The 230,686-nt window shown below is 36.6% G+C and carries 219 protein-coding genes, 1 other RNA gene, 8 pseudogenes, 1 riboswitch and 1 other annotated feature (2 of these 230 cut by a window edge); of the genes and pseudogenes, 188 read left to right on the forward strand and 40 right to left on the reverse strand.

Going from position 1 to position 230,686, the window contains the following annotated elements:
• Both MHB53_RS00540 and MHB53_RS00545 read left to right on the forward strand, forming a co-directional pair.
• Window positions 1-280: the 3' portion of an ABC transporter substrate-binding protein gene (locus MHB53_RS00540; RefSeq protein ID WP_340914967.1), read on the forward strand. The gene continues 680 nt to the left of window position 1, outside the view; 280 of the gene's 960 nt are visible here — the last part of the coding sequence; its start codon lies off the left edge, out of view; it ends in the stop codon at window positions 278-280.
• A 5-nt stretch (window positions 281-285) separates the two neighbouring features.
• Window positions 286-1,044: an ABC transporter permease gene (locus MHB53_RS00545; protein WP_340914969.1), complete on the forward strand. Its 759-nt coding sequence runs from the start codon at window positions 286-288 to the stop codon at window positions 1,042-1,044.
• 114 nt (window positions 1,045-1,158) lie between these two features.
• Here the strand turns inward: MHB53_RS00545 and MHB53_RS00550 are convergent, their stop codons facing one another.
• Window positions 1,159-1,611 (reverse strand): winged helix-turn-helix transcriptional regulator, encoded by a 453-nt coding sequence (locus MHB53_RS00550; protein WP_340914971.1) that lies wholly within the window; start codon window positions 1,609-1,611, stop codon window positions 1,159-1,161.
• A 135-nt stretch (window positions 1,612-1,746) separates the two neighbouring features.
• Between MHB53_RS00550 and MHB53_RS00555 the strand changes: the two genes are divergently transcribed.
• From MHB53_RS00555 to MHB53_RS00570, 4 genes are all read left to right on the forward strand, one after another.
• A complete protein-coding gene (locus MHB53_RS00555) occupies window positions 1,747-2,271 on the forward strand; it encodes a DUF4242 domain-containing protein (RefSeq protein ID WP_340914973.1) in 525 nt (174 codons plus the stop codon).
• A 315-nt stretch (window positions 2,272-2,586) separates the two neighbouring features.
• Window positions 2,587-3,120, forward strand: coding sequence for a DUF4242 domain-containing protein (locus tag MHB53_RS00560; RefSeq protein ID WP_340914975.1), 534 nt, complete (start codon window positions 2,587-2,589; stop codon window positions 3,118-3,120).
• 23 nt (window positions 3,121-3,143) lie between these two features.
• Window positions 3,144-4,211 (forward strand): acyl-CoA dehydrogenase family protein, encoded by a 1,068-nt coding sequence (locus tag MHB53_RS00565; protein ID WP_340914977.1) that lies wholly within the window; start codon window positions 3,144-3,146, stop codon window positions 4,209-4,211.
• Between the two features lie 234 nt (window positions 4,212-4,445).
• Window positions 4,446-4,997, forward strand: coding sequence for a DJ-1/PfpI family protein (locus tag MHB53_RS00570; protein WP_340914979.1), 552 nt, complete (start codon window positions 4,446-4,448; stop codon window positions 4,995-4,997).
• A gap of 107 nt (window positions 4,998-5,104) precedes the next feature.
• Here MHB53_RS00570 and MHB53_RS00575 read toward each other — a convergent pair whose 3' ends face one another.
• Together MHB53_RS00575 and ppc are read right to left on the reverse strand one after the other, a co-directional pair.
• Window positions 5,105-5,974 carry a hypothetical protein gene (locus MHB53_RS00575; RefSeq protein WP_340914981.1) on the reverse strand — a complete coding sequence of 290 codons (870 nt, stop codon included), beginning with the start codon at window positions 5,972-5,974 and terminating at the stop codon, window positions 5,105-5,107.
• A gap of 524 nt (window positions 5,975-6,498) precedes the next feature.
• Window positions 6,499-9,249, reverse strand: coding sequence for a phosphoenolpyruvate carboxylase (gene ppc / locus MHB53_RS00580; protein ID WP_340914982.1), 2,751 nt, complete (start codon window positions 9,247-9,249; stop codon window positions 6,499-6,501).
• A 567-nt stretch (window positions 9,250-9,816) separates the two neighbouring features.
• Between ppc and MHB53_RS00585 the strand changes: the two genes are divergently transcribed.
• The 19 genes from MHB53_RS00585 (at window position 9,817) to MHB53_RS00675 (ending at window position 37,184) form a co-directional block, all read left to right on the forward strand.
• Window positions 9,817-10,272 (forward strand): SRPBCC family protein, encoded by a 456-nt coding sequence (locus MHB53_RS00585; protein ID WP_340914983.1) that lies wholly within the window; start codon window positions 9,817-9,819, stop codon window positions 10,270-10,272.
• Between the two features lie 629 nt (window positions 10,273-10,901).
• The gene (nikR, locus tag MHB53_RS00590) at window positions 10,902-11,321 is read left to right on the forward strand and encodes a nickel-responsive transcriptional regulator NikR (protein ID WP_340914985.1); all 420 of its coding nucleotides are present in this window, start codon (window positions 10,902-10,904) and stop codon (window positions 11,319-11,321) included.
• A 105-nt stretch (window positions 11,322-11,426) separates the two neighbouring features.
• Window positions 11,427-13,052 carry an ABC transporter substrate-binding protein gene (locus tag MHB53_RS00595; RefSeq protein ID WP_340914987.1) on the forward strand — a complete coding sequence of 542 codons (1,626 nt, stop codon included), beginning with the start codon at window positions 11,427-11,429 and terminating at the stop codon, window positions 13,050-13,052.
• 13 nt (window positions 13,053-13,065) lie between these two features.
• On the forward strand, window positions 13,066-14,055 hold the full coding sequence (locus MHB53_RS00600) for an ABC transporter permease (protein WP_340924377.1): 990 nt from the start codon (window positions 13,066-13,068) through the stop codon (window positions 14,053-14,055).
• Complete coding sequence (locus MHB53_RS00605; RefSeq protein ID WP_340914989.1) at window positions 14,052-14,903, forward strand: ABC transporter permease; 852 nt, start codon at window positions 14,052-14,054, stop codon at window positions 14,901-14,903. Before MHB53_RS00600 ends, MHB53_RS00605 begins: the two co-directional genes overlap by 4 nt.
• 43 nt (window positions 14,904-14,946) lie before the next feature.
• Entirely contained in the window at window positions 14,947-15,870 is a 924-nt protein-coding gene (locus tag MHB53_RS00610) for an ABC transporter ATP-binding protein (RefSeq protein ID WP_340914990.1), read from the forward strand.
• Window positions 15,860-16,453, forward strand: coding sequence for an ABC transporter ATP-binding protein (locus tag MHB53_RS00615; RefSeq protein WP_340914992.1), 594 nt, complete (start codon window positions 15,860-15,862; stop codon window positions 16,451-16,453). The genes MHB53_RS00610 and MHB53_RS00615 overlap by 11 nt, the downstream gene beginning before the upstream one ends.
• 657 nt (window positions 16,454-17,110) lie before the next feature.
• Window positions 17,111-17,899 (forward strand): AraC family transcriptional regulator, encoded by a 789-nt coding sequence (locus MHB53_RS00620; RefSeq protein WP_340914993.1) that lies wholly within the window; start codon window positions 17,111-17,113, stop codon window positions 17,897-17,899.
• A gap of 424 nt (window positions 17,900-18,323) precedes the next feature.
• Window positions 18,324-22,841, forward strand: a complete 4,518-nt coding sequence (gltB, locus tag MHB53_RS00625) for a glutamate synthase large subunit (protein ID WP_340914995.1) — start codon at window positions 18,324-18,326, stop codon at window positions 22,839-22,841.
• A 24-nt stretch (window positions 22,842-22,865) separates the two neighbouring features.
• Complete coding sequence (locus MHB53_RS00630; protein WP_340914996.1) at window positions 22,866-24,344, forward strand: glutamate synthase subunit beta; 1,479 nt, start codon at window positions 22,866-22,868, stop codon at window positions 24,342-24,344.
• Window positions 24,345-24,361: 17 nt separating this feature from the next.
• The gene (locus MHB53_RS00635) at window positions 24,362-25,600 is read left to right on the forward strand and encodes an LL-diaminopimelate aminotransferase (RefSeq protein WP_340914998.1); all 1,239 of its coding nucleotides are present in this window, start codon (window positions 24,362-24,364) and stop codon (window positions 25,598-25,600) included.
• A gap of 14 nt (window positions 25,601-25,614) precedes the next feature.
• Window positions 25,615-26,520 carry a diaminopimelate epimerase gene (gene dapF, locus MHB53_RS00640; protein WP_340915001.1) on the forward strand — a complete coding sequence of 302 codons (906 nt, stop codon included), beginning with the start codon at window positions 25,615-25,617 and terminating at the stop codon, window positions 26,518-26,520.
• A complete protein-coding gene (glnA, locus tag MHB53_RS00645) occupies window positions 26,517-27,842 on the forward strand; it encodes a type I glutamate--ammonia ligase (protein ID WP_340915003.1) in 1,326 nt (441 codons plus the stop codon). The genes dapF and glnA overlap by 4 nt, the downstream gene beginning before the upstream one ends.
• 46 nt (window positions 27,843-27,888) lie before the next feature.
• Entirely contained in the window at window positions 27,889-29,739 is a 1,851-nt protein-coding gene (gene asnB / locus MHB53_RS00650) for an asparagine synthase (glutamine-hydrolyzing) (RefSeq protein ID WP_340915005.1), read from the forward strand.
• 63 nt (window positions 29,740-29,802) lie between these two features.
• Window positions 29,803-31,119: an ammonium transporter gene (locus MHB53_RS00655; RefSeq protein WP_340915007.1), complete on the forward strand. Its 1,317-nt coding sequence runs from the start codon at window positions 29,803-29,805 to the stop codon at window positions 31,117-31,119.
• Window positions 31,120-31,132: 13 nt separating this feature from the next.
• Window positions 31,133-32,110 (forward strand): DUF294 nucleotidyltransferase-like domain-containing protein, encoded by a 978-nt coding sequence (locus MHB53_RS00660; protein ID WP_340915009.1) that lies wholly within the window; start codon window positions 31,133-31,135, stop codon window positions 32,108-32,110.
• A 1-nt stretch (window position 32,111) separates the two neighbouring features.
• On the forward strand, window positions 32,112-32,846 hold the full coding sequence (locus MHB53_RS00665; RefSeq protein ID WP_340915011.1) for an exonuclease domain-containing protein: 735 nt from the start codon (window positions 32,112-32,114) through the stop codon (window positions 32,844-32,846).
• A 137-nt stretch (window positions 32,847-32,983) separates the two neighbouring features.
• Window positions 32,984-34,066, forward strand: coding sequence for a carbamoyl phosphate synthase small subunit (locus MHB53_RS00670; RefSeq protein WP_340915013.1), 1,083 nt, complete (start codon window positions 32,984-32,986; stop codon window positions 34,064-34,066).
• Complete coding sequence (locus tag MHB53_RS00675) at window positions 34,059-37,184, forward strand: carbamoyl phosphate synthase large subunit (protein ID WP_340915014.1); 3,126 nt, start codon at window positions 34,059-34,061, stop codon at window positions 37,182-37,184. The genes MHB53_RS00670 and MHB53_RS00675 overlap by 8 nt, the downstream gene beginning before the upstream one ends.
• A 538-nt stretch (window positions 37,185-37,722) precedes the next feature.
• On the opposite strand, the gene MHB53_RS00680 is transcribed toward MHB53_RS00675, so the two are convergent.
• Window positions 37,723-38,220, reverse strand: a complete 498-nt coding sequence (locus MHB53_RS00680) for a hypothetical protein (RefSeq protein ID WP_340915016.1) — start codon at window positions 38,218-38,220, stop codon at window positions 37,723-37,725.
• Window positions 38,221-38,904: 684 nt separating this feature from the next.
• On the opposite strand from MHB53_RS00680, the gene hisH reads away from it, so the two are divergent.
• The 8 genes and pseudogenes from hisH to MHB53_RS00720 all read left to right on the forward strand — a co-directional run bounded on the left by hisH (window position 38,905) and on the right by MHB53_RS00720 (window position 46,237).
• Window positions 38,905-39,504: an imidazole glycerol phosphate synthase subunit HisH gene (gene hisH, locus MHB53_RS00685; RefSeq protein ID WP_340915018.1), complete on the forward strand. Its 600-nt coding sequence runs from the start codon at window positions 38,905-38,907 to the stop codon at window positions 39,502-39,504.
• Window positions 39,505-39,519: 15 nt separating this feature from the next.
• On the forward strand, window positions 39,520-40,317 hold the full coding sequence (gene hisF / locus MHB53_RS00690) for an imidazole glycerol phosphate synthase subunit HisF (protein WP_340915020.1): 798 nt from the start codon (window positions 39,520-39,522) through the stop codon (window positions 40,315-40,317).
• 203 nt (window positions 40,318-40,520) lie between these two features.
• A pseudogene (locus MHB53_RS00695) lies at window positions 40,521-40,683 on the forward strand (NAD(P)-dependent oxidoreductase); the annotation flags it as partial.
• A gap of 594 nt (window positions 40,684-41,277) precedes the next feature.
• Entirely contained in the window at window positions 41,278-41,955 is a 678-nt protein-coding gene (locus MHB53_RS00700) for a PspA/IM30 family protein (protein ID WP_340915022.1), read from the forward strand.
• Window positions 41,956-42,049: 94 nt separating this feature from the next.
• Complete coding sequence (locus MHB53_RS00705) at window positions 42,050-43,078, forward strand: TFIIB-type zinc ribbon-containing protein (protein ID WP_340915024.1); 1,029 nt, start codon at window positions 42,050-42,052, stop codon at window positions 43,076-43,078.
• Entirely contained in the window at window positions 43,072-43,872 is an 801-nt protein-coding gene (locus MHB53_RS00710) for a TPM domain-containing protein (RefSeq protein WP_445661384.1), read from the forward strand. The genes MHB53_RS00705 and MHB53_RS00710 overlap by 7 nt, the downstream gene beginning before the upstream one ends.
• Before the next feature lie 64 nt (window positions 43,873-43,936).
• Window positions 43,937-44,950 carry an SPFH domain-containing protein gene (locus tag MHB53_RS00715; protein WP_340915027.1) on the forward strand — a complete coding sequence of 338 codons (1,014 nt, stop codon included), beginning with the start codon at window positions 43,937-43,939 and terminating at the stop codon, window positions 44,948-44,950.
• A gap of 297 nt (window positions 44,951-45,247) precedes the next feature.
• Window positions 45,248-46,237 (forward strand): YecA family protein, encoded by a 990-nt coding sequence (locus MHB53_RS00720; RefSeq protein WP_340915028.1) that lies wholly within the window; start codon window positions 45,248-45,250, stop codon window positions 46,235-46,237.
• A gap of 314 nt (window positions 46,238-46,551) precedes the next feature.
• Here the strand turns inward: MHB53_RS00720 and MHB53_RS00725 are convergent, their stop codons facing one another.
• The 3 genes from MHB53_RS00725 to MHB53_RS00735 are packed head-to-tail and all read right to left on the reverse strand — an operon-like array spanning window position 46,552 to window position 47,642.
• The gene (locus MHB53_RS00725) at window positions 46,552-47,121 is read right to left on the reverse strand and encodes a manganese catalase family protein (protein WP_340915029.1); all 570 of its coding nucleotides are present in this window, start codon (window positions 47,119-47,121) and stop codon (window positions 46,552-46,554) included.
• Between the two features lie 33 nt (window positions 47,122-47,154).
• Entirely contained in the window at window positions 47,155-47,415 is a 261-nt protein-coding gene (locus MHB53_RS00730; protein ID WP_340915031.1) for a spore coat protein CotJB, read from the reverse strand.
• Window positions 47,416-47,417: 2 nt separating this feature from the next.
• Window positions 47,418-47,642, reverse strand: a complete 225-nt coding sequence (locus MHB53_RS00735; RefSeq protein ID WP_340915033.1) for a spore coat associated protein CotJA — start codon at window positions 47,640-47,642, stop codon at window positions 47,418-47,420.
• A 134-nt stretch (window positions 47,643-47,776) separates the two neighbouring features.
• Between MHB53_RS00735 and MHB53_RS00740 the strand changes: the two genes are divergently transcribed.
• From MHB53_RS00740 to MHB53_RS00910, 35 genes are all read left to right on the forward strand, one after another.
• Window positions 47,777-48,553 carry a metallophosphoesterase gene (locus MHB53_RS00740; protein ID WP_340915034.1) on the forward strand — a complete coding sequence of 259 codons (777 nt, stop codon included), beginning with the start codon at window positions 47,777-47,779 and terminating at the stop codon, window positions 48,551-48,553.
• A 78-nt stretch (window positions 48,554-48,631) separates the two neighbouring features.
• Window positions 48,632-49,204, forward strand: a complete 573-nt coding sequence (locus MHB53_RS00745) for an adaptor protein MecA (RefSeq protein ID WP_340915036.1) — start codon at window positions 48,632-48,634, stop codon at window positions 49,202-49,204.
• Between the two features lie 187 nt (window positions 49,205-49,391).
• Entirely contained in the window at window positions 49,392-50,360 is a 969-nt protein-coding gene (locus MHB53_RS00750) for a YpdA family putative bacillithiol disulfide reductase (RefSeq protein WP_340915038.1), read from the forward strand.
• A 203-nt stretch (window positions 50,361-50,563) separates the two neighbouring features.
• The gene (prsW, locus tag MHB53_RS00755) at window positions 50,564-51,253 is read left to right on the forward strand and encodes a glutamic-type intramembrane protease PrsW (RefSeq protein WP_340915039.1); all 690 of its coding nucleotides are present in this window, start codon (window positions 50,564-50,566) and stop codon (window positions 51,251-51,253) included.
• A 244-nt stretch (window positions 51,254-51,497) separates the two neighbouring features.
• Complete coding sequence (gene sleB, locus MHB53_RS00760; protein ID WP_340924379.1) at window positions 51,498-52,283, forward strand: spore cortex-lytic enzyme; 786 nt, start codon at window positions 51,498-51,500, stop codon at window positions 52,281-52,283.
• Between the two features lie 15 nt (window positions 52,284-52,298).
• Entirely contained in the window at window positions 52,299-53,648 is a 1,350-nt protein-coding gene (ypeB, locus tag MHB53_RS00765) for a germination protein YpeB (RefSeq protein ID WP_340915040.1), read from the forward strand.
• 212 nt (window positions 53,649-53,860) lie between these two features.
• Window positions 53,861-54,511, forward strand: coding sequence for a flagellar brake protein (locus MHB53_RS00770; protein ID WP_340915042.1), 651 nt, complete (start codon window positions 53,861-53,863; stop codon window positions 54,509-54,511).
• Window positions 54,512-54,816: 305 nt separating this feature from the next.
• Window positions 54,817-55,500 (forward strand): (d)CMP kinase, encoded by a 684-nt coding sequence (cmk, locus tag MHB53_RS00775; protein WP_340915044.1) that lies wholly within the window; start codon window positions 54,817-54,819, stop codon window positions 55,498-55,500.
• Entirely contained in the window at window positions 55,497-56,081 is a 585-nt protein-coding gene (locus MHB53_RS00780) for a lysophospholipid acyltransferase family protein (protein WP_340915046.1), read from the forward strand. Before cmk ends, MHB53_RS00780 begins: the two co-directional genes overlap by 4 nt.
• 149 nt (window positions 56,082-56,230) lie before the next feature.
• Window positions 56,231-57,367 (forward strand): 30S ribosomal protein S1, encoded by a 1,137-nt coding sequence (gene rpsA / locus MHB53_RS00785; protein ID WP_340915048.1) that lies wholly within the window; start codon window positions 56,231-56,233, stop codon window positions 57,365-57,367.
• 125 nt (window positions 57,368-57,492) lie between these two features.
• Window positions 57,493-58,089, forward strand: a complete 597-nt coding sequence (locus MHB53_RS00790; protein WP_340915050.1) for a YphA family membrane protein — start codon at window positions 57,493-57,495, stop codon at window positions 58,087-58,089.
• A gap of 443 nt (window positions 58,090-58,532) precedes the next feature.
• Complete coding sequence (gene der / locus MHB53_RS00795; RefSeq protein ID WP_340915052.1) at window positions 58,533-59,843, forward strand: ribosome biogenesis GTPase Der; 1,311 nt, start codon at window positions 58,533-58,535, stop codon at window positions 59,841-59,843.
• A gap of 42 nt (window positions 59,844-59,885) precedes the next feature.
• The gene (locus MHB53_RS00800; RefSeq protein WP_340915053.1) at window positions 59,886-60,938 is read left to right on the forward strand and encodes an NAD(P)H-dependent glycerol-3-phosphate dehydrogenase; all 1,053 of its coding nucleotides are present in this window, start codon (window positions 59,886-59,888) and stop codon (window positions 60,936-60,938) included.
• A gap of 275 nt (window positions 60,939-61,213) precedes the next feature.
• The gene (locus tag MHB53_RS00805; protein ID WP_340915055.1) at window positions 61,214-61,414 is read left to right on the forward strand and encodes a DUF2768 domain-containing protein; all 201 of its coding nucleotides are present in this window, start codon (window positions 61,214-61,216) and stop codon (window positions 61,412-61,414) included.
• Window positions 61,415-61,470: 56 nt separating this feature from the next.
• Window positions 61,471-62,178, forward strand: coding sequence for a hypothetical protein (locus tag MHB53_RS00810; RefSeq protein ID WP_340915056.1), 708 nt, complete (start codon window positions 61,471-61,473; stop codon window positions 62,176-62,178).
• Between the two features lie 157 nt (window positions 62,179-62,335).
• Window positions 62,336-63,814 (forward strand): stage IV sporulation protein A, encoded by a 1,479-nt coding sequence (spoIVA, locus tag MHB53_RS00815; protein WP_340915057.1) that lies wholly within the window; start codon window positions 62,336-62,338, stop codon window positions 63,812-63,814.
• A gap of 231 nt (window positions 63,815-64,045) precedes the next feature.
• Window positions 64,046-64,318 (forward strand): HU family DNA-binding protein, encoded by a 273-nt coding sequence (locus MHB53_RS00820; protein ID WP_340915058.1) that lies wholly within the window; start codon window positions 64,046-64,048, stop codon window positions 64,316-64,318.
• A 192-nt stretch (window positions 64,319-64,510) separates the two neighbouring features.
• Window positions 64,511-65,077, forward strand: a complete 567-nt coding sequence (gene folE / locus MHB53_RS00825) for a GTP cyclohydrolase I FolE (protein ID WP_340915060.1) — start codon at window positions 64,511-64,513, stop codon at window positions 65,075-65,077.
• 39 nt (window positions 65,078-65,116) lie between these two features.
• Window positions 65,117-65,362 carry a trp RNA-binding attenuation protein MtrB gene (mtrB, locus tag MHB53_RS00830; protein ID WP_340915061.1) on the forward strand — a complete coding sequence of 82 codons (246 nt, stop codon included), beginning with the start codon at window positions 65,117-65,119 and terminating at the stop codon, window positions 65,360-65,362.
• A 122-nt stretch (window positions 65,363-65,484) separates the two neighbouring features.
• A complete protein-coding gene (locus MHB53_RS00835) occupies window positions 65,485-66,306 on the forward strand; it encodes a heptaprenyl diphosphate synthase component 1 (RefSeq protein ID WP_340915063.1) in 822 nt (273 codons plus the stop codon).
• Between the two features lie 3 nt (window positions 66,307-66,309).
• Window positions 66,310-67,014: a demethylmenaquinone methyltransferase gene (locus MHB53_RS00840; RefSeq protein WP_340915064.1), complete on the forward strand. Its 705-nt coding sequence runs from the start codon at window positions 66,310-66,312 to the stop codon at window positions 67,012-67,014.
• A gap of 18 nt (window positions 67,015-67,032) precedes the next feature.
• A complete protein-coding gene (gene hepT, locus MHB53_RS00845; RefSeq protein ID WP_340915065.1) occupies window positions 67,033-67,995 on the forward strand; it encodes a heptaprenyl diphosphate synthase component II in 963 nt (320 codons plus the stop codon).
• A gap of 549 nt (window positions 67,996-68,544) precedes the next feature.
• Complete coding sequence (gene ndk / locus MHB53_RS00850; RefSeq protein ID WP_340915066.1) at window positions 68,545-68,991, forward strand: nucleoside-diphosphate kinase; 447 nt, start codon at window positions 68,545-68,547, stop codon at window positions 68,989-68,991.
• Window positions 68,992-69,169: 178 nt separating this feature from the next.
• Complete coding sequence (locus MHB53_RS00855) at window positions 69,170-69,958, forward strand: CheR family methyltransferase (protein WP_340915068.1); 789 nt, start codon at window positions 69,170-69,172, stop codon at window positions 69,956-69,958.
• Window positions 69,959-70,011: 53 nt separating this feature from the next.
• Window positions 70,012-71,085 carry a 3-dehydroquinate synthase gene (gene aroB / locus MHB53_RS00860; protein WP_340915069.1) on the forward strand — a complete coding sequence of 358 codons (1,074 nt, stop codon included), beginning with the start codon at window positions 70,012-70,014 and terminating at the stop codon, window positions 71,083-71,085.
• Window positions 71,086-71,208: 123 nt separating this feature from the next.
• Window positions 71,209-72,090 carry a hypothetical protein gene (locus tag MHB53_RS00865; protein ID WP_340915070.1) on the forward strand — a complete coding sequence of 294 codons (882 nt, stop codon included), beginning with the start codon at window positions 71,209-71,211 and terminating at the stop codon, window positions 72,088-72,090.
• 26 nt (window positions 72,091-72,116) lie between these two features.
• Window positions 72,117-73,385 (forward strand): tetratricopeptide repeat protein, encoded by a 1,269-nt coding sequence (locus MHB53_RS00870; RefSeq protein ID WP_340915072.1) that lies wholly within the window; start codon window positions 72,117-72,119, stop codon window positions 73,383-73,385.
• Window positions 73,386-73,412: 27 nt separating this feature from the next.
• Window positions 73,413-73,958 carry a ReoY family proteolytic degradation factor gene (locus MHB53_RS00875; protein ID WP_340915074.1) on the forward strand — a complete coding sequence of 182 codons (546 nt, stop codon included), beginning with the start codon at window positions 73,413-73,415 and terminating at the stop codon, window positions 73,956-73,958.
• Between the two features lie 175 nt (window positions 73,959-74,133).
• Complete coding sequence (locus MHB53_RS00880; RefSeq protein ID WP_340915076.1) at window positions 74,134-74,592, forward strand: YpiF family protein; 459 nt, start codon at window positions 74,134-74,136, stop codon at window positions 74,590-74,592.
• A gap of 150 nt (window positions 74,593-74,742) precedes the next feature.
• A complete protein-coding gene (locus tag MHB53_RS00885; protein WP_340915077.1) occupies window positions 74,743-75,258 on the forward strand; it encodes a QcrA and Rieske domain-containing protein in 516 nt (171 codons plus the stop codon).
• Window positions 75,259-75,272: 14 nt separating this feature from the next.
• Complete coding sequence (gene qcrB, locus MHB53_RS00890; protein WP_340915079.1) at window positions 75,273-75,947, forward strand: menaquinol-cytochrome c reductase cytochrome b subunit; 675 nt, start codon at window positions 75,273-75,275, stop codon at window positions 75,945-75,947.
• Window positions 75,948-76,006: 59 nt separating this feature from the next.
• On the forward strand, window positions 76,007-76,774 hold the full coding sequence (locus MHB53_RS00895; protein WP_340915081.1) for a menaquinol-cytochrome c reductase cytochrome b/c subunit: 768 nt from the start codon (window positions 76,007-76,009) through the stop codon (window positions 76,772-76,774).
• A 107-nt stretch (window positions 76,775-76,881) separates the two neighbouring features.
• The gene (locus tag MHB53_RS00900; RefSeq protein WP_340915083.1) at window positions 76,882-77,475 is read left to right on the forward strand and encodes a DUF1405 domain-containing protein; all 594 of its coding nucleotides are present in this window, start codon (window positions 76,882-76,884) and stop codon (window positions 77,473-77,475) included.
• A gap of 80 nt (window positions 77,476-77,555) precedes the next feature.
• Entirely contained in the window at window positions 77,556-78,341 is a 786-nt protein-coding gene (ypjB, locus tag MHB53_RS00905) for a sporulation protein YpjB (protein ID WP_340915084.1), read from the forward strand.
• A gap of 56 nt (window positions 78,342-78,397) precedes the next feature.
• Window positions 78,398-79,081 carry a zinc metallopeptidase gene (locus MHB53_RS00910; RefSeq protein ID WP_340915086.1) on the forward strand — a complete coding sequence of 228 codons (684 nt, stop codon included), beginning with the start codon at window positions 78,398-78,400 and terminating at the stop codon, window positions 79,079-79,081.
• Window positions 79,082-79,208: 127 nt separating this feature from the next.
• On the opposite strand, the gene MHB53_RS00915 is transcribed toward MHB53_RS00910, so the two are convergent.
• Entirely contained in the window at window positions 79,209-80,084 is an 876-nt protein-coding gene (locus tag MHB53_RS00915; RefSeq protein WP_340915088.1) for a YitT family protein, read from the reverse strand.
• A 150-nt stretch (window positions 80,085-80,234) separates the two neighbouring features.
• Here MHB53_RS00915 and MHB53_RS00920 point away from each other — a divergent pair, with 150 nt between their 5' ends.
• The 16 genes from MHB53_RS00920 (at window position 80,235) to nth (ending at window position 95,961) form a co-directional block, all read left to right on the forward strand.
• Window positions 80,235-80,591, forward strand: coding sequence for a nucleotide pyrophosphohydrolase (locus MHB53_RS00920; protein WP_445661385.1), 357 nt, complete (start codon window positions 80,235-80,237; stop codon window positions 80,589-80,591).
• A gap of 1 nt (window position 80,592) precedes the next feature.
• Window positions 80,593-81,396 (forward strand): 4-hydroxy-tetrahydrodipicolinate reductase, encoded by an 804-nt coding sequence (gene dapB, locus MHB53_RS00925; protein ID WP_340915092.1) that lies wholly within the window; start codon window positions 80,593-80,595, stop codon window positions 81,394-81,396.
• Between the two features lie 18 nt (window positions 81,397-81,414).
• Entirely contained in the window at window positions 81,415-82,134 is a 720-nt protein-coding gene (bshB1, locus tag MHB53_RS00930) for a bacillithiol biosynthesis deacetylase BshB1 (protein ID WP_340915093.1), read from the forward strand.
• The gene (bshA, locus tag MHB53_RS00935; RefSeq protein WP_340915095.1) at window positions 82,131-83,276 is read left to right on the forward strand and encodes an N-acetyl-alpha-D-glucosaminyl L-malate synthase BshA; all 1,146 of its coding nucleotides are present in this window, start codon (window positions 82,131-82,133) and stop codon (window positions 83,274-83,276) included. The genes bshB1 and bshA overlap by 4 nt, the downstream gene beginning before the upstream one ends.
• The gene (locus MHB53_RS00940) at window positions 83,276-84,469 is read left to right on the forward strand and encodes a CCA tRNA nucleotidyltransferase (RefSeq protein ID WP_340915098.1); all 1,194 of its coding nucleotides are present in this window, start codon (window positions 83,276-83,278) and stop codon (window positions 84,467-84,469) included. Before bshA ends, MHB53_RS00940 begins: the two co-directional genes overlap by 1 nt.
• Window positions 84,454-85,437: a biotin--[acetyl-CoA-carboxylase] ligase gene (locus MHB53_RS00945; protein ID WP_340915100.1), complete on the forward strand. Its 984-nt coding sequence runs from the start codon at window positions 84,454-84,456 to the stop codon at window positions 85,435-85,437. Before MHB53_RS00940 ends, MHB53_RS00945 begins: the two co-directional genes overlap by 16 nt.
• 251 nt (window positions 85,438-85,688) lie before the next feature.
• A complete protein-coding gene (panB, locus tag MHB53_RS00950) occupies window positions 85,689-86,525 on the forward strand; it encodes a 3-methyl-2-oxobutanoate hydroxymethyltransferase (RefSeq protein WP_340924382.1) in 837 nt (278 codons plus the stop codon).
• A gap of 1 nt (window position 86,526) precedes the next feature.
• Window positions 86,527-87,402 (forward strand): pantoate--beta-alanine ligase, encoded by an 876-nt coding sequence (panC, locus tag MHB53_RS00955; RefSeq protein ID WP_340915101.1) that lies wholly within the window; start codon window positions 86,527-86,529, stop codon window positions 87,400-87,402.
• Window positions 87,387-87,773 (forward strand): aspartate 1-decarboxylase, encoded by a 387-nt coding sequence (panD, locus tag MHB53_RS00960; RefSeq protein ID WP_340915102.1) that lies wholly within the window; start codon window positions 87,387-87,389, stop codon window positions 87,771-87,773. The genes panC and panD overlap by 16 nt, the downstream gene beginning before the upstream one ends.
• Before the next feature lie 376 nt (window positions 87,774-88,149).
• The gene (gene dinG, locus MHB53_RS00965; RefSeq protein WP_340915103.1) at window positions 88,150-90,951 is read left to right on the forward strand and encodes an ATP-dependent DNA helicase DinG; all 2,802 of its coding nucleotides are present in this window, start codon (window positions 88,150-88,152) and stop codon (window positions 90,949-90,951) included.
• Window positions 90,952-91,181: 230 nt separating this feature from the next.
• Window positions 91,182-91,337, forward strand: coding sequence for a hypothetical protein (locus MHB53_RS00970; protein WP_340915105.1), 156 nt, complete (start codon window positions 91,182-91,184; stop codon window positions 91,335-91,337).
• A gap of 13 nt (window positions 91,338-91,350) precedes the next feature.
• Window positions 91,351-91,827, forward strand: coding sequence for a cell wall elongation regulator TseB-like domain-containing protein (locus tag MHB53_RS00975; RefSeq protein ID WP_340915107.1), 477 nt, complete (start codon window positions 91,351-91,353; stop codon window positions 91,825-91,827).
• An 18-nt stretch (window positions 91,828-91,845) separates the two neighbouring features.
• The gene (locus tag MHB53_RS00980; protein WP_340915109.1) at window positions 91,846-93,045 is read left to right on the forward strand and encodes a pyridoxal phosphate-dependent aminotransferase; all 1,200 of its coding nucleotides are present in this window, start codon (window positions 91,846-91,848) and stop codon (window positions 93,043-93,045) included.
• A gap of 44 nt (window positions 93,046-93,089) precedes the next feature.
• Window positions 93,090-94,382, forward strand: a complete 1,293-nt coding sequence (gene asnS / locus MHB53_RS00985; RefSeq protein ID WP_340915111.1) for an asparagine--tRNA ligase — start codon at window positions 93,090-93,092, stop codon at window positions 94,380-94,382.
• 181 nt (window positions 94,383-94,563) lie between these two features.
• Window positions 94,564-95,259, forward strand: coding sequence for a DnaD domain-containing protein (locus MHB53_RS00990; protein WP_340915112.1), 696 nt, complete (start codon window positions 94,564-94,566; stop codon window positions 95,257-95,259).
• A gap of 36 nt (window positions 95,260-95,295) precedes the next feature.
• The gene (gene nth, locus MHB53_RS00995) at window positions 95,296-95,961 is read left to right on the forward strand and encodes an endonuclease III (protein ID WP_340915114.1); all 666 of its coding nucleotides are present in this window, start codon (window positions 95,296-95,298) and stop codon (window positions 95,959-95,961) included.
• A 129-nt stretch (window positions 95,962-96,090) separates the two neighbouring features.
• On the opposite strand, the gene MHB53_RS01000 is transcribed toward nth, so the two are convergent.
• Window positions 96,091-98,763, reverse strand: coding sequence for a PBP1A family penicillin-binding protein (locus tag MHB53_RS01000; RefSeq protein WP_340915116.1), 2,673 nt, complete (start codon window positions 98,761-98,763; stop codon window positions 96,091-96,093).
• Between the two features lie 45 nt (window positions 98,764-98,808).
• Window positions 98,809-99,417, reverse strand: a complete 609-nt coding sequence (recU, locus tag MHB53_RS01005) for a Holliday junction resolvase RecU (RefSeq protein WP_340915118.1) — start codon at window positions 99,415-99,417, stop codon at window positions 98,809-98,811.
• 440 nt (window positions 99,418-99,857) lie between these two features.
• Between recU and MHB53_RS01010 the strand changes: the two genes are divergently transcribed.
• The 12 genes from MHB53_RS01010 (at window position 99,858) to MHB53_RS01065 (ending at window position 109,319) form a co-directional block, all read left to right on the forward strand.
• Window positions 99,858-100,055, forward strand: a complete 198-nt coding sequence (locus tag MHB53_RS01010; RefSeq protein ID WP_340915120.1) for a hypothetical protein — start codon at window positions 99,858-99,860, stop codon at window positions 100,053-100,055.
• Window positions 100,056-100,316: 261 nt separating this feature from the next.
• Window positions 100,317-100,697: a YppE family protein gene (locus MHB53_RS01015; RefSeq protein WP_340915122.1), complete on the forward strand. Its 381-nt coding sequence runs from the start codon at window positions 100,317-100,319 to the stop codon at window positions 100,695-100,697.
• A gap of 85 nt (window positions 100,698-100,782) precedes the next feature.
• The gene (locus tag MHB53_RS01020; RefSeq protein WP_340915124.1) at window positions 100,783-101,262 is read left to right on the forward strand and encodes a YppG family protein; all 480 of its coding nucleotides are present in this window, start codon (window positions 100,783-100,785) and stop codon (window positions 101,260-101,262) included.
• 475 nt (window positions 101,263-101,737) lie between these two features.
• Entirely contained in the window at window positions 101,738-102,082 is a 345-nt protein-coding gene (locus tag MHB53_RS01025; RefSeq protein ID WP_340915126.1) for a CotD family spore coat protein, read from the forward strand.
• A 107-nt stretch (window positions 102,083-102,189) separates the two neighbouring features.
• Complete coding sequence (locus tag MHB53_RS01030; RefSeq protein WP_340915129.1) at window positions 102,190-102,735, forward strand: DUF1273 domain-containing protein; 546 nt, start codon at window positions 102,190-102,192, stop codon at window positions 102,733-102,735.
• 104 nt (window positions 102,736-102,839) lie between these two features.
• A complete protein-coding gene (gpsB, locus tag MHB53_RS01035; protein ID WP_340915131.1) occupies window positions 102,840-103,139 on the forward strand; it encodes a cell division regulator GpsB in 300 nt (99 codons plus the stop codon).
• Between the two features lie 73 nt (window positions 103,140-103,212).
• Window positions 103,213-103,614, forward strand: an RNA gene (gene rnpB, locus MHB53_RS01040) — RNase P RNA component class B.
• A gap of 114 nt (window positions 103,615-103,728) precedes the next feature.
• Window positions 103,729-104,877 carry a THUMP domain-containing class I SAM-dependent RNA methyltransferase gene (locus MHB53_RS01045; RefSeq protein ID WP_340915132.1) on the forward strand — a complete coding sequence of 383 codons (1,149 nt, stop codon included), beginning with the start codon at window positions 103,729-103,731 and terminating at the stop codon, window positions 104,875-104,877.
• 57 nt (window positions 104,878-104,934) lie between these two features.
• The gene (locus tag MHB53_RS01050; protein ID WP_340915133.1) at window positions 104,935-105,117 is read left to right on the forward strand and encodes a hypothetical protein; all 183 of its coding nucleotides are present in this window, start codon (window positions 104,935-104,937) and stop codon (window positions 105,115-105,117) included.
• Window positions 105,118-105,183: 66 nt separating this feature from the next.
• A complete protein-coding gene (locus MHB53_RS01055; RefSeq protein ID WP_340915135.1) occupies window positions 105,184-107,112 on the forward strand; it encodes an ATP-dependent DNA helicase in 1,929 nt (642 codons plus the stop codon).
• A gap of 80 nt (window positions 107,113-107,192) precedes the next feature.
• Window positions 107,193-107,294, forward strand: a riboswitch (purine riboswitch).
• 136 nt (window positions 107,295-107,430) lie between these two features.
• On the forward strand, window positions 107,431-108,015 hold the full coding sequence (locus tag MHB53_RS01060; protein WP_340915137.1) for a xanthine phosphoribosyltransferase: 585 nt from the start codon (window positions 107,431-107,433) through the stop codon (window positions 108,013-108,015).
• Window positions 108,015-109,319, forward strand: coding sequence for a nucleobase:cation symporter-2 family protein (locus tag MHB53_RS01065; RefSeq protein WP_340924384.1), 1,305 nt, complete (start codon window positions 108,015-108,017; stop codon window positions 109,317-109,319). The genes MHB53_RS01060 and MHB53_RS01065 overlap by 1 nt, the downstream gene beginning before the upstream one ends.
• Before the next feature lie 83 nt (window positions 109,320-109,402).
• Here the strand turns inward: MHB53_RS01065 and MHB53_RS01070 are convergent, their stop codons facing one another.
• Window positions 109,403-110,518 (reverse strand): bifunctional 3-deoxy-7-phosphoheptulonate synthase/chorismate mutase, encoded by a 1,116-nt coding sequence (locus MHB53_RS01070; protein ID WP_340915138.1) that lies wholly within the window; start codon window positions 110,516-110,518, stop codon window positions 109,403-109,405.
• Between the two features lie 335 nt (window positions 110,519-110,853).
• Window positions 110,854-111,082 (forward strand) — a binding site (T-box leader).
• A 55-nt stretch (window positions 111,083-111,137) separates the two neighbouring features.
• Here MHB53_RS01070 and aroC point away from each other — a divergent pair.
• From aroC to MHB53_RS01100, 6 genes are all read left to right on the forward strand, one after another.
• Entirely contained in the window at window positions 111,138-112,310 is a 1,173-nt protein-coding gene (aroC, locus tag MHB53_RS01075) for a chorismate synthase (protein WP_340915140.1), read from the forward strand.
• 33 nt (window positions 112,311-112,343) lie between these two features.
• Window positions 112,344-113,423, forward strand: a complete 1,080-nt coding sequence (hisC, locus tag MHB53_RS01080) for a histidinol-phosphate transaminase (RefSeq protein WP_340915142.1) — start codon at window positions 112,344-112,346, stop codon at window positions 113,421-113,423.
• Between the two features lie 16 nt (window positions 113,424-113,439).
• Window positions 113,440-114,546 (forward strand): prephenate dehydrogenase, encoded by a 1,107-nt coding sequence (locus tag MHB53_RS01085; RefSeq protein WP_340915144.1) that lies wholly within the window; start codon window positions 113,440-113,442, stop codon window positions 114,544-114,546.
• Window positions 114,547-114,558: 12 nt separating this feature from the next.
• Complete coding sequence (aroA, locus tag MHB53_RS01090) at window positions 114,559-115,848, forward strand: 3-phosphoshikimate 1-carboxyvinyltransferase (protein WP_340915145.1); 1,290 nt, start codon at window positions 114,559-114,561, stop codon at window positions 115,846-115,848.
• A gap of 393 nt (window positions 115,849-116,241) precedes the next feature.
• A complete protein-coding gene (locus MHB53_RS01095) occupies window positions 116,242-117,324 on the forward strand; it encodes a type III polyketide synthase (RefSeq protein ID WP_340924387.1) in 1,083 nt (360 codons plus the stop codon).
• The gene (locus MHB53_RS01100) at window positions 117,324-117,839 is read left to right on the forward strand and encodes an isoprenylcysteine carboxyl methyltransferase family protein (RefSeq protein WP_340915146.1); all 516 of its coding nucleotides are present in this window, start codon (window positions 117,324-117,326) and stop codon (window positions 117,837-117,839) included. Before MHB53_RS01095 ends, MHB53_RS01100 begins: the two co-directional genes overlap by 1 nt.
• A gap of 141 nt (window positions 117,840-117,980) precedes the next feature.
• Here MHB53_RS01100 and MHB53_RS01105 read toward each other — a convergent pair whose 3' ends face one another.
• Window positions 117,981-118,571, reverse strand: coding sequence for a GNAT family N-acetyltransferase (locus MHB53_RS01105; RefSeq protein WP_340915147.1), 591 nt, complete (start codon window positions 118,569-118,571; stop codon window positions 117,981-117,983).
• Window positions 118,572-118,682: 111 nt separating this feature from the next.
• On the opposite strand from MHB53_RS01105, the gene MHB53_RS01110 reads away from it, so the two are divergent.
• The 8 genes from MHB53_RS01110 to MHB53_RS01145 all read left to right on the forward strand — a co-directional run bounded on the left by MHB53_RS01110 (window position 118,683) and on the right by MHB53_RS01145 (window position 129,826).
• Complete coding sequence (locus tag MHB53_RS01110) at window positions 118,683-119,963, forward strand: cytochrome P450 (RefSeq protein ID WP_340915148.1); 1,281 nt, start codon at window positions 118,683-118,685, stop codon at window positions 119,961-119,963.
• A gap of 202 nt (window positions 119,964-120,165) precedes the next feature.
• Window positions 120,166-123,774: a dynamin family protein gene (locus tag MHB53_RS01115; protein ID WP_340915150.1), complete on the forward strand. Its 3,609-nt coding sequence runs from the start codon at window positions 120,166-120,168 to the stop codon at window positions 123,772-123,774.
• A 40-nt stretch (window positions 123,775-123,814) separates the two neighbouring features.
• Window positions 123,815-124,660, forward strand: a complete 846-nt coding sequence (locus MHB53_RS01120) for a sulfurtransferase (protein WP_340915151.1) — start codon at window positions 123,815-123,817, stop codon at window positions 124,658-124,660.
• A 1,525-nt stretch (window positions 124,661-126,185) separates the two neighbouring features.
• The gene (locus MHB53_RS01125; RefSeq protein WP_340915153.1) at window positions 126,186-127,100 is read left to right on the forward strand and encodes a 5'-3' exonuclease; all 915 of its coding nucleotides are present in this window, start codon (window positions 126,186-126,188) and stop codon (window positions 127,098-127,100) included.
• A gap of 14 nt (window positions 127,101-127,114) precedes the next feature.
• Entirely contained in the window at window positions 127,115-127,399 is a 285-nt protein-coding gene (locus tag MHB53_RS01130) for a DUF6123 family protein (RefSeq protein WP_340915155.1), read from the forward strand.
• A gap of 135 nt (window positions 127,400-127,534) precedes the next feature.
• Window positions 127,535-128,032: a DUF3231 family protein gene (locus MHB53_RS01135; protein ID WP_340915157.1), complete on the forward strand. Its 498-nt coding sequence runs from the start codon at window positions 127,535-127,537 to the stop codon at window positions 128,030-128,032.
• A 64-nt stretch (window positions 128,033-128,096) separates the two neighbouring features.
• Window positions 128,097-128,282, forward strand: coding sequence for a YozQ family protein (locus MHB53_RS01140; protein WP_340915159.1), 186 nt, complete (start codon window positions 128,097-128,099; stop codon window positions 128,280-128,282).
• A gap of 179 nt (window positions 128,283-128,461) precedes the next feature.
• Window positions 128,462-129,826: an amino acid permease gene (locus tag MHB53_RS01145; protein ID WP_340915161.1), complete on the forward strand. Its 1,365-nt coding sequence runs from the start codon at window positions 128,462-128,464 to the stop codon at window positions 129,824-129,826.
• 270 nt (window positions 129,827-130,096) lie between these two features.
• Here MHB53_RS01145 and MHB53_RS01150 read toward each other — a convergent pair whose 3' ends face one another.
• Window positions 130,097-130,723 carry a LysE family transporter gene (locus tag MHB53_RS01150; RefSeq protein ID WP_340915163.1) on the reverse strand — a complete coding sequence of 209 codons (627 nt, stop codon included), beginning with the start codon at window positions 130,721-130,723 and terminating at the stop codon, window positions 130,097-130,099.
• A gap of 192 nt (window positions 130,724-130,915) precedes the next feature.
• On the opposite strand from MHB53_RS01150, the gene MHB53_RS01155 reads away from it, so the two are divergent.
• Together MHB53_RS01155 and MHB53_RS01160 are read left to right on the forward strand one after the other, a co-directional pair.
• Window positions 130,916-131,374 carry a YndM family protein gene (locus MHB53_RS01155; RefSeq protein WP_340915164.1) on the forward strand — a complete coding sequence of 153 codons (459 nt, stop codon included), beginning with the start codon at window positions 130,916-130,918 and terminating at the stop codon, window positions 131,372-131,374.
• 309 nt (window positions 131,375-131,683) lie between these two features.
• Entirely contained in the window at window positions 131,684-132,007 is a 324-nt protein-coding gene (locus tag MHB53_RS01160) for a hypothetical protein (protein WP_340915165.1), read from the forward strand.
• A 179-nt stretch (window positions 132,008-132,186) separates the two neighbouring features.
• Here the strand turns inward: MHB53_RS01160 and MHB53_RS01165 are convergent, their stop codons facing one another.
• Entirely contained in the window at window positions 132,187-132,576 is a 390-nt protein-coding gene (locus MHB53_RS01165; RefSeq protein ID WP_340915167.1) for a reverse transcriptase-like protein, read from the reverse strand.
• A 107-nt stretch (window positions 132,577-132,683) separates the two neighbouring features.
• Here MHB53_RS01165 and MHB53_RS01170 point away from each other — a divergent pair, with 107 nt between their 5' ends.
• Together MHB53_RS01170 and MHB53_RS01175 are read left to right on the forward strand one after the other, a co-directional pair.
• Window positions 132,684-133,340, forward strand: coding sequence for a reverse transcriptase-like protein (locus tag MHB53_RS01170; protein ID WP_340915169.1), 657 nt, complete (start codon window positions 132,684-132,686; stop codon window positions 133,338-133,340).
• Between the two features lie 23 nt (window positions 133,341-133,363).
• Window positions 133,364-133,537, forward strand: coding sequence for a zinc-finger domain-containing protein (locus tag MHB53_RS01175; RefSeq protein WP_340915170.1), 174 nt, complete (start codon window positions 133,364-133,366; stop codon window positions 133,535-133,537).
• A gap of 216 nt (window positions 133,538-133,753) precedes the next feature.
• On the opposite strand, the gene cspD (MHB53_RS01180) is transcribed toward MHB53_RS01175, so the two are convergent.
• Complete coding sequence (cspD, locus tag MHB53_RS01180) at window positions 133,754-133,957, reverse strand: cold-shock protein CspD (protein WP_340915172.1); 204 nt, start codon at window positions 133,955-133,957, stop codon at window positions 133,754-133,756.
• 239 nt (window positions 133,958-134,196) lie between these two features.
• On the opposite strand from cspD (MHB53_RS01180), the gene mntR reads away from it, so the two are divergent.
• The 9 genes from mntR (at window position 134,197) to MHB53_RS01225 (ending at window position 142,373) form a co-directional block, all read left to right on the forward strand.
• Complete coding sequence (gene mntR / locus MHB53_RS01185; protein ID WP_340915174.1) at window positions 134,197-134,637, forward strand: transcriptional regulator MntR; 441 nt, start codon at window positions 134,197-134,199, stop codon at window positions 134,635-134,637.
• Window positions 134,638-134,695: 58 nt separating this feature from the next.
• Window positions 134,696-135,400 (forward strand): AIM24 family protein, encoded by a 705-nt coding sequence (locus MHB53_RS01190; RefSeq protein WP_340915176.1) that lies wholly within the window; start codon window positions 134,696-134,698, stop codon window positions 135,398-135,400.
• Between the two features lie 203 nt (window positions 135,401-135,603).
• Window positions 135,604-137,493 (forward strand): ABC-F family ATP-binding cassette domain-containing protein, encoded by a 1,890-nt coding sequence (locus MHB53_RS01195; RefSeq protein ID WP_340915177.1) that lies wholly within the window; start codon window positions 135,604-135,606, stop codon window positions 137,491-137,493.
• Window positions 137,494-137,653: 160 nt separating this feature from the next.
• On the forward strand, window positions 137,654-138,787 hold the full coding sequence (locus MHB53_RS01200) for a conserved virulence factor C family protein (RefSeq protein ID WP_340915180.1): 1,134 nt from the start codon (window positions 137,654-137,656) through the stop codon (window positions 138,785-138,787).
• A 20-nt stretch (window positions 138,788-138,807) separates the two neighbouring features.
• Entirely contained in the window at window positions 138,808-139,242 is a 435-nt protein-coding gene (locus tag MHB53_RS01205) for a BrxA/BrxB family bacilliredoxin (protein ID WP_340915181.1), read from the forward strand.
• Window positions 139,243-139,646: 404 nt separating this feature from the next.
• Window positions 139,647-140,255 carry a YpjP family protein gene (locus MHB53_RS01210; protein WP_340915182.1) on the forward strand — a complete coding sequence of 203 codons (609 nt, stop codon included), beginning with the start codon at window positions 139,647-139,649 and terminating at the stop codon, window positions 140,253-140,255.
• A gap of 137 nt (window positions 140,256-140,392) precedes the next feature.
• Complete coding sequence (locus MHB53_RS01215; protein WP_340915183.1) at window positions 140,393-141,085, forward strand: anthrax toxin lethal factor-related metalloendopeptidase; 693 nt, start codon at window positions 140,393-140,395, stop codon at window positions 141,083-141,085.
• An 11-nt stretch (window positions 141,086-141,096) separates the two neighbouring features.
• Complete coding sequence (locus tag MHB53_RS01220; RefSeq protein WP_340915184.1) at window positions 141,097-141,891, forward strand: thymidylate synthase; 795 nt, start codon at window positions 141,097-141,099, stop codon at window positions 141,889-141,891.
• On the forward strand, window positions 141,888-142,373 hold the full coding sequence (locus MHB53_RS01225; protein WP_340915187.1) for a dihydrofolate reductase: 486 nt from the start codon (window positions 141,888-141,890) through the stop codon (window positions 142,371-142,373). The genes MHB53_RS01220 and MHB53_RS01225 overlap by 4 nt, the downstream gene beginning before the upstream one ends.
• Window positions 142,374-142,463: 90 nt before the next feature.
• Here MHB53_RS01225 and trhA read toward each other — a convergent pair whose 3' ends face one another.
• Window positions 142,464-143,114, reverse strand: coding sequence for a PAQR family membrane homeostasis protein TrhA (trhA, locus tag MHB53_RS01230; protein WP_340915188.1), 651 nt, complete (start codon window positions 143,112-143,114; stop codon window positions 142,464-142,466).
• Between the two features lie 174 nt (window positions 143,115-143,288).
• Here trhA and MHB53_RS01235 point away from each other — a divergent pair, with 174 nt between their 5' ends.
• The 12 genes from MHB53_RS01235 (at window position 143,289) to MHB53_RS01290 (ending at window position 152,069) form a co-directional block, all read left to right on the forward strand.
• The gene (locus tag MHB53_RS01235; RefSeq protein WP_340915190.1) at window positions 143,289-144,131 is read left to right on the forward strand and encodes a DegV family protein; all 843 of its coding nucleotides are present in this window, start codon (window positions 143,289-143,291) and stop codon (window positions 144,129-144,131) included.
• A gap of 135 nt (window positions 144,132-144,266) precedes the next feature.
• On the forward strand, window positions 144,267-145,058 hold the full coding sequence (locus MHB53_RS01240; protein ID WP_340915192.1) for an SGNH/GDSL hydrolase family protein: 792 nt from the start codon (window positions 144,267-144,269) through the stop codon (window positions 145,056-145,058).
• Between the two features lie 26 nt (window positions 145,059-145,084).
• A complete protein-coding gene (locus tag MHB53_RS01245) occupies window positions 145,085-145,669 on the forward strand; it encodes a YpmS family protein (protein WP_340915194.1) in 585 nt (194 codons plus the stop codon).
• 31 nt (window positions 145,670-145,700) lie between these two features.
• A complete protein-coding gene (msrA, locus tag MHB53_RS01250) occupies window positions 145,701-146,246 on the forward strand; it encodes a peptide-methionine (S)-S-oxide reductase MsrA (RefSeq protein WP_340915195.1) in 546 nt (181 codons plus the stop codon).
• Window positions 146,239-146,664, forward strand: coding sequence for a peptide-methionine (R)-S-oxide reductase MsrB (gene msrB / locus MHB53_RS01255; RefSeq protein WP_340915197.1), 426 nt, complete (start codon window positions 146,239-146,241; stop codon window positions 146,662-146,664). Before msrA ends, msrB begins: the two co-directional genes overlap by 8 nt.
• 171 nt (window positions 146,665-146,835) lie before the next feature.
• Window positions 146,836-147,336 (forward strand): PTS sugar transporter subunit IIA, encoded by a 501-nt coding sequence (locus MHB53_RS01260; RefSeq protein ID WP_340915198.1) that lies wholly within the window; start codon window positions 146,836-146,838, stop codon window positions 147,334-147,336.
• 119 nt (window positions 147,337-147,455) lie between these two features.
• Window positions 147,456-147,608, forward strand: a complete 153-nt coding sequence (locus MHB53_RS01265; RefSeq protein ID WP_340915201.1) for a YjcZ family sporulation protein — start codon at window positions 147,456-147,458, stop codon at window positions 147,606-147,608.
• Window positions 147,609-148,008: 400 nt separating this feature from the next.
• Window positions 148,009-148,233 (forward strand): YozE family protein, encoded by a 225-nt coding sequence (locus tag MHB53_RS01270; RefSeq protein ID WP_340915203.1) that lies wholly within the window; start codon window positions 148,009-148,011, stop codon window positions 148,231-148,233.
• A 52-nt stretch (window positions 148,234-148,285) separates the two neighbouring features.
• Window positions 148,286-148,456, forward strand: a complete 171-nt coding sequence (locus MHB53_RS01275; RefSeq protein ID WP_340915205.1) for a YozD family protein — start codon at window positions 148,286-148,288, stop codon at window positions 148,454-148,456.
• A 304-nt stretch (window positions 148,457-148,760) separates the two neighbouring features.
• Window positions 148,761-149,471 (forward strand): purine-nucleoside phosphorylase, encoded by a 711-nt coding sequence (deoD, locus tag MHB53_RS01280; RefSeq protein WP_340915208.1) that lies wholly within the window; start codon window positions 148,761-148,763, stop codon window positions 149,469-149,471.
• Window positions 149,472-149,506: 35 nt separating this feature from the next.
• A complete protein-coding gene (locus tag MHB53_RS01285) occupies window positions 149,507-150,367 on the forward strand; it encodes a D-alanyl-D-alanine carboxypeptidase family protein (RefSeq protein ID WP_340915210.1) in 861 nt (286 codons plus the stop codon).
• A 238-nt stretch (window positions 150,368-150,605) separates the two neighbouring features.
• On the forward strand, window positions 150,606-152,069 hold the full coding sequence (locus MHB53_RS01290) for a lmo1851 family serine protease (protein WP_340915212.1): 1,464 nt from the start codon (window positions 150,606-150,608) through the stop codon (window positions 152,067-152,069).
• Between the two features lie 32 nt (window positions 152,070-152,101).
• Here MHB53_RS01290 and MHB53_RS01295 read toward each other — a convergent pair whose 3' ends face one another.
• Window positions 152,102-152,344, reverse strand: a complete 243-nt coding sequence (locus MHB53_RS01295) for a DNA alkylation repair protein (RefSeq protein ID WP_340915214.1) — start codon at window positions 152,342-152,344, stop codon at window positions 152,102-152,104.
• Window positions 152,345-152,723: 379 nt separating this feature from the next.
• Here MHB53_RS01295 and MHB53_RS01300 point away from each other — a divergent pair, with 379 nt between their 5' ends.
• Window positions 152,724-153,536 carry a CAP domain-containing protein gene (locus tag MHB53_RS01300; protein ID WP_340915216.1) on the forward strand — a complete coding sequence of 271 codons (813 nt, stop codon included), beginning with the start codon at window positions 152,724-152,726 and terminating at the stop codon, window positions 153,534-153,536.
• 242 nt (window positions 153,537-153,778) lie between these two features.
• Here MHB53_RS01300 and MHB53_RS01305 read toward each other — a convergent pair whose 3' ends face one another.
• On the reverse strand, window positions 153,779-155,149 hold the full coding sequence (locus tag MHB53_RS01305; protein ID WP_340915217.1) for an MATE family efflux transporter: 1,371 nt from the start codon (window positions 155,147-155,149) through the stop codon (window positions 153,779-153,781).
• A 334-nt stretch (window positions 155,150-155,483) separates the two neighbouring features.
• Window positions 155,484-156,047 carry a GNAT family N-acetyltransferase gene (locus MHB53_RS01310; protein WP_340915219.1) on the reverse strand — a complete coding sequence of 188 codons (564 nt, stop codon included), beginning with the start codon at window positions 156,045-156,047 and terminating at the stop codon, window positions 155,484-155,486.
• 455 nt (window positions 156,048-156,502) lie between these two features.
• On the opposite strand from MHB53_RS01310, the gene MHB53_RS01315 reads away from it, so the two are divergent.
• Both MHB53_RS01315 and MHB53_RS01320 read left to right on the forward strand, forming a co-directional pair.
• Window positions 156,503-156,823, forward strand: coding sequence for a DUF4870 domain-containing protein (locus MHB53_RS01315; RefSeq protein ID WP_340915221.1), 321 nt, complete (start codon window positions 156,503-156,505; stop codon window positions 156,821-156,823).
• 146 nt (window positions 156,824-156,969) lie between these two features.
• Window positions 156,970-157,716, forward strand: coding sequence for a hypothetical protein (locus MHB53_RS01320; RefSeq protein ID WP_340915222.1), 747 nt, complete (start codon window positions 156,970-156,972; stop codon window positions 157,714-157,716).
• A 10-nt stretch (window positions 157,717-157,726) separates the two neighbouring features.
• Here MHB53_RS01320 and ligD read toward each other — a convergent pair whose 3' ends face one another.
• Window positions 157,727-159,547, reverse strand: coding sequence for a DNA ligase D (gene ligD, locus MHB53_RS01325; protein ID WP_340924390.1), 1,821 nt, complete (start codon window positions 159,545-159,547; stop codon window positions 157,727-157,729).
• Window positions 159,548-159,682: 135 nt separating this feature from the next.
• On the opposite strand from ligD, the gene ku reads away from it, so the two are divergent.
• From ku to cspD (MHB53_RS01340), 3 genes are all read left to right on the forward strand, one after another.
• Window positions 159,683-160,513, forward strand: a complete 831-nt coding sequence (gene ku / locus MHB53_RS01330) for a non-homologous end joining protein Ku (protein ID WP_340915224.1) — start codon at window positions 159,683-159,685, stop codon at window positions 160,511-160,513.
• A 225-nt stretch (window positions 160,514-160,738) separates the two neighbouring features.
• Entirely contained in the window at window positions 160,739-161,380 is a 642-nt protein-coding gene (locus MHB53_RS01335; RefSeq protein WP_340915225.1) for a phosphatase PAP2 family protein, read from the forward strand.
• A 488-nt stretch (window positions 161,381-161,868) separates the two neighbouring features.
• Window positions 161,869-162,069 (forward strand): cold-shock protein CspD, encoded by a 201-nt coding sequence (gene cspD, locus MHB53_RS01340; protein ID WP_066138041.1) that lies wholly within the window; start codon window positions 161,869-161,871, stop codon window positions 162,067-162,069.
• 369 nt (window positions 162,070-162,438) lie between these two features.
• Here the strand turns inward: cspD (MHB53_RS01340) and MHB53_RS01345 are convergent, their stop codons facing one another.
• Genes MHB53_RS01345 through MHB53_RS01355 form a run of 3 tightly spaced genes read right to left on the reverse strand, consistent with a single transcriptional unit; the run spans window position 162,439 to window position 166,164 of the window.
• The gene (locus tag MHB53_RS01345) at window positions 162,439-163,479 is read right to left on the reverse strand and encodes a ribonucleotide-diphosphate reductase subunit beta (protein WP_340915229.1); all 1,041 of its coding nucleotides are present in this window, start codon (window positions 163,477-163,479) and stop codon (window positions 162,439-162,441) included.
• A complete protein-coding gene (locus tag MHB53_RS01350) occupies window positions 163,460-163,897 on the reverse strand; it encodes a flavodoxin (RefSeq protein WP_340915231.1) in 438 nt (145 codons plus the stop codon). The genes MHB53_RS01345 and MHB53_RS01350 overlap by 20 nt, the downstream gene beginning before the upstream one ends.
• A complete protein-coding gene (locus MHB53_RS01355; RefSeq protein WP_340915232.1) occupies window positions 163,882-166,164 on the reverse strand; it encodes a ribonucleoside-diphosphate reductase subunit alpha in 2,283 nt (760 codons plus the stop codon). The genes MHB53_RS01350 and MHB53_RS01355 overlap by 16 nt, the downstream gene beginning before the upstream one ends.
• Window positions 166,165-166,943: 779 nt before the next feature.
• Here MHB53_RS01355 and MHB53_RS01360 point away from each other — a divergent pair.
• The 9 genes from MHB53_RS01360 to MHB53_RS01400 all read left to right on the forward strand — a co-directional run bounded on the left by MHB53_RS01360 (window position 166,944) and on the right by MHB53_RS01400 (window position 176,451).
• The gene (locus tag MHB53_RS01360) at window positions 166,944-167,825 is read left to right on the forward strand and encodes a cation diffusion facilitator family transporter (protein ID WP_340915234.1); all 882 of its coding nucleotides are present in this window, start codon (window positions 166,944-166,946) and stop codon (window positions 167,823-167,825) included.
• Window positions 167,826-168,312: 487 nt separating this feature from the next.
• Window positions 168,313-168,792: a GNAT family N-acetyltransferase gene (locus tag MHB53_RS01365; protein ID WP_340915236.1), complete on the forward strand. Its 480-nt coding sequence runs from the start codon at window positions 168,313-168,315 to the stop codon at window positions 168,790-168,792.
• Window positions 168,793-169,265: 473 nt separating this feature from the next.
• Window positions 169,266-170,087 carry an AraC family transcriptional regulator gene (locus MHB53_RS01370; RefSeq protein ID WP_340915238.1) on the forward strand — a complete coding sequence of 274 codons (822 nt, stop codon included), beginning with the start codon at window positions 169,266-169,268 and terminating at the stop codon, window positions 170,085-170,087.
• Between the two features lie 139 nt (window positions 170,088-170,226).
• A complete protein-coding gene (locus tag MHB53_RS01375; RefSeq protein ID WP_340915239.1) occupies window positions 170,227-171,261 on the forward strand; it encodes a TRAP transporter substrate-binding protein in 1,035 nt (344 codons plus the stop codon).
• A gap of 61 nt (window positions 171,262-171,322) precedes the next feature.
• On the forward strand, window positions 171,323-171,844 hold the full coding sequence (locus MHB53_RS01380) for a TRAP transporter small permease (protein ID WP_340915240.1): 522 nt from the start codon (window positions 171,323-171,325) through the stop codon (window positions 171,842-171,844).
• On the forward strand, window positions 171,841-173,094 hold the full coding sequence (locus tag MHB53_RS01385) for a TRAP transporter large permease (RefSeq protein ID WP_340915241.1): 1,254 nt from the start codon (window positions 171,841-171,843) through the stop codon (window positions 173,092-173,094). Before MHB53_RS01380 ends, MHB53_RS01385 begins: the two co-directional genes overlap by 4 nt.
• A gap of 199 nt (window positions 173,095-173,293) precedes the next feature.
• Complete coding sequence (locus MHB53_RS01390; protein ID WP_340915243.1) at window positions 173,294-174,487, forward strand: Gfo/Idh/MocA family protein; 1,194 nt, start codon at window positions 173,294-173,296, stop codon at window positions 174,485-174,487.
• Window positions 174,456-175,619 (forward strand): dihydrodipicolinate synthase family protein, encoded by a 1,164-nt coding sequence (locus MHB53_RS01395; RefSeq protein WP_340915245.1) that lies wholly within the window; start codon window positions 174,456-174,458, stop codon window positions 175,617-175,619. The genes MHB53_RS01390 and MHB53_RS01395 overlap by 32 nt, the downstream gene beginning before the upstream one ends.
• Before the next feature lie 10 nt (window positions 175,620-175,629).
• Complete coding sequence (locus MHB53_RS01400; RefSeq protein ID WP_340915247.1) at window positions 175,630-176,451, forward strand: sugar phosphate isomerase/epimerase family protein; 822 nt, start codon at window positions 175,630-175,632, stop codon at window positions 176,449-176,451.
• 500 nt (window positions 176,452-176,951) lie between these two features.
• Here MHB53_RS01400 and MHB53_RS01405 read toward each other — a convergent pair whose 3' ends face one another.
• Window positions 176,952-177,380 (reverse strand): VOC family protein, encoded by a 429-nt coding sequence (locus MHB53_RS01405; RefSeq protein ID WP_340915248.1) that lies wholly within the window; start codon window positions 177,378-177,380, stop codon window positions 176,952-176,954.
• Between the two features lie 409 nt (window positions 177,381-177,789).
• On the opposite strand from MHB53_RS01405, the pseudogene corA reads away from it, so the two are divergent.
• Window positions 177,790-178,740, forward strand: a pseudogene (corA, locus tag MHB53_RS01410) (magnesium/cobalt transporter CorA).
• 123 nt (window positions 178,741-178,863) lie between these two features.
• A complete protein-coding gene (locus MHB53_RS01415) occupies window positions 178,864-179,493 on the forward strand; it encodes a phosphatase PAP2 family protein (RefSeq protein ID WP_340915249.1) in 630 nt (209 codons plus the stop codon).
• Between the two features lie 399 nt (window positions 179,494-179,892).
• Here MHB53_RS01415 and MHB53_RS01420 read toward each other — a convergent pair whose 3' ends face one another.
• Window positions 179,893-180,033 (reverse strand): hypothetical protein, encoded by a 141-nt coding sequence (locus MHB53_RS01420; protein ID WP_340915251.1) that lies wholly within the window; start codon window positions 180,031-180,033, stop codon window positions 179,893-179,895.
• Window positions 180,034-180,935: 902 nt separating this feature from the next.
• Here MHB53_RS01420 and MHB53_RS01425 point away from each other — a divergent pair.
• From MHB53_RS01425 to MHB53_RS01440, 4 genes are all read left to right on the forward strand, one after another.
• On the forward strand, window positions 180,936-181,169 hold the full coding sequence (locus tag MHB53_RS01425; RefSeq protein ID WP_340924393.1) for a heterocycloanthracin/sonorensin family bacteriocin: 234 nt from the start codon (window positions 180,936-180,938) through the stop codon (window positions 181,167-181,169).
• Between the two features lie 169 nt (window positions 181,170-181,338).
• On the forward strand, window positions 181,339-183,303 hold the full coding sequence (locus MHB53_RS01430) for a putative thiazole-containing bacteriocin maturation protein (RefSeq protein ID WP_340915252.1): 1,965 nt from the start codon (window positions 181,339-181,341) through the stop codon (window positions 183,301-183,303).
• Window positions 183,300-185,243: a TOMM precursor leader peptide-binding protein gene (locus tag MHB53_RS01435; protein WP_340915254.1), complete on the forward strand. Its 1,944-nt coding sequence runs from the start codon at window positions 183,300-183,302 to the stop codon at window positions 185,241-185,243. Before MHB53_RS01430 ends, MHB53_RS01435 begins: the two co-directional genes overlap by 4 nt.
• 22 nt (window positions 185,244-185,265) lie before the next feature.
• Window positions 185,266-186,837, forward strand: coding sequence for a SagB family peptide dehydrogenase (locus MHB53_RS01440; RefSeq protein WP_340915256.1), 1,572 nt, complete (start codon window positions 185,266-185,268; stop codon window positions 186,835-186,837).
• Window positions 186,838-187,205: 368 nt separating this feature from the next.
• Here the strand turns inward: MHB53_RS01440 and MHB53_RS01445 are convergent, their stop codons facing one another.
• The 3 genes from MHB53_RS01445 to MHB53_RS01455 all read right to left on the reverse strand — a co-directional run bounded on the left by MHB53_RS01445 (window position 187,206) and on the right by MHB53_RS01455 (window position 188,626).
• The gene (locus tag MHB53_RS01445; protein ID WP_340915258.1) at window positions 187,206-187,568 is read right to left on the reverse strand and encodes a hypothetical protein; all 363 of its coding nucleotides are present in this window, start codon (window positions 187,566-187,568) and stop codon (window positions 187,206-187,208) included.
• 95 nt (window positions 187,569-187,663) lie between these two features.
• Window positions 187,664-188,209 (reverse strand): hypothetical protein, encoded by a 546-nt coding sequence (locus MHB53_RS01450; protein WP_340915260.1) that lies wholly within the window; start codon window positions 188,207-188,209, stop codon window positions 187,664-187,666.
• A 12-nt stretch (window positions 188,210-188,221) separates the two neighbouring features.
• The gene (locus tag MHB53_RS01455) at window positions 188,222-188,626 is read right to left on the reverse strand and encodes an alkaline phosphatase family protein (protein WP_340915262.1); all 405 of its coding nucleotides are present in this window, start codon (window positions 188,624-188,626) and stop codon (window positions 188,222-188,224) included.
• A 183-nt stretch (window positions 188,627-188,809) separates the two neighbouring features.
• On the opposite strand from MHB53_RS01455, the gene MHB53_RS01460 reads away from it, so the two are divergent.
• Both MHB53_RS01460 and MHB53_RS01465 read left to right on the forward strand, forming a co-directional pair.
• Window positions 188,810-188,992 (forward strand): hypothetical protein, encoded by a 183-nt coding sequence (locus MHB53_RS01460; protein WP_340915264.1) that lies wholly within the window; start codon window positions 188,810-188,812, stop codon window positions 188,990-188,992.
• A gap of 356 nt (window positions 188,993-189,348) precedes the next feature.
• Window positions 189,349-190,797: a UDP-N-acetylmuramoyl-L-alanyl-D-glutamate--2,6-diaminopimelate ligase gene (locus tag MHB53_RS01465; protein WP_340915265.1), complete on the forward strand. Its 1,449-nt coding sequence runs from the start codon at window positions 189,349-189,351 to the stop codon at window positions 190,795-190,797.
• Between the two features lie 178 nt (window positions 190,798-190,975).
• Here the strand turns inward: MHB53_RS01465 and MHB53_RS01470 are convergent, their stop codons facing one another.
• The gene (locus tag MHB53_RS01470) at window positions 190,976-191,320 is read right to left on the reverse strand and encodes a hypothetical protein (RefSeq protein ID WP_340915267.1); all 345 of its coding nucleotides are present in this window, start codon (window positions 191,318-191,320) and stop codon (window positions 190,976-190,978) included.
• Between the two features lie 111 nt (window positions 191,321-191,431).
• Complete coding sequence (locus MHB53_RS01475) at window positions 191,432-192,136, reverse strand: DUF421 domain-containing protein (RefSeq protein ID WP_340915268.1); 705 nt, start codon at window positions 192,134-192,136, stop codon at window positions 191,432-191,434.
• Window positions 192,137-193,126: 990 nt separating this feature from the next.
• Between MHB53_RS01475 and MHB53_RS01480 the strand changes: the two genes are divergently transcribed.
• The 9 genes from MHB53_RS01480 to MHB53_RS01520 all read left to right on the forward strand — a co-directional run bounded on the left by MHB53_RS01480 (window position 193,127) and on the right by MHB53_RS01520 (window position 199,569).
• Window positions 193,127-194,317 (forward strand): DHH family phosphoesterase, encoded by a 1,191-nt coding sequence (locus MHB53_RS01480; RefSeq protein ID WP_340915270.1) that lies wholly within the window; start codon window positions 193,127-193,129, stop codon window positions 194,315-194,317.
• 316 nt (window positions 194,318-194,633) lie between these two features.
• Window positions 194,634-195,026 (forward strand): VOC family protein, encoded by a 393-nt coding sequence (locus MHB53_RS01485; RefSeq protein ID WP_340915272.1) that lies wholly within the window; start codon window positions 194,634-194,636, stop codon window positions 195,024-195,026.
• Between the two features lie 283 nt (window positions 195,027-195,309).
• On the forward strand, window positions 195,310-195,582 hold the full coding sequence (locus MHB53_RS01490) for a MerR family transcriptional regulator (protein WP_340915275.1): 273 nt from the start codon (window positions 195,310-195,312) through the stop codon (window positions 195,580-195,582).
• 70 nt (window positions 195,583-195,652) lie between these two features.
• A complete protein-coding gene (locus tag MHB53_RS01495) occupies window positions 195,653-196,114 on the forward strand; it encodes an SRPBCC family protein (RefSeq protein ID WP_340915277.1) in 462 nt (153 codons plus the stop codon).
• Between the two features lie 131 nt (window positions 196,115-196,245).
• Window positions 196,246-196,530: a DUF3219 family protein gene (locus tag MHB53_RS01500; RefSeq protein WP_340915279.1), complete on the forward strand. Its 285-nt coding sequence runs from the start codon at window positions 196,246-196,248 to the stop codon at window positions 196,528-196,530.
• A gap of 18 nt (window positions 196,531-196,548) precedes the next feature.
• The gene (locus tag MHB53_RS01505) at window positions 196,549-197,562 is read left to right on the forward strand and encodes an LLM class flavin-dependent oxidoreductase (protein WP_340924396.1); all 1,014 of its coding nucleotides are present in this window, start codon (window positions 196,549-196,551) and stop codon (window positions 197,560-197,562) included.
• Window positions 197,563-197,740: 178 nt separating this feature from the next.
• A complete protein-coding gene (locus tag MHB53_RS01510) occupies window positions 197,741-198,544 on the forward strand; it encodes an HAD family hydrolase (protein WP_340915281.1) in 804 nt (267 codons plus the stop codon).
• Between the two features lie 141 nt (window positions 198,545-198,685).
• Window positions 198,686-198,880, forward strand: a complete 195-nt coding sequence (locus MHB53_RS01515) for an H-type small acid-soluble spore protein (RefSeq protein WP_445661386.1) — start codon at window positions 198,686-198,688, stop codon at window positions 198,878-198,880.
• 104 nt (window positions 198,881-198,984) lie between these two features.
• Complete coding sequence (locus tag MHB53_RS01520) at window positions 198,985-199,569, forward strand: uracil-DNA glycosylase (protein WP_340915283.1); 585 nt, start codon at window positions 198,985-198,987, stop codon at window positions 199,567-199,569.
• Between the two features lie 136 nt (window positions 199,570-199,705).
• On the opposite strand, the gene MHB53_RS01525 is transcribed toward MHB53_RS01520, so the two are convergent.
• Window positions 199,706-199,906 carry a hypothetical protein gene (locus MHB53_RS01525; protein ID WP_340925017.1) on the reverse strand — a complete coding sequence of 67 codons (201 nt, stop codon included), beginning with the start codon at window positions 199,904-199,906 and terminating at the stop codon, window positions 199,706-199,708.
• A gap of 457 nt (window positions 199,907-200,363) precedes the next feature.
• On the reverse strand, window positions 200,364-201,131 hold the full coding sequence (locus MHB53_RS01535; protein ID WP_340915285.1) for a SurA N-terminal domain-containing protein: 768 nt from the start codon (window positions 201,129-201,131) through the stop codon (window positions 200,364-200,366).
• Window positions 201,132-201,565: 434 nt separating this feature from the next.
• Here MHB53_RS01535 and MHB53_RS01540 point away from each other — a divergent pair.
• From MHB53_RS01540 to MHB53_RS01555, 4 genes and pseudogenes are all read left to right on the forward strand, one after another.
• Window positions 201,566-201,943, forward strand: a pseudogene (locus MHB53_RS01540) (DUF6262 family protein).
• A 39-nt stretch (window positions 201,944-201,982) separates the two neighbouring features.
• A pseudogene (locus MHB53_RS01545) lies at window positions 201,983-202,396 on the forward strand (winged helix-turn-helix domain-containing protein); the annotation flags it as partial.
• Window positions 202,397-202,528: 132 nt separating this feature from the next.
• Complete coding sequence (locus tag MHB53_RS01550; RefSeq protein WP_340915286.1) at window positions 202,529-202,777, forward strand: hypothetical protein; 249 nt, start codon at window positions 202,529-202,531, stop codon at window positions 202,775-202,777.
• A gap of 716 nt (window positions 202,778-203,493) precedes the next feature.
• A complete protein-coding gene (locus tag MHB53_RS01555) occupies window positions 203,494-204,927 on the forward strand; it encodes an MFS transporter (protein WP_340915289.1) in 1,434 nt (477 codons plus the stop codon).
• Between the two features lie 1,180 nt (window positions 204,928-206,107).
• Here the strand turns inward: MHB53_RS01555 and MHB53_RS01560 are convergent.
• Both MHB53_RS01560 and MHB53_RS01565 read right to left on the reverse strand, forming a co-directional pair.
• Window positions 206,108-206,515 (reverse strand): DUF6463 family protein, encoded by a 408-nt coding sequence (locus tag MHB53_RS01560; RefSeq protein WP_340924402.1) that lies wholly within the window; start codon window positions 206,513-206,515, stop codon window positions 206,108-206,110.
• A gap of 380 nt (window positions 206,516-206,895) precedes the next feature.
• The gene (locus MHB53_RS01565; protein ID WP_340915290.1) at window positions 206,896-208,038 is read right to left on the reverse strand and encodes an enolase C-terminal domain-like protein; all 1,143 of its coding nucleotides are present in this window, start codon (window positions 208,036-208,038) and stop codon (window positions 206,896-206,898) included.
• A gap of 204 nt (window positions 208,039-208,242) precedes the next feature.
• On the opposite strand from MHB53_RS01565, the gene MHB53_RS26175 reads away from it, so the two are divergent.
• Window positions 208,243-208,338: an IS3 family transposase gene (locus tag MHB53_RS26175; protein WP_445661490.1), complete on the forward strand. Its 96-nt coding sequence runs from the start codon at window positions 208,243-208,245 to the stop codon at window positions 208,336-208,338.
• A gap of 426 nt (window positions 208,339-208,764) precedes the next feature.
• Here MHB53_RS26175 and MHB53_RS01570 read toward each other — a convergent pair whose 3' ends face one another.
• Window positions 208,765-208,992, reverse strand: coding sequence for a hypothetical protein (locus tag MHB53_RS01570; protein WP_340915291.1), 228 nt, complete (start codon window positions 208,990-208,992; stop codon window positions 208,765-208,767).
• A 122-nt stretch (window positions 208,993-209,114) separates the two neighbouring features.
• Here MHB53_RS01570 and MHB53_RS01575 point away from each other — a divergent pair.
• From MHB53_RS01575 to MHB53_RS01605, 7 genes and pseudogenes are all read left to right on the forward strand, one after another.
• Window positions 209,115-209,477, forward strand: a pseudogene (locus MHB53_RS01575) (transposase); the annotation flags it as partial.
• A gap of 1 nt (window position 209,478) precedes the next feature.
• Window positions 209,479-209,844 (forward strand): annotated as a pseudogene (locus tag MHB53_RS01580) (DUF6262 family protein).
• Between the two features lie 99 nt (window positions 209,845-209,943).
• Window positions 209,944-210,906 carry a helix-turn-helix transcriptional regulator gene (locus tag MHB53_RS01585; RefSeq protein WP_340915293.1) on the forward strand — a complete coding sequence of 321 codons (963 nt, stop codon included), beginning with the start codon at window positions 209,944-209,946 and terminating at the stop codon, window positions 210,904-210,906.
• Between the two features lie 75 nt (window positions 210,907-210,981).
• Window positions 210,982-211,614 (forward strand): type 1 glutamine amidotransferase family protein, encoded by a 633-nt coding sequence (locus MHB53_RS01590; protein WP_340915295.1) that lies wholly within the window; start codon window positions 210,982-210,984, stop codon window positions 211,612-211,614.
• Window positions 211,615-212,229: 615 nt separating this feature from the next.
• Entirely contained in the window at window positions 212,230-212,511 is a 282-nt protein-coding gene (locus MHB53_RS01595) for a CD3324 family protein (RefSeq protein ID WP_340915296.1), read from the forward strand.
• A 148-nt stretch (window positions 212,512-212,659) separates the two neighbouring features.
• Entirely contained in the window at window positions 212,660-212,881 is a 222-nt protein-coding gene (locus tag MHB53_RS01600; RefSeq protein WP_340915298.1) for a hypothetical protein, read from the forward strand.
• The gene (locus MHB53_RS01605; RefSeq protein WP_340915300.1) at window positions 212,824-213,525 is read left to right on the forward strand and encodes a GNAT family N-acetyltransferase; all 702 of its coding nucleotides are present in this window, start codon (window positions 212,824-212,826) and stop codon (window positions 213,523-213,525) included. Before MHB53_RS01600 ends, MHB53_RS01605 begins: the two co-directional genes overlap by 58 nt.
• Before the next feature lie 442 nt (window positions 213,526-213,967).
• On the opposite strand, the pseudogene MHB53_RS01610 reads toward MHB53_RS01605, so the two are convergent.
• A pseudogene (locus MHB53_RS01610) lies at window positions 213,968-214,102 on the reverse strand (sigma factor); the annotation flags it as partial.
• Window positions 214,103-214,333: 231 nt separating this feature from the next.
• Between MHB53_RS01610 and MHB53_RS01615 the strand changes: the two are divergent.
• The 7 genes and pseudogenes from MHB53_RS01615 to MHB53_RS01645 form a co-directional block, all read left to right on the forward strand.
• Window positions 214,334-214,471: pseudogene (locus MHB53_RS01615) on the forward strand (aldo/keto reductase); the annotation flags it as partial.
• Between the two features lie 599 nt (window positions 214,472-215,070).
• Window positions 215,071-215,637 (forward strand): maltose acetyltransferase domain-containing protein, encoded by a 567-nt coding sequence (locus MHB53_RS01620; protein ID WP_340915302.1) that lies wholly within the window; start codon window positions 215,071-215,073, stop codon window positions 215,635-215,637.
• A 164-nt stretch (window positions 215,638-215,801) separates the two neighbouring features.
• Complete coding sequence (locus MHB53_RS01625; protein WP_340915304.1) at window positions 215,802-216,833, forward strand: ROK family transcriptional regulator; 1,032 nt, start codon at window positions 215,802-215,804, stop codon at window positions 216,831-216,833.
• Window positions 216,834-216,854: 21 nt separating this feature from the next.
• Window positions 216,855-218,072: an MFS transporter gene (locus MHB53_RS01630; RefSeq protein ID WP_340915306.1), complete on the forward strand. Its 1,218-nt coding sequence runs from the start codon at window positions 216,855-216,857 to the stop codon at window positions 218,070-218,072.
• A gap of 430 nt (window positions 218,073-218,502) precedes the next feature.
• Window positions 218,503-219,636, forward strand: a complete 1,134-nt coding sequence (locus MHB53_RS01635) for a zinc-dependent alcohol dehydrogenase (protein ID WP_340915307.1) — start codon at window positions 218,503-218,505, stop codon at window positions 219,634-219,636.
• A 589-nt stretch (window positions 219,637-220,225) separates the two neighbouring features.
• Window positions 220,226-220,909 (forward strand): response regulator transcription factor, encoded by a 684-nt coding sequence (locus tag MHB53_RS01640; RefSeq protein ID WP_340915310.1) that lies wholly within the window; start codon window positions 220,226-220,228, stop codon window positions 220,907-220,909.
• 1 nt (window position 220,910) lies between these two features.
• On the forward strand, window positions 220,911-221,912 hold the full coding sequence (locus MHB53_RS01645; RefSeq protein WP_340915312.1) for a sensor histidine kinase: 1,002 nt from the start codon (window positions 220,911-220,913) through the stop codon (window positions 221,910-221,912).
• Between the two features lie 189 nt (window positions 221,913-222,101).
• On the opposite strand, the gene MHB53_RS01650 is transcribed toward MHB53_RS01645, so the two are convergent.
• Window positions 222,102-222,809: a DNA alkylation repair protein gene (locus tag MHB53_RS01650; RefSeq protein ID WP_340915313.1), complete on the reverse strand. Its 708-nt coding sequence runs from the start codon at window positions 222,807-222,809 to the stop codon at window positions 222,102-222,104.
• Window positions 222,810-223,223: 414 nt separating this feature from the next.
• Window positions 223,224-223,589 carry a hypothetical protein gene (locus tag MHB53_RS01655; protein WP_340915315.1) on the reverse strand — a complete coding sequence of 122 codons (366 nt, stop codon included), beginning with the start codon at window positions 223,587-223,589 and terminating at the stop codon, window positions 223,224-223,226.
• 687 nt (window positions 223,590-224,276) lie between these two features.
• Between MHB53_RS01655 and MHB53_RS01660 the strand changes: the two genes are divergently transcribed.
• A complete protein-coding gene (locus MHB53_RS01660; RefSeq protein ID WP_340915317.1) occupies window positions 224,277-224,960 on the forward strand; it encodes an ABC transporter ATP-binding protein in 684 nt (227 codons plus the stop codon).
• Window positions 224,957-227,548, forward strand: a complete 2,592-nt coding sequence (locus tag MHB53_RS01665; protein ID WP_340915319.1) for an ABC transporter permease — start codon at window positions 224,957-224,959, stop codon at window positions 227,546-227,548. The genes MHB53_RS01660 and MHB53_RS01665 overlap by 4 nt, the downstream gene beginning before the upstream one ends.
• A gap of 499 nt (window positions 227,549-228,047) precedes the next feature.
• Here MHB53_RS01665 and MHB53_RS01670 read toward each other — a convergent pair whose 3' ends face one another.
• Complete coding sequence (locus tag MHB53_RS01670) at window positions 228,048-229,136, reverse strand: GerAB/ArcD/ProY family transporter (RefSeq protein ID WP_340915321.1); 1,089 nt, start codon at window positions 229,134-229,136, stop codon at window positions 228,048-228,050.
• Between the two features lie 606 nt (window positions 229,137-229,742).
• Window positions 229,743-230,686, reverse strand: partial view of a Ger(x)C family spore germination protein gene (locus MHB53_RS01675; protein WP_340915322.1) — the 3' portion only. Its footprint extends 256 nt past the window's final position; the window shows 944 of its 1,200 coding nt (coding positions 257-1,200); its start codon lies beyond the right edge, outside the window; the stop codon is at window positions 229,743-229,745.

Raw genomic sequence — 230,686 nt, forward strand, 5'->3', positions numbered from 1 at the left:
CAACCAAGATGCCACTCAATCATTTGTGACACAGTATGTAAAATCTGGAGAACATGCGAATAGGAAGGACGAAGATCTATATGAATCATTCAGTAATTTTATGAAAGTAGATAAAGCAGTGCTGGAATTATCGCTGGAATGGATATCATTTGATGAATTATGTATCGAGAAAGCTGAATACACCAAACTTCGAAATTCGGTAATAGAGATGGATTTAATGGATAGTCCTCCATCATACGAGGAATTTATAGACAATACATTTATTGAAAAAGCGATGTGATGATAATGAAAATAACGACAAAACTAATGAACTTTTTTATTGGGATGACTATGCTTGTCATTATATGGCAAGTAATTATTTGGACCGGTGGCTACGAAGAGGCATTATTGCCTTCACCCCTTAATGTCGGTAAAGCAATTATTGCTCTAATTGTAGATGGAACATTGTTTATCCATTTACAGGTAAGCCTAGGCAGGTTTATTGCCGGATACTTATTGGCAGTTATTCCGGCAATTTTTTTAGGAATGTTGCTAGGGAGGTCACCGAAAATATGGAATATTATTGACTCAATAGTCCAAGTGTTACGACCAGTATCTCCAGTCGCATGGTCTCCGTTTATAGTGCTTTGGTTTGGAATTGGAAATATGCCAGCAATTGCAATCATTTTTATTGCAGCTTTTTATCCAGTATTATTAACGACTGTAGCAGGTGTTAATAAAATTGATCGTTCCTATTTACGAATAGCGGAAAATTTGGAAATTAAGAAGGTACAGTTAATGTATAAAATTATTTTCCCCGCCGCTTTTCCATCGGTTGTGAGCGGTCTTCATCTTGCGGTTGGAACTGCCTGGGTGTTTCTTGTTGCAGGAGAAATGGTAGGAGCCCAATCAGGTCTTGGTTATTTAATTGTAGATGCAAGAAATACTCTGAATCTTGATTATGTATTAGCAGGAATCATATTTATTGGTATTTGCGGTTTTTTATTGGATCGTTTAATAAGTCTATTCGAAGGATGGGTTGGTAGTCATTGGGGAGAGGTTTGATTAAGGTATGGTGTATATAAAAGAATTTAGTGTGTACGCTATGCCCCCTGTATCAACATCATTAGTAAAAAAAGATGGGTATACACAGATTAAAATATTGAAAAAAGCCGGATTTTATTCATTTCCGGCTTTCTGAAATTCATCTTCTATGCTAATTACTTTAAGATTATGCACACGTTCCCCTGTGCTTTTGGAGTAATAGGCAATGCTTACCTCTTCACCAGTTGTGGGATCGACTAGTTTTTTATAACATTTCTGTAGATGACTGCTTCCCCAAATAATGAGTGAATGGAAGACGACTTCTAACTCTTCGCCACTTTTCGTCAATGTATAACGATAACGAGGAGGGTGCTGAGAATATAGTTCTTTTATAACAAGTCCTTCATCTTCTAAATATTTCAGACGTTCTGAAAGTAAATTAGAAGAAATGCCATTTAACGCTTTTTTCATTTCGTTAAACATTGTATTGCCATTTAATATTTCATGTACAACCAATAAGGTCCAGCGATCACCGATGATATTAAGTGATTGTGCGATATTACAAGGTAAATTGTATCTGTTTTTCATTCGTATATCCCTCCAATGTACTATTTAATATTACCATAAATATTCTATGAGTAACAAAGTTGAATAATTTAACTAAGTATAATAAAATAACCTTATAAGGCATTAGATATTAATAAAAAAGTGAGGAGAATTAAAATGGGATTGTATTTAATCGAATCATCTTTAAAAAAAATTGTCTCAGTAAAAGAGGAACTAGATCAAAAGGTTGAGGTGCTTCAAGCAAAATTAAGTGAAAATCAATCAACATTAATCGAGGTACAAGTGTCGAAGGATTTCTCCCGTGCTTTCTTTATTATTGAAGGAACAGATCAGGATGCTGCTACTGAGACATTGAAAAAAGCTGATATCCCAGTAGAACTTGTGAAAGAAGTTCGACTTGTGGGGAAGGAAATAGAAGATGTGAAGCAAAATAAAGATATTGTAAACTATTTAGTTGAATGGAATTTACCGGAAGATTTAACGATGGATCAGTATTTGGCGAGAAAAAAGAAAAATTCTATACATTACCAAGAGGTTCCGGAAGTAGCGTTTTCTAGAACTTATGTGTGCGAAGATATGACAAAATGCTTATGCTTCTATGATGCACCAGATGAAGCTGCTGTAAAGCGTGCTCGTGAAGCCGTTCAAACACCAATTGATTCGATTACAGAAATTTTATAGTAGATAACTAAATATATAGAATGGTAATAGAGGCAAAAATCAGATACTTGGTTTTTGCCTCTATTTCATTTTAGTGGAGATAATCATTTGTATAAGGATTTTATTTTGAAAAATTTGAATATAGGGTTGATTTTTATAACATAGTATAATAAAATAACTTTAAACCAACTAAACATATAGGAATTAAAAGTTTTTTATTGTAGATTTTTTACAAAATACGTGTGAATTTAAGTTTGGGATTATATTAAAATAACTGGTGTTTATTTTTGGAATGCGATGATAGCACTACCACTAAAAATGTGAGGGGATATAAAAATGGGATTATATTTAATCGAGTCAACTTTAAAAGAAATTGTGTCATCAAAAGAGGAATTAGATAAAAAGGTTGAGGTGCTTCAAGGCAAGTTACATGAAAATCAATCAACATTAATCGAGCTTCAAGTATCGAAGGATTTTTCCCGTGCTTTCTTTATTATTAAGGGAGAAGATCAAAATGCTACGACTGTGACTTTAAAAAGTGCAGAAGTACCAATAGAACTTGTGAAAGAAGTCCGACTTATTGGTAAAGAATTGGAAGATGTGAAGCAAAACAAGGATATAGTAAACTATTTAGTCGAATGGAATTTACCAGAAGATTTAACGATGGATCAATATTTGGCCAGAAAGAAGAAAAATTCTGTGCATTACCATGAGGTTCCCGAAGTGGCATTTTCTAGAACGTATGTATGTGAAGATATGACGAAATGTCTTTGTTTCTACGATGCGCCAGATGAAGCAGCTGTAAAACGTGCGCGTGAAGCTGTTCAAACACCGATTGATACGATTACTGAAATACTTACAGATAAATAAAAGCAAAGGAGGGAGTGGTATCTATGTCAAGCAGCATAGTGGAGAAGAATTTCAAGCTTGAACAGTTAATTGAACAGGATTTAAAACGTAATGTGAAAAAAATTGATGCGGAGGCTTTTTATGCAGAAAGTTTTTTAAGAAAGCTTGGTAAAGCTGGATTATTTTCTTCTGTTAATAAATCTCAAAAGGAAGTATTGTTAGATGAAATGCAGGTGGTAGAGGAAACGGCTAAAACATGTATGACCACTGCCTTTTGTCTTTGGTGTCACCTTGCTGCTTTAACATATGTGCGTCATACTGGTAATAAAACATTGAAGAATAAGATGTTGGCTTCTCTTGAAAATGGAGAGATTTTAGGTGCAACAGGTTTATCCAACCCGATGAAATATTATGCGGGACTTGAAAAACTACACATGAATGCGAAACCCATCGAAGGCGGATATATTCTATCAGGTGTTCTTCCATCCGTATCAAACCTTGGTGAAAATCATTGGTTTGGATTGATTGCTGGGGTCGATGATAACAAACGGATCATGTGTTTTATTCCTTGTAACGCAAAAGGGTTAAAGCTAAAAGAAAAAGTGAATTATCTAGGTATAAATGGAAGCGCAACGTATGCTTGTTCATTTACTGATGTGTTTGTTCCTTACGAATGGATATTGTCTGAAGATGCAGATACGTTTGTGAAGGAGATTCGACCGGCATTCATCTCTTATCAGATTCCTTTAGGCCTTGGCGTTACACAAGCTTCTATTACCTCAATTGAAAGAGTGCGTAGAAAGCAAAATGATTGTAATCGTTTTTTAAGAGTACAGTCGGAAAATCTCCAGGAAAAAGAGCATAAAATACAGGGAAAGCTGCGGATATTGTTAAGTAGCGAAATCTTGAATTGGAAAAAGGTTGCTAATATTCGCCTTGAAGCGGCATATTTAACGCTTGAAGCGGTTCAGGCAAGTATGCTGCATAATGGAAGTGCCGGGTATTTACAAGACAGTGCACCATCACGTAGACTTCGTGAAGCTTATTTTTTTGCCAATTTGACACCAACAGTGAAGCACTTGGAAAAGCTCCTCCATAACACTCCCTTATGAGAATACGTTATTTTCTCATAAGGAGTTTTTTTGCAGTTTAACGGGAGTAAAACGCTCTTGAAATGTCATCTAAGAGAGTTTTAATGAATAACTAAATAATCTGTCGCATTAATACGAAGCGAGGTTGTTGAAAACTATATTTAGTAGAAGGAATTAGCAAAGAGTTGTCGAAATGTTAATATGAGCATCTCAGTTTTAAAACGCTTCATATTATTTTAGATGGAGGTCATGACCATGGGTAAAAAAGTATTAATAATTACAGGTGATGCGGTAGAGGCACTAGAAATTTTTTATCCGTATTATCGTTGTTTGGAAGAGGGATTTGACGTAACCATTGCCTCACCATCTGTTAAAAAATTGTATACAGTAAGTCATGATTTTATTGATGGAATGGAAACATATGTGGAAAAGCCTGCATATGGCATTGATTCGCATATTGCTTTTGCTGATGTTGATCCGTCGGAATATGCTGGTTTAATTATTCCTGGTGGACGAGCACCAGAATATATTCGATTAGACGAGGCGATACCAAATATTCTCCGCCACTTTTTTGCAGAGAATAAGCCAGTCGGAGCTATCTGTCATGCAGCACAAGTATTATCTGTCGTACCAGAATTGATGAAGGGTAGAGAATATACAGCATATATCGCGTGTAAACCTGATGTGACAGCATGTGGAGCAACATATATTGATGAACCATTACACACACATCAAAATCTTGTTTCTGGTCATGCGTGGCCGGATTTACCTGGATTCATGCGCGAATTTATTAAGTTAATGAAATAAGAGACTTCTCCGCATGATCTCTTAGATCAATATACACAAACAATGGATTCAAATACATTAGTATAAAGCAGTATAGAAAGGAAGCTTGTGACATATCCCAAGCTTCTTTATTGGTTCATTTCGGAAAAGAGGCGGCATTCTTTAAAAAATCGGATACTGTCTACCTTCCATACATCCATATAGGAAAAACGAACTAAATAGATTTTCTCTTTAAATACTTTTTTTTCAAGGTTTTTGAAAAACACTTCGATTTCTATTGGAACTTCTAGCATTAATTCATTACCAATGTCTTTACTAGGTGGAACAGACATATATTTCAAATTTATATTCTCAATGAAGCTAATAGATTCTTTCCCATCCAATCTTTGCAAAGAAAAAGATGAGATTAGTTGGAGATCCTGCTGCTTAATTCCCGCTAGATATGCACTAATTACTTCTTGAGGATCTGCATTATTCGCATACTCCTTCAAAATCCCTGCTGCTTTAAAAATCATCAGTTTATGTGATAAATCCATATTATTTTTCCGATGAGTCTTACTACCGTAGAAATGAATACAAAAATGTCCGCCAAAGTTATTTTCCAATGCACCTGCACCGTGTGGCATCCCATGCATGGAGGCAGCAATCCATTGATTTTTGTGAATGATAATAATAGCTCTTCGTTTCCAACTCCATTTCCCGCTATATATTCCTTTCATTATTTTTGTGTCTTCAGAAGTCAAAGGTTGCACGTCAGCATGGCGACTTCCAGCTCGTCTTTGCACATCAAACCGCTTACCTGTTTCGACATCTAATACAGTAAACTTGCTAAATTTGGGCAATATGTCATTCACTTTTTCCCATGGAAGCATTTCAATCTGAAAACCTATGCTATCGTCTTTTGCCAAAGTCGATGTGCAATGAAAGAATATGGAAACTGATAATATGATTGAAATGGTGGCCTTCATTAATTTCACCCAATTTCGTTTGATTTTCATTTTTATTTCAACATCATATAAAAAGTTTTCCAAATTAAAGAGGATGTATTCATTAATATAAAAATTCCGATTGTCGAGAACGGCTAGGTAAGAAATAAATATGATTCTCCATTGATAAAGAGACATAATAGCTTAAGTTTATTTTATTTCCCATAATGTGAGTGTACTCAGTAGGTATAGGTACGGTTAAGGTACTCGAAAAACGGTTGATATTACCGGTCTTTGGATCAAAGAAATTCGTCTCGTGTGAATGTGAATTTTTTTGAAACGTATTCTGAAATTGTTAAAATAGAAAGTCAGAAAAACCAAATTTACTTTTGAAAAGAGGATCGGATAATGCTTATCCAATGAAATTAGTTATTTGAATTGCCTATAACTAGATGCTTAAAATCTTTTTGAGTCTAGCGGGACGATAACATATTATTTCGAACTAAAAAAGGAGTAGTTCCCTTTAAATAAAAGGGACTACTCCTAAAAATTGATCGTTTTTATAAGATCGTGCAATATGCATTAAAATTGTTTCATCAACCTGTATTTACTAATCCAGCTGCTACGCCATTAATTGTTAGCAATACTTCAGTTACAAGCTCATCTGAAGGGTTTTCAGTAGCTCTTAACTTTTGAATCAAGTCAACCTGTAGGAAATTTAACGGGTCAACATATGGATTTCGTCTTTGAACAGACTCTTGAATATTTGGTGAATGTGCCATCAATTCATCATTTCCTGATATTTGTAATAGAAGGGACCGTGTTCGATCGTATTCGCTAGAAATATCATGGAAAATTCGTTCTGAAATAGCTGGATCCTCGACCAATGTCAAATATTCTTTTGCTGTTGTCATATCTGCTTTCATTAATGCCATCTGCAAATTATTAATTGTCGAGTGAAAAAACGGCCATTTCTGATACATGGACTGTAATAACGGCAGATTGTCTGTATTCTGGTTGATAAATGCTTCTAAACCGGATCCAGCAGCATACCATGCAGGAATCATATGTCTTGATTGTGTCCAAGCAAATACCCATGGAATGGCACGTAAATCTTCAAACTGTTGGCTGTTCTTTCTACTCATTGGTCGCGACCCAATGTTTAATGCGCCAATTTCTTTTAAAGGAGTTGCTTGATTAAAATAAGTCAGGAAGTCTGGATCTCCAAATACAAGAGATTGGTATTTTTTTAATGAATGTATGGAGATTTCTTCCATTGCAATTTCCCATTCTTTTTCACGGAAATATTCGTGATCAGAAGTTGTTTTTATTCGCGAGCAAGCTTCAAGTAAAGCTGAAGCTGCCTGCTCTAAATTGCGATAAGCTATATCGTCCAGCAAATACCTAGATGAAAGGACTTCACCTTGTTCCGTAATTTTTACACCATCTCCAAGTGTTTCAACAGGTTGGGAGAGGATGCTTGTATTTAAAGAACCACCACCACGACCTAAAGAGCCACCGCGCCCGTGGAAAAACTTTAGGCGAATATTATAATCACGCGCCATATTATGAATTTCTTGTTGGGCTTTAAAGAGTTTCCAGTTAGCAGTTAAAGTGCCTCCATCTTTACTTCCATCTGAATATCCCAACATAATTTCTTGATGATCACCACGTATCTTAAGGTGCTTTCTATAGACATTCATTTCGAATAAAGTTTTCATGATCTTAGGACCTGCAACTAAATCATCGATTGTTTCTAATAGTGGTGCTATATGCAGATCACTTTCGATTTTCCCATCCGAATATTGTCGGTAAATTCCTGCTTCTTTAGCAAGGAGAAGTACTTCTAGCAAATCACTTGGCGATTGAGTCATGCTGATCAAATAGACTTCTATTGAACGTTTCCCAAACTCTATATGCGCTTTTTTGATTAACTTGAAAATATTTAGTATGGATTGGGTTTCATCTGTATAACCTTCTTCATGAAGTAAGAGTGGTCTTGGGTCATTCAACACTTGTTCTAATAAACTTATTTTCTCGTCTTCATTGAGATTTGAATAATTATCGGAAATATTAACTGCTTTTAATATTTCACCCACGGCTAATTCATGTTCACCACTGTGGTTTCTTATATCTAGTGTTGCCAAATGGAATCCAAATAATTGTACTTGTCTAATAATAGTTCGTATCGTTTTCAGTTTTCTGTGAGCAGGCTGATGTTGTTCCGCACTGTCTTTTACTTGTATCAAGTCAAATAGTAATTCTTCTGAATTATTATAACCGAGAGCGGATTTACCAACTTCATGAAGTCGCTTCAAGATAATGGCGAATTTCCTCCGATATATTTCGGAGGCTATTGGCCATTTCTCCTCATCAGCTAAATAAACTGATTCCTCTTGTTCTACCGACTGACTTAGTTCTGGGCTGACTGAAACCCGGTGGGTAGATTGACTAAATCTTTTCATTAGTTCAGTTATCGCTTCATTATATTTTTTTAATACAAGTTCCCTTTGTAGAACCAACGTTTCCCATGTGATTTCAGGTGTTACATTTGGGTTCCCGTCTCGATCTCCACCTATCCATGATCCAAAGTGAAGGAAGTTTGGCACTTCCCATTTAAGTTCTGGAAAATGGTCATTTAACTGTAATTCTAATTCTTGATGTACAGCTGGTAGCGTATCAAATAATGTTTGGTCAAAATAATAAAGGCCGTTTTTCACCTCATCTAACACTGTTGGCTTGCGATGACGTAATTCATCGGATTGCCATAAAGCGATTACTTCATTATATAAGCTATCTTCAAAACTTTGACGTTCTTTTCGTGATGTCAAAGGGTTATTTAGTTTTTGAAGAATGTTAGAAATTCTTTTTTGTATTTCTAACACAGTGCGTTTTATCGCTTCTGTTGGGTGCGCAGTAATTATTAGTTCTATGGACAGGTCATTCAATACTTGTTTAAGCACATCATTAGTTAGCCCAAATTCTTTGACTCTAGAGACCCCAACTTCTAGTGAAAAAGATTGTCCACCTTTATCTTCCAGTTGATATTGCTTTCTACGACGAATCCTGTGATTTTGTTCAGCAATATTTACTAAGTGGAAATAAATGGAGAATGCCCTGACTACTTGCTGGCGCATCGGTGGTTGAAGACCGCTAATCACTTCTTTTAGTTGTATGTAAGTCGTCTCATTATATTCCTTCCGTAAACTTTTCGTCATTTCTCTGACATTTTCAACTGTATCAAACAGTTCATGCCCACCTTGATGAACTAAAATTTCTCCCAGAATATTACCTAGTTTTTTTACATCGCTTCGTAACATTGCATTGTGATCGACTGCTTTATTCATCTTATCATCCTCTTATTCTAAATTACTTCATCTCTTTTTCTACCTCAGTACACTAGTAGTTATATCGTATAGAAAGTAGACGAGTTAATCAATCGAGTAATAGATTGAAAATTCTTACTTAAAAGCGTTGAGAGTTTCAAGATACATATTACTCCCTTTGGGGTTTATACTGTCCATATATAATAGAATGATGTCCAGCATGGGAATACATAATATTTTATCATAAGTGCAAGAGAGTATCATCTACTAAAACATAGTAATCTACTATTTTTACAATTACTATAGTAAAAAGAGAAGAAATATGAATAGCATTTTCATGATAATACGCCTTGTTAAAGACGATGTCACTGGGTTTGGTCCTTTAAGTTTATTTTAAATTAATTTGTTAGTGTAAACAAACTATAATGGATCGCAGCAATTTTACTCATTACTAGCAATCACATCTAAAAATTATCTTTTTTTTATAAATCCACAATTCCATATTCGTCAGGTAGATTTTCTTCCCATATTATTTTTACTTATTATAGCATCGTTTATTCAAGATAATTTTACAAAAGGAGAAAGTAAATGCCTATTATAAGACATGAGCAATTTATCCAAGCACCTGTGAATGTCTGCTTTGACCTTGCAAGAAACGTAAATATACATACTAAAACTACGTCTAATACAAATGAAAAAATTGTCGGTGGAGTGACAGAGGGTTTATTAGAAAAAGGAGATATTGTCACTTGGGAAGCCGTTCATTTTGGTATTAAGCAAAGACTAACTGCTCAAGTAATACAAATGGAGAAGCCTAATATGTTTGTAGATATTATGCTAAAGGGAGCTTTTAGTTCTTTCATTCATACACACCAATTTGTAGAAAAAGCATCTAGCACGTTAATGATTGACACATTTGACTATATGTCTCCTTTTGGTCCAGTTGGCATAATAGCTGACAAATTGTTTTTGGAGAAATATATGAATGAATTTATCATCTCCCGAGCGAAAGAACTAAAAAGGATTGCAGAAAATATAAATTAGCTTCGTTGATAATGGAGCTATTGCAATTTCGGATAAATAAGGCACTGATAGCTTATTTATCCGAAATTTTTTTCACCAAAACGTTTTTTCTACCCAGCCGCTGCAATAATTTATTGAATTTACCCATCTTTCAATACAATCTAGTATTTATGTCAACAAAGAAGTTATTAAGAAAATTACATAAGAGACGGGGAGACCAACTTGTTAAGATAAGGAGGATACCTTCTTTAGGGGCAAATGAGCTTTAAGCGCTTCAACTTCTCAACCAATATCCATTCATTATCCTCACCTTATTAAAGTTAGATATTCTACTAATAAACTTTTGGGAATAGACTAAAACTGCTTGAATAAATCGTAATGGTTAAATCATGATTATGAGTGTCACGATTTGTTTGTATAGTTACACGATATTTTATATGGTTATTGATCATATATGAGAAACTCTTCGGTACAGTTAAGCTTAGTGAATTGATTAACAAGCTTCATCATGGTAAAGTAGAAATGCTATTTTATTATCAACAACAAATATTTATCTATCTATCTATTCGTGTTACATAATTGAATATCTGTGTTACTGAAGTGCGACTAAAACAAATGCAGACGAGTCTAAATTCTAGAGGGAGGAAGTTATGGAGGATTCTATATTAAAAAGATTTGGGGTATCGATGGAGGGGCATTTGCTCCGAAAATTTGATGATTTGGTCAAACATAAGGGATACGAAAACCGATCTGAAGCTGTTCGAGACCTTGTCCGGGATGCTCTTATCCAACATTCATGGGAAAAGGATGAACAAGTTGTTGCAGGAAGCATTCTTTTATTTTATAACCATCATCAGAAAAATTTATTAGAGGAACTTACAAAAATCCAACATAGCATGCATGATAATATTTTGGCTACAACGCATTTTCATCTAAATCATGCAAGTTGTCTTGAGCTCATTATCGTAAAAGGAGTAGCAAAAGACATACAACAGCTCAGCAATCAATTAACCAGTTTAAAAGGAGTAGATTACGGAAAGTTTACAATAGCACCAGTTGAAAAAATATAAATTGAATGAAGGATATAACAGTAAAAGCTCAAAGTACTTTTAGGATTTCTATTGGTTACTGATGGGAATGGTTGAAGCAGAGTATTTAATAATGGAGTGAGAAAAATGAGAAAAAAATTGTTGGGAATTATCGTATTAGCTATTTTTGTTTTCTCTTTTATATTGGTAGGTTGTAGTCAATCGAAACCTAACCAATCGAATGATAAAACTAAAGTGGGTGAAGAGAAAAAACAGGATGAGCTTGTGCTGGCATTTGGTTCTGAGCCTGAAACAGGATTTGATCCAACGACAGGATGGGGGCGTTATGGATCACCGTTATTTCAAAGCACCCTTTTAAAAAGGAATGATAAGCTGCAGATTGTGAATGATCTTGCTGTAAGCTATGAAGTAAATAAAGAAGATCGCAAAATTTGGACTGTGAAGTTACGTGATGATGTGAAATTTTCTGATGGTGAACCATTGACTGCGGAAGATGTTGTATTTACTTTTGAAACAGCCACTAAAAATGGATCGGTTGTAGATCTAAATGTGATGGAGAAAGTAGAAGCATTGGATAAAACAACAGTAAAATTCACATTAAAACAACCGCAATCGACATTTGTTAATACGTTGGCAGCAACAGGTATTGTCCCGAAACATGCATATGGTGCGGACTATGCGGAAAGTCCTGTAGGTTCAGGGCCTTTTCAGCTTGTACAATGGAACAAAGGACAACAGCTAATTGTAAAGGTCAATCCTGAATACTATGACAAAAAGCCATATTTTAATAAGATAACATTTTTATTTTTAAGTGAAGATGCCTCATTTGCTGCGGCTCAAGCAGGAGATGTTGATATCGCCTATATTCCAGCTGCATTTAGTAATCAGAAGGTGCCTGGCATGAGATTAGAGGCAGTTAAAACAGTAGATAATCGTGGAATCGTCTTTCCATTTGTAAAATCTGGAGACCTAACTAGTGATGGTTTACCAATTGGGAATGATGTTACAGCTGATCCCGCTATTCGGAAGGCGATTAATATCGCAGTTGATCGTCAAACACTCGTCGATGGAGTGCTAGAGGGACATGGAACACCTGCTTATACTTCAGTGGATGGGCTTCCTTGGTGGAATCCCGATACAGTCATTGAAGATGCTGATCTGGACGGCGCAAGGAAATTATTGGAAGAAGCTGGTTGGGAAGATTCAGATGGTGACGGTATTTTGGAGAAAGGTTCATTGAAAGCCGAGTTCACTCTTTATTACCTGGCGAGCGATGCGATTAGACAATCACTTGCTATATCTGTTGCAGATATGATGAAACCACTAGGGATTAATGTAAAAGTAGAGGGTGGAAGCTGGGATATCATCGGGAAAAATATGTACTCAAGTGCTGTTCTAATGGGCTGGGGAAGTCATGATCCTCATGAAATGTATAATATTTATGGTAGTGAAAATGCCGGGATAGACTACTATAACACTGGGTATTATGAAAATAACACAGTCGATGAATATTTTGAAAAAGCGCTTGGTGCTGCGAGTGAAACAGAAGCAATCGAGTTTTGGAAAAAAGCACAATGGGACGGAACAACTGGTTTAAGTGCAAAAGGTGATGCGTCATGGGCATGGTTAGTAAACATTGACCACTTATACCTGTTGAAGGATGGGCTTGATATCGGAGAACAAAGAATTCACGTTCATGGCCATGGCTGGCCTGCAACAGATAATATTGTTGACTGGAAATGGAGTAAGTAAAGTGCGCAAAAATATGCTAAGGAAGATTGGAATCTTTTTTCTTTTGAAAGGTGTAAGAATGGCCACATTATTATTTGCCATTTGTTTAATTTCCTTTCTATTAATCAAAAATTCTCCGATTGATCCAATACAAGCTTATATCGGTGCTGATATGTTGAAGGTTGGACCTGAGCAGCGAGAGAAGATAGCTGAATATTGGGGAGTCAATCAACCAGTTACAGTACAATTTTTGAATTGGGGATCTGCTTTGCTTAAAGGTGATTTAGGAACGTCAATGATTTTTCGCCGCCCTGTAGCTGATATTATCGGTGAACGTTTCCTACATTCGCTTACACTCATGATGACGGCTTGGACATTATCCGGAATAATTGGCTTTGCCATGGGTGTGATATCGGCAATGAAGAAAGATACTTGGCTCGATCGTTTGATAAAATGGTATTGTTATACGCTAGCTTCCACACCTACTTTTTGGATGGGCCTTCTTGTTCTGATCGTCTTTGCTGTATGGCTAAGATGGTTTCCAATCGGGATGGGGGTTCCAGCTGGGGTTCTTATGGAGGATGTTACGATGTTAGATCGAATCAAGCATCTCATTCTTCCTGCCATCACACTTAGTATGGTTGGCGTTGCTAATGTGGCATTGCATACCCGTCAGAAACTGATCGATGTGTTAGCCAGTGATTATGTTTTATTCGCAAGGGCAAGAGGAGAACGAGGATTTCTCTTGTTTTGGAGACATGGATTACGTAATGTTGCTTTGCCAGCGATCACTTTACAATTTGCAGCTTTTAGTGAATTGTTCGGTGGGGCCGTACTTGCAGAGCAAGTTTTTTCCTATCCAGGTCTTGGTCAGGCGACGGTAGAAGCCGGTATAAGGGGAGATGTCCCGCTTTTACTAGGATTGGTTATTTTTAGTACATTATTTGTTTTTATCGGAAATTTACTAGCTGATTTAATTTATCTCGTATTAGATCCTAGGATGAGAGAGGGGCGATCGATATGAATGTTACCCTCCAAGATAAAAATAAGCGGTTTTTCCAAAATCGAAGAAAGCGGACATTGTTTACGATTCTCATCGCAAGTATTTTTTTAGTGAGTGTTGTATTAGGTGGCGTTTTACTTGATGAAGGCAGAATCGCAACGAATCTTAATGACCGAAATTCACCTCCATCCCTAGACCATCTCTTTGGTACCGATTGGTTAGGTAGAGATATGTTTACACGAACAGTAATGGGGCTTTCTTTAAGTATGGGTGTTGGATTGATTGGAGCAATTGGGAGTGCGGCAATTGCCCTCATCCTCGGCATGGCAGCATCGATGGGAAAAGTGGCAGATCGCATGATTTCGTGGCTTATTGACCTTTTTCTAAGCGTCCCGCATCTTGTCACTTTAATATTGATTGCCTTCACGTTAGGAGGAGGCTTTAAAGGGATTGTGATCGGGCTTACGCTCACCCATTGGCCAAGTCTAGCCCGTGTTATTAGGGCGGAGGTGATGCAAATACGTTCAGCAGAATTTGTGCAAGTGTCAAAACAAATGGGCAAGTCTCGTTGGTGGATTGCATTACATCATATTTTCCCACATATCATTCCGCAAATTTTAATTGGGTTTATGTTACTGTTCCCCCATGTTATTTTACATGAAGCAGCGGTTACATTTTTAGGTTTGGGGCTGTCGCCTCATGAGCCAGCTATCGGAATCATCCTTTCAGAATCGATGAAGTATTTATCTTCAGGTATGTGGTGGCTTGCCTTTTTCCCAGGGCTTTGCTTGCTCATTATCGTGCGGACATTTGATCAGATTGGAGAAAATCTTCGCATGCTCATAGACCCTACTAAAGCACACGAGTAAGTAGGTACAATAAGTTAGTTTATTTTTTTAGAGGAGTATACAAATGCCTATCCTTGAAGTGGAAAATTTATCAGTATCATTTAAACAATATACAAGTGGTTTAAAACAGAAAGATCATAAAGTAATATCAAGCCTGAATATCACACTTGAAGAAGGTAAGATTCTTGCTGTTGTAGGCGCGAGCGGGTCGGGAAAAAGTTTGCTTGCACATGCGATTCTAGGGATACTTCCGAACAATGCAACTGTAAGCGGAAAAATTAATTATGCGGGTAAGGAACTTACTTCTGATCGAAAAATGGAATTAAGAGGGAAAGAGATTGCGCTCGTTCCGCAATCAGTCAATTATTTAGATCCGCTTATGCGCGTCGGCAAACAAGTTCGTACGTCTGTTCAAACAGGAAATGCAATTGCGTTGCAAAGAAAGGCTTTTGCACGTTATCACCTCAAACCAGATGTGGAGAATATGTATCCATTTCAACTATCAGGTGGTATGGCAAGGAGAACCCTATTATCGACCGCTATTGTAAGTGGAGCAAAAGTAATCATTGCAGATGAGCCAACTCCTGGACTTGATCCTAGAGTCATGAAAGAAGCATTAAATAACTTTAGGGAATTAGCAGACGACGGTTGTGCAGTAATGCTGATTACTCATGATATCGAGTCTGCCCTGACCATTGCGGATGAAATTGCTGTTTTTTATGCAGGAACGACTGTGGAAATTGCACCGGTGCAGAACTTTTCGGGAAAAGGCGAAGCTTTAAGACACCCGTATAGTAAGGCTTTGTGGAGAGCATTACCTCAAAATGAATTTATCCCAATACCAGGTTCGCAACCTCAATCCAGTGAGTTACCAACAGGTTGTCTCTTCGCACCACGCTGTAAATGGGCCACAGCTGAATGTCTGAAAAAACAACCGGATATGAGAGAACTTAGGGAGGGAATGGTGAGGTGTATTCATGCAACTTGAAGCAAAAAACATCGGATTTCGTTATGGGAATGGCCCATGGTTGTTTCGCGAGGTGAATGTAATTGTGGAGCCAGGCGAAATCCTTGGTATAACGGGACCGAGTGGACGAGGGAAGACGAGTTTCTGTCGGATACTAGCAGGTTTCGAGAAACCATTAGAAGGTAGGGTGACTTTTAATGGGGCTCCAATAGCAAAGAACGGATACCACCCCGTTCAATTAGTTTTTCAGCATCCAGAAAAAGCAATCAATCCTCGCTGGAAAATGCATAAGAGTCTTAATGAAGGGTGGAAACCTGATCAAGAGCTGTTAACGTCATTAGGAATCGAGGAGGAATGGCTGACACGCTGGCCAAACGAACTATCTGGTGGAGAGTTGCAACGATTTTGTGTAGCTCGAGCATTGGGACCAGAAACTAGATTTCTCATTGCTGATGAGATGACTACCATGCTTGATGCAATCACACAAGCACAAATCTGGCATGCTGTTCTCGACATCGCAAAAAAAAGGGAGATGGGAATCATCGTTGTTAGCCACGAAGCTAAGCTTATCGAAAGACTTTGTCATCGAGTGATTGAGTTTTAAAATGTGAATGTATAAGAAAAGCGCAATGCCCTTGCTCTTATCGGTTCGCGAAGAAACGCACGGCTATTCGCCACATCCTGTGGGCGAATACACTAGCACATCGTGGAAGTTAGAAAGAATAACACCTTTTCAGTAATCAGATCAAAAAACTTATACGTGTATCTATTTACAAAGGTCAACTATTCATCTCTAGTTGACCTTATTTTATACCACCCAAATTGTAAGCGGTGTCGGACTTTTATGTACAGGCATGTTCCTTGTATAGCAGCAAGTCTATTCAATGTTTAACTACAGGGCTAGGATTAAGACAACTGCTGGAATCGCCTTGGCAATTGGTGAGGAGTGTACGAGGTTGGTATTTTATTTACCCCGTTTTATAATCCATTAGTATGAAAGCAAGCTTACATATCAATAAGAAATTATTATTTAAAAGTATACAATCCATTAAACGATGGGCAATATTGGATAATACCGGAAAAACTTAGATACTATTTCTAAAAACGTAGACCTTCATGAACTTAGAAATGAAGTTAAATATTTTTTAAATAAAATCCTCGAATTTAATCATTTAAGTTCTGTGCATCCTAGTTGCATAAAATTAAAAATATAGATTAATATAAAAAGATAACAATACGAATTCTGGTGAGGGGGAATAGAATGCTTAATATAAACCCAAACGATTATATTTTGAAATCAGCATTTGCAACCATTCATTGCGAACCGAATTGGCAATGGAAAAAACGAGATACACCAATGCCCAATTATGATCTATTTTATGTTTGGAACGGAGTTGGGACAGTAGTACTAAACGGAAAGCCATACAATGTGGAAAAAGGGCATTGTTTTCTTTTTAAACCAGGTGATGTAACAACAGCTACACATACTCCTCAAGACCCCCTTGTATTAACATATATTCATTTTGACCTACCCGAGCACCCTAAATTAGTCCCTTCAGCTCATCGGATCGTGGAAAATACGATTAACTTTGAATCGTTACTAACTCAATATGTACGTTTGTTTTTAGTGAAAGCATTTGGTGCTGAAATGGAGGCAAAACTAATATTAAAGCAGTTAATGATCCACTTATTAAGAAAGGAACACGAAAAGGAAGAGCAAATGGGCGATACAAGCAATAGCTTGTTAGAAACGATTCGTGAAATAGCTAATTATATTCAGCAGCATCCCGGGGACCCGCATACGATCGGAAGTTTAGCTGCAAGAGCAAACCTATCGCAGCGGTATTTTTCCGAGAAGTTTAAACAAATCATTGGCCAGACAGTAAAGTCCTATATCGTTTATTCACGTATTAAGCGAGCGGAGCATTTATTGCATTTTACTGGATTGACGGTGACAGAAGCAGCCTATGCGCTTGGTTATAATGACCTTCACTTTTTCAGTAGACAGTTTAAAAAATACACAGGTAAAAATCCTTCCGAAATTCGTTAATAGTTTTGTATTTGTAATTTTAAATAAAAATGTGAGGAATAGATATGAGAGAAAATCAAAATTAATACTTTTTATGAAGAAAACGAGTTAATGACGTTTTGTTAAAATACGTAAGTTAAAGTGTCTTAAACTCAAAATTATCCAGCCCCTGAATTATGGAAAAACATAATTTAGGGGCTATTTGCCATCTGATTTTGGCGAATTTTAAGGGCTCAGCATTTTTACGATATACGTAAAAGTCCAAATCATACATCAATTGATCTAAATAAATTTCATATTCTTCATGTTAGTATTTAAAACAAGATAAGGAAACAAGGATCACAGGCATTATTAATCCAGCAACTTTAATGGCAATTCATTTTATTTTATCGAAATTCTTAAGAAACTATTTACCATGAATGTGGGGAATAAAGGAGGACGCTGAATGCATCAGATATGGACTGCAAAAAAACAAGGCATGTACGATCCTCAGTTTGAACATGATGCTTGTGGTATTGCAATGATGGCAAATATAAAAAATGTAAAATCACATAAAATCGTGACTCAAGCATTAACCGCTCTTGAGAGACTCGATCATCGAGGCGGCCGTGGTGCAGATATTAATTTAGGTGACGGAGCTGGGATTTTGACACAGATTCCTCATGAATTATTTGAAGAAGAGTGGAAAAATGCGGGGGGAATTCACCCGGAAGCAGGGAAGTATGGCGTTGGAATGTTTTTTCTTCCTCAACATTCGAGTGTAAGGGAGCGTTGTGAGGATATCATCGAATCAGTCATTGCTACTGAAGATTTACAGCTTTTCAATTGGAGAACAGTTCCGACGGATGATGCGATGTTGAATGAGCAGGCAAAAGAAACGCAGCCAGTTATTCGTCAAGTCTTTGTTTTGTCACCATATGAGAAACAAGGAGATATAAAATTTGAAAGGAAGCTTTACCAAGTGCGGAGAAAGATTGAAAAAGCCCTCGAGAAAGCGAAGTTCGGTGAGCTAGAACAATATTATCTCGTTAGTTTTTCGGCAAGAACAATTATTTATAAAGGTCTATTACTCCCAGAACAACTTAAAAAGTTTTACTGTGATTTAAACAATCTAGCATTTGAATCAGCGATGGCTATGGTGCATAACCGGTTTAGTACAAATACATTTCCAAGTTGGAGTCGGGCACAGCCAAATCGTTTTTCCATGCACAACGGTGAGATCAATACGATTAATGGCAATGTTAATTGGATGTTGGCGAGAGAAACAGCTTTTGATACAGATCTGATGCCCAATGTTGAAGAACTTCGACCGGTGATTAACCTTGATGGTAGTGATTCAGCAATGTTCGATAATGTATTGGAGTTTTTAGTGCTATCAGGATGGTCCCTTCCACATGCAATGATGATGATGATTCCAGAACCTTGGCAGAACAATGATTTATCGGAAGAATACAAAAGAGCGTTCTATCAATATCATAGCGCCCTAATGGAACCATGGGATGGTCCGGCTGCAATGGCCTTTACAGATGGCATTCATATCGGTGCAAGCCTTGATAGAAATGGACTAAGGCCAGCTCGCTACATGGTTACGGAAGATGATTTCGTTTGTTTGTCCTCTGAAGTGGGAGTAGTGGATATTCCAGAAGAGAAAATTATTAGTAAAGGTCGGTTAAAACCGGGACAAATGCTATTCATTGATCTTCAACAAGGTCGCATACTTTATGATGAAGAAATCAAACACAGTATTATGTCTCAAAACCCTTATAAGGATTGGGTAGGGCAAAGTATTACGCCTTTAGAAGAATTTGAGCTGAAAACTGATTTGTTTCATATTGAAAATAAAGAGACCATAGAGCAATTACAAAGAATGCAGATGACTTTTGGTTATACGAATGAAGAATGGGAAAAAGTCCTGAAACCAATGGCAATAAATGGTGAGGAGCCGATTGGATCAATGGGCTATGATGCACCACTTGCCGTTTTATCGAATAACACACAACTATTGTTTAATTATTTCAAACAGAAATTTGCACAAGTTACAAATCCTCCCATTGATGCCATTCGTGAAGAGATGGTAACTTCTGTTGAAGTAATGCTCGGGACCGAGGGGAATTTACTTCAGCCAGAGCCACAGGATTATAAAAAAATCCGACTAAAATCACCGATATTATTGGAACTAGAAATGGAAAGACTACGCCATATGAATACAAATAATTGGAAAACGTCAACGATTCCAATGATATTTCCGGTCATGAAGCAGGAAGGTGGTGGGATAGAAAATACCCTTCAGTCATTACTCGTATTAGTAAATAAAGAGATTGATAGAGGAAGTAATATACTCATCCTTAGTGATCGAAAAGTGGATCAAGATCACGCAGCTATCCCTTCATTGCTTGCTGTGTCTGCAGTTCATCATCATTTAATACGAACTGGTTACCGCAATAAAGTTAGTTTAATTGTTGAATCTGGAGAGCCTAGAGAAGTCCATCATTTTGCTACTCTGCTTGGGTTTGGAGCCAATGCGATTTATCCATACCTTGTCTATTCATCTTTTGCCGCTCTACTTGTTAGAGAGGGAGAAACAATATCAGTAACTGATGCATCGGAAAACTATGTGAAGTCCGTAACAAAAGGAATGTTGAAAATCATGTCTAAGATGGGGATTTCAACGATGCAAAGCTATATAGGTGCTCAAATATTTGAAGCAATTGGCATCAGCAAAGATGTGGTCAATCAGTATTTTCCTCGAACACCTTCACAAATTAGTGGATTGACATTAGACGACATTGCTAAAGAAGCAGAAATGAGGCATGAAAAGGCTTTTTCTGCAAAAGATGTAGGCCTAGAAACTGGATCAGACTTTCAATGGCGGCATGATGGTGAATCACATTTGTATCGGCCCCAAACGATTCATACATTACAGCTTGCCTGTCGGACTGGTAAATATGAGTTATATAAAAAATATAGCACCATGCTTAATGAGGATACGAACAATCTGAATACATTACGTGGATTACTGGATATTTCATCTAAACGAGAACCAATACCTATTGAGGAAGTTGAATCAGTTGAAGCGATTTTCAAACGATTCAAAACAGGTGCGATGTCATACGGATCGATTAGCAAAGAAGCTCATGAAGCTTTAGCAATCGCCATGAACCGGATTGGTGGTCGGAGCAATAGTGGTGAAGGTGGAGAAGATGTTGATCGATATTTCCCATTGGAAAATGGGGATTCAAAGTTTAGTAGAATCAAGCAAGTAGCATCAGGAAGATTTGGCGTATCGAGTCACTACCTTGTTAACAGTGATGAAATTCAAATTAAGATGGCCCAAGGTGCAAAGCCGGGAGAAGGTGGACAGCTGGCAGGACATAAGGTAACACCTGAAGTTGCAAAAACGAGGGGGGCCACTGCAGGTATAGAACTTATTTCTCCACCACCACATCACGATATATATTCGATCGAGGATTTGGCACAGCTTATTTATGATTTGAAAAATGCAAATCATCAGGCACGCATTAATGTCAAACTCGTTTCAGAGTCAGGTGTGGGGACGATTGCTGCAGGTGTAGTAAAAGCAAAAGCGGATGTTATCTTAATTAGTGGTTATGACGGCGGAACTGGAGCTGCATCACGATCCAGTATTAAACATGCAGGAATGCCTTGGGAGTTAGGACTGGCAGAAGCACATCAAACATTAATATTAAATGGTTTGCGAAACCAAGTAACACTGGAAACAGACGGAAAAATGATGAGTGGTCGAGATGTTGTGATTGCAGCGCTACTTGGAGCGGAGGAATTTGGATTTTCCACATTGCCGCTTGTAACACTTGGTTGCGTCATGATGAGAGTTTGCCATTTGGACACCTGCCCAGTAGGAATTGCGACGCAAAATCCTGAACTTCGAAAAAAAATGATGGGTAAACCCGAACATATCGTCCATTTAATGCATTTTATTGCACAAGAAGTACGCGAATACATGGCGGAACTAGGCTTTAGAAGTGTGGATGAAATGGTTGGTCAAACAGATCTATTGAAAAGATCGAAAAATGGTAATTGGAAAACGAAAAGGCTGGATTTATCACCACTTTTATATAAACCGCAAGAAAGACTGTTAGAAAAACAAGAGCAGGATCACGAATTAGATAAAACATTAGATAGTCGAGAACTATTGCCGATGTACTGTAGTGCTTGGAAAAGTAACGAACACATAAACGCTGTTTATCCAATCCAGAATACGGATCGTTCTGTCGGAACACAACTAGGGAGTGAGATTTCAAGACATTTCGGTGCTGAGGGGCTGGAAGAAGACAGGATAAAGCTTCGTTTCAAAGGTTCCGCAGGTCAAAGCTTTGGTGCATTTATTCCAAATGGAATGACAATGACGCTTGAAGGAGAAGCAAATGATTATGTTGGAAAAGGACTTTCAGGAGGGAAAATCATTATCCATCCATCCGTAAAATCAACCTTTTTAGCTGAGCAGAACATAATTATCGGAAATGCTTCTTTTTACGGAGCTACTGCCGGTGGCGCATTTATTCGAGGCGTGGCAGGTGAAAGATTTTGTGTGAGAAATAGTGGAGCAAATGTCGTCGTTGAAGGGATCGGTGATCATGGGTGTGAGTATATGACTGGAGGCAGAGTTGTCATTTTGGGGGAAGTTGGTAAAAACTTTGCCGCGGGGATGTCTGGCGGAATTGCTTATGCCCTCAATACGAGCGGAAGATTTCATCAGCAATGCAACCATGAGATGGTTTTGATCGAAATCTTGCAAGACCAAGAAGAAATGACATTCGTGAAAATGCTCATTACTCGTCATTTGCGATATACAAAGAGCCAAGTAGCTGCGAAAATTCTGAATAATTGGGACTATTATGTTTCCCATTTTGTTCGAGTGATTCCGAAAGAATATAAACGTGTGCTAGGAATAACGAATCAATTGAATGATCTTCAATACAGTTAATTTACATGATCGGGGTGTAGATAGATGGGGAAAATAACAGGGTTTCTTGAACATCAACGGAGTCCTTTACTCTACCGAGACCCAATGGAAAGAATGAAAGATTGGAAGGAAGTCGCACAACTACCAACAGAGAAAATATTGCAACAACAAGCTTCCCGCTGTATGGAATGTGCGGTGCCATTTTGCCAAAACGGCAGTGAATTGGCGGGAATGACGACTGGGTGCCCGGTCTATAACCTCATACCAGAATGGAATGATCTTGTTTATAAAGGAGATTGGAAAGCGGCCTATATGCAACTGAATAAAACGAATCCATTTCCAGAATTTACAGGACGTGCTTGTCCAGCCCCTTGTGAAGGGGGATGTGTCGCTTCACTTGCCACGGACTCTGTAACTATCAAAAATATTGAACGGGCTATTATTGATAGAGCGTTTGATGAAGGTTGGGTCCAACCTCAACTTCCTGCTTATCGTACAGGAAAGAGAGTGGCGGTGATCGGCTCTGGGCCTGCTGGGTTAGCATGTGCATCTGAATTAAATCAATTTGGACATTACGTTACTGTTTATGAACGTTCAGACCGTATCGGTGGGTTACTGACATACGGGATTCCAAAGATGAAAATCGAACAGAATGTCGTCGACCGACGAGTAAAACTACTGGAGGAGGAAGGAATTCGTTTTATCACCAATACGGAAGTAGGTAAACAATTTTCAACAGAGGAATTGCGATCTGAATATGATGCGGTGATCCTTTGTATCGGATCTACTCGGCCAAGGGACCTAACAATCCCAGGTAGAGGTTTGCGAGGAATCCATTATGCAATGAATTATCTCCATTTAAATACAAAAAGTTTATTAGATTCCAACCTAGAAGATGGGAATTTTATCTCAGCAATCGGAAAAGATGTCATCGTCATAGGTGGTGGAGATACTGCAACTGACTGCATTTCTACCGCTATACGTCAAAAATGCAAAAGCCTCGTGCAATTCGATATTTACTCCGAACGTCCAAAAGTCCGAAGCGCTAATAATCCATGGCCACAATCTCCAATTATTCATAAGGTTGATACCGGCCAGGAAGAGGCGATTAAGATATTTGGAACCGATCCGCGAGCCTATTCTACCTCAGCGCTTCAGTTTATCGGGGATAAAAAAGGAGCTGTGATAGGCGTTCAAAGTACTACCGTGAATGGCTACACAAATGAACAAGGAGAAAAAATAAGAGAAAAAATTTCAGGCTCAGAAAGTATTTGGTCTGCTCAGCTTGTTCTTATTGCCATAGGATTTCAAGGTCCGGAAACAGATCTATTAGACAAAATGGATGTACGAGTAAATAAACGAGCCAATGTTGCGACTGCAATGGGTTCGTATCACACAAATGCAGAGGGTGTATTTACAGCAGGAGATGCTCGTCGTGGACAGAGCTTGATTGTCTGGGCCATTCAAGAAGGGAAAGAAGCAGCGATGGAATGTAATGAGTACATCATGAGCAATATGGTTTAATGTTTGGAGGAATAGACATGTCAATGGATTATATTCAACAGCTATTTGCGGATCGAATAGGTGGATCGCAATTTGGCTTAAAAGAGGAAATTTATAAATTCGAAAAAATTAAAAGAGCTAAAAAAGCAGCAATGCACGCCAACCCTACTATGGAATTGATAGACCTTGGCGTCGGGGAGCCTGATTCGATGGCTGATGCATTGGTTGTAAGAAAATTGGTCAATGAAGCTAGTAAACCGAAAAATCGCTTTTACGCGGATAATGGGATATTTGACTTTAAACATGCTGCCGCTATTTATATGCGGGAGGTATTTGGTGTAGATGACCTTGATCCAGAAACAGAGATCAATCATGTGATTGGTTCTAAATCTGCCTTATCGATGATTCCAACAGCTTTTATTAACCCTGGTGATATTACGATAATGCCTACTCCAAACTACCCGATTTTAGCGACTCATACGGAGTATTTAGGAGGAGAGGTTGTTCATCTGCCATTATTGGAAGAAAATTCGTTTCTACCAAAACTAGATTGTTTGAGTGAAAGTGTTTTAAAACAGGCAAAGTTGATTTATTTGAATTACCCCAACAATCCTACAGGTGCTGTAGCTAGTCGTGAATTCTTTGAAGAAGTCATCCAATTTGCGAAAGAAAATGAAGTGATCGTAATTCATGATGCTGCTTATGCTGCACTTGTTTTCGATGAGGAAAGACCTCTTAGTTTTTTATCTGTTCCAGGAGCAAAGGAGGTTGGATTAGAGCTACATTCATTATCAAAGTCTTTTAATATGACAGGCTGGCGCATCGGCTTTATTGCAGGAAATTCCAAGCTTGTTCATGCCCTTGCAACTGTAAAAGATAATTATGACTCAGGGCAATTTATCCCAATTCAGAAAGCAGCAGCGTATGCCCTCTCACATCCGGAAATGACAGAACAGACTGCATCGAAATATGCACGGCGTCACGAACTGTTATCGAACATATTGCGTAAATGTGGGTTTCATGTGGAAAAAGCAAAAGGATCCTTCTTCATATATACAAAGATTCCAAAAGCGATAGCAAACGGACAAAACTTTCGGTCAGCCGAAGAATTCAGCCAATACTTAATCAAAGAGCATTTGATCTCATCTGTTCCATGGGATGATGCAGGTTCATATGTACGCTTTTCGGTTACATTTCAAGCCGAAGGAAAAGTGGAGGAGAATCGGGTTCTGGATGAGATCAAGGCAAGGCTAAGCACTTCCAAATTCAACTTTTAAGGAGGGAAAAAGTAATGTTGTTTACTAAAATGCATGGATTGGGAAATAATTATGTCATTTTCAACCAATTGGACGATCCAGCTAATATTTTGGAAGAACAGTATTATCCCGAACTTTCAAGAAAAGTTTCCGATGTTAACTTCGGAATTGGATCTGATGGCATTATCCTTATTACTTCATCGAAAATTGCCGATTATAAAATGAGAATTTTTAACGAAGATGGTTCTGAGGCGAAGAATTGCGGAAACGGATTGCGCTGTGTAGCGAAGTTTCTCTTTGATCAAATGTATGCAACGACGTCACGCTTTTCGATTGAAACGTTGGGTGGCGTAGTAAATGCCAAAGTGGAAATCGATAAAAATCAAATGGTGGAGTATGTCACGGTGGACATGGGTGAACCCAAACTATTAAAAGGAATGATCCCGATGGAAGGCGATCCAATTATTACGGCCATAAACGAGTCTCATTCTTTCGGAGAAGAAAAGTTTGATCTAACTTGCGTATCAATGGGCAATCCTCATGCAATTATATTTGTCGATAATGTGAATGAGGTTCCATTAGAAAAAATAGGTCCTGTCATTGAACAGTCCAGACTATTTCCAGATCGTGTTAACGTAGGGATCGTCCATATTAAAAATCGTCGGGAAATGGATTATCGAGTATGGGAAAGAGGCTCAGGCATCACACTTGCATGCGGGACAGGTGCTTGTGCAGCAGTTGTAGCTTCCACATTGAACGAATGGCTAGATAACCATCAACCGATAACCGTTCATTTACCAGGTGGAGATTTGACTGTTAGATGGGATGAATCTGGTCATGTGTGGAAACGAGGAGAAGCAACCTATATATGCCACGGAGAATTAGATAAATACAATTTTACAAGCAATGAGAGTAGACATTCAAGGAGGATGATTATATGAATAGAGAAACAGTCTTAGACATGGTAAAGGAACAAAATGTACGATATATTCGTCTCCAATTTACTGATTTATTCGGAACGATTAAAAATGTTGAAATACCTGTAAGTCAGTTGACGAAAGCGCTAGATAATAAAATGATGTTTGATGGCTCGTCCATTGAAGGTTTTGTACGAATTGAAGAATCAGATATGTATTTATACCCTGACTTAAATACCTTCGTTATCTTTCCTTGGACATCGGAAAAAGGAAAGGTTGCTCGATTTATTTGTGATATTTATCATCCAGACGGCACTCCATTTGAGGGGGATTCTCGCAATAATCTAAAAAGGGTTTTGAATCAAATGGAAGAATTAGGGTTTACGAATTTCAATGTTGGCTCTGAACCTGAATTTTTCTTATTTAAACTGGATGATAAAGGTGAACCTACCCTCGAATTAAATGATCATGGAGGTTATTTTGATTTAGCGCCAACTGATCTAGGGGAAAACTGCAGACGCGATATCGTATTGGAACTGGAAGAGATGGGTTTTGAAATCGAGGCTTCCCATCATGAAGTAGCACCTGGGCAGCATGAAATTGATTTTAAATATCAAAGTGCATTAAAAGCTTGTGATGACATTCAAACCTTTAAACTCGTTGTGAAAACGATCGCTCGTAAACATGGTTTGCACGCTACTTTTATGCCTAAACCGTTGTTTGGTGTAAATGGATCAGGCATGCATTGTAATTTGAGCTTGTTTACTGAAGGAGAAAATACTTTTTATGACCCTAACGGATCGTTAGAAATGAGTGACACGGCAAGAAACTTTTTAGCAGGTATATTAAAACATGCACAAAGTTTTACAGCAGTAACAAATCCAACTGTTAATTCTTATAAAAGGTTGGTGCCTGGATATGAAGCACCATGCTATGTGGCTTGGTCAGCTAGAAATAGAAGCCCGCTTATCCGTATCCCCGCTTCACGTGGCTTAAGTACTCGTGTAGAAGTTCGAAGTGTCGATCCCGCTGCAAATCCATATTTAGCGATGGCTGTCCTACTAGCCGCGGGATTAGATGGGATTAAAAACAATTTACTGGCTCCTGAACCAATTGATCAAAATATCTATGCGATGTCAAAAGAACAGCGCGAAGAATGCGGAATTATTGATTTACCATCTACTTTGGCTCAAGCCCTTGAACGTTTAAAATCGGATGAAGTAATAATAAATGCGTTAGGTAGCCATTTGTATGAACATTTTGTGGAAGCAAAAGAAATTGAATGGGATATGTTCAGGACACAAGTCCACCCATGGGAGCGGGAGCAATACATGACACAATATTAATGAATGAGTACGATAGGAAAAATCCTCTAAGAAAGAGTGATGACTAATGTGTGGAATAACAGGATGGATTGATTGGCATCAAGATTTGACACAACATGTATTCATCGTGGAAAAAATGACAAATACATTGTCAAGGCGAGGTCCAGATGCTTCAAATGTATGGAGTTCACGCCATGTATCACTTGGTCATACACGTCTTATTGTTGTGGATCCTGCCGGAGGTATGCAGCCAATGGCAAAAGAAAAAAATGATCAAATATACAAAATTGTATATAATGGAGAGCTTTATAATACAGAAGAAATTCGGAAGGAGTTACTGAGAAGAGGATACTCTTTTCAGTCCTACTCCGATACGGAAGTGTTGCTTACAGCATATATCGAATGGGGAGAGAAGTGTGTAGAGCATCTAAATGGAATCTTTGCCTTTGCTGTTTGGGATCAATGTAAAGAACAGCTTTACATCGCAAGAGATCGTCTTGGTGTCAAACCCATATTTTATCGTGAAGGAAACGGATCTCTAATGTTTGGATCAGAGATTAAAGCGATACTGGCACATCCGAAAGTAAAAACGGAGGTAGAACGGGAAGGACTGCAAGAAATATTTGGATTAGGTCCATCCAGAACTCCCGGACATGGTGTGTTTCGGGGCATTATGGAACTTCGCCCTGCACATGCATTAACTTTTAATCGAGCCGGCTTGAAAATGTGGCGTTATTGGAATGTAGAAAGTAGAGACCATCATCATTCACTGGATGAGACAGTGGAAAACGTATCAATACTTGTTAAAGATGCGATTAAACGCCAGTTAGTTGCGGATGTTCCTGTTTGTACATTTTTATCAGGTGGAATAGATTCAAGTGCGATTAGTGCCATTTCTGCTGATATTTTTAGGCAGGAAGAACGCGATGCACTCCAAACATATTCGATTGACTATGAGCAAAATAATCAATATTTTAAAGCCAATTCTTTTCAGCCAGATGAGGACGCACCATGGATACTCAACATGCAACAATATTTGGGATCAAACCATCATGCAGCGATCATAAAAAATGCTCAGCTCGCCAATCTTTTGGAGGAAGCAGTATTGATCAGAGATTTGCCAGGAATGGCAGACGTTGACTCATCACTATTTTGGTTTTGCGAACAAATAAAACAGAAATATACTGTTGCACTATCAGGAGAATGTGCAGATGAGATCTTTGGTGGGTATCCATGGTTCTATAATGAAGAAATTCTGAAAGAGGGGGGATTTCCATGGATGAGGTCACAAGAGGAACGCCAGCAGCTATTACTTCCTCATTGGCAAAAGAAACTCAATTTAAAAGAATATGTGAGAGATCGGTATAACGAAACGATTGCTGAAGTCCCACGATTAGAGGGGGAAACCCCAGTTGAGGCTCGCCGGCGAGAAATGTTTTATATAAATATGATTTGGTTTATGACCACATTGCTGGAAAGAAAAGATCGTATGAGTATGGGGGCGAGCCTAGAAGTACGAGTGCCATTTGCTGATCATCGCATTGTTGAATATGCATGGAACATACCTTGGGAAATGAAAATGTTGAATGGTCGTGAGAAGGGAATATTAAGAAAGGCATTAGAAGGAATACTTCCTCATGATGTTCTCTATCGAAAAAAGAGCCCGTACCCGAAGACGCATCACCCAGAATATATGGAACTAGTAAAAAATAAGTTAAGCAGGATCATCGACGATAAAGCATCACCGATTCTTGAAATAGTTTCAAAGAAAAAAGTTGAAAACATCATCAATTCAGACGGATCCTCTTTTAAAGCTCCTTGGTTCGGTCAACTTATGACTGGCCCACAGCTAATCGCTCACATAGCTCAAATTAATATGTGGCTTGAACATTATAACGTTAATATTGTAGACAATTAACAGTCTACTGACTAGTCCAAGTCACATAAATTAGATAGTTTAATCGAATGGGGAGGATTATGGATGGATGACTTGTATTATTTAAATAGTATCTGGATTATGTTAGGAGCTATTTTGGTTATTTTCATGCAAGGTGGATTTATATTACTAGAGGCGGGGTCTACAAGGATGAAAAATGCCGGTCATATTGCCGGAAAGACCATCTTTTCGTTCGGAATTGCCTCACTTGTATTCTGGGCAGTAGGCTATGGATTTATATTTGGTGATAATGGAAACTTTTTCGTAGGATTGTCTGATTACTTTTATTCAGGTACTGAAGTAGAAAGTAGTTCTTATTCAATAGCAGCTTTCTTCGTATTCCAACTTGCATTTGCGGGAATCTCATTAGCAGTAGCTTTTGGTGGATTTGCAGAACGAGCTAAGCTATCGGTTTATCTTGTATTTTCAGTACTTTTTTCAGCACTTGTATATCCAGTAGTCGCGCACTGGATCTGGGGCGGGGGGTGGTTGGCGGATCATGGAAAACAAGATTTTGCTGGTTCAACAGTCGTACACTTAACAGGTGCAATGGCAGCTTTAGCAGCTACAATTCTATTAAAGCCGAGAATTGGCAAATACAACGCTGATGGTACTGCTAACAATTTAAGTGGGCATAACCAGGTTTACACTGCTTTAGGTGTATTAATATTATATATCGGTTGGTTTGGATTTAATGCAGGCAGTACGTTAGGTGTGGAGGATGGGTTCTTTGCATTTATTGCTTTGAATACTGCTTTAGCAGCTTCAGCGGGGGGGATCAGTGCTTTACTTATCTCTTGGGTTGTTTTAGGGAAATCTGATATCCCGACGATGTTGAATGGTACATTGGCTGGACTCGTTGCAATTACTGCATCATGTGCGTTTGTAGAAACATGGGCGTCCGTGTTCATTGGCTTCATAGCCGGAATCATGGTCTTCTACAGTGTTAGATTGTTTGAAAAACGTAAAATAGATGATCCCATTTTTGCATTATCTGTTCATGGTCTTGCAGGAGTATGGGGGACCTTATCCACAGGATTGTTTGCTACTCCAGAATTGGCAACGGTAGGCCAAGCAGGACTATTTTATGGAGGTGGTCTAACTCAACTTGGAATTCAGGCCATGGGGGTTACCGTATCTGCGACATATGCATTCGGAATATCTATTGTCATATTATTAGTCATGAAAAAAGTATTGAATGGGCTTAGAGTGACAGAAGAAGAAGAGTTAATTGGTTTAGATTTAAGTGAACATGGTAGTTACGGGTATCCGGAAGCATTTTCAAGCAAAGATAATAAAATTGGAGAATGGAACGCAGTTTTACCAATCGAATTAGATGCTTCTCAATCAGTTAAGGAATAAGGAAGTGTACAACATGCTAGGGCTTCATGCATCCTATCAATCTTTAAAAATCTGGCATAATCATATTATTTCTCTTCAGTCTAATTCTGATGAGTTACAGCTTTTTCATGAATACGTTATGAAGAAAGTATATGAGATTGCATTGGAGGAAATGACGAGAGATTACGGAGCACCGCCTTGTAAATATTCCTGGTTTGTCACTGGAAGTGCAGGTAGATGTGAGCAGGCCAGATTAAGTGATCAAGATCATGGGATTATATATGACGAAATAAACGGAGGTACAGATTCGTATTTTCTCACTTTTGGGGAGAAAATTAGCTCAGGTTTATACTATATGGGCTATCCACTTTGCCAAGGGAATGTGATGAGTTCCAATCGACTTTGGTGCAGATCCATAACGGAATGGGAAATCCAAATAGAAAAGTGGATAAAAGAAGATAAATGGGAATCACTAAGATACTTATTAATTTTCTTTGATGCGAGAGTCATAGTTGGAAATGAGAAAACGGTGCTGTATTTAAAAAAACTGATCTATCAAGCTATTCAGGAGCAGTCAACTATTTTAGGGAGGCTACTTGAAAATACGAAGTATACTGTCAAAGCGATAGGTTTGTTTAATCAGTTTTTAACCATTGCATCTGGTCCTTATACTGGCTTCATTAATCTGAAACTAACAGCTATTATTCCATATGTCAACGCGGTTCGTTTATTAGCCATACATGAAAAAATAGAAAAGACATCTACTTTGGGTCGGATTGAAGCTCTTTCTAATTATCCGACTTATAAAAGAATACTTGGTCCCCACTATAGAAATTTCAAAAAACTGCTACAACAAAGATTAAAACATGATAATGGAACCAATTATGAAGATGCTCATTATATCAACGTAAAAAGTCTTAATAAGAAAGAAAAGCTTGAGATCAAACAAATACTAAAGGAAGTGAGAAGACTTCAAAAATTCACGGAGATGATCATACAAAGGGCGATATAAAATGAAAGATAATTCATTGCTTCAATGGATAAAACAATTTCAAGGAAAAATAACTACTATGGTTTATACACCATTACTTGGTAAACCCGATCCAAAGCATCTGGCATTTTTAAGGGATTTGGCAAAAGAGATGGAAATCGAACAGACTTTATATATCCCACTTCATGAATTAAACGTTGTTGTATTTGATTTTGAAACATCTGGATTTTCACCTGAGAGAGGCGATAAGATTCTTTCAATCGGTGCAGTAAAATCAAAAAAAGGTAATTTTAAAGATACAGAAACATTTTATTCGCTTGTTCACTATGAAGGCAATCTTTCTCACGAAATTAAGCTGCTGACAGGACTAGATGAAGCGGACTTAAAAGAGGCACCAACTCTGTCAGCAGTACTTATACGTTTTTATCAGTTTGTTCAAAGTGACACCCTTGTTGCTCACCATGCCAGCCACGAAAAGAAGTTTCTACAGCATGCTCATTGGAAATCGTTCAAAAAACCATACAAACATCGGATTGTTGATACATCGCTTGTATTTAATATTGCAAATCCAGATAGAAATTTAGTTAGTTTAGAAGATTATTGCATAAATGCTAGAGTGAAGATCCGGAATCGACATCATGCCTTAGGTGATGCCATTATGACCGCAGAACTTTGGCAGCTTTATATCAAGAAGCTCAGTAATGAGGGCTGTTACACTTTAAATGATGCATATAAACGTTTAGCAAAGAAGTGTTAATTATACGCTATTAAAATCTAAAAAGCAGAATATCAATGTGAATTGGAGAATAGTGGTGGTTTAGAGGATTTTTATAGATTCTGCAAATGCTACTATTTATATCAATTAAACAATCTTCCGTCCATCGGGGTGAATATATGAAACATTATTTACATTTAGCGAATGGTTCCATATTTGTAGGAAAAATGTTAACTAAATCTATTGAAACATTATTTACCGGAGAAATTGTATTCTTTACGGGTATGACCGGGTATCAGGAAGTTTTGACGGATCCTTCTTATAAAAATCAAATCGTTGTTTTTACCTACCCATTGGTTGGAAATTATGGAATAAATGAATTAGATTTTGAAAGTAAGAAGCCACATGTAGCCGGTGTGGTCGTATATGAAGGCGATATGAAACATTCTCATTATCAAGCAAAATATTCACTACAGGAGTATTTGGATAAATGGAAAATCCCGCTTTTAAGCAATGTGGATACAAGGGCGGTCGTGAAAAAAATTCGTTTGGATGGGACGATGGGGGCAGCAATTACAGCTACAAAAGATTTCACCTTCGATAGCAGCAAAAAGACTGCCGAAAACTATGTAGCGCAGGTCTCGACAAAAGTAGTGGAACGTTATGGTGTTGGTAGAAAACATATAGTTCTAATAGATTTTGGATATAAAAAGTCCATTTTGGAATCATTCTTGAAAAAAAATTGTCATGTAACGATCGTTCCTTTTGATACATCTTATGAACAAATAAAAGAGTTAAAACCGGACGGTGTTTTACTATCAAATGGACCTGGTAACCCGCATCAACTGCATTATTTATTAGGTAATATAAAACAAATTATTACGAACCTTCCGACTATGGGGATTTGTCTCGGTCATCAATTAACAGCCATGGCCTTAGGCGGATATACGAAAAAAATGTTGTTTGGTCATCGAGGTGCGAATCAGCCAGTGGTTGATTTGAAAACAGGAAAAGTGTATATGAGCTCGCAAAATCATAGTTACGAGGTTGATGAGCCTAGCTTAAAAGGAACGTCACTACAAATACGTTTTCGTAATGTAAATGATGGTACTGTTGAAGGACTTATGCATGAAAAACTGCCTATTGTCACGGCGCAGTACCATCCAGAAGCTAATCCGGGCCCTGTAGAAAGCGCGCCTCTTTTTGATGAGTTTTTACAAATGATTAATGAATCAAGTGGGAGAGAAAAAGTGTATGCCTAAAGACAAAACGATACAAACAATATTAGTGATTGGTTCAGGACCAATTGTCATCGGGCAGGCAGCTGAATTTGATTATGCAGGAACACAAGCTTGTCTAGCCTTAAAAGAAGAAGGATATAGGGTCATTCTTGTAAATAATAATCCAGCGACAATTATGACAGATGAATTGAATGCGGATGCGGTTTACTTTGAGCCTCTTACAGTTGATACAGTAGAAAAAATCATTGCAAAAGAAAAACCGGAGGGCTTGTTACCTACAATGGGTGGTCAAACAGGGTTGAATTTGGCTTATCAATTGGATGAGCATGGAATACTTGAAAACTATGGCGTAAAGTTACTCGGTACACCAATTGATTCTATCAAAAAAGGTGAAGACCGTGAATTATTTCGTCAACTAATGTTGGAAATCAATGAACCAGTGCCTGATAGTACGATTGTCCATACAGTGGAGGAGGCAATATACTTTTCTGAAAAAATAGGTTTTCCCATTATCGTTCGTCCTGCCTATACGCTAGGTGGTACTGGAGGAGGAATTGCTGATAACGCAGAAATGTTTACAGAACTTGTTCGTGGCGGGCTACAAGAAAGTCCAATTAATCAATGTCTAATTGAAAGAAGCATCGCCGGCTTTAAAGAGATTGAATATGAAGTGATGCGTGATGGAAATAATACATGTATTACGATTTGTAATATGGAAAATATTGACCCTGTCGGTATCCATACGGGTGATTCAGTCGTTGTTGCTCCTTCCCAAACTTTATCAGATGACGAGTTTCATATGTTACGTTCGGCTTCCATAAAAATTATTTCTGCTCTTAATATTATTGGGGGCTGTAATATTCAATTTGCGTTGGATGCAAAAAGTAAGCAATATTATTTAATTGAAGTCAACCCCCGTGTCAGTCGTTCGTCTGCGCTTGCTTCAAAAGCAACTGGTTATCCGATCGCTAAAATTGCAGCTAAATTAGCAGTGGGATATCATTTATCGGAATTAATTAATCCTGTCACAAAGAGCACATATGCGAGCTTTGAGCCTGCTCTTGATTATGTGGCAGTGAAATTTCCACGTTGGCCGTTTGATAAATTTACTTCCGCAAACCGAAAATTAGGTACGCAAATGAAAGCTACTGGCGAAGTGATGGCTTTGCATCGTAACTTTGAAGGAGGAGTACAAAAAGCTGTTGATTCTCTTGAGTTAAAAACAAATGGCTTACAGCTATTAGCTTTGAAGGATTTGGCTATTTCTAAGTTATGGAGCATGTTAAATGAAAAAACAGATGAACGGATATTTGTCCTTTTCGAACTCCTTCGAAAAGGAGTGACTGTGGAAGAAATTCATGAAGTGACCACTATTGATCATTTTTTCTTACAATCATTTGCTAGGCTCGTTTCGATAGAAAAAGAAATTAGTTTGAAAGCGATGGAATCTGTAAAAAAGGAAGAAATGACAGCTTATAAAGAAAAAGGTTTTTCTGATCGTTATTTAGCTTCTGTCTGGGATGTTTCAGAGCTTGATGTAAGAGCTTATCGTAAGTCAATTAACATTATAGCTGTTTATAAAACGGTTGACACATGTGCAGCCGAATTTAAATCACACTCAAATTATTATTATTCTACCTATTTTGGTGAAAATGAACAGGAAAATACAGAAAAAAAGAAAGTGCTAATAATTGGTAGTGGTCCGATCCGAATTGGTCAAGGGATTGAGTTTGACTATTGCTCTGTGCATGGTGTTTACGCGTTACAACAGGAAAATATTGAAACCATTATGATTAATAATAATCCAGAAACGGTAAGTACCGATTTTGCTACTGCGGATCGCCTCTATTTTGAACCATTGACATTGGAATATGTGTTAAATGTTATTGAAGCAGAAGGAATCGACGATGTAATCGTCCAATTTGGAGGCCAAACTGCAATTAATTTAGCTAAGGAGCTAGAAGAGAATGGTGTGAACTTATTAGGTACCTCTTTCGATGTGTTAGATCGATTAGAAGATCGGCACCGTTTTTATCAATTATTGAAAAAATTGAATATTTCCCACCTTCCTGGAACGATGGCAAATGATGTTTCCGAAATGTGGAAAGGTTCCGAGGAAATAGGATTTCCTATTTTAATCAGACCATCATATGTGATCGGTGGGCAAGGTATGGAAATTATACGTACAAAGGAATGCTTGAAAAATCGAATCAAAACTGGGACAGAAATAGCTTATCCGATTTTAATCGATTCTTATATTCCTGGAAAAGAAGCAGAGATCGACTTAATCGCAGACGGATCTGATATTTATATTCCAATTATCGCCGAACAGGTGGAAAAGGCAGGGGTTCATTCAGGAGATAGTATGGCCATATTTCCAGCTCAATCTTTATCAGTAGTAACAAAAGATAAAATGACCTTATATGCTCGTAAAATCGTTACGGAACTGGGATATAAAGGGTTAATGAACATCCAATTTGTCATAGATCGTGATGAAGTATATGTATTAGAGGTGAATCCAAGAGCTAGTAGGACCATTCCAATCATCAGTAAAATTACAGGTGTTTCATTGGCAAAAGTTGCTACAAGAATATTACTAGAGAAATATTCACTTAGGCAGGTTTTTAACAAAACCGGTTTGATGGAAGACATCCCTTTTTCAGTAGTAAAGTATCCTGTTTTTTCTACTTTTGCTTTGAGTGGTCTTGATTCAAAGGTAGGACCGGAAATGAAATCAACAGGTGAGGGCATTGCAATTGGTAAAACGATGACAGAAGCTTTATCGAAGGTATATCATACTCAAAAGGCTAAACAAGGGAAGGGAGTATATCAAGGTCGAGCAGTTGAAATCAGTGATGATTCGCTTAACGATATGGAGGAAGCAGGCATTAAAATGACAAATGCCCATTTTGACAATTGGTTACATTCCGGTGATGGCGGGGTTATATTGGCTTATGGCTCTAGTGAGGAAGATAAAAACCTACGGCTAATGGCAGCAAAATACCGAATTCTAGCTTTTTCAGAAGAAGAAAGCTTTAAAGCCTATCTTCAATCCTTAAAGATTAGTGAGCTAGACGTTGTTTCCTTGCAAGAATGGCTTATTCGCAACTCGGAAAATTCAAAGCAAGATCTTAGTTGAAATGGCATTGCCTCTCAAGATACAGATGGCTTGTAAAGCCTAAAATATTCTTTCGCCTAAAATAAAAGTAAATGACTGGATTAAATATACACTCGGAATTTCGAGGCGTAAATTTGCCGAATTTCCGAAAGCTTACTGGGAATTGAGCTTTATTGAAGATTTGGTATTCGCTTTCAAAACCTTCTCAAAATAAGACATGCCAAAGAAGCGTCACATATTTATTTTTTTTAAAGGCTGTTTTTGCAAAACATTGTTGCTGTACCAAGGTAGTGCGTGGTTGATTTCCGCTACAGTTGCTCGCTTTCCGCGGGGCGGGCGATGAGCATACCAAGCGTCAATATGTTGGCACATCATGATGGCATATATCCGTATGTACCACATTTTTGTGGACCGATGCCTCCCAGATTCCAAGTGATAATCTATTATTTCCCTTTTGTTTGAACGTTCTACGGATGTACGGCGGTTATAAATGAGCTGCCACTTTTCAACCCTGAGTCGATATCAGGTTGGGAATACTTGCGCGAGTGGTTACATTTCGCTAGTCCTTGGGCACTGCAATCACAAATTCGCTTGCTTCTGGGGTATCTAGTCGTTTCAATAGGTGTACCGTCTCCGGAACACCTATTGCGTCCAAATCTCCCAGTAAGCCTAACTTTGCCGAAGTTTTCAAAAAAATTGCTTGGAACAATTCAAACAATCGGTCCCTTGGCAGTTCCTTTTTCTTGGAGACATACCGAAAAAAACGATCGATTAACTTTCTTATCATTCCCGGAGTTGAGGGGGATGCTTTTTCTCCCTTTTTAGGCTTCTTCTTTTTCTTTTTTGGGGTTTTGGTTTGATATAGGGTTTTTATATTGGCATCTTCCCTTTCCCAGAGACGGTGAAAGAAGTCGTAGAAAGTCCCTATACCGGGAACATCTCTAGGTTTAAAGTCACTCATGATGGCATAGAAAGGCACCCGGTGTAATTCATCCACCCATTCTGTGATACTAAGGGTTGGTTTAGCTAAGAGAAGCAGAAGGTAGGAACGAATCATGGAAGCCGGGTCTCAAGGCTCAGGGCCTCTATTCGAATAAGAACTTTGGAGCCACGACGTAAGATACGATAGGTCTGTAATCCATAGCTTGTAAATAATAGGCCAATCATTATTTACAATGGTGAGCACATTTTCAGAGTAATGCTTTTTTAATTGGTCCAAGACAAAATTTTGATAATCTTCATGTGGAACGACAGTAGGTTTCAAATTGTGGTGTTTCTAAAAAGTCAAGTATTTTCGACGGAAATAGCAACGAAATTTCTCTGTATAAGTAACAAACTAAGCCTTTCACAATCGTATGAAAAGGAAAAGATTTGAGAACAAGGTATGAACAGTCGCCCTACTATGAGCAAAAGAATATCTCAGTTGATTGGAGTGGAAGGCGGCGACTCCTGGGGGATCTGCGTGACAGGTGAGACCCCGCAAGGCGCGAAGCGACTTAGGAGGCTCACCGCACGCCCCCCGGAACGCGTCCGCCTGGAACGGAAATCAACGGTGTCAGGCGGACGCGTTGTATGTAGATTATTTATCTCACTCAAGACAGAATGTGCAATTCTACTAATAAAAAGTGAACTATCCCCCTATAAAAGTAGGAGGAGACATAAAAAATAGTACAAGAAAACCTTGTACTATCTGACTCGGTGAATGCCGAGAGTTTATTTAATAGATAGGAGGAGGTTTAATATGATTGGAATTATTGATTATGGTGCCGGAAATTTACATAGTGTTGAAAAGGCTGTAAAAAAACTAGGTTTTAACACAAAAATTATTCATACACCGGATGAATTAAAAGGGATGAAGAAAATCATCTTTCCAGGGGTTGGCAATGCGGGCATGTCCATGCAAATCATACAAGAAAAAGGTTTGGATAAAGAAATAATACATTGTATTCAAGCAGGAACACCTATTCTTGGCATTTGTTTAGGAATGCAGTTATTAATGGAGTATAGCAAAGAAAATATTACAGATTGCTTATCTATTTTCGAAGGTGGGGTTCTTCCTTTTAATCAAGAAGTGAAGGCCCCGCATATGGGGTGGAACAACGTTCATCAAAAAATGAAACATGCTTTGTTTCATGGTATTCCAGACAATTCAGATTTTTATTTTGTTCATTCCTACTTCGTTGTTCCAAAACAAGAAAGAGATGTTATTGGTATAACGGAATACGGTCAAGACTTTTGTTCGGTTATAGCGAGAGATAACGTAATAGGGGTACAATTTCATCCTGAAAAAAGTGCGGAAGCTGGACTTGTACTGTTGCAAAACTTTTGCGGAAATATTTAAGGAGGCACATTTACCATGCTGAAAAAGCGAATCATCCCGGCAATTGATGTTGCAAATAATAAAGCAGTTAAATATGTACAATTTCGTGACCCTACCGTAATTGGTGATCCTGCGGAAATGGGGCAGAAATACGCTGATCAAGGCGCTGATGAAATCCTTTATCTAGATACCACTGCATCATTGCATAAAAACGAAGTAAATTACGATTGGATTCGACGGGTAGCCGAGAAATTATATATTCCTTTTTCTGTCGTAGGCGGCATTCGGACAATCGATGACTTTAAAAGTGTTCTTAGAGCTGGGGCAGATAAGGTTGGAGTGAATACGGCAGCAGTAAACAGACCAGCTTTAATAAGTGAGGCCGCAGAAATATTTGGTAAACAATGCGTAGTATTGGCGCTTGATGCAAAACCAATAAGAAATAAGGATAACGAAATTATACGATGGGAAGTGTATACGCATTCAGCACATAGTAGTACAGGGCTTGATGCAATAGAATGGGCGCTGCGTGCGGAGGAATTAGGTGCTGGTGAAATAGTGTGTACCAGTATTGATAGGGATGGTATGAAGAGTGGATATGATACATGTTTATTAAAAAAACTCACGGATGCTGTTAATATACCTGTCATCGCATCTGGAGGAGCAGGTAGTCTACCACATATTTTAGAAGCATTTACAGTCGGAAAAGCTGATGCAGGATTAATTGCTTCCCTACTTCATTATCAGGAGTACACCATTGAGGATATAAAGAAATATCTATCAGAACATGATATGCCCATTCGTTATTCAGTGGGAAAGAGCGGTGAAAATTAGAATACGGGCCATATTAAGCTAATGATTTAAAAACTTAATAACTGTGTATCATTGCTTTAGGGTTAGAAATCTTTCTCCAAATCCTGCTAGTTCTTCCATACTTTCTAGAAACTCTGTAATGCTCTTATTAAAACGTAGGCTGTCATTTAAATCTGCATTGTCACTCAGGTTTATGATCCACCCGTAATTTTTAACTCGGAAGGGAAAAAACAGGTTCATATCAAAAAGGGAAAGACAATTTAATTTTGAATGAAAAAGGCGAGAGCTATGTATAAGCTATCCAGATTATGTTATAGCTGGCTTGATGAAATTGAAAATCAAAAACATATTAACGAACAATTTACCGTTGTTTCTGAATCAGGATAAAAATAAAAGAATGTTATGATTGAATATAGGGGATAGATGCGTGATTATTAGGATCTGTAGCTGAGTTATTTACTAAAGAAAAGACGACATAAAACTTAACAAAAAATAAGCAAAAGCACTCATTTAGTTTGTGACTATTTGAGTACTTTTATTTATCAGTTTACCGAAAGAAGATAGCCTAATCAATAACTAGTGGTTGCAATAGTGTTCTTGGAAATCCCCTGCTTCAAACAAACCGTAAGGTCGTTAAGTTGCTAGAGGTGTCTTCATCAAGTTTAGCTTTCGAATATATTGACCCATACCTTTTGCATATGTTAATTTAAGTATGATAAAGAGAAAAGTGGACTTGATGCTACAATAATCGGAAATTTCAAATGTCTAAAACGGACAAAGGCAGAATAGTTTAATAGAAGTTCATTAGTTTGTTTAACGAAATTACTACATAATTGGCGGATGATCCATATTATAATGAAGATAAGTAAGGAGTTCTCTACAATATTAGTCAGGTCCGTAAATGTTTATTAAGAAAAAGTGAAACCTTTTATGTATAAAATCAGTATATATACTATTAAATAAAAATAAATGGAGGATATTATGAGTATTTTAACTAGATTTAAAGATATTATGGCAAGTAATATTAATGCATTATTGGACAAAGCTGAGAATCCTGAGAAGATGATTGATCAATACATGAGGAACTTAAATAGTGATTTAGGTAAGGTGAAGGCTGAAACAGCTTCTGTTATGGCTGAAGAACAAAGATCGAAAAGAGCGTTAAATGAATGTATGTCTGACATTGAAAAAATGCAGAATTATGCAATCAAGGCACTGGAATCGGAAAACGAAGAGGATGCTAGAAAGTTTTTGGAGAAAAAGTCGGCACTAGTAGCGAAAGAATCTGAATTACAACAGGCTTATAGTTTGGCAGCATCTAATGCGCTTCGAATGAAAGAAATGCATGATAAACTTGTTTCTGATATTGGTGAGTTGGAAGCGCGTAGAACGATGATCAAAGGTAAGATGGCGATCGCAAAAACACAAGAGAGATTGAATAAGATGGGTTCATCTATCTCGGGTGCCAATCAATCGATGTCGGCATTTGGAAGAATCGAAGAAAAGGTAAACAAAGCACTAGATGAGGCCAATGCAATGGCCGAGTTGAATACGAATCCAAAAGATGACATAAAGGATTTAATGACAAAATATGATAGTAATACTGGTGTAGATGAGGAGCTAGCTGCATTAAAGGAAAAGTTAAACAATAAAGAATAACAAGTCAAAGATACCTACTAGTAAAGCTGTAGCTAAAGCTACAGCTTTACTAGTAGGTAGGGGGAAATGTGTTATCAAGAGAGGTGAAAAGAAGATGATCATACAATATAAATGCCCTAACTGCGGAGATGATATGGATTTCGATAGTGAAACTGGTATGCTCTCTTGCCATAGTTGCGGTAGAAATGAAAACATAGAAGAATTTTCAGAAGATCTTATTCAGGCTACTTTTTCAGAAGAAGAGGCGAATGAATATCATTGTGAAAATTGTGGTGCTGTGCTCATTACGGAAGCGGAAACAACGGCAACTACTTGTAGCTTCTGTGGAGCTGCAGTGGTTATAGGAGATCGACTTTCGGGGATTTTAGCCCCTGCAAAGGTTATTCCTTTTACAATTAGTAAGGAAGAAGCAAAAAAGGCTTTTCAGACCTGGTGTAAGAATGGCCTACTGACACCAAAGGGGTTTATGACAGCTGATCGCATAAAAGGGATAACTGGGATGTATGTTCCTTTTTGGTTGTATGACTTAAATAGTAAGGTCAAGGTTGATGCCCAAGGTACCAAAGTGAAAACATACACAAGAGGCGAATATATTTATACAGAAACAAAATATTTTGATGTATATCGCGATATTAATCTAGATTATGTAAAAGTACCAGTTGATGCATCCGAAAAAATGAATGATGAAATAATGGATAAATTGGAACCATATCACTACGATCAATTAAAAATATTTAAAACCCCGTATTTAGCGGGATATATTGCGGAAAAATATAATTATACAGATGCAGATCTTTTGCCCCGTGCAAAAACAAAAATACAGAACTTCATAGAAACCTATATTAGTTCTACGATTTCAGGTTATTCCTCTGTTAATTACAAGCATAAACAAATAAATACGAAGAAAAAACATGCTTCATACGTCCTTCTGCCAGTATGGATGGTTTATTATGATTTTGATAAAACGGAACATACATTTGCGATGAATGGGCAAACAGGTAAAGTGATTGGGAAACCTCCAATTAGTTACTCGAAAGTTGCTATGTGGTTTAGCGGTATTGCTGGTACGTCATTTATTACACTAAAATTAATCTCCATGATTTTAGGAGGTGGTTTTTGGTGAAAACTAAAATATGTGTAAGAATGGGGTTATTCCTTATAGCCATCCTTCTGATTATTCCAGTTATCGCTAATAATACATTAGCCGCTAATGAGACGAAGCAGCATATTTATGATTCTGCGAATCTGTTAAATCAAGACGAGATTGAGAATCTGGAAGAAATGGCTAATAAATATAGTGCAAAGAGAAAAACAGACTTCATTATATTAACTACTAATGATACGGAAGGAAAAGATATCGTTCCGTATATGCAAGATTTTTATGATGAAAACGCGCCAGGATATGATAAACCTCATGGAAATACTGTAATCTTAACGATTGATATGCAACATAAAGATGTGGAAGTAGCTGGATTTTATAAGGGTGAAAAATACTTGGATAATGAGAGGGCTACACTAGTCCGAGAAAAAATCACTCCAGATTTATCAAATGAAAACTATGAACAAGCATTTCAAACTTTTATCACAACATCCTATAATTATATGGGCATCAAACCAGGGATAAGTCCAGATAATATATTATTTAATATCTGGTTTCAAATCATTGCTTCACTTGCGCTTGCTGGGATGATTGTCGGTGTGATGGTTTATAACTCAGGCGGGAAGAAAACAATTAACGAAAAGACTTATCGAGATATTAATAGTTCAAAAGTTCTTCAAAGAAAAGATACCTACATAAGGACATCCACTTCAAAACGTAAAAAGCCATCAAATAATAGCAGTAGTGGAGGCGGACGAAGCGGTGGTGGAGTGACAGGGGGAGGCCACTCCCATAGTGGTAGTAGGGGAAGTTTTTAATCGATAGTCAGAAAAAGTGATAAGCAAATACTAGTGGATGTATTCAGAAAGGAAATGATGAAAGATGGGGTTTTTCAAGGGTCAATTTGCTAATGTTGTTGAATGGGAAGAATTTAGAGATGATATGATTTTTTGGAAGTGGAGTAATGAGGAGATTAAAAAAGGAAGTAGACTGATTATTCGCCCCGGTCAAGATGCGATATTTTTAAATAATGGTAAGATCGAAGGGATTTTTGAAGATGATGGGGATTATAATATTGAATCGCAGATTATCCCTTTTTTATCCACGTTAAAAGGTTTTAAGTTTGGTTTTAATAGTGGTATGAGGGTGGAAGTATTATTTGTGAATACGAAGGAGTTTACAGTTAAGTGGGGCACTAAAAATGCGATTAATATTCCAACTTTACAACTTCCCGGTGGGATGCCTATTCGTGCCAATGGTACTTTTAATTTTAAAGTTAATGATTATATTGCACTTATAGATAAAGTGGCAGGAATAAAAAATAGTTATCTTGTCGAGGATATTAAGATTAGGATTACCTCCGTTCTCGACCAGCTCTTGATGAAGTGGATTACTAGAGAAGGAAAAGATATGTTTAATTTACAGGCGAATGCTTTTGATATTGCAAAAGGCATCATGGAAGATCTGGATATGCAAATGATCGATAGTGGAATGACCATCACTGGCTTTAATATAATGAGCTTTAATTATCCAAAAGAAATTCAAGATATGATCACCAAGACCGCTTCCCATGGAATGATTGGTGATGTGAACAGATATCAACAGGTTTCAATGACGGATGGGATCGCTTCCGGTAAAGTCAAAGGTGGTGGAGCTGCTTCAGATATGGCTGGAATGATGATGGGCATGAACGTTGCCAATCAAATGATGAAAAATATCAATCAAAATCAAGATCAAGATGCCCCGGCGCAAGCAAAACCAACACAAAAGAATTCAACCAATGCAGACCACAACATTACTTCTGAAGGAAATCAAAAGCCTAATTTTTGCCCTAACTGTGGAGAAAAAACTGGAGGAGGAAACTTTTGCGGGAATTGTGGCCAAAAACTAGTTTAATAAAAGTTGGTGTAATATGGCCTAACAAACAATTAAACTGCAAATTTTAGGTTTATACAATAAGAATGTCTCCTTTCACCAGACTACTGGTATAAAGGAGACATTTTTATTATGAGTTCACTGATGTAAAAATTTTATATACTCTGTACTTATTTACCTTGTGATGATCTTAGTTGTTTTCTAGCTAAAAAACGTCAGTAAATTATGACATTTAAGATCATAGTAGCTTTTCTATTTATTATTGATAAATAATGTTAGACTTAATTAATATCTTTATTTGTTGAAGGACGTGTTCGTATGGTAGGTCGTAATGATCCGTGTCCGTGTGGGAGCGGGAAAAAATATAAAAAATGTTGTCAATCAGAAAAGGCAATATCAATAGAAGAAGTGCAATCGGAAGAGTTAGAAAGAATGCTACAAACTTTTTACGAGGAGTATCCCGAAAGAAAGGACGTAAGTGAATACTTAAATTTAGTGAAAAAGTGGAATGAACCACTAAAGCAGTATTTAATGGAGGAGATGATTGAATCGATTGTAATGGATGAATTCTTTTTTCATCACAAACCAGAAATTTGGAAGAATTATTTGGAAAAGCAACAAAAGAAGACAATTCGTCCATCTGTAAAAAAAGTATTAACTACGTGGTCAGATCCACGTAGTTTAATTGGTGAAGTCGTAGCGATCGATGCGATTTATATGACTGTGAAAAATATTTTGGAAAATGAAACGATACGATTGAGGCGTGAAAGTGATAAGCCGGTTCCAGTAGGCGTGCATGTATATTGTTTCATTTTACCTGACGGAACATCCAAAGAAAACCATTATTTGGCGGTTTCTAGCTTGATTTTCTTTCCAACTGACCATAAAGCTGTTTTTGAGAAATTCGCAAAACAATTTGAATCTGAAAAACATCAATCGGCTTCTGCGTTTTTAAAAGAAAACGGTATATCTTTTTGGAAGCTACTCGGTGAAGACGGGTATGGTGGAGGAGAATTCACCAATTTTGAAGCAGGAGTTCTAATTGAAGCAATGGATTTTTTAGAGAAAAATAACCGGAATCCTAAAAAGTTACTAGAAATAGTTGAAGATTATTTAGTTGAACAGCAGCCGAATGCACGGAAGGAAGTAGCAATAGCGGCTGGAGCTATTCGGTTCGGTCAAGAGAATTCATTATTTGAACCTCTTGCATTGACTATCAAAGAAATTGCCGACTGGTTCGAAGTTTCCACTGGTTCACTAAATAAATATTACAATGAGTTAAATGTGTATTATAGTAGCAAGACATAAAAAATAATAAATCAAAAAAGCAAAGACCTTTTTTATAAAGAGGAGCTTTGCTTTTTTATGAATTTCAATTAATTTCCAAAAAGATTGACTAGTGCAATATTGCGTCTAATGTTACTTATGAGAAAAATAAAACTAATATTTGATTAGCAGAGCCAAATACAATAGTAAATCAAAAAGCTTAAGTACCTAGCAAAATAACTGCGTATGATCATGAAATGCTTAAGAATTTCAAAAGGTATATTGGTTGAGGAAATCACAAAAGGATTATTATTATATTAGTGATCTTTCTATATAAATATTACGGATTAGAATGGTTAAAATACCTTCTTCCGATCCCGTTCTCCTTTCAAAATTTCTACAGCTTCTCGAAACCTTTGAGAATGAATAATTTCCCGCTCTCTTAGAAAACGAAGACCATCATTTAAATCTACGTCATCACTCATGTTAATAATCCATTGGTAAGTCGCACGTGCTTTTTCCTCTGCTGCGATATCCTCATATAAGTCTGCAATCGGATCTCCTTTTGCTTGGATATACGTCGCTGTCCAAGGGACTCCGGCAGCGTTCTCGTAATATAAAGCATTATCATGATTGGCATAATGCGCACCAAGACCGGCTTCTTTCAGTTGCTCTGGTGTGGCATCTTTGGTCAGTTTATAAACCATAGTTGCGATCATTTCTAAATGTGCAAACTCCTCGGTGCCAATATCCGTAAGTAGTCCAATTACTTTATCGGGTATTGTGTAGCGCTGGTTTAAATAGCGAAGTGCAGCTGCTAGTTCGCCATCAGCTCCTCCGTATTGTTCCATTAAAAATTTTGCAAGCATTGGATTACATTCGCTAACCCTAACAGGATACTGCAGTTTCTTTTCATAAACCCACATGTTAGACCCGCCCTCCTCAATGAAACTAGTTTCTTATACTTGCCACGGCCAAGGGGCATCTTTCCAATCCCAAGGATATTGTGAATAGCTGTAGCCAAAGCTAGTTAATGGTCCAAAGTTCTTTTCAAATTGTTTTTTGATGGCTTTTCGTTGTTGAACGAAAGTGTTGTACTGGTGAACAGCGTCTTGGTCATTTGGGTGCGTGTCTAAATAAAGCGTTAATTCAACAATCACAAAGTCTACTGTTTGTAAATTCTCCAATTCCTTATAATATTCGGGAGGCATCTGTTTCATGTTTAAGACTCCTCTCTTGCCTTTTCATATGGGCTGAAATACGGATCATAAAAAGCTTTCCATAATGTACCTTTACGTAATGCTTCATTTGGAGAAAATTGCGGTAAGTTTGGCGGCTGAAAGCCCATAAATAAATTCGGTGGAGTTGAAAATGTTTTTACCTTTATTGGTGGACACGGGTCAAATGGGCTGATATATGGTTTATAAGTCTGATAGAAATTAGGCATAAAATCTCCCTCCTTAAACACTCATTATTGATTGTATGAATAATGGCTTGCCTGCATTCCAGAAAAGCTTTCATTTTAATCGGTTATGTTTGAATATGGTATGATAAAAGCTAATCTTAACGCGGGGTGGTTGAATGGATTTATTATTTGTTTTAATGATCGGCGTGTTTATTATTCTAGGAATCTATATGTTATGTGAAGCGTTTGCAAATCATATAAAAACAGATAGATTGGGTTTCTCAGAATTCCCAAGAGAATTTGGTGATTTTGCTTTGTTTTTCATATCAGATATTCATCGGAGAAAAATAAATCAAGGAATTGTAGATGACATCAAAGGAAAAGCAGAAATCGTCATTATAGGTGGCGACTTAACAGAAAAAGGGGTTCCTTTTTCTCGTGTAAAAAATAATTTGATTAAATTGAAACAAATTGGACCTGTTTATTTTGTTTGGGGAAATAATGATTACAAAGTAGATACCGATCGCTTAGTTGCACTTTTACAAGAGTGTGGAGTAATAATTTTAAGAAATGAAACATTATTACTTCGAAAAAATAACAAACAACTTGCATTGATGGGAGTAGACGATCTCACGAATGCCCCTGAACCAATGGAAGATTTATTGCAAGGTAGAGAAAATGATGATTTTCGCATATTGGTCTCTCATAATCCTGAAATTATTGATGAATTAATAAACGAACATAATATATCACTTGTTTTAAGCGGTCATACACACGGGGGACAAATTCGCTTTTTTGGTTACGGGCCATACGAACTAGGGGGAATAAGAATGATAAAAGGAATGACTACTTTTATCAGTAATGGTTATGGTACTAGACTTTTACCACTAAGGTTTAGCGCAAAATCGGAAACACATCTGATTACGATCGGATATAGTGATACTCAGATTTGATGAACAGACTCAATTTATGAACCATCCACATTGCGCTTCATAATATAAATATAAGAGCAGCATTCAGGGGGCGGTTTCATGAAACTTGAGCGGATATCACCAAATCAAATTAGATACTCCATTACATTTGACGAGTTGACAGTAAAGGGATTTATCCAAGAAGATATGATGAAGGATTCTTTTATATGGGATGAACTATTTGATGAAATGCTAATTGAAGCTAGTAAAATATTTGAATTAGAGGAATGTGAAGCAGTAGCTATAGAAATTTTTTCTCTTACTTCGAAAGAACTTGTTTTGATATTAACAATAGATGAAGAGGAATTAGCTGATCCAAAGATTATTAAAAAAATCGATGAGGTTATATTTGAAAAAGAGGAAATTGGTTTTATGTTTGATGATATTGAGGATTGTATTTCCTTAGCCAAAGCTGCTATTCAATTGCAGCCCGAACATTTAGAAAGCTGGTTATATGCAATGAACAGCTTTTATTACTTAATAATCAAAGTGGATACGATATCCCATGTTGGAATGGAAAGCTTATGTCAGGAATTCGGCGCGAGCACATCTATTACTCCAGCTGTTTTAAGCGAATATGGAAAATTAATTATTGAAAAATCGGCGATTTTAACAATCAATAAATATTTTTAAATCAATATCGTTGCACTCCATTTTGAAATCTCCTATCATATAAATAGGAGATTTTTTCTAACTAATATCCGATTCGCTTTTCTATAAATTATGTATAGTAAAGATGTGCCATGTTCGTACCAGCCAATTTAACTTGTACGATATTTGTGCGAAACCTTGTGATCGGCAAGATAGGAGCGTTTCAATTTTGCAAATGGAAGATTGTATTATCGTTGGTGGTGGTCCCTGTGGTCTTGCAGCGGCCATTGCGCTAAAAGAAATTGGTAAAAACCCACTTATTATTGAAAAGGGGAATATTGTAAATGCCATTTACAATTATCCAACCCATCAGACTTTTTTTAGCTCCAGTGAGAAGCTGGCAATTGGAAATGTCCCTTTTATTACAGTGGAAAGAAAACCATATAGAAATCAAGCATTGACATATTATCGGGAAGTAGCAAAAAGTCAGGATTTGCGCATAAACCGCTTTGAAACGGTGGAGCATATTGAGAAACAAAAAGATGACTCATTTAAAGTGATTACAAATAAAGGTCAATATCAATCAACATATATCATTATTGCTACAGGATATTATGATCATCCGAATATGATGGAGATCCCGGGGGAAAAACTTGCAAAGGTTTTTCATTATTTTAAAGAAGGTCATCCATATTTTGATACTGATGTTGCTGTAATTGGTGGTAAAAACTCTGCTGTGGATGCTGCTTTGGAACTCCATAAAGCTGGAGCGCGAGTTACTTGTTTATACAGGGGAAAAGATTATTCACCGAGTGTAAAACCTTGGATCATTCCTGAGTTTATCGCACTTGTAAAAAGTGGAGAAATAAAAATGGAATTTAATGCTTCTGTAATCGAAATTACTGACAACACAATTAAATATGATAATGAATTAGAAGAAAAAGAAATAGTGAATGATTTTGTGTTTGCCATGGTAGGTTATCATCCAGATCACACATTTTTGCAAGATATGGGTGTCGAAATTGAACATGAAACAGGAAAGCCCGTTTTTGATCCAACTACATTGGAAACGAATGTTGCACATTTATTTATAGCAGGCGTTATTGCAGCTGGAAATGACGCAAATGAAATCTTTATCGAAAATGGACGCTTTCATGGTGGTCAAATTTCCAAAGCAATTCAATTGAATGAAGCCTAAACATATCCTAGCCGGCAATGGCTAGGATATGTTTCGTTCACATACATTCTTTTTGGAAAATCGAATTATATACTTTGCGTTTTTTACAAGAAGGTTTTAAATATAGCTGACTAAATATTAATAAAACCTTTCACAAATAGAGCATGTTAAATTATTCTTTTCCATGGTACGATATAAGAAACAGAAAGAAATGAGGGCTGTTTATGCTGTTCATTTTATCAGCAGGTATCGCCCCAGGATTAGCCCTGCTAAGTTATTTTTATTTGAAGGATCAATATGAGCAAGAACCAATTAAAACTGTGTTTAAAATATTTATATTTGGTGTGGTATTAACCTTTCCAATCATGTTTATTCAATATGTGATGGACACGGAAGGTCTTATAATAAATAATATTCTCCATTCTTTTGTATCAGCTTCATTATTGGAAGAGTTTTTTAAATGGTTTATTTTATTTTTAGCCGTGTATCAACATGCTGATTTTGATGAGCCTTTTGATGGTATTGTATATGGAGCAAGTATCTCATTGGGATTTGCTACTGTTGAGAATATTCTCTTTTTGCTCGCGAATGGGGTTGGGTTTGCCTTTGGCAGAGCAATGTTCCCCGTATCTAGCCACGCTCTATTTGGTGTAATTATGGGATATTATCTAGGTAAAGCAAAGTTTAATATCGGTGGTAAAAGAAAACGTTGGCTATTTTATTCTTTTTTATTGCCTTTTTTATTACATGGTTTTTATGATTATATCCTTTTAGCTGAAGGGAAATGGATGTATTATTTGCTTCCATTCATGTTTTTCCTATGGTGGCTCGGTTTAAAAAAGGTAAAACATGCACATATATTGACGAAAAAGCATTATATCGGATCTGGCCGCGAAAACGCAGATATTATTTGATAAGGGAAAAAGTTAGTTATTTGGATTTTTTTATTGAAAGCTATAGTTAATTAGCTATATTATATTATCTCTAATTTCGAAAACAAATAATGGCGGATAATACCCGCATAAAGGCGCACCATTCTAAATCAAAGAATGGTGCGCTTTTATGATGAATAAAAAATCTAATTATTTCAGACACTATCTTCATGAAATATTTTCTTGGAGGTTTAATAAAATGAAGTCTGGCAGAATGATTAAACTTATGTCTATTTTATTGATATGTGCCATGACGTTATCTACGCATCATGTACATGAGACTCAAGCGTTTACAAATCAGGTCATTCAAAAAGGCGCTGTTGGTGACGATGTAATCGAATTACAGGCCCGCCTTCAATATTTAGGCTTTTATACTGGAAAAATCGATGGTGTATTTGGATGGGGCACGTATTGGGCATTACGAAACTTCCAAAATGACTTTGGGCTTCCTATCGATGGTTTGGCAGGAGAAAAAACGAAAGCGAAATTAACAAAAGCATCTAAATACGATAAGCAATATGTACAAGGACAATTGAAAAAAGGAAAGTCATTTACTCATTATGGCGGGGGAGATTCACCAAATCAGCCAAACAAAAATGGGGCAAAAGAAGATCAGATACAATCCCAAAATAAAGGAACAAATACTCCTGCAGGCTTCTCACAAAACGATATCCAGTTAATGGCGAACGCTGTATATGGAGAAGCTAGAGGAGAACCGTATGAAGGACAAGTAGCAGTTGCTGCGGTCATACTAAATCGTGTGAATAGCTCATCCTTTCCTAATACCGTCTCAGGTGTCATATTTGAGCCGCGTGCTTTCACAGCTGTCGCAGATGGTCAAATTTGGCTTACACCCAATGAAAGAGCAAAAGAAGCCGTATTAGATGCTATAAATGGCTGGGATCCATCTACAAGTGCCTTGTATTATTTCAATCCAGATACCGCCACAAGCGCATGGATATGGACAAGACCACAAATAAAAAAAATCGGCAAACATATTTTTTGTAAATAACGGAGGTGAGCAATAATGATAAGGAATATATTGATTGTCTTATTGGCGATTGGTGTCGCTGGAACTGCATTCTGGGGATATCAGGAGCATCAAGAAAAAAATGCGATATTAATTAATGCTGAGAATACTTACCAACGTGCATTTCATAATTTAACATATCAAATGGATGATCTTCACGACAAAATAGGTTCCACATTAGCGATGAATTCTAAAAAGTCTCTTTCACCGACATTGGTTGATGTTTGGAGAATTACATCAGAAGCTCGTGCGGAAGTAGGACAGCTCCCACTTACACTAATTCCATTTAATAAAACGGAAGAATTTTTAGCGAACATCGGTAATTTTAGTTACCGAACCGCTGTGCGAGATCTTGACAATAACCCTTTATCAAAAGAAGAATATGCTACGTTAAATAAATTATATAGCCAAAGCAATGACATCAGAAAGGAATTGCGAAATGTACAACATCTTGTGCTAAAGAATAATTTGCGGTGGATGGATGTGGAGATGGCATTGGCGGCTGGTAAGGAAAGTGCAGATAATACAATCATGGATGGTTTTAAAACAGTTGAGAAACAAGTAGAAGGATATGGAGATGAAAATCTACAAGATCCTACATTGGTTTCTTTTAAGCAAAAAGATGAAAACTATGATCACTTAACTGGGAAAGCCATTACAAAGGATGATGCTGTAAAACGCGCCAAGCAATATTCAGGCTTATCTGGAATTAAGGATACAGTTATTTCAGAAAACGGCAAAGGGGCCAAATATGGATTTTACAGTGTTAATCTTGATGATGGCAAAGGAAATAGTGCCAGCTTCGATATTACCAAAAAAGGTGGCTATCCAATCTGGTTTATTAATCACCGCGAAATAGGTGAACAAAAGATTAGTTTAAATGAAGCAGTAGTAAACGCAGAAAAGTTTTTAAGTGATAATGAATATGAAAACTTGGAGTTATCTGAAAGTCTACAATACAATACAATTGGTTTGTTTACATTTACATCTGTTCAAGACGGAATTAAGATTTATCCGGAATCGATAAAAATTAAAGTTGCACTTGATAATGGACAGGTTATTGGATTTGCAGCTGATGACTATTTAAAGAGCACGAAGAAACGAGAAATAAAGAAACCGGCTTTATCCGTCACTGATGCACAAGGATTTATTAATTCAAATGTAAAGATAATGGAGGATAGCCAGGCGATTATAGTCAATGAACTTGGTGAAGAAGTATTATGTTTTGAATTTATTGGGACGTTGAATCAGGATACGTACCGCATTTATATCAATGCCGAAAATGGCATGGAAGAAAAGGTTGAAAAATTACAAAATGCCGAGTCAGTTTATGAGGATGTCGTATAAGTAGTGCAAAAGATACGGATTGACGAAAAAGTCGATCCGTATCTTTTTGCGCGCTTGGCTTTATTCTTTTTTAAGTATGAAAGTAAGAATTCTTATTATTTGTTTAAGCAATAATTGATAAACCTAGCTTAACTTTTAAATACACTGGCAGAAAAGTATAAAAAATGCGATAATATAGGGAAATATTACTATTACTATAGGAAGTGGATTCATTGATAAAAGTAGGTATGGAAGTTATTCTTGAAATGCATAGCCAAAACAATATAGAAAAGTTTAAGTCTAAAATTGCCGATTTTAATAACGATGTAATATTTATTCAATATCCAGTTAGTTTAACTACCAATAGAACGACATTTTTATCTACCGGCACGTCTTTGTATGTAAACTTCGTCGATGGAAATTCTGATGCATACATTTTTGAATCCCATGTGATTGGTAGAATGAAAGCTTCGATCCCGATGATATCACTTCACTATCCTTTGGCGGAAAAAATAAAAAGAATCCAACGAAGAGAATTTGTCAGGATTGAAACTTCAGTAGATATAGCTTGTCATTTTCCATTAAGTGAAGCTAGGTTTGCAACAATATCTGATGATTTCAGTGCCGGTGGCTGTGCGGTTGTTATTCCAAAACATGTATATTTAGATGAAGGAGAGGTGGGAATTGCGACCGTCGTTCTACCAATGCAAAATAAAGAATTTCATTATTTGGATTTAGATTGCAAAGTTACTCGGGTACATCAAAAAAACAATATAACACTAGCGTCTTTACAATTCATGAACAGTGATAAATATGAGCAACAATTAATTCGCTTTAGTTTTGAGAAACAACTAGAAAGACGTAAGAAGGAAATGGGAATTTGACATTCGATAATAATCATATTTTTTTCTTAAAATTTATGTGATGAGTGTGTTAATATTAAGTTACAAATATTTATATTTAGTGTTCAAAAGGATGAAAAAAGGGCCAAGGCCGGCTAAGATCGCCAAGTATTGTTGCAGCGTCGGCACTAGGACTTCCTATCAGGCAAAGTTCTAGGAAGCGCAACTTTCGACCACCAGAGCATTTACACAGGATGTGCTGCTCATAGGACGTGAGCGATCTTAATAATTCGACAGCTTTTTGAACACCCTTTATATTGTAATTAATGAATTAGCAGGTGATGAAGATGGAAAAAAAGAAAATTAGTATTGCTATTGATGGTCCAGCAGCAGCAGGGAAAAGTACTGTTGCAAAATTAATAGCCGAAAAACTGTCTTACATATACGTTGACACAGGTGCTATGTATCGAGCTTTGACATATAAGGCGATGACGGAACAAATAAATATTCAAAATGAGCAAGAATTGGAGAAGTTATTGCCTAATACAACAATTGAATTAAAACCGTCTAAAAGAGGTCAATTGGTTTTTTTGGATGGACAGGATGTAACAGCTGAAATTCGTGAGGCAGATGTTACAAACCTAGTATCAGCAGTAGCGGCTTCCCGAGCTGTTCGGAAAGAAATGGTCATACGCCAACAACTTTTGGGGCGAGATGGGGGCATCGTTATGGATGGGCGGGATATTGGGACAAGTGTACTTCCAGACGCAGAATTAAAAATATTTATGTTGGCAAGTGTTGAAATAAGGGCACAAAGGCGTCATCAAGAAAATATATCAAGAGGATTCACATCAGATATCAACCAATTGAGGCAAGAGATCGAAATTCGCGATAAAACTGATATGGAACGTGAAGTATCCCCATTGGTAAAAGCTGAAGATGCAATTGAAATGGATACATCGGAACTTTCAATTGCCGATGTAGTTAATGAAATTATGAAATTGGCACAGGAAAGGATCGAAGCGCAATGAGTTTTTATATTTTTGCGAGAGCGGTTGTAAGAACAATATTAAAGCCGCTATATCGAATTGAAACAATTGGAGCAGAGCAATTTCCTAAAGAAGGCGGCGTTTTGGTTTGCACAAATCATATCGATAATCTTGACCCACCTGTTGTCGGTTTTACTTGTCCACGACCGGTTTATTTTATGGCAAAAGCGGAGTTATTTAAAAACCCAATGTCAAAAAAGCTGATGGAAAGTATCCAAGCATTCCCGGTTAAAAGAGGTATGAGTGATAGGGAAGCATTAAGAAACGGATTGAAATTATTGAAATCAGGTGAAGTTGTTGGTCTTTTTCCAGAAGGGACAAGGAGTAAAAATGGCGAAATCGGCAAAGGACTTGCAGGTGCAGGCTTTTTTGCCTTAAGATCAAGTGCCCATGTTGTACCTTGTGCAATAATCGGGCCATATAAACCTTTTAAAAAATTAAAAGTTGTATTTGGTCCACCGATTGACTTCACTGAAATGCGGAATAATAAAGTCTCAGCAGAGCATGCGACGGATGCAATTATGTTAGAAATTAAAAATATCATCGAAGAAAACAAATCATAACGTCAAATGCTTGACAAAAACGGGTGTTTATAAGAAGTTAGTAACATAACGATTATTTTGAATTATGTGAGGATTTATGCAATCAGGTTTATTAAAATGATAAAAACGCGTAATTTGAGCATTTTTAAGCCGATAGAGGAGGAGTACATATGTCTGAGGAAATGAAAAACTTAGAAGTGGGAAATTTTTCTGAAGGTGATAAAGTAAAAGGAACTGTTACAAAAATTGAAGAGAAACAGGTCCTTGTTAATGTTGAAGGAAGCAAGGTAGACGGACTAATACCCATTAGTGAACTTTCTAGTCTACATGTGGAAAAGGCTTCAGACATTGTTCAAGAAGATGAAGTGATAGACCTTATCGTGACAAAAGTAGAAGAGGAGTTACTTGTGCTTTCCAAACGAAAAGTAGATGCAGAAAGTGCATGGGAATCTCTTGAAGAACGTTTTAATAATGATCAAATATTTGATGCCGAAGTGAATGAGGTAGTAAAAGGTGGACTTGTCATAGATTTAGGTGTTAGAGGATTTGTACCTGCATCTATGGTAGAGGATCATTACGTAGAAGACTTTTCAGATTATCAAGGGAAAATGCTTTCTTTTAAAATTGTAGAGTTAGACCGTGATAAAAACCGTTTGATTTTATCACATCGAATAGTTGTAGAAGAAGAGAAAAACAAAGAGAAAAAGGCATTATTAGAAAAGATAGAACCAGGGGAAATTTTGAGTGGAACGGTCCAACGTTTGACTGACTTTGGTGCTTTTGTCGATATTGGTGGTGTAGACGGCTTAGTTCATATTTCACAACTGTCACATGAGCATATTGAAAAACCTTCTGATGTGGTTAAAGAAGGGGAAGAAGTTCAAGTAAAAGTACTATCTGTAGATCGCGATAATGAAAGAATATCATTATCTATAAAGGAAACATTACCTGGACCATGGGCGAAAGTGGAAGAAAAGGCACCTAAAGGCACAATCCTAGAAGGTACCGTAAAGCGTCTTGTATCGTTTGGTGCATTTGTAGAAGTATTTCCAGGTGTAGAAGGCTTGGTGCATATTTCACAAATATCGCATAAACATATTGGAACGCCACACGAGGTATTGCAAGAAGGAGAACAAGTAAAGGTTCAAGTTCTAGAGGCTAATGAAAATGATCAAAGACTTTCATTAAGTATGAAAGAGCTAGAAGAATCTGAATATAACTCAAATAATTATGAAGTACCTGAAGAAACGAAAGGTTTTCAACTAAGTGATATGATCGGTGATAAATTGAAGAACTTTAAAAAATAAAAGGAGAGCTGTCACTGCTTTGCTTAATCAAAAGATTAAGCAACAGAGGCAGCTTTTTATTATTTTGCTTTTGTTGATTAAATCTCCGCCTGTTTTCCGATAATGTATGGGTGGAGGTGTTCGTTTTGGATGGATTAGTAACATTGTTTTTGTTGTGGAGTGTTTGGATTTACGCAACATTTATCATGGATAAACGGGAGGAAAACCGATTATCTGTAGCTGTATTAGCATTATTGTTGATTATTACTACCCCTCTTCTAATCCCAGCCTTTTCGGTTACGATTAGCTGTTCGATATTTATTTTGTTACTCATTAATTACTATATTGCGTCCAAACTCCCCCTTCTAAAAAAAACATATCTCGTTTTTTCAGTTATTGCATTAATGTTTGGATATTCGGGTTTTCAATTATTGGAAATGTATGATCCTATTTGGGTTTTCTTTGATCGGAGAGTTTTTTTATCGATTATCTTCCTGTTTTTTTCCTACTTAATTTATCCGTTATCACTTAAGTGGAGGTTTATTTTGATTTGTCTAGGATCAATTCATGGAGAAATTCTATTTGCGATAATAATTTCACGCTGGAATATGCCATATTTAATCGGAACAGCGGTCTATTTTGATATTATTTGCGTAACTTTCATTTGTTTACTAGGAGCACACGGGTTAGTAAAATTGGTCGATATGCTCACGCTACTAAACAAAAAGAAGATTCAGCAATAAGTAACATCAAAAAGCGATTTTATCCATCCGCTTTCTGATGGAAGGAACATAGACCAAGAAAGTCGCGTTCTTGGCAATATTCTGCTGTCCATTATGTGAACATATGCTTCACTGTTTAGTGACTTTCCATATATAGAGGTGGAAGTTTCACTTTATAAAAAACTATGATAACATGAAGTGATAAAAGTGGAGGAGAAACGCTGAATAAAAACGCCACATTTCGTGGTAAGGTCTGTGTAATTTGCATCATGCAGAACTTCTGGGCGCCTGCACACTTGTATATTGTGGACAACTAAACTAGATGACATCTCACACATAGTAAAGTGTATCCGCAAATGACTATATTATAATAAAGAAGAAAAAAGGAAAATTTGAAGCTGATGAATAAATAAATGCATCAAAGGCTGATAATGAATAATTTAACTAAAAAGTGAGTGATGGCATTGGCTAAACCAACTGTGGCGATTGTAGGTCGTCCTAATGTAGGAAAATCGACAATTTTCAATAGAATTGTAGGAGAAAGAATTTCAATCGTAGAAGATACACCAGGTGTTACAAGAGATCGAATATATAGCCCAGGTGACTGGTTAACACATGAATTTAATTTAATTGATACAGGTGGTATTGAAATTGGAGATGCTCCTTTTTTAGAAGAGATTCGACAACAAGCGCATATAGCAATTGAAGAAGCAGACGTAATTATTTTTATCGTAAATAGCAGAGAAGGCGTAACATCTGCTGATGAAGAAGTGGCGAAAATTCTTTATCGATCAAAAAAACCAGTTGTTCTAGCTGTAAATAAAGTAGATAACCCTGAAATGCGGGCGGAGATTTATGACTTTTATGCATTAGGATTTGGCGAACCATTTCCTATTTCTGGATCGCATGGTTTAGGTATCGGAGATCTTTTAGATGAAGTTGTTAAAAGTTTTCCGCTGATAGAAGAGGAAGAATTCGGTGAAGATGTCATTAAATTTAGCTTTATTGGTCGACCGAATGTGGGTAAATCATCACTTGTCAATTCATTACTAGGTGAGGAAAGAGTGATCGTAAGTGACCTCGCAGGAACAACTAGGGATGCAATTGACTCTGCTTACCAATATGAGGATCAAGAATACGTCATTATTGATACCGCGGGGATACGAAAAAAAGGAAAAGTATATGAAGGTACTGAAAAATACAGTGTTCTCCGTGCTTTAAAAGCTATTGAACGCTCTGATGTCGTTCTTGTAGTAATTAATGGTGAAGAAGGCATTCGTGAACAGGACAAAAAAATTGCCGGCTATGCACATGATGCTGGACGGGCCATTCTTATCGTAGTAAATAAATGGGATGCCGTCGAAAAAGACGAAAAAACAATATTGAAATTTGAAGAACAAATTAGGGAACATTTTTTATTTTTAGATTATGCTCCAATTCTATTTGTTTCTGCGAAAACAAAAAAACGCTTAACCAATTTACTACCAGCAATTCAAAAAGCAAACGAAAATCATTCGCAACGTGTGAAGTCTAGTGTTCTAAATGAAGTGATTGTAGATGCCGTTGCAATGAATCCCGCTCCATCATACCAAGGACGTAGACTTAAAGTATATTATGCTACACAAGTTGCTATCAAGCCGCCGACATTTGTCGTATTTGTGAATGATTCTGAAATCATGCACTTTTCTTATGAACGTTTTTTGCGAAATCGAATAAGAGATGCTTTTGGCTTTGAGGGCACGCCGATTAGGATTATAACGAGGCAACGTAACTAAAAAAAATGTTGCAAAATATATGATAATAAGTAGGTGAGCTTAATGCAGAATAAAAAAGAGAAAATTGCAGTTATTGGATCTGGAAGTTGGGGTACAGCATTGGCACTTGTTTTAGCCGATAACAATCATCAGGTTGCTTTATGGACTAGAAATAGTGATCATGCATCAGCTATTAATAGTGAACGTATGAATAAAAAGTATTTGCCCGGTATTCAGCTTCCTGAAACGATTCATGCGAGTACATCTTTAGAAGATGTTCTGGAAAACACCGAGACAGTAGTGATTGCTGTACCTACTAAAGCAATTAGAGATATGATGAGGAAAATTGTATCTATTCAACAATATGCTGCAACATATATCCACGTCAGTAAAGGGATTGAACCTGATTCATTAATGAGAATATCTGAAATGATTGAACAAGAGGTACCACAGCATCTGTTGACGGATGTTGTTGTTCTATCTGGGCCAAGTCATGCTGAAGAAGTGGGACTACGTCATCCGACAACTGTTACGGTTTCGGCAAAAAATATGAAAAATGCAGAGAAGGTTCAAGATTTATTTATGAATCAACATTTTCGCGTTTATACAAACCCGGATTTGATCGGTGTGGAAATAGGTGGGGCCTTAAAAAATATTATTGCACTTGCTGCAGGTATTTCAGATGGTTTAGGCTATGGTGATAATGCGAAGGCTGCGTTAATTACTCGAGGATTATCTGAAATATCACGGCTAGGAACAAAGATGGGTGCAAATCCATTAACATTTTCTGGTTTAGCTGGTATTGGCGACTTGATTGTCACTTGTACAAGTGTGCACTCACGGAATTGGAGAGCGGGGAACCTACTTGGGAAAGGCCAAAAGCTTGAAGATGTGTTAAATAATATGGGAATGGCTGTTGAAGGCGTAAGGACGACTAAGGCGGCACATCAGCTTGCTAAAAAATATCAAGCTAATATGCCTATCACAGAGGCGCTTTATGGCATATTATTTAATGGTGTCAATTCAAAGGCTGCTGTTGATAGATTGATGGGACGTTTGAAAACGAATGAAATGGAAGATCTTGTTGACATATTAAGTGAGCAACTAGAACAATAACAGTCTGCTGGGCAAAAGGTAATGCACAATCGTTTTTTTAGCATATAATGCGGTGAAGTTCATTGCTTAAATAGCAGGTATGGGTATTGTTTGTCGTGTAAGAAGCAAGGGATTTATATCCTTTGCTTCTTCGTATTTCACTAAAGAACTACATAAATGGACATCATTTCGTAAGTATTTAACTGCTTTTATTTTTTTATACATGATATAATTGCTTTTGGAAAATACATAACGAATGCGTTGCTGTAAAACACAAAGCTACGGAGGAAAATAAAATGTCACTATCTATGCAAAAAATGTGGATATCTATTCTTGGTATGATACTTTTAGCGTTGGCAATGTTCACAATCTATATTAGTCGATACAAATTAAATAAAGGTATTTTGAAAATTGTTACTGCTCTTACAGCGTGGATTTTTATGATACTAGGTGGACTGCTCATGCTTTTTGTCGTTTTAACAGGTCCAACAAGTTAAATAAGATGGACAATAAGTAGATTAGAAAGATGATGATAGAAAGGATGACACAATGGATGAAGGTCATTTTCAAGTTGTCTATGTTTATGATGGTATCCATATTATTATCAGGATGCTTTTATCCACAAGATAAGAAAACAGAGAATTTGGTCCCATATGAAGATCAAATAGAAGGTGTACAACTAGCTGTAAATAAATTCCAAGAATCTAATGGAGGTTTATTACCGATTAAAACAAAGGATATGGATACAGATATATATATAAAATATCCTATTGATTTTACTAGGCTTGCACCACAGTACATTTCTAATCCGCCTGGAAATGCGTTTGAGAGCGGAGGAGTGTATCAATATATTTTGATGGATGTTGAAACGAATCCAACTGTAAAGGTAATTGATTTAAGAATGGCTGAGAAAATTCGCGAGATTAAAATAAGAATAAAATCGCAAGGATTTCCACCGTTTAAGGATACGCTAGCAAATAATGTATTCTCACTTGATTATTCTAAATTGGGCTATAAAGCTGAACAATATGTTAGTTCGCCTTATACAAATAATAATCTGCCCCTAGTAATCACTGGGACGGGCGAAATTTACGTTGATTATAGTAGTGATTTATTTCTTCGTTTACAGGAAACTGAACACGAATTCCTTCCCGGAGATGATATTAGACCGATTCTATCTGATCAATCTCCAGTAGCTCCAGCATTTTCATTACCATACACAATTGATGATAATGATGAGCCGGTTTATATGGAAAAATAAGCATAATCCTTCTTCTACACAATATAATGTGGAAGAAGGATTTTTTACTTTTATTTTATTAATAGTCATAACAGAATCGGACAACATCATAAACATATAGTGTCCAATCGTTTTGAAGATAAAATATTTTCAAAACGTAATGATGGGAGGGAACCTCTTGGAAAAGGTGGATATATTTAAAGATATTGCTGAGAGAACAGGCGGAGATATTTATTTAGGTGTTGTAGGGGCGGTTCGGACTGGGAAATCCACATTTATAAAAAAGTTTATGGAACTAGTTGTTTTGCCGAATATTAAAAATGAATCAGATCGAGCTAGAGCACAAGATGAATTGCCTCAGAGTGCTGCCGGAAGAACAATTATGACTACAGAACCGAAATTTGTGCCTAATAACGCAATCTCGGTTCAGGTAGATGCGGGTCTAGATGTAAATGTAAGGCTTGTAGACTGTGTTGGCTATACAGTGCCAGGTGCAAAAGGATATGAGGATGAAAATGGGCCTAGAATGATTACTACGCCCTGGTATGAAGAACCTATATCTTTCCATGAGGCAGCTGAAATAGGAACGAGGAAAGTGATACAAGAGCATTCAGTATTAGGTGTAGTCGTGACGACAGATGGTACGATTGGAGAAATACCTCGTAATGACTATGTAGAAGCGGAAGAGCGCGTCATAGAAGAATTAAAAGAAGTAGGAAAACCGTTTATTATGGTCATTAATTCTGCTCGACCACATAATCAGGAAACGGAAGATTTACGAAAGAAACTTGCCGAGAAATATGATATTCCTGTGCTGGCAATGTCTGTCGAAAGTATGCGTGAATCTGACGTCCTAAATGTTCTAAAAGAAGCATTATATGAATTTCCTGTCCTAGAAGTAAATGTGAATTTACCTAGCTGGGTTATGGTTTTAAATGATAATCACTGGTTAAGATCTAGCTATCAAAATGCGGTAAAAGAAACAGTAAAGGATATTAAACGACTTCGCGATGTAGATCGTGTCGTACAGCAATTTTACGAATTCGATTTTATAGATAATGCGGGACTTGCAGGTGTTGAAATGGGTCAAGGTATTGCAGAAATAGATCTACATGCCCCTGATGATCTGTATGATCAAGTGCTTAAAGAAATCGTTGGTGTCGAAGTTCGAGGGCAAGATCATTTGCTAGAATTAATGCAGGATTTTGCTGATGCAAAACGAGAATACGATCAAATTTCGGATGCCCTTGTAATGGTCCGACAAACAGGATATGGCATCGCCGCACCATCATTAGCTGATATGAGCCTAGATGAACCAGAAATTATCCGACAAGGCTCTAGATTCGGCGTAAGATTGAAGGCAGTTGCACCATCTATTCATATGATTAAAGTGGATGTTGAATCTGAATTCGCTCCAATCATTGGTACGGAAAAACAAAGTGAAGAACTTGTACGGTATTTAATGCAAGACTTCGAAGATGATCCACTATCGATTTGGAATTCGGATATATTTGGCCGGAGTTTGAGTTCACTTGTTAGAGAAGGAATTCAAGCAAAAATAGCGATGATGCCGGAAAATGCCAGATATAAATTAAAAGAGACGCTAGAAAGGATTATTAATGAAGGATCAGGCGGATTAATTGCCATTATTTTATAAAAAAAGGTGCCGAATATCCCAATTCGGCACCTTTTCCATTTAATATGGCTTTTATTCTTGCTAACACATATTTAATATGATAATCTTTTAACAGAATTGCTAATGAATCCCGCGTTCATCAGTAATTCAAATGATTTCTTACAGTGTATGTTTAGAAATCCATAAAATTGTTCACAATTTTAATAGTAGTTACAGAACAAGAACTCTCTTATTCGGGAGGAGGTGAATGGTATGAACAAAACTGAACTAATTAATTCTGTTGCTGAAGCAACTGAACTATCTAAAAAAGATGCAACAAAAGCCGTTGATGCTGTTTTCCAATCAATTCAAGACGCATTGTCTGACGGTGAAAAAGTAGCATTAATCGGTTTTGGTAACTTTGAAGTGCGTGAGCGTGCTGCCCGTAAAGGCCGTAATCCTCAAACAGGCGAAGAAATCGAAATCGCAGCAAGCAAAGTACCTGCGTTCAAACCAGGTAAAGCACTTAAAGACGCTGTGAAATAATTACATACATTCTAGATAGAAGCGTATGTGCAGAGGAACCGTCCATGGACGGTTCCTTTTCAAATTCAATGAAAAAGCCCTTCTATTTTTGTTTCAAGTGAAAGATATGATAAGATGGGCTTATTATTTTCTTTTGATAGAACTTTTATTACTAAAATACAGGGGTTTGTTTGTTAATAGGGAGGAAACGGTATGAATGAGATCAATCACCCACAGCTTGAAGAAGCAGTAAGGATGATGTTGGAGGCAATTGGAGAAGATCCAAATCGTGAGGGATTAATAGATACTCCAAAACGTGTAGCAAAAATGTATGAAGAAGTATTTTCCGGATTAAATAAAAATCCTGGAGAATATTTTGAAACTATTTTTGGAGAAGAGCATGAGGAATTAGTGCTTGTTAAAGATATACCTTTTTTCTCTATGTGTGAGCATCATCTTGTTCCGTTCTTTGGAAAGGCACATGTTGCTTATATTCCTCGCAATGGAAAGGTTACTGGTTTAAGCAAATTAGCAAGAGCTGTAGAAACAGTTGCTGCTCGTCCGCAACTACAAGAAAGAATTACATCGACAGTTGCAAATGTAATGATGGAAAAACTAGAGCCGTACGGAGTGATGGTCATCCTTGAAGCTGAGCATATGTGTATGGCTATGAGAGGCATTAAGAAGCCAGGTGCCAAAACTGTTACATCAGCTGTAAGAGGCGCATTTGCAAATGATAGTCAGGCACGATCAGAAGTTTTATCATTAATAAAAGCTTAATTCATATAGAATCTGTATTTATTAATTGAGGTGAATAAAATGAATGATAATAAAGGACATTCTGACTTTATCGTCATTAAAGCGTTGGAAGATGGAGTGAATGTCATAGGATTAACACGAGGAACAGATACAAGATTCCATCATTCCGAGAAGCTTGATAATGGGGAAGTAATGATTGCGCAGTTTACAGAACATACCTCAGCTATGAAAATACGAGGAAACGCAAACATCATTACTTCATTTGGTGAAGTGGAGAGTGAAGGAAAAACAAATACTAAGTCATAAATAATGAAGAAAACCTTACTATTCTTGAGGAATGTCATTCGCACCTTGGAGAATGTTTATGTTATAATTAATATGATTGTAAAGAAAGAAATTAAATCGAGAAAGAAATGGAGACGCTCGTCATGGCTGTGCGTGATTACGTGGAACAGATGAATGATATAAAGAAATTATTACTACAGCAAAGCTATAATGCCTATTTTCAGAAAGTGATTGGAACACCACAGATAGACGAGGATCGCCTACTCATGATGTCCATTTCTCTTCAAGATACTCAGTTAACAATTGCAGAACAAAATTTGTATATTACCTCAGCCTTGCTAGTCCAACTTGCGTTAGATACGCATGAAAAGGTGGCAGATTCACATACATCACTGGAAGAGCGTCAACTAGCTGTATTGGCGGGGGACTATTATAGCGGCAGATATTATCACATATTGGCACATCTTGAAAATATGGATCTAATCACTTCTCTTGCTTCAGCAATTAAAGTTGTAAATGAGCATAATATATCGCTTGATCAAAGTATTGACCCTACGTTTGAAGCTTTCCTAAGTAAATATAAAGAAGTAGAAATAGAAGTCATCGAACAGTTTTGCCTACATTTCCATGTAACTAAATACATAGCTTTTTTTAATGAGTTTTTATTTTTGAAAAAAATGATGATGGAATACGAAGATTTTCATAACGGTGAGACAGGGCTTTTTTTTGAAAGACTAAAAAAACAATTTATGCCTGAAATTTCGAATGTACATACATCACAGTTATTAAATGCAGACATAAATAAATTAAGTGAATTAAGTGTTCGTTACATAACAGATTCAATTAATAATATGAATCGCCTGATCGAAGACTTGCCTTTATTGCCACCCATGCTACAAACGCGGATTCAAGAAATGCTATCGAGCATTCAAGGCTTGACAAGATTAAGCGTGGAAGAAGGTTAGGAAATGCAATCTAAAGAAGAACGTGTACATAATGTATTTGAAAAAATTTATGATAATTACGATAAAATGAATACAATTATCAGTTTTCAGCAACATATCAAATGGCGAAATGCCACCATGAAAAAAATGTCCGTTTCAAAAGGCGATAAAGCACTTGATTTATGTTGTGGTACAGGTGATTGGACGATTGCTCTCGCTAAAAGTGTTGGTGATGATGGGAAAGTGGTTGGCTTAGATTTTAGTCAAAATATGTTGAAGATTGCCAAGGAGAAAAAAGATCTTGAAAATTTACAACAAATAGAGCTGATACATGGAAACGCGATGGAGCTTCCTTTTCCTGATGATACTTTTGATTACGTAACGATCGGATTTGGCCTACGAAATGTCCCCGATTACACACAAGTATTGATGGAAATGAATCGTGTTTTAAAGCCGGGAGGTATGGCAGTTTGTTTGGAAACATCGCAGCCGACACTACCTGTTTATCGTCAGCTTTATTATACTTATTTCCGATATATCATGCCTTTATTCGGGAAGGTTTTTGCTAAAAGTTATAAAGAATATTCATGGCTGCAAGAATCAGCTTTGGATTTCCCTGGGATGGATGAATTAGCTCAAATGTTTTGGAAAACAGGTTTTGATAATGTAATCTATAAACCTTTTAGCGGCGGTGTAGCAGCGGCTCATATAGGTATAAAACAGAAATAAAAGCCGGGTGGAAATAAAATGAAACTATCATTACTTAACTCAAACTTAAAAGGTGATTTTGATTTAATAGAACAGGAGCTAGAAACCGCTATTTATTCAGAGACTGAGTTACTGAGGGATGCATCAGTACAGCTATTAAAAGCAGGAGGTAAGAGAATTCGTCCTGTTTTTGTGCTGCTTTCAGCGAAGTTCGGTTCTTATGATATACATAAAGTGAAAAATGTAGCCGTCGCTTTAGAATTGATTCATATGGCATCACTTGTTCATGATGATGTAATAGACGATGCAAGGCTCCGCAGGGGAATTACAACAATTAATTATCAATGGAATGATAGAATTGCCATGTATACAGGAGATTATATACTCGCCCGGTCTCTTGAATATATGACAAATATAAAGAAGCCCACTGCCCATCAAATATTATCAAATACGATCATCGAAGTTTGTATTGGTGAAATTGAACAGATAAAAGATAAATATAGATTTAATCAAACATTGCGTGATTACTTAAGAAGAATTAAAAGAAAAACCGCATTACTCATTGCTGTAAGTTGTGAATTAGGGGCCGTATCCTCAGATGTGGACACACATTTACAAAAGCAATTGTATAGATTTGGTTATTTTATTGGTATGTCTTATCAAATTACAGATGATATTTTAGATTTTACAGCATCAGAAAAAGACCTTGGCAAACCTGCTGGGGAAGATTTACGTCAGGGAAATATTACTTTACCTGCATTGTATGCAATGGGTGATCAATATTTAAAAGATATTATTTCGAACGTGAATGAAAATACGAGCAAGGAACAAATGTCCGCGATTATTGCAAAGATTAAGAAGTCAGGGGCAATTGATCAATCACGTGATCTCAGTTTCCGTTATTTAACTAAAGCTCTTGCAATCCTTGATGAGCTCCCAGCAAACCGGGCTAAAAAAGCACTGCAGGAAATAGCTAATTTTATCGGAAAACGAAAGTTTTAGCCAGCACAGCGCTAACTTTGGCAAAAAAAGCCCTAGGAGCGCTTTTTTTATTCAATTAAACTGTGTGCTCGACATACATTTTCGGCTCCTTATGTTCCCTTTATCTCAGAATTAATGTTGTTCCTAGACTAAACCCGTCGCGTCCTGTGACAACGTCGACACACCCACATCCTGTAGGCGCAGTTTGTACGTTGCTAACGGACGCTTTCGCCTTTCATGTCTAGCTCTAGGCGAAAGGGGCTCGAGTCATAAGTCAATCCGTCAAGAAGGTAAAGCCTAACCTTCTCACCGTTTTATCTTATGCTTGTCACCCCTGAACGAGCGCCTTCCGCTTTTCGTGGCTTACCGTGCTTCCTTTATCTCGGGCCCACACGATGTGAGTCACATCGGTGTTGCCACAGGACGGCGATCTTAACCGATGATCCATTTTGTTTGTACGTCGCTAACGGGCGCTTTCGCTTTTCCTTATTGCCATAATATTAAAATAGTGGTATTCTTTTCTTGGTATATGAAAGTATTATGTCGATCTAATTTCAGGAGTGATCACGGATGGAAAAAACGTTTTTAATGGTAAAACCAGATGGAGTACAAAGAGCGCTAATTGGAGAAATTGTTTCACGATTTGAGAAAAAAGGCTTCCAACTTGTTGGAGCGAAATTAATGAGTATTTCAAATGAATTAGCTGAAAAACATTATGGTGAACATAAAGAACGGCCTTTTTTCACTGATTTAGTCAATTTCATTACTTCAGGCCCTGTTTTCGCGATGGTTTGGCAGGGCGAAAATGTAATAGCCGAGGCCAGAAAAATGATGGGTTCAACAAGCCCGGTAGATGCTACACCAGGAACAATACGCGGGGATTATAGTGTTGTTGTACATAGAAATATAATTCATGGTTCAGACTCACCTGAGAGTGCTGAAAGAGAGATTGGCTTATTTTTCAAGAACGGTGAGCTTGTCGAATACTCTAAGCACATGAATACTTGGCTTTATTAAAATCAGTAACCGCTTGCAAGTAGCAAGCGGTTTTCTTGATTTTATAAGGAATTACGATTTGAATGTATTCCATTTGATTAGTAAAATCTCATATAATTTGGCCGATATAATTAAAGATAATATACTAGTAAATTCATGTATAATAAATAATAGTACCGGTTGATAGGGGACAATATGTATGGATATAGATTATGAAAACTTTGTCATTAAAATAAAACAAAGAACAGGGATCGACTTATCTTTATACAAAGAAGCACAAATGAAACGGAGACTAACATCGCTTTATCAAAAAAAAGGATTCGTATCTTTTGGAGACTTTTATTCGGGAATGTTAAAAGACAGCTCATTATTAGATGAGTTTCTTGATCGTATGACAATAAATGTTACGGAGTTTTTCCGAAATAAAGCACGATGGGAAGTTTTGGAGAAAAAAATTTTCCCTAGATTATTGCTACAAAATAAGCGATTGAAAGTATGGAGTGCAGCTTCGTCTACTGGGGAGGAACCATATACGATTGCGATGATTCTTTCTGAATTACAACAGGTAAAGGAATTTTCAATCTTGGCGACAGATATCGATGAAATAGCTATCGATACGGCGAAAACAGGAATCTATCCTGAACGCTCATTTCAAGAAATGTCAAAAACAATAAAAGATAAGTATTTTCAAAAAGAGGGATCATTTTATCGGTGTTCTGCGGAAGTAAAGCAAACTGTTAAATATAAGAAACTTAATTTACTTGCTGATCAATTTGACTCCAATTATGATTTAATTGTTTGTAGAAACGTATTGATTTACTTCACAGAAGAGGCGAAAAATGAACTGTATAAAAAATTTGCCGACTCTTTAAGAGAAGGTGGGGTTTTATTTGTTGGTAGTACAGAACAAATATTCAATCCCGCTCAATATGGTTTAGAGGTGGAAGATACTTTCTTTTATCGTAAATCAAGTAACTTCGTTGATTAACGAAGTTCAACTATGATGGCAGTTTCACTTAATGATAGAAAGGAATGAAGCAAATGGAAGTAAAAATTAATACATCATCAAAAAAGTATTCTGTATTTATTCAGTCAGGTGCCATTCGACTGATCGAAAAACAGCTTGAAAACAAAAAATATACTCAATTGTATATTATTACCGATCAAACAGTGGGGCCTATGCATCTATCTACCTTAATGGCAAATCTCCCGGATGAAATAAAAACAGTTGTGTATCAAGTTCCTTCTGGTGAACGTGCGAAGCAGTTCTCGGTTTATGAAGAGTGTCTAGTATTTGCATTGGAAAATGGAATTGATCGTAATTCATGTATCATTGCATTTGGTGGCGGTGTTGTAGGGGATGTTGCGGGATTTGTCGCAGGTACATATATGCGCGGGATAGATTTCTTGCAAGTTCCGACAACTATTTTAGCTCATGATAGTGCCGTAGGTGGAAAGACTGCTATTAATCTCTCTTTAGGAAAAAATATGGTGGGCGTTTTCCATCAGCCAGAAGCAGTAATATATGATATAGATTTCTTGAAAACATTGCCTGAATCAGAGGTTAGATCTGGATTAGCTGAAGTAGTTAAACATGCATTGATAGCAGATCCACAATTATTAGTCTATTTAATGGAAAATATAACAAACCTAACAGAAATAACAGACGATATGTTTGTATACATACTCGGTAGAGGAATTGAAATTAAAGCGGCCGTTGTTTCAGAAGATGAGAAAGAAACCGGCTTACGCGCTATACTAAATTTTGGGCATACTTTAGGTCATGCTATTGAATCAACGGCTGGATATGGCAAATATACGCATGGAGAAGCTGTAATGATTGGCATGGTTTATGCTTTATATGTAAGCAAGCATGAACTTGGATTAACATATGATATCGCGCAATTTGTAGAGTGGATTACTAAGCTTGGCTATGATACGAAACTTCCGGAAAATTTAAACTTTGAACAAGCATTTCAAGCGATGCAAAGGGATAAAAAATCTTTAGGAAACAAACCACGCTTCGTACTTTTGGCCGATATTGGAAGACCTAAATTAAAAGAAGTAGAAAAGAATGTCATAGAACAAATATACTTGGACTTTAAACGAAGTTAAACAATACTTTTAACAAACCGTATAAAGATAGCAATTAAGTAAACATCGATAACATGCATTATTCTCCCCTTATGAACATAGCTTGTCTAAAGAAAGTTAATGATAGCAAAGGGGGGAGAAAATATGCATTTTGCCATTCAAAATGCAATCATGATGGACGGATGTAAGGTACGAACCACATCTATATTAGTTAAAAACAAAGAATTCAATTATATAGGTGACAATATTTCTATGTTTTCAGCGATGAAAATGGATATAAGTTCTTTTATTCTCACCCCATCATTTGTGCTGTATGCCACAAATTTACCAATAGATTCTTTTAGCGCTTTTAAAGACCATAGTATAAACTGTATACTTGCCAAAGGTTGCGGAACGATTGTTACCGACTTTTCAATTAGTTATGACTATGAATTTGAAGATAAACTACGTGAAAAGCGAACTTCGTTATTAAATAGCCCGGTAGATTATGTATTGGGAGTCAGAATCCGCGCGCCTAAAATAAATACGACATTAATTAAGAAATGCAAAATAGCAAAAGTTCCTATGATATTTCTTGAAATAAATGATCCACAGGAATTAAAAACTCTTCCGTGGGGATGGTTAAAGGAGGCGTCATTTCCTTATAATCCTTTATTAATTCCCGTGTTTCCAGGCGATATGAAAGCGAGTAATCAGAAGAAAATTTGTAAATATTGGTCTAAGCTTTTAGATTTAGAAAAGGTAAATCATCTTCCAAAACCATTACCTCACTACAAACCTTTAGATGAATTATCTTTAAAGAAAATTGGTTTATATCCAAAAAGAGGATTTTTACGATCAGGCAGCGAAATAAGTTATAACCTATTTTATAAAAACAGCAAAGTTGAACATCACGAGCCATTATACTATGATAAACTCGCCGTTGCGGTTCAAAAAGAGAAATTTATTTTTATTAATAATAAAGCTGTTTTTCGGCCGGGATTTGGTGATGAAATAATGATAAATCAAACAGCTCTTTTTGTATAGTTAGCTGGATAGGAAGGGAAATACGTATGAGAAGTGCGGAATTAATGATTAAGTATATTGAGGAACAAAATCTCGGAAAAGCGACATTGCAATTTGAGAAAGTAAAAAAGGAAAATAATGATGATGAAAAATTTATGCTTGCTCAACAATTATTTGATTATGGTTTTCTAGACGAAACGAAGGAATTATATGAAATATTACTTCGTACACATCCTGATGAAGCAGAATTGAAAATTTTACTTGCAGAACTATTAATAGAAATGAATAATGAGGATGAAGCATTTCAATATTTAGAAATGGTTGATCGTAATAACCCGCTTTTTCCTCAAGCATTACTTGTTCAAGCGGATTTATACCAAATGCAGGGCATGTATGAAGTAAGTGAACAAAAACTACTTCAAGCAAAAAACTTATTAGATAAAGAACCTGTAATTGATTATGCTTTAGCTGAATTGTATATGTCTCAAGGGAGGTTTTTGGAGGCAACTAGAAATTTCAAATCACTTTTAGAAACAGGGCATACAGAGTTTATGAATATTGATATTCATGGTCGGATGGCTGAAGCATTAAGTGCTGGAGGCGCATTCGAACAATCTTTATCCTATTACGAAACGTCTTTAAATAACCATTTGGAAATTAACGTTTTATTTGGATATGCATTAACAAGCTATCAAGCAGGTTTATATGATAAAGCGATTAAGGCGTTTAAACAGCTGAAAGAAATGGATCACGAATATCATTCTCTATATTTATATTTGGCAAAGTCTTATGAGCACCTAGAAAAAATACAAGAAGCATTAGATGCGATTGATGCAGGAATTGCATTGGATGAATTCAATAAAGAATTGCATTTGTTCGCTGCCAATCTTGCACTTAAGCAAGGAGAAGAAGTCAAAGCAGAAAAGTACTTTCGCGACGCACTAGCACTTGACCCAGAATTTACTGCTGCAGCAATTGATTTAAATAAACTTTTGTTACATCAGGAAAGATACGAAGATGTGCTGGAGATAATCTCTATGTTCGAGTTAGACGGCAGTATGGATCCACAGTTTCATTGGGATGCGGCTATATGTTTGCAACAAACAGAGCAATACAATATGGCATTAAAACAATATGAACTTGCATATAATGAATGCAAACATAATCGAGATTTCTTAGTGGATTATGGTTATTTCCTTATTGAAGAAGGGAAAAGGGCAGAGGCGTTAAAGTTATTCAAACAGCTTTATAAACTTGAACCTGCAAATGATGAATGGAATGAAATGATTGAAAATCTCCAGGAAAACGAAAACTAATACAAATACTGCAGAGGAGGGAAGTAGATGGCAACCCCTGTATCTGTCAATGAGAAAAAAGAATTTATTCGATGGTTTTTAAATCGGTACCAACTAAAAAGAAGAGAATCAGTTTGGATTCTAAATTATTTAATGAGTCATGATAAACTGATGGAAAAAGTTCATTTTGTGGAAGATGCACAATGTTGCCCACGAGGCTTGATCATGTCAACACATTGTACAAGAGATGTCCCGTTTCGCTTTTACAAAGACAATATTATGACAACCGATGCTGAAAAATCTTTTCACGATATCCGGTTAAATCGGGAAGAAGAAATTTATATCCAAATTAATTTTCGGTCGGCTAATTTATCGCATCACTATGCAGCAGTATTAGAAGAAAACCCATTTATTCAAACAAATCTATTTTTAAATGAAAAAAATAAAGTATATGCTGAAAAATTACTTGCTCATAGTTTACTGACTTATAAAGAGGAAAAATTATTAAAAGCGATTGATCAGGCTTTGGATTGCCGTGATAAAGATACATTCGAAAAGCTATCCATGGAATTAAACAAACTCAGGAAAGCTTAAAATCCTTCTGGTCAACAGAAGGATTTTTCAATGTAACTATGATGGACTAACAATAGTTTTTTCGATATAAAAGAATAGAAATGATTTGCTTGGGTTTATTAAGCAATAATATATGTCTTTCACTAGGGAGAATGGTAATATAACATTATGATTATAATGTTAAGAGGTGAAAAAAGTGAATTGGAACGCAAAGGATGTTGAGACATATTTTCAAGAAAAAGAATATATTGATACAGCTGTAATCCCTGTTTTACCTATTATGTTTGGAACTAAAATGAGACATGCCGCCGAACAGGGGGAATATATCCAATTATTATCCCAACAATTAGAGCGGCAATTTAAGGGGAGAATGTTATTTCTACCTCCGTTTACTTATTTGGAAGAACCTGAGGCAGCAAGCGATCTGCTAAATGAATGGGTTTCGAAACTGAAAGAAAATGGATTTACATATATCTTTTTGATCACAGCAGATAAAAGATGGATACCCATTCAAACAAACGACCATAATACATTTATCCATGTCCCGGCTGTACCTATACAGCATATGGATGATGTGCAAAAACATTCATTAGTGGAAGAACAATTAAAACAGATAATGGCTGAGATCATCGAAGGATGGCAAGCATCAATATAAATGTCCATTCTGCCACATTGTTGACAATGTTTACGTTCGTATATTATTGACCTATATAAGATATTGATATATCATAATTATGTCCTAGTTTGTTATTATGTGCATAAATTTGTCCGTTGGACTTACCTTACTGATAGAGGGGGGAAAAGGATGAGCAAGAATCCTGTTACAAGACGTCAATTTTTAAGCTATACACTTACAGGTGTAGGTGGTTTTATGGCGGCCGGTATGGCCTTGCCGATGCTTCGATTCGCAATTGATCCAGTTTTAACAGCTGAAGCAAGTGGCGATTTCAAAATGACTGAAAAGAAGATTGCTGATATTACAGCAGAACCAGTTCGTGTTGATTTTAAATATGAACAAGTAGATGCCTGGCACACTGCAGAAACTACGCAAATGGCTTGGGTTTACAAAAATGATGCTGGCGACATTGTGGCGCTTTCACCAATTTGTAAGCATCTAGGCTGTACAGTAAACTGGCAAGGTAGCGATAAGCACCCTGACCACTTCTTCTGTCCATGTCATATGGGTCTTTACACGAAGGATGGCAATAATGTTCCGGGAACACCACCAAGGGGACCATTGGATGCTTATCCAACGAAGGAAAAAGATGGCTTTTTGATGTTGGGAACACCAGAAGAAAATCCATTCGTAAGAAAGAAGTAAAGGAGGCGTAATCATTGCTGAACAAAATGTACGACTGGATTGATGAGCGTATGGATATTACGCCGATATGGAGGGACATCGCAGACCATGAAGTGCCTGAGCACGTAAACCCGGCACACCATTTCTCTGCGTTTGTATACTGTTTTGGCGGGTTAACGTTCTTCGTAACAGTTATCCAAATCCTATCAGGTATGTTTCTTACCATGTATTATGTACCTGATATTAAAAACGCTTGGGAATCCGTATATTATCTTCAAAATCAAGTTGCATTCGGTCAAATTGTCCGCGGAATGCATCACTGGGGAGCAAGCCTCGTCATTGTGATGATGTTTTTACATACGCTGCGTGTCTTCTTCCAAGGAGCATACAAGAAGCCTCGTGAGCTAAACTGGGTCGTCGGAGTACTTATCTTTTTCGTTATGCTTGGACTCGGACTTACAGGCTACTTATTACCGTGGGATATGAAGGCGTTATTTGCGACAAAAGTAACATTGGATATCGTTGAATCTATTCCACTTGTTGGTATTCCAATGAAAACATTAATAGCAGGAGATCCTACAATAGTGGGTGCACAAACTTTAACTCGTTTCTTTGCAATTCACGTATTTTTCCTGCCTGCAGCATTGCTCGCCTTAATGGGCGCTCACTTTGTCATGATTCGCAGACAAGGTATTTCAGGGCCGATGTAAGGATTGCTTATTTATTGAAATGAACATGAATAGATATTGGATATAAAGGAGGGGACATCATGCATCGTGGAAAAGGAATGAAGTTTGTCGGGGATTCCCGGGTATCTGCTGAGCGTAGACCGAATATTCCTAAAGACTATTCCGAATACCCAGGAAAAACAGAAGCCTTCTGGCCGGACTTTTTACTAAGAGAGTGGTTAGTTGGAGCTGTTTTCCTTATTGGTTTTTTATGTTTAACTGCAGCGCATCCTGCCCCGCTTGAAGGTATTGCCGATCCAACAGAGACAGGATATATCCCGATGCCAGACTGGTATTTCTTATTTCTTTATCAATTAATAAAGTACCAATTTGCATCAGGTCCATATAATCTTATTGGTGTAGCAATCATTCCTGGACTTGCTTTTGGTGGGTTGCTTTTAGCGCCGTTTATCGATCGTGGTCCTGAGCGTCGACCATCAAAACGTCCATTTGCTACTGGATTTATGCTATTAGCATTTGCGGCAGTTTTCTACTTAACTTGGGAAGCGGCAGACATGCACGACTGGGAAGCGGCAAAAGAACAAGGGAAAATTACACAAGCGTTTGAAGTGGATAAAGAAGACGCAGGTTATGAAGTTTATGCTGGTCAAAGCTGTATTAACTGTCATGGTGAAAATCTAGAGGGTTCTGCAGCAGCTCCGGCATTGGTCGATATGGACCATACGCCTGAAGAAATTAAAGATATTGCTCATAATGGAATTGGAAGTATGCCGGCTGAACAATATAAAGGATCTGATGAAGACTTAGAAAAGTTAGCTCAGTATCTTGCAGAATTGAAAAGTGAATAAATTGAATTCGTTTCAACATGCTGAAACGTCGGGGACTTACCCTAAACAATAATAAAAAGCCGGCTTCTTGCCGGCTTTTTTTAAATTGGGAGGCTATTACCGAAATTATGAATCTTATCTATGCTATTTTAGGTGATCGGCGCTTTCTTTGGCTTCTATTGCTAATTAATGTTGGCGGTACCATATTTGGATATGTATGGTATGAAGATCAAATAGTAAGAACACCAACTTATTTTATTCCATTTGTTCCTGATAGCCCTACAGCGAGTTTATTTTTTTGCTTCGTATTACTCGCATTTTTATTACGTAAAAATTGGGGGTTGATTGAAGCTTTAGCTTTGATTACCTTATTTAAATACGGTGTTTGGGCTGTAGTGATGAATTTCTTAGTGCTCGCTGTTACGGGCGACCTTTCATGGCAAGGATACATGTTAATCGCCTCGCATGGTGCGATGGCTTTACAAGGATTACTGTATGCTCCATTTTATAAAATGAAAGTATGGCATGTAATTGTTGCTGCCATATGGACCCTTCACAATGATGTAATTGACTATGTGTATATGCAATATCCGAAATATTCTGGATTGGAAATGTATGTAAGGGAGATTGGGTATTTTACATTTTGGCTGAGCGTTGTTTCTATAGGATTGGCAGTATTCTTTATAAGAAGAAATAGAATTGGAAAGCTAGATATAAATTAATACAATCGAGCAGATATTATCTGGTCTATTCTTGTCCAACCACTCATAAAGTTTAAAAGTAGTATGAGGAGGGACAAGAAATGAAACATCTGATAATAATCCTTCTATCGTTTTGTTTATTGACTGCTGGTTCAACGGTTGCAGCTAAAACGGTAACAACAATGTCTGAGCTTGATCAGCTCGCGGATGAATCCTTACAATTAACTAGATTCGGGCGTTTTGAGGAGGCTAAAGGGTTGATTGTCCGTTTTGGTACTTTATTTGCGGAGCATGGTATTTCTGAAAACTCATTTACGATCGACGAGATAAGAGTATTGACTATTGCTCATGATGAGGCTTTACAAGCAGTTACGAGTGTAAGTATGAACCCTGATGATAGAGTACAGAAAGTACTTGCATTCAGACTTGCTACAGATGCGGTTATATCTAAGCACCAACCGATGTGGTTAGAAATGGAAAATCAAATCATACAATCATTCAAACAAGTAAAAAGTGCAGCATTAGAAGGCGACAATGTTTTATATAATCAAGCGCTAAATGAATTCCTAAGCACATATTCGATTATCCAGCCAAGTTTGAAAATAGATATTTCAGTGGAACAAGTTCAAATGCTTGATTCGAAAATGACTTATCTTGATAAGTTCCGTACCAAGTTTTCTGAACAGGGTTGGGCGCAAGAGCTTGATAAAGTAGAATCAGATATAAAAAAACTTTTTGGGCAATTAAACCGAGATGAAATTGATCCTTCTGTTTGGTGGGTTATCATTATGACTAGTAGTATTATCGTAACAACTCTCACATATGTGAGTTGGAAAAAATATCGGGGACAGAAACATCCAAAGAAAAGTAGAAAACCTAATCGTTGACCAAACAGTCTCTATCAAATAAAATAGATAGTAACACCAAGATATGGAGGTTGAAAATGGGAAGTTATTTAATATATTTGGCAATAATCATGATTGTACCGATTTATGCACAATATAAAGTCAAAAGCACGTATAAAAAATATTCAAAAGTCGCTTCTACTACTGGGGTTAGTGGCGCTGAAGTGGCAAGAAGGATTCTCGATGCCAATGGGTTACAAAATGTGGCTGTAAAAGAAACACCGGGATTATTAAGCGATCATTATAATCCAATGTCGAAAACGGTGAATCTATCATCATCAAACTATCATAATCCGTCCATAGCGGGTGCGGCAGTTGCAGCTCATGAAGTAGGACATGCTATACAAGATAAAGAAGGCTACGCTGCATTACGTTTGCGTCATGCACTTGTCCCAGTCGCTAATATTAGCTCGAAAATGGCATGGGTATTCATTATGTTAGGCTTTTTCATAAGTTCATTATCATCAAGCTTATTATTGATAGGAATTATTTTATTCGCTGCTGGGGTAGTGTTTCAACTTGTTACACTGCCGGTCGAATTTAATGCTTCATCAAGAGCGATGGATCAAGTAGTATCGCTTGGATTAATCAGTAATTCAGAAGAAAGAGATGCAAAAAAGGTTTTAAATGCAGCAGCAATGACATATGTTGCAGCAGCAGCTGTGGCAGTTCTTGAGCTTGTTCGTTTAATTTTAATTTTTACAAATAGTAACCGCGACTAATACAAAGGAACACCGGGTGTAGACTTTTTACCCGGTGTTCCTTTATGCTATAAGGAAATTTAACGAATTAGGTTTACTTATAAAAAAACATTTCATCCTAATTTGGCGTACACAATGCATCTGTGTATCATGCATCATATGGAAGTTTATTTTCATCAAATGTAAAACCTTCACCCATCACGTCATGTACAACAATCAATGATACAAAGGCTAGTGGGTCAATGGCATGTATGATTTTTTTTATCCGGACAATTTCATTTCTGCCAATGACGCAATATAGAACATCTTTGTTTTGTTTAGAGTAAGATCCGCGGCCATTTAAAACTGTAACACCGCGTTCCATTTCCTCCATAATTGCATCTGCAATCGCTTGATGGTGATTTTCGGAAATGATCAATGCACCTCTAGCGGCGTACGCTCCTTCTTGCATGAAATCCACTACTCTTGCACCTACAAAAACAGCAACAAGTGTGTACATGGCTTCCATGTGGTTTAAATATGTAAGTAAAGATATTGTAATTACAACGGCATCAAACATAAACATTGTTCTTCCCATACTTATTCCTTTATATTTATGAAGCAGGCGAGCAATAATGTCGACTCCACCAGTCGTGCCGCCAAAGCGAAAAGTGATACCCAGGCCAATACCGATAAAAACCCCCGCAAAAAGTGCGGCAAGGAATAAATCTCCATTGAGTGGGATATTTATTTGATATCTTTGAAAAATAAATAAAAAGATAGAAACAGATACTGTTCCAATCACTGTGTATGCGAAAGACTTTTTACCAAGTAATTTCCAGCCAATAAGGAAAAGGGGAATATTTAACACTAAGTTTGAGATGGATGGATCGAAGTTAAATATAAAATATAACAATAATGTTATTCCCGTGAATCCACCTTCAGCTAAATTATTTTGCATATTAAAATGAACGAGCCCGAAAGAAAATATGGCTGCACCGAGCTGGATAAAAAAGATATTTTTAAATCTTAATCCTAAATTCACCGTATCTCCTCCATTGGGAATTTTTTGATATAAAGCCTATTCATTATAAACAATATTGATTGACGCGTGCAACATTAACACTAAAGTGGAAGCTTTAAGACAAGAAATAAGCATTTATATTTGTATTAAAAAAAAGAATTAGTTAACATAATGGGGGATGTGATAAATTTGAGCGAACAAAAGACAATACAACAATTACAAAATGAAGTAGATGCTTATATAGGTCAGTTTAAAGAAGGTTATTTTAGTCCACTAGCAATGGTTGCAAGATTAACCGAAGAAATGGGAGAATTGGCTCGCGAAATTAACCATCATTATGGTGAAAAACCAAAAAAGTCATCTGAAACGGATAAATCCATTGAAGAAGAATTAGGTGACGTCTTATTTGTGATGATTTGTTTTGCAAATTCGCTTGGCATTGATTTACAAACTGCACATGATCATGTGATGGAAAAGTTTAATAGTCGAGATAAAGATCGCTGGACAAAGAAAGGGGAAGGTGAGTAATATGACAAATATCATTAAAATCGTCGTAGCAGGACCACGTGGACGAATGGGGAAAGAAGCGGTGAAACTTGTACAAGACACAGCCAATTTTGAACTTGTAGCTGTACTAGATCGGAAGAATGATGGCATGAGGCTTAATGATTTGGAAGGTTTTGCAGGATCTGATGCTCCAATTTATTCAAATGTAGTGGAATGTTTCCAACAAGTAGAAGCAGATGTATTAATTGATTTAACTATTCCTGAGACGGGTTATTTGCATACTAAAACAGCATTATTACATGGCGTTCGTCCTGTGGTTGGTACAACAGGATTTACGAAAGAAGAGATAAAAGAGTTAACTGAACTAGCGGAGTCTAAAGGCTTAGGCTGTATTATTGCCCCAAACTTTGCTATTGGCGCGATATTAATGATGAAATTCTCACAAATGGCAGCAAAGTATTTTCAAAATGTAGAAATTATTGAGCTGCATCATGATCAAAAATTAGATGCACCTTCTGGGACGGCTGTTAAAACAGCAGAAATGATTGCCAATAGTAGAGATAGCTTTAAGCAAGGACATGAAAATGAAAAAGAGACGATTCCAGGTGCAAGAGGAGCGGATTTCGAAGGGATGCGCATACACAGTGTAAGACTTCCCGGACTAATTGCTCATCAACAAGTTTTATTTGGGGCTGATGGACAATTATTAAAGATCCAACATGACTCACATAACAGGGCTTCTTTCATGTCGGGTGTAAAAGTATCAGTAGAAACGATTATGTCATTAGAGACACTTGTATATGGATTGGAGCACATTTTGGATTAAAAGGGTGGAGGAGTTATTATGGAGCAGCAAAAGATAGATGTTCTCGCATTTGGTGCCCATGCGGACGATGTAGAAATAGGGATGGCTGGGACAATTGCGAAATGGACGGAAGCGGGGAAAGAGATCGTAATTTGTGAATTAACAGAAGCTGATTTATCTTCTAATGGATCTGTTGCTCTAAGAAAAGAGGAAGCTGCACTTGCAGCCAGTTTGTTAGGGGTATCTGAACGAATTAATCTTCAGATCCCTGATCGCGGTTTGTTCATGACAGATAAGCATATTCGTATGGTAACAGAAGTCATACGCAAGTATCAGCCTAAGATAATTTTTGCGCCATACCATGAAGACCGTCATCCCGATCATGGTAATTGTGCTAGATTAGTTCGTGAAGCTTATTTTTCCGCGGGAATAAAAAAATATAATCAAGAAGAAAGCAATTATCGATCGTATAAAGCGCAAAATTTATTTCAATATTTAATTAATGGGTACACTAGTCCAGACTTTGTTGTTGACATCTCGAATTTTATTGAACAAAAAAAGTCGGCATTGTCTGCATATCAGTCCCAATTCCTCTTAGAAGCTGATGGAGTAATGACACCGCTCACAGACGGATATATTGATAGTGTAATTGCTAGAGAGCAAGTTTTCGGCAAGGATGCCGGGGTACGTTTTGCCGAAGGTTTTAAAACAAACAGACCTATCCTATTAAATGAAAACTTATTTGGAGATAAAATATGAAAATGAAAATAGGGATTACATGTTATCCAACCGTTGGTGGTTCAGGTGTTATTGCGACGGAACTAGGTAAATTTTTAGCTGATAGAGGACATGATATCCACTTTATTACATCAAATATCCCTTTTCGTCTAAATGTTTTACATCATAATATTTTTTTCCATCAGGTAAGCGTAAATCAATATTCGGTTTTTCAATATCCACCCTATGATATTGCATTGGCTAGTAAAATGGCTGAAGTAATCAAACGAGAAAAACTTGATATTTTACATGTGCATTATGCTATTCCTCATGCAGTTTGTGCGATTTTAGCTAAACAGATGGCTGGGACTGATGTGAAAATTGTTACTACTTTGCATGGTACAGATATAACTGTTTTAGGTAATGATCCAACACTTACGGAAGCAATAAAGTTCGGTATTGAAAAGTCTGATGCGGTTACCACTGTATCTCATGCATTAAGTAGGGAGACAATTGAAGTTATAGCTCCAGATAAACAGCTACAAGTTATTCATAATTTTATTGATGAAGAAGTGTACCGAAGAATAGATGAAACAGACTTAAAAGCAGCATATGGTATTAGTCCTGAAGAAAAAGTGCTGATACATGTATCAAACTTTCGGCAGGTGAAAAGAGTCCGCGATGTTGTTTCCGCATTTGCACGAATTGCAAAGCATATGCCAGCGAAATTATTATTAGTTGGTGATGGTCCTGAAAAAACAGGCCTTTGCAAATTAGTAAAAGCGTTGGATATTGAAGAAAAAGTGCTTTTTCTCGGTAGGCAGGATCACTTGGAAGCATTATATTCAATTAGTGATTTGATGCTTTTACTATCTGAAAAGGAAAGCTTTGGCTTAGTTGCTCTAGAAGCAATGGCGTGTGGTGTTCCGTGTATTGGTACAAATATTGGTGGTATTCCGGAGGTTATTACAGATAACTATAATGGGTATCTCTGCGAATTAGGAAATATTGAACAAATAGCAGAAAGGGCTATTGAGCTATTGCAAAATGAGCCTTTATTAAAACAACTTTCTATCAATGCAAGTTTAACGTCAAAGGAAAAGTTCAAATCTGAGTTAATTATCTCTGAATATGAAGATTTATATCATAGTCTTTTATCTACTAGTAATTATGAGGTTCTATAATGAATAAATACTTTTTAGCCGCATTACCTGTAATTCAAGCGATAGAAGAAGCTGGTTATGAAGCATATTTTGTCGGGGGAGCTGTCAGGGATTATATCTTGGGACGTGATGTCCATGATGTAGACATAGCTACATCAGCTACTCCCGAGGAGCTTAAGGAAATATTTTCCCAGACAGTTGATGTTGGGATTGAACATGGCACGATTCTAATTTTATTCAAAGGTGAAAGTTTTGAAGTAACTACATATAGATCTGAATCCGAATATAAAGACTTCAGACATCCAGATTCTGTTACATTTATTCGCTCCTTGTTTGAAGATTTACAGCGCCGTGATTTTACGATGAATGCAATCGCAATGGATGGAACTTGGAATATAGTGGATCCCTTTGATGGGAAATTGGCATTAAAGGCGAATATGATTGAAACAGTAGGCAAAGCGGATAATAGGTTTAGAGAAGATGCGCTACGGTTAATGAGAGCAATCAGGTTCGTAAGTCAGCTTGGATTTGATTTGGAACAAAACACAGAAATAGCAATATCAAAGCATGCCAATTTGCTGGACCGCATCGCTGTAGAAAGAATTTCGGCTGAAATGCAAAAACTCTTAGATGGAAAAGACAAAAGAAAAGCGCTTGAGATAGCATTGAAAACGAGGATTTATCAATATTTACCATCTATATTTAATCTGAAACAAGTACTTCTTGAAGGATTATCGCTCCCAATTGAACAGCTAAAAGAAACAGAGATGTGGTTATTATTTTTATATTTAACCAATGCAGATGAACCTATTTCTTTATTAAAAAAATGGAAGTTACCAGCTAAAAAAATTCAGTTACTGATTCGGTCATTACATATGCTGGAAATTCGTTTGAAACATGATTGGACATCGTATGAATTATATAGCGCTGGAGAAAATATCGCTTGTATAGTGGAAAAAGTGTATCAGACAATACATCGAAAGAAATGTGAGCATGTTGCGTTAACGCTAAACGCTAAATTCAAGAGACTATCGATACTATCACGTGAGCAGATTGTTATATCTGGAAAAGATATATTAGATTGGACTGGAAGGAAAGGTGGTCCATGGATGAAGGAGCTTTTGATCGATTTGGAAAAGGCAATTTTAACATCCAAAGTTAAAAATAATAAAGAAGATATTAAAAGGTGGATAGAAACATGTCTGCTTCCGTAAAAAAACAATTGATATCAGCTCTATCCCGGGCCGATTATGAATTTATATCGGGACAAGCTCTAGCGGATTTGATCGGATGTTCGCGAACCGCTATTTGGAAGCAGATCGAAGAGCTGCGCAAGACTGGTTTTGAAATAGAAGCAATTAGAAAAAAAGGATATAGAATAATTACAAAGCCAGATAGACTTTCGGAAAATGAGATTTTAATGGGCTTAGAAACAAAAGTCCTTGGCCGGAATATTCTCCATTTTGATACGATCGATTCAACGCAAACGAAGGCGAATGAAGAGGCTAGAAATGGTGCTCCTGAAGGAATGATTATCATCGCCGAAGAGCAAACAAATGGTAGAGGAAGAATGGCTAGACAATGGCATTCTTCAAAGCATAAAGGGATATGGATGAGTTTGGTATTAAGGCCAAATCTTTCACCTGATAAAGCACCACAGTTTACATTAATTACTGCGATTGCAGTTGCACGAGCAATAGAGGAAGCTACAGGAATTGAACCAGAAATAAAATGGCCGAATGATATTTTATTTAAAGGTAAAAAAATGACAGGAATCCTAACTGAGCTTCAAGCTGAAGCAGATAAAATAAATTTCATCATCATTGGTATTGGTCTGAATGTAAATCAAGAAACAATCGACTTTCCAGAGGATGTCAGAAAAATTGCAACTTCGTTAGCTATAGAAAATGGAGGGAAAGTATCAAGAGTAGTACTTCTGCAATATATATTGAAAAATTTTGAAAAATATTATCAATTATATGTTGAAAAAGGTTTTGGGCCATTAAAAGTAATTTGGGAAAGTTATGTAATGAGCATTGGAAAATCAATCATTGCTCGAACCATTACCGGTGAGATAGCTGGAAAAGCGCTTGGAATTACCGAAGAAGGCGTTCTGAAGGTTGAAGACGATAATGGTAAAATTCATTATATATATTCTGCAGATATTGAAATTAAATCATAGGAATCCCTTAAAATGTTTGTTATAATTTTGTTGGGCAGTATCTAAGGAACTGCACCTTGCAATAAAACTTTTTTTAACTATAAATTAATCTGCCTTGATCCATATTGGACTGGGACAGAGGGCCGAAACGAGTGAAATGATCAAAGGAGTCCTTCTGCCTAAATGGTAAAGACTCCTTTTTATTATGTGATTTACTTTCTAACACTCGATTACGTTCGTCCCCTCTGTAAGAAAAAGGAGGATGTTTCGTGATGAAGAGTACAACGGATTTTATTAACATGAAGGTCAATGGAGAAAAGATTGCCGTAGTTACAGCTTATGATTACCCTCAGGCTAAGCTTGCTGAACAATCGGGAATAGATATGATCCTTGTTGGAGATTCGCTTGGAATGGTTGTTTTAGGCTATGACTCAACTGTGCCGGTAACGATAGCGGATATGGTTCATCACACGAAAGCTGCCAAAAGGGGAGCGACTAATACTTTTATCGTAACAGATCTACCATTTATGACTTATCACATCAGTGATGAGGAAGCGATGAAAGCAGCAAGGTCCCTTATGCAAGAAGGTGGCTGCCACGCTGTTAAAGTGGAAGGCGGAGAAGATGTTGTAATCAACACGATTAAAAAGCTAACAGTCGCTGGTGTACCTGTTGTCGCTCATTTAGGTCTCACACCACAGACAGCGGGAGTGCTTGGTGGTTATAAAGTACAGGGGAAAACAGCTGAATCAGCGTCATTATTAATTGAAGAAGCAATAAAATGTGAAGAAGCTGGGGCATTTGCAATAGTGCTGGAGTGTATTCCCAAGCAACTAGCACAAGAGGTTTCTGCTCATCTGACAATTCCAACGATTGGAATTGGAGCAGGTTCTGGTGTAGATGGCCAGGTACTAGTATATAATGATTTACTTACATTTGGAGTAAGTCGCGTACCGAAATTCGTGAAAAAGTATGGAGATGTGAATGCAGTAGTGGAAACCGGACTTCGTTCTTACGTCGAAGAAGTGAAATCAGGTAGGTTCCCGGAAGATAAGCACTCGTTTACGATGGCAGAAGAAGAACTTGCATTATTATATGGGGGAAAATAGTGTGAAAATCATTACATCAAAGACCAATATGCAGCAATCAGTGCTAGAGCTGAAAAAACAAGGGAAGACGATTGGTTTTGTTCCAACGATGGGTTATCTGCATGATGGTCATCTTCAACTAATCAAAAATGCAGTACGAACAAATGATATAACAGTGGTGAGTATTTTTGTTAATCCGCTTCAATTTGGTCCAAATGAAGATTTGGATGCATATCCGCGTGATCTTGAAAGCGATAAGGAACTTGCAGAAAAAGCAGGAGTGGACTTTCTGTTTACTCCTGATACGGCAGAAATGTATCCAAATGATATGTCTATGAAATTAGAAGTGATGAATCGTACGAATGTTTTATGTGGTAGAAGCAGACCTGGCCATTTTAACGGCGTTGCTACTGTACTAGTTAAATTATTCAATATCATCTTGCCTAATCACGTTTTCTTCGGTATAAAGGATGCCCAGCAAACAGCGGTGGTTGAAAGCATAATTGAAGATTTCAATTTTCCAATTAAGATAATCGCAGTAGAAACGGTAAGAGAACAGGATGGTTTAGCTAAAAGTTCGCGGAACGTGTATTTAAATGATCTTGAACGTCAGCAAGCGCCAGAACTTTATCGAAGCTTACGGAAAGCGGAAAAAGCTGTCCAAAATGGCGAAAGAGATCCTAATATAATTATCCAAATTGTAAAGGAACATGTAGATGGAAATACGGATGGTATATTAGATTATATAGAAGTATTATCGTATCCACAGTTAAGTTATCAAAGCAGATTACACGGGAAAATGATTGTAGCAATTGCTGTGAAATTCTCTAAAGCTCGATTAATTGATAACATCATTTTAACTGTAAATAAGGAGGCTACATCATGTTCCGCACAATGATGAATGCTAAAATTCATAGAGCAACAGTTACTGAGGCTAATCTTGATTATGTTGGTAGTATTACAATCGATCAAGCAATATTAGAAGCAGTTGGAATGGTTGCTAATGAAAAAGTACAAATTGTTAATAATAATAACGGTGCACGTTTAGAAACATATATCATTGAAGGTGAAAGAGACTCAGGAGTGATTTGTCTCAACGGAGCTGCTGCCAGACTAGTTCAACCAGGAGATATCGTCATAATTATTTCTTACGCACTAGTCCCAGAAGAAAGTATCCCCACCCATAAACCGAAAGTCGCCTTAATGAATGCAGACAATAAGATTCAAGAAATCATTCATCACGAACCAGAAGCAACGGTTTATCTTTAAACAATAAGCAAGTATTGAGAGGGATTTCTCCTCTCTTTTTTGTTTTGTGTATTTTGTGTCTGTTACCGATAATTCACGAAATATGACGAGGGGGATCGGGCGTGTCACGTAGAGTTCTTTCATCGGTATTTTTTCGGTTACTCCATAAGTAAATGCATGGATTTGATACATGACGAGGTAGAAAAACGCATTTTTTACAAACTTACTAGAAAAGCACTTACGTATTTGGTTTATCAAGTATGCAATTCATGATACAATTACGTGGAGAATATAATATAGAGTATTGTTACTAATAGGCGATTAAATAAGTGTAGAAATATGATAATCATCAATTATTTCGGACTTTGCTGATTACCTTTTAAAAGGTGTGAATGATGTGTCACGAAAATTTGTCGTTGTAGATTTAGAAACGACCGGAAATAGCTATGAAAAGGGAGATCGAATCATTCAGATTTCCGCTGTAACTGTAGAAGATTATAAAATTGTGGATCAATATACATCTTTCGTTAATCCAGGAATATCTATCCCGACTTTTATTGGAGAACTAACTGGGATTAATGATGATATGTTAAAAGATGCGCCCGCTTTTACTGAAATCGCTGATGTGATCCATCGTTTATTAGTTGATTCTATTTTTGTTGCGCATAATGTACCTTTTGATCTTAGCTTTTTAAAGAGTGAATTAAATGCGGCTGGTTATCGACAGTGGGTCACCGAGTCTGTTGATACTGTTGAATTATGTAAGGTACTAATGCCAATTGCAACTAGTTATAAACTATCCGATTTATCGGAGATGCTTGGATTTGAACATGAAAATCCACATCAAGCTGACAGTGATGCACTAGTAACTTCTGAATTATTATTAATGCTGATCGAAAAAACAAGAGAACTACCACTCATTACAATAGAGAAATTGACAGATTTAGCTCATTTTTTAAAAAGTGATATAGCTAAATTATTTCATACTATTACGAAAGAAAAAAGAAGGAAAATGGAAGATTTACCAAAGGAGTTAGAGGTATATAGAGGGATTGCACTAAAGAAAAAAGTGCAACCATTTCCAACCGATCCGAAGATACATATTGAATTTCCCTCCAGCCAGGAAGAAAAACAACAATTATTAATGTCTTTCGTAAATGGATATGAAAAACGCGATGGGCAGATGCAAATGATGGATACAGTATTTGAGGCGCTTTCTGAAGAAAAACATGCTGTTGTTGAAGCAGGTACAGGGATAGGTAAATCGTTAGCATATTTAATTCCCGCATTATATTATGCTGTTGATCATCAGCAACCAATAATCATTAGTACCTTTACACTGCAAATGCAAGATCAACTATTAAATAATGAAATAAAGAGACTTACACATATCATCCCATTTCCTTTCAGTGTTTCCGTCCTAAAAGGTAGAAGCAATTATTTAAATATGTTGAAGTTTGAGCAGTCACTTACGGATATGGATAATTCATATGATAATATCTTGACGAAAATGCAAATACTTGTTTGGCTCATTCAAACAGAAACTGGTGACATGGATGAATTAAACTTTTCAAGTGGTGGGAAACATTTTAAAACAAGAATGAGACATGATGGTTGGTTTTTACAAAAAGAAAAAGATCCATGGATTTCACGCGACTTTTACATGTATGCGAGACAACTTGCGCTTCAAGCAGATATAGTAATTACAAATCATTCCATGTTATTAGTGGATATAGAACAAGAGAAAAATTTACTTCCTGATTCTGATTTTATTATTATTGATGAAGCTCATAATTTCATTAAAGCAGCAAGTAAATGCTTAGGAGAAAAGTTAGAATACAATGCTTGTAAATTTCTTTTAAATAATATTGGCACTTTTGATAAAAATCAATTATTTGCAAAGATTGAAAGAATTATTCAACACCGGCAGCTTGTTCCAAAGGTTTCTACTGCTGAATTTGACAATTTTGTTTTGCAATTGGATGCTGAAATAGATGACTTCTTTATGTTATTAAGTAAATGGGTTATCCAAAATGATCGTAATCAATCAAATAGAGTATCTAAACATCAAGTACGTGTCACACAAGAAATAAGACAAGAAAGAAATTGGCAATCATTAACGATGTGTGCGGAGCGATTGCTTGATTTTTATCGGGAAATTCGCCAAGGATTAGAGATGCGTCTCGAGCTAATTAAAAACCAAAAAGAAATTCCGATTGCAGACAGAGCTTTCGTTGAAGAAGCAAATAGCTTTATGTTGGAATGGATCGCTTTCGGTGGAAAAATAAAATCATTAATACTTAAGCCTATATTACAAGATGTAAACTGGATTGAAGGAGATGTAAGAACATTACCGAATAGTGTTGGTATGTATTCCGAGCCTGAAAATCCTGGAGCATATTTAGCTAAACACTTCTTTTCCAAAAAGAAATGTGTTGTGATGACTTCAGCTACGCTTACAGTGGATCACTCATTTTCGTTTTTTCTACGAGAAGTAGGCCTTGACGAAACGCTACCTATTCAATCAAAGATACCTTCACCGTTTGCATATGATAAGATGGCTAAATTAATGATACCAACGGATCTGCCAGAAATTCGATCAACAAGTAATGATAATTATATTGAAGCCATTTCTGGTCATTTAGCTGCCATTGCTTGTGCGACAGATGGGCGAATGCTCGTATTATTTACGTCTTATGACATGCTAAGAAAAACATATAATTTAATCAAAGATAGCGGTACGCTGGATGATTTTATATTGTTAGCGCAAGGTGTTACATCAGGGAGTCGGACGCGTTTAACGAAAAGCTTTCAACAATTTAATAAAGCTATTCTATTTGGAACAAGTAGTTTTTGGGAAGGTGTTGATATTCCTGGAAAAGATTTGACTTGTTTAGTAATCGTGAGGCTGCCATTTTCGCCACCACATGAACCAATAACAGCAGCCAGAAATGAAGCATTAAAGAAAAATGGTAAGAATCCATTTTCTGAATACTCATTGCCAGAAGCTGTTATCCGTTTTAAACAAGGATTTGGAAGATTAATTAGAACGGAAACCGACCGTGGAATTGTTATTGTAATGGATAGACGTATTGATACGAGTGCATATGGTCAAGCATTTCTTAAGTCTTTGCCAAGTATTCCTATCCAAAGAGGGCCGTTAAAAGAAATCATTACAACAATAGAAAAGTGGCTCTAAGGGTCTATGTTTGTGAGTAGGTCCGTCGCTCAATCAAAAATAGGGAACGCGGCAAGTTAATTGCAGCGTTCCAAGCTTGTGGGCCAGATATATTTTGGAAACGCAATTTCTCATGTTGTATTTAAAATGCTGATATAATGAGAAAGTAATTTTGCGGATCATTAAAAGTAGTATTACCTGAAAATCAGCTGTTACTAATGACAATTTTTGTTGTACTGGGGAGGAAGCAAATGGTAAAACGAGTAGGGTCTTTATCTACAGTAAGTACAATGTTTTATGTAAATGATGCGTCAAGGAGAACAATTAAAAGTGAAAATCTAATTTTCGATTCAGTATTCAATCGAAATAAACCAAATTCATTGATTTTCGCGATTAATTGTCCATAAAGGATATATGGATATGAAAAAATGGATTTTACTTATCTCCTCTATCGTTCTAATAATGGCTGTTGTATCTGTCATAGTTTATAGTAAGGCAAGAGCACCGCTTACTAATGACAGGAACACTGCAGAAAAAAGAGCAATAAAAGAAGCGGATATTGTTTCGGTCGATGACTACTACTTATACAATGGTTCTAATACCTACCATACAATTATCGGAAAAAACAAGGCGGGTGAACAGCTTGCTGTTTGGGTACCCGAAAATAAAAAACAAGACATTGTAATTAAGAAATTATCAGATGGCATATCAGAACAAGATGCAGTAAAAAAGCTTTTTACTGAAGAAAATCCAAAAGAAATTCTCGGAGTTCGACTTGGTATGGAGCAAGACCTGCCTATTTGGGAGCTTGCTTATTTAGATGATAAATCAAACTTAAACTATTATTACATTCATTTCGACACTGGAAAATGGTGGAGAAAGATTGATAATTTATAAAAAAGGGCAGGGATTTATATGACAATTACTTTAGCGAACAGAGTGAAAGCACTAACGCCGTCATCCACTTTAGCAATTACAGCAAAAGCAAAAGAATTAAAGGCAAAAGGGCTTGATGTGATTGGACTTGGTGCTGGAGAACCAGATTTCAACACACCAGAAAATATCATACAAGCAGCATATCGCTCTATGCAAGATGGCATGACAAAATATACGCCATCTGCTGGATTACCAACCTTAAAAAAAGCAGTTGTTGATAAATTAAAACGTGATCAAAATCTTGAATATACAAATGCGCAAGTCATAATTGCAAATGGTGCAAAGCATGCCTTATATACACTTTTTCAAGTATTATTAGATGATGGTGATGAAGTTATTATTCCGACCCCATACTGGGTAAGCTATCCTGAACAGGTCAAACTCGCTGGCGGTAATCCTGTCTATGTTGAAGGAACAGAAGAGCAACATTTTAAAATAAACGCAAAACAGCTAGAAGCAGCGATCACTCCAAAGACAAAAGCAATTATTATTAATTCGCCAAGCAACCCATCAGGTATGATTTATTCTAAAGAAGAATTGCTGGCAATAGGTGAAGTATGTATTAAAAATAATCTATGTATCGTTTCAGATGAAATATATGAAAAACTCGTATACGGGCAAAATAAGCATATTTCCATCGCCGAGTTATCACCGGAATTGAAGGATTTAACGATTATTATTAATGGGGTATCGAAATCCCATTCTATGACGGGGTGGAGAATTGGCTATGCGGTTGGCAATCAAACAATTATTGCTGCGATGACAGATCTTGCAAGTCATTCTACATCAAATCCAACAACGCCATCTCAGTTTGGGGCTATTGAAGCGTACCAAGGTACGCAAGATACAGTAGAAGTAATGAGACAAGCATTTGAAGAAAGACTAAACATCATTTATGATAAATTAATTGCTATACCAGGTATTAGCTGTATAAAACCACAAGGAGCGTTTTATCTTTATCCAAATGTAAAAAATGCGGCAAAAATGGCAGGATATGCTCAGGTTGATGATTTTGTTACAGCATTGCTTGAAGAAGCGCTCGTTGCTGTTATACCGGGTTCTAGCTTTGGATCTCCTGATAATATCCGTCTTTCCTATGCAGTTTCATTAGAGCTTTTAGAAGAAGCAGTAGATCGGATTAACGCATTTATTGATAAAAAAATGCACACTAATAATTAATTCACTCGATCACTAAGATTAATTGTTTTGAAAGGATGTTTTTCGTGAAAACTACGATTTCCGAGGTAAGTAAATATGTAGGTCAAGAAGTGACAATAGGAGCGTGGCTAGCAAATAAACGCTCCAGTGGTAAAATTGCATTTTTACAGCTGCGTGATGGAACTGGGTTCATTCAAGGTGTAGTCGTAAAAAGTGAAGTAGAGGAAACCATATTCCAGACTGCGAAATCATTAACACAGGAGTCATCTGTATATGTTACAGGTACGATCCAAGAAGATACACGTTCTCCTTTCGGTTATGAGATGCAAGTATCCAGTATTGAACTGATTCAAGCTGCTGTTGATTATCCAATTACACCGAAAGAGCATGGAACAGAATTTTTGATGGACCATCGACATTTATGGCTGCGGTCCCGTCGTCAACATGCTGTGATGAAAATTCGTAATGAAATTGTTCGTGCCACATATGAATTTTTCAATAATAATGGATTTGTTAAGATCGATCCACCAATCCTGACAGGTAGTTCACCAGAAGGAACAACGGAATTATTTCACACGAAATATTTTGATGAAGATGCGTATTTATCGCAGAGTGGGCAGCTCTATATGGAAGCTGCTGCAATGGCACTTGGCAAAGTATTTTCATTTGGTCCTACGTTTAGGGCCGAAAAGTCAAAAACTCGCCGACATTTAATTGAGTTTTGGATGATTGAACCTGAAATGGCTTTTTATGAATTTGAAGATAGCTTAAAAGTTCAGGAAGAATATATTACACATATTATTCAATCCGTGTTGAAAAATTGTTCACTTGAATTAGAGAGACTTGGACGTGATACGTCTAAACTTGAAAAAATATCTGTTCCGTTTCCGCGGATTAGCTATGATGATGCGATTCAATTTTTACATGAACAAGGATTTGATGATATAGAATGGGGAGATGATTTTGGTGCTCCACATGAAACTGCGATTGCCAATCATTATGATCAAGCGATTTTCATTACACATTACCCGACAAAAATTAAACCATTTTATATGCAACCAGCACCGGACCGTGACGATGTCGTGCTTTGTGCTGATATGATTGCCCCTGAAGGCTATGGTGAGATTATCGGTGGCTCAGAACGAATTCACGACTTTGAATTAATGAAACAGCGCATTGAAGAACATCAACTGCCACTTGATGCTTATAAATGGTATCTTGATTTATCTAAATATGGAGCCGTCCCTCACTCAGGATTTGGACTAGGCTTGGAACGTACTGTAGCATGGATATCAGGGGTAGAGCATGTTAGGGAGACCATTCCATTCCCTAGACTTCTCAACCGCTTATATCCATAATAGTGTAAGTTCAAAGGGATGTGGGCGAATGAGTATGAAAGAAAAACACTGATAACGAAATTCGTTAGCCACTTTACCGGACTTTTAGAACGTCGACTGATAGAAGGCCACGTACAATTATGTGCGTGGTTTTGACTATCCTCAACACATCATAGTGATAACAGAAAGAGAGGTGGTACATATGGATAAAGAATTAATGGTTTCTTGGATCGAAGCAGGTATGGTACAAATACCTTATTTACTCATGAACAAATACCGACAGATTGGTTTGGATGAAAAAGAATTGGTATTACTATTGCAAATATTTTCTTTTTCTGAAAAAGGAAATGATTTTCCAACACCTGAAGAAATATCCGAAAAAATGACCATTACGAGTAGCGAATGTACCTCCATGTTAAGAAAGCTTATGCAACTTGGCATGATTAAAATCGAGGAAGAACGCACAGTAGATGAAATCAGATTTGAAAGATATTCTCTCACTCCTTTATGGATGAAATTGGCCGAGGAAATGATTCGAGAAAAAAAGCAATCCAATTTTGAAAAAGTACTTTCAGAAGAACAGGATTTATTTACTATTTTCGAACAAGAATTTGGTAGACCACTCACACCGTTAGAATGTGAATCTTTAGCGATGTGGATGGATCAAGATGGACAAGACCCATCAATGATTAAGGCTGCTTTAAGGGAATCTGTCATGTCCGGAAAACTAAATTTCCGTTATATTGATCGTATTCTTTTAGAGTGGAAAAAAAATGGTGTAAACACGGTGGAAAAAGCAAGGGAACAAGGATTGAAATTTCGCCAAAAGTCTAACAAATCTAATGCATCTGTTCAAAGTTCAAATTCTGTACCTTTTTATAATTGGTTAGAACAGTAATAAATATAAAGGTGTCAAAAAGGGGGGAGGTATAGGATGTTAAACAAAAAACAAATTCGCTTTTGTCTTGATGAAATGGCGAAAATGTTTCCAGATGCCCATTGTGAATTGAATCATGCGAATCCATTTGAATTAGTGATAGCCGTTGCACTTTCAGCTCAGTGTACGGACGCATTGGTAAATCGAGTAACGGAAAAACTATTTGAAAAATATAAAACGCCTGAGGATTATTTATCAGTGTCATTATCAGAACTTGAAAATGATATACGCTCGATTGGTTTATTTCGAAATAAAGCAAAGAATATCCAAAAGTTATCACAAATGTTGATTGACGATTACGATAGAATTGTTCCTTCTGAGCGTGATGAGCTAGTTAAGTTGCCTGGAGTAGGGCGGAAAACAGCGAATGTAGTTATGTCAGTAGCATTTGGGGAACCAGCTATCGCTATTGATACGCACTTGGAAAGAGTGAGTAAACGTTTAGCGTTTTGTAGATGGAAAGACAATGTCCTTGAAGTGGAAAAAACACTGATGCGTAAAATACCAAAAGATGAATGGTCTGTAACGCACCATCGAATGATTTTCTTTGGACGGTATCATTGTAAAGCGCGAAATCCACAATGTCCAATTTGCCCACTTCTAGAAGTTTGTAGGGAAGGGAAAAAGCGAATGAAGCAGGTTAAATCAGTTGAAAGTACTTGAAGACCTTCTAATTTTGTAATCATAAGAGGGAATAGCTGTTTTTTGCAGCGCTAATAATTAATACTGGTATATATTAAAATCATTATCAATGAAAAAATCCTGGAGTTTTGCTCCAGGATTTTTTCGTAATTATTCATTTGTGGTAGGATCTGGTTTTTGCTCTTTATCTGGCTCTTTGCTCTCATCTGTTTGTTCATTATCACTAGGAGGCGTAGAGGCTTCCGGCGGTTCCTGATTATCAATATTTCCATTGGAGTTACCATTACCATTACCATTTTCATTATCGCCCGGAATTACTTCGTCTTGATTTTGATCTTGCTCCGGGTCCTTTTCTGACTGGTCACTTTTATCATCAGTACTTTCGTCATCAGGAGGGACAACTTCTTCTTCCTCCTCAACAACTTCTTCTTTCTCTTCCTCTTCATTCTTAGGAACGCTCACACTTGCCGTCCCCGGAGTGCTTCGCAGATTATCGCTAATGGCTATTACTTCAATAGAATAGGTTTCACCAGGTTCAACGTTTGTCACGGTGTATGCTTGATCGTCAAGTTTGCCTAATGATTGTTTTTCGCCGCTAGCTTTTTTGATGGACACTTCAAAAGTTAGCTTTTTATTATCCTTTTTAGCATGGTCCCAAGTAAAGAGGATTTCCTTTTTCTCTTCATGGAATTCCCCTTTTACTGTAGGTGCGTCAAGCTTGTCGAATGCTACTGATACTTCACTTGGTTCCGTTCCTGCCACGAATAATTCATATACGATATTGCTATCGGGAGTGTGTTTACTCGGTTTCTTTGCAGGATTTGATCCTTTTTCTACAGCAGCCTTAACAACACTATTAGGCATTGCAAAATCTGGAGTATCGATCCCTTCAGATACATGTTGCATTAGATTTTTGTACAGTTCTTTTGCAATTTGCTGATCATTATTAGGATATGCACGCAATGGATTTTTTCTTTGATCATATCCAGTCCATACGGCAGTAGTGTAATTGGTCGTATATCCCGCAAACCATGAGTCAGGGACATCACCGTTACTTAAATTGTATTTTTGAAACTCTTCATCTGTATAGTTCGATGTACCCGTTTTTCCCGCTGCTGGTAGGCCAGGAATAATCGCAGTTTTTCCTGTAGCCCCAGCTTTTTCAGATAGAACATCTTTCAGCATATCAGTAACCATATACGCAGTAGAATCTTTCATCGCTATTTGGGGTTTAATTGTATTTTTAACTTCTGTTTCTCCGTCAAGTAGAATGATTTTATTCACTGTGTGCGGTTTATTATACATACCGTTGTTTCCGAATGCTGCATATGCGCCCGCTAATTGCATAGGAGAAATATTTTCAACTCCACCAATAGATGCTGATTCGTAAAACCTATCATCGGCAAATTCTAATCCTAGCCGCGATGCGAATGCTTTGGATTGGTCCAATCCAGCTGCCTGAAACGCTTTTAATGCTGGAATGTTTCTTGAGCGATATAGGGCTTCTCTAATTGACATTTGTCCAAGATGCTTTTGATCAAAGTTTCTAATTGGAGCACCTGTCGTATATTTAAATGGCTCATCTACAATTTGTTCATATGTGGACCAATTTAAATATTCTATAGCAGGGCCGTAGTCCAATATCGGTTTAATTGTTGATCCCGGAGAACGATCACTTAGTCTTGTCGCATAATTCGTACCCCTTGTAATATCCTGGTACCGATTTCCGCCAATTGCTCGAATTTCGCCAGTCTTCGTATCTTGCAGAACGACGCCTGCTTGAAAATCATCATCTGGAAAGTCAATAATTTCATTTGCTTCTTTAGGTGCCAACATTTTTTCTACATGTTGTTGCGCGTCTTGATCTAACGTCGTATGAATAGTTAAGCCATCTACGGCTACGTTGTAATCGCCTAACGCCTCCACCTCTCTAATAACCTGATCGACAAAAGAATCATATTTATATGCAGTGGTATTATTGTCTTCTTCTTTGATTAATGTTTCGGTAATCGAAGTATTTTGAGCTTTCTCCATTTGTGCTTTCGTAATTTTTCCATGCTGATGCATTAATGATAATACGATATTTTTCCGTTTATCAGATTTCTCTGGAAATGCATATGGATTATAATTATATGGACTTTGCGGAAGGCCCGCAAGCAGAGCTATCTCTTGCGATTCTAATTCGGAAAGTTCTTTATCAAAATAATATTTCGACGCTGTTTCAATTCCATTAATATTGTTTGCATAGTTAATTTTATTGACGTACATTTCAAAAATTTGTTCTTTAGAGTACTTTCTTTCTAATTGAAAGGCAAGCCATGCTTCTTGCGCTTTTCTTTTTAGTGTCTTTTCATCTGATAAAAATGATCTTTTGATGACTTGCTGTGTGATAGTGGAAGCTCCTTCAGAACCAAAGCCCCTTGTTACATTGGCTAACACTGCTCCAGCAAGTCTTCTTAAATCAATTCCACTATGTTTAAAAAAGCGGACATCCTCAGTCGCTAATACTGCATCTCTAACCTTTTCAGGAATGTCATCATATTCGACGTAATCACGTTTTTCTGTTCCAAGTGTCATAAATAGTTCCCCATTTTTATCCAGAAGCTGAGAAGCGACTGGGTCGACCAATAGACTTTTATCTAGTTTAGGTGCGTCCTTAGCGTAGTAAGCAAATAATCCTCCTCCAAACGCGAGGCCGACAAAGCCTATTATGACTAAAACTAATATAATTTTTTTAAAGAGGTTGGTGCCTTTTCCTACCTTTTTCTTTTTTCCTGCTGATTGTTTTTTTCTTCCTACACGTGTTTGTTGATTTTCTGCCATATGCAGTATTCCTCGCTTTCGATATATCAAATAAAAGTATAATAATTAAAAAGAATAAATTTCTTTTAAAATGTTTAAATAATCAAGCCGCGGTTGAAATCCTATGTTAATTTTGTGTCCGAATTCGATCACTTCATTTTTAGTAATTGATTTTCTACCGCCATTTTTCATACGATCCCAGAAATTAAATAAAACTTCGCTTTCTAATAAAAAGACTTCCTCCGTTTTTGAAAATCTTAAAATAACAAATGCGATTCCATTATGCTGCACAATATTCCTCATATGACTAATTTGATGTTCATGGAAATTTACTAATGGAAAGGAAGTTGTGCTTTGTGTTTCCTTTGCTTCAAAATCAATGTATTTACCTTCACATATACCATTATAATCCGTTGTGGAAGCCTGTCTAAAATAAGCTTCCTTGATTACCGCTGTACTTCTTTTTTTATAGTCCACATCGACAATTTGAATTGGGGTTGGCTTTTTATGAATAACGGCCATTCCTCTTGCTAAATAATATAGATTTGTATCATTAATGTCATCTTCTAAGGCCATTCCTCTTTTGGCATATGAAATTTTTTGCTGTGCAGGAGTTGCTAGTTTCCTTGTATGTTCTAACGTATATTTTCTACCGTTTGGGTAATGAAATTCCATGATTCTGTTCACCTCACTCGCTAAATTATACCATAGCTCGATTATGACCCAAAAATAAGAATAACAGTATGCATAGACAGACATTTTTTTTAAAAGTGCAAGATGCCCGTCTATCGACATACAGAATGAATCATAAGATATTGGCTTGTCGACGTTAGCACGAGATATTAATACCAAAAAAATATATTCGTACCCTAAAAAAAAAGAGTGTGAAGCCTATAAATAACCCTCTATCACTATATGACGTATTTACCTATTACTAAGTTTCACTTAATGAGAAATTTAATTTTGTCAATCCGGAAAACAGTGTCGAATAAAATGAAAGAAAAAGCAGGTTAACACTTTGTTTGCCGAATTGCTTCTAGTTTTGTCAATGAGGAAGGAAGACAGAATAATATAGGGAATATATACATCATAAGATTATGAATGGAGGCAGGGAAATGACAAAAGATGACTGTCTTAAAAAACTAGAACGAATTGAATTCCGACTACAACAATTGGAGAAAATGCTTGAAGAAAAGTTAGACAACGAAAGAAATACGATTGTAAGTAGTATGGAAGAAAACAAGTATCGTATGGAAAATAAGCTTCAGTACTTAGAATTAGCATCTAAAGAAAAGATACAAAGGGTCTCTTAGTCTTGAAAATAAATAAATAAAGGTTTACGATAATATAAGGTTTTATGAGGAGCATGTCAACATGCTGCTTTTTTTATTTCCATTGGAAGACATATATGTTTAATAAAGATCGATTATACAAAGTGTGGCTTTCATAGCTTTGACGTGTAGTTTATAGTACGATGCAGGTTAAATAGCGCAGCATATGTATGTTCATTCTACTAGTGTTCCATCACACATACCACACTTACGCTTTTCGTAATAAGAAAGAGGGTGTATACAATGGGCAACCGTGCATTGTATGATTTAACATTACAATTATGTAATTATAATAAAGAAGCTTTTGAAAACTATCATAATTGTCGATCAACAGGGATAAAAGGTGATTTTTATAGTGAAGTGAAGCCTTTTGCTGATAAGGTGAAAGAGTGCCGCGATAAATGGGAGCCTGAAGCGATATTGTGGACGATTAAAAACAAACCCAAAAACTTGTATCCACTGCAAATAAAAAATACAGGTGAAAATATCGAAATGGTTTCAGTGCGAGCATTTTTTCCGGACTCTAGTTTAAAAAAGTTTAATAGTCATGTTCAGTCTATTGATTATGTGTTAAGACGTTTGCTCGATGAATTAGATGCACCGAACTCTCTAGGCGAAAAATAATAGCCAGAGAGTTTTTTTATATTCTCACATATTATATGTTGGTTTCATAACCTATAGTATTATAAAAGGATCAGGAGGACTAAAAATGTTCAATCGCTATCCTCGCCAAATGTATCATCAGCCACTACCGTCGCAATATTATCCACAATCTATGAATGCATATGGAATGCAGCATTACGGGGCCGTTCAACCACGTCCAGAAATGTATCCAAATTTTCAACAATCTCAGGCGGGATTTTATCCGCAAATGAATCACCCAGTCCCACCTTATGAAAATATGCCAAAAGGGTATGGGCATGATTTATTTCAAAATCCCCTACAACCTAATGATGGATATTTTTATGGGAACCATAATCCTCAAACTGGAAATCAGCAAGGAAATGCTCAAAAGCCTAAATTTCCAGGTAGTCAAACAGGAGGACATTTTAATTCTATTTTAAATTCTTTTAAATCACAAAATGGGACCCTAGATGTAAATAAAATGGTTAATACGACTGGACAACTAGTAAATGCTTTAAATCAAGTCTCTACAATGGCAAAAGGTATTGGTGCGTTTTTTAAATGATAGGGTAACTGGCGGAATTTTCACTTTATAATTGATTTTCAAAAAGTCACCAAATGATATACGGCGAATTTTTTCGTTGGCATAGGTACTTCTACTAGGAAAAGGATCCTTTGTTAAGGAAATGAGGAGCCCTGTTATATAGAACAAGGAAGGGAACCTCTGTTAAGGGAAAGGGAAATCTCTGTTAATGAGAAAAGGGAACCTCTGTTAAGATCGCTCATGTCCTGTGAGCAACACAGAGGTCAGCGCATCGTGTGCAATCCCGGAAATAAAAGTACTATTCATTTCCCGGGCAAGCGCAGTAATCGACGATTATATATATATAATATACGGAATTGGCTTTATTTTGTAGCATTTCGTCAGAATTTGGTGCAATATAGCCGTGAAAAATAGGTATTTACATTAGTACATGTATTAGGTATTCCTCATAGGCTATTAGTGTAATCAAATCACAGATGTGAAAGGAGTAAATGATATGTATAATCACTGTGGACCTAAAGTTCTACCAGCAGTAGTTCATCCAACTAAATGTTGTGTAAAACATACGCAAGAAAATTTCATTGTGCCAGAAATTCATCCGATTCATACAACAACAGTTAATCATAAGAATTTTGAGCATCAGCATTTTTTCCCGCATACTCAATCAACTGTAAATGAAGTGTCAAATCAACAAATGAATATGCCGGGGCCGGGTCCAATGGGCTTAGGGCCTGCTAACATGGGGCCGATGGGTCAAGGACCAATGGGCATGGGGCCAGCAGGTCATGGTCCAAGACCAAGACCGGGATGTTGCGGTCCAAGACCAGGATTCCATTATTAAATATGATATATTTATTAGCAAGAATGAAGAAAGTTTTCATTCTTGCTTTTCTAATAGTCAATGAAGAAAAGTAAAAGGATTGAATTGTTCGAATAGGGGGTTGGAATGTGTTAAAAGTTGCAGCTCTTACTGGGTATAAGTCATATGAGCTTGGCATATATAAAAATAATGACCCTGCAGTAGAGTACATAAAGAAAACTATTTCCAGGAAGATCGTTGAACTAGCAGAAGAGGGGCTTGAATGGGTCATCATTTCTGGACAGCCAGGAGTAGAACTTTGGGGAGCAGAAGCTTTATTTGATTTACAACAAGCATACGATACGTTAAAGCTAGCAGTTATGACACCATTTTTAAATCAAGAAGAAAATTGGAAGGAAGAAAATAAAGAATTATATGAAATGGTGATGATGCAAGCAGATTTCACTGAATCCTTGTCAAAGCTACCATATACGGCACCATGGCAGTTTCGTAATAAAAACAATTTTTTCTTGCAAAAATCAGATGTTGCTATTATTTTATTTGATGAGGAAAAGGAAGGCTCGCCTAAATTTTTTTATGAAGCTGCGAAGAAATACCAAGAAACAAACCCATATGAAATTCGGGTGTTAGATTTTTACGATTTACAGGCAACAGTTGATGAGGAAAACTTTTGATATTTAGCTGTTTAATATTGAAAACAAGTCTGTAATATTGACAAATGGAGTTTGATTTGACATTATGAATATAATGTAGCGTGAATGTCGAGGTGGTGTTTCGGATGTTGGCTGATAAATTAAAACTGACAGCAAAAGAAATATTGGAAAAGGAATTTAAAACGAGTGTTCGTGGATATAAACAAGAAGAAGTAGACAAATTTCTTGATGTCGTCATTAAGGATTATGAAACAATGCATATGACAATCGATGAATTACAGCAAGAAAATTTACGTCTAAAAAAACAATTGGAAGATAGCAGCCGCCGTCAGCCAGTGCAACCTGCTGGGACTACGAATTTTGATATTTTAAAACGGTTGTCAAATTTAGAAAAACATGTATTTGGCAGTAAGCTTGATGAATAACTTTTATTTTTAATGATTTACTATTGCAATTGGATACAAAAAGGATTACAATAATAAGTCGGTGAGACTAATAACATTCGGGTAATTGCTGTCGATAACCTTCGACAGAGGAAAGTCCATGCTCGCACGGCGCTGAGATGCACGTAGTGATCGCGCCTGGCGAAATAATAAGCCAGGGCAGTTTGGAGTAATCTGGGCTGACGGCAGGGAAAACACCTAAGTTCTTTGCGGAATATGGAGTGACTACCTATAATGTGCCACAGTGACGGAGCTTTGCTGGAAACAGCAAAGGTGGAACGAGGTAAACCCCGCGAGCGAGAAACTCAAATATTGGTAGGGGCACTTTTTCTGAGGAAATCAACGAAGAAAGAGGCAGGCTATAACTAAATAGCTTGCAGATAGATGATTACCACCGGAGTACGAGGTTTACCTATGACCGATTGTAGTACGAAGGTACAGAACATGGCTTACATGAATGTTATTATAGGTTCATGCACTACGAATGCCCTTCTTCATTTTTATGAGAAGGGCATTATTTTATTGAAAAAGGAAATTATAATATAATCTGCTATTATAAGGATGGGTCTAATTGAAAACTTTTAAGCTAATCGCTACAACCGCGATGGGGATTGAGGCGCTTGCAGCAGAAGAAGTAAGAGAACTTGGCTATACCTGTGAAGTGGAAAACGGCAAAGTTATATATCAAGGGGATAGGTTAGCCATCGCTCGTTCTAATCTTTGGTTAAGAACGGCTGACAGAGTGAAAATAGTTGTTGGCGAATTTCCTGCCACAACTTTTGATGAGCTATTTGAACAAACAAAGGCAATTAATTGGGAAGAATACCTTCCTGAGGATGCAGAATTTCCTGTTCAAGGGAAATCTCTAAAATCAAAGTTATTCAGTGTTTCTGATTGTCAGGCAATTGTAAAGAAAGCCATTGCTGAACGACTAAAACAAGCATACAATAAATCATCATGGTTAGAAGAGACGGGTGCTTTATTTAAAATTGAAGTAGCCTTATTAAAAGATAAAGTATTACTCACAATTGACACGACTGGCCCTGGATTGCATAAACGAGGGTACCGAGTAGGACAAGGTGAGGCACCTTTAAAAGAAACGTTAGCAGCGGCTTTAGTAAAACTAACAAAATGGCAACCGAACAGACCGTTCCATGACCCGTTTTGTGGATCAGGAACCATCCCTATCGAAGCCGCGTTGATTGGCCAAAATATTGCACCAGGTTTTAATCGTGACTTTGTGAGTGAGGCATGGCCCTGGATGGATGAACAAATCTGGGAGCAGGCAAGACTTGAAGCAGAAGATCTAGCCAATTATGATCAGCCACTACATATATTTGGGTCAGATATTGATCACAATATGATTAAAATTTCCGAACAAAATGCTTTTGAAGCTGGATTGGGTGATTTGATATCTTTTAAACAAATGCAAGCAACAGATTTCTCGACTAAACTGGACTACGGTGTCGTACTAACTAATCCTCCTTATGGGGAAAGAATTGGCGATAAAAAAATAGTAGAGAAATTGTATCGGGATATTGGCAAAGCGTATAAACGTTATGATACATGGTCATATTATATTCTTACCTCCCATCCGGAATTTGAAAAATTGTATGGCAAACAGGCAACGAAGAAAAGAAAATTATTTAATGGTTTTATTCGTACAGATTTGTATCAATATTGGGGTCCACGCCCACCTAGAAATCAGAAAAACGTATAAAACTACTTCTCGCTGAATATACTTTATATATATCATTCAGCGAGGAGTGAGAATTGAATGGAAAGTGGATTAATTGAGCTAGAAAAGGTCAGGAGAGCGCTTATTTCTTCAAGCGAGTTACTTCTTCAGAATGATCAAACATCGCAACAAGGTATAGACAACTTGAAAGAAGCGGAGCATAGTTTGGACAGAGCTCTAAATCATATATTATTACATGACAGAAATAATCGATATTCTTAAAACGCAGGTGCCAGTTTTCGCACTTGCGTTTTCATTCGTTTGTGCCACTACAGGAGGAAATCAAAAATGCAGCAATCACTTCCGTTTGAATTAAATAAAACGAGTACATTTTATGAACAACTTCAAGACTGGATCGGGGATGTTTTTTATGACATATTACCAAGCCAGGGCTATGAACTTCGGGATGAACAAATTTTTATGGCATTCCAATTAGAAAAAGCATTTTCTAATAAGAAAGTAATATTTGCGGAGGCTGGTGTTGGTACGGGTAAGACTTTTGTGTATTTACTGTATGCCATTGCTTACGCCAGATACATAGGTAAGCCAGCAATTATTGCATGTGCGGATGAATCTTTAATTGAGCAACTTGTAAAAAAAGAAGGCGATATAAAAAAAATTGAAAAGGCGCTTGGAATGAAAATTGATGTCCGCCTTGCAAAATCAAGGGACCAGTATTTATGTTTACAAAAGTTGGATCGCGCTTTAAGTCATTCAGATAAAGAAGTCTATCAGACCATTCACGAGGAAGTTCCGTCATTTGTACAAGACACTTCATCTATGACAAAGTTTCATACATATGGTGACCGTAAAGATTACCCTTATGTTAATGAAGAAGACTGGAAAGATATTGCTTGGGATTCACTCCAAGATTGTTTGTCATGTACGCAACGCCATCGTTGTGGACAAACTTTACATCGTGATCATTACCGGAAAGCCGCAGATCTCATTGTATGCTCACATGATTTTTATATGGAGCATATTTGGACTAAGGATGCGAGAATTCGCGAAGGGCAATTAGCTCTTCTACCGGAACCAAGCAGTGTAGTATTTGATGAGGGGCATTTACTTGAATTTGCCAGTCAAAAAGCACTAACCTACCGTATTAGCGATGAAATGCTAGATTTATTATTAAATAGACTGCAGGAGAACGATGTTCGTGAAAAAACCCTACATGTAATTGAAGAGGTTATTGACGTTAATAGTAGTTTATTTTCACTTTTATATAAAGAAGCTAAACCCGTAATCGGGTCGGAAAGAATGGAACTTCGCAAAACAGGACAAATGTTGGATTTAGCGACTCTTCTTCTTCAAAAGATCAATCATCTATCAGAGGAATTAGTATTTGAGTCAGAGTTGTATACAATCGATGAATATGAGTTAAGAATTGTGGAAGAGTATTTAGATCAAATTATCTTTTCATTAACACTATTGATAGAGGATAAAAAAGGTATTATTTGGTTTGAAGATAATAATGCAGGTCAGACATTGGTAATTATGCCCCGTCTGATTGGTGAAATATTAGGTAGTCGCGTTTTCACAAACAAAATACCTTATATCTTTTCTTCTGCGACACTTTCTAATGAAGGTGATTTGACATATATGAGTAAAACCTTAGGTATTAATGATTATTTATCACTTCGTGTTCAATCGCCATTTGACTATGAGGGAAATTTGTCCATTACACTTCATGCAGAGAATGATCAAACAGTAAAATGGACAAAAATATTAGATTCTATCATAGAAGCAAAAGGAAGATCTTTAGTATTATTCAATAATAAAGCAGATTTAGCTAAATTTAAAAAATACTTACAAGTGAATCAGTTTAATGATCTACCAGTGATTTATGAAGGTGATGCTGAAATTAGTACACTTATTCAGCAATTCCAAGCCCAGGAAGAGATGGTACTTTGCGCTAATACATTATGGGAAGGTCTTGATATACCAGGTCCTTCTTTAGAAAATGTCATCATCGCTTCCCTACCATTTCCACCATACGATCCTGTCTTTGATGCGAAAAGAAATAGTTCAGAAAATCCTTTTTCAGACGTTGATTTGCCATATATGCTTTTGAGATTGAAACAAGGAATTGGCAGAGTAATAAGAACTTCTACGGATAAAGGGACGATTCATATTTGGTTAAATAAGGACGAGGTAGGTAGTGTGTTGAAAGAAGTGAAAAACAGCTTGCCCGTGCCCGCGACATCTCTTTTTTAGACTGTTAATTATTGAATATTCTACCTACATACAAAACTTGTAATAGGATTGAAAAATGACTTTCTAATGTTATAATAGTTACATTCTTAATCGCATTCACTCATATAATCGCGAGGATATGGCTCGCAAGTTTCTACCGATTTGCCGTAAACAAATCGACTATGAGCAGCAATGAAAGGGTTGTGTTTTTTTACTCACCAATCCTTTTATCATCCTTTCGAAAAATAAACTCGAAGGACATTGCTCCACTCATGTCATGTTTGGATGCATTGGTCTATCAGTTTATTTATTTTTGACATTCGGAAGGGGATTAATAAAATGAAAGAATTAAAAGACAAAATAATAAATGAAGGATCGGTTTTATCCGATACAGTGCTAAAGGTCGATTCATTTTTGAATCATCAATTAGATCCAGAGTTAATGAAATCGGCTGGGGAAGAGATTGCTGCACGATTTAAAGATACGGGAATAACGAAAATATTAACTATCGAATCTTCAGGAATTGCTCCTGCTTTTATGGCTGGTTTAACACTAGGTGTACCAGTAATTTTTGCCCGTAAACGCAAATCATTAACGTTAAATAATCACCTTTATGTAGCAGAAGTTACCTCGTTCACAAAGAAAGAAACGAATGAAATTTGTGTATCAAAAGATTTCATTCATGCTAATGATAGACTGTTAGTTATTGATGATTTTCTTGCTAATGGACAAGCTGTACTGGGGTTATTGGATATCATTAATCAGGCAGGCGCAAGCAGTGTCGGGGTTGGTATTGTAATTGAAAAAGGATTCCAAGACGGAGGGCGTATGCTTCGCGAAAAAGGCATTCGCGTAGAATCATTGGCGATCTTAAAAAGTCTTCAAAATGGCATCGTGACTTTTCTTGAGGAGGAACTCGTTTGATGAAAGATCCTCTTCGTCTATCCGCTCTTGCCATTCAGCATGTGTTAGCGATGTATGCGGGTGCCGTTCTCGTTCCACTCATTGTTGGCGCTGCGATCGGCCTAAAGGGGGAACAGTTAACCTATCTTATCTCAATAGATATATTAATGTGTGGTGTAGCAACGATTCTTCAAGTAATGAATAACCGATTCTTTGGTATTGGCCTTCCTGTCGTACTCGGATGTACTTTTACAGCAGTGGGGCCAATGATTGCTATTGGTGGAGAATTTGGGATATCGGCTATTTATGGCGCGATTCTCGTTTCTGGTTTATTCGTCGTCTTAATTAGTACATTTTTTGGGAAATTAGTTCGCTTTTTTCCTCCAGTTGTAACTGGTTCAGTCGTAACAATTATTGGGATAACATTAATTCCGGTAGCAATAAATAATATGGGTGGCGGAGTTGGAGCAGCTGATTTTGGTTCCGCGACTAATATATCACTTGCGTTTGGTACATTGCTATTCATTATTTTAGTATATCGATTTTCCAGCGGTTTTCTTAGAGCAATCTCTATTTTACTGGGTTTAGTAGTAGGCACGATCGTTGCTGCGTTTGTGGGTATGGTGGATTTTAGACCTGTATTAGATGCTTCTTGGCTTCATATCGTTAAGCCGTTTTATTTTGGTCTACCAACATTTGAATGGTCCGCAATTATTACGATGATATTAGTTGCGATGGTGAGTTTGGTAGAATCTACAGGTGTCTATTTTGCATTAGGGGATATTTGTAAACGTGATTTAACAAAAGATGATTTGTCAAAGGGATATCGTGCCGAAGGACTAGCAATCATTTTAGGTGGTTTATTTAATTCCTTTCCATATACGACATTCTCACAAAACGTTGGATTAATGCAAATGTCAGGTGTTAAAACGAAGAATGTTATTTATATTACAGGTGGCATGTTAATTACACTAGGATTTATTCCGAAAATAGGTGCTGTTACAACGATCATTCCAAATGCAGTTCTAGGTGGGGCGATGATTGCTATGTTCGGAATGGTTATCTCTCAAGGGATAAAGATGCTTAGTAATGTCATAGCTTCTTCACAGGAAAACGCAATGATTATTGCGTGCTCAATCGGGATCGGACTAGGTGTCACTGTTGTTCCTGAACTATTTGCACAACTACCTAAAAGCGTTCAAATATTAACGAGCAATGGTATTGTTGCTGGAAGCATGACTGCGATCATATTAAATGTTTTGTTTAATATGCTACCTTCAAGAAAAAAAAATCCAGTTGTATTGGAAGAACAAAAGGCAGGTTAAATCGATATTTAATATAAAAATCCCCCTTCCTGAAGATTTCAGGAAGGGGGATTTTATCTTTTGATGAATGTCTGTAGTTCAGCTCACACTCGAGTAGGAGCTTGTTGAACTACTTTTGCAAATGCTTTTACTTCATCCATGTATGCGTTAAATTCTGCAATATCCATTTGCTGTGCGGAATCTGATAATGCGACAGCTGGATCAGGGTGAACTTCAGCCATTACTGCATCAGCGCCAATTGCGATTGCAGCCTTTGATGTAGGAAGCAATAGATCTTTGCGCCCTGTTGAATGCGTCACATCAACGACGACAGGCAAGTGTGTTTCTTTCTTTAAAATTGGCACTGCTGAAATATCGAGCGTGTTTCTTGTGGCTCTTTCATACGTACGAATGCCTCTTTCACAAAGAATAATTTGATCATTACCTTGCGCAATAATATATTCAGCTGCATATATGAATTCTTCAATTGTTGCAGACAGTCCACGTTTTAATAATACAGGTTTGTTTGTTGCCCCAGCGACTTTTAATAGTTCAAAGTTATGCATATTACGGGCGCCAAGTTGAATAACATCAACATAGTCTAAAGCGAGTTCTATATCGTTTGGATGTAAGATTTCACTAATTACAGCCATGCCTTCTTCATCTGCAACTTGGCGTAAAATCTTTAATCCTTCTAAGCCTAAGCCTTGGAAATCGTATGGCGAACTTCTTGGTTTAAAAGCTCCACCACGCATCAGTTTTAATCCCTGTTTCTTCATCGCTTGTGCGACTGTTTTTACTTGTTCATAGCTTTCAACAGCACATGGTCCCATGATGAAATGTGCTGTCCCATCACCGATGTTTTCGCCTAAAATAGATACAACTGTATCATCTGGCTTTTTCTTTCTAGATACAAGGAGTGCTTTCCTGTTATCATCTTTTTGTAGTTCAAGGCTTGCTTTGATAATTTCCTTAAACACATGTTGAACAGTCGATGTATCAAAAGGTCCTTCATTATGTTCCGCAAGTAAATTAAACAATTTTCTTTCTTGGACAGGGTCAAAGCGTTTCACACCCTGCATTTCTTTTAATTTACCAATCTCCTGAGCAATCTTACCTCGTTCATTAAACAATTCTAACATTTGCAAAGTTTTTTCTTCGATTTTGGCACGTAATAATTCTAGTTCAGACAATGATAAGCCCTCCTTATAATTCTGCATAATTCAACAATACCACAATATTCATCAAATTAATATAAAAACTGATTCGCTTTAAAGCTTCAACGCTGTAAAGTGTGTATGGAAATATTTTTGTTGATAGCTCAATACATTAGACCTTATTATCTTAACTGTCAATAGATAATAAGAATATTTTTCTTAATATTATATTTACACATTATTTTCAAAAGTGTAACAAAAAAGAAAAAAGATACATAGCCAATTCAATGTGAAAAATATAGCTAAACAAGCGTAGTAAGGTTAATTTTAGAAAATAATGAAATATTGCTTTACAACTAATCAATTTTGTGGTTAAAATTGAATCTATATAATTAAAAATTTAAGCAATGACAGGGCACAGTAGCGATCATATTCCTGTAAAGTCCAGAGAGCTAATGGTTGGTGGAAATTAGCACAGATTTGATTGTGAATTACTTCCTTGAGCTTCTTTTTCGAACATTTGGCTTTGTCCAATCAGTAAAAAAAGACGGTAGAACCGTTATCCGATCGAGAGGTGGACATATGTCCACAATAAGGGTGGTACCGCGATATACAATCGTCCCTGCTATATAGCAGGGGCGATTTTTGTGTTTATCAATTTTAAAATAATGGAGGAAACAGAATGAGATACTTAACGGCGGGAGAATCCCACGGCCCACAATTAACAACAATTATAGAAGGTGTACCTGCGGGATTACACTTAACTGCAGAGATGATTAATAATGAATTAGCTAGAAGACAAAAAGGGCATGGTCGCGGGAGACGTATGCAAATTGAAAAAGACCAAGTTCACATTACAAGTGGTATTCGACACGGTTTGACACTTGGAGGTCCAATTGCGCTTGTTGTAGAAAATAATGATTTTAAACATTGGACAAAAATAATGGGAGCTGCTCCAATCAGTGACGAGGAGCATGAGGAAGTAAAAAGAAAAATTACTAGGCCTCGTCCGGGTCACGCTGATTTAAATGGAGCCATTAAATATGGTCATCGCGATATGAGAAATGTATTAGAACGCTCATCAGCGCGAGAAACGACAGTTAGAGTAGCTGCTGGCGCAGTAGCGAAGGTTATTTTAAAAGAGCTCGGTGTAACAATCGGTGGCCATGTATTAGAAATAGGCGGAGTAAAAGCCGAAAATATAAACTATCACTCTATGGATGAATTACAAACAATTACAGAAGCATCACCAGTACGTTGCCTAGATGAGCATGCAGGGCAAAAAATGATGCAAGCAATTGACTCTGCGAAAGAAAATGGCGATTCCATTGGTGGGATTGTTGAAGTAATTGCTGAAGGAATGCCGACTGGTGTTGGTAGTTATGTGCATTATGATCGGAAACTAGAAGCGATACTTGCTGGAGCAATGATGAGTATTAATGCATTCAAAGGTGTCGAAATAGGCATTGGATTTGAAGCAGCAGGAAGACCAGGTAGTACTGTTCATGATGAAATACTATGGGATGAAAAAAGTGGGTACACACGAGGAACAAATAATGCAGGTGGATTTGAAGGAGGTATGACAACTGGGATGCCAATTGTCATTAGAGGTGTGATGAAGCCTATCCCTACTTTATATAAACCATTGCAAAGTGTTGATATTGACACGAAGGAACCTTTTAAAGCAAGCATAGAGCGCTCAGACAGCTGTGCAGTTCCGGCAGCGAGTGTTGTAGCAGAATCTGTTATTGCTTGGGAATTGGCATCTGCACTTGTCGAGCAATTTGGTCGAGATCGCATCGATGCAATTAAAGAAAATATAAACAATCACAAAGAATATGCAAAAAACTTTTAAAGAAAAATTATTAAAAGGTAAAGGCGGGAAGTCATGAAGGTAAAAAAACAACTTCTTACATTAGATGCATATGTTCCTGGAAAATCAAGTGAAGAAGTCAGAAAAGAATTTGGTTTGAATAAAATAGTGAAGTTAGCATCTAATGAGAATCCCTATGGTAGTTCACCAGCTGTACTAGAAGCGATATCTACAGCTATTCCAAGCTTTGCTATCTACCCAGATGGTGCAGCAATAGAATTAAGAGAAAGGGTAGCTTATCATGTTGGAGTGAATGAAAATCAGCTCCTATTTTCAAGTGGATTGGATGAGCTTATTCAAATAATTAGTAGGGCTATCTTATCATCAGACACGAATACTATTATGGCACAAGGCACTTTTCCACAATATAAGCATCATGCCGTAATAGAAAATGCTGAAATACGCGAAGTAGCGTTAAAAAATGGGTTGCATGATTTGGACGAGATGGCAAAAAGGATAGATGAAAATACAAAAATTATTTGGATTTGTAATCCGAATAATCCTACGGGAACATATGTAAACCAAATGGACTTGGAACAATTTCTAGCTCGCGTTCCAGCAGATGTCCTAGTTGTGCTTGATGAAGCTTATTATGAATATGCAATAGCTGAAGATTATCCACAAACCATTCCACTCCTTAAGCAATATGAAAATCTACTTGTTTTACGGACGTTTTCAAAAGCTTATGGATTGGCAGCTTTCAGAATAGGATATGGCATGGGTTCGGCAGCATTTATTAAACAATTAGAAGTAACTAGACTTCCATTTAATACATCCGTACTTGCGCAAACTGCTGCAATTGCTGCATTACAAGATCTTGCATTTGTCGAGGATAGTATAGATAAAAACAGTGAAGAAAAGCAAAGATTTTATCACTTTTTTGATCAACATCAAATAGTGTATTATCCTTCACAAACAAATTTTATTTATTTAAATATTCCTGGAAAGTCAAGTGGCGAAGTATTTCAATTTTTACTTGAAAAAGGCTTTATTATTCGTCCTTTTCCAGAAGGAGTTCGCATTACAATCGGTACAGAGCAAGAAAACAAAGAATTATTGCAGCATATAGAGCAAATGATTGCTGTAAAACTATAGAGAGAGTGGCATTGAAATGAGGAATGGAAAGCGTGTATTATTGGTAGGTGTCGGTCTAATTGGTGGATCCGTTGCCTTAGCAATTAGGAAAGAACACGATGCATGGATAGTTGGTTGTGATATTAATCAAGACAATTGCATATTAGCACAAAAAATGCATATCATCGATACGTACACAGAGAGCATGGAAGAAGAAGCAATCCATGCCGATCTCATCATTCTTGCATGTCCTGTTGAAAAATCGGAACAAATATTGCAGATATTGGCTGATTTACCATTAAAGAATCATACGATTATCACAGATGTTGGCAGTACTAAAGGAAGAATCATGAGTAAAGCTGAGTCATTAGTTTTTAACGGTGCTGTTTTTATTGGGGGTCATCCAATGGCTGGCTCCCATAAAATAGGACCAGGTAGTGCCAAAGCACATTTATTTGAAAATGCTTTTTATGTTTTAACGCCAACCCAACAAGCTGAAACAGCGAATACAACCGAATTAAAAAATTGGTTAAAAGGAACAAAAGCCAATTTCATTATGATGGATGCAGAACAACATGATTTAGTTACCGGCGTTGTAAGTCATTTCCCGCATATCGTAGCTGCTAGTTTGGTACGGCAAGTGGAAAAATATGCGATGGGAAATGAGCATATTAGTAGTCTAGCTGCAGGTGGCTTTCGCGATATAACACGAATTGCATCAAGCAGCCCGGAAATGTGGAGGGATATCGTAAGACATAACCAACCGATGCTTCTATCTTTGATGGATGAATGGGAGAATGAAATGGGTGCTATTCGCCATTTAATCCGGGAAGGAGATAGCAATCAATTATTTGATTATTTTTCCGGTGCTAAGCAATTCCGTGATTCTTTACCAGTTAGAGCTAAAGGTGCAATAACGGCATTTTATGATTTATACGTTGATGTACTTGATAGTCCAGGCGTTATTTCAGATGTAACTACTTTATTAGCACAGGAACATATTAGCATTACAAATATTCGTATTATTGAAGCACGCGAAGATGTTTATGGTGTTTTAAGACTTAGTTTCCAAACGGAAAGTGATTTAGAACAGGCAAAAAAAAGCTTGAATGACAGAGGATATAAAACATATATCAGTATGTGAGGAGTGGCCGAATTGACGACAGTAACAAGTGAAAACGTACAGTTAAATGGCGTGATGCAAGTTCCAGGTGATAAATCGATATCCCATCGATCCGTTATGTTTGGGGCAATTGCCCATGGCAAAACGATCGCAACTGGGCTACTTACTGGTGATGATTGTTTAAATACAATAGCTTGTTTTAGAAAACTAGGTGTAGACATTCACCAAGATGGCGATTATGTGGAAATTATTGGTAATGGTTTCGAAGGGCTAAAAGAACCAAGTGAAGTGTTGGATGTTGGCAATTCAGGGACGACAATTAGGTTGATGCTTGGGATATTAGCCAATCTTCCTTTCCATACAAATATTATTGGTGATGAATCAATCGCGAAACGGCCAATGGACCGAGTCACCATTCCTTTGAAAGCAATGGGCGCGAAAATAGATGGCCGAGCAAATGGTTCGTATACACCTTTAAGTATTCGCGGTGGTGAATTAACAGGCATTGACTATATATCGCCTGTGGCAAGCGCACAAGTTAAGTCCGCTGTTTTATTAGCAGGACTATCTGCGGATGGGGTCACATCCGTTACAGAACCAGAATTATCTAGAGATCATACAGAGCGGATGTTAAGAGCTTTTGGCTGTACTGTTCAAGAGGATGGCATGAAAAAGTCACTACAAGGCAAGCAAATACTTAAAGGAACAAAGATAAACATTCCGGGAGATATATCCTCGGCAGCATTTTACTTGGTCGCTGGTGCTATTTTACCAAATAGTAATATTACGATTAAAAATGTCGGTATCAATCCAACAAGAACAGGAATTATCGATATACTAAAGTCAATGGGGGCTAAACTTTCTATTGATAATGTGAATGAGAGCGCAGTGGAACCTTCTGCGGACATTACCATTTCAACGACTAGTTTACAGGCTGTTGAAATCAGCGGAGAAATTATTCCACGACTTATTGATGAAATTCCAATTATTGCACTTGCTGCTACACAAGCAGAGGGTGTGACGATTATCAAAGATGCGGCGGAATTAAAAGTAAAAGAAACGAATAGAATCGATGCTGTCGTCGAAGAATTGAAAAAGATGGGTGCAAATATTGAGGCTACAGAAGACGGCATGAAGATTTATGGGAAATCTCAATTACATTCAGCAGATGTAGATAGCCATGGCGATCATCGAATTGGTATGATGCTTGCTATTGCTGGTTGTCTAGCAAATGGAAATACGAATATAGCTAACAGTGATGCAATTTCCATTTCGTATCCTGGATTTTTTGAACAATTGGATAAGTTAAAGGGCAATAAGTAAATCTTTTAAAGGATGTTCAAAAAGTCCGGTGAAAATTGCTGTCGAATTTCGTTGTAAGCTTGCTCCTCTGCTCCTCAGGTATGATCTCCTGATAAGATAAGATTGATCATGTCCTGTGAGCAACACAGGAGTCAGCACATCCTGTGCAAGCGCAGTGCTCGAAGGCTTACGCTTCCTAGAACTTCGAAGTCCTAGTACCGACAATGCACAAGACGTAGCGGGTTTAGTCGGATCGACCCTTTTTATCCTCCTTTTTGAACGCGCATTTTTATAGCAATATCCCTATGTTTTTATGGTTATTTTAATATGCGAATTGGGTAACAATAATAATACGAACCATTCATGGTTCGTATTTTTTGCAGGTAGGGTCTATGAATGGAAGGAGCTGGGCGTGTGCCGCGAATCATGTCAGTAGGGACTGGAATTCCGGAATTCTCCGTATCACAAGCAGAAACAATGGAATTCGCCAGGCAATTATTCTCCAAGTCAGTGAAAGATCTCGATCGCTTATTAAAAGTTTTCCATAATGGGGAAATTGAGAAGCGTCATTTTGTCAAAGATATGGACTGGTATCAGCAAGCACACTCTTTTTCGGAGAAAAATGATGCATTTATTGAAGCGGCTGTGAAGCTTAGTATTGAATCAATTAATGCGTGTTTGAAATCATCAACGCTTAAACAATCAGTGCCGTACGATGAAATTGATGCGATTTTTATGATTTGCACAACGGGCCTAGCAACTCCTAGTCTTGAAGCTAGAATCATGAATCATCTACCATTTTCGGAGCATACGAAAAGAATTCCAATATGGGGTCTTGGTTGTGCTGGTGGTGCTTCGGGCCTAGCGCGTGCATCCGAATACTGCAGGGCATTTCCAAAATCTAAAGTACTTGTTGTTGCAGTAGAATTATGTAGTCTCACTTTTCAAAAGGATGATTTTAGCAAGAGTAATTTGATAGGAACTTCCTTATTTGCAGATGGTGCAGCTGCCGTTTTACTTGGTGGAGAGGATGTAGAGTATCATACATATACAAGTCGCCCATTACCGACTATTATCGATACACAGTCTACATTAATGACTGCATCACTTGATGTGATGGGCTGGGACATTAAAGATAATGGCTTGTATGTAGTATTTTCTAAGAGCATACCTGGATTAGTAGAAAACTGGTTTGAACCAAATGTCAGCAAGTTCTTAGCAAAAAATGATGTAACTTTTGCAGATTTAGAACATTTTATCGCACACCCAGGTGGAAAAAAAGTTATTTCGGCTTATGAAAAGTCGTTTGCGCTTTCACCAGAGAAGACTGCAATATCTCTACATATCTTGAGTCAGTTTGGAAATATGTCCTCACCAACCGTATTATTTGTATTGCAATTATTTATGGAAAAGGAAATTAAAAAAGGTGAGAGTGGTTTAGTTGCTGCCTTAGGTCCTGGTTTTAGTTCTGAATTATTACTCGTTAGGTGGGAATAATGTTAGTTTGGATTGTGTTTACATTTGTTGTGATCCAACGGCTATTAGAGTTAATGCTCGCCAAAAGAAATGAACAATGGATGAAAAAAGAAGGGGCAGTAGAATATGGGCATAGTCATTATATGTATATGGTGCTCATGCATATAAGCTTCTTTGTCTCGCTAATCATCGAAGTGATCTTTACCAACAAATCTGCGAATCAATATTGGGCTATTTTACTAATTATATTTGTAGTAATCCAATTGGCTAGAGTATGGGTTATTTTGTCTTTAGGCAAGTATTGGAATACGAAAATAATTGTATTGCCAGGAAGTAATATTGTGAGTAAAGGCCCTTTCCAATTTATCAAACACCCAAATTACTTGATTGTTACGATCGAATTAATCATCCTGCCATTAATGTTCCAAGCATATTTTACAATGTTGGTCTTTTTTTTCTTAAACCAAATTATTTTAGCTATCAGAATACCAATTGAAGAGCAAGCACTTCAAGAAAATACAGATTACAAAAAATGATTCTGAAAGATCCATTTCCCTACATCGATTTAGATTTACAGGAAAATGGATTTTTCTTAATGAGATTTCAATTTGGTTCTTATAAAGTTTGATCATTTCTACTTATGTTGTTCCACCCATAGCAGTTAAAGCAAGGTAAATCTACCTTCCATTTGTCTGCCAATCTTTTTTGTGCAGAACATAATGATGATGTTCTTGGTTTTCAATTTCTATTTCTCTTACATAATTAAATCCACTCTTTATAATAACTTTATTTGAACTTTCATTACATCCTAATACAACCGTGTTTAGAATCTCAACGTTGGTATTTTTAAACAAATACTGAATCAATCCCTTGACAGCTTTTGTTGTATAACCTCTATTTCTATGATATTTTGACATAGCATATGCAATCTCTCTGTTCGGTGGAGGTAACTCTTGCTTAATACCACTATTGCAGAATCCTATAAACTCACCCGTTTCCTTCAATATAATCCCGAGCTTTAAAGAGTTTTGCTTGTCAATATTGGGTACTGCTGATAAGAATTCCTTGTTTGACGGTATCTCATAATTTGTTACCCAGTTTAATCGTTGTTCTTTTGTTGACCTCCAATCTGGCAAAAATTCATAAACTTCAGGTTGTGAAGTTAGTTCATAAATAGCATCAACATCCTCAACCCGAAATTCACGCAAAAATATCTCACCGCAGTCTATCATAAATAGATCGTCATTCAACTTAAACTCAGCCCCCATCCTATTACTACCTATATTCTATACTATTTTTGATCTTGTTTTAATTTAATAAACGTAAATAGGGAAGAATTAGAATAAATAAATTCTAAAATATACTCCAGAAAGAAGGAGATGAAACAAGTGTCAAATATAAATGAATCAAATGAAATGCCTTGTGAAGAAGGCTTGGATCATAGTCTAAGTCTTATGAGAGAAGGGTATATGTATATACAGAATAGACGTAGTAGTTTTGCATCCGATATTTTCGAGACCCGTTTGCTCGGGCAAAAGGCAATATGTATGGGTGGAAAGGAAGCTGCTAAAATATTTTATGATAATGAGAAATTCATGAGGAATGGTGTAGCACCGAAAAGGGTTGTGGAAACATTGTTTGGTGCAAAAGGCGTCCAGACATTGGATGATCAGGATCACAAACATCGCAAGGAAATGTTCATGTCGCTGATGTCGCCCGAACAGCTAAAAAGACTGACTGACATCACGAAACAACAGTGGGAAATTGCGATCGAAGAATGGAAACAGATGGATGAAGTTATACTATACGAAGAAGCGAAGCAAATCTTGTGCAGTATTGCGTGTCAGTGGGCTGGTGTACCATTACGAGAGGGTGAATTAAAGCAAAAAACAAAAGAACTTAGCGCAATGTTCGAAGCGCCTGCCGCAATCGGTCCAGAACACTGGCAGGGTAGACATGGTCGAAATAAAGTAGAAAAATGGATTGGTGCGCTTATTGATCAGGTAAGGGATGGGAAAGTGAATCCAGCTGGGGGAACAGCGTTACATACAATTGCATGGCACCGAGATATAAATGGAAATCTTTTAGATACGAAGATCGCTACTGTGGAAGTGATAAATATTTTAAGGCCAATAGTCGCAATTGCTATTTACATCAATTTTACTGCATTGGCAGTGCATCACTACCCGAAAGAAAGAGAAAAATTGTCTATGTCAGATGATGGAAAGTATGCACAGATGTTTGTGCAGGAAGTTCGGCGCTTCTATCCTTTTTTTCCGTTTGCAGCGGCAAAGGTGAAAAAGGATTTCACATGGAATGGTTACATATTTAAAAAAGGAACACTAACACTGCTTGATCTTTATGGTACGAATCATGACCCAGAACTTTGGGACAATCCTAATGTGTTCCACCCGGAAAGATTTGCTGACTGGGAAGGAAGCCCATTTGACTTCATTCCACAAGGCGGTGGCGATTACTTTATGGGGCATCGATGTGCCGGTGAATGGGTTACGATTGAAGTGATGAAAGTGAGTCTAGATTATCTAGCTAATCAGATCTATTATGATATTCCCAACCAAGATTTAAGTTTCAGTATGGTTAATATTCCAAGTATTCCCAAAAGCAAAATAGTAATCAAAAATGTTAAGAAGATATTCTAAGAACGTCTGTATAAAGTTCATTAGGTATTAACCACATATAGAAAAAGATAATCTGAATTTCATTTTACTTTACTCATGAAGAATGTTGTCAACAGGCAATATTCTTTTTTGTCTTGAAGGAACTCGTATTAATCTATATGAAAATAGCGAAAACTTAGGTAAAATAGAAGGAAATGAACATGATGAGGGGTTTGTTAGCAACATGGTTAACATATTAGAAGAGATCACCAAGGATAGCCAACTTCAAAAAACACTTACTTTATTGGAAAGATTCCAGCAAAATGGGGACGATATCCGCGTTGAGAAAGCAAAAAACTTATTAAAAAAAATGCATGAAAAAGAATTCATTACTGCTTTTAGTGGGCATTTTTCAGCGGGGAAATCGACGATGATTAATGCTTTAATTGGCGATCAAGTTTTACCTTCAAGTCCGATACCGACAAGTGCAAACTTGGTGAAGGTATTAAAATCCGCCGAAGATTATGCAAAAGTGTACTCGCATTCTCAAAAAACATTATTATTCCAGGCACCTTATGATTTTGCAACCGTAAAAGAGTACTGCAAAAATGGGGATGTAACGAATATAGAAATAGGAAAAAAGGATTCACTTCTCCCAAAAGGAGTAACTATTATGGACACACCGGGAGTGGATTCAACAGATGATGCACATCGCATAACTACTGAATCAGCACTTCACTTAGCTGATATTGTTTTTTATGTGATGGATTATAATCATGTACAATCAGAACTTAATTTTATGTACACGAAAAATTTACTTAAACATGGAGTCAAATTATATTTGATCATTAATCAAATTGATAAGCATAATGAGCAAGAGCTATCATTCACTTCTTTTAAAAAATCTGTCCATGATTCGTTTGCTAGTTGGCATGTAGAACCAGCCGGGATATATTTTACGACATTAAAAAAGCTAAAACATCCAGACAATGAATTTACGACGATAAAAGCATTGATTGATCATGCTTTTTCCCATCATAATGACTTGATGCAGGGGACAATAGATGCGGCTTTTAATCGTTTAGTTGCTGAACATGAAGCTTGGCTACAAGATGAAATGGACATAGCTGCGCAACCATATGAACAAGTAATTACAGAATACTCCGACGAAGAACTTCAAACATTATTTACGGAAGAGACCGAATTAACTACTGAAAAAGAAAAAATCTTGAAAACTGCAACAAACTGGGAAAGAGCGTTTGAAAAGGAACGTGAAGTGATTCTGAAAAATGCTTATTTAATGCCATATGAAACGAGAGAGCTTGCAGAACAATACTTAATTTCAGCGCAATCAGATTTTAAAATGGGATTTTTATTCAGTAAAAAGAAAACGGAAGACGAAAGATCAGAAAGACTTCAATCATTCTATATAAGTGTAAAAAAACAGGTTGAATCGCAAATAAATTGGCATCTGAAACAGTTAGCAGTGAAAAAGCTGGAAGAAACGGAGCTTTTTGAAGAGAAACTGCAAGCAGCAGCACAACAAATGGAAATTACATTCGAAGCAAGTTTTTTAACTAATGCAGTACATAGGGGGGCCGGTATAAACGGTGAATATTTGCTCCATTATTGTGAGGAAATAGCCAGTCGCCTTAGGAATATAGCAATGAAGACCTCTGATCAATTTAAAATAGCTGTTGCAGAAGTATTACAAACTCGTATGGATAAAAAGCTAATAATGGTTAATAAGCATTTATCGAAGATAGAGAAAGGGACGTCTGCTTTAAGATCATTAATCGAGTTGGAAAAAAAATGCGATCGAAAGAAGGGCTTGCTTTTTATTCCATCAGGGAAGGAAGAAGCACAATTATTATCATTGGCCAGAAAATGGGAGAAAGAATTATTAGATGTAACCATTTATGATGATAATGCTGTAAACAAACCTGAGATGATTCCGGCTGTTACTGAATCAAAAAAGGAATATAATACAAACTTAGATACATCTATCGATATGAAAAAAATGATTGAAAAACTAGATCGCGCTGTTACTTCACTATCAGGAATTAAAGGCTTTAACAGAATGACAGAGCAATTATCTGAAAAACGCACGAGGCTTAAGCACCAAAACTTTACGATTTCCCTTTTTGGGGCTTTTAGTGCAGGAAAGTCTTCATTTGCTAATGCACTACTAGGTGAAAGTGTTCTCCCAGTATCACCAAATCCTACGACAGCAGCAATTAATCGAATTTGTCCACCGACGAAAGAGAACTTACATGGTACAGCAATTGTGCGATTAAAAGAAGCGGACCAACTATTAGCAGATATTAACGAGTCATTATTGCTGTTCGATTACGCAAGCAATACATTAGAAGAAGCCTTTACAATTGTCCCAAAAGTTCTTTCCAATCATCAGGGTGAAGGAAAAGAAAAGATTCATTTATCGTTTTTGACTGCTTTTATCCAAGGGTTTGATTTATATCGAGAAAAACTTGGTACTGCCATAAAAACAAACTTAGAAGGGTTTCAAAGTTTTGTAGCGAATGAAACCCAATCATGCTTTGTCGAAGCAATTGACTTGTTTTATGATTGTTCTTTTACAAAGAAAGGGATCACATTAGTAGATACACCTGGTGCAGATTCGATTAATGCTAGACATACTGGAGTTGCATTTGAATATATAAAGGACTCTGACGCGATTTTATTTGTAACGTATTATAATCACGCTTTTTCAAAAGCAGATCGAGAGTTTTTGATTCAACTTGGACGCGTAAAAGATGCTTTCGAACTTGATAAAATGTTTTTTATTGTAAATGCCATTGATTTAGCTAGCTCTGAAGAAGAAGTATCAGAAGTGCTAACGTACGTAAAAAGGGAGCTTACTAAAAATGGCATCCGTTTTCCAAAAATTTATGGGATATCAAGCAAATTAGCTTTAATCGCTGGGGAAAGGAAAGCCTCTAACCTAAAAGCATTCATATCTGACTTTAACCACTTTCTAGATAAGGAATTAACTGCAATGGCAATTAATTCAGCTGATAAGGAATACCAAAGGGTTTTGGTTATGCTTGAACAGCTAATCCAATCTGCAAATGAAGATGAAAGTATAAAAACACAAAGAAAAGAAGCTTTAATATCTACAAGAGAAAAAATAGATACATTGCTTTTAGAAAATAAAGCTAATATATTGAGCGATCGACTTAAACAAGAGACAAAGGAACTTTTATTCTATGTTAAACAAAGGGTGTTTTTCCGATTCCCGGACTTTTTTAAAGAAGCTTTCAACCCAGCAGTGTTGCAAGGAAATAGTCGAGAGCTATTGAAAAAACCATTAGAGGAATTATTGGCAACAATGGGCTATGACTTTGCTCAAGAGATGAGAGCAACATCTTTACGATTGGAACAATTTACGAAAAAACTTCTTCAAGGTCGATTTGGAGAGATAGAAAAAGAATTACAAGCGTTACAATCGGAAATCATGCTTTCACAGTTAGAGATTTCTAAAGGTGTTTCGCCGGACTTTTCGGCAGCTTTTGTCGAAGTGGAGCGGAAGCCACTAGAAATTGTTTTTAAGTATTTTAAAAATCCAAAAGGATTCTTTGAAAATAATGAAAAAAAACGGATGGAAGAAGCTTTACGGGATTTATTAGCTCCATTAGCAGATGGATATATCGCAGGTGAACATGCTAAGTTAAACGCTCATTATGAGGTAGTGTTGAATGCTGAGTTTTCAAAGATGAAAGATCGTGTTATTGCAGATGTGAATGAGCAATATGATGCGTGGATTGATGCATTGTCAGATAGCAATCAACTACCAGACTGGATTAAAACCCATTCCGTATTGCTGAACCATTAATATGGATGTTCGAAAAAAATTCGCTAAAGGGGTGGCATCTATGAAGATTATTAAATCTGCTACATGGTTGAAAGAGCGTTTAAATCAGACGAATGTGAGAGTGGTCGATTGTAGATATTCGCTTGGAGATTGTTCATATGGGGAAGAGGCATTTAAAAAAGGCCATATTCCAGGGGCAGTTTATTTTGATTTAAAAAAAGATTTATCAGGACCAGTCCAGGAGCATGGAGGAAGACATCCTTTACCAGACTTGAGTGTATTTAAGCATAAAATAGAATTAGCGGGTGTGGATAATCATACGATTGTGATCGCGTATGATGATGGTGAGGGCTCATTCGCTTCTCGGTTCTGGTGGTTACTGACATATATCGGACATGAACATGTGTATGTATTGGATGGGGGATTAAAGAAATGGCAGGATGCAGGTTATCCCGTAACCGCTCATACAAGGGAATACGAAAAGAAGGTGTTTTCTATTTCCGAGAATAAGGATATGCTTGCCACATATGCTGAAGTTAAACAAAGAAGTGCAGACAGACAAGCGATATTAATAGATTCAAGGGCGAAAAAGCGCTATCTAGATCTTGAAGAACCATTAGATAAAAAGCCAGGACATATTCCTAGTGCAATCAATAAAGAGTGGACAGATGGTTTTGAGGGTGGAAGATGGAAAAGCAAGCAAGATCAAATGGAAAGATTTACTGATTTAGACCATTCAGATAATATCATTGTTTATTGTGGATCTGGGGTTACTGCTACACCAAATATTCTTGCTTTAATGGGTGCAGGATTTCGTCATGTAAAATTGTATGCTGGTAGCTATTCTGATTGGGTTTCTTATGATGATAATCCAATCATTGGAATAGACGAAAACAAAGAGCCTTAATTTCCAGGGTACTGAAAAACTTCGACTTTTCAAAAAAAATAGCAGGATTAGGAAAAAAAGGGCGAAAAAAATGCCCGGTTCTTTTATAGTTAAGAATATGAGTGTGTGTTGATTTCGTTCCAGGTACTCGCTTTCCGCGGGCGGATCGGGAGCCTCCTCGGAGTGCTGCGCACCCTGCGGGGTCTCCCGTTACCCGTTTTTCCCGCAGGAGTCAGTACCTTTCACTTTAATCAAATCAATTGGAATTTGGCTGAGGTATAAACAAATCTTTTCATTTAACAATGTTAAACAAGGATGTTGTCTTGCTTTTTAGTACTCCAATTAGCCTTGCAAAAAAGAAGACTCAAGATTATAAAAGTGATTTTTGAATCGTCTTTTTAATCGATATAGTTTATATTTTACCGATATTTTAATCAATTAGTTTCAATAATCGATCACTTTAATGATCTTTCGACGCAATATTCCATTTAATCCTCCATGACATCCGTTGTGTTTTGACGGGAATCTTAACTTATATGGACTAAAAATCATTGATTGTTGAATTTTGTACATAGTACCCGCCCGCTTGAAATTGATACTATAATTATTCAGCAAAAAGGTATAATTCCCTTTAAATTTAGGGTATTATACCTATTTACGTAGGCTCTATTGATTTTTAGCACATTCCGTTGATAGCGGAAGGCGGCGACTCCTGTGGGAAAAGCGCGTCTACGTGAGATCCGCGGAAGCTTTACGGAACGAAGCCTAGAGTCGCCACATCGTGTGGCAACGGCTTCGTGACCAACATCCTGTTGGCCTGAGGAAGCTCACGAACCGCCCGCGGAAACATACTAACATTAGTAGCACAAACCAAGACCATGGTTGTGCTACTATTTTTTATAGTAGAAGTCGGTGATGCCCATGAATTGGCCAAATCACATTTTAAATACGTGCGGCATGAGACTTATGTACAAGATGACTATTTTGAACAGATGCGGGCCTTAGGGCGCTACTATGAGGATATAGAAAAAGAGATCAGACATCACCACAATCGCTTATACTCCTTCCTGCAGTTAAGTTTTCCGCTACTATATGCAGATCTCCCAGAATGTATAAAGCACTTGCTGCGTTTACATGATTGGAAACAAAACTTACCGTGGGAAATAGAAAACCAAATTGATTGGAGTGGAAGGCGGCTCCTGGGGGATTAGCGTGACAGGTGAGACCCTACAAGGAGGCTGCAAGCATAAAGTCGCCACATCCAACGGCTTCGTGTTAACATCCTGTTAGCCTGAGGCGGCTCACCACACGCCCCCGGAAGCGCCGCCTGGAGTACAAATCAACGGTTGTTAACCTTCGCGTTGTGTGTAGATGATTTTAATAAACGACTTGACTACGGTTAAGAAAGGGTCCGCCTGAAGCGGAAATCAACTGTATTCTATAATAGACCCTTCTTAAGGGGACTTTTTTAGTGCCCTATTTCGGCTCTGTTTTCATATGCTATACTAGAATAGATGAAAATTATTTAAAGAGGTGTTTATAAGAAATGAAGCAACAACATTTATTGTTAGTAGATGGAATGGCATTATTATTTCGGTCTTTTTATGCAACAGCAGTGAGTAAATATTTTATGGTAAATACAGCGGGAGTGCCAACTAATGCAGTTCAAGGGTATATCAAACATTTACTGATGGCAGTGGAACATGTAAACCCCACTCATGTGGCAGTTTGCTGGGATATGGGAAGTGTAACCTTCCGAAATGATCTATATCCAGAATACAAAGCTAATCGTGGGGCAGCACCAGATGAAATGATCCCTCAATTTGATCTAGCGAAAGAAGTGACAACAGCCTTCCACATTCCTAATATCGGTACAGCAGGGTTTGAGGCAGATGATTGTATCGGAACAATTTGTGAGCAATATAAAGATCAAATGAACATTTCGGTGCTAACTGGTGATCGAGATTTAATCCAAATCGTAGATGACAATGTTCAAGTGCTAATTATGCAAAAAGGGATGGGCAATTATAAAACATATACGAGATCATTAGTTTGGGATGAATTTAATATATTGCCAAAACAACTCATTGATGTAAAGGCATTGATGGGTGATTCAAGTGATGGCTATCCAGGGGTTAAAGGAATCGGTGAAAAAACGGCATTAAAACTTATTCAGAACTTTGAACATATTGAAGGTCTACTAGAAAATATTAGTACCATAACATCTTCACAAAGGAAAAAAATTGAAGCAGAGTTAGATGTTCTCCATCTATGTAGGGAACTAGCAAAAATAAAATGTGATACACCACTAGTTGTGAATATAAGCGAATGTGAATGGACGGAAGTTTCTTCTACAGCTTGGACTGCCATTCATGAGCATGAATTAAAAACAATTCACACCTATTTACTCAAATCATCCATGTATGCAAAGGCAGATGAAGTTTTCAGTATTGAAAGGTAAGGGAGAAGGATTCATTGTCATTGAAATATGTTGATTTAGAAAAGTATCTCCTTAATTTAGAAGATAAAGGTTTTAAATTTAAGGAGGATGCGATTTCTTTTATTTATTTTGGAAAACAATTAACTGGATCATCTGATAAACTAGTGGCACTTGCTATCGAACTGACACTAAAAAATCAAAAACGATTTGATGGTAGTTTTTATTTATCATTACTTGAAACTTTAAAGGAAAATAATATTCGGACAAGTAGGCAAGCATATCATTTTGCTGAAAATATTGGTTTATTAAAAAGCATCTAGCAGAGTAAATCTGTAGATGTTTTTTTATTATCTAGTTATGGTTGTGAAGTATGCAAATAATCCAAAAGGACATGATAAACTTGTGCAATTTTAAAGATAGCTGGCACAATAAAGAAATTTTTGGGAGGTTTATAAATGGGAATATTAAGTGGGAATCCAAAAGATGAACCAATGCATTATGGTGAAGTATTCGGCACCTGGTCCTTTTTAACGGCAGGTAAAGGAATGGTGGCAGCCTATCAGGCACTAATCAATCATTCTGGGGATGATGACTTAAAAAAGCTAATAGAAGAATCAATTCAGCAATGCAAGAATGAAATGAAACAAATAGAAGAATTATTAAAGGAAAACGGGGTGGGATTGCCGCCTACTCCGCCCGAACGACCTAAGACAAGTGTGGATGATATCCCGGTTGGTGCTCGTTTCCAAGATCCTGAAATTGCCGCCAAACTGTCTGCTGATACTGCCGCTGGCTTAGTGGCATGCAGCACAATTATGGGACAATCCATTCGAGAAGACATTGCAATGATGTTTGGTCAAATCCATATGCAAAAGGCTTCGTTAGGTGCAAAAATGCTTCGTCTAAATAAAGAAAAAGGATGGCTAATACCTCCACCACTCCATCGAAATTAGGAGTAATGAACAATTATTATTTTGTTGAAACGATACATGAGAAGCAGTAAATTGGAGGGTAAAAATGCAAAAAAGAAAATTTGATCATAGTGATAGCACTAAATTGGCGGGTGTCAATTATAATCCAGCAAATTTAAAAAGTAATTCGGAACTTATGTCAGGTCTTGCTATGACTCATGAACAGGTTAGCGATACCTATGTGGAAGGGACAATTGATGGTTTAAGTGGAGAAGATACAGTTGCAGATTAAATAAGAAAGATCCGTAATGGAAGAGGAGCCTCTTACTTTGTCAGGGGCTCCTTTCATATTCATCACTAGATATGTTATGACTTTTAACAGCCGCAATATGATTCTGGGAATCCTTTGTTCAGTACATAATAAAATGTCCTCCGTTAATAATAAATTGAAATAAGAGGAGGGATTCATTAATGGAAATGCCAGCTCGAGCCAAGGGAAAAGGGGATGAAAAAGATCCCAAAAAATTAGCATGGTGGCAGCTGTCCCTTATCGGGGTAGGATGTATAATTGGCACAGGCTACTTTCTGGGTTCTGGTATTGGAATAATGATGACAGGACCTTCTATTCTTATTTCCTTTACACTTGCTGGAATAGGCACATATATTGTTTTTGAGGCGCTCGCAAAGATGTCTACGCAGGATCCTCAGAAAGGTTCGTTTCGCTCTTACGCTAAAAAAGCATATGGACCTTGGGCTGGTTTTAGTAGTGGTTGGGTTTATTGGTTCTCGGAAATGTTAATTACCGGAAGTCAACTAACTGCATTATCCATTCTTTCCCGGTTTTGGTTCCCTGCTGTCCCATTATGGATGTTTGCTTCAGGCTATGCCATTCTTGGGGTGATCGTTGTTGTCATAGGTACAAAGGGATTTGAAAGGATTCAAAACGTATTTGCAGTAATAAAAGTAGCAGCGATTATGATGTTTATCGTACTAGCGATTGCTGTCCTTTTTGGACTTTTCGGGGGAAGTAGCAGTGATCTTCAAATACCGAAAAACATAAATGAGTTTATGCCAAAAGGAATGACTGGATTATGGTCATCGCTTATCTTCGGTTTTTATGCATTCGGCGGAATAGAAATTATGGGAATTATGACGACACGACTTAGAAATAAAGAAGATGCTAAAAAATCAGGAACAATTATGTTAATTCTATTAACAATTATTTATTTAATTTCACTTGCTCTTGCTACATTATTAGTGGCCACAAATAATTTTAATATGAAGGAGAGTCCATTTGTCATTGCTCTTGATAAATATGATTTGGCTTTTTTTCCGCATGTCTTTAACGGAGGTATAATTATAGCTGGATTTTCTACAATGGCGGCTTCGTTATTTGCTGTTACAAGCATGGTCGTCACTTTATCAAAGGATGGAGATGCACCTAAGTTTTTTTCCAAAAAGGGTAAGCTAAAAGTTCAGCCCTTCGCACTAGGACTAACGATTTGCGGTCTCTTCACATCGATTATTTTTGCACTGCTTATGCCTGATCGTGTTTATGAATATATTACAACGGCAGCTGGTTTAATGCTCTTGTATAATTGGTTCTTTATTCTAGTTTCTTTCCCAAGACTAATAAAGGTAACTAACTTTGATCAATTGAAACGATTTACTGGAATGGCTTTAATATTGCTTGCAGTCAGTGGTACATTACTCCATAAAACAAGCAGACCAGGTTTTTTTGTTAGTATATTGTTTGTTGCTATTGTCGTAATTGTCCTTTTCATCATGCATTTCATAAGGAAAAAAAAGAAAAATGTATATCCCAAAAATATCTAAAAGTAAATATAGAATTTATCCTGTATGGTATTGGAATAGGAACAGAAATTTTGCCAACTCGATTGATTGACAATATCTTTTACTTTAATTAGATCAACTAACTAAAAGTGAAGGAATTTTTCATTGATGATACGGTAATTATTATCCCATTTGTTGGACTTGTGTCTTATTTTGCGCGGTGGTTATACAGAGTAGCCCAACAATCCTTGATCCAAATGGTAATGCTGTGAGGGAAATGAATATTTGTGATAGTGGGGTTTGACCTATGTATTAAGAAAACAATACCTTTGCTGCTTGAATGCCAAAGTAAATCCCAAATCCTATGAGAGATAATCCAGATAATATAGATATAAATGCAAGGGTTTTTTTAGTTAGAAATCTTCTAAAACTACTTGCAACAGCGGCCATTGTTATATCCCAAATTAACAAGCCTATAAATATCGCAACACTGTAGAGGATTACGTACTTCTCATCATATTCTGCAGATATTTTAGCTAGAACGGAACCGTAAATGCCAAGCCAGAAAAGAATAGTTAATGGATTCGATATCGACATTAAAAAACCAGAAAAGAAAGACTTAACTGGAGAGTCGTCACTTTTTCTGGAACGTAAATCAATCTTACCTGCATCCATTAAACTTTCAAACCCTGTATAAACAAGAACAAAAAAGCCAAATAACCATAAAAATGTTTTTATAAACGGAAACTCCAGAAAATGTACCAATCCGAAATAGACTCCAAGCATATAAACGCCATCTGCTACCATAGCACCTAGACCAACAAGCCAAGCATGAAAGAACCCGCTTTTAATACCTTTGTCTAATTGTGCAGCATTCACTGGTCCGATAGGTGCTGCTAGTGACAAACCAAGAAAGATATAACCCAGAAAAACTCCCATTTCCATACAACCCCAATTCCTTTTATTTTTACAGTCGCTTGTACAAATTCTATTCATGAGTAAAGGGTTGTACGACAACTTTTTGACAACATCAAGTATCAGTTAATATTTTTCAAAGATTAATGCCGTAAAAATTTGGAGGGAATATATTTCTTGTGAATAAGCAGAATATGTAGTAAGGAGATGATATGTATGAAACATATTAAAGCATTAGCATTAAAATTCATTTCTAGCCTTGTGCTTCTTTATATTATACTTGGGGCAATCTATGGTTTGAATTTTGGAAATGTTTTCTTGATCACATTGGTATTGGGGATTGTTTCCTATTTAATTGGTGACTTGTTTATACTGCCTAGAACGAATAACATGACAGCAACTATTGCAGATTTTGGGCTAGCATTAATTGTAATATGGTTAGTGACAGCTAATGTAACTGTTGATCGGAATACTTTTGCTATTTCTTTGGTTTCTGCAATAGCCGTGGCACTATTCGAGTTGTTTTTTCATAAATATTTAGCAAAAGGTGAAATGGAAGACACCCAATCAGATGTTGGTCGAACGGAAAGCTTCCAATATCAAACAGAAACTTCACAGGAGCTAGCTCCGGAAAATGATGACTTCAAGGAAGAAAAAAATGATGATGAAATATAATACAGTTTGATCAAAATTTGAAGGGGAAAATCACTGACTTTCCCCTTTCTTTAAGTTAGCATTACCTACTCTGAGAATCATGAAGCAAGATATAATTTTATAGGATGTTCTACATAATTAAAGACCATCCATGCTTGGTCCTAAAACCCAATGGCCAGGCGCATTTATTTCCTTTAGAGAAACACGGTCATTTGTCGTTTCATATAGTTTTAAAACCAGTAAGTGCTTCGCGATTCAGCTTTAAGATTTGTCCGACAGTATGTGAAAATAATGAAATCAGCGTTTTTTATAATTTATGGGGGTGAAAAAATGTCTGTTTTTGTTTACCAAACATTTGAGATTAATCAAAAATGTTTTAAAGCGGGGATAGAAAATTTAAAGGAAATTAAAAAGCACAGAAATGATAACTATGACCACACGGTAGAAATGTTGACACCAATTACTGGTAATGATTCAACATTTGCCATTCTTTCCACATATGAAGGACTGGCTGAAATGGAATTCCAAAATAAAAAAATGTTCGACGATGAAGATTATTTGAAATTAATTGGTGAGTTTTTTTTGGAGAATATTGTACAAGGAAGTATGAATACACAGTTATATCGGTCGATGAGCGATAAGGAAACGAAATAAAGAAATTATACCAAAAACCTACCTAGATTCTAGTTCTATTTTCCATAAGGTTCATGATGATATTATCTTTCTTTCCATAATATAAAAGTTGTGTAATTATATAATATTATGCGGCTTTCTTTTCACAGGAGCTGTTAAGATAAAAAGCAGATAGCAGAAAAAACTCAGCTATCTGCTTTTTATTCATTTTGATGAATGGCTTTCCGTGCTAGTTGATCTGCTTGTTTATTTTCTTTAGACGGGATCCACTTTATAAAGAAAAGGTCTAATCTACTAGCTAAGTCCAAAGCTTTATTTAACAGTGGTCGGTATTTCACATTACGCACATATGCTTTTTCTACTGCGTTAACAACCGCAGTAGAATCTGAGCGGACAGAAATAGTCGTAAATTTCTTTTCCAAACAGATTTCAAGGCTTGAAATCAAGGCGAGAAATTCTGCTTCATGATTGTCTTTTATACCTATAGGAATCGAAAAACTATTTACCTCTCCATTATTTTTAATGAAAATACCGACCCCACTTAAACCAGGATCACCGGCGCTAGCACCATCTATATAAACTTCAACCATGAAATTCTCCTTTCTATGATTAATAAACAATAGCTCCGGGAAATATCATAAGAAAGAACTTATCGATCTCAGAAGATCCCGTCCTTAAATGAAAGGTGTTGTTATTTATGAAAATAAAATTAAAAATAATTTATCAACCAGCAAAAACAATTGCAGTTCCGTTTGAATCTGAATGGATAGAGGAACGCTACGTGGAGGACTTACTTATCGATTTGCAGAAAACGGGAAGAATGAAGCATATAACCATTATGGATGAAATGGGAAGAGAATGGAATAGAAAAGAGTATGAAAAATTAAAACAGAAGACGGAAATGGAACCAAAAAATCCAGTTGTTTATTTTGATGGTGGATTTGATAAATCAAATAAAAAATCTGGGATTGGCATAGTAATTTATTATGAAAAAGGAAATGAAGTATATAGATATAGAGTGAACGGAAAATTAGATGCGCTGGAAACTAATAATGAGGCGGAATATGTAGCATTATATAACGCGCTATTATCATTAAATGAGATTGGGATTCGGCAGCAACCGTGTAAACTCAGAGGGGACTCCCAAGGTGTTTTAAAACAACTATCTGGTGAATGGCCGTGTTATGAAAAGACATTAAACAAATGGCTTGATCGAATCGAAGTGAAAATCCAAGAGTTGGGAATAAAGCCTATATTTGAAGTTATTTCGAGATCAGATAATAAAGAGGCAGATAAACTAGCAACCCAAGCACTTGAAAATAAAGTTATTCACAGTCACGCAAAATTAGAGTAATCCATGGCGGAAAGGTTGTATATATGAAGCGGTATAAAGTAATGAAAGAAATTGACGAACTTTTCTCATTATATTGCGATGGTTGTTTTTTAAAAACCCATCATAGAAAGGCATTCGGAAAAGCATATGCACATTCTTTTTGCATCAAAAAATGTACAGTAGGCGCAGCTATACAAACGAAAGGAAAGAATCTTTAAGAAGTTGTTCAAAAGTAACCCAATGATAAATTAAATGAGAATTTCTTCATGCGCAATTTTTTTTACAAAGGATAAAGGGTCCTCTGTTGAAAGAAAAGAAAATTGGATCACAGAGATCAGCACAACGTATGTGCAAGTTCTAGATAGAGTTTGCTCTTTTCTTTTTGTCTAAACAAAAAATAGCAGGCAATCAAATTGCCTGCTATTACCATTATATTATGAAAGTTTAGTTACGTTAGCTGCTTGAGGTCCACGATTTCCTTCTACGATTTCAAAAGAAACTTCTTCGCCTTCTTCTAATGATTTAAAGCCCTCGCCTAAAATTGCTGTGAAATGAACGAATACATCATCGCCGCCATCAACTTCTAGGAAGCCAAATCCTTTTTCGTTATTAAACCATTTAACTTTACCGTTTTGCATAATACTAATTCCTCCTAAATCATACAGCACAAAGTGCTATCAAAAATATTATCATCTATAGATGATAATGTAATTTTACGATAAAAAAAACACTATGTAAAGGCGATTGTCTTATTGTCTATGTATTATAATAATTGTATAGAACATGAAAGGAGTAGGATAACCATCCTTGTTAAAAGCATAGCTATATAGTAAACTTTTAGGTGCTTATAAATACTTATAAGGGGTAGAGATATAAGATGCCAACACCTAGCATGGAAGATTATATTGAGCAAATATACTTATTAATAGAAAATAAAGGCTACGCCAGAGTATCTGATATCGCTGAAGCTTTAGCAGTCCATCCCTCTTCCGTCACAAAGATGGTACAAAAGCTTGATCGAGATGGCTATCTTATTTATGAGAAATATAGAGGGCTAATTCTTACTCCCAAAGGCAAGAAAATCGGTGGGAGACTTGTTGAAAGACATGATTTATTGGAGAAATTCCTTCATATAATCGGTGTAAAGGAAGAAAATATTTATGATGATGTGGAAGGAATTGAACATCATTTAAGCTGGAATTCAATAGATAGGATAGGGGACCTCGTTCAATTTTTCGAGGATGATCCTCAGCGGATTAAACAATTAGAATTACTACATTTGAAAATCGAAGAAGTATCCGATAAAGAGCCAATATAAGCTGGTTCTTTTTTATTTGAGCTATATAATGATACTAAGTGGGAAGGGGCGAATACAAATGGTAGATCAACGATATTCTATTAATGAATTTATAGAAGAAACAAAGCAAGAGGATAAGGATCATGGTTTATTTGAGTTAGAAACACCACGCTTCTTAGAAATTAATTTGAATGGTGACGTGTGGGCAAAAGCAGGGTCAATGGTATCTTATCGGGGGAATATTAAATTTGTTAGAGAAGGCATATTAGAGCACGGTATCGGAAAAATGTTCAAAAAGGCATTTACAGGTGAAGGTACTGCACTTATGAAGGCTACTGGAAATGGGAAATTGTATTTAGCTGATAATGGTAAAAAAATATCCATATTAAATCTTCATAATGAATCGATTTTTGTCAATGGTAATAATCTGCTTGCTTTTGAGTCTGAACTCGATTGGGATATTAAATTGATGAAACGTGTGGCTGGTATGCTAGCAGGTGGTCTTTTTAATGTGAAAGTAGATGGGAGCGGTATGGCGGCTATTACCACGCATTATGAACCATTAACTTTGATTGTATCACCTAGCAATCCAGTTTTTACGGACCCAAATGCAACAGTTGCATGGTCAGGTAGTTTACAACCAGAATTTGTAACGGATGTTTCGTTAAAAACTTTCCTTGGTCGAGGCAGCGGAGAGTCTATTCAGATGAAGTTTACTGGGAACGGATTTGTCGTTGTTCAACCGTTTGAAGAAACGTATTTTTCCCAGCAAAGCAATAGCTAATTACGTACTTTTTATTTATAAAGCTCATAGGCATTGTGATTAGGTACAATCGATATCGTTGCATGTTACAATAAAAATATATAATAGGATGTTCAAAAAGTCACCAAAGGATAAATGGCGAATTTTTTGTTTCTCGTTTGGCACCTTTTTGACCACGCACTATAATAAAATGAGGGAAAAATTAATGATTGGAATGGTCCATTTTGAAAATATTTTCTGTAGATAAAATTACAAAAGCATATGGAGAGAAGCAGCTTTTTGATGAAATTACCTTTCATATTCAAGAAAAAGAGCGTATTGGGATTATTGGCGTGAATGGTACGGGTAAATCAAGTTTGCTTAAAATAATTGCTGGTATCGACGATGCTGATTCTGGCCAATTTTTCCACCCAAAAGACTATTCTGTTGGGTATTTACCACAAATACCAGTTTTAGATGAATCACTAACGATCCTTGACCAGGTGTATCAAAGTGATTCACCAATAATAAAACTAATGAAAGCACATGAAGAAGCATTACTGCAATTAGCTGCTGCACCTGAGAATGAGGTGCTTCAAGAAAACTTATTTCGATTGCAAAAACAAATGGATGCTGAAAATGGCTGGGAAGCAAGTACAGATGCGAAAGTAATCCTTTCTAAATTAGGACTTGATCAAATAACGCAAAAGGTAGGAGCATTATCAGGCGGACAGAAAAAGCGCGTTGCTTTAGCGCAAGTATTAATAGAAACGCCTGATTTGTTACTATTGGATGAGCCTACAAACCATCTAGATTATCAAAGTATTAAATGGTTGGAAGGGTATTTAGGTAAATATCCAAATGCCGTGATGATTGTAACACATGATCGATATTTTCTTGATAATATGGCGAATCGAATTTTAGAATTGGATTATGGAAAAATATATTCATATAAGGGGAATTATCAATCATTTATTGAAGCAAAAGCATTAAGGGAAGACCAAGAATTGCAAGCGGAAGATAAAAGACGAAATTTATATAGAAGAGAACTTGCATGGATGAAAAGAGGTGCAAAAGCAAGATCAACAAAACAGAAAGCGAGAATTAATCGCTTCGACTCTCTTTCATCAGATTTAGGGAAAGTACCCGCAAAGGATAATATAGATATCGCATTGCAAGGAAGTAGGCTTGGTAAACAAGTCTTTGAATTTATTCATGCGGAAAAAACGTTTGAAAACAAACAAATTTTGCAGAACTTTAATTGGTTAGTTAAACCCGGAGATAGATTTGGTATCGTTGGAAAAAACGGAAGTGGGAAGTCGACTTTATTAAATCTGTTAGATGGGCAGCTTACATTAGATAGTGGAGAGTTGTCTATCGGTCAGACAGTGAAGATTGCGTATTATACCCAAGAAACAGAAGTAATGGATGAAAATCAGCGAATGATCGCTTATATTCGTGAGGTTGGGGAAGTGCTAGAGACTTCAGATGGAGAGACTATCTCTGCAGTACAAATGCTGGAACGCTTTCTTTTTCCAACTAGCACACATGGAACACCGATAAAAAAACTCTCCGGTGGCGAAAGAAGACGATTGTTTTTGTTAAAGTTACTAATGGACAAGCCAAATGTATTGCTTCTTGATGAACCTACAAATGATTTGGATACTGCGACGCTAACAGTATTAGAAAACTATATTGAGGAATTTCCCGGAGTAGTTATATCCGTATCACATGATAGATACTTCCTCGATAAAACGGCAGATCAATTATTGGTATTTCAAGGAGAAGGAAAAATCCTGCATTTTTTCGGAACTTATTCTGATTATTTGGAGACAGAACAACAAGAAGAAATTCCTGCTAAATCAGCGAATCAACCGAGTAACCCATCAACCTCGCGCACTAACGGAAATGATAAAAAGAAAAAGATGACTTTTAAAGAGAAGTTGGAATGGGAAAGCATCGAAACTGAGATTGCTGATGTAGAGGAGCGTTTAGAAATAATCAATATGGAACTCCAGCAAGCAGGAAGTGACTTTGAGATAGCACAGAAATTAATGAAAGAAAGTGAACAAAAGAACATTCTATTAGAGCATTTGCTTGAACGATGGACATATCTTTCGGAAATAGAAGGGTAGGGTCTCTAATCGATCTGTCTCTGCCCGACTTCGTTTTAACACCATAACCCTGTAACAGGTATCACGTTGGGGCATGTTGTTAGAGCTGCTATTGTGCCTATGATACAATAAGTGTAATGGAACTTCTATAGTAATTGAAGGTCATGAAAGGTGGAACGATATGAATATTAAAACAATCGAACCAACTCCTAGCCCGAATACGATGAAAATTAATTTGGACGAGGAACTTGCTGCTGGTAAAAGTAATAATTATAAACAGGACCAAGCAGAAAGTGCTCCACCCATTATTAAATCGATTCTTGAAATTGAAGGGGTAAAGGGCGTATACCATGTTGCTGATTTTTTAGCGGTGGAAAGAAACGGGAAGCATAGTTGGGAAGAGATACTCCCTCAAGTGAGATTAGCATTCGGGGAAGCAGTTGATGATTATGATATAACAGATAATAAAGTGGATGAACATTTTGGAGAAGTAAATGTTCATGTGTTGATGTTTAAAGATATCCCTGTTCAAATAAAATTAACAACAGAAACAGACGAAAAAAGACTAGCGCTTTCCGAATTGTTTACTAAATCGATGGAAGATGCCCAACTTGATGGCGAAAACTATGTGCTATTAAGAAAATGGAAAGACTTCGGGGTACGATATGGCGATTTAGCGCAGATAGGTAAGGAAGTAGCTGAAGAACTTGGTGCTGCCTATCCACAAGAAAGGCTGAAGGGACTCGTTGAGCAAGCACAGAATCCAACTATTAGTACAAAAATCAAACAAGCAAAAAAATTAATTAAGTTAACTTTAGAGGACTTAGATCACCCCGATTGGAAAATTCGTTATCAGCTGTTAGACCAAATGGATGATCCTACAGTTAAAGATATCCCGGTATTGGAAAAGGCGCTACAAGACGAAAGATCATCCATTCGTCGACTTGCAGTAGTTTATATGGGAATGGTTGAAGATCGTGCAATTTTGCCTTTTTTATATAAAGCGTTAAAAGATAAGACAGTACCAGTGAGAAGAACGGCGGGAGATTGTTTATCCGATTTGGGTTTTGCCGACGCAATGACTGAAATGAGTGAGGTTTTACAGGATAAAAGTAAAATTGTACGTTGGAGAGCTGCCATGTTTTTATACGAGGTTGGAGATGATAGCGTGCTTCCAGCATTAAGGGCTGCCACTGATGATCCGGAATTCGAAGTACAATTACAAATTAAAATGGCAATTGAACGTATTGAAGGCGGAGAAGCAGCCCAAGGATCCGTATGGAAACAAATGACGGAAGCAAGACAAAAAAACTAGAAATTTAAGGAGGAAGTAACATGTCTATGGCATATGAAGAATATATGAAACAAATTGTAAAACCAATGAGAGAAGAATTAATAAAGGCGGATTTTCAAGAATTACTATCTGAGGCTGATGTGGAGCAATTTATGGAATCCACTCAAGGCACAACACTATTAGTAATAAATTCTGTTTGTGGTTGTGCAGCTGGTCTTGCTCGCCCAGCAGCAGTACATGCTGTCGCATCTAGCAACACGAAGCCCGATCAGCTTGTAACAGTTTTTGCCGGTCAAGATAAAGAAGCAACTGCAAAAATGAGAGACTATTTTACGCATCATGAACCTTCATCACCATCCATGGCGTTATTAAAAGGTAAAGAAGTAGTACATTTTATCCCTAGGGAAGATATAGAAGATAATGATGTAGAAGAAATTGTTAAAAACTTAACAACAGCATTTCAAAAACATTGCTAAGGGGGAGCCAAGCATAAGGCAAGATGGCTGGAGGGTATCTTTTTATGCCCTCGGAGCCCCTAGCGCCTGAAGCTAGACTATAAGGAACAACGGCTAAGGACGCCCCGTCGTGTTGCAACGCCGTTATGACTCGGATCGTGCGAGCCTAAAAAATAGAGCTATGGGCTTAGCCCTTAGCTCTTAATCTGCAATTGCCAAATATACAAAATAACCAATCATTATGAAAGCCCCAATATTAAGAAGCGCTGCTTGCATGCTGATACCCCCTTTATATGATTACAATACTTCTATTATACCTGAGAATATTTTTTTTACCATTTTGAAATAGTGAAACTTAGTCGTAGAATATTCGTATAATATACTATATACTATAAATAAGAAAATAAAGAAAGGGATCAGCGGAGATGAAACAATGGCTTAGAAAATCACTAATTGTTGTTGTATCAATACTAACATTTGGCACTGTCACTCCATCACATGCACTATGGTCACAAGAACAAGAGGTTGCGAAATCGCAGCAACGAGGCTCTTCCGCTGACCATACGCCCAATCAGCCTGCAGTTGTTGTTGAGGCTAAATTACAATCTACTGACAACAGAGTTGATAAAGAACAATTTATCAATGAAATGACATTGGAAGCTGAGCGGCAATCTATGACAAAATTTGGTCCGAAGATTTCCAATGTAATTGAAAATGAATTTAGAGAAATTGTTTTACCAAATATTGAATCTGCTATTCAAATGACAGCAGCACAGTTTCCCGAAGATGCATTAGCAAGTTTAGAGATTACTGAAACACCAAGCGGTGGTGTAAGTGAAAAAATCTTTCATATTTTTAATAATGATACACAACAAGATATTATACGCTTCCATGTAAGAAGGGACAAGCCCCCATTGGAAGGATACACATTTAATTTCCATTATCACACGTATCACGATGAGTTCCAAACACATTATTCGCTCGGAACAATATACTGGGATAAAAATACCCCCCCGAAGTGGAAAGCGGTTTAACAAGCACATCGCGACGTGCTTGTTTTTTTCTGGTAAAATATCACACTATTAAAAATTACGATAAATGAATGATGATAAATGATATAATAAAGCATGTTTTTAAAAGTTTATTTCATTTTAAAGGATGCTGAAGCTATATGAAAAACTGGGTAATTATGCCGATAATGCTAATCATCGTAATACTGGGGACAGGTCTATCGCAACCTACATATAATGGCCTGCTTTTGAAAAATAGTAATGTATATAAAAATATAGAATTACAATCTATTGATATATTGAAAGACATCGTTGTTGTTCCCGAAAGTCCATTTAATGAAACGGAAGCGATGATGGTATTAAAAAGGTTAGATATTCTTCCAATCTCTATTTTACAAAATATGAAGAAAAAAAGAATAAAAGTTATATTATTTACTGGTGAATTAACGGATAATCCGAGCGCAGCACATTTAAAAGGTGTTGCACCAAGAGGCTATCCAAGTGGAATTGTATGGAATGACTTACCGGGCGTTGGCGGCTCTAAATTAATACTTGTTAAAATTGGTCATAGCGAACAAGGAAAAGGACATGGATCAGTTAATTTAGAATATCACGAAATAGCGCATACAATATATCATTACACGCAAAATGATAGCAATAAAACCGATTTTACATTAGCATGGGAACAAGAAGCGAATATCTTATTTCCAGGGCAAAGTTATTTTTTGAATTATAAAGAAGAGTATTTTGCCGAAAGCTTTGCATTATTCTTTCTTTCAGATGTGACGAGAATGAAATTGAAGGAATTTGCGCCAGTTACATATGGATTATTTAGTCAATTATATAATGGTTAGGATGGGTGAAAATGAAACAATATGTACAATTAATAAATGATGTGTTAGAGAATGGAACAAAAAAGGAAGATCGCACGGGTACTGGTACGATCAGTACATTTGGTTATCAAATGAAATTTGATTTGCAAAAAGGATTTCCACTGCTTACTACGAAAAAACTTCATACAAAGTCAATCATCCATGAACTTCTCTGGTTTTTGGCAGGTGATACAAATATTGCTTATCTACAGGAGAATGGAGTAAGGATTTGGAATGAGTGGGCAGATGAGAATGGCGAATTAGGTCCGGTATACGGTAAACAATGGCGGTCATGGCAAGTAGCAGATGGGTCAACTAAGGATCAAATTAAAGATGTGCTCCAGCAAATCAAAAACAATCCTGATTCGCGTCGTATGATTGTAAATGCGTGGAATGTAGGAGAGATTGATAAAATGGCTTTACCTCCATGTCATTGTTTATTCCAATTCTACGTAGCAGATGGAAAACTATCGTGTCAACTATATCAAAGATCAGCTGATATTTTTCTAGGAGTACCATTTAACATTGCTTCATATGCTTTACTGACAATGATGATGGCGCAAGTGACAAATCTGGAGCCAGGTGAATTTGTACATACGCTCGGGGATGCACATATCTATTCGAACCATCTGGAGCAAGTACAGTTACAGCTTAGTCGGGAACCTTGTTCACTTCCAACAATGAAGATCAATCCAGAAGTAAAAGATTTATTTCAGTTTACTTTTGATGATTTCTCATTAGAAAACTATGATCCACATCCACATATTAAAGGGGCGGTAAGTGTATGATTTCTTTTTTATGGGCAGAAGATGAGAATGGACTAATCGGTAAGGAAAATGATCTACCTTGGAGATTGCCTGCTGATTTGAAATACTTTAAAGAGACGACGATGGGACATACCATTGTCATGGGAAGAAAAACATTTGAATCAATTGGGAGACCGTTACCTGGACGTACAAATATTATTTTAACTCGGGATTCAGATTATAAGCAGGAAGGCTGCCTAGTTTTCCATTCTAAAAATGAACTTCTACAATGGGCAGATGAAAATAGCTATGAAGTTTTTATTACAGGTGGATCGGAAATTTTTAAACTATTCATAGACGAAGTGGATCAGTTATATGTCACTAAAATTCATGCTACTTTCGAAGGTGACACGTATTTCCCAAAATTAGCTTGGCAAGAATGGACTATAGTATCAAATAATAAAGGTCTAAAAGATGAAAAAAACCCATATGATTATTATTTTCAAAAATATAAAAAGAAATAAAGAAAAAGCGAGCTAAGCAGCTCGCTTTCTTATATTTGACAAAGTAGTATATATGTCTAATTAGTGTCGAGGTTGAACTTTTTTCTGTATTTATACATAGAACAAAATACAGAAATATATGCATGCACTTCCTGCAATTACAAACAGATGCCAAATAGCATGTGAGTAAGGCAAATTTCTCCATATATAGAAAATGGCGCCTACGGAATACAAAAGTCCTCCACTAAGTAGTAAACCAAATCCGGTTCCACTTAAATTAGAATATAGAGGCTCAACAGCAATGATTACTAACCAACCCATAACCAGATAAAAAAAGGTGGAAAGTACACGAAACCGGTTAATTAAGAAACATTTTAAAGTAATTCCTGCAATGGCTAAGCCCCAGACAATCCCGAACAAAGTCCAACCGAGAACACCATTTAGTGAAACCAGTACTAGTGGTGTATATGTGCCTGCGATTAATAGGTAGATAGCTGAATGATCAAGTATGGCAAATATATTTTTTGCTTTTGAAGGCTTAAAACTATGGAGCATTGTAGAAAATAAATAGAGTAGTAACATGGAAATGCCATATATAGTGAAGCTAACGATCTGAAGTGGATCGCCTTTTTGCGCTGCAGAGACGATTAAGATTACAAGCGCTGGGATACTTAGAAGAAATCCGATACCATGAGTAATAGCGTTAGCTAGTTCTTCTTTCCAATTATATGACTCGCCATCAGTATAAAAAGTTGTTTCCATTGGAAAACCTCCAATTCCTTATCCATATATTTTATCGTCACATGTGATGAAATGCAAACGCTAAGGAAAAACAACCTAATGATTCAACTGCATCGCTTTTTTAAAAAGGCCATTTCTATCCTTCTAGTAATGAAACCTGTATAATATGATTGAAGATTATAAGGATGTGACTTAATGAATAAAATAAAAATTGTAACGGACTCGACGTGTGATTTATCAAAATCTGAAATAGACAAATTAAACATACACGTTATTCCTTTATCCATTACTATTGACGGAGAAACTTATTTAGACAGAGTTGATATTACTCCAAAGACCTTTATGCAAAAAATGAAACTATCTGCTGAACTGCCAAAAAGTTCGCAACCCGCAGTAGGTGAATTTATAAAATTATATGATGCATTAGGTGAGGATGGTAGTGAAGTACTATCTATCCATATGACTGGTAAAATGAGCGGTACTGTAGAGGCAGCAAGAACAGCAGCAAGTATGAGTAAATCAAAAGTAACAATTATTGATTCCTTATATATTTCCAAAGCGTTGGCATTTCAAGTGGAAAAGGCCGTTAATTTGGTTAAAGAAGGAAAAACAGTACATGATATTATCGAATCCTTGGAAACTGTCCGAAATAATACAAAATTATATCTTGTTGTAGACACACTTGAAAATTTGGTAAAGGGTGGCAGAATTGGAAAGGGGCGTGCGATGATTGGTTCTTTGCTAAATATAAAGCCAATTACGATGTTGGAAGATGGCGAACTATCACCAGTTGCCAAAGTAAGAAATCAACCACAGGCAATCAAGTATTTAATTAAACAATTTTCAGAAGATATCGAAGGTAAAACGATTAAAAGTGTTGGACTTGCACATGCAAATGGTCTAGAATTCGCTATGAAAATAAAAAAAATAATCGAAGAACTGACTGGTTTTGATAAAGTAGAGATAGAAGATACTACTCCAGTCATTGGTACACACGCAGGTCCGGGAGCGCTAGGATTTATGTATTATGTTGAGTAAATCATTGCATTTTCTACTTCGGTCTGTAAACGATCGCTATTTTTTTGTGCAAAATTACTCAAACATTTTTTGTTTTCGTTTTCCTTTGCCGTGTTATAATAATATAACTTTATAAATAAAGGATGAAAGCAACGAATGAATAAACTTTTACTATTTTTACTTAGCCTAACGCTCATATTGACAGGATGTTCAGCGACCATCTCCAGTCAAGAAGCTCGGACGTTTTCTAGAGAAGTAAAACAAAATCCACCTGTTGATTTTATACCGAGGGATGTCTCTGTAGTTGCTGTGGGAGATTCTTTAACTCAAGGAGTTGGGGATATTCAGGATTTAGGTGGATATATTCCTTATTTGCAAGCTAAATTGGAAGCTAGTAAGTTAATTTCCACTGCAAATTTTCAAAACTTTGGTGTGAGAGGAAATAGAAGTGATCAACTATTAAAACGCTTGAATAAGGAAAATGTGAAAACTGCTATAGTGGATGCTGATTTGGTTATCATTACCATAGGTGGAAATGATATCATGCAAGTGTTTAAAGAAAACATGATGGGGCTGGAGCTAAATAAGTTTGTCGCGGCAGAAAATGGGTACAGTAAAACATTACATGAAATTTTTATGACTATTCGTCAATATAATAATGAAGCTGGGATTGTATTAATTGGAATATATAATCCATTTATAAAATGGTTCTCAGATATTAAAGAAATGAGCACGATAGTGGAAAATTGGAATCAAACGAGTTTAGAGGAAGTATCCAATGTAGATCGAGCTATATTTGTACCTATTGCAAATATATTTGAAAATAATGAAGAAAGTCTTTTATATACAGATTATTTTCATCCCAATAATCGAGGATACGAATTAATAGGAGATCGCATTTTTTCTCAATTAGAGAATGAGAATCTGCTTAAAAGTGTATTTGAGTAAACATGCTATAAAAGGGGTGTGGTAAGTTGATAAATAAAAATGCATGGAAACTCCTCTTTATTATTTTATTTGCATTTAATGTTCTGATAATAATGGGATTAGCCTTATTATTATTTATTTCATCCGACCAAGAAGCCATACCAGAAATAATAGAAACAAATAAAAATGCATCTGAATTTTTAATTCAAACGGATAAAAAGGACTTAAATAAACTAATTAACCATTATATTGAAAAAGAAGGACTTAATGGACCTGTACATTATCAAGTGCTATTGACGGATGAGGTAGAATTATTTGGAGAGATGAAAGTTTTTTCTCAAACAATGCAATTAAAAATGACATTTGAACCAACGGCTTTAGAAAACGGGGATCTTTTATTAAAACAAAGAGGCGTATCACTTGGAAATGTTAAACTTCCGGTTTCCTATATTTTAAAATTGATTCGTGATGCCTATAAATTTCCTGAATGGGTTATCATACAACCAAATGATAAAGAGATTTATGTTGCTCTTCATAAAATGAAATTAAATGGCGGAATCAATGTTAAAGCTGAAAGTTTTAATTTAGTCGATGATGATATAGCTATGAAAATGCTTGTTCCAGTCGATTAATAGGCATAGTAATATGAAGGGAGGCAATAGTATGAATGAAAGTCACGACTTAGAAATTGCTACATTTGCTGGTGGGTGCTTTTGGTGTATGGTTAAACCCTTCGACGAATTGCCGGGCATTATAGCTGTTGTTTCGGGGTATACAGGAGGAATTACTGAAAATCCTACTTATGAAGAAGTGTGTTCTGGGCTGACGGGACATACAGAAGCAGTGCAAATCACATTTGATCCAAATGTTTTTAAGTATCATCAACTGTTGGAATTATTTTGGATGCAAATCGACCCGACAGACGCCGGTGGACAATTCTATGATCGGGGAGTATCGTACCGTCCTGTTATTTACTATCACACAGAACAACAAAAATTGCTTGCGGAAAAGTCAAAAAACGACTTGGCGGAAAGTGGCAGATTTAAGCAACCGATAGTAGTCCCGATAGAAAAAGCTGCTACATTTTATCCAGCTGAGGACTATCATCAGCAATTTTACAAAAAGAATCAACAACGGTATTCATCTTATCAAATCGGTTCGGGACGAGCGGATTTTATTCAAAAACACTGGGGGGAGTCACATGAATAGCGATGATTTAAAAAACAAACTTACTTCTATGCAATTCAATGTTACACAAAACAATGGCACAGAGCCACCGTTTAATAATGAATACTGGGACAAGGAAGATGAAGGAATTTATGTTGACATTATTTCCGGTAAGCCCTTGTTCAGTTCTACAGATAAATACGATGCAGGCTGTGGATGGCCAAGTTTTACAAAAGGCATAGACGATGAGGAACTGCTCGAGAAAAAAGATATGACTCATGGTATGATCCGGACGGAAGTTAGAAGCAAGGAAGCGGATGCTCATTTAGGACATGTATTTCCTGACGGTCCAGGTCCAACGAAGTTGAGGTATTGTATAAACTCTGCAGCGCTTCGCTTCATACCGAAAGATAAATTAGTGGAAATGGGCTATGCAAAATATGAAGGACTTTTTAAGTGATCTCTATTCACTAAGAAAACATGGGGGAATCAGGTGGGGATTCTGCCCCAGCTGATTGGTAACTCATACCTACGCTTCGCTTAGAGGTGTGGGGCTTTAAACCTTAGAAAGACACTATATTTACATACATTAAGTATCCCATATAAAAGGGATTGGAAGGCGGAATAGCATATGTTGAAAAAATTATTTGGTAAAAAAGAGGAAGTATCTAAAACATTCACAGTGGTCGCTCATCTAACAGGACAAGTGATAGAATTGGGAGATGTACCTGATCCAGTTTTTGCTCAAAGCATGATGGGAGACGGAATGGCAATAAATCCTGAGAATGGGAAGGTAGTTGCTCCAGTAGACGGAGAAATTATTCAAGTATTTCCTACCAAGCATGCGATTGGTATTAAAACAAAGAATGGCGCTGAAATACTTCTTCATATCGGTATTGAAACGGTTGGTTTGAAAGGTGAAGGCTTTAATGTATTTGTTAAAGAAGGAGATAAAGTAAATACAGGTGACATATTGGTTGAGTTTGATTTTGCCCTAGTCACTGACAAAGCAGCTAGTACAATTACTCCTATTATTATCACGAATGGTGATGATGTAGCTTCAATTACAAAGCATTCCGTTGGTCATGTAACTGCAGGTGAAACGCCAATGATGGAAATAACGATGAAATAAATATTTTTACACCCATTCATGGGTGTTTTTCTTTTTTTTATAGGCGAATGCACAAACCGCCCAACCATACTCTACATAGACTAACAGCGAAGGGAATAAAAGAATGAGGAGTGGTGAAAATGTACGAAAATTATGGCTGTTATGATCCATGTTACCCAGCTTACGGATATGGTAATGAGTGCGGTGGCGGTGGAAGAGGCGGATTTGCCCTTATCGTCGTATTGTTTATTCTATTAATCATTATCGGCGCATGTTGGTGCTTCCCAAACTAAGTATCTAAAAAGGAAGTCCCTGAAGGAATGAACTTTTCTTCTTGGGCTTTTTCTTTTTTGTCTAGGTATGTATCTAATCTTTCTTTGTCCATCATGGGTTAATGGACGTGGTATCACGTACTTTTTTGCGAATTTGTTATGATATTTTCAAGTATTACTGAATTAATGGAACAATCCGCATGAATCTTTAGATAATGCATACATTTACAAGTAAGAAATGTATATGGAGGGATGTGTAAGCAGGAAATCATTCTAGGCGAATAGAAAGTGATTTTATAATTATACGATGTAGCTGTATTTATAATTGGAAAATGGTTTATTTGAGTAAATATCATTTACCATGGGACGACTATCCGCTATATTTATGAGAGCAAAGAAATAGAAAGGCGGATTAATCTCAATGAATAAATCCTTTTATCACTTTTTAATGAAATACCGTCATACTATCAAGAAAGATGAACTTAGTGAATTTGCTAATGCTGCTTACCATGATCATGGTTTTCCGAAAGGTTCGGATGATTATCACTTGCTTACTAATTATTTAGAGTTAAGCGGACACTATTTACCTAATATGTCACTATTTGATTTTGCTTGGGAGCTATATATGGAGTCTGAGAATAAATAGTTGGCTAGTAAATAGCTAATTGATAGGAATTTCAGCATAAGGGGCGATTAAGATGCGTGAAATGGAAGTGTTTATCGACACGGAGGAAATCGCAGAATTTTTCTATCGGGAGCTATTACAAAGAGGATATACTCCAAGTGAAGAAGAAGCTGATGTGTTGGCAGATATAGCATTTGATTATTTAATTGAAAAGAATATTATAGACGAGGATTACGAAGATTAAAAAGGAATATGGAAAGACTAAAGTAAAACGTCAGTTTATAACTGGCGTTTTTTCGTTGGCTTAGAACTGATTAAAATGTATATTGTGTGAAATGTTTCTAACGCATAGGAGCCCTCCTTAAGCCCCTTGAGAGGTTCTGACTTAGTAGGTTTGCTATTCAGGAACAAAATGTTTGGATAAAGAAACTTGTTAAAGCTAGCATTACAAAGTTTTAAATCTATCCTAAATACTCGAATATTTGCATGATATTAGCGAAACAATTAAAATGTAAATAGGTGAGTGTAAATATTAGGAGGAAAAATAAATGAGTATACATATTGGTGCGTCACAAAATGAAATTGCTGAAACAGTACTTTTACCAGGAGATCCACTACGAGCAAAATATATTGCCGAGACATTTTTAGAAAATGTAATATGCTATAATGAAGTGCGGAATATGTTTGGATATACCGGTGAGTATAAAGGTAAAAGAATTTCCGTGCAAGGAACCGGAATGGGCGTTCCGTCAATATCTATTTACATAAATGAATTAATGAATAGTTATAATGTCCAAAATTTAATAAGAGTTGGAACATGTGGTGCTATTCAAAAGGATGTAAAAGTCCGAGATGTAATTTTAGCGATGACTGCTTCGACAGATTCACAAATGAATAGATTAACTTTTGGCGGTGTAGATTATGCACCAACAGCTTCATTCGAATTGCTGAAAAACGCCTATGATACTGGACTAGAAAGAGGCTTGAATTTAAAAGTAGGAAATGTTTTCACCGCAGATATGTTTTATAATGACAATGCGGAGCATGAAAAATGGGCTAAGTATGGTATTTTAGCGATAGAGATGGAAACCTCAGCATTATATACAATTGCAGCTAAATACGGAAGAAAAGCCCTTTCCGTATTGACAGTGAGTGATCATATTCTAACTGGTGAAGAAACAACAGCAGAAGAAAGACAAACCACTTTCAATGAAATGATTGAAGTGGCATTAGATGCAGCCATTAAAGAAGCAAGATAAACAGCTATATTTTGTTGGAAGAGAAGTGAAGAAGTATGAAAAAAGTTTTAATTGTATTTTTAACAGTATTATTATTAACAGGTTGTTCTTTGGAAAATCCATTTAAGTCGGACAAGCAGTCAGAAAAGCCGGCAGAAAATGAGCATATAGTAGAAGAACCAAAAAAACCGGAAGAAATACCGGACGAAGAACCAAGTAATACTAATGATGGTTTAGGTGAGAAACAAAATAATGAAAGTAAAGAATCTGAAATGGCACTGGAAGCCGCGTATTTTAATGAAATACAACAGGTAAATAACATCTTAGAAATTAAAAATCCTAGTAATCCTTTTGCATTAGTGAATAAGGAATTTTTCTTACCAGGAAATTATGAACCGGATGATTTAGTTCGTCCCAAAGTATCTTTTTCTTTCGGTGATGAAGATATTGAGAAAAGTTATTTAAGAAAAGAAGCTGCGGCAGCATTGGAAAAAATGTTTTTAGCGGCTAAAAAAGAAGATGTTCATTTATTTGCGGTATCTGGATACCGATCATATAGTCGACAAAAAACAATATTAGATGCAGAAATTGCAAAAGTTGGCGAAGAGCAAGCCTTACAAGTTGTAGCTAATCCTGGAAGTAGTGAACATCAATCAGGTCTTGCTATGGATATATCGAGTCAGGACGCTAATTTCCTTTTATCAGAAGAATTTGGGGAAACACTAGATGGCAAATGGCTAAAAAATAACGCTCATCGTTTTGGTTATATACTTAGATATCCTAAAGAAAAAGAAGAAATTACAGGATATCAATATGAGCCTTGGCATTTTCGCTATGTAGGAGAAAAAATAGCAAACTGGGTTTTTGAAAATGATTGGACATTAGAGGAGTTTTTTCAAGTAGTAGAAAAAATATAATAAGGGATATTCGCTAGTGAACACGTTTCAGCAAGCTGAAACATCGTGGAATTAGGTGGGGGCTTAAACCCTGAAAAATCGGGATAAAGAAATACAACGTACATTCGCTAGGTAATAAAGAAAGCCTCCTTTGTTGGAGCTTTTGTATGGATAGCACATAAGTAATTAACATGGAAAACAAAGAAAGAGAGCTGTTTATACTTGTTTCAGCTGTCGGGAATGAAAGTGGTGAAATGAAATGGTAGATAATAATGATACGGAAGAAACGGAAAGCAAGATTGGCTATATTCACATGAAGAAGTTTAAGTTTGTTATGTTAATATTTTTGCTTATCTTTTCTACTGCGGGTATTACACTGATTGCACTTGGTTTGGGCGATGAAAAGGCAGTGAATGTTACGGGCCAAGAACGGAAAAATTTTACAAAGCTTTATCAAGCATACGATGAATTGGAGAAAAGCTATTTTCAAGATTTAAATCAAGAGGATTTGGTAAATGGTGCGATAGACGGCATGCTTAATGCGCTTGAAGATCCATATTCTGATTATATGACGAAAAAAGAAGCAAGTCAGTTTAGTGAAAGTATATCTTCTTCTTTTCAAGGAATTGGTGCAGAGATACAAGAGCTAAGTGGATATATTGTTGTCGTTTCCCCAATAAAGGGCTCGCCAGCGGAAAAAGCAGGGATTAGACCGAAAGATAAAATCATTACTGTTGATGGTAAAAGCATTCAAGGCATGAGTGCGAACGAGGCAGTATTATTAATTCGTGGAGAAAAAGGAACGAAAGTGAACCTTCAAATCCAACGCGGTGAAAAAACGGAGCCATTAGATATAACGATTACAAGAGATGAAATACCAATCAATACGGTATATGCCGAAATGATGGAGGATGGCGTCGCGAAAATTCAAATTACAAGTTTTTCTAGTCATACAGATAAAGACCTTGCTGCTGCGTTAAATGATATGGAAGAAAAGGGAATGAAATCCCTCATCATTGACGTTAGACAAAACCCGGGAGGCCTACTTGATCAAGCTGTGAATATATCCAATTTATTTGTTCCAAAAGGGAAATTACTTTTCCAAGTTGCATATAAAGATGGAACCGTGGAAGAATTTGTAGCTAAAGATGGCAAGAAAATAGATGTACCAACAGTAATGCTGATTGATAAAGGCAGTGCGAGTGCTTCAGAGATATTAGCCGGAGCCGTAAGCGAATCTGCTAATATCAAATTAGTTGGTGAAAAATCTTTCGGTAAAGGGACAGTGCAAACGACGAAAGAGTTTACCGATAAATCTAATATGAAATACACGATGGCAAAATGGCTGACTCCAAACGGTAATTGGATACACGAAAAAGGCATTGAGCCTGACTTTGTTGAGAAGCTACCTGCCTATGCAGAGCTTTCATATATTGATCCAGATAAAGAATTGAAGAAAGATACGGTTGCAAATGAAGTGAAATCTGCTGAAGAAATGTTAAAGGTTCTTGGATTTAATCCTGGAAATGTAGATACTAATTATGACGATAAAACAGTACAAGCTGTTAAGGAATTTCAAACTAGCGTAAAATTAGATCCAAATGGAGTGTTACAAGGAGAGTCAACAGTAGCTTTAATGGAAAAAATACGTGATATGATTGTTAAAAATGACCCACAGGTAAAAAAAGCATTCGAATTATTAACAAAAGATAAAAGCAAATAAAAAACTCCATTCGGAGTTTTTTTGTTTGCTTTTTATTTTTCCCCAAACTTTATAAATGTATATTCATCTTCCACTAGTCCACATGTACCACATTGTATTCTTCTCTCTGGGCCGCTATAAGCAATGTGAAAAGGCCCAGCATCGTCCTTACCGGCAAACCTTTCTATCGTTTCCCCTGTTTGAGGATCCAGTTTAACTGCATGGGGAACCTGTTCAATAATATTAAAACGAGAACGATTGGTTTTGCAATTAGGGCAGCGGTATCGGATATCCATCTTCATTCCTCCCAAAAAGTGTCATATGATAGGTTACCCTGATTTCCGAAATATTATAAGTATACGTGTGAGAGAGTACGATCAAATATAATAATTGTTATATCAATGTAATAATTGTAACGAAAGACACTAGAAAAAAAAGCTGTCAATATGCATTCTATAGCAGTTTATGGTAATACCTTGTTGTAAATGGAAATTGCCCAATGTAAGTCAGAATTATCCTTCACACAGAAATGCCGTATCTATAAGATTTACTAACTGTACAAATTCAGAAAATATCTTACTCTCTTAAACTGGCATTTCCTCCCTTAAATATTACAAAAATCATATGGTAAGATATTTTTGTAGACGAAAAGAAAACATTGGGAGGAATAAGACAATGAAAAAAATGATATTTACAACTGCAGCAGCAGTAGCAATTATGGCAGCACCATTTGCAGGAAAAGCAGATGCGGCACAAGTTGAGCCTATCAAAGCAAAGGTAGTATTCCAATATAATACTGTTAATCTTTCAGATCACGAGGATTTGTTAAATCAAATCTGTAAGAAATATAATATTAAGTGGAATATGAAAGACTTGAATTTAGCACAGCCGAAACCAACACCGGAAAAACAAGAAAAACCAGTGGCACAACCGAAACCAACACCAGAAAAACAAGAAAAACCAGTGGCACAGCCGAAACCAACACCAGAAAAACAAGAAAAACCAGTGACGCAACCGAAACCAACACCAGTGCAACCAGAAAAACCAGTAGCGCAGCCAAAACCAACACCGGAAAAACAAGAAAAGCCTGCTGAGCAAACAACTTCACAACTAAGTGCTTTTGAACAACAAGTATTTGATTTAACAAATCAAGAAAGAACGAAAAATGGTTTGGCACCATTAAAAATAGATCTTGAATTAAGCAAAGTAGCACGTGAAAAATCAAGAGATATGTCAGCAAACAATTATTTTGATCATAATAGCCCAACATATGGCTCACCATTTGATATGATGAAAAAATTTGGTATCACATATCGTTCTGCAGGTGAAAACATTGCCATGGGTCAACGTACACCTCAAGAGGTAGTAACTGGGTGGATGAATAGCTCAGGTCATCGTGCAAATATCTTAAGCCAAGACTTCACTCATATTGGAGTTGGCCATGATGCTAACGGTAATTATTGGACACAACAATTTATTGGGAAATAAAATGGAGCGTAAGCTTGCTGGAGGATATCCTGTAGGAATTGCCTTATGCCAATAGAAAAACGAACAGGTAGCCACTAGGCTTACCTGTTCGTTTTTTTGTTAGCTGTGTGGAAAGGTATAAGATTTAACAGATAGAATCATATTTGACCTACTTAATAATGTACTAAGGCCTTTAATCGTCGACAATTGAAGGCCTGTACAGGCTATACCAAACTACCTCGGGATGTAGTTTGGTATACCTTTTATAAGCTTACTTTTTCTTTTCTTAACCCCATTTTTTTGTTTTGGACATAGCGTAAACGAAAGGAGAGCGTGATGGCACCTATAGCTAAACCGATGATCAAACCGAGCCAGTATCCAAAGGGACCTAAGTCAGTATAATTAGTCAGAATATAGCCGAAAGGTAAACCGATTACCCAAAATGAGATTAAAGCCATGATAAACGTGACATTTACATCTTTATACCCTCGCAACGCTCCTTGAATCGGTGCTTGAACAGCATCAGATAACTGAAAGAATACAGCAAACAGCAAAAATTGCGATATTAATTTTACAACTTGCAAATCATCGCTGTATAACTGTGCTACTTCTGCGCGGAATACAAAAAGTAATAACCCCATTATTAGAGATATACTTACACCACTAAGAATACCCAGCTTACTATAGGATCGGGCATCTTGATATCTTCCTGCCCCAGACTCAAAACCAATAAGTATAGTAAGTGCCATTGAAATACTTAGTGGAATCATATAAAGAAAGGAAGAAAAGTTTAGTGCCGCCTGATGTGCTGCAATTACATTCGTACCGAATTCACTCATAAATAATGTAACTGCTGAAAAGATACTCGTTTCGATAAAAATCGATAAGCCAATAGGAAGTCCGAGCGCAAATATTTCTTTCCATTTATGTAAATCAATCCGATAGAATGTTTTAAATATCCGATAATCTAAAAATGGTTTTTTTCTATGAATGATCCACATGGCAATTAACGTTATTAACCAATATGTCGCTGCTGAGGCGATCCCTGCTCCAATACCCCCAAGTGCAGGTAAACCAAGCTTACCGAAAATTAGAATGTAATTTAACACGACATTAATTGGCAAAGATGTAAGCGTAATAATCATTGTCACTCTTGTTTTACCGAGTGCGTCAATAAAGGAGCGAAGGGCGTTGTAAACGAATAAAGGAATAATTCCAAATGCCAAACTAACTAAATAAAACCTGGCCACATGTTCTACTTCATTCGCCAAATTCATTCCATTCAAAATGGGATTTAGAATGATAGAGCCTACTAAAATGACGAAAGCTGCCATTGCAATTCCAGAGTAAATCCCTTGTACAACTGAAAAGGGAATATCGTCTTTTTTCTTTGCCCCAATTAAGTGAGCAACGATAGGTGTGATTGATAAAAGAATACCACTTAAGCCGGTGAAAATTGGTACCCATAAGGATGAACCTATTGCTACACCAGCTAAATGTTCGGAGGAATATCTTCCAGTCATCATGATGTCAAAAAAGGTCATCGAGAACATAGCAAGCTGAGTGATCAATAACGGAACTAAAATCACCCAAAGTTGTTGAAATTTTTCACGTAAATTATTTGTCTGTTTCATTTTTACCCTCACTTACAAATGATTTCATTAAGATAAGATTATAACATATTAGTATTAATCAATACACATTTAGAACTCCAATAATATTGTTATGTAAACATGTGAGTTGATACATATAAATTAATGTAATGCCTTCAGAAGAGGCAGTATAATAAGATTATGAACAGGTTTCTTGTTTACCAGATAAATTTATCTTTTGTAGGCGGGGGAAACTTCACCCTACGACTGAGCGGGGATTTGACTAAATAGAGATACCTCGTTTTTAAAGATTTTTATAGCTACAAAAAAAGAGCTAAAACCTATGTGGTTTTGAGCTCTTGAATCATTTTTCATATTAAGCTTCGAGTGGCTGCATTTCTTCTGAGTCGATCGTTTTACGAAGGTAATTCATCGTAAATAAATCTTTCGGAATTTCGTAAAGGTCATACACGTAATTTTCCCGATTTAGTTGTTGAAATATAGATGGGCGAGTTTTATTTGCCAGTACAACATAAGGGAATTTTTCAGCGGCTTTTCGTGAACGGACATTTTCTTTACGAATACGCATATATATCGTTTCAATTTCTTTCTCAAAAAATAATTCTTGGAAAAAGCATTCTTTGGCTAATATATTATACCCTTTACCATGATATGGTTTACCTATCCAAGTTCCTAAAAATCCAGCATTTCCTTCTATATCATAAAGGTTGATCGTACCAATTGGATTTTCCCATTCATCCATTATTGTCCTTGAGATTAACTCCTCGCGTTCTTCTGCTTCAATGGTCTGTTTCGTCAAAAATATGAACTCTTCATATGAAGTTGCTTTTTGTCGTACGAAAGGGAAGACATCAGGGTGCGTCATTAAATCAAATAATGCATGACATTCATGCCCAAATAATTCACGTTTCTTAAGCATTATGAACCCCCTCCAGGGCAGGGTAGTCCCGTAGATTCGTTTCTACCCTCGAAATTTTTTAAAAGTTGCATAAAAAATTTCGGGGTGGGAATCGAACCCACTAGGACCAGCCAAACAACAGGACTGGTGGCGCACCATTTGCCTTCCCTCAATTATGAGCTGTATTAAATTTTAAGGTATTTATATTGACATCATACAAAAAAAAACAGCTTTTGAAAATAGGTAAAACAAAATAATTTTCTTTTTTATTCTACTATTTTCGACATGTTTTTCAAGGCTGATTTTTGTTGAATATTGATAAAGGAAATGCTGGTTTTAAAAGCCGATTTTAACTACATTTATCGGCTCTAAACGAAGGAGGTATTTAAATATATGAAAAAGTGAAGATTTTACGAAACCTTCTGTTATGTAAATCGTATTATATATTAAGAGAGATTTAAGAGGAGGAAATTGTGATGCAAGAAAGTACAGAAAAATCTGTAGCTGGATTATTATATATTACTAGTTTGTTTTTCCCAGTTATTGCACCTTTGATTATTTGGTTAATCAAAAAGGATGAATCACCATTCATTGATTTTCATGGAAGAGAGTATTTTAATTTTCTCATATCCTATACTGTTTACAGTATTGTCGCAGGAATATCGGTCATAATATTGATTGGATTTATCCTTTTACCTATTGTTGGGCTTTCGGCAATCATTTTTACGATTATCGCAGCAATTAAAGCATTTGATGGTCAAACATACAGAATCCCATTTGTTTTCCGGATTTTATAAGGTCCAAAGTGGAATCTAATAGCAGGTAGTAATAGATAAATCTATCTATGGTTCCAAGCGAGTCTGACAAAATTGTCAGGCTTTTTTTCTTGGAAATCGTTCTTAATGATTCATGTAGGACATACCATCTTACTAGGGGGAACCGTATGAATATTAAAGACTATTATGCTCGAATGACTCGCTTATATTTGAATCAAACCATATTATTTACACTGGTTTTTGTTTCTATTATTTTGCCCAGTATGCAAAAGGTCAATTTTTTGCCAATTAATATAGCCGGTATCTTTGTATCGCTATGTCTTTTTACCTTTTTTTTGAAATATTTGTATTTCACTAATAAAAACCGGGATGTTAGCTTATTAATTAATGCTAAAGATATTGTAATGAGTAAAGCGCAATTTTATATATTGCTTCAATCTCCGTCCTCTCTTTCCATATTTGATATTTATTCCGCTGATGGAATCTGTCGTTTTTCTATTTCTAGAATAAAAGGCAGAGAAAAGCGAAAAAGAGATAAGATTGGAAATAAATTCAAATCTAAATGGATGTACAGAATCGATCAACATGGTTCGACGAATAGGTCGTATATCCATGTATATTCGCAAGATGCAGTTATTTTTATTCAAAAAAGTAAATTACCAATAATTATTACAAAAATAAATGCAACAAGAAAGGAACTAGTAGTAGGGGCAAAAACCTATCAATTAAAAAAAAGTTATGCTGACTATGTTTTATCTATAGATGAAAAAGTAGTGATGAGAATCAAAAAGGGTTTCATGCCGCTTAAAATGCAAACAATGTTCCAACCAAATACACCTATTTTGAGTTTCGAAAAACGTCTTACGGAAGACGAGAAATATTTATGTTTATGTTTACTTGTTTTCTTGGAATAAGTCCAAGGTTTTATTCGAGTTTTATCATTTTTAGCACATCATTAAATGGTTGTTTTCTTTTGCATGTGAAAAAGTGTGAAAAGGGATCACCTAAGACATTTAATCTTTCTAACACCTTTTGCATCGTGAAATACTCCATGTGTAAATCATTTGTTATTTCATGCCAAAATAACGGAGCAGCGACAAGAGCATCTTTATTATTTCTAACGGAGTAAGGGGAGATAATTGTTTTACCTTCTGCATGTTGGATGAAATCAATATAGAGCTTTCCATTCCGGTTTTTTTTCAATCTTTCTATGGTGAACGATTGAGGTTCGGTAGTGATCAGGAAATTCGCGATAAACTCTGTAAATAGACGTGTATCATCCCATGTAAAAGTGTCATCTGGAAGTGGAATATACACTTGCATTCCTTTATTACCAGAAACTTTTACAAAGGCAGTTAATTTTAATGTATCTAGTATTTCTTTCAATAGTATTGCTGCATGTATAGCCAGGGTGAAATCTGCACGTGAAGGCGGATCGAGATCAAAAACAATTTCACTTACATAATCACTTTTTATCGTTTGGAAAGGGACGTGAAACTCGATAGCAAGTTGATTCCCTAACCAAATTAAAGCTTGCAAATCATTACAAATGATCATTTCAGACTTTTCGTGTGTATATGACTGAATATAGTCAGGTGCTGTTTCAGGACGTTTTTTTTGAAAAAAAGCCTCACCAAAGATGCCATGTGGCGCACGAATGACTGTTAATGGTCGATCTTGAAGAAATGGCAGCATGAAAGAAGAGACAGATCTTAGATAGCGAAGATAGTCTAATTTTGTGCACATGTTTTTGTCCCAAAGATCTTTATCTGGATGTGTAAGTATGACTTTATCTGGAAAAGCAGCATTAGCAATTAAAAAGTGTTCAAATGTACATTTATCTGGAGATAGATCAAAGCGCAATTCTTTAAAATATGGCTCGCGAAGCTGTTCTCCGTTCCATTCTATATAATAAAGATCCAGACAGATACCTGGTTTTATTTTTATTAAGCTGCCTATTCTTTGATCGTAGTTTTGCATTATTGTACTCTTTATTGCCAGTTTCGTTTCTGTTTCCAAACCGTTTATAAATAGACCCAGAGGAAATACTGTATCGTTTTTCCACACACCAATATGAAAAAAACCATTATTTTCATCAAAAGCAGTTAAAAAACAGGATGCAGTTTTCCAGTTTTTTATTTTTAACCATGTAGAAGTTCTTCTACCTTCCTCCCAAGGACTAGAGCTTAACTTTACGACGATCCCCTCACTATCATATGCCTGCATTTTTTCTAATAAAGAGCTATATTTGGAATGAAATGGGACATATTGTACAAGCATTTCGTTTTTGGTGGAAGGTGTAACTGAAAATCCTAAGCGCTTAAATATAGACAAAAGCATCGCTTTCCTTTTCATATAAGGAAGTGTAACTGTACTCGTTTGATTAGTTGATAGAAGGTCAAAAGCAAGAAACTTACAAGGTCTGGTGTTTGCAGCCTCGTAAATTTTTTCTTTGGACCGCAATCTACCTCTTTTTTGAATGGCTTGGAAATTTGCTTTCCAATCATTTTCTAGAATGACGAGTTCACCATCTAATTTTAAAGGGAGCAAGTCTGTAATAGAGTCCTGGTGCTTGAGTAGAAATGCTTTTAACTCCGGGAATAGGGGGAGTAAATCCTTACCATTCCTGCTTAATAAAATGCATTCTTCTATACTCCAGTTAAGGATGCCTCGAAAGCCATCATATTTGATTTCATAATACCAATCACCTTGGTTAGGCGGATGAAAGGTTAAGGTAGGAAGCATGGGTTTCAATAAAAACGCTCCTTTCATTTTTTTTAGTTTTACCCACATAATGAATTTTTACCAAAAGTTGATAGGAATGTTTGTGATTCAATTTAGCAAATACTATCAATAGGAAACATAGAAGAAGGTGAGAAAGTGCATACAATGTGGAAAGGCAGTATTAGCTTTGGATTAGTAAATATTCCAATAAAACTCCATGCTGCCACAGAGGATAAAGATGTAAAATTTCGATCGCTTCATAAAGAATGCCATACACCTATTAAGTATGAGAAAATATGCCCGGTCTGTGAAAAAGAACTAGACATAAAAGAAATTGTGAAAGGCTATGAAATAGCTAAGGGAAAGTTTGTCATAATTGACGAGAAGGAAATAAAAGAACTAAGTGGCGCGAACGAGGAGAAGGCTGTAGAAATTATTGATTTTATCAAGATGGATGAAATAGATCCGATCTATTATAACCGCAGTTATTATATGTCTCCAGACGGTGGTACAAAAGCATATGGACTCCTACGCAAAGCGCTTATGCAGTCAGAGAAGGCTGGTATTGCTAAAATAATAATACGTTCAAAAGAACAACTTGCGGTAATTAGAGTATTTGAAGGAATATTGCTAATGGAAACCATTCATTACCCTGATGAGGTAAGGAAAGCGGCTGATGTTCCTAATATACCGACTGCAGATGAAGTCTCTAAAAAAGAAATCGATACAGCTATTTTATTAATTGATCAGCTGACAACCACTTTTGAACCAGAAAAATACCATGACGAATATAGATCTCAACTTCTTGAGCTTATTGAAGCGAAGAAAAATGGGAAAGAGATGATAGCGGTCAAACAAAAAGAACCAGCAGCAAATATGACAGAACTGATGGCTGCATTGCAAGCTTCGATTGACAAAACAAAACCAAAAACAGCAAAACAGCCAGCACGTAAAAAAGCTGCAACGAAAAAAGGAGTAGCAAAATAATAAAAAGCGTGTAAAGCGCACATTTGGTCTAGGTAAAGTCACTGATTGAAGCGATATTTCATAGACATCTGTGAGGATTATTGTTCTTGTAGTAGAGAGACCATCCGCTAATTACTAGGTGAAGCTAGGAGCTCTTGTGTCTAACCATTGTTTCTAGACAGCAAACGATTTTTCCTTTATGATTGTTGGAATTTATGCTAATATCTAGTAAAAAGAGGATATAAAATGCATAAACGAAAAATAGGATTATTCTTCATTTTAGTAGTTGGTATTGGATTATTTACATCAATCTCATTGACAATAAATAGTGAATTTATTAAGCAATTTGATATGTTGATCATTGACAGTGTGCAAGGAATGATATCGACTCCTTTAACTTCCATTATGCTTTTTATAACTTTTTTGGGTTCTGTTAAAGGAGTTATCATTATAACCGTTATTTGTGCTGGTATTTTTTGTATGAGCCGTAATTATTTATTAGGTGTTTATTTAATTATTTCTGTAGGGGTAGGAGCAGGGGCGTTTAACCGCCTATTGAAAGCACATTTTCATCGTGATAGGCCTGATCTGTTACGTATTGTTCATGAACATGGTTTTAGTTTTCCAAGCGGTCATGCAATGGGTTCAGTTATTTTATTCGGTGGAATTTTCTATGTCATATATAGGCTAATTGGGAGTAATCGCAAGACTTTGATTTTATTTATGATTGCAGGTATATTCATTCTGAGCATTGGCTTAAGTCGTATCTATCTAGGTGTTCATTATCCAAGTGATATAATCGCAGGATATGCAGCAGGAAGTGTGTGGGTGGTGTTAAGTGTGATTATTTTTCGATTATATGATAAAAATGTTGAAAGTTTTAAATAAAGTGTTATAATACCAAACAAAGACAGAAATACTTTGTTTGGTATTTTTATGAAAGCTTTTTCATGAATTACTTAAAAATATTACCATCCCTTCTTGCAATTTACATGTACCTCATGTATGATAGTAAAGAACTAAAGTTTTGGTTGGTGCTTGACCAACTACTAAAATCCTTTTTCCTCCAATGAGTGATCTCAAATACTCGTTGTTTTGTAAGACAAATCTCACTGGCGCGGTTTTGGAGCCGCAAGGACGAGAGAGAGGAAGGGCTTTCGTTGTTTTGAAATGCAAATATAATAACATTTATGATTTTCCTGTAATTTACCGCGTGATGCTGGCTGCATTAAATAATACGTTATCTATGGAGTTTAGGATTTACATATTATAAAGAATATCTACTCCCAATTGTGGATCTTGTTTATAATATGTGAAGTTTTATTTACACCGTAAATATGAGTAACATATTAAAAAATTTTTGGAGGTTTTTACCCATGGCAACAGGAACAGTAAAATGGTTTAACAGTGAAAAAGGATTCGGTTTCATCGAAGTTGAAGGCGGAAATGATGTATTCGTACATTTCAGCGCTATTCAAGGAGAAGGTTACAAATCACTTGACGAAGGTCAACAAGTTGAATTTGAAATCGTTGAAGGACAACGTGGCCCACAAGCAGAAAACGTTGTTAAACTATAATTAGTTCATTTAAAACTGCCTCTAACTAGGGGCAGTTTTTTCTATTGCCTTTATTATCGATTATAGCGAAGTTCTAGTAAAAAAAGAGGAAAATAAGGGACCACATCCTATAGTTTTATGTCTGCGTGAGTTTCTTTGTAGTTTTTGATGTTTTCGATACTCATACGTAGTATAGGGCTTAAGATCAATAGGAACTATACAGATAGTGTATCTTGGCTAAGCATCACACTCTGTGATGACAGTGAATGCGTCGGCTAGAGATAGCTTGTTTCTGTATATTCTATCTGTAAAAATTAATACTTTCCGATAAAAAAAAGCAGCCACTCGGCTGCTTTTTTTTATCGGAAGGACTATTTTACGGGATAGAGATCATAGTTCATCAAAACCGTTTAAGTCACTTGTTTTCGTATATTGTCTTGATTTTTGTTCAAAGAAATCTGTTTTTGTATCATCGAAGTTATCTACGTAAGCACGGATCCATTTCATTGGGTTATCTGAATAACCTTCATAAATATCACTTAAACCTAATAGACGTAACATTTTATTAGCGCGATATTTAATATAACCTTCCATTTCAGTAAGATCGATTCCATCAATTCCTGAAAGAACATATTTACTCCAAATAGTTTCTTGTTCAACGGAATGGCGGAATTGATCATATACCCAATTAGTAAACTCAGTTGTGTTGTAGGTAGGGTTTTCAGACAGTGTAGCGCGGAATAGATCACTGATAAATCTTCCATGCTGTAATTCATCACGGTTGATGTAAGAGATCATAGTGGATGTCCCAACCATTTTTTGATTTCTTGCTAGATTATAGAAAAACGCAAACCCAGAATAAAAGAATAAACCTTCAAGTAGGGTAGTGTATACCATTGCTTTTAATAAATGATCAATCGTTGGGTTTTCGGCAAATTCATTGTACACTTCCATAATCCGCTCATTACGTTTAAGAAGGACTTCGTCTTTTCTGCCTGTTTGGAATGACTCATTTTGCTTATCCAGTGTTGCCACTGAAGATAGGACATAAGCATAGCTATGATTATGCTCGCTTTCCTGGTCTGCGATGGTGGCCATGATTGATTTTACAGATGGATCAGTAGAAAGATGTGAGATTCTCCCAGCAATATCTGTTTGAGGTCCATCTAAAGTGGCAAGTAATCCGATAATCTTTAAAAAAGCACTTTGTTCTTCCTTTGACAATGTTGAAAATTGTTTTGTGTCTTGTGTCATATCCACTTCACTAGCACGCCAAAATAATGCGCGGATTTGTTCCCGATGTGTGTAAAAGTGTGGATAGGCGATATCATTCCAGTTTAAAATACCACTTGCTTTACCACCAAAAAGGGCCGTTGATTTATTAGGGTTAACCGGTTCTAAGATTTTTACTTTAGTTAGAATTTGTGACAATGTTTAACACTCCTTCTGTCCATTCCATCACCTTAGTTTCTTGTGATCCTCTTGGACTTTGTTCTATTTTTAGTGGCTCGTAAGAAGATTGATAAAATTTAGCAAGCTTGTCAGTGGCATGGCAAAACAATGTGTCACCACCAAATTGTGTATCACCTGTTCCAAAAATAAAGACATTAGGTGGTTTATAGCCGATTTCATACACAAAATCTTTGACATCATCTGGTGTCGCGCCTTTTCCCCATGTAAATGTACCAATCATTAGTACATCAAAAAGGGAAGGATCAGGTATGGTTCCTGACCCTATTCTATATACATTCACTGAATATGCTTCTTCTAATAATCTCTTCTCTATTAGTTCTGCCACTTCTTTAGTATTTCCACTATAGCTGGCATAACATATTAAGATTCGCACCATACACAGTCCTCAATATCCGATGCTGTTGATCGAACATAATATGTTGTTTTTAAGCCCGAATCCCATGCTTGTAAGTGTAAGTCTAGCATTACTTGTGCTTTAATATTATTCGGAACGTAGAAGTTAAACGAGATAGATTGGTCGATATGGCGTTGTCTAGCTGCATTTTGTTGTACGGACCAACGTTGATCAACAATATAAGCTGAACGACGGTATACTTCGTACGTATTATGATCTAGGTCTGGTGCAACAACTGGTAATTTATAATCTTTCTTTTCTTCGTGATAGAAAGGTTTGAAAATCGGATCAATACTAGCAGTTGAGTTTGCGATTACTGATGTACTTGAGTTAGGTGCAACAGCCATTAAATAACCATTTCTCATACCATGCTCTGCCACATCATTCATTATTTCTGTCCATGCATCTGCATGTAGACCTTTTAAATAGCCGCGTTGTTTGAAATAATCTCCAGTTTGCCAATCGCTGCCTTTAAATTTAGAGTAAGCCCCTTTTTCTTTTGCTAACTCAACACTTGCTTTAATTGTTAACTGTGAAATGAATTCGTACAGTTCATCAGCGAATGCAACAGCTTGTTTTGACTCCCAATTAATTCCTTTAAGTGCTAGAAGGTGATGCCAACCGAAAGTACCTAATCCTACGGCTCTATACTTTTTATTCGTTATTGTCGCCTGTTTCACATCGATCGTATTAAGGTCGATTACATTATCTAACATTCTTACCTGGATCGGGATTAATCGTTTTAATACGTCTTGGTCGTCATTATTGGCATGAACAGCTTTTCCAAGGTTAACAGAAGAGAGGTTACAAACAACAAAATCGCCAGCTTTTTTATATGTGATAATCGTGTCACCGTCAACTGTTTCATCATACTGAACAGTAGGGGACATATTCTGCATTATTTCTGTACACAAATTACTAGAATAAACCATGCCTTCATGTTTATTTGGATTCTTTCGATTTACTTCATCACGATAGAACATGAAAGGAGTACCAGTTTCTAATTGTGATTTCATAATTCTTGCCATGATTTGAATAGCAGGAACCTTTGTTTTATTTAATGCATTACTTTGAATACATTCATCGTATTTTTCTCTAAAAGAACCTGAACCTTTTTTCTCGTCGTACAAATCTTCAAGCGAATACCCCATTACATTTTTCACTTCATATGGGTCAAACAAGTACCAATCTCCACGTCTTTCTACTTGTTCCATAAATAGATCAGGTAAGCAAACTCCAGTGAAAATATCATGCGCTCTTTGTCGTTCGTCCCCATTGTTAAGCTTTAAGTCTAGGAAGGAGAGGATGTCTGCATGCCATACGTCTAGATAGACAGCAATAGCTCCTTTCCTACGACCTAACTGATCCACGCTGACTGCTGTATTGTTTAGTTGTTTTATCCATGGTAATACCCCAGATGATGCTCCCTTAAAACCTTTAATGGAACTACCGCGACTTCTCACTTTCCCCATATACACTCCGATACCGCCGCCATCTTTAGAAAGTCTAGCAACGTCCGTGTTACTGTTGTAGATTCCCATGAGTGAATCCTCGACTGTATCGATAAAGCAACTTGATAACTGGCCGTGCGCAAGTCCTGCATTTGCAAGTGTAGGTGTTGCGACTGTCATATAAAGATTGGATAGTGCCCAATAGCTTTCTGCTACGAGCTTTGATCTTTTCTCGATCGGTTCGTCTTGCATAAGATGTAAAGCAATAACTAACCAGCGTTCTTGAGGTAACTCATATGTGTTTTTTTGATGGTCTGTCGCTAAATATCTGGTCGCTAATGTATGTAGACCGATATAGTCAAACAATAAATCTCGATCAGGATCTATTAAACTAGCTAACTCAATAATTTCTTGTCTACTATACTTTTCTAAAATGTTTGGAGCATAAATGCCTTTTCCAGCTAATGTTTTTAATAATCCGTAAAAATCGCCATATTTTAATTCCTTGTCAAATGCACGATTTTGGCTTGCTTTTTTGTATAATTCTTTCAAGTAAATCTTTGCTGCATCATATGTCCACTGCGTATTTGCTTCATCAACATTTTCCAAAGCCGTGTTAACGAGAAGGTCGGTAATGTGATCAGCATTTATCTCCTCTTTAGCTTCCACGCTGCGAATAATTTTTTCTTTATATTCTGCTGAGTTAATCAAGGTATTCTTGTCAATAAATGCAAGTAAACGTTCCTTGTCAAATGCCAACTTACGGTTACCATGATCTTTCGTAATCATTGTAGTCATTTTGTTCACCTTTTCTTTCATGATAAAATAAAAAAATCCGCTTGAGAATGGGGCGGATGAAACGATAGATAAAATAAAATTTTCTCTATCGTTTCATCTTCCCAATCCCCAAAGAATTAAAACTTGTTCTTTCACATTGATGTCATCGGTCTGAAAGCCTTCCAAGATCTGATATGTTAACTTAATGGATCAGTTGTTTCCCGTATTTATGCCTTTACACATCAGGGAGACAAGAAGCACCTGATCTTGCTGGTATTCAATATATGGTATACATTTTTATATATACATACTAAATATGGTGTTTAATAGATGATAGCATGCAAAAAAAAGAATGGCAACTGAAATCTATTTTAACATAAAAGATGAGTAATAAGTTCCAGATAACCGAAGTATAGAGCTCTCGATTTAAGGAAAAACTTGTTTGGATAAGAAGTATAAGAACCTTAAAAAAGTAGATAGCGGGAAAAGTTGATATGGAAAAGAAATGACGATTATTGCAAAAGAAAAAAGCACACATAGAACATCTTAGCTGTTTCCGAAGATTAATGGAATAGTTTCTTATTAAATGTCATAATATTGTTCGCTTCAGAATCACAATAAATCCCGTTTTTCATTGATATTTTAGCAAGAGACATTATTTCGTTCTTTTTATTTCTTTGCCGCGTCCAATTTTCTTTGCTAATAGCTATAAACATGAATTCGTGAAAGAACGTTGCTATAGACCCACTAGCGATTTAGTTGATACCATATATATGGACTATTCTGGAGGGATTAATTTTATGGATCAACAAAAATACGCAAATTTAAAATTGGCTGAACGCGGAGCGATAATTAGTATTATCGCTTATCTCTTTTTGGCCAGTTTAAAATTAATTATTGGCCTTATGAGTAATTCAGCTGCCTTAAAAGCAGATGGATTAAATAACACAACAGATATTATTGCTTCCATTGCATTATTAATTGGTTTGAAGTTATCTCAAAGACCGGCAGATGAGGATCATCTTTATGGACATTGGAAAAGTGAGACCATTGCCTCAATGGTTGCTTCATTTATTATGATGACTGTAGGATTACAAGTAGTGTATGGTGCGGCGAAATCTTTATTTGATACTACGAAAGAATCTCCTGATATGATTGCTGGATGGGTTGGTGTTTTTTCTGCTGTCGTAATGTATTTTGTATATAGATACAATCGTGGGTTGGCAAAGAGGGTCGACAGTCAGGCAGTGATGGCTGCAGCAAAGGATAATATTTCCGATGCATGGGTAAGTATTGGAACAGCAATAGGAATTTTTGGTTCACAATTAAATATGCCATGGCTTGATCCATTAACAGCAGCAATTGTTGGATTTTTAATTTGTAAAACGGCATGGGAGATTTTTCGTGATACATCGCACTTATTGACGGATGGTTTTGATGAGGAAGTGATTGAAACATATAAAGAAACGATACAAGAAATAAATGGCGTAATCGGTGTGAAAGAAATCAAGGCAAGGAACTACGGTAATAATGCTGTGGTCGACATCGTCATTCTTGTTGAATCATCTTTGGATATAAACTCTGCGCATGATATCTCTACAAAAGTTGAGAAGACATTAATGAGGGAACATGATGTATATGCTGTACATGTACATGTGGAGCCAAAAGTAAACAAAGATTGATTCGTTTAACTTAATTTGCAAAACTATACAAAATGAATTAGTTAATGGATCAATCTGCACCAATGAAAAGATACTACATTCTTAGAGGGCACTGAAAAAGTCCCTTTGTAAACCAAAAAGAGTACAATCCTTAAAATATATGGGGATTGTACTTTTTTTGCTGTATAATTATAGTAATAATTTCAAGTGGGTGGATACTATGATTCAACAACACCAGTCTATTTGCTACTGAAAGTTATCCTAGATCGAGCTGAGTTCTTTTTTATTACTCTTGTAAAAGAATTAGGTTTAAATAAATATAAATATGAGATTGATCAAATAATGAAATTTAAATTAGGGTCATGATTTTTCACAATCCTTTTTGTATGATATATACATTTCTAGTTAACATAAAGTTTCTTATGGAAAGTTAAGATAACCACATTTCTTCAAAATACTCTTATTCTAGTTTATTATCATAAAAGAAAGTTATTATGGAGTTAAATCTGTGACTTTACCAATAAATCCGTGGAGGTATTTAGTATTTATGGATCATACCCTTGTTTTTTGCGAAATTAATATGAATCATATTCCTATAGTAAATAACTGGTACCACAATGATAGTGATAGCTTTTATGTAGAGGAACTAACAGAACGATTTATAAAGTATGTGACCACAAACCCTAATCATTACTGTTGGATAGTTTATCAAAGTAATGTTCCCGTAGGTAGAGTGTCATATGAAATAGATAATCAAAAAGCTTACATAGATATCCTTATAAGACCTGACTACCGACGCAAAGGTTTCGGGAAAATGATAATTGAACAAGTTATAAATAGAACCGAAATTTCATCAATAAAGCAAATCGTTGCAGGGATTAAACATACCAATGAGGCCAGTATAAATTTATTTAAGTCAGTTGGTTTTGATGCTATGGAAAATGAAGTTGATAACGATGGATTTATTGATTATTCATTTTATTTATAAAGGTATTATCCATCACAAAATTTTGATATGTTTCATGCGAAGTAAAAATTGGTTTCAAAATCAACGCCTTGGCTTTTTATGTATTTAATTGCAATGTTTCGACACTTTATTTCCAGCTTGGAATATTGTTTAAAAAGTTCCTCCATGATCAGTCGCCATGAGCAAAAGAATATCGCAGTTGATTGGAGTGAAAGGCGACGACTCCTGGGGGATCAGCGTGACAGGTGAGAGACCCCGCAAGGCGCGAAGCGACTGAGGAGGCTCACCGCACGCCCCACGGAACGCGTCCGCCTGGAACGGAAATCAACGGTAGCAGGCGAACACATTGTATGTAGATTATTATCTCATTACATACAGAATAGGCAATTCTACTATTAAAAGTAGAAGGAGACATGAAAAAGTGGCACAAGAAAACCTTGTACCATCTGCCTCGGTGAATGCCGAGAGTCTATTGACTATATGGGAGGATTATCTTGGGATTACAGACAACGAATATACCTATAACTGAAGTACGTCTATATGAAAATCAACATTTGAGAGGAAATCATATTTCCGATCATTATCATGATCATTTCCAGGTTTTGTATGCACTTAATGGGCAAGGGAAAGTGACACTAGATGAAAAGCAATATGAATTCTCGAGGGATCAGGTTGTCCTAATTGTTCCAAACTCGATTCATTCTATTACTGCATATTCAAAACTATCTGTTCTTGTCTTGGCTTTTTCCCCATCTGCTTTAAGTCATTATATAGAAGATGGATTATTAAATAGTTTGCAAGCACATTCGCAATACTATCAATTAGATGTCGTTCGGGCTAGTGAAATCAGGCAAATATTACGAAAAATACTTTTTGAACAAACGGACTATGATAGCCTATGCAAATATGCTTCACCAATTTATTTGTATGAATTACTGTTGATTTTAATCCGCTTCAATATGGAAAAGAAATTCGATAATGCTAATGATATGAGATCATTAAAGTTGCAACAATATATTGATACCAGATATTTCGAAAATATAACTGCTGAGGATTTATCACTGAAATTCGGCATCTCATCTCGTTACATCAATGATATATTTAAGGAAAAATTCCATGAAACGCCACTACAATATTTGCAAAAAGTACGAATCAATCGGGCAAAGGAATTGTTAACAGAATCGGATAAAGATATTGTTTCCATTTGCTTTGAAGTAGGATATGAAACACTTTCGACATTTTACCGTACATTTAGAAATATTGTCGGAATGTCTCCAAATAAGTTCCGTATTCTTCAAAAAGAGCAAATGGAGTAGTTTGTTTAACATCTAAATGTTTTTACTATAACTTTCCAAAATTAAGAATCTACCTCCTAATGTAATAAGACAATTATTTGTTTACACTACATAATAAACACACGTAATGAAAGCGCTTTAGTTAGAGGAGGAGAATGAAGTGCGAAAAAATTGGATGGTAATACCTATTTGTATTTTGCTTCTATCATTGTTCATTGTTGGTTGTAGCAAATCGACAACGAATGATAATGGAAAAAGCGGTTCTGGGCCAGATAAGAAAGAATATGAAATTAAATTTGCACATGTTGTAAGTGCTTCTACAGCAAAGGGGAAAGCGGCAGAAAAGTTTGCTGAATTATTAGAGGAAAGAACGAATGGTCAAATCAAGGTGGAGATTTTTCCTGATTCGCAGTTGGGATCAGACAGAGAAATAACAGAGCAAATGCAGTCTGGCACTGTTCAAATGAATGCTCCTTTTACAGGTGTAATGCCATCTTTTGTAAAGCAATTTGAAATTTTTGACTTACCGTATGTATTTTCTGACAAAGACGTTGCTTTTAAGGCAATGCATGGTAAGTTGGGCGATATGTTGAATGAAAAATTAGAAAAGCAAGGTTTAAGAGGGCTTGGGTACTGGGATGGTGGGTTTAAACATTTTACAAATTCTAAACATCCAATTGAATCTCCTAAAGATTTATCCGGATTAAAGATGCGTGCATCTCAAAGTCCTCTATTGATTTCTCAATTCAAAGCATTAAATGCTGGGGGGATTTCGATAGACTTTGCTGAACTTTACACAGCGCTTCAAACTAAAACGGTTGATGGGCAAGAAAACCCTTTATCCAATGTGATTAGTAAAAAATTTTATGAGGTGCAAGATTATTTGACGTTAAGTGCACATGGGTATATGGGATATGCTCTGATGATCAGCGACGAATTCTATAAAGGCTTGCCAGTTGACCTTCAAAAAACAGTTACTGATGTTGCCGAGGAAGTAACGAAATGGCAATGGGAATTGGCTGCTGCTGATGAGGAGGAGTATATGAAAATATTAGACGAATCTGGTATCCAGATCACTGAATTTAATGACGAAGATAAAGACGCATTTCTAAAATTAACCGACAATGTTATTGATGAGTTTATGGAAATCGATGGTAGTCAAGAACTACTAGACGCTATTAAAAAGGTAAATTAAATTATCATGCATAACGAGGGGCGGCTTAGGCGGCCCTATTTTTAAAAAAGGGGGATAAATTGTGCGGAAAGCTAATAAGATACTAGATTATTTGGAGGAGTATGTAGCTGTATCCACGCTAATATTTACTTCTTTGCTTGTCTTTACACAGGTTGTTTTAAGGTATTTATTTAATTATTCACTTCACTGGTCTGAGGAAGTAGCAAGATATTTAATTGTTTGGTTTATTTTTATTGGCAGTAGTATTGCGGTAAGGGAAAAGGCCCATGCCGCCGTGGATGCTGTTGTTATCTACCTACCTTCTATATTTAAAAAGATATTTTCAATTTTAGCTAATGCTACAGCGATGGGTTTCTGTATTATTATTATTTTATCCGGGTGTAAGGCGATTTTAAATGTAGTTCAATATGATAGTGTAACACCATCTTTAGGGATTCCTATGTATATTCCTTATCTAGCTATTCCAGTTGGTGGAGCATTAATGTTGTTGCGTTTTTTTCAAATTCTCCTAGATGATATTAAGACTTTTAGAACAAATGATCCGGTAGTAAATACAACAGTTGAGGAGATGACAAAACTATGATCATTGTCATTTTTATTCTTCTCATGCTACTTAGTACGCCAATTGCTGCCGCCATAGGTTTATCTAGTTTTATTGCAATGTTTCAAGGGAATATATCTATAGATACATTTGCGCGGACAATGTTTTCAGGAATTGACTCTTTTACTTTAATGGCTATTCCTTTTTTTGTTTTTGCGGGTGATTTAATGCTTGCCGGTGGTACATCCAAGAGATTGATAGATCTAGCTAAAAAATTAGTAGGCTGGACAACAGGGGGTCTACCAATTGCGGGAGTTATGTCCTCTATGCTTTTTGCTGCTTTATCAGGTTCTAGCCCTGCAACAGTGGCTGCGATTGGCGGTATTATGATACCATCATTAAAAGAGGCAGGATACTCTCCTAGATTTGCTGTAGGATTAATGTGTGCGGCAGGGTCGTTAGGAATTATTATCCCTCCTAGTATTACGTTGTTGGTTTATGGAGCAGTCGCTGAAGTATCAATTAGTCAGCTATTCATTGCAGGAATTATACCGGGAATATTTATTGGACTCGTATTGATTGTCCTTAGTTATATTATCGCAAAAAAACAAGGTCATAAACCTGATAAACGGGTAGGCTTGCGAGAGTTGTGGAACTCTACAAAAGCAGCAATTTGGGGGATTATGATGCCCGTAATTGTTTTGGGTGGGATTTATAAAGGTTTTTTCACCCCTACTGAAGCGGCTGCAGTCGCTATTGTGTATAGCTTAGTAATTGGATTTTTTGTGTATAAAGAACTTAATATAAAGACATTGTTTACTGTAACAAAGAGATCAGTTGTCACCTCTTCCATGATCATGCTTGTTATCGCAGCAGCAAAAACATTTAGTTGGTATTTAACCTATGAGCAAATTCCGACAAAACTAGCAGCGAATATTATGGAATTTGCTACAACTCCATTCTTCTTCTTAATGATAGTAACAATTGTATTATTAATTGTAGGAATGTTTATGGATTCAAGTGCTGCCATATTGATTCTTGTCCCTCTTTTTTTACCAATCGTAATAGAAATGGGGATCAACCCAATTCATTTTGGAGTGATTATGATCGTGAATCTTGCTATTGGCATGTTAACTCCACCTTTCGGCTTAAATCTATTTGTTGCTTCTGGTATTAGTAACATGTCTCTTACATCAGTAACTAGAGGTGCTTTTCCATTTATCATAGTACTAATTATGACTTTACTTGTGATCACATTTATTCCACAAATATCTTTATTTTTAACAGAATGATTAAATGGATATGAAGAATAGTTCAAAAACCGTGCGAATATAGCACGATTTTTTGTCGGATAAATACATATTTTTACCTGGTTTAATGATTTAATTCCGATATTGCACATTCGGTTCCTATATAGATAAGACGCAAAAGCTAGTTACATATAGAATCAACATATGCTTAAAATTAATCGAAATTAGAGGGGTGTTTTTAATGTCTATTATTAATGTAGGAATTATTATGAATGGTGTAACAGGAAGAATGGGAACAAACCAGCATTTAATTCGTTCGATTGTTGCTATCCGAAATCAAGGAGGAGTGAAACTTCAAAATGGTAACGTAATTATGCCTGATCCTATTTTAGTCGGGAGAAACGAGAATAAATTAAAGAGCCTGGCTGAAACACACAATATTGATCGTTGGAGTACAGACTTGGATTCATGCTTAGAAAACAATGAAAATGCTATCTATTTTGATGCGCAAACTACAGTGCGTAGGGCAAAGGATATTCGTAAGGCAATTAAAGCGGGCAAGCATATTTATTGCGAAAAACCTACTGCAACTAGTGTGGAAGAATCATTAGAACTTGCTCAATTGGCGTATGAAGCTGGAGTGAAAAATGGAGTTGTACAAGATAAATTATTTCTTCCAGGAATGTTGAAATTAAAACGTCTCATAGACTCTGGATTTTTTGGAGAAATACTTTCCGTTCGAATGGAGTTTGGATATTGGGTGTTTGAAGGGGATTGGCAGCCTGGGCAACGACCATCTTGGAATTATCGCAAAGAAGACGGTGGTGGGATTATTGTAGATATGTTTGCTCACTGGCGCTATGTGCTAGATAACTTATTTGGGAATGTGCAAAGTGTTTCCTGTATTGGAGCTACACATATACCGAAAAGAATTGATGAACAAGGAGATCCGTATGCTTGTACAGCAGATGATGCAGCATATGCAACATTCGAGTTGGAAGGCGGAATCATTGTTCAAGCCAATTCTTCTTGGACAGTAAGAGTGAATCGAGATGATCTACTTACCATTCAAGTGGACGGTACAGAAGGTAGCGCAGTAGCAGGATTACGAGATTGCAAGGCACAACACCGCGTAAATACACCGAAGCCTGTGTGGAATCCAGATATCGAAAATCCTTTCAGCTTTTTGGAGCAATGGCAGGAAGTGCCAACAAATGATGTTTTTGATAATGCCTTTAAAGTGCAGTGGGAGTTATTCTTACAACATATTGTAAACGATGAGCCATTTCCATGGGATCTTCTTGAAGGAGCAAAAGGAACGCAACTTTCAGATCTTGGATTAAAATCATGGGAAGAACGCTGCTGGGTTGATGTACCGGAATTATCAATTGGAGGTGTTTCTAGTGGCGAAAAAGTTGAAGTTACCAAGGGCTAACGGCACTTTTACCGATTATCAACCAGGTCAAGTATCTGTGTTTGAGATTCCTAACAAACCATTCCAAAGTAGAATTGCCTTCTCAGCAGCGCATGTAGTATGTGATCCATTAGCAAATACAGATCCACTTACTAATCCGCAAATTGATTGGGACGAAACCTTGGCTTATCGTCGTCATTTATGGTCGCTTGGACTATCCGTTGCTGAGGCAATGGATACGGCACAACGCGGAATGGGCCTGAGTTGGAATGGGGCACAGGAATTGATCAAACGCTCCGTTACTGAAGCTCGTGCAGTGGGTGGTAGAATTGCCTGTGGTGCAGGTACGGATCATTTATTACCTAGCGCGCAAATAACACTTGAGCAGGTAGAGGCAGCATATGAAGAACAATGTGGCTTTATAGAAAACGAGGGCGGAGCAATTATTTTAATGGCAAGTCGTGCACTTGCAGCCTGTGCAAACGGACCAGAAGATTATCATAGAGTATATAGTAAGATTTTAGGACAAGTGTCACAGCCTGTTATTCTCCATTGGTTAGGTGATATGTTTGATCCCGCTTTAAAGGGGTACTGGGGACATGATAATATCGATGATGCGATGGAAGTTTGTCTTAATATTATTTGGGATAATCAAGAAAAAATCGACGGGATAAAAATATCGCTATTAGATGCTGATCGTGAAATAGAGATGAGAAGGCTATTGCCTAAAAATGTGAAAATGTATACGGGTGATGATTTTAATTACCCTTCATTGATTCAAGGAGATGAACAAGGCTTTAGTCACGCACTTTTAGGTATTTTTGATGCAATTGCCCCAGCAGCTGCAGCTGCATTACATGCACTGGATGCAGGAGACTTAAATAAATATAATGCACTATTAGAAAAAACAGTGCCTTTGTCTAGACATATATTCCAACAGCCTACGTATTCCTACAAAACAGGTATCGTATTTATGGCCTATTTGAATGGGCACCAAAAGCATTTTCGAATGATCGGTGGAGCGGAAAGTGCCAGATCGATTACCCATTTAGCAGAATTGTTTTTATTGGCAGATCAAGCGGGACTATTAGTGGACCCACAACTTGCTGCTGATAGAATGAAACATATATTAGTCACTTCGGGAATCGAATAGGAGGGATAGCATGGGGAAAATAGAAACAATAGAGCGGCTTAGCCTAAATCAAATTACGACGGACAAATGGGATCTTCGTGAAGCTGTAGAAGGATGTGTGCGGGCTGGTATCCCTTCGATCGCAATATGGCGGCATAAATTGACTGAAATGGGTTTAGCTGAAAGTAAAAAATTAGTGCTTGATGCCGGTCTTAAAGTTTCCAGTCTTTGTAGAGGCGGGATGTTCCCCGCAGCTACAAGTGTTGAGCGACAAAAAAGGATCGATGATAACAAGCGTGCAATAGAGGAAGCTGCTGAGTTGGGCACAGATGTACTAGTACTCGTTTGTGGTCCATCACCTAATAAGGATATTGAAACTGCACGTAAAATGGTTGCTGAAGGAATTGAGCAAATAATACCATTTGCGCAACAATATGGAGTTAAATTAGGGATCGAACCACTTCATCCAATGTATGCAGCAGAGCGAAGTGTCATCGTCACATTAAACCATGCAAATACGCTTGCAGAGCAATTCAATACCGATGCAGTAGGGGTGGTTGTGGATGTATTCCACGTCTGGTGGGATCCGGATTTATATAACCAAATTTCACGTGCAAGTGGAAAAATTCTTGGTTATCATGTCTCTGATTGGATTGTCCCAACTCCTGACTTGTTAATGGGAAGAGGGATGATGGGGGACGGCGTAATTGATTTAAGGAAAATACGAAATGCAGTGGAAGAAGCAGGCTATAAAGGCCCAATTGAGGTTGAAATATTTAATCAAGAGATTTGGGATCGCCCTGGCGACCTTGTTTTGGAACAAATAAAGGAACGTTATCTGGAATATGTTTAACTTCCAGCATTCATTCAGTGGGAGTGTAAACTCCGCCTGAATGAAGTGAAAGCCTCCAGCAGATGTCACAGATTTTCAGAGGAAGTTTATCGAGCGAGCTCGATAAAATCTGGACGCAATTCCGCCGAGGCGAAATTGATTAATAGGTAATTGAAATGATGTTAAAAGTGTATCCTCCGGGTGCACTTTTTTATTATGCATTAACATAAACTGAATCACACTGAGCTGAAGAGGGATCATTTTTAGAAGGAATCATTGTTATCGAGACGACCGGAACTTGGTTTACTTATTATCTGTGACTTCAAAAAGTAGATAATTGTAACTGATTCTATTTAAAGAAATTTATACAATATTTTCAATGAAGTTAATTATATTTTATCCTCTGACAATCGTTTTATTTAATTTAGCAATTCCAGAAGAGGAATATAGGAAGTAATCGAAATACAAAAAGGATAGGAATCTTTTCTATAGCAGAAAAGTTTCCTATCCTTTTTTTAACATTATATATTCATTTCACCACTATCATAGTTAAATTGCCATTCAATTCCAAACTTATCAGTAACAAGGCCGTAACATTTGCTCCAGAAAGTTTCTTGAAGCTCCATGCCTACTGTGCCACCTTCTTTAAGTTGAGTGAAATATGATTTGATATCATCCAAGTTTTTACTGGCGATCGACAGGCTTATATTGTTTCCTACAATAAAAGGCATATCAGGGAAAATATCTGAAAACATCACATTGCTCTCTTCGATCTTAAGGCGCGTGTGCATTACTAAATTTTTTGCTTCCTCTGGGAGAGGAAACTCTGGATTAGGCGGCATTTCTCCAAAGGTCATGATTTGTGGTTGTTCTGTTCCAAAAACCTGTGCATAAAATTCTACGGCATCGCGACAGTTCCCATTAAAGTTAAGATAAGCATCAACTGACATTAGCTCCACTCCCCAGTATTAAATTGTAAATCATTTATTAAATGATCTATTTCCATATTGTAACATTTAACATTACAATATCAAAAAAATGGATAACATATTTTTATTGCTGAACATCAATTAGTAGGACAAAAGGTATCGTATTTTATTCGTATGCCTTTTGAATATCTTAGTGAACTACCACGCACAGAGGGCTAGTTATTGTCGTGGAAGGGAAAATGAAAAGTAAATATCAGGGCAATATAAAGCGAAGAGAAGTAAGGGGATATTTTCAAATGTACCGAGATGGTAAGAATAGTGTAAATTGTGGCTTATAAGTAAAAAAAAAACAGTGACGTTGCGTAACTTTTCTGTAATTCAGCAGACTCTATCATACGTCTTATATCTAACAGATTGAATAGGAGAAACGATGATTAAAACAATAGCAATTAATAAAGAATTTGAGTTGATAACAAATCTGGAAATCACAGAATTAATTGTGGGAAATTATCTTTGGTACTGGATTGATTTTGATCGCTCCGATGAAGAAGAAATAAAATTATTAAGTAAACCATTAGGCTTTCATCCATTAGCGATTGAAGATTGCATAAACACCATACAAAGACCAAAATTAGATTATTATGAAGATCATATCTTTTTTGTTACACAGGCGATAACCCCTGAAAATCTTATGAGAGAAGAAATAAATCTTTTTTTAGGAGAAAATTATATTGTTACTTTTCATCAAGAGGTTTCTAAAGAAGTTGAAAATGTGTGGGAGCGCTTTGAGCATACATCAAATATAGAAGAATGGGAACCAATCCAGGTTTTGTATCATGTTTTAGATAAAATTGTTGATAATTATTTTCCACTGGTTGAAACAATTGAAGATACTCTAAATGAGATTGATGAAAATTCTAATAAAAAGTCTATGGGATTGCTACTTGAGGAATTATTTGAGACGAGACATCATCTTCTTTCTTTAAGACATGTGGTATCGCCGATGAGGGATCTTGCCTATCGAATCCTTAACTCTCAAAGATTCACTGAAATCCAAAAGAAGCAGGCGTATTTTTCTGATATTCACGATCATTTATTAAAACTTACTGAAATGATTGAAGAAAATCGTGAACTAACTACGGACATAAGAGATAGCTATATTTCCTTAAATGCACATCAAACAAATCGTGTGATGAAGGTTCTCACAGTCATTACAACCATTTTTATGCCGCTCACTTTTATCGCTGGTATTTATGGAATGAATTTTGAAAATATGCCCGAATTAACTTGAAAATATGGTTATTTTGAAACCGTATCCTTAATGTTTTTGATAGGAATCGGAATGTTTATATGGTTTAGAAAAAAGGGATGGTTTAAGTAGATAATAATAAACATTTAGATTTGAAGAGGCACAATTTCAAAAAAAGATACGTTGACTAAAGTTAGTTAAATCTTTCCATTTGATTGGCTTTGCATGTCTGAAGCATTAATGGAGGTATAAAAGATGAAATGGGTTATCTTTTGGTCCAGTATGATCTTAGTCATTGGATTGGCATTAACTATTGAGCAACCATTAATACAAACGTATGATGTAAAAATTCTTTTGTTTTTCGAGGATATTCGTACAGAATTTTTGAATGATTTGTTTTTCTTTTTTACTGATATTGGATTAATCAAATTTTTACTACCACTAGCTGTTATCGTTACAGCCTTTTTATTGATTAAGAAACGTTATCTTGAATCTATCTTTGTAATGTTAGCATTTTGGGGTGTAAGAGGAGTCAACTATATGATGAAAGAATTTTTTGAAAGAGAGCGTCCATCATTTCATTCGCTAATTGAAGTTGGCGATTACAGCTTTCCAAGTGGACATGCAATGAATTCCATCGCTTTTATGGGCTTTTTGTTTTATTTATTTGCGCATATTTTGAAAGTGGGAATAAAGCATTGGCTGTTATGGCTATCCACAACGTTGATAATTGTTATCCTTATAGCAGTAAGTAGGGTGTATCTTGGAGTGCATTATCTAACAGATGTTGTTGCCGGGGCATGCTGCGGTATATTGTATCTTTTCATAGTCGTATATTTATATAAGTTTTCATCAGTACTTATTCAAAAAATAGTACTTGATTAATCATTCCCTATTTTTTTTCTCCATTCTTTGCGATCAACGACCCCGTTCTTTTATGAAACAATAGAAACGCTAGTCTAACATTTTAAAGCGTGAATATCATCGAGTAAATGACGCGATTTTAGGGTCATATAATGCTCTTCCTAGTAATTCTCCTAACACTATCGAGATAATAAAAGTGAAAGTGGATAATTGATTACTGATTTTTTAACAATCTTGTAGATAATGAAATGAATAAAAAACTCGATAATAAGTTCAATATTTAGATTTATACAATCATTTACTTTTTCTTTTATAAACCCTAATGAGTATAAAAAAAAGTACTCATTGAGACTACATCACTTGGTCCATAATCAAGAGGCTGACTTTCGATGTCAGCCTCTTGGTTTATGCAGTTCTCGGTTATTGCGAATTATCTTCCATTTGCTCTGAAGGTTCTTCAGTTGGATCTGGTTCATCTTCGTCAACACCATTGCAGCCAAATAATAAACCCAATGATAAAATGGTTGACATAAAAGCAAAAAGGTATTTTTTCTTGTTCATTTTCATCATCCTTTCTTTTTTACCATTCCCTGTATTACTCATGACAATTCATCGTAAATAATTAGATACAAGCTAATTTACGACGTTTGATGATAGTCACATCCATTATTATGAAGCAAATACAAATATCATTGCCAAATGGCTATCATGTTCATTATGTCGAAATCAAAACAACTGAAAATGATTGCCATGTGCATATCATTATAGGTTTTACCCAACTGTCAAAAAGTGAATAACATGCCATTCATCCTTTTTCAATCATTAAACCATTTCTCATGTCACAATTTGACACCTTATAAACTTTTTGTATCAAAAAGAAGGTCATCCTGAATGGTAAAGAGTATTCCTTATTAACACCGATATATCCTCGTTCTCAAAACCATCATAAAATGCATTCAAACGGCTGCTGAATTGTGATAAGTCACTCCTTAAAATATTTAATATTTGTTCTTCGACCTTATTTGTTGGCTTCCAGTTCTCCAAATTAAATATCAATCCTTGGCTTTTATAACTGATTTTTGATTTGTAAACTTGGTACAAAGTGATAATCAATACCTTGGATGCCTCATAAATTATTAACAAAATAATCTGTGTACACGTTTACTGGTCCACCCCAAAGTTTCTTCATTTTCAGCAGGGCGACACTATGGAGGACGGAAGAGTATGTGTTCTGATGATTAAATCCGGGTGTCTATCTTACGATTCTCCAATAAAAATAGGCATCTATATCAGTAACAATGCTCGACCGTAGTTCATATTTTGTTGAGGAGAACTATTGTAGATTCACCTATTACAAAGTTGTTTTTCTAATTGGTCGTTCTGTTTTCCTTTCTGTTGCTGGACACCTTGTTAAAATAATTTAGGGAGGCTATAAAATGAATGATTTTCAAAATGAACTCCAGATGTTAAATGTTGGGGATTTCCAGGCGAACGAGGCAGTTCCCTGGGACCAAAACCAGTCCTATATTGATTCGTCTCGACAATTCGGTGTTTTTGGTGGTTTTGGTCGGTGTTTTAGTTGTTTTAGTTGTTTTCGCTGCTTTAGTTGTTTTAGTTGCTTTAATTGTTTTCGTTGCGGTGGCCGTTGCAGTAATCGTTGTGGTGGCCGTTGTGGTGGGCGTTGCGGTGGCCGATAGCTCGTTTCCCAACGAAAACTAGGGTGACTATGGAGGAGAGTTGCCCCTGCTTAAGTTGTTAGGGGCTTTCTCTATAAGATTAGACATAAGAGACAATTAGCGGTACATAGGATAAAAGGTAAAAGTAAAGCTGCATATTTGAGAACAGCTTACGGGAAGGAGGAGCGGAATGACAAATTTAACCTCTTCTATGCGTCTGAAAGTAAAAAGGGACACGTTTTTTCTCCCTGATCCAAATAGCGGAGTGTATTTTCGGAACAACTTAAGTTCGTTTCGTATGGAAGGCAGTGCGATCGATCAGTGGGTTGAAAAGCTGATCCCGATGTTCAACGGAGAGTACACATTGGGGGATTTGACAGACGGTTTGCCTGGTTCATACCGGGATCGTGTTTATGAAATTGCTGGAGTGCTGTTTCGAAACGGGTTTGTTCGAGATGTAAGCCAAGATCGCCAACATCAATTGGCGGATCAAGTTCTTAAAAAACATGCGTCTCAAATTGAATTTTTGGACAGTTTTGGCGATTCGGGAGCGTACCGCTTTCAAACCTATCGTCGGGGGAAAGTGTTAGTAGTTGGCTCAGGTCCTTTTTTTATTTCGTTGGTTTCTGCGTTGTTTGAATCTGGCTTACCTAAATTCCATGTGCTAATAACGGACTCGGTACCTACCAATAAACAGCGGTTGATGGAAATCGTAGCACATGCTCAAAAAACAGACTCTGAGGTGGTGGTAGAGGAGGTCAGCCTGCAAAAGGAGGGGGCAGGTGCTTGGCGGGAGATTGTGCAACCGGTAGATTCGATTTTGTATGTGTCGCAGGAGGCCGAAGTAGAGGAACTGAGAGTTCTTCATACGGTTTGTAGAGAAGAGAAGAAGATATTACTCCCAGCTTTATGTCTACAGCATGTAGGTCTGACAGGTCCTTTGGTGCATCCAGATTCAAAGGTATGTTGGGAGTCTGCATGGAGACGTATACACAAATCTGAACTATCCAAAGATCAGCAGTTCCCAGCTTACTCTTCCACAGCAGGGGCGATGTTGGCTAATGTGATCGTGTTTGAATTGTTTAAAGAGATTACAAAAGTGACTGAATTGGAACGGAAGAATCAATTCTTTCTGTTGGAACTTGAAACGTTGGAAGGAAACTGGCATTCGTTTATACCTCATCCGCTAGTGACCGGACATGTGTCTGTCGAACGGGTTAATGATTTGGATTTACGTATCGAACAGAGCTTAGGCAAGGATGAGCCAAGTAGTTTACTTCTTTACTTTAGCCAGTTGACATCAGTTGAATCAGGAATTTTCCATATTTGGGAGGAGGGGGATTTAAAGCAGCTCCCACTATCTCAGTGTCGTGTTCAGGCAGTTGACCCATTGTCGGATGGACCGGCTGACCTGTTGCCCGAGATTTTGAGTACAGGTCTAACACATGAAGAGGCACGTAGGGAAGCGGGTCTGGCCGGGATTGAAGCGTATGCATCTCGATTGGCAGGTCTGCACGTTTCGAATGTACCTTCACATCTGGAAGTAGATGCTAGCTTGTTAAAATTTCAGCAATATATCGGGGTGGGAGCGGGAGAAACTGTTGCGGAAGGTGCTAGTCGTGGATTACAAAGGTGTTTGAACGAGGAACTGATTAAACGACAGGTCAATAAGAAGAATTCTGTCTCTCGTGTGCAGCTAAGTGTGGTAGAAGATGAACGCTGCCGTTTTTATTTACAGGCACTGACCACGTTACAAGGAGCACCGATAATAGGCTTGGGAGAGGAAGTGTCCGGCTTCCCAGTAGTATGGATTGGTACGAATGGGCGCTGGTTTGGCAGTGTAGGTTTGAATATTACATTGGCGTTACGCAATGGATTACAACAGGCGCTTATGCAGGCACAAAACAGACCGATATTTCATATGACGCAAACATTGGAACTTTCGTCCGTGCTTTTGGAAGAAAAGGTGCCACAAAGTCTTGTAATTCATGCATGTGCAGAGGCTACAAACTCCGAGGTCTTGCAGTCCGCCATGCAGGTTTTAGATAGGAAGCGTAAGCGGCTCTTAGTCTTCGATCTAGCATTGGAACCGTTTTTAAAAGAGGAACTGGCTGGGGTATTTGGTGTGTTGGTACGAGAGGAGGAATCCCGGTGAGTGCTGTCGTGGTGGTTGTCGGAGAAGGATTGTTGGCGGATCGAATGTGCGGAGAACTATCCGCTCAATATCAGGTAGTTCGTTGTACCGATTTCGAGGCGGGAGTGCCGAAAGCGACTGATTTGGTTTTGGTATTGCACGATACTTGGAATCCCTCTGTTCATAAAAAGACGGAAGAGGTGTTGCACCCAACCGGTATCCCTTGGCTACGGAGCTTCGTTTCGTTTGGGGAAGGGGTGGTCGGACCGCTCGTTCGCTCAGGGAAGCCCGGGTGCTCCCAGTGTGCTGATATGCGACGTCTCATGGCCGGACGAGACCGTGAAGAGATGTGGGAGATGGAGAAAAGATTTGCGGCGCACGGAGAAATGACACGAGATGCTTGGGCATCACGCTCGGGACTATTGCAGATGGCCTACTTAATCGAGGCGGAGATTCAGAGCGTATTGCAAGGTGATCAACCACATTCTGAAGGCAGGATATGTTTAATCAATCTGAAAACACTGAAGAGTTCATGGCATTCCTTTCTTCCCGACCCATTGTGTCAGGTTTGTAGTCAATTACCCGACGATTCACCGATAGCGGCCCAAATTTCACTACAACCTTGTCCGAAGATCAGCATCGACAGTTATCGCTGCCGTTCGATAAAAGAACTGAATAAATTTCTAGAGAAAGACTATCTTGATCATCGAACTGGCTTTTTGAATGGGAAAATGTATGACCTCGTGCCGCCATTTGCTGATGTTAGTGTCAATCTTCCTTTGTTCTCGGGTGACGAGGGAGTAGCAGGGCGAACCCATTCATATGCGGTAAGTGAGTTAACTGCCATTTTGGAGGGGTTAGAGCGGTACTGTGGCCTGGAGCCCCGTGGCAAACGAACAGTGGTCCATGATAGTTTCCGTAATTTGGAAAATAAAGCGCTAAATCCTATTAAGGTAGGTGTACATGCGAAGGAACAGTATGAGCTGACTGGTTTTCCATTTAAAGAGTTTAATCCAGAACATCCAATTAATTGGGTTTGGGGCTATTCGTTTTTACAAGAGCGCCCGATTCTAGTTCCAGAGTTGCTGTCCTACTATAGCTTGGGCTGCGGGCAGGGATTTGTTTATGAAACTTCTAACGGATGCGCGTTAGGCGGAAGTCTGGAGGAGGCTATTTTCTACGGAATTATGGAAGTGGTGGAGCGTGATTCGTTCCTGATGACTTGGTATGCGGAGATGAGCCTCCCGCGTCTGGACCCTTATTCCGCTAACGATCAAGAATTGCAGATGATGGTTGACCGTATGCGTGCGGTGGCGGGATATGATCTGTATTTGTTTAACTCAACAATGGAACATGGAATTCCGAGCGTTTGGGCGTTGGCGAAAAACAGGAAGCAGAAGGGAGTGAACATCATCTGTGCGGCCGGAGCTCATCTGGATCCAGTACGAGCGGTGAAAAGCGCGGTTCACGAGTTGGCTGCTATGATGTTGACGCTTGACGAGAATTTTGAGGCGAATCAGGAGGAGTTTGTTCGAATGTTGCATGATCCTTCTTTGGTACGGAAGATGGATGATCATGGCATGTTGTACGGTTTACCGGAAGCGCAAGAGCGCCTAAATTTTTTGCTGGACGATCATCGTCCAGTGCGAACGTTTGACGAGGAATTCAATTGGACGTCTAGCCATACAGACCTGACCGATGATTTACAGGACATTCTTCAGGTATTTCGTCAATTGAAGCTAGATGTAATCGTTGTAAACCAGACGACAGCGGAAACCATACGAAACGGACTGTATTGCGTGAAAGTGCTGATTCCAGGGATGTTGCCGATGACATTCGGACAACATCTTACCCGCGTAACAGGGCTGGAGAGGGTGTTGAATGTACCAATGGAACTTGGGTATGCGAAACAACCGCTGACACTTGAACAGCTTAATCCACATCCGCATCCGTTTCCATAACCTATGGTTAGGAGGTAGGAGGATGAGTTTAGAGGCATTTCTGCACAATCTACATTTTGATATTGACAAAGTAAGCCCGCTGGACTGGGAAGTGGATTGGGATCATGCACCACTTCCATATAAGCTCTACCGCGGCTTGCCGGTGGTACCGTTTTCTTTGGAAGTACCGCTGACACTTGAAGGAGGGGAAGAACCTGCAAAGCCTAACCTCCGCAGTATCGGGGATTTTCTATGGTATGTATTTGGCCTAACTCAATTTTGCCAGTCAGTCTTTACCTTGGAATCCACAGAAAAAGCGGTTGACCTAATGCAGTCGTATAGACGGTTTGTTCCTTCAGGCGGGGCGCTTTATCCAAACGAATTATACGTGTATCTGAAGATAGAGGATTTACCTGCGGGAGTGTACCATTACGATGTAGCGCATCACCGTTTGGTGTTATTACGCGAAGGGAATTTCGATTCATATATAGCCCGGGCTCTTGGTAATGGCTGTGAAGTGTCCGCTTGTTTTGGTACTGTTTTTGTGGCAACTATGTTTTGGAAAAATTTCTTTAAATATAATAATTTTTCCTACCGTCTGCAAGGGTTGGATGCTGGTGTGCTGATTGGACAGTTATTGGAAGTAGCGAAGCGTTTTGGCTTTGCATCGGGGGTATACTTCCAATTTCTTGATCGGGCAATCAACCATATGCTTGGGCTTTCTGAACAAGAGGAAAGTGTGTATGCAGTTATCCCGCTATCGGTGGAACTTACAAGCTGGTCTCCTAACTGCGTAGAAGGGATTGTCTCTGCCGCCGAATTGTGCCGAGAGTTGACTCCTATTCAGAATAATGACAACCATCAATCACGGAGGGGTATAGAGTATCCGATGTTATCCGAGTTGAATGAAGCGTCCATGCTAGAATCAACTCGATCGTTTTCGCAAATAAAAGAAAAGGAGAAAAAGAATTGTAAGGATCGAGCTGTAGCTCTGCCTCATGTTAAGCGGTTGTCATATGATTTGGCGTCAGTCTGCCGAGAGCGTTATTCACCCGACATGGATTTCGTTTTGGGAAAGGTAAGTCAATCTCAGCTGGCCACTCTGCTGCAGGAGGCCACTGCTTCTTTCTCGTATAGAAATGATTTGGATGCAGCACATCCGAAATACGAGTCCCGTGTCTCATTGTATGGCTGTTTGTATAATGTCGACGGCATTCCAGATGGTGCTTATTACTATGATAGCACTGCTCATGCCTTACGACAGGTATATCCCGGAGACCATAGACTCCAATTGCAATACGGAATGTCTGGAAATAACGTAAATTTGCTTCAAGTACCACTTTGCTTACATGTGGCAGGGGATAAGGATCACTTAAAAACGGAACTCGGGTACAGAGGATATCGTATCCAGCAAATGGAAGCGGGTATGCTTGTACAGAGATTATTATTAATAGCTTCGGCCATCGGGATGGGGGGGCATCCACTTCTCGGGTTTGATGCGAACTCGTGTGATGAGATTTACAAGATGGATTCACAAGGAAAAACCAGCTTAATCCAAATCCCGATCGGTCCCTTTCGACATCGCCCTTGGTTAAAGGGAAGTTTGCATAGTTAAATAAGGTATTCTTAACATAAAGATGAGTTAGAATTTAAAGTGATGGAACCAGTTTAAAAAATTATTTTGGAAAGAAAAAAATCACTATAACTTTTTTCGTTTTAGTGATTTTTTTGACTAAACTTCATTATTCCTCAAAACTCTTTTTGCCTAATACATACCAGACATTATTTCCGCCTTGTCCGTTTACATCACCGGATTTTACAGATTATAATATGCTACTTTGTTAATTTCAAAATCCAATTTTTAAAGTCTACTGCACGGTTGTGTTCCGGGAGCAAAGTGGTACCTGTTACAATCATGGGGGAGATGGAATCAACACGATGTAATGACCCATGTCCGCCGCCACCTAAATGTGCGGGAGTTCGCTACCCACTAAATTCAAATCCAGGTTTGGCATCGACAATAAGGAACCTACCTTTGTGAGAGTGCAAGGAACCGTGAAGTCGAGCAAGAGCATCTGGATAATCGCCGTAATTAATGTTGCGGTGATTATTTATTTTTATGTCTAAAACAGATGTATTTCCACTTAATTTCCAACTTTGACCATAAGCATCTTGATAATTTCCCTGTAGCCTAAACAATAATAAATTCCCATCTAATTCCGTATTTCTGACAAGGTTCATTCCATCCTCCTTCCAAGCCATAAAACCAATTCTTGAATCTTGTTTTAACCGAGAAGCAACCTCATCGTAAGTTAACTTACCATTCAATAAATAAATGTAAGCCATGCGCTCGTTCACCGCCAGAGCAATTTGATCCTTTGTATGGACCGGCATGCCAAGCTTATTAATTTGATAGTTATTTAAAAGAGACCTCAGATCGATTAGGGCTTTATTCCGTTCCTTTTTAATGAGAGACTGTCCGCTGTCACCATAAACAATCCAATTGCTTTATCTAAAGCTTCTTCCCAGGATGGATAAGAATTCAAAATTTCTTGTAGTTGCTGATCCGATTTTACAATTCCTTTTATATCGGTAGGTCCATTTTTGTGTACACGCTGATCCAAATCAGGGAAATAAACGAGTGAAAAGGAGGGGACTGAATTGTTCCTGATTAGATAATTCAGTTCAGCAGCAGAAAATGTATCGTTAAACCTAAGCCTTTGCCAAATATTTTTCTGGTTTGAATTTTCAGGGTTATATTGTGATAGGCTGCCGAACGAGAACAAGGTTGGACCTTTTACTTCTACATTCGCAGGCATAAGGTTCAATGCTGATCCTGCTTTTGGGATATGTAATGGATGAGCAACATCACCACGATAAATGAGTCCATTAATGGAAGCCGAAGCATGTTGCATCTGATGTAAATCCTCATATAGAGTCTGTACTTCTTTACTTAAATGACTTTGATTTAAATGTACAACACTCATGTAAAACTTGTTTTACTCCATGCGCGACACTTCTCGCATACCACTGCCATAATTAATCAGACGGTTCTCAGCTTGATTGTACCAGACAAGTCCGGGAATCCGGTGTTGATCAGCATAAGTTCCAGTTAAAATTGTACTGTCTATGGTTACTGACATCGTCGGATAGGAGGACGCAACTTCAGGCTCATAATGTCCGTTTTCCATTAAAAACTTCAATGCAGGGGCTTTTCCTGTCTGCACTGCTTCCTGCAGGGGTTGATCCATTAGGGAATCGATTACCAATACGAGGACAGGCTTTGTTGCTGTCTTGTTAGACTGCTGTGTTTCAGGTTTATTTGTAAGTGTCGCAAACCCAATCAAATAAAAGGCTATCAAAATGACAATGACGCCGATCACACTAGCTAATATTTTCTTCAAGGTCGCTATTCATCCTTTTTGTTTTTAACTTAGTATGTATTAAAGGATGAAATTCATGTGTGAGAACTTAATCCTCAAAGTGATTTGGTAACAAACACCTTAAATTTTTAAGTTGTTTTAAGACAAGATAATAAGGTTCAGTTAATGAACAAAAATCAAAAATATATATATGGGGTGATGTTGATGAAGATGTCAATGGATAAAGTTTTACCGGTTTTTGCTTCAGTTGGAGTAGGTATTGCAACATATCAGATGATGAGTGGCAATGGCGGAAAAATGAAAAACATGATGCCACTAGCCGCAAATATGATGGGAATGGGAACTGGAATGCAAGGACAGAATCAGCAACAGTCCGGAAATCAATAAGCAAATTTAAAATAAAGTAACCTTTAATACAAATCTCCCCCATCCAAGTCAAAGATGGGGGACTCTACATAAAAGATTTAAGCGCATCTTTAAGGCTTTCTAGTTAAACTGATTTCTTCCAGAATGGATAGTGGGTTTTCATTTTTTGTAAAAAGTATTTATTTATATATGGAAAGCTGTATATGAAAAGATAAATATTGTGCATAAGGAGACACTAACATAGGAAATATTAAAAAGAACCCATGTCTCTTACTAAGGAATGAAGAAAAAATGCAGTGTGTAGATTAGCACAGTTTTCCATAGTTTATTCCGAAAAAGAATAAATGCGACATCATTTTTAAAAGGAGCAAGGGATAATGAAACTGAGTGAAGTTTTAGAAAATATTATAGGACATCATAATAGCCCTGAGCAAACGTTAAATGATATAGACATTGAAGGTATTTCAGCCAATTCATCTAGAATCGGACCAAATGGTTTGTTTATAGCTATTTCAGGTTATCAGCAAGATGGTCATCATTATATAGATGATGCAATAGCCGCAGGTGCAAGCGCTGTAGTAGGAGAGAAAGAAATCGCCCAGTTAAAGGTACCTTATATTAAGGTTTCCAACAGTCGATTTGCGTTAGCACATATTGCTAAAAACTTTTATCAAACATCTTCTAAAAACCATACCATAATAGGTATAACAGGCACGAATGGGAAAACAACAACTTCTTTTATGCTAAAACATGTCCTTGAAGATGCTGGATTAACTTGTTCTTTATTTGGCACGATTCATAATGTCGTCAATGGACAAAAATTACCTTCTATTAATACAACAATTGACGCCTTAGAGTTGCATAGACACCTTTCCATATGTAAAGATGACGTCGTTATCATCGAGGTTTCTTCACATGGTTTGTCCCAATTTCGAATAGAAGGAATTGAATTCGATTGTTGTTTATTTACAAACCTTGACCATGAACATCTTGATTATCATCAAGATATGGATGACTATTTTTCTGTTAAAGCCACTTTGTTTAACAAACTAAAGCCGGATGGGAAGGCCATTATTAATAGCTATAATAGTTGGGGAGAAAAGCTTTTACATTCTCTTCCATGCAAAGCAACCAATATATTTGCAATGGGAGAGGCAGGGAACCATCATTTACACATTACACGTTGTAAAAAAGGCGAGCCTGGAATTGCTACTATCACCGAAGGAGATCAGCAATATAAACTAAAGCTAAAAATCCTAGGGATACATAACGTGTATAATGCCGCTATGGCATTTTTAACAATAAGAAGGCTTAACATTCCTGGAGATAAAATTATTCAATCCTTACAAACGTTTCAAGGTGTCCCAGGGCGTTTTGAGATTATTGAACAACCAAAAGAAGCGACTGTCGTAATTGATTATGCTCACACATCTGAAGCTTTCTTCAACTGTTTAAGTACGGCACGAGAGCTAGGAGCAAGACGTATATTCCACGTTTTTGGATTTAGAGGAAACCGTGATGAAAGTAAGAGAATGGGTATGTTGAATATATCCTATGAATTAAGTGATAGGATGATTTTAACTTTAGATGATTTGAACCATATATCTTATGAAGAAATGGTGAAAACACTCCATGGAGTAAGCGCTCCTTCAAAAGCACTAATTATACCTGATCGGACTTTAGCCATTCAATATGCCAATGACGAGGCCGAAGAAGGGGATTGGATCATCATAACAGGGAAAGGTGTAGAAAAATATAAGCAGCAATTTTTTTTACCAACTACTTCTGATGAAGAAACGATACGCTTCCTCCATTCGATCAATTAAATAGCACCGTTTGAAAAACAAACGGTGCAAAAGTATGGAGTAAATTATTAAGCATCTTGGTGGACGATTATTTGGTATGAACTTTTGAGTTCAAAAAAGCATTGTCTTATTATTGTGCCGATGTTTTATTAATATTTCTTTAGACAGTAGAACCGGCATTTCAACATGGAATAACTTTTTAATATGGGTAATAATAAGGATATGGGCTAAAAAATGGAAACAAAAAGAAATAGAAGGGGAAGCGTCTACGACGAAATCTACGGAATCTTCTTCTGCCATACCCACCATCAAATCCAAATTGTCTTTCGGTATCCCCGTTCAATTCTTCAGGGATTAACATTGTAACACCTTCGTCATCCATATCATCAATAATACCTTCGATCATGGAGCCATCTTGCATATGTGCCATTACATGATATCCCTTATACTTCCTACAAATACTTGGAGCATCCCTTAAATCATTCACATTAAACTGTTGATCATTTCGATTGTTTTCTAATTGAACGTGGTTATAGTAATGCATTTGCATCCCTCCTAGCTACCCATAAGATATGAACCTCTGATAAAAATGTTACAAAGGAAAATACTTCAACTGAAAGGAGCGATACAAATACGTAATAGGAGGTGGTGCACGTTAATTATATAAAAAAATAGTAATGTGTTCGGTTTCATCAATGGTTGCTAATAAAATATCGTGTATGTCAGCATTGTATGTAGATTTTATCTTCGTTTCCAACCAGTTTTCCTCACGCCCCATTGCATGCAATAGAGATACATCAATTTTCCTTTCTTTAATAATGGTTTTGGGAAAAACGAAGGATTTGGGAGACAAATTCAAATCCGAAGGTGTTACTGGTTGATATTGAGGCTTTAGAAAAAGAGACAGAGTTCCACCCATTTCCCACAAAGCGAGAGCGACTTTTTGAATATCTTCTACATTCCCTTTCCGTAATTCCAACATTAGATCATCAAGTGAAATTCTAGCTTTTCCTAGATTTTTGTAAAAAATTTTTCCATTCTCAATCAAGGGAAGTGGAGGTGCATCAAAAAACTTTCTTAGTTTATCCGACTTTAAACTCGCAATGACACTTGATGTATATAAAATAACTAGTACGCTCATTGTGATCATGGAACCTTTTAAGCCTAAGCTCTCATCTGACAAAGGGTGAGCAATGATGTTTCCAATTATTAATGCAATAACAAAATCAAGTAATCTTAACTGTGAAATGGAACGTTGTCCCATTACTTTTACTGTAATAATCATAAAGAAATATGATACAATGGCGCGTAAAATCCATTGAATCGCAGTCAATGATTCTTGGCTATGGAAAAAATCCATGCGTACTCACTTCCTCTATATGAACAGTATTTTCATGCACCTATACCGCCCTAAATGAGTATCTAAATCGCTTGATTAATGTTGGGGCGTAGTACTTATTTGAAGTTCTTAGAACAAGAAACTACCTAGGGTCATCTTAAAACCAAAAAGAAATTACCCCATTGAAAACGAAATTGCGTCTTGCTTTTTGGTATCTTCGCGGTAATAAAATTGCAGATCCAGATGGTTATTATTTCAGAATTAATTCGAAGTAAATTCGTTATAAGTAGAATTTCATTGATTTATCTTGGTCTTTCTTTAGGGTTTTAAGACCTCCACCTCTAAGTGAAGCGTAGGTGGGAGTTACCAATCAGGTGGAGTAGAATCCCCACCTGATTCCCCGATGTTTCAGCTTTCTGAAACGAGTTCACTATTCTATAAGTTTCGATACACTTCATTCAGCAGAAGTCCCCCACTTCTATAAGTGGCGGGATGAATGCGATTTACCACCATTCAGTGGGAGTGCAAACTCCGCCTGAATGAAGTGAAAGCCTCCGGCAGATGTCACAGATTTTCAGAGGAAGCGTATCGAGCGAGCTCGATAAAATCTGGACGCAATTCCGCCGAGGTGAAATTGATATCAGGTGTTGTGCGATTTCTTCTGCTCTTTGTTTGTTCAATAAATAACCTCCGATTATTTATGGTCCTGCTTTCCAATAATCCATCCAAGTTTAATTATTATTCTAAATCATCTCTTAAGTAATCGCATTTTTCGTTTTCTGAATGCATCATTAATATGATAAACAGATATTCTATGTATATTGCTATTATTATTTCTCTCATACTAACGCAAAGATACTAGGTAGTAATAACCATTTATCCATATGATAACGAATTAATAAATGTTGACTCTTGCGAAAGAATTAGTTATGTTCGTATTTTGTCTAAATTATATGGATATCACATTGATAATTTTTACCTTTTGACCCATACTACATTTGAGGTGAAAACATGTATAAACTGTTGTCTCATAATGATCTGGATGGGGTAGGATGTGGTATTTTAGCAAAGCTCACTTTTGGTAAAGAAGTAAAGGTTCGCTATAATTCCGTTTCAGGTCTTGATCGCGAAGTTGAATGGTTTTTTGAAAATGATGATAAGGATACATTTTTATTTATAACAGATTTGTCTGTAAACGAAGAAAATGAAAAAAGACTTGATGTGTTTTATCAAACGGGAGGAAGGGTACAATTGCTTGATCACCACATTACTGCTCTGCCTTTTAATGATTATGAGTGGGGACATGTAGTAGTTGAAGACGATCAAGGAAAATTAACTTCCGCAACTTCTCTATTTTATAAATATCTTTTATCACATCAACTAATTAAGTCATCAGACGTCGTAGCTGAATTTGTCGAGCTTGTCAGGCAATATGATACCTGGGAGTGGGAGAAAAACGACAACCACCGAGCTCGACGGCTAAATGCTCTCTTTTTTTTGGTTTCGATAGAGGAATTTGAAGAGAAAATGATTAGCCGACTTAAAGCAAGTGACCATTTCAGCTTTGATGAGTTTGAAAATAAGATTTTGGATATGGAAGAGAATAAAACCGAACGCTATATCCGCCGGAAAAGGCGGGAACTCATTCAAGTCAAAGTGGGTGATCTATTTGCAGGTGTCGTTTATGCGGAATCGTATCACTCAGAACTTGGAAATGAACTCGGTAAAGAATACCCGCACCTTGATTACATCGCTATATTAAATGTAGGTGGAAAACGGATGGGTTTTCGAACAGTCCACGATCACATTGATGTATCTGTTGTGGCTGGTCATTTCGGTGGAGGCGGGCATGCAAAAGCATCGGGTTGTTCTTTAACAGAGGAAGCATACAAACAATTTGTAGTTGAAACATTTCACTTAGAGCCATTACGGGAAGATGCGAAACGAAATCGTTATAACTTGAAACGATCAGCTTTCGGCTCCCTGTATAAAAATAGAATGGACGAGGTCTTTTTTCTTTATCCGTTGAATGAAAGTGACTGGGCAATGGACCATAATAAAATTAAATTGGAACAGACCTTTACAAGTTTTGATGAAGGGGAAAGTTTTTTAAAAAGAAACCACGCGGCTTGGCTTGTAAGAGATGATACTTTTGTCAGCTATTTAATAAACAAAGTAAAGGGTATTGAAAGTGATAAGTGAAAATTTTAAAAAAAGAAAGTTCAAAGCGCTAGAGCCTTATTGAATTGTTAAAATAAGGTCTCTAGCGCTTTGGAATTTAACTTATCGTATGATTTGGTTAAATTGTGTACGTAATAATGTAGGATCAGTGTTGTGAGGATATGACTTACCTTGCAAATATTAGTAGACGTACAATTTTCATTGGTTGATACATCTATAATTAGAACTCATAATAGATTTGAATTAGAGTTTTATTGTGACGTTTGGAAGTCTTAATGACATTGTTGTAGACTAATGATAATTTAAGTTAAACGTTGAAATAAGGAGAGAATACATAATGAATAAAGTTACACCATTTTTAATGTTCCAAGGAAATGCGGAAGAAGCTATGAATTATTACGTTTCTTTGATAGAGGATTCAAAAATAACCAGTATTACTCGTTATGGATCAAACGAAGCAGGTGAAAAGGGTAGTGTTATGCAAGCTAGCTTTTCATTAAAGGGTCAGGAATTTATGTGTATTGATAGTAACGTTAAGCATGAATTTACGTTTACTCCTTCATTTTCCTTGTTTATTACATGTGATTCGGATGAAGAAATTATCCGACTTTATGAGAATTTAAGTAAGGGAGGGGCTGTTTTGATGCAGTTAGATGATTATTCCTTTAGTAAGATGTTTGGTTGGATTGTCGATAAGTTCGGTGTATCCTGGCAACTAATGCTCCCTTAGACAGTAGTAAAGACAATTTTTTTGTTCTTTTAATTATTTTTCCCAGTTAGTAGATAATATGTCCACCTTCTCATCTTTTTTACATGAAACAAGATGAGAAGGTGGACATATATTTAATAATTCTAATATGTGTCTACCTTTTATTTGTTGATGTTTAACGGTTTATTTTCAGTTTATGGGTAAAAAAAGGGAATGTAATTACTGATAGTATAAATCATCAAGTCCGCTGATTGACTATGTGGTGTACTACATAGTTTATAGTAGTTTTCGGGGGGAGGATTAAATGTATCGTATAGGTGAGTTTGCATCAATGACCGAACTGTCAAAAGAAACTTTAAGGTATTACGCTGACATTAAGCTTCTGGAACCTATATATGTAAATCCAACTAATCAATATAGGTATTATGACAATAATTCTTTTTTAACTGCTCGGTTGTTATTTTATTTACGCAAGTTTGACTTCTCCATTCAAGAAATGTTAGAAGTGATTAATAAGCGTTCATTGGCTGATTTAGAGGATATTTTGCAGGAAAAGAAAAGTAGATTAATGCTATAAGTAAGTGAGTTGGAAAATTTAATTTATGATATTGATTCATTTATCAATGATGAGAATGGAGTAGAGATTAATGATTAAATGGAGTAAAGAGATTACCATCCCCACAAATATTGAAACAGTTTGGCGACTTTTTGATTTGGATCAAATTCAAAGGATTATGCCAAATGTAATTGAACATAAACCAATGGAAATAAAAGAAGGTGTTGTAGGATCAACGTATCAACAGACCTATCAAGAAGGTAAAAGAAAAGAAACTTATATCGTAACTGATCTGGAGTATGAAAATACCAATCAGAAGAAACATAAAAAAATAGAATTTATTTTAGCTAAAGCCTTTAGAATCCAAACATCCTTTACGCTTGTTAAAGAAGCTGATCAAAGAACTAAATTTATCTACTCTGGACAAAATGAAGGAATTAATTTTCTTGGTCGATCGTTAATAAAGTTAGGCGGAACGAAGAATAACGAGAAAGTGGTCAATGACTTTGTTAAATTGGTCCATGACGAAGCGATGAAAAGTAATAATAATTGATATAAATTGCTTGCTAGGATTGCTAAAATAGGATCAATTATTTCTCCCTCCATTTATCTCCAGATATAATGAATGGAAGGAGAGAGTGGCATGCTGTCATTTTGATAAGATTTGAGAAGGGGGAGATTTCATTGTCAAAAGAATTGATATTAAATGATACAATAATCAATGTAAGCAATTATAAAGAAGAAAAAGTAAACAATTTATATAAAGTTTCGGTTGAATTTAAAGTAACGAGTGACGAATATCACGATGTAACTACTTTGCTATATGAAGGTGTATTTGACGTGAGAATTCCTGAGCGGGATTTATCATTTAGGGGGATCATTCACAATTACTCTACATCCATTACAAATTTATATAAAAAAGGTCAGGTTGGAGAATTTAAACTGGTTTTACTTGAGGAGAGTAATTAAGAAAGAAGGCGCTGTATGATGCTGTTAAGTATATTAGATCAATCACCAATTTCTGCAAATCAAAATGCCAAAGAGGCATTAAATGAATCGATGAAATTAGCACAAGCAGGTGAGGCATTAGGTTATACGCGCTATTGGATTGCCGAACATCATGATTTGCCAGGGCTTGCATGTTCCGCGCCGGAAGTATTGCTAAGCTATATTGGCGCCAACACAAATACCATTCGTGTAGGCTCAGGAGCGGTTCTATTGCCCCATTATAAACCATATAAAGTGGCAGAAATATATAATACGTTAGCCACATTGTTTCCAAATCGGATTGATATTGGAATCGGACGAGCGCCAGGTGGATCTGCTGAGGCTACTGATGCTTTATCTGATAACTTTTTACAAAATGTATGGCGCTTGCCCGATTTAGTAAAAGAATTACTTCATTTCTTAGCTGATGATTTTCCTGCTGAACATGATTATTCAAAAGTATCTGCTTCACCGCTACCCGAAGTATCACCAGTACCATGGCTTCTCGGTACTAGCAAGAAAAGTGCTTTACTTGCAGCAGAAAATGGCATGTTCTATACATTTGGTCAGTTTATGAGCGATAACGATGGAGCAGCCATTATACAGCAATATATAGATGCTTTTAAGCCAAGAAAACAAGGTCAAATACCTCAAGTCATCCTAACTGTTTCTGCTGTTTGTGCAGAAACATCGGAAAAAGCAGAGAATATCGCATTAAGTTCACTGATTTGGGCATTGCAAAAAGAAAAAGGGAAAGGTCTTTTTGGTGTACCTTCTATTCGCGAAGCAAAAGAATATAAGCTAACGGATAAAGAAAAAGAAATACTAGAAAAAATGCGGCAGAAAGTGATTATCGGAAACCCCCAAGAGGTGAATCGGAAACTAACCGAGTTACAAACTACACATAAAGCAGATGAAATCATGATTAATACGATTACCTACTGTCCGAAAGATAGAATTCATTCATATACACTTATTGCCAAAGAGTTACTTTGCAATAAAGGCAAAGGCTAGGGAAATAGAAGGCTGATTCACGTTTAAATGTACACAACACTATCATAATCTAGTAGAAATAGTATAATGAATTCAGAAACGTACTTAAGGGTTTCTATAAAATAATTTTTTCTCCACAAAATCTATAGTAAACTGGTAATTACATACTAATATTTACGAAAAGAGAGGACAAACAAAGATGATTAAAGCTGTTTTTTTCGATTTAGATGATACCCTGCTTTGGGATCAAAAGAGTGTAAAGGAAGCATTTGTAGCTACATGTAAAGTTGCAGGAGAAAAATATGGAGTAAATCATAATCAGCTTGAAAATGCTGTACGAGAAGCTGCTAGAGATTTATACTCTACATATGAAACATACTCATTTACGCAAATGATTGGGATAAATCCGTTTGAAGGATTATGGGGAAACTTTTTAGATGACCATGATCATTTCAGGAAAATGAAGGAAATTGTTCCTGGCTATCGTAAAGAAGCATGGACGAAAGGCTTAAAAACAATGGGGATTGATGACGCTGATTTTGGATATGAATTAGCTGAACGTTTCCCACAAGAACGGAGAAAGCTACCATTTGTGTACGAAGAATCATTTAATGTTTTAGATAAACTGAAAGAGAATTACCGACTTTTATTGTTAACAAATGGATCTCCAGATTTACAAAATACAAAGCTTACGATCACACCAGAGCTTACACCATACTTTGATCAAATCGTCATTTCTGGGGGTTTTGGAAAAGGGAAACCAGATCCCTCCATATTTGAACATGCATTATCCATAATGTCACTTGAGAAAGAGGAAGTGATCATGGTAGGGGATAATTTAATGACCGATATTCTTGGAGCTAATCGAGCTAATATCAAATCTGTATGGATTAACCGTGAGGAAAAAGAACGGAATGAAGTGATACCTACATATGAAATTGAGCATTTAGAAGAGCTGTTTCCTATTTTAGAAGGTTTAAAATATAATGTGAAGAATTTGTAATTTGGAATCGTGTTTGGCTTGTAATCGTTTTTTCCATATGCCTACCCATATTGTTAACGAATGGATTTTATTATAATTAGTAAAAATATACTTGAATAAAATTCTCTATCTTTCAAAAAATATAACGACAAATGATAGGGAGTGAGTGTAATCGATCTTAACCGAGTAAACCAAATTCTATCTTCATCAGCAGAAATAGATGTCTTGTACAAGGGGGTTTCTGTGTGGATTGATAAAGTGAATGAAGGTGGAGTCACTGCAACAGTACATTTACGGGATCCTCGACCTTTGGAAGAAAGGTCTATTGTAGATATATCAAAGTTAGAAGAAGTTTAAAAAAGCCGTCATCCTTAAGTAAAAGGATGGCGGCTTTTATTAATTATTGTTGTAGGTGGACACAATAATGCTTATCTAACAAACCAACAACAGGAGATGAAGACATGTCCAATCATTGTTCAGCACTATGGCCAGAAGAACCCACGCCAGAAAAGCTAAAAGATTGTCGCGAATGTGGTCTATACGAGCATGGGTCACGAATGATTTGGGGAGAAGGGAATCCAGATGCGCCAATAATGATTATTCTTGATAATCCAGGAGCCAGAGAGGATAGAGAAGGGAATCCCATGGTTTGCGGCACGAGACAAACATTACAAAAGGTGGCTAGCGAAGTTGGATTGAATACGAAAGATTTGTATGTCACTTACATTTTAAAAAGAAAACCTGTACGAGCATACGAAAAAGAGGAAGTGCGTAAAACCTGTATGCTCCATTTAAATCAACAGATTTTAATTAAAAAACCTGCCCTCATCCTTTGCTTGGGTAATGTAGCAGTCCAATCCTTTTTTCAAAACGTTGAAGTTAGTGTTAAAGGATTGCGTGGAACTTGGCATGATGTTCATGGATATCGGACAGCGGTAGCTTATCATCCGCTAGCGGTAAGACGTCGCCCAAATTTATGGTCTTTATTTTTGAGTGATTGGAAGTTGGTTGCGGAGAGTTATCATAATGGAGAGATAAGGAAATAGCTACTAAAAAACGCGTTATTTCTAATTTATAGCTTAAAAAGGTCACACGATATAAAGTACACTTGGTTGAGGAATCTTTCACTTTAGGAGTTATTTTGCACTATAAGTAAATATAAAAAAACTATAGCTTTTATATTTATTTGATTCCAATAACTAAATTATCTCGTGCAGCTTCAACAACTTCCGAAGTAGAAGGATAGTTTTTCTTTGGCACAAATGTCTTGTCTTTCGGCACTTCTTTCAATCCCTGTTCCCATTTATCGATGGCGTCAACTGATTTTAGTAGAAGTAATCGGTACATTATCCAACTGTTCGACAATCTGCTTATATTTTTCATTCAAGCTTTGATCATATTTTTCAATCGACTTCGCCAGACAAATGTGTATTTATTTGCGTTAGCTTCTAGTTATTCCCATCCAGAAAATTGCCCTTCAATTTGATTAGCGCTGTTTATTTTAACATTCAACAATCGAGAAGAAGATTTCATAGATGACGTCCTTCATCCGTTCCGAACGGAAACGGTTAATATTCAACAACATTTTGGTATGATAAGAAGGGCGTCCTCCACCCGGATAATGTAGAAATAGGTTAAGGTCCATTTAAAATGGACGATTCTTTTTATTTTTTTGTACACAAAAAGAGTGCCCAAAAGCTAGGGTTTTGGGACACCTTCTACTTTTATGTCCGAAAGAAAAAACTGGTTTGACAGACAGATGTCGTTGAAAAGTGGATTAAACAAGGTGAAGGGGCATTTGGCATCAATCCCTTAGCTATTCGTTTTTCTGTGTAACATCTTAAATCTTAATACTAATCTTCGCATTTTTCTTAAACTCATCAACTTGCTGTGCGAGTTTTTCCTGCTGTTTTTGCTGTTGAAGAGATTGTTCGATTTGCGGTTTTACTTCTTCAAGCTTTGGAACTTTTTGTCCAGTATTCTTTCCTTGTTCCGCATATTGATCATACGTTTTTTGAATTTCTTCATCAGTTATTTCATCAGTCGGTACTTCTTTCTCAACGTACTGTTTAAGTTTAATTTCGTCAGCTATTTTAGTTTCAAGTGTTTTCATATCCATGCTGGATTTTTTTAGAGCGGCATCGAATTCTTTTTCTGTTTTAAACTGTTTTTTAATTTCGTCTAGCTGCTTATTAATATCTGCCTCTGAAACTTTATAGCCTTTTTTATCTGCCTGTTGAAGAAGAAGAGTTTGTCCGACTAAGCTGTCAATTGTTTGGTTTTTTACTTGCTCTGAAGCTTCTTTAGAAGTCGGATCTTGTCCCATTTGCTGAATGTTACTTTGTGTAGATGCTAAAGCGCTATTATAGTCGCTTCCTAAAATTTTTTTATTATTCACTATGGCAACAGTTTTCCTTTCATCTATTTGTTGTGCTTCTAATTTCTTTTGCATTTCTTTCATTTGCTTTTGCTGTTCCTTCTGCTTATCGGTTTCCGCTGTTTTTGCTTTATTATCATTTTTAGGTTCTTTACTTTCTTCATTTCCTCCGCATGCTGCTAAAACAACGACCATTAGACCGGTTATTAATGTAAACATCATTTTCTTCATAATCGATCTCCCTCCTAAGCTAGAAGTATAATTTTCCCTGAAAAAATCATCTAATGGCATTATAAAGTAAATCCTGCAAAAAAGAATCATTATGCGCTCATTTTTAATATTTATAACAGGATTGAAATATTTTTAATGCTAATGATGCCTGAAAAAGGCAAATTCGAAAACAGTTAAGCAATTTAAAGCTGCTTAAAATTAATTCCCTATAGTCGGGTGTAATAAATATGTAAATTATTAGATTACCAGTCGAATGAAAAGATTGAGCGTCTAAAGGTTCTTGTTTTCGTAACTATTGCCATGTGTGAATGTACCTGTATATAAGGAACTCTTTTGCCTTTTGTAGGAGGAAATCCTAATCTGTGTCGAATAATGGCATATGGAGGGATAATTATGAGGAATCAAAAACGGTTGACCAAGCAAAGAAAAAAATTATGAGGCTACAGGCATATGCGGATTTGGCGGAAGGTTTTTATGCGACTGCCATAATTCAACTATCAAAAGAAAAATCAGAGAAAACGAGAATTAAAGTGGAAATGACAATTTCAGAAATGGCATTAAAAAAGGAAAAAATTAATTTTAATTCCGTTCTCAAAAGGCAAATGTATCAAAATCAGTGCTTTATAAACAAAATGATATTAGAACTAGGATAGAAACATTAAGAGGGATGCAAATAAGCGAATTAGTCCCTCGTTCGGAGGATGCTTTAATAAGACCCCTAAAAGCTGTATAAAGGCATTAGAAGAAAAAACAAACAATTAAAGAATCAAGTTCAAAAACCTACATGGCAAGTTGTATTAGCAGTATTGTGATTGGATTTGTGGACATTATACATGATATTTGACCGTGGAGCAGATGATTATATTGTAAAGCCATTTAATCCTAATGAATTGGTTGCGAGGGTTAAAGCCCATTTATCAAGATACGAACGTTTAGTTAATCGTAATAGGGAACCAAACGGTATCCAGGTAAGAGAATTATCTATCGACTAAAACTCACGGCGGGTTTTTTTAAATGGCGAGAAAAGTATGTTCACCGCAAAGAAATACGATCTGTTGGTGTTTTTGGCAACAAACCCCAATAGGGTGTTTAGCAAGGATCATTTATTTGAACGTATATGGGGTTTTGATTCAATGGGGGATTTAACAACTGTGACAGTTCATATCCGGAAGATAAGGGAAAAAATAGAATCAGACCCTTCTAAGCCAAAATTTATTGAAACAGTATGGGGAGTGGGATACCGCTTTGTAAAAGGCGATTCGTAAAAAACACATAAAATAAGCTAAAAAAGCAGGGAAGTTTCGCTCTGCTTCAGTTTCGATTGTTCTTTTTTATCAATCAAGGGTAATAATATAGCTAAATTATACAGGTTAAGTAGGGAAGTAACATAAAAGTTAATGGAATCGCCAAAATGTCAACTCCAAACAACGCCATTGGATAGAGGACAGACAATAAAAGAAGTTTTTCTCAAACCCCATCAACCACTTTTTATTCAAGAATTACCACAGGAATTCAGGTTCTGTAATACTAAATTAAGAGATGAAAACGGAAAAACCATTACTACATTTTGGATAGATCAACACGTTAAAAAGGGGCTTGAAATCGAGAAAGGGAAAATTGAAAAAATAGAAGAGAGAAGAGATTGACGAAAGTACTAAAAAGTATAAAGTATCGGGAAAATGGTATACCGCTGACAAATAGTATGCACCAATTAACTGATAGCGAACTAATTGTAGAATGATTTGCACTACTGAAGTTATGGAGAAGTTATTTATTGTGACATTGTAATGAATTAGGGGAATAATTTGTACAAGCTTACATTTCGATAGAAAAACAGAAGCCCATCTGAGTCTGATGAACAATAACATATATCTATATGTTATTGTTGTCATGTAGTTGTATGTTGAAATTGATATATCTGAATGTGTGATAATAAATACACATTCAGATATTATTTTATGTAGTGATATTATCAGTATCCCTGAAATTTGAGCGGCAGCATTACGGTCTGTACAAAAAGGAAGGCAGCCGAAATGGCTGCCTTCCTTTTTGTGTTTTTTGTCTTTTGTCCTACGAAGCGTACACGGTCACAACCGTTCTAAGCCTGAAGGAAGGACAGATACCTAGGCTTGCGCCCTACCCTTCTTTCAAGCTAAGAACGGAGCCGACTAAATGTAAAAACCAGGTTGATTCTTGAAATATAAAAGAGCTTGTATTAAAAAAAGGTTTATTCAAGAGGCTCTTTTATATCAAATAAACTTTTCATAAAAAGGAAAAGAAAGTACATAATATACTAGAAATTTTAAAGTGAGTTTGACTGTATTTATCGTTCTTGTTTGATTTAAGGAGTTGACATGATTAAATGAAATTCAACAAGAAAAAAATCAACGTTGTAGATATTCAAAAAGCTAAGAAAAGCGTGTTTGCTACAGGGGTAGGAAACGCCATGGAATGGTTTGATTTTGGCTTATATTCATATTTAGCTGTTATTATTAGTCAAAACTTTTTTACTGGTGTTGAGAATGATGAGCTACAATTAGTTTTCACATTTGCAACATTTGCGATTGCCTTTTTAATGCGCCCATTAGGCGGTGTTATATTTGGTAAAATCGGGGACAAATTAGGAAGAAAAGTTGTTTTAACAACCACGATTATTATAATGGCATTTTCCACGTTACTAATTGGTTTATTACCTACATATGATCAAATAGGTATATGGGCACCTATACTCTTACTAATAGCTAGGATTATTCAGGGTTTTTCAACTGGTGGCGAATATGCTGGTGCAATGGTCTATATTGCAGAATCTTCTCCAGACAATAAACGAAATTTGCTTGGGAGTGGACTAGAAGTTGGTACGCTCTCTGGTTATATATTAGCTTCATTACTTGTCAGTACACTCTTTATCACTTTATCTGATCAGCAGATGGCTTCATGGGGTTGGAGAATACCGTTTATACTCGGCTTACCCTTAGGGCTTGTTGGGTTGTATTTAAGAAGACATTTAGAAGAAACACCCATTTTTGAAAATGAACTTTCTAATGATGAAGCCCAACAGGAAAGCTTTCTATCTATTTTAAAAAATCACAAAGAAGATATTCTTGTATGTTTTGTAGCTGTCGCATTCTTTAATATTACAAACTATATGTTATTATCATACATGCCTTCTTATTTAAATGGGGTTGTTGGATTATCTAGTGAAGTAGGAACCATATTAATTACTATTATAATGATTATTATGGTGCCGCTTGCGTTTATGTTTGGAAAGCTCAGTGATAAAATTGGAAACAAGACTGTTTTATTAATTGGTTTAGGCGGATTAACCCTATTATCTGCCCTCGCTTTTTATTTAATAAACTTGAATGCTTTAGTATTTATTTCTTTCGGTCTTCTAATTTTAGGTTTTCTGCTTTCAACTTATGAAGGCACACTTCCTGGATCGTTACCAACGATGTTCTACACAGATATTCGATATAGAACATTAGCTGTAACCTTTAATGTCTCTGTTTCAATATTTGGTGGGACTACCCCATTAGTTTCAACATGGCTAGTCCACCAAACTGGGAATAACTTAGCACCTGGTTTCTATTTAACAATCGTTAGTGTAATCGGATTTTTAGTGATATTATTCTTTTTCAGTAATACTTCAGGAAAATCTCTAAAAGGTTCTTATCCAACAGTTGCTTCTAAGTCTGAGTATAAAGAAGCTGTTGAAAATCCAAAAGATTCATTATGGTGGAGCGCAGAAAAGGAAAAAATCGAAGAAAAAAAGGAAAACTCGGATTCGAATAAATAAAGAAAAACATCTAGGAGGGGCGGTGACACTAGGTTCCCCTCCTTCTCTGTCACATACTGGGTAGTGTAAATATATTCTTTGGTGATCACTCTGATCCTAAAACGAAAGTACTTTATGATGAAGAAAAGTTACGCAAAACACTTGAAAAAGTGGGAGCGCTTGATCCAAATAAAAAAATTATCACATAAGTGGCATTGCTACCACTTGGCATGCGCTCATTTTAAATAGTTAGGTCAAAATAATGTTTCTATTTATGATGGCTTTATGACTGAGTGGGCTGCCGACCTATTGCAGCCATAAGAAACGATGCAAAAAATAAAATAATTAGCAGAAAAAAAGTCAGGTAAAGTTTTGGCCTGACTTTTTTTGATTTCTATAATAATTGAGAGGGATAGATAATTTATCGAATTACAGATTTTTCGAACGAGAAACCCCATTACGGTGCGGCAGAACACCCTTTAGGGATAGGATGATAGTGAGGTAAAATGTGGAGTGCCACTTAAATCCGTAAGGTGCCACAGTAAACAATGTAGCTATTTTGCAGAGTTCTGAAAGGCTTAAAATTCTATTATATCGTTATGAAACTTTCCGTCATTCATACCGCAGTATTACCAAATGGTACGTACTGGTAATGGGTCGGAGGTTAACTGTCTAAAGAGAGAGGAACAAATTCTAGCAGAAACATCTACCACTTTTTTTGTAAAACTCTAGTTTTTCACGGTCTCTATGGACCCAACATACTAAATTGATTCAAATAAGGGTGTGAAGTGAGCCTGTTTGGGGTGCGGATTCTATATTGACCCCAAAGTTAGAACGACTTTTCTTCACTTCTACTATAAAAAAATAGTAGCACAAAACCATGGCCTTGGTTTTGTACTACTAGTGTTAGTATATTTGGGGTGCAGCAAATATTGAGGTCCATTTTAATACTTTTTATTAAACTAAAGCACCTTAGCACAATAAGATTATAAAGAAGTATTGATCTGAACACTTTTAATTTATTCCAAGTTGATTTCCAATTCTTTTTAGTTATTCGGTCTTCTTAAATCTTCACACGTTGCTTATTCTCTGTAAAATATGGAATAGGCTTTACCTCTAAATTGACAATATCGTTTATGCTTAAAGAATAAAGTTTAATATTCTACCTAGATAAGATTTGAATAAAACATGATATTCATATTCATAAACTTCTTCCCCTAAATATAGAACCCGCTATCACTAGTAACCAAAAACCTGAAATAGGCGCAAGTATGGAGCATACTAGACCATATAAAAAAATTCCCCAAACTAGAAAAGCTGGAATTGTATGATCTTGTTGAATACTCCATAAAAGAAAACCACCCAATAATGCAGATGGAATACACAAGCTTCCAATCGAAGTCCAAAAATTCCGCTGAAACACAATGTCACGATTTTCCCAAGGTGGGACAACTGAGTTCCACAAGCAAGACAGTATAAACTGTTTCCACATATCTTGGTCTGCAATGATCGCGTAAATAGGATGGAAAAGACCCATAAAGAAGACCCATAAAGATAAGCAGCCCTCCAGCCAATTTGGGAAGCCATAAAAGGGAAGAGTTTTCTTTATTCATCGCCATACCCCCTACTCTAGAGTTCGAATCTTCATCGGCGCCTTCAAGATCGGCAGTGACTGGAAGTTCACTACGATTTCGTAGTATTAGGATAAAAAAATCCTGTTAATCCTCGACATTATTATTACTGGGTTTCTTAAGTATTACCTTTTTGGGTTTTTTAAGGTTTAGAATTTCCAACTCCTATTTTAGTATTTGACATATTACCGCAAGAATTTTTTAGAGTAATAGTATTGTCCAAGTTTTAGAGATTACTTGCAATTATCTTGAAGTTTTTGCACCAGATCCCGTTAATTTATGGATCAGCTTGTTTGCAAATCTTTCTGCAGGAAAAATATTAATCTTTCAATTACATTCATTTTTCGAATTAAACTCTTTAAATATCTTGAATAGACCATCCTTCTTTTTCTACTAAAATTGAGTAGAAAGGTTCATCAAGTTCAAGTCCAAAACCTGGTTTTTTAGGAACCTCAACATAGCCATTATTGATTACGTAATCAGATCCATCTAACCCTTCAATTTTCACTTCATCCCACTCTATAAACAAAAACCCTTTTATAAGAGGTGCCAGATGCCCTAAAGCAAAGTTTCCATACACACATCCATAGGCGTGAGGTGCCGTCTTAACATTTGCTTCGTCAAGATCTTTACCTAGATATTTCCATTTGTGGAATCCAAAATGTAGAATATCATATTGAATAGCATCAATTTTACCCTCTTTGGCCCAATCAACGATTTGAGGAGCAGCATTTCCCTCACCGTCGGTAACCATTACATTTAAACCTTCTTTTTTTAACCAAGTCTTCAAGTTGTTAAGAAATTCAGGATCTTCATGGAATGGTTCTTCTATCCAATAAATGTTAGAATCTGCCGTTTTTGATAGAACTTCTTTTGTTATATTTAAGTTGTATCCATTATTAGCATCAATCATTATCTTTGCATCTGGTCCGACTACTTCTCGGACTCCTTTTATTATTGATATGTCACGATTTGTACCCTTGATTAGAGGCATGTGCATAGCTCCACGCCCAACTTTAATTTTGAAAGCTCTGTGACCTAACTCCCAACCGGCCAAAGCTTCTGATTTGATAAGTTCAACTGCATCACTATCATTTTCTAAATGGAGATCATCGAAATATAACGACGTATCGTAGCATGGGATACTAATTTTTTCATCTGTATTGCCTAACAAAAGTTCATAAACAGGCTTTCCTTGCTCCTTTCCCAGCCAATCTAGCAATGGGAACTCTATATCATAGTAATGCTCGCTCACTTCACCATTACTTCTAAATAATTCTTTGACTGTCGTTCCTAATAGTTCTTTCCCTCTTTTCTCTTTTATTCGAGACCAACCAAAACCTTGTTTGCCATCAATTGTGACACGCACTAAATCTAGTGGAACGTTATCACCGTGTACTCCAAGCCTAGCGTTACTACCCGCAGCACGATTTCTTTTTCCTGGTAATTTACACCACTCAATCTTTTCAATTTTTTTTGTTGAAATATTTGATAAGTCCATCAATTTATCCCCTTTCTACATTAAGAGACTGTGAATCAACTATATATTCTATACCCGTAAACGAAATCCCTTTAAGGGGTAGCGTCACATTCCCATCAAGCTAAAGTATAAATCCCTAAGAAGTCTATAATAAAAACTCTTGCCCAGATGCACTGACTCTCACTTCGGATGCATCACCGTAAAGAATATTAACTTCGACTTCATATTTACCAATACCAATTTGATAGTTCGAATGATGTTAAGGAAGCAGGAAAAAATTATATTAAGTTTTATAATAATAAACGTTTTCAAAAAAATTAAATAACCTTATCCCTACTGAATATGGAGCTAAGGATACCTAATAAGTGAACCTTTTATTAATTGTCTACTTGACGGGGATAAGAGCACAATTGAAGATCCTTTTATGCTACTTATTAAACAATAGCACCCGATAGAATAAGAAAAAGCGATACTTCAATATCGAAGCATCGCACCATTTAGCCATCCATGAAACGCAAAAAACAGCGCTGCACCACCGAGAATGAAAATATATTGAACTGTCCATACTGGTTTTTAAACCAGTCAATCCAATCCATAGATTATTGTAATGAGGCTCTCTCCATTTTTTTATACAATGAGACGGGTCCATTTTGGTATTGTCTTTTTTCGGAGTTAGAGAAGTTTTTTTCATTGTAGTTGAACGAGGAAGTTATTTAATTATATACTCTTCTAGGGTATGTTCTTCAATTAACTCAATATTTTTTTCCTTTTTGCATATGTAATTATTTGCTCTTTTATATTAGGATACAAAACTATATCACTTGATTCATTAAGATTTATCCACTTAACATCAGTTTGATTTTGGTCAGGATTTCTCGGCAGTTTTGGAATAAATCCATCTTTTATTTTACATTCAAACATTAACTGTAAAGAGTGTGTTTCTCCATCTTCCAACTGCTTCAACAACAGATTCACTAGGTTCAACTCTACCTGCAGGCAATTTATAATGCATGGGTAGGCTACACTAAGTTAGACAATAAAATAAGGGTCAGGTAGAATCTACTATGACTAAAAAAGCACGTCGTACATTTACAGATGAGTTTAAGGAAACTTTGGTGACGAATAATGGTAGCATTCTGGATTTAACCGAAGAAAATACTGAAGCTGACAATACAGATCTTCAATGGTTTAAAAAGAATATCAATGCACAAGCACTTCTTAATGGCTATTGTCGTTTACCAGTAATTGCGGGACCGTGTCCTCACGCAAATGCTTGTTTAGATTGTACGAACCTCTGTACAAGTAAACAATTTCTAAATGAACATGAAGAGCACTTAGACCGAACTAAAGAAATATTAAATAGGGCTAAGCAGAACCAATGGCAGCGTCAGGTTGAAACAACCGAACGTGTTAAAAATAGATTAGAGCAAATTATTCATTCGTTAAAGGAGACGAATTAAGATGACTAGAAAGAGTAACACAACTGCCATAATTCAACTATCCAAAGAAAAGTCGGAGAAGACAAGAATTAGGGTTGAAAAGACAATTTCAGAGATGGCATTGAAAAAAAGAGAAGATTAATTTTAATTCCGTTGCACAAAAAGCAAATGTTTCAAAGTCATGGCTTTACAAACAAAAAGATATTAGAACTAGAGTGGAGACATTAAGAGGGATGCAAATAAGTGAGTTAAGCCCTCGTAAAACTAGTAAAAGTGTCCTTTCAGAGGAAGTATTAATAAAGACCTTAAAAAACGTATAAAGGCACTAGAAGAAGAGAACAAACAATTAAAAGATCAAGTTCAAAAATTACATGGCAAGTTGTTTTAGCTTTTTCGGTTTTCTTACTTTTAAATAGAAATTCAATGAATAGGTAATGTTTTTAGTATTATTTTAAAATAAATTTATTTCCTTATAGAGGTGGATTCCGTGGCTAAAATTGACAATGTACTAGCGATTCTATGGATGCTTAGTTCAGGTGAAAAAATTACTGCGAAACAAATTTCAGAAAAGTTAGAGATGAATATAAGGACTGTGTATCGTTATATTGATACACTTTCAATAAGTGGTGTACCTATAATTTCAGACGCAGGACATAATGGTGGATACACTTTATTGAACAATTTTATTGAAGCTCCTCTTTTTTTTGATTTTGAGGAGCAAACCTCGCTATTTCACGCTGCTATTTTTGCAGAAGAAGCCGGGTATTATGGAGGTGAAGCACTAAATAGGGCTATTTCAAAGCTAAGAAAATATTCGAATCAAGAGCAGGAAACAAAGATAAATCAACATTTAACTAGTCTTGAAGTAATAAGTCGATTAAGTTCCCTCGCTATGGAACCTTTTTTGAAGGAGTTGGAGCAGGCCGTAGCTGACGGATACTCTGTAAAAGTTCTATACCATAAAAGTGGTGAAGCGCAATCAAAGTATAGATTGGTGGATCCGTACAGAATTATTTATTGGAATAATAAGTGGTATGTGATTGGGTTTTGTCATCTTAGGAATGATATCCGTAGTTTTAGAGTAGATAGAATGGAAAGTCTAATGTTAACCGAAAATAAGTTTAACCGACCAGAAAATTTTTCAGCTCGTGACTTTTTTATGAAAAACCTTGTTCCAACTATAGAAGATAAGGAAGGGATTATTTCTTTGGTCATTAATGGAGATAAAAGGGCATTGGGTGATATTTGCCAACATTGGTTTTTAGGACATTATTTACAAGAGTGGACTTCAAATCAAGCAGTATTTCTCCTTGAGAAAGATATGATACATACATATGTACCTTATTTACTTTTACCGTACGGTAAATCTATTCGAGTTATTGAGCCAATCAGTCTTAAGAAAAGACTGATTGAAGTTTTGTCGGAATTAATAAAATTTCATCAAATTTGATAACTTCCCTGACGCTAGGTGTCAGGGAAGTTATGTTATATTTGGCTATATTAAATGTGATTGGAGTGTTATTGGATGCAAACAAAAAAAGTTTTTCTTTATGTATTTAATACAATGTCGGACTGGGAATATGGATATTTAATTGCTGAACTAAACTCAGGAAGATATTTCAAAAAAGATATAGCACCTTTAAAAGTAATTACAGTAGGAGCTAATAAAGAAATTATTACTACGATGGGAGGACTGAGCATAAAACCAGATATTTCCCTTGATGAGTGTACTCTTGAGAGTACGGATCTTATAATTTTACCTGGAGGGAATACTTGGGGAGAAGATATTCATCAACCTATTTTGAAAAAAATTGGCGTGGCTTTAAAGCTTGGCACTATTGTTGCTGCAATTTGTGGTGCAACTGAGGGACTAGCAAATGTTGGATATCTAGATTCTAGAAAGCATACAAGCAATGACTTAGAATATACTAAAATGGTCTGTCCTAATTATAAAGGAGAAAAATTTTATGAGATGGAACCTGTAGTATCTGGCGAGAATTTGGTTACTGCATCAGGAGTAGCTCCTCTGAAATTTTCGATGGAAGTAATGAAAAAATTAGATGTGTTTGCACCAGATACATTGCATTCATGGTATAAGCTTAATAAGACTCATAAACCTGAATACTTCTTCCAGTTAATGGATTCAATAAGCGGATGAGCTGAAAAAAATCAACTTAGCAGTTTAATATTAGTTTAAATAATTACCATGCTTTAGACGATGTCTAAGCATGGTTTTTGTATATAACTTAAAATAAAGACCTTAATAAACAGTATAAATGCAACTTGAACTTTCGTTCTTTATACTGTGAATTTAAAATAAAGTTGCGAGGTTTATAAAAATGTTGCGATGCTCTCCCCTCCCCCTTTAGATGGTTACTTAAAGAGGTGTATTTATAGTGAAAAGGAAAAGAACATCTGAATTGAAAGAACGATTAAGGGACTGTTGAGTGACAATAAGTTATTCCGTTAAAGGGCCAGATTGTGGAGGAAAGCTTTCACGTATTCATGTAGAATAGTAATTAAGTTTATGGGATTCGATTAAAATTGAAATTTATTTAATAAAGATAAATAAAGTAAGAAGGGAGTTGTAAAAATGCAGAATAACTTCGTATTGACAAAATCCGCAAGAACTCATGCAAAGCTCAGTATTAGAATGGCGATTCCTGTATGAGTTGGTAGTAATTAAAACAATCGCCTATTGAATAATTACATCAAAAATACTTGGCTTTGCACCTTATTTTAATTACCAAAAATAAATAAGGGGCTGGCAAAAGTGAAATATGTAAAAGCAACTACTATTTTACCTGAAGAACTTTTAGTTGAGATTCAAATAGTTGAGATTCAAAAATACGTTCAGGGTAGAACGATTTATATACCGAAACAAACGTGCACTTATCAAAAATGTGGCTTGCTTTCAGGCGGAAGGAAGAAAAACGATGAAAGAAATGCTTATATAATAAATGAATATTATAATGGCAAGTGCATTAGTCAATTGGCTCAAGATTATTTTCTTTCAACCGATACAATAAAAAAAATCGTTTATTCAAAAAGGTAGCAACTAGCACTGGTTTCTTATTAAAGATAATCAGTGCTTTTTTATGGTAACTTTGTTTCCTAGTAATTATTTCTATTTATAAATGCTGATGTAGATTTTAAAATAAATACAAGGGTAGAAAGAAACATTTCTCGAGGACGTTAGATAAATGAGTAAACCTGTAATTCGAACTTACAAGGATTCAAATGATTTAAAACGGATGCAGAAAATCACACAAGCTATATGGTCACTGGAACCTAATTACCATATAGGCGATTTAGCTTGGCAACGCTACCGACACGCTGGACGCGAGGATGATTGGGATACTGTAATTTGGGAAATGGATGGAATCCCGTTGCTTGGGGATGGATTCAAAAACCTGGTGAGTTAATATGTCAAGTTGATCCCGATTTTCCTGAGGTGGCCAAGGATGTCATTGACTGGTTTGATAAAATAACTAAAACCAATGAGCAAAAAGTGACTGTCCTAGAAACGGAGTCGCATCTTATTTCAGCCTTAGAAGATTCTTTATTCAACCCATTAGCAGAAAATCCAGAAGTCCTCACAAAAATTTCATTGGATAGTTGTTCATTCCCTGTTCAATTGCCAGATAAGTTTAAAGGTCGCCATATCAAGGGTTCTGAGGATTTAACAAATCGTGTGGCAGTACATAGGGCTGCATTTCATAAATCCAGAGTCACAGAAGAAAGTTACTTGAACGTTATGAATACCTATCCTTATGATTCTTCTCTTGATTGGGTAATAAAATCCCCAAATGGTGAGTTCGTAGCATCTTGTTTAATTTGGTTTGATGAAGTTAACAAGGTGGGGTTACTGGAACCTGTTGGAACGGATCCGAGATTTAGGAGAATGAGGTTAGCCAGTTCAGTCTGTAAGCTTGCTCTCAATGCGTTGAGTGAAAAGGGGGAAAAAACGGCAGTTGTGGTTTGTACTTCCCCAGATGCATGTGAGCTTTACAAGTCTATTGGTTTTGAACAATTCGCTCAAACAAAATCATTTCACCGTTTAAAATAGAGCCAGATTGGACACCCTTTATACCTACAATTTTGTTATAGAGATGTATCAAAAATGCGGGTTTTCGAAAAAGAAACTTCAACAATCGGGCGCGATGTCGGCTTGAAACAAAGTTGTACTGTTTAAAAGAAAGTCGTACCGTTTTGAAAAAAGTTTAACCGTTTATAAAAGAAATGTACCGGAATGATTTACATTTCGGTTTTTCTTATTGAACTTAAGAATCAGGAAAGTTGATATAATTAAGAACAAGAAGATCATCAATTTTGGCGGTCTTTTTCTTTGAATTTCAAATGGTTAAATGGAATATTATATTAAAATTAACGTTAACTAAAGATCTTGTAGTTAAGCAGCAGGATTGTGTAACAAAGTAGAAATTTGCCTCATAAAGGTATAACTCGCCTTTAAAATATCTCCATATTTTTCTGTGTTAAAATCAATGTGATGCAGTGTTAATTAAGATCCGAGTCAGCCAAGTAGAGAAGTATGAAGAGTCCTTTAGATTTGCAATTGATAGGTACGCTTTGTAAATCGTACCTTGAACAATGTCTAGAGAGTCACTTTCATTTTTCACATACAGGAATGCTGTTCGCTAAAAAAAGTAAAATAGTACATCAATTTAAAATATTATAAATTCCATCATATTCACATAGGTTACTTTACAATATAAATATACTGTGTTGTAAGTGCTATTATTTTTATGAGATTAATATGTTTCAGTAGGTATAACAATGAAGTATCGAAAACTAGGCGATTGGCGAAGCTTGGGGGAAAAACGAATGATTAAGAGTCATTGTAAGCTTTGGTTTATGCAACAGGTCAAGGTGTTAATTTTTTTGATACTGCAGATGTTTATGGTGATGGCAGTGAAAAGCTGTTAGCTAAAGCGACCAAAGGGAAGGAATACGAGATATTCATTGCAACAAAGTTTTGTAAAAGTGGTGATATTATTGTTTTAGGAAAATTATTTGAAGCTGTTCGAGAATTGTACGCACCAATAAAAAAACATGATAATGCCAAAAAAGACACGAAGTTAATAAAAGTTCGTGTCTATCACTTTAATCTATTTTCTAATGTTAATACGTTTTGGGTGATAATCCTAAAATTATACAATCTAAGAAGAGGGCGCGTTCGCGATAGCGCATCCCTCTTTTTAGATTAATCGTCAGATAACCGTTCGTTTAAATCTTGTAACCGTTGATGAGCCAGTCGATAAGTACGAGACAGTATCAACAGCTTTTGATCTTCAACAATCGCGATTGCGAAACATTGAGCAGTCGCCTTTTTACTAAACCGATCAGAATAGTTCTATAGATGATTGGATGTAAATACTTTAAAAACCCAGCTAATCTTCTCGTGTGAAGCTAGCTAAGTTTTTAAAGTAGGATGTGCAAAATAGCACTTAAAGTATGCGCAAATTGTCGACCAAAATGACAGGCATCTTTTTATTGCTCTTTTTACATAGTATGGTATTCTAAAAATACTTATTAAAGATCTTTAATAAGTTGAGCCCTACTATATTTAAATTGCTAGAAAGGGGAACACAATATGACATCTGAAAAAGAAAAAATGCTGAATGGTGAGTTATATGATGCTAGCGATACGGAATTAACGAGTGATCGCATAAATGCACGGAGACTGAGCCGTTTATTTAATCAAACAATAGAAACGGAAGAGAGCATACGAAAGGGACTATTAAATGATCTTTTTGGTTCAACTGGAGATATTATCCACATTGAACCAAGTTTTAAATGTGATTATGGTTATAATATCCATGTTGGAGAAAATTTTTATGCGAATTATGATTGTGTAATATTAGATGTTTGTGAAGTGCGGATAGGTAATAATTGTTTACTTGCTCCTGGGGTACATATTTATACGGCTACACATCCGTTAGACCCAAATGAACGAATTGCGGGACCAGAGTTTGGAAAACCAGTTACGATCGGAAACAATGTTTGGATTGGTGGCAGAGTAACAACAATCAATCCGGGTGTTACCATTGGGAATAACGTGGTCATTGCATCTGCAGCAGTCGTCACAAAGGATGTACCAGATAATGTTGTTGTAGGTGGCAATCCCGCGAGAATAATTAAACAAATCGAAGTGAAATAAGCTAACTCGTTAAGACTGTGGGATGGGTTTCTATGTTTAGAAGTCCCAATACCAATATTTATATTAAGTTCACTAACAAAGCAATGTCCACGAAAATTGAATATGTGGCAATATAATATGATTCTATTCCATCTTTTTTAATAATTGATTAAGAGGGTGAACTTATGGATAAAGAATTTACTACCCCAAAATCTATGAAAAAGGTCATTCCACGTGCTATTCGAACAACCTTGTTGCAACTGGAAAGTGCTACTAAGGTAGAAATTAGCCAGCATTTAGATATTAGCTTTCCGACTGTCAGTAAGGTCATTGCTCAAATGGAAAAAGAAGGAGAAGTGTATGAGGTTGGCTTGGATGATTCGAGTGGAGGTAGAAGAGCGCAACGATATACATATAATCCCGATTATATGCTAGGTTTGGCACTTTTCTTAGAAGAAGATAAAACAGTATATACTATTTTTAATTGTGTGGGTGAAGTGAAGGAAAAAGGGACAGAAGTAGTCATGGTTCAAGATGATCTTGATTCATTAACAGAACTGATCAAAAAGACCATTTTAACATTTCCGAAAATCAGTTCAATCGCGATTGGTGTACCAGGTGCAGTCGATAATGGCCGAATATTTTATATACCAAATTATGAGGGTTTTCATGAATTTGATCTGAAAGACTATTATGAAGACTTGTTTTCCATACCTGTGGTCGTAGAGAACGACATGAATGCTGCTGTTTTAGGCTTTCATATCATGAACAAAAGAGTGGAAAATCAGTCACTTGTGTATGTATATTCTGGAAAGAATGGTCCCGGAGCTGGTATCCTCATCAATGGCGATGTAGTCAGAGGAAGTACGTTTTTTACCGGAGAAATTTCTTTTGTACCATTATATGATGACCGTAATCTCCTTCAAGCATTAGAACAGAGGGACAAGAAAAGTATGGAAAAGATCCGTATGAGTAGGGAGCTTGAAATACAAGCGCTGGGTCGTTTAATCGCTTCGTTCGTTGCCATTATTAATCCGCATGAAATCATTTTTTCCAAAGAAGAAATGAATGAGATAACGCTTGACCGTGTTGCTATAGAAACTGCTCAGTATGTGCCGAAAGAACATCTTCCAAGACTTGTTTTAAGTAATTGGAAAGAGGACTATCTTAATGGATTACAGCATCTTGCGCTTGACCGTATGATTACTAACAATTAAAACTCAGAGAGGATATATACTATGGCAACATTCTTTTTAATCATCATTTATATGGCTTTTATTAGCTTAGGATTGCCGGATTCAATGTTGGGGGCTGCGTGGCCAGTCATGCAGTCTGATTATGGACTACCACTTGAGACCGCTGGATTTCTGTATATGATTATTGCCGGTGGAACAATCGTCTCCAGTTTAGCTAGTGGGGCGGTTATTAAAGTGCTAGGGACGGGCAAAGTCACTGTCATCAGTGTGTTAATGACGGCTATTGCATTATTAGGTTTTTCTTTTTCATCATCTCTTATATGGTTAATTATATGTGCTATACCACTTGGATTAGGTGGAGGAGCTGTCGATGCAGCTTTAAATAATTATGTTGCGACACATTATAAAGCCCATCATATGAGTTGGCTACATTGCTTCTGGGGAGTCGGTGCCACCCTTGGACCCATTATTATGTCAGTATTTATTTCAGGTCAATTTTCATGGAGAAGCGGTTATGTTGCCATTGCAATCATTCAGTTTGCTTTGGTAGTACTTCTATTAATTACTCTTCCATTATGGAATAAGATTGCGAAAAATAGACAAGTAGATATAGGGGAGGTTTCGGATCACACACCTGATGTGAAGCTTCAACATGTGAAACCATTACAAATTAAAGGGGTCAAGCTAGCGTTTATATCATTTTTCTTTTATTGTGGTGTGGAGTCAACGATGGGTTTATGGGGAAGTAGTTTTCTCGTGAATATAAAAGAACTGTCCCCGGCAGTGGCAGCAAAATGGATTTCCTTTTTTTACGCAGGTATTACAATTGGTAGATTTGTTACAGGATTTATCACATTAAAAATAAGTAATCGAATTCTCATACGGGCAGGCCAAATCACAGCATTGATAGGAGCTATCCTTTTATTATTGCCAATACCAGTTAATTTCTCGCTTGTAGGTTTTATTTTTGTTGGATTAGGATTGGCGCCTATTTATCCGTGCATGCTCCATGAGACACCTGCCCGTTTTGGTAAAGAACATTCTCAAACGATTATGGGTTATCAAATGGCTGTTGCCTATACTGGAAGTACCTTGTTGCCACCACTTCTTGGCTTAATAGCATCGCAATTATCTATAGGTATTTTCTCGGTTTTTATCGTAGTTTACATTCTCGCGATGCTCATTAGTTCTGAAAAAGTGAATACATTGATGAAAAACCGACTATTTCATGGTAAGGAAAATGTTGATTTAAAAGTCTAAAAGAGTAGCATCAGGCAATGGCGGTTTCCTGATGCTACTTTTATTTAAATTAGGCATTTGTGATCTCCTATTGTAGTAAAAGAAAAGGTTGGTTTTATTAACATTACAAGCTACCTTTCCAGATGGTACAAAGCTAATTTGATCTCTATAACTTTTTAAAGTATTGGTGTCTCAGGAACTTTACAAAGGATGGAATCATTTGATGTCTGCTGAATATTTTTCGAATAGGGTATTAAACAAAAAGCCTTCAACATAATGAACACATACTAAGTAATATACAATTAATGATGAATTCATCAATGACTAGAATATTCAGTTGGAAATTTGAAATAATAATTGTATATAATAAAAACGTTATAAAGTCTGTTCTGTAATAACAGGATGACCGCAAATACATTTAGAAGGCCCATAAAATGTTAGGAGGAGTCAAATGAAAGCTGTCACATATCAAGGGAAATATGAAATTGCCGTAAAAAAAGTAGAAGCACCAAAGATACAAGATCGTGAAGACGTTATTATTAAAGTGACTTCAACAGCAATATGTGGATCGGACCTTCATTTGTATCAAGGGAATTTTCCTTTACCTATCGGTTATGTTATTGGGCATGAACCGATGGGAATTGTTGAAGAAGTGGGTCCTGATGTTACAAGTGTGAAAAAAGGAGATCGTGTAGTCATTCCATTTACAGTGGCATGTGGCACATGTCAATACTGTCAACAAGATTTAGAAAGTCAATGTGACAACTCTAATCCCCACTATGATTCAGGAGGTTACTTAGGATATTCTGAAAAATTCGGTAATTATCCCGGTGGACAAGCTGAGTATTTACGGGTCCCTTTTGGTAACTTTACCCCTTTTGTCATTCCAAAGGATTGCGAATTAGAAGATGAGTCCTTATTATTTTTATCGGATGTGCTTCCTACCGCCTACTGGAGTGTTGATCATGCAGGAGTAAAAAAGGGAGATACTGTCATTGTATTAGGTTGCGGGCCAATCGGGTTAATGACTCAACAATTTGCGTGGGAGAAAGGGGCAGAGCGTGTTATTGCTGTAGATTATATTTCTAATCGGCTCGAGCATTCAAGGAAGATGAATAAGACTGAAGTATTTAATTTTACCGAGTATGATGATATGGGAGAAACCTTAAAGGAGTTAACAAGCGGTGGAGCAGATGTTGTGATTGATTGCGTAGGGATGGATGGTAAAAAGTCTCCACTTGAGTGGGTAGAGCAGAAATTAAAACTCCAAGGGGGAACGCTTGGCCCAATTCAAATCGCTACAAAGGCTGTCCGGAAAGGTGGAATATTACAAATTACAGGGGTTTATGGTGGTTTATATAATATGTTCCCATTAGGTCCTTTTTTCGTTCGAAACATTACCATAAAAATGGGACAGGCACCGGCGCGTCACTATATGCCATACTTGTACGATAAAATAAAGAATGGTGAGATAGATCCTACAAAAATCATTACTCATACTTTGCCGTTGGAAGATGCCTCGCACGGATATCATATTTTTAATAAAAAGGAAGATAATTGTATAAAAGTTGTATTAAAACCATAGTGTAGTGCCCTGTCCCTTTTAACACTTTTTAACGCAAAAGAAGTATTAGAGGGGGCCGACACTTAGTTTTTATCTAAGTTTGAAATATATGCTGGTAGGCTTCTATTGAGAATAAAGCCTTGATTTTCAACTCCTTATAAAATTTTAATAAACAATAAAACAGAAAACCTCTTGGTGTTCAAGGGAGGCCACTGTTCTTTTACCCTTCTCGGCTAGCGCATACTATCACATGTGGCCTTAATTGACTTCTGCTATGAGACGCTAGACCCTCAAATAAACTATTTGTGATAATCGAATGTGTACAGAGCGATCTTCCAAATTTTTTGAATGTGATCTCCGACCACTTCAGCATTTATACCTTTCATTCTTCTTGCTATTGTCACCCATGCTATACTTTTAATCGCCTTAATAGTACAATCTATTTACCAAATGATGGTATTGGTTTATTCTTGTTATTAGATTGTATTCTTTATATAAAATTCGGATTTTTGTGTGATAGATTAGAATATTCAGTGTGAATTAAATAAATGATTTGAAATATGATGAGTGAAATTGTCATTTTGCTTTTCGAGTTAGGATGGTCAAATAGATGAAAATTTTGCTAGTGGAAGATGATAAAATAATCGCATCCGGATTGGAATATTCGCTGCAACAAGAACAATTTTCTACTGTTCTTTGCTACGATATCACCTCCGCGAAAAAGGTACTTGCGAAAGAATTAGATCAAATTGCTTTATGTTTATTTGATTTATCGCTACCAGATGGAAGTGGTTATGAATTGTGTAAGATCGTCAAAGAACGAAGTGATATTCCTGTGATATTTTTAACAGCGATTGATGATGAGGTCAATGTTGTGATGGGTCTTGATATGGGGGCAGATGATTATATAACAAAACCTTTTCGAATTCGTGAGCTACTTTCAAGGATCAAATCGGTATTGAGAAGATATCAAAAGCAAAATCAGACAAAAACGCTGATTGAAATAGAAAATATTCGAATCAATACGCTTGAAGGGAAAGTTTTTAAAAATGATGTTGAAATATCCTTGACTGCTTTAGAGTATCGTTTATTACTTATTTTTGCTAATCATCTCGGACAGGTGCTATCGAGAAGCCAACTTTTAGAGCAGATTTGGGATGTGGCAGGGGACTTTGTGAATGATAATACATTAACGGTGTACATAAAAAGGCTACGTGAAAAGTTAGAGGACCATCCACAAACTCCAACGATTATCAAAACAATACGTGGCTTGGGTTATAAGGTTGGTGATTAGCATGCTTCGGAATAAAGAGATTCACATTTATTTACTAGTAATGTGCTTGATCAGCTTGGTAGTAATAGGCGTAGCAATTTTCATTTCGCCGATTTCGATTCTATTTATTCTTATCACTTCTACACTACTAATCGGATGTAGTGTTCTATTTACGCGCTGGAGATATCGTGAAATCGAAAAGCTTTCTAGCTATTTGCGTCAAATTAGCGCTGGAGACTACACGCTTGATGTCCGTGATAATGAAGAAGGTGAGCTTAGTATTTTGAAGAGCGATATGTATAAAGTGACACTAATGCTGTCAGAACAAGGATCGCTATTACGTCAAGATAAAATGCATTTGACAGACGCCATTTCAGATATATCCCATCAGCTTAAAACACCCCTTACATCCATGATGGTAATGGCTGATTTATTAAGTGATTCTGATCTACCAGAAACGAAAAAAACAGAGTTTACTCGCAATATTCGGATTCAGCTTGAACGGATTGAATGGCTTGTTTCGTCCTTATTAAAGCTATCTAAAATCGATGCGGGTACAGCGCAATTCAAAAAAGAATCAATAGTAGTCGAAAAGTTGATTCAAAAAGCATTAGAGCCGATTCTCATTCCGTTGGATATTAAACAACAAACCGTTTCGATAAAAGGTGACGACACTGTCACATTCCTCGGTGACCTCAATTGGACAGCCGAAGCTGTGATCAATATATTAAAAAACTGTGTGGAGCATACGCATGAAGATGGTGCAATCGATATTTTGTATTCGGAAAACCCTTTGTTTACAGAAATTGTCATTACTGATAATGGTAAAGGAATCGCCGAAGAGGATATCCGCCACATTTTTAAACGCTTCTATAAAGGAAAGAACGCAAGTGATGGAAGTATCGGCATTGGCCTAGCGATGGCGCACAGCATTATTACAAGTCAAAACGGTGATATTGATGTGAGAAGTGACAAAGAAACTGGCACACAGTTTCGGATTAAATTTTACAAACAAGTGATTTAAAACTAAGTGACTAAATTGCCATTTTTTAAATCAATTAAATACACAAACCCATGCGCCTCTAAATTAATGCAATACTAGTGAAATTTAATAATATAAAAATGTTTAAAACTACAACAAAAAAAGGGCGTCGATCCATCCTTGATCAACTCCCTAGATAATGGAAAACCGTTCATAATGCGAGGCTATTGTTTAACATCTTACATATTTGCGTTTGAAACCAAGCTTCCCTTTAACTACTTCCTTTTGAATACTTTCGTATGCGTGTAGGAAACTACTTTTTTTCTTGTCCCGTTTGACTTCAACTGGGCCTACTATCTTTGCAGTTTCAAGCGCCTTTTCATGGAGCGGCAAATATGAAACCCCAACAGTGTATAAAAAATTATTCATAGCAGATTTTGTTCGTTCCGGCGAATCGTGAATTGTATTTTTTACCATTTCAATCATGTTGGCAATCTTGCTCTCGGAAAATTCAACGTCTAAGCGATTTCCTAAAAGCCAACAATAGCAACTCCAGCCTGCTGACATTCTCAGCTCTTTACCGCTTGCGATCCATTTATCAGCAACTTCTTGTGCAATATCTGCTTCCGCTAAAGTTACTGCTACCACATAATCGGATAGCATATAAAAATATGCCGAATCCATCCAACGATCAAAATCCGACTCAGTCATTACCTTTGGATCTGCAATAATGCCTGCAAAGTACATTGCGTCGTAGTTCCCTGTGGCATAAAGCTCTTCAGCTAAAGTTTGATTTATTTTTATTTTCTTAGCTATTGGCTTCATTGCACCTGTTGCCGCACCAAAAAGCGGCTCATGTGCACCATTGGATACGTACATTTTTTTAGTTCGTTCCTTGCCAAGGGCTTCAAGCTCCTGCATAGCCATTTCTAAATTCATCGTTTAGCACTTCCTTCTTTTTTGGGTTTTCCTTTTCCCCTAATATTTTGCCGATAAATACATCTCCATTATCCTATAGTAGACTACCATTTGTCAGCAAAACTAGCGTCTAAACGCAGGAGTGTTATGCAGGGATCCACTTAATGCATGTTACCACTATGTTCTCGAACTAGTGGTAAGAAAAATAATGTTTTACAATACCTTCTATTACAGTTGCTTACAAGGCTTAGGATCAAGCCTTAGGATCAAGCCTTACTCCATTAAATAGCCAGGTGTTGGTAAGGATTAATGATTAAATGTGATCGATTCATTTTGGACGGATTGATTTTTTGGTATTAATGGATTCTTCATGTCTTGCTAAAGCACCTAGTTGAAGATCGACTGCATTTTCGTGGTCATTGCTGTACCAACTACCTATTTAAATTCTATCTTAACTATGTCTGGTTCTCTTTCATGCTTAGTAAGCATAACATTAGCTTCATAATCATTTTTCCATTCTATAGATATTTTATCGGCTAATGTAGTTTTTGTAATTTGTTTATTATCATAATTAATTCTAAGGGTAGGGTCTGGGAAATCTTCTATCCTAACAATCTCAATTTTATTTTTATTAGTAGGAGAATGGCTGACCATTAACTGAATTGGGTAAATTGTATGATATAAATTCCAAGTAATTAGTAAAATAACTAAGGTTCCTATTATTATCCAAAAAAGACAGCCGATTTTAGTTAGAAATTTAGTTTTTTCTATGTCTTCGATGTAATCGTCATTCCACTCCATTTTATTTTCCTTTCCTTTCAGTCAGTATGCTGAGTAGCTTCACTAACCTGCCCAGTTCGTTCTATAAACTTAAAAGCCTACTTTTGATATGAAATCTCAATGATAGCTTATCTTCTATATAGGTTGATTGGAGCGAAAGGCGGCGACTCCTGCGGGATTAGCGGGACAGGTGAGACCCCGCTAATCGAGGAGGCTCACCGCCCGCCCTGCGGAAAGCGTCCGTCTGGAGCGCAAATCAACGTTATTCGGATTCTAATATGGTAATCACTATTTTTATATTGCTTCAGTTATCAGGAAAAAGTCTTAAACTTCCGTCGTCAATACGCCAATACACCAACCTTTATTGAAGGACTAATTTTAATGTCATTATATCACATGTATACATAGGTAACCTATGTATAGAAGGTCAAAAAGATACGGAAAAAGAAAAATCCCCTTTTTAGTAGATAAAGAGGATTTGAAAATAACTCACGAAACTCACATTAACTTCACGCGTTTTCCGAAACCACATGAAATTGACTGAAACTATTTTTGTTATACTATGATAGATAGCGGTTTACGACGAGAAAAATGAAACTGTTAGAAGTGGTGCGAACTAAGTGACTAAATTGTCATTTTATAGTCACTTGAAAGTCATTTTAGACAGATAAACTATAACCATCAGCAAAATTATGGAGGTTTTACAATATGGATATCTTAAAAATAGAAAATCTGTCTAAAGTCTATGGGAAAGGCGAAACAGCGGTTAAGGCGCTTGATGATGTTTCTTTCTCAGTGAAAAAAGGGGAGTTTCTTGCAATTATTGGTCCATCTGGTTCGGGTAAATCAACGCTATTGCATATGCTTGGGGGTGTAGATAGACCAACAAGCGGAAAAGTACTAGTAGATAATACAGATATTTATCAACTAAATGAAACACAGCTAGCGATATTTCGCCGTAGACAAATTGGTTTGATTTATCAGTTTTATAATTTGATTCCAGTCCTAACGGTTGAAGAGAATATTACGCTACCACTGTTACTTGATGAACATAAAGTAGATCAGAAACAGTTTGATAATATTGTACAAACATTAAATTTACAAAAACGCTTAAGCCATTTGCCAAATCAACTTTCAGGTGGTCAACAACAAAGGGTTTCGATTGGTAGAGCGTTAATAAGTAATCCGGCAATTATGTTGGCAGATGAGCCAACTGGTAATCTGGACAGTAAGAATAGTGGAGAAATCATTGATTTATTAAAAATGTTTAATAAAACCTATAATCAAACGCTAATTATTATTACGCATGACGAACGGATTGCTTTACAAGCGGACAGGATTATCTCTATTCAAGATGGTAGGATTGCTAAGGACGAGGTGATCCGCCCGTGAATATTGTTAATAAATTAACTGTAAGACATTTGAAGCAAAACAAGAGACGAACGCTTGTGACGATCATTGGTGTTATTATTTCTGTAGCAATGGTGACGGCCGTTGCCACGCTTGGTGTTTCTTTTATGGAATTAATGCAAAAGCAGACAATCGCTGATGGGGGTGAATGGCATGTCCTTTACAAGGATGTGAACAAAAATCAGCTGGAAGCGATTAAAAACGATGAAGCAACAAAAGAAGTTGTCATTTCAAAGGATCGTGGCTACGCATTCTTGAAAGGAAGCCAAAATGATAACAAACCGTATTTATTTATCAAGGAGTATAACAAAGAAGGTTTTAAACAATTTCCGATTGAATTAAGTGAAGGAAGGCTTCCGAAAGCAGCCAATGAGGTGGTTATTTCGGAAGGAATTTCTACTAATGCAAAAGTTAAATATGAATTGGACGATATTCTAACTCTTGATGTTGGTGAACGAATCAAAACTGAAGGGGATGATACGCCATTAGATCAGACTTATTCATTAGAAATCAAGAATGATGAAATAATAGAAACAATAAAAAATAAAACAACCGAAAACTATACTGTAGTTGGTTTCATTAAACGTCCCATATGGGAACCTACATGGGCACCGGGTTATACGATCATATCTTATATAGATGAAAGGATGGTTGGGGTATATGACTCAGTCGATGCTACAGTTGTATTAAACAAAGTTAAAGGTGAGCTGTATGGTCATGCGGAAGAATTAGCAAAGAAAAATGGAATAAAAACAGTTTATTTTAATAATAACTTACTGAGATATTACGGTGTGACGAATAATGATGGCTTGAGTAGCACACTATTTTCACTGTCAGCAATCATTATGGCAATCATTATTATTGGCTCCGTTTCACTAATATATAATGCTTTTGCGATATCCGTCTCCGAACGTTCTCGTCACTTAGGAATGCTCGCGAGTGTAGGAGCTACAAAAAGGCAAAAGAGAAACTCGGTGTTTTTTGAGGGAGTTATCATTGGATTGATCAGTATCCCAATCGGAGTTATTGCTGGACTAGTTGGAATAGGTATCACCTTTTGGTTTATTAACTCCATCATTGAAGGGGCATTAGGGATTACTGAAAAATTAACGGTAGTCATCACACCATTATCGATCTTGATTGCATGTGGTGTATCGATGCTGACGATTTTTATTTCAACCTATCTACCAGCCATTAAAGCATCTAAAATCTCGGCTATTGATGCAATTCGACAAACGACAGATGTGAAGCTTACAGGTAAAGCGGTAAAAACGTCAAAGTTCATTCGCAAACTTTTCGGTATAGAAGCGGAAATAGGCTTGAAAAACTTAAAAAGAAATAAACGTAGGTACCAAGCAACTGTATTCTCACTCGTTATAAGCATTGTTCTATTTTTAGCCGTTTCATTTTTCACCTCCAGCTTAACCAAATCACTTGTACTCTCACAAGATGGAGTAAATTATGATATCGAAGTATCGATAGAAGATGAAAATACTGGTGATCGATTAATGAATACAATTGCTTCTCTTGATGATGTAACGCAATCTACTGTGATGAAAGAAGCGGGTGTGTTCTCTTGGATTAACCAATCCTCCATTGCTGATGAACTGCAAGATATGGTGGAGGAGGATAAGAGCATGCTCAAAAATGGAAAATATTCTTACTTTAATATTATCCATGCATTAGATGAGAAGAGCCTAAAAGCATATGCAAAAAAGATTAATGCGGATTATAATCAGCTAACAGACACAAAAAAATTATCTGCTATTGTAATTGATACGATTCCTTATGAGGACATGGAAGCGGGTAAATTTGTTGAAACAAAAGCTATTCACAGCAAAATTGGCGAAAGCCTCAATTTCCATTATGTAGATGAAAAAACAGGAGAAGAGAAATATTTGAACGCAGTGCAAATCGCCGCATTGACTGATCAATTTCCGATGGGAGTTTTTCCAGGAGGGTTAGGCAGTATAAATATTATTGTCTCTGAACAAGTATTGGATCAACTGATTAGTGAAAAGAGTAATGTTAATGTTAGATCAAAGCTTTTCTTAAAAAGTACAGATCCAATGGCAACACAACAGGAAATCGAGGAAATGAAAGAGGACAATATCTATGTTCACAATGTGTATCAAGGCAGACAACAGGAAGAACAGATGATCTTGTTAATGTCCGTATTTACTTATGGATTTATCGTGCTCATTACGGGGATATCGATTGCGAATATTTTTAATACGATCTCAACGAGTATCTCACTTCGGAAAAGAGAATTCGCGATGTTAAAATCTGTAGGGATGACACCAAAGGGCTTTAATAAAATGATCAATTATGAAAGTATCTTTTATGGAATTAAGTCATTATTGTACGGACTTCCTATTAGTATGATTGTGATGTATTTAATCCACAGGGCATTGATGAACAGTTTTGACTATGGTTTTTCTTTACCTTGGATGAATATTTTTTATGTGATCGCAGCAGTATTTCTCATTGTAAGTTCTGCGATGCTATACTCTAGCGCAAAAGTAAAAAAGGAAAATATTATTGATGCATTAAAGCAGGAAAGTATATAAGTAAGCCGTTTTCTTTTGCGATACCCGCATAATAAAAAACAAGTATAAAAGCAGTGAAAATTCCACAAGGAATATTACTGCTTTTATTACTTTTCAAAAATGATAAATGGTATATTTAGATATTAATTCATGAGGAGTATGAGTGTGAAAAAAACAAGCAAAAAGTGAAATCATAAAACTTCAAGCATTTGTAAATTTGGTGGAAGGCTTTCATGCGAATACGTTAGAAGAATGGTCATCAAAGAATATGCTTATGTAGGAAGCATATTAAAAGTTGCCGAAATAGTAAACGAGCTGGGTTTTCGGCTTAGTGGTTTACCAGTCTAGCCGGAAGATGTATCCAACATTATCAAAAGTAGTGGGACTAACGAGTTACATAAAGTAATCGCTCAAAACTTTGTCCCATTGTGTATTGCTAAGTCAAAACGTAGCGAGTATTACTTTAATGCAGCGATGTTGTGCCTTGAAATCTTCCACAAAGGTTTTGATCAGTTTGGTCTCAGGGCCTTTTTCGGAGTTTAGCCACTACTAACAACAACACAGGTAAAACAAGTCCGTAGGTTGAGGCATACGGCAACCAGGTTTCTTTAGTCCATTTTGCGGCATATATGATATTCGGATATATGATTAGGGAAAGCACAACCAAGATGATTCCTAAAGGTAGCGTAAGTGGCCGGTAATCTTTTAAATTCAATATTTGTGATAGTCCTAAAACTGTTACGTAAAAATACATTACCAACCTAAAATAGATCGTTATAATCCACATGATCGCCATGATTGCTTCGATACGTTGTAGAAAATTACCAACATTTATTTTTTTAGCTACCGCGTAGCTAGGATATATGTGTCTCTCTGTTTGATCAACACCCAAAACCAAAATAGTCAAAGCGATAGTGATGATCAAAAAGATTCCACCAAAGAAAGTTCCTATGAAAAAGGCCTTTTGAGCTTGTTTCGGCTGATTCACAGAAACAGGAAAAATCATTAACAAAATAATTGGAGATAGAGAAATAATACTTGTAAAGGATATGGTAGCATGAATAATGGGTTTTATTCCCGTTTCCAATACGGGTTGTAGTTTTTGAAAATCGATTTGGGGGGAAATAAGAACCGCAAACATAATAAATAGTAAGACGAACAAAGGAAACAAAATTTCAGCGGCACGAGCCGTCGTTTCAATTCCAAGACGAACCGCCATCACTACAATAGTTACAAAAAGAATATGGATCGCTGCAATTGGTGTTACGGGCATAATTTGCGTAGTCACGAAATACCCCATTATAATTAATAATATTGCTGCACCTATCAATGAAAAAAAAACAAACGTAAGAGAAACGAGCTTACCTAACCATTTCCCAAGAAGTATTTCATTGATTTCAACAAAAGTTTTATCCATAAAACGATTCCCCAAAGTAGTGTATAACATAACAAGCAATAAGGCTAATCCAACTCCAAGTATCGATGCAATCCAAGCGTCTTGTTTTGCAATAGTAGCAAGTTCTGACGGAGTGATTAAGATAGCAGTACCAATAGAATAAAAAATAACTAGGATTCCAAATTGACGTGGACTTATTTTAACGTTTTTCACAATAGAAGCCTTCCTTGTCTTCTTTTTTTATGATTTAGTTGATACAAGTTAGAACCAATTATTCTTTCTATAAAAAAACCCTTTTCAAAAGTTGTACAGTTGTATCCTCATTGCATTCAGAAATGATATTCCAATGATCCAGAGGACATTAATAGGAGTTCTAAAAACCTCTACATCATAAAGGTTACGCGTATATACCACACTAAGCGTAAAGAGTGATAACGATCCATAATAAATGTACATTGATTTCGTAATAGCCTTGAACACTATCTTTTCCCCCTTGATTGGTTAATCTAAGTATTACCAATCTATTCCTTCAATATAATTCCTAAAGAATTAGCGAAATAAACACTATTAAGGGGTTTGCTGCTAGAGTGCCTATAAAATGAAAACAACTTGTTGCAAGGGACTGGTAAATCCTTGTGTCCCAGAATACTCCCCCTGAACAAGGATGTGAGACATCCATATACTTGCAGTTTAAATATATCCTTTGTGCGTTCTAATGCATCAAGATGGATAAGGGGCATTAGAATTGCTCGTTAGTTGAGAGCGATTGGAAACAATAAATGTAACCCCCATTCCTTTTTATAAACCCTGGAAATTACTTTAATATTTTTCCGGAAATGAGTTACCAACCGTACCTACGCGTCGAATCTGTATGTCATAATTGATATCTACTGACAAGTCCTGAAATTCTTTATCCCAATCTTTTTTTAATTGTTTCCAAGCTTTCGGGTCGGCCCGATGGATGGCTTCTCCAAATCCGAAAATGTCCACTTTCTCGTCTTCTTGCACACTTTGTATAGCATCTTTTATTTGTTGTATTACTTTCTTTTCATAGGCCTTCTCTAATTGATTAATGGATTCCGGTTTCGTTAGATCAATATGACATTCTACCTCCCCAACATTTCCTTCTGCATGGATATGTACATCTACTTTCGGTTTTCCATTCTTGATCTTTCCTTTTATATCAGATTTGCCATGAGTAATCTGTATCGCCGCTTTTCCTCCTTTCGGACAGGATACGTTTACAATCGTACCTTTCACATTGTTTGTAATATTGTTATAAGCTTGGCTTTCGGTCTCATTTAGCCAACCGACTAATTTATCTTTTTTGAATGCAGCTAAGTTATTAAACTTTACACGCGCAGGGGAATCAATTATTTCTAGATTCTGTGTGCTCAAAGAAGTTTTTTCATCACCTTTTATATCTGCTTGGATTCCGCTTAACACTGGCTGTTTTCCATCACTTACCATATCCGCGATCAATTCATCTAATGTAACGGTACTTGTAACTGACCATGATTCTGCTGAGACTTTCAGGCTATTAAAAAAATTATTGGCGGGTATTTTTTCTAAAGGTGTGGGCACCTTCAAGATCTCTTTTGCGTCCATTTCCTTAGCAACGACGACATAAAAATCAGTTCGCAGTTCCCAGTCCCTTGAGAGAAGATCTAATGGTTTTCGAATCCCTTCTTTTGCTAATGACTCACCAATCACGAGTAATCGAAGATGTGAAGGATAAATTTTCCTTGGGGATTCCTTTGTCA

The organism is Bacillus sp. FSL K6-3431, assembly GCF_038002605.1.
Taxonomy (GTDB): domain Bacteria; phylum Bacillota; class Bacilli; order Bacillales; family Bacillaceae_C; genus Lederbergia.

Bases quoted from the DNA above. Each gene is read 5' to 3' on its own strand.
- MHB53_RS00545 (WP_340914969.1), top strand. From the start codon at position 286: ATGAAAATAACGACAAAACTAATGAACTTTTTTATTGGGATGACTATG.
- MHB53_RS00550 (WP_340914971.1), bottom strand. From the start codon at position 1,611: ATGAAAAACAGATACAATTTACCTTGTAATATCGCACAATCACTTAAT.
- MHB53_RS00555 (WP_340914973.1), top strand. From the start codon at position 1,747: ATGGGATTGTATTTAATCGAATCATCTTTAAAAAAAATTGTCTCAGTA.
- MHB53_RS00560 (WP_340914975.1), top strand. From the start codon at position 2,587: ATGGGATTATATTTAATCGAGTCAACTTTAAAAGAAATTGTGTCATCA.
- MHB53_RS00565 (WP_340914977.1), top strand. From the start codon at position 3,144: ATGTCAAGCAGCATAGTGGAGAAGAATTTCAAGCTTGAACAGTTAATT.
- MHB53_RS00570 (WP_340914979.1), top strand. From the start codon at position 4,446: ATGGGTAAAAAAGTATTAATAATTACAGGTGATGCGGTAGAGGCACTA.
- MHB53_RS00575 (WP_340914981.1), bottom strand. From the start codon at position 5,974: ATGAAAATCAAACGAAATTGGGTGAAATTAATGAAGGCCACCATTTCA.
- ppc (WP_340914982.1), bottom strand. From the start codon at position 9,249: ATGAATAAAGCAGTCGATCACAATGCAATGTTACGAAGCGATGTAAAA.
- MHB53_RS00585 (WP_340914983.1), top strand. From the start codon at position 9,817: ATGCCTATTATAAGACATGAGCAATTTATCCAAGCACCTGTGAATGTC.
- nikR (WP_340914985.1), top strand. From the start codon at position 10,902: ATGGAGGATTCTATATTAAAAAGATTTGGGGTATCGATGGAGGGGCAT.
- MHB53_RS00595 (WP_340914987.1), top strand. From the start codon at position 11,427: ATGAGAAAAAAATTGTTGGGAATTATCGTATTAGCTATTTTTGTTTTC.
- MHB53_RS00600 (WP_340924377.1), top strand. From the start codon at position 13,066: ATGCTAAGGAAGATTGGAATCTTTTTTCTTTTGAAAGGTGTAAGAATG.
- MHB53_RS00605 (WP_340914989.1), top strand. From the start codon at position 14,052: ATGAATGTTACCCTCCAAGATAAAAATAAGCGGTTTTTCCAAAATCGA.
- MHB53_RS00610 (WP_340914990.1), top strand. From the start codon at position 14,947: ATGCCTATCCTTGAAGTGGAAAATTTATCAGTATCATTTAAACAATAT.
- MHB53_RS00615 (WP_340914992.1), top strand. From the start codon at position 15,860: ATGCAACTTGAAGCAAAAAACATCGGATTTCGTTATGGGAATGGCCCA.
- MHB53_RS00620 (WP_340914993.1), top strand. From the start codon at position 17,111: ATGCTTAATATAAACCCAAACGATTATATTTTGAAATCAGCATTTGCA.
- gltB (WP_340914995.1), top strand. From the start codon at position 18,324: ATGCATCAGATATGGACTGCAAAAAAACAAGGCATGTACGATCCTCAG.
- MHB53_RS00630 (WP_340914996.1), top strand. From the start codon at position 22,866: ATGGGGAAAATAACAGGGTTTCTTGAACATCAACGGAGTCCTTTACTC.
- MHB53_RS00635 (WP_340914998.1), top strand. From the start codon at position 24,362: ATGTCAATGGATTATATTCAACAGCTATTTGCGGATCGAATAGGTGGA.
- dapF (WP_340915001.1), top strand. From the start codon at position 25,615: ATGTTGTTTACTAAAATGCATGGATTGGGAAATAATTATGTCATTTTC.
- glnA (WP_340915003.1), top strand. From the start codon at position 26,517: ATGAATAGAGAAACAGTCTTAGACATGGTAAAGGAACAAAATGTACGA.
- asnB (WP_340915005.1), top strand. From the start codon at position 27,889: ATGTGTGGAATAACAGGATGGATTGATTGGCATCAAGATTTGACACAA.
- MHB53_RS00655 (WP_340915007.1), top strand. From the start codon at position 29,803: ATGGATGACTTGTATTATTTAAATAGTATCTGGATTATGTTAGGAGCT.
- MHB53_RS00660 (WP_340915009.1), top strand. From the start codon at position 31,133: ATGCTAGGGCTTCATGCATCCTATCAATCTTTAAAAATCTGGCATAAT.
- MHB53_RS00665 (WP_340915011.1), top strand. From the start codon at position 32,112: ATGAAAGATAATTCATTGCTTCAATGGATAAAACAATTTCAAGGAAAA.
- MHB53_RS00670 (WP_340915013.1), top strand. From the start codon at position 32,984: ATGAAACATTATTTACATTTAGCGAATGGTTCCATATTTGTAGGAAAA.
- MHB53_RS00675 (WP_340915014.1), top strand. From the start codon at position 34,059: ATGCCTAAAGACAAAACGATACAAACAATATTAGTGATTGGTTCAGGA.
- MHB53_RS00680 (WP_340915016.1), bottom strand. From the start codon at position 38,220: ATGATTCGTTCCTACCTTCTGCTTCTCTTAGCTAAACCAACCCTTAGT.
- hisH (WP_340915018.1), top strand. From the start codon at position 38,905: ATGATTGGAATTATTGATTATGGTGCCGGAAATTTACATAGTGTTGAA.
- hisF (WP_340915020.1), top strand. From the start codon at position 39,520: ATGCTGAAAAAGCGAATCATCCCGGCAATTGATGTTGCAAATAATAAA.
- MHB53_RS00700 (WP_340915022.1), top strand. From the start codon at position 41,278: ATGAGTATTTTAACTAGATTTAAAGATATTATGGCAAGTAATATTAAT.
- MHB53_RS00705 (WP_340915024.1), top strand. From the start codon at position 42,050: ATGATCATACAATATAAATGCCCTAACTGCGGAGATGATATGGATTTC.
- MHB53_RS00715 (WP_340915027.1), top strand. From the start codon at position 43,937: ATGGGGTTTTTCAAGGGTCAATTTGCTAATGTTGTTGAATGGGAAGAA.
- MHB53_RS00720 (WP_340915028.1), top strand. From the start codon at position 45,248: ATGGTAGGTCGTAATGATCCGTGTCCGTGTGGGAGCGGGAAAAAATAT.
- MHB53_RS00725 (WP_340915029.1), bottom strand. From the start codon at position 47,121: ATGTGGGTTTATGAAAAGAAACTGCAGTATCCTGTTAGGGTTAGCGAA.
- MHB53_RS00730 (WP_340915031.1), bottom strand. From the start codon at position 47,415: ATGAAACAGATGCCTCCCGAATATTATAAGGAATTGGAGAATTTACAA.
- MHB53_RS00735 (WP_340915033.1), bottom strand. From the start codon at position 47,642: ATGCCTAATTTCTATCAGACTTATAAACCATATATCAGCCCATTTGAC.
- MHB53_RS00740 (WP_340915034.1), top strand. From the start codon at position 47,777: ATGGATTTATTATTTGTTTTAATGATCGGCGTGTTTATTATTCTAGGA.
- MHB53_RS00745 (WP_340915036.1), top strand. From the start codon at position 48,632: ATGAAACTTGAGCGGATATCACCAAATCAAATTAGATACTCCATTACA.
- prsW (WP_340915039.1), top strand. From the start codon at position 50,564: ATGCTGTTCATTTTATCAGCAGGTATCGCCCCAGGATTAGCCCTGCTA.
- sleB (WP_340924379.1), top strand. From the start codon at position 51,498: ATGTCTATTTTATTGATATGTGCCATGACGTTATCTACGCATCATGTA.
- ypeB (WP_340915040.1), top strand. From the start codon at position 52,299: ATGATAAGGAATATATTGATTGTCTTATTGGCGATTGGTGTCGCTGGA.
- cmk (WP_340915044.1), top strand. From the start codon at position 54,817: ATGGAAAAAAAGAAAATTAGTATTGCTATTGATGGTCCAGCAGCAGCA.
- MHB53_RS00780 (WP_340915046.1), top strand. From the start codon at position 55,497: ATGAGTTTTTATATTTTTGCGAGAGCGGTTGTAAGAACAATATTAAAG.
- rpsA (WP_340915048.1), top strand. From the start codon at position 56,231: ATGTCTGAGGAAATGAAAAACTTAGAAGTGGGAAATTTTTCTGAAGGT.
- MHB53_RS00800 (WP_340915053.1), top strand. From the start codon at position 59,886: ATGCAGAATAAAAAAGAGAAAATTGCAGTTATTGGATCTGGAAGTTGG.
- MHB53_RS00805 (WP_340915055.1), top strand. From the start codon at position 61,214: ATGTCACTATCTATGCAAAAAATGTGGATATCTATTCTTGGTATGATA.
- MHB53_RS00810 (WP_340915056.1), top strand. From the start codon at position 61,471: ATGAAGGTCATTTTCAAGTTGTCTATGTTTATGATGGTATCCATATTA.
- MHB53_RS00820 (WP_340915058.1), top strand. From the start codon at position 64,046: ATGAACAAAACTGAACTAATTAATTCTGTTGCTGAAGCAACTGAACTA.
- folE (WP_340915060.1), top strand. From the start codon at position 64,511: ATGAATGAGATCAATCACCCACAGCTTGAAGAAGCAGTAAGGATGATG.
- mtrB (WP_340915061.1), top strand. From the start codon at position 65,117: ATGAATGATAATAAAGGACATTCTGACTTTATCGTCATTAAAGCGTTG.
- MHB53_RS00835 (WP_340915063.1), top strand. From the start codon at position 65,485: ATGGCTGTGCGTGATTACGTGGAACAGATGAATGATATAAAGAAATTA.
- MHB53_RS00840 (WP_340915064.1), top strand. From the start codon at position 66,310: ATGCAATCTAAAGAAGAACGTGTACATAATGTATTTGAAAAAATTTAT.
- hepT (WP_340915065.1), top strand. From the start codon at position 67,033: ATGAAACTATCATTACTTAACTCAAACTTAAAAGGTGATTTTGATTTA.
- ndk (WP_340915066.1), top strand. From the start codon at position 68,545: ATGGAAAAAACGTTTTTAATGGTAAAACCAGATGGAGTACAAAGAGCG.
- MHB53_RS00855 (WP_340915068.1), top strand. From the start codon at position 69,170: ATGGATATAGATTATGAAAACTTTGTCATTAAAATAAAACAAAGAACA.
- aroB (WP_340915069.1), top strand. From the start codon at position 70,012: ATGGAAGTAAAAATTAATACATCATCAAAAAAGTATTCTGTATTTATT.
- MHB53_RS00865 (WP_340915070.1), top strand. From the start codon at position 71,209: ATGCATTTTGCCATTCAAAATGCAATCATGATGGACGGATGTAAGGTA.
- MHB53_RS00870 (WP_340915072.1), top strand. From the start codon at position 72,117: ATGAGAAGTGCGGAATTAATGATTAAGTATATTGAGGAACAAAATCTC.
- MHB53_RS00875 (WP_340915074.1), top strand. From the start codon at position 73,413: ATGGCAACCCCTGTATCTGTCAATGAGAAAAAAGAATTTATTCGATGG.
- MHB53_RS00885 (WP_340915077.1), top strand. From the start codon at position 74,743: ATGAGCAAGAATCCTGTTACAAGACGTCAATTTTTAAGCTATACACTT.
- MHB53_RS00895 (WP_340915081.1), top strand. From the start codon at position 76,007: ATGCATCGTGGAAAAGGAATGAAGTTTGTCGGGGATTCCCGGGTATCT.
- MHB53_RS00900 (WP_340915083.1), top strand. From the start codon at position 76,882: ATGAATCTTATCTATGCTATTTTAGGTGATCGGCGCTTTCTTTGGCTT.
- ypjB (WP_340915084.1), top strand. From the start codon at position 77,556: ATGAAACATCTGATAATAATCCTTCTATCGTTTTGTTTATTGACTGCT.
- MHB53_RS00910 (WP_340915086.1), top strand. From the start codon at position 78,398: ATGGGAAGTTATTTAATATATTTGGCAATAATCATGATTGTACCGATT.
- MHB53_RS00920 (WP_445661385.1), top strand. From the start codon at position 80,235: ATGGGGGATGTGATAAATTTGAGCGAACAAAAGACAATACAACAATTA.
- dapB (WP_340915092.1), top strand. From the start codon at position 80,593: ATGACAAATATCATTAAAATCGTCGTAGCAGGACCACGTGGACGAATG.
- bshB1 (WP_340915093.1), top strand. From the start codon at position 81,415: ATGGAGCAGCAAAAGATAGATGTTCTCGCATTTGGTGCCCATGCGGAC.
- bshA (WP_340915095.1), top strand. From the start codon at position 82,131: ATGAAAATGAAAATAGGGATTACATGTTATCCAACCGTTGGTGGTTCA.
- MHB53_RS00940 (WP_340915098.1), top strand. From the start codon at position 83,276: ATGAATAAATACTTTTTAGCCGCATTACCTGTAATTCAAGCGATAGAA.
- MHB53_RS00945 (WP_340915100.1), top strand. From the start codon at position 84,454: ATGTCTGCTTCCGTAAAAAAACAATTGATATCAGCTCTATCCCGGGCC.
- panB (WP_340924382.1), top strand. From the start codon at position 85,689: ATGAAGAGTACAACGGATTTTATTAACATGAAGGTCAATGGAGAAAAG.
- panD (WP_340915102.1), top strand. From the start codon at position 87,387: ATGTTCCGCACAATGATGAATGCTAAAATTCATAGAGCAACAGTTACT.
- MHB53_RS00970 (WP_340915105.1), top strand. From the start codon at position 91,182: ATGGTAAAACGAGTAGGGTCTTTATCTACAGTAAGTACAATGTTTTAT.
- MHB53_RS00975 (WP_340915107.1), top strand. From the start codon at position 91,351: ATGAAAAAATGGATTTTACTTATCTCCTCTATCGTTCTAATAATGGCT.
- MHB53_RS00980 (WP_340915109.1), top strand. From the start codon at position 91,846: ATGACAATTACTTTAGCGAACAGAGTGAAAGCACTAACGCCGTCATCC.
- MHB53_RS00990 (WP_340915112.1), top strand. From the start codon at position 94,564: ATGGATAAAGAATTAATGGTTTCTTGGATCGAAGCAGGTATGGTACAA.
- nth (WP_340915114.1), top strand. From the start codon at position 95,296: ATGTTAAACAAAAAACAAATTCGCTTTTGTCTTGATGAAATGGCGAAA.
- MHB53_RS01000 (WP_340915116.1), bottom strand. From the start codon at position 98,763: ATGGCAGAAAATCAACAAACACGTGTAGGAAGAAAAAAACAATCAGCA.
- recU (WP_340915118.1), bottom strand. From the start codon at position 99,417: ATGGAATTTCATTACCCAAACGGTAGAAAATATACGTTAGAACATACA.
- MHB53_RS01010 (WP_340915120.1), top strand. From the start codon at position 99,858: ATGACAAAAGATGACTGTCTTAAAAAACTAGAACGAATTGAATTCCGA.
- MHB53_RS01015 (WP_340915122.1), top strand. From the start codon at position 100,317: ATGGGCAACCGTGCATTGTATGATTTAACATTACAATTATGTAATTAT.
- MHB53_RS01020 (WP_340915124.1), top strand. From the start codon at position 100,783: ATGTTCAATCGCTATCCTCGCCAAATGTATCATCAGCCACTACCGTCG.
- MHB53_RS01025 (WP_340915126.1), top strand. From the start codon at position 101,738: ATGTATAATCACTGTGGACCTAAAGTTCTACCAGCAGTAGTTCATCCA.
- gpsB (WP_340915131.1), top strand. From the start codon at position 102,840: ATGTTGGCTGATAAATTAAAACTGACAGCAAAAGAAATATTGGAAAAG.
- MHB53_RS01050 (WP_340915133.1), top strand. From the start codon at position 104,935: ATGGAAAGTGGATTAATTGAGCTAGAAAAGGTCAGGAGAGCGCTTATT.
- MHB53_RS01055 (WP_340915135.1), top strand. From the start codon at position 105,184: ATGCAGCAATCACTTCCGTTTGAATTAAATAAAACGAGTACATTTTAT.
- MHB53_RS01060 (WP_340915137.1), top strand. From the start codon at position 107,431: ATGAAAGAATTAAAAGACAAAATAATAAATGAAGGATCGGTTTTATCC.
- MHB53_RS01065 (WP_340924384.1), top strand. From the start codon at position 108,015: ATGAAAGATCCTCTTCGTCTATCCGCTCTTGCCATTCAGCATGTGTTA.
- MHB53_RS01070 (WP_340915138.1), bottom strand. From the start codon at position 110,518: ATGCAGAATTATAAGGAGGGCTTATCATTGTCTGAACTAGAATTATTA.
- aroC (WP_340915140.1), top strand. From the start codon at position 111,138: ATGAGATACTTAACGGCGGGAGAATCCCACGGCCCACAATTAACAACA.
- hisC (WP_340915142.1), top strand. From the start codon at position 112,344: ATGAAGGTAAAAAAACAACTTCTTACATTAGATGCATATGTTCCTGGA.
- MHB53_RS01085 (WP_340915144.1), top strand. From the start codon at position 113,440: ATGAGGAATGGAAAGCGTGTATTATTGGTAGGTGTCGGTCTAATTGGT.
- MHB53_RS01100 (WP_340915146.1), top strand. From the start codon at position 117,324: ATGTTAGTTTGGATTGTGTTTACATTTGTTGTGATCCAACGGCTATTA.
- MHB53_RS01105 (WP_340915147.1), bottom strand. From the start codon at position 118,571: ATGGGGGCTGAGTTTAAGTTGAATGACGATCTATTTATGATAGACTGC.
- MHB53_RS01110 (WP_340915148.1), top strand. From the start codon at position 118,683: ATGAAACAAGTGTCAAATATAAATGAATCAAATGAAATGCCTTGTGAA.
- MHB53_RS01115 (WP_340915150.1), top strand. From the start codon at position 120,166: ATGGTTAACATATTAGAAGAGATCACCAAGGATAGCCAACTTCAAAAA.
- MHB53_RS01120 (WP_340915151.1), top strand. From the start codon at position 123,815: ATGAAGATTATTAAATCTGCTACATGGTTGAAAGAGCGTTTAAATCAG.
- MHB53_RS01125 (WP_340915153.1), top strand. From the start codon at position 126,186: ATGAAGCAACAACATTTATTGTTAGTAGATGGAATGGCATTATTATTT.
- MHB53_RS01135 (WP_340915157.1), top strand. From the start codon at position 127,535: ATGGGAATATTAAGTGGGAATCCAAAAGATGAACCAATGCATTATGGT.
- MHB53_RS01140 (WP_340915159.1), top strand. From the start codon at position 128,097: ATGCAAAAAAGAAAATTTGATCATAGTGATAGCACTAAATTGGCGGGT.
- MHB53_RS01145 (WP_340915161.1), top strand. From the start codon at position 128,462: ATGGAAATGCCAGCTCGAGCCAAGGGAAAAGGGGATGAAAAAGATCCC.
- MHB53_RS01150 (WP_340915163.1), bottom strand. From the start codon at position 130,723: ATGGGAGTTTTTCTGGGTTATATCTTTCTTGGTTTGTCACTAGCAGCA.
- MHB53_RS01155 (WP_340915164.1), top strand. From the start codon at position 130,916: ATGAAACATATTAAAGCATTAGCATTAAAATTCATTTCTAGCCTTGTG.
- MHB53_RS01160 (WP_340915165.1), top strand. From the start codon at position 131,684: ATGTCTGTTTTTGTTTACCAAACATTTGAGATTAATCAAAAATGTTTT.
- MHB53_RS01165 (WP_340915167.1), bottom strand. From the start codon at position 132,576: ATGGTTGAAGTTTATATAGATGGTGCTAGCGCCGGTGATCCTGGTTTA.
- MHB53_RS01170 (WP_340915169.1), top strand. From the start codon at position 132,684: ATGAAAATAAAATTAAAAATAATTTATCAACCAGCAAAAACAATTGCA.
- MHB53_RS01175 (WP_340915170.1), top strand. From the start codon at position 133,364: ATGAAGCGGTATAAAGTAATGAAAGAAATTGACGAACTTTTCTCATTA.
- cspD (WP_340915172.1), bottom strand. From the start codon at position 133,957: ATGCAAAACGGTAAAGTTAAATGGTTTAATAACGAAAAAGGATTTGGC.
- mntR (WP_340915174.1), top strand. From the start codon at position 134,197: ATGCCAACACCTAGCATGGAAGATTATATTGAGCAAATATACTTATTA.
- MHB53_RS01190 (WP_340915176.1), top strand. From the start codon at position 134,696: ATGGTAGATCAACGATATTCTATTAATGAATTTATAGAAGAAACAAAG.
- MHB53_RS01200 (WP_340915180.1), top strand. From the start codon at position 137,654: ATGAATATTAAAACAATCGAACCAACTCCTAGCCCGAATACGATGAAA.
- MHB53_RS01205 (WP_340915181.1), top strand. From the start codon at position 138,808: ATGTCTATGGCATATGAAGAATATATGAAACAAATTGTAAAACCAATG.
- MHB53_RS01210 (WP_340915182.1), top strand. From the start codon at position 139,647: ATGAAACAATGGCTTAGAAAATCACTAATTGTTGTTGTATCAATACTA.
- MHB53_RS01215 (WP_340915183.1), top strand. From the start codon at position 140,393: ATGAAAAACTGGGTAATTATGCCGATAATGCTAATCATCGTAATACTG.
- MHB53_RS01220 (WP_340915184.1), top strand. From the start codon at position 141,097: ATGAAACAATATGTACAATTAATAAATGATGTGTTAGAGAATGGAACA.
- MHB53_RS01225 (WP_340915187.1), top strand. From the start codon at position 141,888: ATGATTTCTTTTTTATGGGCAGAAGATGAGAATGGACTAATCGGTAAG.
- trhA (WP_340915188.1), bottom strand. From the start codon at position 143,114: ATGGAAACAACTTTTTATACTGATGGCGAGTCATATAATTGGAAAGAA.
- MHB53_RS01235 (WP_340915190.1), top strand. From the start codon at position 143,289: ATGAATAAAATAAAAATTGTAACGGACTCGACGTGTGATTTATCAAAA.
- MHB53_RS01240 (WP_340915192.1), top strand. From the start codon at position 144,267: ATGAATAAACTTTTACTATTTTTACTTAGCCTAACGCTCATATTGACA.
- msrA (WP_340915195.1), top strand. From the start codon at position 145,701: ATGAATGAAAGTCACGACTTAGAAATTGCTACATTTGCTGGTGGGTGC.
- msrB (WP_340915197.1), top strand. From the start codon at position 146,239: ATGAATAGCGATGATTTAAAAAACAAACTTACTTCTATGCAATTCAAT.
- MHB53_RS01260 (WP_340915198.1), top strand. From the start codon at position 146,836: ATGTTGAAAAAATTATTTGGTAAAAAAGAGGAAGTATCTAAAACATTC.
- MHB53_RS01265 (WP_340915201.1), top strand. From the start codon at position 147,456: ATGTACGAAAATTATGGCTGTTATGATCCATGTTACCCAGCTTACGGA.
- MHB53_RS01270 (WP_340915203.1), top strand. From the start codon at position 148,009: ATGAATAAATCCTTTTATCACTTTTTAATGAAATACCGTCATACTATC.
- MHB53_RS01275 (WP_340915205.1), top strand. From the start codon at position 148,286: ATGCGTGAAATGGAAGTGTTTATCGACACGGAGGAAATCGCAGAATTT.
- deoD (WP_340915208.1), top strand. From the start codon at position 148,761: ATGAGTATACATATTGGTGCGTCACAAAATGAAATTGCTGAAACAGTA.
- MHB53_RS01285 (WP_340915210.1), top strand. From the start codon at position 149,507: ATGAAAAAAGTTTTAATTGTATTTTTAACAGTATTATTATTAACAGGT.
- MHB53_RS01290 (WP_340915212.1), top strand. From the start codon at position 150,606: ATGGTAGATAATAATGATACGGAAGAAACGGAAAGCAAGATTGGCTAT.
- MHB53_RS01295 (WP_340915214.1), bottom strand. From the start codon at position 152,344: ATGGATATCCGATACCGCTGCCCTAATTGCAAAACCAATCGTTCTCGT.
- MHB53_RS01300 (WP_340915216.1), top strand. From the start codon at position 152,724: ATGAAAAAAATGATATTTACAACTGCAGCAGCAGTAGCAATTATGGCA.
- MHB53_RS01305 (WP_340915217.1), bottom strand. From the start codon at position 155,149: ATGAAACAGACAAATAATTTACGTGAAAAATTTCAACAACTTTGGGTG.
- MHB53_RS01310 (WP_340915219.1), bottom strand. From the start codon at position 156,047: ATGCTTAAGAAACGTGAATTATTTGGGCATGAATGTCATGCATTATTT.
- MHB53_RS01315 (WP_340915221.1), top strand. From the start codon at position 156,503: ATGCAAGAAAGTACAGAAAAATCTGTAGCTGGATTATTATATATTACT.
- MHB53_RS01320 (WP_340915222.1), top strand. From the start codon at position 156,970: ATGAATATTAAAGACTATTATGCTCGAATGACTCGCTTATATTTGAAT.
- ligD (WP_340924390.1), bottom strand. From the start codon at position 159,547: ATGCTTCCTACCTTAACCTTTCATCCGCCTAACCAAGGTGATTGGTAT.
- MHB53_RS01335 (WP_340915225.1), top strand. From the start codon at position 160,739: ATGCATAAACGAAAAATAGGATTATTCTTCATTTTAGTAGTTGGTATT.
- cspD (WP_066138041.1), top strand. From the start codon at position 161,869: ATGGCAACAGGAACAGTAAAATGGTTTAACAGTGAAAAAGGATTCGGT.
- MHB53_RS01350 (WP_340915231.1), bottom strand. From the start codon at position 163,897: ATGGTGCGAATCTTAATATGTTATGCCAGCTATAGTGGAAATACTAAA.
- MHB53_RS01355 (WP_340915232.1), bottom strand. From the start codon at position 166,164: ATGACTACAATGATTACGAAAGATCATGGTAACCGTAAGTTGGCATTT.
- MHB53_RS01360 (WP_340915234.1), top strand. From the start codon at position 166,944: ATGGATCAACAAAAATACGCAAATTTAAAATTGGCTGAACGCGGAGCG.
- MHB53_RS01385 (WP_340915241.1), top strand. From the start codon at position 171,841: ATGATCATTGTCATTTTTATTCTTCTCATGCTACTTAGTACGCCAATT.
- MHB53_RS01390 (WP_340915243.1), top strand. From the start codon at position 173,294: ATGTCTATTATTAATGTAGGAATTATTATGAATGGTGTAACAGGAAGA.
- MHB53_RS01400 (WP_340915247.1), top strand. From the start codon at position 175,630: ATGGGGAAAATAGAAACAATAGAGCGGCTTAGCCTAAATCAAATTACG.
- MHB53_RS01405 (WP_340915248.1), bottom strand. From the start codon at position 177,380: ATGTCAGTTGATGCTTATCTTAACTTTAATGGGAACTGTCGCGATGCC.
- MHB53_RS01415 (WP_340915249.1), top strand. From the start codon at position 178,864: ATGAAATGGGTTATCTTTTGGTCCAGTATGATCTTAGTCATTGGATTG.
- MHB53_RS01420 (WP_340915251.1), bottom strand. From the start codon at position 180,033: ATGAACAAGAAAAAATACCTTTTTGCTTTTATGTCAACCATTTTATCA.
- MHB53_RS01425 (WP_340924393.1), top strand. From the start codon at position 180,936: ATGTTAAATGTTGGGGATTTCCAGGCGAACGAGGCAGTTCCCTGGGAC.
- MHB53_RS01430 (WP_340915252.1), top strand. From the start codon at position 181,339: ATGACAAATTTAACCTCTTCTATGCGTCTGAAAGTAAAAAGGGACACG.
- MHB53_RS01440 (WP_340915256.1), top strand. From the start codon at position 185,266: ATGAGTTTAGAGGCATTTCTGCACAATCTACATTTTGATATTGACAAA.
- MHB53_RS01445 (WP_340915258.1), bottom strand. From the start codon at position 187,568: ATGGCTTACATTTATTTATTGAATGGTAAGTTAACTTACGATGAGGTT.
- MHB53_RS01450 (WP_340915260.1), bottom strand. From the start codon at position 188,209: ATGAGTGTTGTACATTTAAATCAAAGTCATTTAAGTAAAGAAGTACAG.
- MHB53_RS01460 (WP_340915264.1), top strand. From the start codon at position 188,810: ATGAAGATGTCAATGGATAAAGTTTTACCGGTTTTTGCTTCAGTTGGA.
- MHB53_RS01465 (WP_340915265.1), top strand. From the start codon at position 189,349: ATGAAACTGAGTGAAGTTTTAGAAAATATTATAGGACATCATAATAGC.
- MHB53_RS01470 (WP_340915267.1), bottom strand. From the start codon at position 191,320: ATGCATTACTATAACCACGTTCAATTAGAAAACAATCGAAATGATCAA.
- MHB53_RS01475 (WP_340915268.1), bottom strand. From the start codon at position 192,136: ATGGATTTTTTCCATAGCCAAGAATCATTGACTGCGATTCAATGGATT.
- MHB53_RS01480 (WP_340915270.1), top strand. From the start codon at position 193,127: ATGTATAAACTGTTGTCTCATAATGATCTGGATGGGGTAGGATGTGGT.
- MHB53_RS01485 (WP_340915272.1), top strand. From the start codon at position 194,634: ATGAATAAAGTTACACCATTTTTAATGTTCCAAGGAAATGCGGAAGAA.
- MHB53_RS01490 (WP_340915275.1), top strand. From the start codon at position 195,310: ATGTATCGTATAGGTGAGTTTGCATCAATGACCGAACTGTCAAAAGAA.
- MHB53_RS01495 (WP_340915277.1), top strand. From the start codon at position 195,653: ATGATTAAATGGAGTAAAGAGATTACCATCCCCACAAATATTGAAACA.
- MHB53_RS01505 (WP_340924396.1), top strand. From the start codon at position 196,549: ATGCTGTTAAGTATATTAGATCAATCACCAATTTCTGCAAATCAAAAT.
- MHB53_RS01510 (WP_340915281.1), top strand. From the start codon at position 197,741: ATGATTAAAGCTGTTTTTTTCGATTTAGATGATACCCTGCTTTGGGAT.
- MHB53_RS01520 (WP_340915283.1), top strand. From the start codon at position 198,985: ATGTCCAATCATTGTTCAGCACTATGGCCAGAAGAACCCACGCCAGAA.
- MHB53_RS01525 (WP_340925017.1), bottom strand. From the start codon at position 199,906: ATGAAAAATATAAGCAGATTGTCGAACAGTTGGATAATGTACCGATTA.
- MHB53_RS01535 (WP_340915285.1), bottom strand. From the start codon at position 201,131: ATGAAGAAAATGATGTTTACATTAATAACCGGTCTAATGGTCGTTGTT.
- MHB53_RS01550 (WP_340915286.1), top strand. From the start codon at position 202,529: ATGGAATCGCCAAAATGTCAACTCCAAACAACGCCATTGGATAGAGGA.
- MHB53_RS01555 (WP_340915289.1), top strand. From the start codon at position 203,494: ATGAAATTCAACAAGAAAAAAATCAACGTTGTAGATATTCAAAAAGCT.
- MHB53_RS01565 (WP_340915290.1), bottom strand. From the start codon at position 208,038: ATGGACTTATCAAATATTTCAACAAAAAAAATTGAAAAGATTGAGTGG.
- MHB53_RS01590 (WP_340915295.1), top strand. From the start codon at position 210,982: ATGCAAACAAAAAAAGTTTTTCTTTATGTATTTAATACAATGTCGGAC.
- MHB53_RS01600 (WP_340915298.1), top strand. From the start codon at position 212,660: ATGAGTAAACCTGTAATTCGAACTTACAAGGATTCAAATGATTTAAAA.
- MHB53_RS01620 (WP_340915302.1), top strand. From the start codon at position 215,071: ATGACATCTGAAAAAGAAAAAATGCTGAATGGTGAGTTATATGATGCT.
- MHB53_RS01625 (WP_340915304.1), top strand. From the start codon at position 215,802: ATGGATAAAGAATTTACTACCCCAAAATCTATGAAAAAGGTCATTCCA.
- MHB53_RS01630 (WP_340915306.1), top strand. From the start codon at position 216,855: ATGGCAACATTCTTTTTAATCATCATTTATATGGCTTTTATTAGCTTA.
- MHB53_RS01635 (WP_340915307.1), top strand. From the start codon at position 218,503: ATGAAAGCTGTCACATATCAAGGGAAATATGAAATTGCCGTAAAAAAA.
- MHB53_RS01640 (WP_340915310.1), top strand. From the start codon at position 220,226: ATGAAAATTTTGCTAGTGGAAGATGATAAAATAATCGCATCCGGATTG.
- MHB53_RS01645 (WP_340915312.1), top strand. From the start codon at position 220,911: ATGCTTCGGAATAAAGAGATTCACATTTATTTACTAGTAATGTGCTTG.
- MHB53_RS01650 (WP_340915313.1), bottom strand. From the start codon at position 222,809: ATGAATTTAGAAATGGCTATGCAGGAGCTTGAAGCCCTTGGCAAGGAA.
- MHB53_RS01655 (WP_340915315.1), bottom strand. From the start codon at position 223,589: ATGGAGTGGAATGACGATTACATCGAAGACATAGAAAAAACTAAATTT.
- MHB53_RS01660 (WP_340915317.1), top strand. From the start codon at position 224,277: ATGGATATCTTAAAAATAGAAAATCTGTCTAAAGTCTATGGGAAAGGC.